Origin of the sequence: Ferrimonas sediminicola, from assembly GCF_005116715.1 — a bacterium.
Classification (GTDB): domain Bacteria; phylum Pseudomonadota; class Gammaproteobacteria; order Enterobacterales; family Shewanellaceae; genus Ferrimonas; species Ferrimonas sediminicola.
This window is the reverse complement of the sequence record NZ_SWCI01000004.1, coordinates 1-227,784: the sequence shown is the minus strand read 5'-3', so window position 1 is coordinate 227,784 and position 227,784 is coordinate 1. Positions and strand designations below refer to the sequence as shown.

Here is a 227,784-nt window from a genome sequence, read left to right as displayed (position 1 = left end):
GCGGCCAGAAGTACTGCCACCACCAGGAAGGAGGGGCCGGGGACGCCGGCCTGGCCGACGGCGCCCAGGGTGGAGGTAAGGATGATGGCTACATAGGCACCCAGGCCCAGGTCTACCTGGAACGCCTGGGCAAAGAATACCGCCACCAGACCATAGTAGATGGCATTGCCACTCATGTTGATGGTGGCGCCCAGCGGCAGTACGAAGCTGGCGGTGGAGTTGCGGATGCCCAGTTCCTTCTCACACACATCCATGGTCACCGGCAGGGTGGCCATGGAGGAGGCGGTGGAGAGAGCCACGGCCTGGGGCTTCTTCATGGAGGAGACGAACTTGCCGACCGGGATGCGAGTCAGGGTCTTGATCATCGCCGGATAGAACAGGAAACCGTAGATCAGGATGGTGGCCACATAGACCATAAACAGGTTCATTACCGTGCTCAGTGCGGCAAAGCCGAAGGTGCCCACGGCGTCCGCCATCAGGCCGAATACGCCGATGGGCGCCACCTTCATCACCACGTTGATCATCCACACAAAGGCGTCCACCACGGTATTGATGCCGTCGATCAGTGGCTTGGCTCGGCTGGACTCCACCTTGGAGAGGGCAATGCCGAAGAACAGGCAGAACACCAGGATCTGCAGAATGTTGCCATCATGCAGGGAGGTGAACACATTGGTGGGGATCATGCCGGTGATGGTGGCCCAGAAGGTGGGCAGTTGCCCCTTTTCCGCCAAGTTGCCTTCGTACATGGCATCGATGGCCGTGAAGTCGATGCCGATGCCTGGCTGGAAAATTTCCCCCATGGCCAGGGCCAGGGCCACTGCCACTGCCGAAGTGAGGCCGAAGAAGCCCAGGGTGGTGAGGCCGACGCGGCCAGCGGCGTGGCTGTTGCCCAGGCCGGCGGCGCCACTGATGATGGCCACAGCCACTAGGGGGATCACCAGCATCTTGATCAGGTGAATGAAGATGCTGCCCAGCGGAGCGAACGCCGCTGCGTCCTCCCCGAGAGCAATACCCGCCAGGGTACCGGCGATCATCGCAATAATCACCTGAACACCAATGTTGCTCAGCAGACTCGTTTTCTTTTGCACAGGTAACGCCTTTGTTAAGAGGTTGTTGATCTTAAAGGTAATTAATTCAAAGGACTATGGCTCTTCAATGGCCACTTTTCCGAGTATGACGCCTGTTTTTACTCCCTTTAAAAGCGCATTTCAAACCCTGGCCGGGCTAATTGAGATCTGATCATAACTAAGGTAATGAAATCACAGCTGATGTTTATTTTCTGCGGCCAGGTGGTCGGTGCAGCTGGTGTTAACGGGGCGTAGGGGAGATATGTCATCCCGGGATCCAGCCTGTTGTGGAAATGGGGGGAACCATATGAGGCGCCGTCTGCCTCAGGGTTTGCTAAATAAGGATTGCCTAATATAATGAGTGGTCAGATCTGTATGGACACCCAAGGAGTTTAGGGATGAAGAGAGTCATGGCCTTAGGGCTGATGTCATTGATAAGCCAGGGAGTCTGGGCGACAGACTCTCTGGATCTGAAGCAGCAGGGGATGGCGTTGATCAGCCAGTTCGGCGCGACCCTCAAGCCCAGCCTGAAGGCGGCTATGCAGTCCGGTGGCCCCAGGGCGGCGGTGGAGGTGTGTGCCAGCCAGGCGCCGCTGATCGCCGCCCGGCTCAGCCAGCAGAGTGGCTGGCGGTTGAGCCGGGTCAGCCTGAAGCCAAGAAACGGCGCGACCGCTGTGGCGGACCCGTGGGAAGCTCAGGTGTTGGCGGGATTTGAAGCCCAACTGGCGGCGGGTGCCGATGCAGCCGCCCTGGTGACCGAAAAACACGGCCCTGGGGAGTTCCGGCTGATGAAGGGGATCGTGATCGACAAGGTGTGTCTGCAGTGTCACGGTGAGCAGATCGATCCCGGGGTACTCGAGGCGATCCGTCGCCACTACCCCGATGATCAGGCCACCGGCTACCAGTTGGGGGAACTGCGCGGGGGATTTAGTGTCAGCCGCCGGCTCTAGTCCGGGGAAACCCCGGTGATCCTTCTGGGGTTAGCGGGTTTCCACCTGGTCGATCTCCACCTGCAGTTGGTACAGATCGCGTTTCTCCACCGCCATGCGCAGCTCCAGTCCCGCTTTGCTGGTGCCGGGACGCAGGTAGGTGTCGGCCATCCGCTTGATGGAGCGCCACAGGGGTAGGGTCTCGCGCCCCAGCACCTGGCCGAATTCGTCCATCACGGTGACGCGGACATCCACCTGAATGATCGCCTCACGCCCCTGGTTGGTGACCGAAGTTGGGATGATCAGCTCGCCCCCTTCATAACGGGCCCGGCCCAGCAGGGCATCCAGACCGAAGTCGGACAGCTGCATCACATCCTTGGCCTCGCCGGGACGGACGATGACGCCGCTGGACAGCGGCTTCTTGGGCATCGTCTTTGTCTTGGGCTGGGCAGCAGCCTTGGGCAGGGCAGGAATGGCGCTGGCGGCCTCCGGCGTCAGAGGCTTGGCAGCTTGGTCGGCCCTGGGGGTCTCCGGAGCCAGATACTGCCAGGTGAAATCATCATGGAGTATCACCTTGCGGCCATCCTCCAGGGTGACCACCTGGTCGGCGGCCTGGACGGAGAAGCCCATCATCAGTGCCAACATGGCGGCAAAGGGTTTGATTGGCATGTTTTTTGTGTCCTTGAAGTGAATCTGGTCCCAGAGTATCAGAAAGGATCTGAGGCTGCACCGGGGGGCGGGAGCACCTCAAGGCAGCTGGCCCGGTCAGCGGATAATCTGTCAGCCGCCGGGTGGCTCGGGAGGAGCAGTAGTGATCATATTTAAGCTGGTAAGCCTGTGGTTGCTGATGGCTCTGGGGGCAGTGCTCAACGGTGGTGTTCGCCAGAGGTGGCTCAGCACCGCACTCGGTGAGGTGCGGGCCCAGCGAGTGAGCGGCGCTGTGCTGATGTCGTGGGTCGCCCTGGTGATCTGCGGGTTGCTGCCCTGGCTGGCGCTGGCTTCAGTGGCGCAGGCCCTGTTGGTGGGCGCCGCCTGGCTATTGATGACCCTGCTGTTCGAGCTGGCCATGAACCGGGGAGAGTTGGGGGCTTTGAGGCGTCAGCTTACACCAGGAGGTTCCGACCTGATGTGGCTGGTGTTACTGGAAACACTGCTCTTGCCCCCCATGTGGGTGTTGAGCCTTTCAGGCTAGCGGGTCAGCGCCGGTAATGGTTCATGACGATGGAGCCGAGCAGCAGTTTGGACTCAACCAGCTTAAACCACCTAGGTTTGGCCAGCTCACCAAACAGCGCTGTACCTCCGCCCAGCAACACTGGCAGCTGGCTGATGATCATCTCATCGATGAGATCCGCCTCAAGGAAGCTCTGAATCGTTTTTCCGCCATCGATGTAGAGCCGTTTAAAGCCTCTGTCATTGAGCTGGCGAACCACCTCACCCGGTGAGCCCTGAATCAGCTCGGCCTTGCCTTTTAGTGTATCGGGAAGGAGTTGCAGGGTGCGGCTCAGGACAAACACCGGCTTGCTGTAGGGCCACTCTCCGCCGAAGCCGCACACGGTTTCGAAGGTGTTGCGTCCCATCACCAGGGCATCCACCGATGCCATAAATTCGGCGAAGCCACAGTCGTCCTGTTCCGGGTTGGGCAGGGCGGTCAGCCACTCCAGCCCGCCGCTCTTGTCGGCGATGTAGTTGTCCAGGCTGGTTCCGATAAAGACGATGTTACTCATGTTCTCTCCCACTATCCGAGTAGCACTTGGCATCCACAGGGTTATATTCTACACTGTAGAAATTCTTTTTTCAGACTAGCTGGAGTGAGTTTTGACTGTCAAGGAGAAACGTCGCGGTCGACCTGTGGGAGGGGCGGCCCTGTCTCGGGAGCGTATTCTGGAGGTGGCCACCGAACTGCTGGGGCAGGGGGGCAAGGTACCGAGTTTAAGGAAGCTGGCGGCGGAACTGGGGGTGGATGTGATGGCCCTGTACCACTACTTCCCCAACAAGACCGCCCTGCTCGAGGCCCTGTGTTGCCAATTGGTGGCGGGGATCTACGCCCCTGTCGAGGGGCAGCCCTGGCGACAGGAGCTGGCACGGCTGAGCCAGAGTTATCTCTCCCTGCTGCGACGCCATGGTGGCTTGCTGGAAACCCTGCTGGGAATGTCCTCGACTGGCCCGGCTCAGGTGTTTATGGCCCGGTTTGATCAGGCGGTGGCGCCCCTGTCCCTGGATAAGGCACAGCGAGGCCATGCCATGGCTCTGCTGGTGGATTATCTCCACGGCTTTGCCCTGGCGATCCACTGCAACAGTTGCGGTGGCCTGGAGGATGAGACTCATCTGGCGGGGCCGCTGAACTTCTATCTGGATGCTCTGCAGGCCAGGGCCTGAGAAAAATAAGGGCGCCTCAGGCGCCCTTGATGATCTGTCTGTTCAGCCGTGCAGTAGGGGCGCCAGCCACTTGCGTGCCTGCTCCTCGCTCCAGCCCTTGCGCCGGGCGTAGTCCTGCAGCTGATCTTCTGCAATGTCAGTCACGCCGAAGTAGCGGGACTCGGGGTGGGCAAAGTACCAGCCGGAGACCGCCGCCGTGGGGTACATGGCGAAGCTCTCGGTGATGTTGAGGCCGATGTGATGGTCCGGTCGCAACAGCTGCCACAGGGTACCCTTCTCGGTGTGATCCGGACAGGCGGCATAGCCCGGGGCGGGACGGATCCCCTTGTAGCGCTCGCGGATCAGCGACTCGTTATCCAGCTGCTCCCCGGCGTCATAGCCCCAAAACTCCTTGCGTACCCTCTCGTGCATCCGCTCCGCCAGGGCCTCCGCCAGCCGATCCGCCAGGGCCTTGATCATGATGGCGCTGTAGTCGTCGCCGGCGGCTTCGAACCGCTCTACATGGGGCTCGATGCCGATGCCGGCGGTCACCGCGAAGGCGCCCATGTAGTCGTGCTTACCGCTCTCTTTGGGTGCCACAAAGTCGGACAGGGCGAAGTTGTGGTTGCCGGCGCGCTCTATCTGCTGGCGCAGCATATGCAGGGTGGCAATAGACTGCTCTCGGCCGTCGTCGGCGAAGAGCTCGATGTCGTCAAAGCTCACCGAGTTGGCAGGGAACAGGCCGATCACCGCCGCCGCCCTGAGCCACTGCTGATCGATGATGGTTTCCAGCATCTTCCGGCCGTTGGCATAGAGCTCGCTGGCCTCCTCACCCACCCTGGGATCCTCCAGAATATCCGGGAAGCGACCGTGCAGCCCCCAGCTGCGGAAGAAGGGGGTCCAGTCGATGCGCTCCAGCAGGTCGGTAAGCGGGTACGCCTTGAAGACCCGTATCCCGGTCTGTTTGGGCTTGCAGGGCTGGTAGTTGTCCCAGTCGATGGCGTTGCGGTTGGCCCTGGCCTGCTCCAGAGAGACCAGGGTCTTGCGCCGCCCCTGGGCTTCCCGGCGCGCCTTGAGCTCGCTATATTCGTTGTACACCTGCTCCACGAACCCCTTGCGCTGCTTCTGGTCGATCAGCTTGGCCACCACCGGCACAGTGCGCGACGCATCCGGCACATAGATGGCCCCCTGGGGGTAGTGCTGGTGGATCTTCACCGCGGTGTGGATCTTGGAGGTGGTGGCGCCACCGATAAAGCAGGGGATCTCCAGCCCCGCCCTCTGGAACGCCTTGACGTTGTGGATCATCTCATCCAGGGAGGGGGTAATCAGCCCGGACATGCCGATGGCGTCGGCACTCTCGGCGACAGCGGTCTCAATGATCTTCTCCACCGGCACCATCACGCCCAGGTCCACCACCTCGTAGCCGTTACACTGCAGTACCACGGCGACGATGTTCTTGCCGATGTCGTGGACATCGCCCTTAACCGTGGCCATGACGATCTTGCCGGCGCTGCTGACCTCCTGCTTGCTCTCCTCGATGTAGGGGGTCAGGTAGGCCACCGCCTGCTTCATTACCCGGGCGGATTTCACCACCTGGGGCAGGAACATCTTGCCGTCGCCGAACAGATCGCCCACCACGTTCATGCCATCCATCAGCGGGCCCTCGATCACCTGAAGTGGGGCCTCCGCCTCCAGCCGGGCCTGTTCGGTGTCCTCTTCGATAAAGTCGGTGATCCCCTTGACCAGGGCGTGCTCCAGCCGCTTGGTCACCGGCCAGCTGCGCCATTCCGCCTCCCTGGGGTCCGCTTCGGCGGCGCCATCACCCCGGTACTCCTCGGCGACGGCCAGCAGCCGCTCGGTGCCGTCAGGCCGGCGGTTGAGCACCACATCCTCCACCCGCTCCCGCAGCTCATCCGGGATGTCGTCGTAGATTGCCAACTGGCCGGCGTTGACGATCCCCATGGTGAGGCCGGCGTGGATGGCGTGGTAGAGGAACACCGCGTGGATCGCTTCCCTTACCGGGTTGTTGCCCCGGAAGGAGAAGGAGACGTTGGAGACGCCGCCGGAGATCATCGCGTGGGGCAGGGTCTGCTTGATGGTGCGGGTGGCCTCGATAAAGTCCACGGCGTAGTTGTCGTGCTCCTCGATGCCGGTGGCGATGGCGAAGATGTTGGGATCGAAGATGATGTCCTGGGGCGGGAAGCCCACTTTGTCGGTGAGCACCCGGTAGGCCCGGGTGCAGATCGCCACCTTACGCTCATAGGTGTCCGCCTGACCCTGTTCGTCGAAGGCCATGACGATGGCGGCGGCGCCGTAGCGGCGGATCAGTTTTGCCTGATGGATGAAGGCCTGCTCCCCCTCCTTGAGGGAGATGGAGTTCACCACCCCTTTGCCCTGGATGCACTTGAGGCCGGCTTCGATCACCTCCCACTTGGAGGAGTCGATCATGATCGGCACCCTGGCGATCTCAGGTTCGGAGGCGATCAGCTTGAGGAAGCGCTCCATGGCGGTGACGCCGTCCAGCATCCCCTCATCCATGTTGATGTCGATGATCTGGGCACCGTTCTCCACCTGCTGGCGGGCCACGGAGAGGGCGGTCTCGTAGTCCCCCTCCTTGATCAGCCTCAGGAAACGAGCGGAGCCGGTGACATTGGTGCGTTCGCCGACGTTGACGAACAGGGCGTCGGCGTCGATGGTGCAGGGCTCCAGGCCAGCCAGGCGGCAGGCCACCGGGATCGCCGGGGTGCGCCTGGGGCTGTGTTGGTCCACCGCCGCCTTGATGGCGCTGATGTGTTCCGGAGTGGTGCCGCAGCAGCCGCCGACGATGTTGAGCCAGCCTTCGGCGGCCCATTGGCCGATGATCGCCGCCATCTGCTCCGGGGTCTCGTCATACTCGCCAAACTCGTTGGGCAGGCCGGCATTGGGGTGGGCGGAGACCGGGAACTCGCTGATGCGCGCCAGCTCCTCCACGTAGGGGGAGAGCTCTTTGGGCCCCAGGGCGCAGTTGAGGCCGATGGCCACCGGCTGGATGTGGGTCAGGGAGTTGTAGAAGGCTTCGGTGGTCTGGCCGGTGAGGGTGCGTCCCGAGGCGTCGGTGATGGTGCCTGAGATCATCACCGGCAATGGGCGGCCCAGCTCCTCGAACAGGGTGTCGATGGCAAACAGGGCCGCTTTGGCGTTGAGGGTATCGAACACCGTCTCCACCAGCAGGAGGTCGGCGCCTCCCTCCACCAATGCCTGGGCCGACTCATGGAAGGCGGCCACCAGATGATCGAAACTGATGTTGCGATAGCCGGGATCGTTCACGTCCGGGCTGATGGAGCAGGTGCGGTTGGTGGGGCCCAGCACCCCGGCCACAAATCGGGGAACGCCGGTCTCCCTGGCCACGTCGTCAGCCACCTGACGAGCCAGCCGGGCGGATTCGAAGTTGATCTCCCTGGAGAGCGCCTCCATCTGGTAGTCGGCCATGGCGATGGTGGTGGAGTTGAAGGTGTTGGTTTCGATGATGTCGGCACCGGCTTCCAGATAGGCGCGGTGGATGCCGGCGATGATTTCGGGCTGGGTCAGGGACAGTAGGTCATTGTTGCCCTTGATCTGGCAGGGCCAGTTTGCAAAGCGCTCGCCACGGTAATCCTCCTCCTCCAGGCGGTGGCCCTGGATCATGGTGCCCATGGCGCCGTCCAGAATCAGTATCCGCTGTGCCAGGAGTTGCTGCAGTGTGGTTGCCATGGCGCCGTCCCTAATCTCATATAGACATTTATACGTTTAGACGTCCATCTTAGCCAAGGTGGTGGCCCGTGGATAGCCCCCCGGGGTAAAAAAAGCGCAATGGCGTCATAGTGGTCGATTATGGACTGGATGCCTTGGCTTTGGGTCTGCCCCTTGGATTTCCCGGCACTTTGGGTCATGATTTCCCCTGTACAACCATTTACCCAAGGAGTGAGGATGATCGACCACGCCGAGGCGGTGCGCCGTTTCGCCGAACTGGGCCACGACACCAGGCTGAGTATCTTCCGCCTGCTGGTCAAAGGGGGCCTGCAGGGGCTGAATGTGGGCGAGATTCAGCAGCATCTGTCCATTCCCGGCTCCACCCTGAGCCACCACATCAGCCGCTTGATGACTGCCAACCTGGTGACCCAGGAGCGACGAGGCCGTGAGCTGATTTGCCGCGCCAACCTGGAAGCCACCGATGAACTGATGGGCTTCCTCAGCGCTGAGTGCTGCTCCCTGGAGACCTCGGACTCGGACTGACCGGAATCACTGTGGGTTTTCCCATGCCTTGAGCCGAAAGAACCGCGTAAAATGAACCCTTTTCCTTGCAGATACAGGATGAATCCATGACCGATACGAACCAGCGCCACAAGGAGCGGCAGCAGAAGGTGAAAGAGAAGGTGGACGCCAAGGTCGCCCAGGCTCAGGAGGAGCGTGGCGTGGTGTTGATCCTCACCGGAAATGGCAAGGGCAAGTCCACGGCGGGCTTTGGTACCGTCGCCCGTGCCGTCGGTCATGGCCAGAATTGTGCGGTGGCCCAGTTTATCAAGGGCAACTGGGCCTGCGGGGAGCGGGACTTGCTGGCCGGGCACGGCGTGCGCTTCCATGTGATGGCCACCGGTTTTACCTGGGAGACCCAGGACAAAGAGGCGGACACTGCCGCGGCACAGGAGGTGTGGCAGCAGGTGAAGCAGGAGCTGGCGGATCCGGCTGTGGACTTGGTGCTGCTGGATGAGATCACCTATATGACCAATTACGGCTACCTGGATCTGGACGAGGTGGTGCAGGCGATCGCCGACAGACCGCGGGAGCAGAGCGTGGTGATCACCGGCCGTGCGGCGCACCGCCGCCTGGAAGAGCTGGCGGACACCGTCTCCGAAGTTCGGCCTCTCAAGCACGCCTTTGAGGCGGGCATCAAGGCACGCAAAGGGGTAGACTGGTAAGCCCAGAAGCGCCCTGCGAGTCCTCCATGCAAGATTCCCTTAAGCGCCAGTTCTGGCGCTTTTTAGTTCCTACGGTGGCCGCCATGATGGTGAGCGGCCTCTACCAGTTTGTGGACGGCCTGTTTGTCGGCCAGCAGATTGGCGCCGTGGGACTGGCGGCCATCAACATCGCCTGGCCGGTGATCGGCCTGGTGTATGGGGTGGCGCTGATGGTGGGCATAGGCGCCGGCGCCCTCTCCTCCATGGCTCGGGGAGATGGCGATGGTGCTCGGGTGGCGCGCTGGCTGGGCAGTGGCATCACCTTGCTGCTGTTGATGGCCGTCGGATGCGGCGTCCTGCTGCAGGTCCTGGGGGAGTGGCTGCTGACCCTGCAGCAGGCCCGTGGTGAGGTGCTGGCCATGGCCAGGACCTATCTGCAGGTACTGGCCTGGGGTTGTCCCCTGGCCCTTGGGGGGATCGCCATCCCTTTCCTGGTCCGCAACGACAATGCCCCCAACCTCTCCACCCTGCTCATCGGCGGTGGCGCCCTGGCCAACATCGCCCTGGATTACCTGTTTATCGTGCAGTTGGACTGGCAGCTTCAGGGGGCCGCGCTGGCCACGGTGCTCTCCCAGGCCCTGGTGCTGCTGCTGGGACTGGGCTATTTCCGCTCCTCGTTATGCCGCACCCGGCTCGCTCTGGCTGACATGGGGCTGACCCTGGCCGATGCCAGAGCCATCCTGGCGCTGGGGATGGCCAGCTGGCTGATGTATCTCTATTACAGCTTTATCACCGCAGTTCACAACGCCATGCTGCTGGAGTACGGAGATGCCATTCAGGTGGGGGCCTTCTCCATCGTCGGCTACCTGTGCGTGGTCTATTACCTGTTTGCCGAGGGGGTGGCCGGCGGTGCCCAGCCCCTGCTCAGCTACCTGTTTGGCGCCAGAGAGTATCCCAGCCTGCAGCGGGTGATGGGCTGGGCCCTTGGGTTGGTGCTGATCTCCGGCCTGTTGACCGTACTGCTCTTCTTCGGGGTGCCCACCCCCCTGATTCACGCCTTCAACAGTGATGATACCGCCCTGTTCGAGGCCACCCGTCAGGGGCTGGCCTGGCACACCTGGGCCCTCTATTTTGACGGCATCATCTTCGTGATTGCCGCCTATTTTCAGTCGGTGGGAGATGGCCGTCGGGCCGGGCTGATCACCCTGGCCAATCTGGCGCTGCAGCTGCCGTTTCTGTTGCTGCTGCCGATCTGGCTGGGGGTTCAGGGGGTGTGGATCTCGGTGCCGCTGTCCAACACCCTGCTGGTGATCTGGGTGCTGCGGCTGTTGTGGCAGGATTGGCAGCGGCGGGGATTGCCGCTGCGCTTTTGGCGTTAGCGGCTGGCCAGTTCCCCCTTGAGGCGCTCGATCTCCGCCTTGAGGATCATCACTTCATGCTCCAGTTCCTGGATGCGGGCCTTGTCGCCGGCCGTCAGGTCGGCGCTGCTGGGCATGGTCACCTCGCCGGAGAACAGGTGGGCGTAACGGGCTTCCCGCTTGCCAGCTTCCCGGGGCAGCTGCACCACCATCTCCCGCTCGGCCAGTCCCTGCAGTGCCGCGTCCACCGCACTGACATCGGCAAACTGGGCCAGACGGCCGGTGCGACTGCGAAGTTCACCCGGGGTTTGGGGGCCGCGCAGCAGCAGGACGCACACCAGGGCCCGCTCCTGCTCGCTCAGCTTGAGGCCGCCGAAGGCGGTATTGCAGAATCTGTGTTTGTACTTGCTGGCTCGGGCGCCGCCCTCTTCACTGACCAGGCGGCGATCCATCAGGGCATTGAGGGTCTGGCGGATCTCGTTGTCGCTGAGGGCGAGTACCGGGTCCCGGTTACTCTTCTGGTTGCAGGCACTCTTCAGGGAGTTCAGGGTCAGGGGATAGAGGTCGGGCGTGGTGCTCTCTTTCTCCAAGAGGCAGCCGATGATTCGGGTTTCGTTGAGGGTCAGGTTCATCTCCACGGCGGGCCTCCTTAGCACGTTGACCGACCCAGTATTTCCCCTGGCGGGAAAAACGGCAAGCCCCGAGCCTTGTGATTGGCCAGCCTTTGAGCAGAGGCGGGAAGAAGAAGCTAGAGATTTGATCTTTAGGAAAAAGGTTAAAACGGTATTCGTGAGCCAACCCTATCTATCGGCCTGGATGTGAAACTGTTTAGACTTTATTCAACTTGATGGGGCAATCTGCGGGTTCGAGTCTGAATTCTGGTCAATGAATTTGAATACTGATCGTTTGTTTCTGTATTCTGGTGACTTATCTCTAACTTGCCATGGACACTCCCTTGAACCGCATCGCCATTTTCGTGGATGTGCAGAACATCTACTACACCTGTCGCCAGGCCTTCGGTAGTCAGTTTAACTACCGGGCCCTGTGGCAGCAGCTGTGTGCTCAGGGGGAGATCGTCTTCGCCACCGCCTACGCCACCCACAGGGGGGATGACGGCCAGCGCAAGTTCCAGGACGCCCTCAAACACATCGGTTTCGATGTGAAGCTCAAACCCTTTATTCAGCGCGCCGATGGTTCCGCCAAGGGGGACTGGGATGTGGGGATCACCATCGACGTGATGGAGCAGGCGCCCCAGGTGGACACCGTGGTGCTGCTGTCAGGGGATGGGGATTTCGACCTGCTGCTGCACAAGGTCAGCCGGGATTACGGGGTGGATGCCCGAGTCTACGGTGTGCCGACCCTCACCGCCCACTCCCTGATGGAGGCGGCCTCGGAGTTCTGTCCCATCGGCCCGGCGATGCTGCTGTAGCTCTCCTGTCCCGGTTCGGCCCGGGCCAACCCTAGTCGCCCGCCTTGTTCTCGAAGTACTGCAGGTCGATAAACAGGGTGGCCATCAGCAGCAGGCTGCGGCTGCGGTTGTCCAGGGCGGGGTCGCTGTACTCCACCACGAAATTGTCCTTGTCGGTAAACAGCTCGGTGAGTCCTCCGGACCAGCGCTTACTGATGCGGGCCACCTCGCGCCCCTGGCGTTGCACCGGAAAGGTCCAAAGCCGCCACAGGGGGGAGGCGACCGTCATCAGCACCCGGCCCCGCTCATCCTCGATATTGAATCGCCGGTGCAGCAGGGCAAAGCGCTGCTGCACCGCGCCGAGCTTGCGGCCCGAGGCCTCGCTGACCTCCAGCCTCTGCAACCACCAGCGGAAGGGATGGTGGGCAGTCAGCAGGGGCTGCCGCTCGGGGGAGAACAGGTGGATGTCGAAGCGGCGCCAGTGGCCAAACAGTTGCCTCGACAGGGTACCGAACAGGCCGGAGCCTTGCTCGGCGGCATAGGCCAGGGGGCGCTGGCGGTCATCCAGGACCCGGTAGCGGTTGCGGCTTTCGAAACCGAATATCTCAGCCATCTCGAACAGCTGCTGGACCCGTACTCTGGCATGGTTGTCGAACATCCTGGGCTCCTCCTTTGAGCCACCCTCTGGCCCGATATTAGTGAATGTATTGATCTATCGCCGGCATCAGGCGTCCCTGGGCAGCCCTTTCTGTACCACCCGGACCAGCCGCTGCTGCTGCTTGCTCAGTTGCCCCAGGCCACTGCGCTGGCGCTCGATGGCCCAGAGGATGTGCTCATCCACCATCGGGTCTACCCGGCCCACACCCTGTTCCAGGGCCTTGAGCAGCTCCGCCGAGGCGGCCGCATTGCCCAGCGCCACCGCCAGGTTTCTCTGCCAGCGGCGGAAGCCGATGCGACGGATGGGCGAGCCTTCGGTGGCCGCCAGGAATTGCGCCTCACTCCATTGCCACAGGGTGAGAAGGGGCACCTGGTGCAACTGGGGCCGGGTGTGGAAATCCCCCTCGGCGGTGAGAGGGGCCGTCCGGTTGTGGGGGCAGGCCAGTTGGCAGTCATCGCAGCCGTAGATGCGGTTGCCCAGCTGTGGCCTCAGGGCCTCGGGAATCGCCCCATCGGACTCGATGGTCAGGTAGGAGATGCAGCGACGGGCGTCCACCACGTAGGGGGCCACAATCGCCTGGGTGGGGCACAGGGTGAGGCAGGCGCTGCAGTTGCCGCACTCTCCCTGGTAGGGGGGATCGACGGGCAGCGGCAGGTTGGTCAGCAGTTCGCCGATGAAAAACCAGCTGCCGGCACTGCGCTCCAGCAGCAGTGAGTGTTTGCCAACCCAGCCCAGCCCCGCTTCTCTGGCCAGGGGACGCTCCAGAATGGGGGCGGAATCCACGAAGGGGCGGCCGTCGTAGTCACGGACCCTCTCCCGCAGCCGGTTACCCAGCTGTTTGAGGCGGTTGCGCATCAGTTTGTGGTAGTCCCGGCCACCGGCATAACGGCTTATGTAGGCCAGATGTGGCTGGCTCAGGGTATCGGCAAACCCCGCCTGGGGCGGCAGATAGTCCATGCGCACCACGATGGCGGTGAGGCTACCGGGGTGCAGCAGGCTGGGCTGGGTGCGCATCTCCCGGTTGCGGGCCATGTAGTCCATGTCGCCGTGGTAGTGGTTGCTCAGCCACCGCTCCAGGGCGGCGTGCTGATCCTTCAGGTCCAGCCGGGCGATGCCGCAGTCGGCAAAGCCCAGTTCCTGCGCCCAGCTCTTGATCTCTGTGGCCAGGGCCGCCCAGTCTGGCTTGCCCTGGCTGTGGGTATGGTCGTTCATGGTGGCAAGGTTAACAGATCTTGCCATCCGCTACCCTACTTCAGGTGACCCCCAACCACCGGGGAGAGGGTAAGGGCGCCGTTGATCGTCTTCATCGCTACCCTGGCCCTGCCGTCTCCCTGGCTGAAGCGCAGACTTTCGGTGGGCACATACTCGCCGCGCTCCGGCTGGTGGGCGCTGAGGCGGTTGTGGATCTCACCACCGGGTCCGGTTTCCAGCTGGAATCGGGCGGAGGCATCGGCGGGCAGGGCCAGTCTGGCGTCGCCGTTGACCGTCTCGAAGGCGAGGCGGGCAGCGTCGGCTACGGCCTCCATCTCCACCCGGATATCGCCACTGACACTGGTCACCTCCAAGGCTTGCACCCGGCTGAGCTGCAAGCGGATATCACCGGAGACGCTCTCCACCTCAAGCTGGCCGCCGGCGCGGCTCAGGGACACCTCACCGCTGACCGATTCGGCGCTGACCTTCCCCTCCAGGCCCTCGGCAAGGATGTCACCGCTCACCGTCTCCAGTTCGATGTCGCCGTTGAGGGTGTCGGCGGTGATGTCACCGCTGACGCTGTCTGCGTCCACCTCTCCGGACACCCGGATGATCTTAAGGTCGCCACTGACGCTCTCCAGCTCCAGCCCTCTCTGCAGCTCGCTGACACTGAAGTCGGTGCTGACCCCGCTGCCCTCCACCTCGACGCTGCGGGGCAGGGTGACGGTCAGGGTGCTGCCATCGCCTTTGTCCCGCCAGTTGCTGGGCATCTTGACCTCGGCCACCAGGGTACTGCCGTCGCGCTCAAACACCCACTCCCTGGCCTGGTCATCCAGCTCCCCCTGTACGCGGATCTCGCGGTGGTCGCCCCCGGTCAGGGTGACCTCACCACGGGGAACGATCAGGGTCAGCTTGTTGATGCCATCGGCGCTGAGGCGGCTGTCGATGGCCTCCCCTGCCCACAGGGGCAGGCTGACGGCCACAAGGCCAACGGAAAGAATTAGATTTTTCATAGGGTCTCCTAGAGGTGTTGCAGGCGTTGATGGCGCTGCTGCTGTTTGTTGATCAGGTCCAGTTCACGCTGCTGTACCCACAGCCACAGCTGCAGCAGTTCGCGATTGTCCGGCTGGGTCTGCAGGGCTTCGAACAGCTCCCGCTCTGCGCCGCGGATGCTGGCCAGTGCCTCGGTGGCCGCCTGATCCCCAGGCAGGGTCGAGGTCAGCTGTAGCGTCCCGGTTCCCCAGGGGGCCAGCTGTTGGCGCTGGGTCTGGTGCTGCTGCTGGAGCAGCTCCAGCATCCCCAGCAGGGGGGCGTGGGGAGCGGGGCGGCTCAGCCTTCCCCCCAGGAAGCCGCCCAGGCTGGTCAGCAGCAGGCAGGCCGCCATGGCCCAGGGCAGCCAGGGGCGCCGAGGCGTGGCCGGCAGAGGCGAGCGGTCCAGTCTCCCTTCGATGGCGGGCCACAGATCCCGGGAGGGAGAAATTTCCCGGTCCAGCTCCTGCAGCAGCGGATCCAATTGGCGACTCATATCAGCATCTCCTGTAGCAGTTGACGGGCCCTGTGGTACTGGGCCTTGCTGGTGCCCGGCTGGATCTGCAGCAACCGGGCCACTTCGTGGTGGTGATAGCCTTCGATGGCGTGAAGAACAAACACCTGACGGGCGCGCTCCGGCAGCCGTGGCAGCAACCTGTCCACCAGTTGCAGTTCCTCCATCACCTCCCCCTGGCGCTGCAGTTCCGGTTCGGAGAGGGGCGCCAGCTGTGGCTGCCCCTTGAGGTAGTTGAGGGCATGGTTCAGGGTCAGCCGGTGCAGCCAGGTGGTGAACTGGGCGTCGAAGCGAAACTGGGGCAACTTCTGCCACAGCCGGATAAACACCTCCTGGGTGGCCTCCTCGGCGCTGGCGACCCGTCCACTCAGGCGCAGGCACAGTGCATAGACTCTGGGACTGTAGCGGCGGTAGAGTCGGGCGAAGGCCTCCCTATCCCCCTCCTGTGCCCGGCGGATCTCCAGTGCCAGATCGGCCTCGTCTGCCCGGTTGGGCGGCAGGTTTCCGGTCAAGTCGCTCTCCTTGTTGAATGACGTCAGCGCCAGTGATCACCGATACTCCTTATGACAGTTCCAAGGTGACAAAAGGTTGGAACGGCAACAAGAAAAAATTGAAACGCGTCCTTCACGCACCGGATGAAGTCAGTTCACACAAGGTGGGGATTTGTGATCCCATTCCATGAATTTGGCCAACATTGCTGTCAGAATGGCCGCTACAGCCCCATGGTTGTCACGACTCCCCTCCCCGTCCCGGAAGTAAGCACTGTCACGGATGAAATCCATACGCAGCAAACTGATCCTATGGCTGGCCCTTCTGTTGCTGGTGACCAATGGCCTGGGCTTCATCAACGCCCTGTGGACCGCCAAGGAGTACTACCAGGCGGTACACGATGCCAGCCTGGCCCAGAGAGCCAGGGTGATGCTGCAACTGCTCAACGAGACCCGGGCCGACCGTCTGGATGAGGTGGTGCGCCAGGCCGCCAGCCGGTTCGAGCAGCTGGATCTGACCTACCGTCAGGGGTGGATGCTGGGGGACGGCGGTGAGCTGCGTGGCAGCGACCGGGTCAGGTACCAGCTTTGGGGAGGGGGCCGCTGTGTCAGCGCCAATGGTCATCCCTGTACCCAGGGGGGGATCTTCAGCAACCTCAGTGCGGGCTTCGCCAAGCAACACTACCTGGGTGAGACCTGGCACACCTATACGGTCTACAGCTTGCGCCACGAGCTCTACCTGACCGTGGGCTATCCCGATGCCCTGGGCCGGGATGTGCTGCAGAGGGCCATGTGGGCCAGCTGGGGGGCTCAGATGCTGTTGCTGACGCCGTTGAGCATCCTGCTCTGCTCGCTGGTGGTGGGGCTCTCCATCGCCCCCTTGCGTCGGCTGGGGCGCCAGGTGGCGAACTGGCCGGCCCAACCCCTTCCCGAGAATGACGTGCTCCCCCTGGAACTGAAAGCTTTCGTGGCCGCCCTGGCGAGAAGCCGGTGCGCCGTGGCAGCGGCGGAGGCCAGGCGCCGAACCATGGTGGCGGCGCTCTCCAACCGGGTGACCAGCCGGTTGCAGGCCACCGCAGAGCATCTGCAGCGTCACCCAGAGGATCTGGATGGCACCTTGAAGCTCCTGAGCCGCAGCGAACGCGCGGTGCGCAATGGCCACCTGCTCAGTGAGTTGGACAGGCCGTGGCGTGCCAAGGAAAGCCGCTGCAACCTCTACCGGGAAACCGCGCTGAGTTGTGCCCGTCACTACGATGATGCCGTCAGTCGGGGGATCCGGCTGACCCTGCGCGGTGCCCAGCGGGAGGGGGAGGTGGCGGTCCCTGCCATGATGATCCAGGGGTTGCTGGACAACCTGATCGACAACGCCATCAATGCCAGCCCCCACGGCGCCGAAGTGATCGTCACCGTACGGCAGGGGGAGGGGGAACGGCTGCTGCTGACCGTGGCCGACGCCGGCCCTGGGCTGGATGAAAAGTGGCTCCACCCGGAGTACGCCGTCGACGGCCCCGGGTCCGCAGGTGGGTTGGGCCTGGTGCTGGTGCGCGAGGTGGCGGCCACCTTCAACCTGAGTCTGAGCCTGGGGCGGAGCCAGCTGCTGGGCGGCACCCTGCTGCGCTGCCGCTTTCCCACGGTGGCGGGCGACTAGCCGGACTCGACGGCGCTGAGGATTGGCGGCCGGTCGGGCTGATGCACCTCCAGCCGGTTTCGCCCCAGGTGTTTGGCTCGGTAGAGGGCGGTGTCCGCCTGCTGAAGCAGATCCGGCAGTTCCGCTTCCCGCCCGCTGACCGAGGCCAGGCCGACGCTGGCGGTTACCTGCAACGCTGAGCCGCTCCACTCCACCCTGTGGGCGGCGATGGCCCGCTGCAGGGTGTTGGCCACATGCAGGGCGCCGGCCATCGGGGTGTTGGGTAGCAGCACCGCAAACTCCTCACCACCATATCGGCACAACACGTCTCCGGGTCGCTGCAGGGCCTGCTCACACACCCGGGCCAGCTCCATTAACACCTTGTCTCCACAGGGGTGACCGTGGCAGTCATTGACCTGTTTGAAGTGGTCCAGATCCACCAGCAGCAGGCTGAAGGCCTGCTGCTCCCTGCGGCTGCGCAACAGTTCCACCCGGTAGTGCTCATCGAAATAACCGCGGTTCTTCAGGCCGGTCAGCGGATCGGTACTGGATTTCTCCTCCAGTTGCCGGTGCACCTTCACCAGGGAGCGTATCTGCTGGGACAGGCCGCCGGGATGCTGGGCTGGCTGGAGCTGATGCCGGTGATGATTGAGCTTGAGCAGATTCTGCAGCTGGCGTCTCTGGGAGACCAGCAGGGTCAGCAACAGCAGGCCGTGGCAGGCCGACCACAGCAGGGCACAGCCAAGGGCCACCAGTGGCGGTACCCGGGTGTCTGGGAGCAGGGTGAGCATCAGCGGCAGCAGCAGCAGCAGTTTAATCAGCTCGGCAGAGGCAAAGCTGCGGGGCATCCCGTGATGGCCGTCGAGCATCCAGCTGGCCTGCCAGGCCACCAGCAACATCAGCAGCGGCGGCAGCGCCAGATCCAGCCACCAGTCGGGGATGACCAGCACGCCCACCAGCAGCGCCACCAGCCCCAGTTGCGCCACGCCATGACGGCGAATCAGGGATTGACTGGCCTGTTGGCTGAGCAGCGCTACCAGCAACATCAGCCAGACCGGCCTGACGGGGACATGCCCGGTCAGTTCCATCAGGGCAACGGCAAACAGCGGCAATTGGGTCAGGCTGTGGCTCAGGGGCAGTTTGTCGGCGAGTATGGTGCTGGTGACCTGCTGGGAGAGCCACATCGCCAGCATCAGTCCGAGCAGCAGCCCGAGGAAGAGGTCCGGCAGCGGGGGCCGGCGGTGCTGGTCGGCGCTGATCTCCACCGCGGTTGGGGCGTAGAGGTAGAGGGTGACCAGCTGCTCGTCGAGCAGAGAAAAGTGCAGGTTCATCGGCCGGTAACCGGGGCCGGCGGATTGCAGCACCAGATCGGCCACTATCTGGCCCCGCTGCATCACCAGCAGGTGGCCATCCCCCTGCCACCCCTGGCTCAGTTGCAGCCGCAGCCGTTTGGCCACAGGCTGGACCTGCAATCTTTTCCACAGCCTGGGGCCCCTCGCCGCCATCAACGAAGCCGGCTGCCAGTGCTTCTCTTCGGAGAGTTGAGCCGCGTCCGCCTGCTTGCCCAGGCTGGCGTAGGCCAGAGGCTGAATCGCGGCGGGTGCGGTCCACAGCCACCAGAGACAAACCAGGCTGGCGGCCATGACGAAAAGCTTCAATCCCTTGATAATTTTAACTTCCTTGTCGAGCCCTGGATAGTTGTAGCAGAAATCTTCGTGGGCTGCACAAAAATTGTCCGGCGCCTTTTTCTCTCTCCGTTAGAATGGCTTGCGGCGGCGCTGGCGTGCCTCTAGCATAGAGTCAGTACTCCCAGCGCGTCGAGGGGAGGGAAGAGGAGAGATGCCATGCAACCGGTCTTTTTCGCCCTGATGTCCCGTATGCAGAATGTGCATCGGTGGGGCAAGTCGAACCCCACCCGGGCAGAGAACGTGGCAGAGCACAGTTTCCAGGTGGCGATGTTCGCCCATGCCCTTGGAGAGATCCGCAATCAGGTGTTTACCGGCCAGCCGAAGGTGGATGCCAATCACCTGGCGGTGGTGGCGATGTTCCACGACTCCGCCGAGGTGTTGACCGAGGACGTCAACAGTGGCATCAAATACAGCGACAAGAGGATGCTGGCCCTGTGCCGGGAGATGGAGGCGATAGCCGCACACATGCTGGTGACCACCCTACCGTCGCCGTTGCAGTCCACCTACAAGGGGTTGATCGAACACGAGGACGACCCGGAGGCGGCCCGCTTCGTCAAGGCGGCGGACCTGCTGTCCGCCTACACCAAGGCGCTGTCTGAACTGCGCGCCGGTAATATGGAGTTCGAGGGGACCGAGCGCAAGGTGTTGGCGGCCCTGAGCCCCTATACCGACACCATGCCCGAGGTGGCCTGGTTTATGGAACACTGCGTACCCGCCTTCCAGATGACCATAGACGATCTGGTGGATGCGGCGCTGGTGGGGGGCGAAGAGGAGTAATACCAAGCCCGTTACGTGTCTGCGGAATGACCAGGCAGTTAACGCACTTGGTGTAAGAAAACGGGGCGCCAAGGCGCCCCGTTTGTCTGTAGGGTGGGCCATTCCATGGCCCGCGACAACCCGTATTACAGGTCGTCGGTGTTCTCGGACAGGTAGGCGGCTACGCCAGCAGGGGAGGCGTCCATCCCCTTCTTGCCCTCTTCCCACTGAGCGGGACACACTTCACCGTGCTCTTCGTGGAAGTTCAGGGCGTCAACCATGCGCAGCATCTCGTCGATGTTGCGGCCCAGGGGCAGGTCGTTGACCACCTGGTGGCGAACATTGCCTTCGGCGTCGATCAGGAAGGAACCACGGAAGGCAACACCGGCTTCTGGGTGCTCTACGTCGTACGCCTTGCAGATCTCGTGCTTGACGTCGGCAACCAGGGGGTACTTGACCTGGCCGATGCCGCCATCTTCAACGGCGGTGTTACGCCAGGCGTTGTGGCTGAACTGGGAGTCGATGGAAACGCCGATCACCTTGACGCCGCGCTTCTGGAACTCTTCGAAACGCTTGTCGAAGGCGATCAACTCGGAGGGGCAGACGAAGGTGAAGTCCAGGGGGTAGAAGAAAACCACCGCCTTGGAGCCTTCGATTTCGGTCTTCAGGTTGAAGTCTTCAACGATCTCGCCGTTACCCAGTACGGCGGCTGCGGTAAAATCTGGAGCGGGGCGGCCTACTAATACAGACATAGTGTTCTCTTCCTTTTTAAAGGTTAAATTCAACGACAATCCAGTGATAAATGACTCGACTGCCGACATTTTCCCAATACGTTTGTCATGTGAAACTGAGCACAGTATAGGGGGGTGTGTTCCTTTGAAGAATCGAATAAAATAGATTAAACCAATCGATTGTTCCGGAGCAGACGATGCGCAGACTCCCTAGTCTCAAAAACCTATATTATCTGGTGCATCTGCACAAGGCGCAGAACTTCAACCGCGCCGCCAAGGCGTGTCACGTCAGCCAGTCCACCCTCTCCAGTGGCATACAGAACCTGGAGGAGCAGATGGGCTGCCAGCTGATCGAACGCGACCACAAATCCTTCCTGTTTACCGCCACCGGCGAAGAGGTGGTCAGTCGTGCCCGAGAGCTGCTGGCTCAGGTGCAGGAGCTGACCGATCTGGCTCAGAGCGCCGGTGACGCCATGAGCGGCACCCTGAGGCTGGGTTGCATTCCCACCATTGCCCCCTTCCTGCTCAACCGGGTGGTGAAGGAGTCCCAGCACCGTTTCCCCGATCTTACTCTTTTACTTAGAGAAGATACCACTGAGAACCTGCTTTCCATGCTCGGTAACGGCGAACTGGATCTGCTGCTGCTGGCCCTGCCGGTGGACACCTCGGGTTTCCACACCATGGCGGTAGGCATCGACCCCTTCCAGGTGGTGATTCATCAGGATTCGGCGGAGCAGGCCAAGCTCAGCTACGAGGAGTGGCCGGACGAGAGCATCTTCCTGCTGCAGAGGGAGCACTGCATCACCGGTCATGCCATCAGTGCCTGTAACCTGCAGCACCGGGAGAAGATCAACCCCTTCGCCGCCACCAGCCTGCATACCCTGGTGCAGATGGTGGATTCCGGCCTGGGCAGCACCTTCCTGCCGCAGATGGCCATTGATTCCGGGATTCTCAAGGGAACGGACCTGCTGACCTATGTGCCCGAGGGGCAGAAGGCCTATCGGGAGATCGGCCTGGTGTGGCGGCAGACCACCAGCCGCCTGCGCACCTTCAGAACTCTTGGGGAGATGATTGGGGATCTGCTGCCGAGTAAGTCCGACTGACGGAAAACACCTCGATCTCCTGCTGCTTTCCCTTGAGCCGAACCGGGCCAAGGGAGAGCAGATCATAGTTGTGCTCCCCATCCAGCGCGTCCTTCACCTGGTGTGAGATCAGCATCTGGCACCCCAGAGGACCGCACTGGTCCTGCAGGCGGGCCAGGGTGTTGAGCACATCGGAGAAGAAACTGATCTCCTGCTTGTAGACGCCCACCAGGGCGGCCACCACCTGGCCGCCGTGGGCCGCCGCCTTGAATTTGGGAACGAAGCCGTACTCCTTCTGGAAGTAGTGGCGGTTCCAGTAGAGGGTCTGGACGAAGTCGAAGTAGACGTTGAGGCAGAGCCGGGCCCGGGAGCGGTGACGCTGGGGCCAGCTGATCAGCACCGCGTCGCCGACGTAGCGGTAGATCTCCCCCTGGTTCTGGGTGACCACATCGGAGAGCAGATCGAAGCAGTCCTGGATAAGCCGGCTGAAGCGGTAGTCGCCCAGTGCCTCGGCATGGGCGGTGGAGCTGACCATATCCAGGAACAGGAAAATGCGCTCTTCATACCTGGGTTTGTGGTACTTGCCCATGCCGATGTTCAGCAACACCCTGGGTCCCACCAGCAGCCCCATCTGTTCGATGAAGGCCAGGCCGGTTCGCACCAGGACCAGGTAGGCGATCAGGGTCTGCGCCGAGGGGGCGTTGAGGACGTGAGCGGTCAGGATCTGACTGGTGGCGGCAAACTGCTCGGCATTATCCCAAGAGTTGAGCCAGTTGGTGATGTAGGCCAGTGTCAGGGCGCCGAGCAGCAGGAACAGCCCTTTGAATGCCACGATAAAGGCGTAGGGCATTCTGCGTATGCCGCTGACATCGGTAATCAGGTTGGACAGCCAGTGCAGGCAACCGAAAATCAGGCCCATATAGATGGAGAGAGTGGTCAGATCCGCAGCCGTAATCGCCCAGTACGGACGATCGTCCCCCTGGGCGTAACGGAAGGTGACATAAGCCATCATCGCCAGTGACCAAGCGATAATGGCGAAGACCAGTTTGAGAAATTGTTGCCGCGACTGCACTCTGGTAAAGGGACTCTGTGATTCCGGAGCCGGCGGAAAGTTCACGCCGATCCTATTTTATTTGTAATAACGCGACATTATACAAGTTTTGTGACCCCAACCCAAACGCATATCACTTTTTGGATAGGCTTTCTTTCATTTGTGATGAAAGTGTCGCTGTAGTAGGGCGTGGGTAAAGGGGATCTTCAGGTAGAAGCCCCTGGGCAGCGTTTGGATGATGGCGCCGCCGGGGCCGATCCCCTCGGTCAGAACCCGGCTGTTGGCCGCCTTGGGCCTGAGCTGCAGCACTTCGCCGTGGCGGGCGGTGATCGACTCCACTTCGCCCAGGGCAACCCGCTCCATGATCTCCTCCCAGTCCTGCTTCAGGGCCCGCCACTCCGATTCCGAGGGGCGCCACAACAGCGGCATGCCCAGAATCCGCTGGGCCAGCGGAATCTGTCGCTCCCCCAGCACCGGGATCCACAGGATCGCCCTGAGTTTGTGGCAGACCGGGCTCTCCTCCCAGCGCAGGCCGCGGATGTCGGTCAGGGGGCAGACACTGACAAAGGTGGTTTCCAGGGGTTTGCCCTCCAGGTTGACCGGGATGGTCTTGAGTTCGATCCCCAGGGCTTCGAAGTCGGGATGGGGTTTTGAGCCGGCGCTGGCGCCCAGATAGCGCTCCAGCAACTGCCCGCTCCACCCCTTGTGACGCAGCAGATTGTCCGGGACCTCTGTGTTCAGGGCATCGGCCAGTTCACCCAGGGTCCAGCCGGCCACCGCCTCGGCTCGGGCCAGCAACTGGGATTCGGATTCCGGTGTGAAGTTAAGATCGAACATGGCGCCAGTGTACCCCGAAGGGGGAGAGGGGGACAGGGCGATGGGGATAACTTCTGTGTCCGTTTTTTGTACTGGTTTTTTGTGCGCATTGTGGCGAGGTCGGCAAAACGCCAGGGAAATCAGGCTAACCTCATGAAATTAAAATAATTAAGTGATAATTAAACAACAGTGCCCTGTCCAGTTATTCAGGTTATCCCGCCGTTACCCGTTTTTTCTTAACAGAGTTATGCACAGAATGTTTGGATAACTGCCCTCATTTGATCCACAGGTGCTGTGCGCAGGGCAGGATCGGTAGCAAGGGTGAGCCAGTTTCCGGCCAGAGAAGTCAAACCATATGACCAAGCCACTTCGGCGGCGAGATTTTGAACGATCCGGGAACCCTGTGTGATAGAAGCCACTTTAAATCATATATATTATTGATTATATTGATTTATATTTTGGGTTGAACAGCGCTGTCCGCATGCAATCTGCGCATCCGTCGCGGATATCTCCATCACATACATTTTTACGAACAGGCTTATCCACAGTTGCGGTTGATAACTTTAGAGTTCGATTCCAGGGAAGTGGTTGACCTGTTTATAAGTGAGGGTCTTTTAGGAAGTTACCCACTGTTTCCCTTCTCCAGTCCGGGATTGCTCCCGAGCGTCATTCTGTGGAACAATCAGAGCAAGATAAAAATCAATCGGATGACATAGTGATCGACAACGAAGGCTACAGAGCCAATGTGGGGATCATTATCTGTAACCGCCAAGGCCAGGTACTCTGGGCGCGGCGGTATGGCCAACACTCCTGGCAGTTTCCCCAAGGGGGACTGGACCAGGGAGAATCCGCCGAGCAGGCGATGTATCGCGAGCTGTTTGAAGAGGTGGGACTGCAGAAAAAGGATGTGAAGATCCTCGCCAGCAGTCGCTCCTGGCTCAGATACCGGCTGCCCAAGCGGCTGGTTCGGCAAGATTCCAAGCCGGTGTGTATTGGTCAGAAACAGAAATGGTTCCTGCTGGAGCTGGTGTCCGGCGAAGATCAGATCGATCTCAAGCGCAGCGGCCACCCCGAATTCGATGACTGGCGTTGGGTCAGCTACTGGTACCCGGTGCGTCAGGTGGTTTCCTTCAAGCGGGAAGTCTATCGCAAGGTGATGAAAGAGTTTGTGCCTGTGGCCATGCCATTTCAGCCGCGCAGGGACCATAATAAACGCACCCGGGACGGAAACAACAAAGCCAGACGGCGAAGAAGAGGCCGATGATTACCACACTGCGCGCCATAGTGCAGCGGGTTGCCGAAGCACAGACTGCCGAACAGTCGATGATAGAGCTGGTGCAACAGACCCGCGCCGCCATGAATACTGATTGCTGCTCCCTCTACCTTGCCGATGGGGAGGGGCTGGTCCTAAAAGCCAGTGACGGACTGGCGCCCTCCGCCGTGGGGCGGGCGAGACTCAACGCCGGCGAGGGCATTGTAGGTATGGTGATGCGCCGGGAGGAGCCCATCAACCTGGCCGACGCCCCCTCCCACCCCGCATTTAAGCTGTTGCCCGAAGTGGACGAGGATGAGTTCCGCGCCTTCCTGGCCACACCCATTACCCACAGGAGTAAGGTGCTTGGGGTGCTGGTGGTGCAGCAGAAGCTGGCCCGGCAGTTTAACGAGGACGAGGAAGCCTTCCTGGTGACCCTGGCGTCTCAGCTGGTACCGGAGCTCCGCTCCAGCAGTGACGTGCCGGAACTGACCGAGTCCGGTCCCCGTCGCTGGAGCGCCATCGTCGCCAGCCCTGGCATCGCCGATGCTGAGATCCTGCTGGCCCGGCCGCGGCTCTCCCTGTCGATGGCGGAAACCCGGGGGCAGGGCAGTGATCGTGAGTGGGATCGCCTGGAGCGGGCCCTGTTGGCCACCCAGGATGAGATGACCGCCTTGAGCGGCCGTCTCAGTGGTGAAATTGAATCTCAGATCAGCGCCATCTTCGATATCTACCAGTATCTGATCGCCGATCCGGTGCTGCAGCAGGACCTGATGGCCGGTTGCGATGAAGGGTGGTCGGCCGAGACCGTGGTCTCCCGGGTGTTTACCCAGTATGTGGCCCGCTTCGAGGCGATGACCGATCACTACTTGAAGGAGCGGGCCAGCGATCTCAAGGATCTGGGGCAGAGGATTCTGGGGCAACTGGCCCGGCCCGGCCAGCGGGGCAAGCCGCCCACCAGGCCGGTGATTCTGGTGGCCAGTGAGATCACCGCCACCATGCTGGCCGAGGTGCCCCGCAACAAGCTGGCGGGAATCGTCAGTGTCGAGGGGGGCGCCAGTTCCCATGCCGCCATCCTGGCTCGGGCGATGTCGATTCCGGCCCTGTTTGGTCTCGATGGGTTGCCGATCCAGGCCCTGGCCGGCCGCCGTGCCATCCTGGATGCGGTGCGCGGCCAGCTTCTGGTGGAGCCTGCCGAGACGGTGGTCCGCGAATTTCACCGTTTTCAATCCTCCCTGGCGAAGAAGGATGCCCGCTACGAGCGTGGCCTGACCGAACCCTGTGAGATGGTGGACGGTGAACCGGTCTGTCTGCAGGTCAACGCCGGCCTGGTGGCCGAGGGTGAGCAGCTGGACCCCGCCTATGTCGGTGGCATCGGCCTCTACCGCTCCGAAACCCTGTACATGTTGCAGAACCACTTCCCCACGGAGCAGACCCAGGAGCGGGCCTACGGCCGGGTATTGAAGGCCCTGGGCAGCAAGCCTGTGACCATCCGCACCCTGGACATCGGTGGTGACAAGCCGCTCTCCTATTTCCCCATCCGCGAGGACAACCCGTTCCTCGGCTGGCGGGGGATCCGCCTGACCCTGGATCACCCGGAACTGTTCCTGGTGCAGGTCAAGGCGATGCAGCGCGCCGCGGTGGAGACCGGCAACCTGAGAATCCTGTTGCCCATGGTGTCCAACCTGGATGAGGTGGAGCAGGCGCGCAAGCTGATCGAACAGGCCCGGCTGGAGCTGGAGGAGGAGCTGGAGTGCAGCTTGCCCCAGGTCCAGGTCGGGGTGATGATCGAGGTGCCGGCGTCCATCTATCTGTTGCCCCAGCTGCGTCGTAAGGTGGATTTCTTCTCCGTGGGCAGCAACGACCTGACCCAGTACCTGTTGGCGGTGGATCGCAACAACGCCCAGGTGGCCGATCGGTTCAGCCACTACCATCCGGCGGTGGTGCAGGCCCTGGCCCAGACCGTAGCCCTGGCCGGAGACAGCGAGCTGAGCGTTTGCGGCGAGATGGCCGGCGAGCCGGAAGGGGCCCTGATCCTGATGGCCCTGGGTCTGCGTCAGCTCAGCATGAACCGCCGCAGCCTGGGGCGGATCCATCACCTGGTGCGCCACCTGAGCGCGTCCAGGCTGGAGCCCCTGCGGGGGGCGCTGCTGCAGGCAGAGGATGATACCCAGGTGATTGGTCTGGCCCGCAGCTGGCTGGATGAGCACGGGCTGTCGGAACTCTATCAGGACGCCTAGTGTGCATGGCTTTTGGCTGGCCGAGCCAGTATCCTAAAGCCGTTTTTAAGGGACGGGGGCCGAGTGCCCCCGCCGTCGTTGACGGCTCCGTCGCCCAAGGCGGCGACGGAACAAACCAGAAGAATGCAAGATGACTGAAAGCTATTTCGTGTTTCCCCAAATCGATCCGGTGATCGTCGAGATCGGTCCCCTGGCCCTGCGCTGGTACGGCCTGATGTACCTGGTGGGCTTTCTTGGCGCCATGTGGATGCTCAACCGGCACGCCGACAAGCCCGGCTCGGCCTGGACCCGGGAGCAGGTGTCCGACCTGCTGTTCTACGCCTTCCTGGGGGTGGTGCTGGGTGGGCGCCTGGGGTATGTGCTCTTCTACGGTTGGCAGTGGCTGCTGGAGGATCCCCTCTATCTGTTCAAGATCACCAACGGCGGCATGTCGTTCCATGGCGGCCTGATCGGGGTGATCGTCGCCATGGTCTGGATCGCCCGCCGGCAGCAGCGCACCTTCTGGCAGGTGGCGGATCTGGTGGCCCCAACCATCCCCATCGGCCTGGGGGCCGGACGCATTGGCAACTTCATCAACGGTGAACTGTGGGGGCGGGTGACCGACGTGCCCTGGGCGATGATCTTCCCTGGTGCGGGCCCGCTGCCCCGTCACCCGTCGCAGCTGTATGAAGCGCTGCTCGAGGGGCTGGTGCTGTTCCTGTTGCTGAATTGGTACAAGCAGCGCACCCACAAGCCCGGTGCCGTGGCCGGCCTGTTCCTGGTGGGCTATGGCTGTGCCCGCTTCCTCATCGAGTTCGTGCGCCAGCCCGATGCCCATATGAGCCTCTACCTGGGGCTCTCCATGGGACAGCTGCTGACCCTCCCCATGCTGGCCTATGGCGGCTATCTGATGATGCGCCCGGCCAGGTAACACCGGTCCCCGAGACTGGATACAAAACACTATCTGAAGGTTTGTGTACCCATGAAACAGTATCTTGAGCTCTGTCAGCGCATCGTCGACCAGGGGGTGTGGGTGGAAAACGAGCGCACCGGCAAGCGTTGTCTGACGGTGATCAACGCCGATTTGGAGTATGACGTCGGCGACAACTGCTTTCCGCTGATCACCACTCGCAAAAGCTACTGGAAAGCGGCCATTGCCGAGTTACTCGGTTATCTGCGCGGCTACGACAGTGCCGAGCAGTTCCGTGCCATCGGCTGCAATACCTGGAATGCAAACGCCAACGACAACCCTGCCTGGCTGGCCAGCCCCCATCGCAAGGGGCAGGATGATATGGGACGGGTGTACGGTGTCCAGGGGCGGGCCTGGCGCAGGCACGACGGCACCCCGCTGGATCAGCTGGCCAAGATCGTCGCCGACCTGGAAAGGGGGATCGATGATCGTGGTGAGATCCTCACCTTCTACAATCCCGGTGAGTTTGAATTGGGTTGCCTGCGTCCCTGCATGCATACCCACACCTTCTCGTTGCTGGGAGACACCCTGCATCTGACCTCCTATCAGCGCTCCTGCGACGTGCCTCTGGGCCTCAACTTCAACCAGGTGCAGGTGTTTACCCTGCTGGCGCTGATGGCCCAGATCACCGGCCACAAGCCTGGGCGGGCCTACCACAAGATCGTCAATGCCCACATCTACGAGGATCAACTGACGCTGATGCGGGATGTGCAGCTCAAGCGCCAGCCCTATGCCTCACCACGGCTGCTGATCAATCCCGAGATCACCAGTCTGGCGGATCTGGAAACCTGGGTCACCCTGGACGACTTTCAGGTGGAGGGCTATCAGCACCACGAGCCCATCGCCTACCCCTTCTCCGTCTGAATCCGGCTCGGCGTGGCCGGGCCAGTTCGGCGATGCCGAGTCGGCCCCCGGCACGCGAGGCGGCACAGCCTGGTGGATTGCCGACGTTTGCCCTTGCCGGGAGGGCCGATGCCGGTCACGGTCAATAGCGATTGTTCCATCAACTCAATCGCTAATTTAAGGGATGGTGGATAGCCCGCTTTATGATAGTCTCAACTGCCTATGGTTGGGCTTTGGTTCAGCTTTCCCGAACTATAATGGGTCGGTCTGCACCCTGCAGCACCCTCGCCGCGAGTCCGCGGCACGGTTTCCGGCCACCACTCTGGTCGGCTCGTCGATATAAGGAGAAGCCCTCCCGCAAGGGGGGCCCAGGTTATGGCGCATCTAAACTACAATCACCTCTACTACTTCTGGATGGTTCGCAAGAAGGGCTCGGTCACCAAGGCGGCGGAAGCCCTGTTTCTGACGCCGCAGACGGTGACCGGCCAGATCCGCCACCTGGAGCACAGGCTCGGCGGTAAGCTGTTCCGTCGCCAGGGTAGGCAGCTGGTGGCGTCCGACCTGGGGGAGTTGGTGTACCGCTATGCCGACAAGATGTTCAGCTTGAGCTATGAGATGCTGGATCTGCTCAACTACACCCAGGACAAGTCGATCCTGTTCGAGGTGGGCTCCTCCGATGCCCTCTCCAAGAACCTGGCCAGCCGGTTGCTGCTGTCGGTGATGCCTGACGACGGTTCCATCCACCTCTGCTGTTATGAATCCGGTGAAGAGAATCTGATGGAGCGTCTGTCCCAGCACAAGCTGGACATCGTGCTCTCCGGAAGCGATGCCGGGTCTCTCCAGTATCCGGAGATCCTCAGTAAGAAGCTGGGGGAGACCGGCATCAGCTTTTTCTCGCAGGAGAAGGTCGAGGGGCGCTTCCCCGCCAACCTGGACGGGGCCCGCATCCTGATGCCCCACCGTAAGACCGCCCTGGGACAGCAGTTGCTGCGCTGGTTCGATGAGGTGGGGGTATCCCCGGTGATCGTCGGCGAATTTGACGATGCGGCGATGATGAAGGCGTTCGGTCTCTATCGCCAGGGGATTTTCATTGCACCCACTCTCTATCGGGAGGAGCTGCTGTCACAGGGGGTACAGCTGGTGGGCGAAACCGTCGACATCACCGAACAGTATCACGTGATGTTTGCCGAGCGGATGATCCAGCACCCGGCGGTGAAACGGATCCTGGAGACCGATTTCACCGATCTTTTCGCCGGCAGGGAGCCTGCCTTCAAGCGGTTCAAATAGAGTACTACCGGGGCGCCTAAGGCGCCCCTTTTATCAGGAGCAGTATGACTGATCAATCCAGGGCCTCGGGGATGGGGCTCATCCTGTTGCTTGGGGCATTGGCGGGGCTGACCCCGCTGGCCATCGATATGTATCTTCCCGCGATTCCCACCATCGCCGACGAGATGGGCGCCAGTGTCGCCACCACTCAGCTGACCGTCAGTTTCTTCCTGGTGGGGTTCGCGGTGGGGCAGCTGCTCTACGGCTCCCTGACCGACGCCTACGGGCGGATGCCGGTTCTCGGCGCCAGCCTCGGCGTATTTATCCTGGCCAGCGTGGCGGCGACCTGGAGCAGGTCGGTGGAGATGCTGATTGCGGCCCGCACCCTGCAGGCTCTGGGGGGGGCGGGTGCCTCGGTGGTGGTGATGGCCGTGCTCAGAGACCTGTTCCAGAAGGAGCGCTTTGCCCGGGCGATGTCCTTTGTGATGCTGGTGATGAACCTGGCGCCGCTGGCGGCGCCCATCCTAGGTGGCTTCCTGCTGATCCAGGGCGGCTGGCGGGCGATCTTTGTGCTGCTGGCGCTGTTCGCCCTGGCCCTGGTGGTGATGATGCGCTGGCGGGTGGGGGAGACCCTGCCGACCGAGCAGCGCCGGCCGGCAGGGGTGAAGGCGGCGCTCGCCCTGTATCGGTCGATCCTGGCTCATGGCACGGTCAGGGCTCATCTGATCGTCGGTACCCTGTTTTCCGCCTCGCTGTTCCTGTTTATTACCGGCTCCTCCTACGTCTATATCCGCTATTTCGGGGTGGCGGCGGAGCACTTCGGCTTCCTGTTCGGCCTGAATATCCTCACCATGATGGCCCTGACCACCCTCAATGCCAGGTTCGTGGCCAGAGTGGGGACCGCCAGGATGATGCTACGGGGGCTGCTGACCACCGCCCTGGGCGCGCTACTGGCCCTGGTGACCTCGCTGCTCGGCGATCCGCCCCTGTGGGCGGTGGTGATCCCCATCATGCTGATGATGGGGCCGCTGGGGATGGTCAGCGCCAACGCCACCACCCTGGCTCTGGACGCCTTCGACGGGGCTGCCGGCTCGGTGTCCGCCCTGGGCGGGGCGATGCGCTTCCTCGCCGGCGCCGTGGCCGGCGGCCTGCTGTCCCTGGTGCACCCGCAGTCGCCGGCCCCGATGCTTACCGGCATGGCGGTATGCTCCCTGGCGTCATTGGGGTATCATCTGTGGCACGAGAAGCACCTGACCGTTAAGGAACAACCATGACTCAAGAGAGGGAGAACCTGGCCCGGCTGAAGTGGGCGTGTCGCCGTGGCATGTTGGAGCTGGATGTATTGCTGGAACCCTTTGTCGATAAGCACTATCTCGCCCTGACTGACACGCAGAAAGCGCAGTTCGAGCGGTTGCTGACCTGTGATGATCCCGACATGTTCGCCTGGTTCATGGGTCACGAAAGCTGCCCGGATCCCCAACTGGCGGCGATGGTCGCCTTGATCCTGGAGCGCAACCGCGAGCAGTTGCGCTAGCAGTGCATCCGGCGCCCCCGAGGCGGGCGTCGAAGCTCGGCTACACTGAGGGTATGGTCGAGCACAAGCGCTACCCCTATCCCGCCCCCAGTTCCTGTCCCAACTGGCTCAGGCTTGGTCTCAGCCTGCTGCTGCTGCTCAGCCTGGGGTTGTGGCCGGCAGAGCGCCTGCCGCTTCAAGGGGCGTGGCAACTGCTGTTGCTGCCCGTGACCCTGCTGCCCTGGCTGCCCAGAGGCGCCGCCACCTCACCCTTCCTCCTCGGTGAAGATGGTCAGGGGGTGGAGCTTGGCGGGGGGGAACCCTTCCAGCTGGATCCGCGCAGCTGGGTGTGGGGGCCATTGGCGCTGTTGTGGGTGCAGCCCGGAGGGCGGCTCTGGTGGTTGAGCCGACGGCAGGTGGACAGAGCCGGCTGGCACCGGCTCTGTCGCATCCTGATCAGCTGCCGGGGGGCGGCGTCAGGATAGTGGGCGAGGGGTTGGCTTGCTGATTCGGGTAATCCAGGGTGTAGTGCAGGCCGCGGCTCTCCTTTCGATCCATGGCGCAGCGGATGATCAGCTCGGCGATCTGCACCAGGTTGCGCAGCTCCAGCAGGTCGTTGCTGATCTTGAAGTCCGAGTAGTAGTCGTGGATCTCCCCCTTGAGCATCTCCACCCGGCGCAGGGCACGCTGCAGCCGCTTGTCGGTGCGCACGATGCCCACGTAGTCCCACATAAACAGCCTCAGCTCATGCCAGTTGTGGGAGATCACCACGTTCTCGTCGGAATCGGTGACCTGGCTTTCATCCCAGTGGGGCAGAGCGGTGACCGGTTCCACCTGGTCCAGATGCTGGAAGATGTCCCGGGCGGCGGCGCGGGCGAACACCAGGCACTCCAGCAGCGAGTTGCTGGCCATGCGATTGGCACCATGCAACCCGGTGTAGGCCACCTCGCCGACGGCGTAGAGGCCGGCGATGTCGGTCTTGCCATCCAGATCGGTCATCACCCCGCCGCAGGTGTAGTGGGCGGCGGGGACCACGGGGATCGGCTGTTTGGTGATGTCGATCCCCAGCCCCAGGCACCGTTTGTAGATGGTGGGGAAGTGGCGGGTGACGAACTGCGGATCCTTGTGGCTGATGTCCAGGTACATGCAGTCGGCCCCCAGGCGCTTCATCTCGAAGTCGATGGCCCGGGCCACCACGTCTCTGGGGGCCAGCTCCTCGCGAGGGTCGAAGTCGGGCATGAAGCGGCTGCCATCGGGGCGCCTGAGCAGGGCGCCCTCGCCACGCAGTGCCTCGGTCAGCAGGAAGTTTCTCGCTTCGGTGTGGTAGAGGCAGGTGGGGTGGAACTGGTTGAACTCCATGTTGGCCACCCGGCAGCCGGCCCGCCAGGCCATGGCGATGCCGTCGCCGGAGGAGACGTCGGGGTTGGAGGTGTACTGGTACACTTTGGAGGCGCCACCGGTGGCCAGCACCACGAAGGGGGCACTGACGGTCTCCACATGCTCGGCGTTGCGGTTCCACACGTAGGCCCCCACCACCCGCTTGTCGCCGGGCAGCCCCAGCTTGACGCTGGTGATCAGATCCACCGCGTTGTAGCGCTCCAGCAGAGTGATGTTGGGGTGCCGGCGCGCCTGCTCCTCCAGGGTGAGTTGCACCTCCTTGCCGGTGGCGTCCGCCGCGTGAAGGATACGCCTGTGGCTGTGGCCCCCCTCGCGGGTCAGGTGGTAGCGAGGCTCACCGCCGCTGGCCTCCCCCTGGGACTCCTCCTCGTCAAAGTCCACGCCCTTGCGGATCAGCCACTCCAGCGCCGCCCTTGCCTCCCGGGCGGTGAACTCCACCGCCTGGCGATCACAGAGGCCGGCTCCGGCGATCAGCGTGTCCTCCACATGGGATTCGACGGTGTCCTCTTCGTCGAACACGGCGGCAATGCCGCCCTGGGCGTAATAGGTGGAGCCCTCGGTGAGGGGGCCTTTGGCAACGACGCTGACCTGGCAACGGTTGGCGAGTTTCAGCGCCAGGGTCAGGCCCGCGGCACCGCTACCGATAACCAATACATCGGTACTGTGTTCAATCCCGGCTTTCATTAGGTATCATGGGGTTTTGGAAATGTGACCCTATGTTACCCGCTTCCCGGTCCAGCACCAAAATTTCGCGGTAAGTACAGAATTCCAGATTGGATCACACTTTTTTACGAACTTTTACCCATAGGCGCAGTCTACCTAAGTGCGCGGAGACGAGTAAAAGCAAAATCAGCAGTTTAGTTTATGGGAGAGTGCTCTCAAGTGAGTGAGCCAAACAGCGATCAGCAGCTGGTCGAACGCGTTCAACAAGGTGATAAGCAAGCTTTTAATCTGCTGGTGATGAAGTACCAGCACAAGGTAGCCAACCTGATAAGCCGCTATGTGAAGAATCAGGGTGACGTTGCCGATGTGGCCCAGGAAGCGTTTATCAAGGCCTACCGGGCACTGCCGAACTTTCGTGGGGAGAGCGCCTTCTACACCTGGTTGTACCGGATTGCGGTGAACACCGCCAAGAACTATCTGGTCTCCCAGGGACGACGGCCACCTGCGACGGACGTGGACGCCGAAGAAGCGGAGTTTTATGACGGTGCAGATGCACTTCGGGAGGATGGCTCCCCAGAGCGTCAGCTGCTGTCGGATGAGATTAAAAGGGCCGTGTTCAGCACCATAGAGACGCTGCCTGAAGAGTTGAGGGTAGCCATCACACTCCGGGAACTGGAGGGGATGAGCTACGAGGAGATTGCCACCGTAATGGAGTGTCCCGTAGGCACGGTACGAAGCCGTATCTTCAGGGCGCGGGAAGCGATCGACAAGAGGATTCAACCGCTGTTAGAGCGGTAGTTTCAATCAGGGTGAACCATGACAGAACGTAAAGAAGCAGTATCGGCTTGGGTTGACGGCGAAGGATCTGATCTGGAGCTCAAGCAGTGGTTGAAGGATGACCAGATGCAGTCGACCTGGGATCGCTACCATCTGATCGGTGATGCGATGCGCAACGAGTTGCCCAAGGCGCTGAATCTGGACATCGCCGCCGGTGTGGCGGCCGCCCTGGAGCAGGAGCCCACGGTGCTGGCGCCCAAGCCCAGCCGCCGTGCCCTGGTGTCCGGCAAGGTGGTGGCGTTGTCCCGTCGCTTCGGCCAGTACGCCATCGCCGCGACCGTGGCGGCCATCGCCGTGGTCGGTGTGCAGCAGTATGGCGCCGAGCAGCAGAACAGCCCAGTGCCGGTGCTGAACACCCTGCCAGTGGTTGGGGCGCCGACGCCGGCCAGCTACCAGGCCAATACCCCCGCCGCCCGCCAGGCCCAGGCGCAGAGCGCCGAAGCCCAGGCGATGGAGCAGCGCCGCCGGGTGAACGCCTATCTGCGCGACCACCTGTTGCAGCAGCGTCTGAAGGGGCATAATGTCTCCAATGACGATCGAGAGCAAAGATAAGAGGCTCGTTTGCGTAGATTTTTGTTTGCATTGGCATGGTTGCTGGCACTGCCGGCCCATGCCGCCGGCGATGACCCCGCCATCGGCTGGCTGCATAAGATGCAGCAGGCCCTCTCCGACGCCCAGTTCCGTTACTCCCTGATCCACCTGCAGTCGGACCACATCCGTCCCCTCCGCTATGTGCACGGCAAGATTGATGGGGAGGAGGTGGCCTACCTGGAGCACCTCAATGGTCCCCAGAAGAATGTGGTGCGGGTCGGCGATCGGGTCACCTACCTGGAGCACGACGTCAAACCCTACTCGGTCCGCAGCGCCCGCATCAGCGGCTTCATTCCCCCGGCCTTCGGTACCGGCGTGGAAGCCTTTACCCCCTTCTACCAGCTGGCCCTGGCAGGGCGGGATCGGGTCGCCGGGCGAACCTCCCAGGTGGTGCGCATCGTCTCCACCGACCGTTTCCGCTACAGCTACAGCCTGTGGCTGGATACCCAGACCGCGCTGCCGCTGCGGATCGATACCCTCAATGCCGAAGGCCAGCTGCTGGAGCAGTACCTGGTGATTGAGCTGGCCACTTTCGATGAGCCCTCGCCGGTTCTGGCGCAACTGGCCGGTGAGAGCTGGCCTCCGGTACTGATGCCGGCCTACCAGGCGCGGGAGTCCTCCTGGCGGTTCGGCTGGCTGCCCCAGGGCTTTGAGCTGACCCACGTGGACCAGCACCGGTTGTTTGGTGTGAACGACCCGGTGCACTATCTCGCCCTCAGCGACGGCCTGACCGAGATGTCGGTCTACATCGGCCTCGCCGGCCAGGTGGTGATGCCCGAGAGCCTCTCCACCGGCAGCGGCCTCTCCCTGGCCTCGGCCCGCCACGGTGAGGTCGAGGTGGTGGTGGTGGGGCGCCTGCCGCTGGAAAGCCTGACCAATGTGGCCAACTCCATCTACCCGGCGGAGCAGGGACAATGATGGAGGCGCTGGCCCGGGTGGAGTCCTGGGAGCAGGGCCAGGTAACCCTGTGCTGGCGGGTGCAGAGTGCCTGTGGTCACTGCCACGAGTCTGACAGCTGCGGCACCGGGGTTATCGCCAAGGGGCTGACGCCCCGCTCCCAGCGGCTGACCCTGCCCTGGAGCACCCCCCTGACCCCAGGCACCCAGGTGTCCCTGGGGATCCCAGAACAGCAGCTGCTCGGTGCCGCCGCACTGGTTTATCTGTTGCCCCTGCTAGGCTTACTGGTGGGGGTGGGAGGCATCTCCCTCTTGGGCGGTGCCGAGGCCGTCGCCCTGGCCACCGGGTTGGGGCTGGCTCTGACCGGGTTTATGACCGCCAGGAAACTCGCCGACAGGTTGACGCCGACACCCAGAATAATCAAGGTGTTAGGTCAGCCCGCCGCGGAGTCGTAGCGGCCTCAGCCGAGAACGGATTGGCCCAGGTGCCCGACGGTTGCGTCTTTCATAGCCGCCGGGGATAAAATCCGTTAAAATCCCCCCCCTATATCTATCCCTGATAGTTTTGTTCCTGTTGTTTTTTGCAAGAAGCGGCCTAGATGAAGCATATTCGTAATTTCAGTATCATTGCCCATATCGACCACGGTAAATCGACCCTGTCCGATCGCCTGATCCAGGTGTGCGGTGGTTTGAGCGATCGTGAAATGGCGGAGCAGGTCCTCGACTCCATGGATCTGGAGCGTGAGCGCGGCATCACCATTAAAGCCCAGAGTGTGACGCTGAACTACACCGCCAAAGATGGCGAAACCTACCAACTGAACTTCATCGATACCCCCGGACACGTGGATTTCAGCTACGAAGTCTCCCGCTCCCTGGCGGCCTGTGAGGGCGCCCTGCTGGTGGTGGATGCCGGTCAGGGGGTGGAAGCCCAGACCCTGGCCAACTGTTACACCGCCATCGAGATGGATCTGGAGGTGCAGCCGATCCTCAATAAGATCGATCTGCCCCAGGCCGACCCTGAGCGGGTGGCGGAGGAGATCGAGGACATCGTCGGTATCGACGCCATGGAGGCGGTGCGTTGCTCCGCCAAGACCGGTGTGGGCGTCGATGAGGTGCTGGAGTGCATCGTCAAGACCATTCCTGCCCCAGAGGGCGACCCGGAGGCGCCGCTGCAGGCGCTGATCATCGACTCCTGGTTCGACAACTACCTCGGGGTTGTCTCTTTGGTGCGGATCAAGAACGGCAAGCTGAAGAAGAACGACAAAATCAAGGTGATGAGCACCGGTCAGGTTTGGGGTGTGGATCGCCTGGGGATCTTCACCCCCAAGCAGAAGGACACCACTGAACTGCTCACCGGCGAGGTGGGCTGGGTGGTGTGTGGCATCAAGGAGATCCACGGTGCGCCGGTGGGGGACACCCTGACCCACGCCAAGCATGGCTCCGAGGAGGCCCTGCCGGGCTTCCAGAAGGTGAAGCCCCAGGTGTACGCCGGCATGTTCCCCATCTCCAGTGAAGACTATGAGTCGTTCCGGGATGCCCTGAACAAGCTCTCCCTCAACGACGCCTCTCTGTTCTTCGAGCCGGAGACCTCTGCCGCCCTGGGCTTCGGTTTCCGCTGTGGCTTCCTGGGGATGCTGCACATGGAGATCATCCAGGAGCGCCTGGAGCGTGAGTACAACCTGGATCTGATCACCACCGCACCGACCGTGGTCTATGAAGTGACCACCACCAAGGGTGAGACGGTGATGGTGGATAACCCCTCGGAACTTCCGCCGCTGAACAACATCGAAACCATTGCGGAGCCGATCGTCGAGGCCAACATCCTTGTGCCTCAGGAGTATCTGGGGAATGTGATCACCCTGTGTATCGAAAAGCGCGGGGTTCAGACTAAGATGGCCTACCACGGCAACCAGGTGGCGGTGACCTATGAACTGCCCATGGCGGAAGTGGTGCTGGACTTCTTCGACCGACTGAAGTCCACCAGCCGTGGGTTTGCCTCCCTGGACTACAACTTTGTCCGGTTCCAGCAGGAGGAGATGGTGCGTCTGGATGTGATGATCAACGGCGACCGGGTGGATGCCCTGGCGATGATCACCCACAAGGAGAACGCCCAGTTCCGCGGCCGCCAGCTGGTGGAGAAGATGCGCGAACTGATTCCCCGCCAGATGTTTGATATTGCCATCCAGGCGGCCATCGGCAACCAGATCGTGGCGCGCAGCACCGTGAAGGCCCTGCGTAAAGATGTGACCGCCAAGTGTTATGGCGGTGACGTCAGCCGTAAGAAGAAGCTGTTGCAGAAGCAGAAAGAGGGTAAGAAGCGGATGAAGCAGCTGGGTAATGTTGAGGTGCCTCAGGAAGCCTTCCTGGCGGTACTCAAGGTAGGAGATTAATCGCGCATGGCGGCACTGTTTTCGCTGGTCCTGGTTCTGGTCACCCTGGGGACTGGCCTGGTCTGGCTACTGGATACGTTTTACCTGGCGCCGCGGCGCCAGCAGAAGCTGGCGTTTGCCAGTGCGCAGACCTCCGGTGACCTGCCGGAGGAGGCCAGAGACAAACTGGTGCAGGAACCCTGGCTGGTGGAGACCTCCAAGTCGATCTTCCCGGTGATCGCTTTCGTTCTGGTGCTGCGCTCCTTCCTGTGGGAACCCTTCCAGATCCCCTCAGGCTCGATGATGCCCACCCTGTTGGTGGGGGATTTCATCCTGGTGAACAAGCATGAATACGGTTTGAGGGATCCGGTATTCCGCGCCAAGTTCTGGGAGAATAACGACCCCCAGCGCGGTGACATCATCGTCTTCAAGTACCCCAAGGACACCCGCGTCGACTACATCAAGCGGGTGATCGGCCTGCCCGGTGACCGGGTGGTGTACCGCAACAAGACCCTCTACCTGCAGCCCAAGTGCGAGGCTGGTGTGGCCAAGTGCCCCGGGCTGGAGCCGGTGCAGTCTGTTGAGGTGAACCGGGATGAGTTCTTCCAGAACGGCTCTCCCCTGATGCGCCTCAGCGAGGATCTGGCCGGGGTGGACCACGACATTCTGATTAACCCCCGTCACCCCGAGCCCCTGCGCTATTACTACAAGCAGCCCGGTCGTCAGGCCGGTGACTGGGTGGTGCCCGAGGGCAGCTATTTTGTCATGGGGGACAACCGTGACAACAGCACCGACGGCCGTTTCTGGGGCTTTGTCCCCGAGGAGAACCTGGTGGGCAAGGCCACCGGTATCTGGATCTCCTTTGAGTTCGACCGCGATCGCAGCAGTGTGTTGCCCACCTGGGTGCCCACCGGCGTTCGCTTCAGCCGTATCGGCGGAATTGATTAAAGGTTAGCAGTGGCTGATTTACAACGTTTGCAGAGGCTGCTGGGCTATGAGTTTCAGCAGCCTCAATTATTACAGCAGGCCCTGACCCACAGAAGTGCGGGCAGTCGCCACAATGAGCGTCTCGAGTACCTGGGAGACGCAGTACTCTCCATGGTGGTTGCCGAGGACTTGTACCACAGGTTTCCCAAGGCCCCGGAGGGGGAGATGACCCGAATGCGGGCGACCCTGGTAAAGGGCGCCACCCTGGCGGAGATCGCCCGGGAGCTGAACCTGGGTGAATACATCAAACTGGGTCCGGGCGAGATGAAGTCCGGCGGCCATCGCCGGGAATCGATCCTGGCGGACGCGGTGGAGGCGGTGCTGGGCGCCATCTTCCTCGACGGTGGCATCGGGTGCTGCAAGCCGGTGTTGCTGGCCCTGTGGCAGCCCCGCCTGGACGCCATCCAGCCCGGGGCCGGCCAGAAGGATCCCAAGACCCGTCTGCAGGAGCTGCTCCAGTCGCGGCGCAAGCCCCTGCCGGCCTACGAGGTGATCACCGTCACCGGTGACGCCCATAATCAACAGTTTACCGTCCATTGCTGCGTATGCAATCTGGACGAACCCGTGGTGGGCAGGGGCAGTTCGCGCCGCAAGGCGGAGCAGGACGCCGCCGCCCGGGTCCTGGAGGTACTGGAATCATGACAGACACCACCTACTGCGGTTTCGTCGCCATCGTCGGCCGTCCCAACGTGGGCAAATCCACCCTGCTGAACAGACTGCTCGGCCAGAAGGTGAGCATCACCTCCCGCAAGCCGCAGACCACCCGTCACCGCATCATGGGGATCCACACCGAGGGACCCCGTCAGGTGATCTTCGTCGACACCCCCGGATTGCACGTCGAGGAGAAGCGGGCGATCAACCGCCTGATGAACCGGGCCGCCGCCAGCTCCCTGGCGGACGTGGAGCTGGTGCTGTTCGTGGTGGAGGGCACCAAGTGGACCGCCGACGATGAGATGGTGCTGAAGAAGCTCCGCCGCGGCGGTGATCATCGCAAGACCGCTCTGGTGGTCAACAAGATCGACCAGGTGAAGGACAAGGAGGCACTGCTGCCCCACCTGCAGCAGTTGCAGGAGCGGTTCAACTTCGACGCGGTGTTCCCGGTGGCCGCCGGCAAGGGGGGGGATATCTCTCCTATCATGGACCTCTCCCTGGCGAGCGTGTCCGAGTCGATCCACTACTTCCCGGAGGACTATGTCACCGATCGCAGCCAGCGCTTCATGGCGTCGGAGATCCTGCGTGAGAAGCTGATGCGCTTCATGGGGGATGAGCTGCCCTATGCCGCCACCGTGGAGATCGAGCAGTTCAAGGTGGATGAGAAGGGCACCTATCACATCAACGCCCTGATCCTGGTGGAGCGAACCGGCCAGAAGCGGATGGTGATCGGCAACAAGGGCGAGAAGATCCGCACCATTGGCCGGGAAGCCCGCATCGAGATGGAGAAGATGTTCGATACCAAGGTCTACCTGGAAACCTGGGTAAAGGTGAAATCCGGCTGGGCAGACGACGAGCGAGCGCTGCGCAGCCTGGGGTATGGGGACGATTAAGGTGGAGCCGGGTTGGCAGTCCGCCTATCTGCTGCACGCCCGCCCCTACCGTGAGCGCAGCCTGCTGGTAACCCTGCTGACGGAGGAGGAGGGCAAGGTGACGGCGGTGGCGCGCACCTCCGGCAAGCAGGGGGGCTTGATCAAAGCCGCCCTGCAGCCCTTCCAGCCCCTGAAGATCGCCCTGGCCGGCCAGGGCAGCCTCAAGACTCTCAAGGGGGTCGAAACCCTCTCCCTGCCTGTGCCTCTGAGCGGAGACAAGCTCTACTGCGGTTTGTACTTCAACGAATTGGCGGTACGATTACTGTCTGAGCTGGCCCAGTGCCCCGAGCTGTTCCAGGCCTACCACCAGTGCTTGCTGACCCTGGCCAGTGAGGAGCGGCATGAGCCGGTTTTGCGCTATTTCGAGTGGGCCCTGCTCAGCCACCTGGGCGAGGCACCGGCCCTGGAGTTGGACGCCATGGGAGAGCCCCTGGAGGCCGCCGGCCACTATGCCCTGGTGGTGGAGCAGGGGTTTGTCCCTGCCGCCCATGGCCGGGGCTATGCGGGTGCGATGTTGTTGGCCCTGGCCCGGCAACAGCTGGCAACGGACCACCTGGCCCAGGCCAAGCACCTGGCCCGGATCCTGCTCAGGCCCCACCTGGGCGATAAGCCCCTGCGCAGCAGGGAGCTGTTTATGAAACGAATCAACAACAAGGACTAGGCATGAGTATTCTTCTTGGGGTCAACATTGACCATATCGCCACCCTGCGTCAGGCCAGGGGCACCAGCTACCCGGATCCCGTGCACGCGGCGGCGGTGGCGGAGCATGCCGGCGCCGACGGCATCACCATCCATCTGCGCGAGGACCGACGCCACATCATCGACCGGGATGTTTACCTGTTGGCCCAGACCCTGAAGACCCGGATGAACCTGGAGATGGCGGTGACCGAGGAGATGCTGGCCATCGCCCTTGAGGTGAAGCCCACCTATGTCTGCCTGGTGCCGGAGAAGCGCGAAGAGCTGACCACCGAGGGCGGGCTGGATGTGGCCGGTCAGCTGGACAAGATGCTGGATGCAGTCTCCCGGCTGAAGCAGGCCGGCATCAAGGTGTCCCTGTTTATCGACGCCGACAAGACCCAGATCGACGCCGCGGTCAAGGTGGGGGCGCTCTACATCGAGATCCACACCGGCGCCTATGCCGATGCCGAGACGGAAGCCCAAGCGGAAGCGGAACTGGCCCGAATCCGTGGCGGGGCCGCCTACGCCGCGTCCCTGGGGCTGGTGGTCAATGCCGGTCACGGTCTTAACTACCACAACGTCAAGCCCATCGCCGCCATCCCCGAGATCTACGAGCTCAATATCGGCCACGCCATCGTCGCCCGGTCGGCCATTGACGGCCTGGATCTGGCGGTGCGGGACATGAAGCGGCTGATGCTGGAAGGGCGTCAGGGGAGCTGATGAGCATCAAAGGCCTGGGGACCGACATCGTCGAGATTGAGCGGATGGAGGCCCAGTACCAGCGGTTGGGTGAGAAGTTCGCCCGACGCATCCTGACCCCCAATGAGCTGGAGGAGCTGGCGTCCTCACGGGCCCCGGCGAGGCTGCTGGCCAAACGTTTTGCTGTCAAGGAGGCGGCGGGCAAGGCCCTGGGAACCGGCATTGGCCGGGGGGTCTCCTTCCAGCACATCGAACTGGGGCACAACGCCGACGGGGCGCCCCAGTTGATCCTCACCGAGGGGGCCCTGGCGCGGATGCAGGCCCTGGGGGCCCAGCAGGCCCACATCAGCCTGGCGGACGAGCGGCGCTACGCGGTCGCCACCGTGGTGCTCAGCTAGCGCGTTGCCCCAGAGTAGTCAAAGGCCACCCAAGGGTGGCTTTTTTTGTCAGGCTCGGCGTCGGATCTAGAACTTCACCTCGGTGTTGAAGCCCAGCACGGTCAGGCTCTGCTGCTGCTGATGCTGAAACTGCAGATCCAGGGAGAGGGAGAACCGGCCCACCCGATAGCCGGTACCGACCCGGGCGCCCAGCCCCTCGTGAACCTGGCGGGTGAGCAGGGTCGACTCCTGGCGTGTCAGGCCCAGGGAGGTCTCGGTATACCAGGGGGAGTTGCCCCACTGAGAGTGCAGGGTCAGGGGGAGCTGGCTGAAGTTGGGATCCTGGGTGACCAGGGTTGGCGCCTGAACCCACTGAATCTCCGCGTTTACGGTCAGTGGTATCAGTGACAGCAGCAGCGTTGCAGCTTCCAGGGCTTTGCCCCTGCGTTGGTGCATCACCTCTTCCTCCCCCGAAAATGAAAGACCGGGTCGGCGAACCGATCCGGTCTTTCAGTATAGAAGAGATAATCAAAGGGGGAGTCTATTTTAGCTGTATCACCCGCACCGTAGTCACCACGCTTTCGTTGGCTTCCAGCACCTCGATCTGGTAATCACCTATGGTCAGGCGGGTGTGCACGGCGGGGATCTCCTCCAGGGTCTCCACCACCAGGCCATTGAGGGTCTTAGGGCCATCGGTGGGGAACTTCCAGTTCATCTCCCGATTCATGTCGCGGATGTTGATGCTGGCGTCCACATCGAAGCTTCCGTCCTCGTTACGGTTGATCTCGTCGCTGACCGCCGGCTGCAGTCCGGTGGTGAAGTCCCCGACGATCTCCTCCAGGATATCCTCCAGGGAGACCAGGCCCTGGATGTCGCCGTACTCATCCACCACCAGCCCCAGCCGCTCCTTGGCCCGCTGGAATTTCAGCAGTTGTACATTCAGCGGCGTGCCCTCCGGCACGTAGTAGATCTCGCGTACCTCCCGCAGCAGGGTGGCCTTGTCGCTCACCTCCTGATCCCGGGTCATCAGCCGCAGCAGGTCCGACAGGTGCAGGAACCCGACCACGTCATCGATGTTGCCCCGGTAGAGCAGCACCTTGGAGTGGGGGCTGTGGGTCAGCTGCTTCATCATGGTCTTGAAGTCGTCGTTGATGTCGATGGCGTACAGCTCATTGCGGGGCACCATCACATCCTCCACCGTCACCTTCTCCAGATCCAGGATGGAGACCAGCATTTCCCGGTGGCGCCGCGGGATCATGGCGCTGGCCTCGTTCAGCACCGAGCGCAGCTCATCGGCGGAGAGATCGTCGCCGTCGCCGTGCAGCGGGCGGACACCGACGATGGAGAGCAGGGCATTGCTGATGCTGTTGACCAGCCACACCAGAGGGTAGAACAGGGTCATCAGCGGCCGCAGCACCAGGCTGTTGGGGTAGGCCAGCTTCTCCGGGTAGAGCGCCGCCAGGGTCTTGGGGGTTACCTCGGCAAAGATCAGCACGATAAAGGTAAGGGCGCCGGTGGCCACCGCCGGGCCCCAGGCGCCGAACCAGCGTTGACAGACGATGGTGGCCAGGGAGGCGGCCGCCAGGTTGACGATGTTGTTGCCAATCAGGATCAGGCCAATGAGCCGATCTGGGCGCTCCAGCAGCTGTTCGGCGCGGCTGGCCCCCTTGTGGCCCTGCTGGCTGAGGTGTCGGAGCCGGTAGCGGTTCAGCGACATCATCGCGGTTTCCGTACCGGAGAAGAAGGCGGAGAGGCAGATAAGGACAGCCAGTACAATAAGCAGGCTGTCGGTGGATATGTCGTCCAAGTCGGGGCAATCCTATAAGGCGGCTGAAAGGGTAGAGTCGGGAAATGGCTGCCTCCTGTCAAGAGGCAGCCCGTTGGCTCAGCCGATAAGCAGTTCCCGCACCAGGCGGTTTCCGAAGTAGGCCAGGGTCAGCAGGGTGACACCGGACATGGAGTAGATGATGGCGCTGCGGATGCGGATCCCCTGGGTGCGGTGGCGCAGCAGCATGGTGCCGTACACCAGCCAGGCGGCAATGGCCAGGATCGCCTTATGGGCCTGACCGCTGCCGAAGAAGCCGTCGAGGAACAGGAAGCCGGTGATCAGGGACAGGCTCAGCAGCACAAAACCGATCATCACGAAGTGGTACAGCTGCTTCTCCACCGTCATCAGCGGGGGCAGGGTCGACTCCAGCATCAGCTTGCGATCCTTGAGGCGACGGTTGATGCTGGCCAGCTGGATGGCGTACAGGGCGGCGATCAGGAACACCGAGTACGCCAGCAGCGAGGTGCCCACATGGGTGAACAGGGCCGGGTCGTTAAACAGGTAGCCCTCGTTCTGCGGCAGCAGCACCATGCCGGCGGCGCCGAAGATGCCGCAGATGTACACCGCGGGCACCACCACGATCACCTTGATGCGGGTCAGCATCACGGTGATGGCGGTGGTGATCATCAGCATCACCATGGAGGCGGTGTTCACCAGACTGTAGTGTTGGCTGCCATTCTCCAGGATCTGGGGGATCAGGGCGGCAGCGTGGCACAGTACGCCCACCGCGCCGGCCAGGGTGGCCAGCCTGCGATTGGGACCTTTGGGGTGCAGCAGTTTGCTGGCGACCAGGTAGAAGGCCAGGCCGTAGCCAATGATTGCGCTGATGGCAAAAAACTCCATAGTGCCTCTTTACCTCACAAAAGAATGATGTCGATCGGGTAACGCTCCCAATTTCCCAAGCTTATCATGCACTCCGGGCTTTGGGCAGCGGCTATATTCCCAATTTGGATGGTGAATTTTATCTGTTTGTGACCGATGATCCCCTGGTTTGGTTCCCCAGGCCGGGGGTGGCCGTTTGTGTTTGTCTCAGACGCGCCGTTATAATGCGGTCGATTGATCATTAACCTATGCAGCAGGCGATGTTCCAGAATTTATCCGAACGCTTGGGCCAGACGCTGAAGAACATCAGCGGCCGTGGCCGTCTTACCGAAGACAATATTAAAGAGACCCTGCGCGAAGTGCGTATGGCGCTGCTGGAAGCCGACGTGGCTCTGCCGGTGGTTCGCGACTTCGTGGCCAAGGTGCGCGAGCGCGCCGTGGGGACCGAGGTGTCCAAGAGCCTGACCCCGGGTCAGGCGTTCATCAAGATCGTTCAGGGTGAGTTGGAAGCGGCCATGGGCCAGTCCAACGAGGCCCTGAACCTGGCCAGTCAGCCGCCGGCCATCGTGATGATGGCCGGCCTGCAGGGCGCCGGTAAGACCACCAGTGTGGGCAAGCTGGCCAAGTTGCTCAAGGAGCGCAACAAGAAGTCGGTGCTGGTGGTCAGTGCCGACGTCTATCGTCCGGCGGCGATCAAGCAGCTGGAGACCCTGGCCGGTGACATCGGCGTGGAGTTCTTCCCCTCCGACACCAGCCAGAAGCCGGTGGAGATCGCCACCGCCGCGGTGGATCATGCCCGCAAGAAGTTCATCGATGTGGTGATCGTCGATACCGCCGGCCGTCTTCACGTCGATGCCGACATGATGGACGAGATCAAGGCGCTTCACGCCGCCATCAATCCGGTGGAAACCCTGTTCACCGTGGATGCCATGACGGGTCAGGACGCCGCCAATACCGCCAAGGCGTTCAATGAAGCGCTGCCGCTGACCGGTGTGATCCTCACCAAGGTGGACGGTGACGCCCGCGGCGGCGCCGCCCTCTCTATCCGTCACATCACCGGCAAGCCGATCAAGTTCCTGGGTGTGGGTGAAAAGACCGATGCCCTCGAGCCCTTCCACCCCGACCGGGTGGCCTCCCGCATCCTGGGGATGGGGGATGTGCTCTCGCTGATCGAGGAGGTGGAGCGCAAGGTGGACAAGGGCCAGGCTGAGAAGCTGGCCAAGAAGCTGAAGAAGGGCGAAGGGTTTGACCTGCTGGACTTCCGCGACCAGTTGCGCCAGATGCACAACATGGGCGGGATGATGGGGATGCTGGAGAAGCTGCCCGGCGTGGGCCAGCTGCCCCCTGAGGCCCTGGCCCAGGTCCAGGACGACAAGATGACTCGCCAGATGGAGGCGATCATCAACTCCATGACCCCGGGTGAACGCGCCCGTCCCGACATCATCAAGGGATCCCGCAAACGGCGTATTGCCGCCGGCTCCGGCACCCAGCTGCAGGATGTGAACCGTCTGCTGAAGCAGTTCACCCAGATGCAGAAGATGATGAAGAAGATGAAGGGCGGTGGCATGAAGAAGATGATGCGCGGTATGGGTGGCATGCTGCCCCCGGGGATGAAGATGCCCCGTCGCTGATTCCAGCGGCCTGACTTCCGGCTGCTACACTCGATGGTGGTGGCCACAGAACCGCCGAAATGGTTGCAATGCGCATGCATTCAGGTAAAATCGGCGGGCTTTCTACCTTGGGGTCCTTACGGGCCCCAATTCTATTGCTGTAAAACCATTAGAGGAATTACCTTATGGTAACCATTCGTTTAGCCCGTGGTGGCGCTAAAAAGCGTCCCTTTTATCAAGTGGTTGTAGCTGATTCTCGCTGCAAGCGCGATGGCCGCTTCATCGAGAAGATCGGCTTCTTCAACCCTATCGCTGCCGGTCAGGAAGAGCGTGTACGTCTGGACCTGGATCGCGTTGATCACTGGGTATCCCAGGGCGCTTCCCTGTCCGATCGCGTAGCCACTCTGGTGAAGGACGCCCGTAAAGCTGCGGCTTAATGGGTGTTGGTTAGGGGTAAGTTGATGAAACAGCAGGAACTGATGATGGTGGGCCGATTGGGTGCGCCACATGGGATTCGGGGCTGGATGAAGGTCAACCCCTTTACCGAAGATCGAGAGGGTATCTTCGAGTACCGTCCTTGGTTGGTGACCCGGGGTGGGGTGCAGCAGGAGATGAAGGTGCTGGATTGGCGTCGTCAAAACAACGGCCTGATCGTGCGCCTGGAAGGGGTTGAGGACCGCGATGCGGCAGCAGCCTACACCAACTGCGACATCTCTATCTCTGCCGACCAGCTGGCTGAGCTGCCGGAAGACGAGTTCTACTGGCGTGAGCTTATCGGCTGCAAGGTGGTGAACACCCAGGGGTACGACATGGGTACCGTTTCCGGAGTCCTGGAAACCGGCGCCAATGACGTGTTGGAGATCAAGGCGAACCCGAAAGACGCCTTTGGCAAAAGAGAACGTCTGGTTCCTTTTGTCCCGGAGCAGTTCATCCTCGAGGTGAACAAATCCGACAAACTTATTACCGTTGACTGGGACCCAAGTTTTTAATGACACAAGCGAACGCAATGTGGTTGGGGGTCGTGACCCTGTTTCCCGAGATGTTTCGTGCAGTGACAGAGTTTGGGGTAACCGGTCGCGCCGTGAAAAACGGCTTGATTGGATTGCAGACGTGGAATCCCCGTGATTTCACCCATGACCGGCATCGTACCGTGGATGACCGCCCCTATGGCGGTGGCCCGGGGATGCTGATGATGGTGCAGCCCCTGCGTGACGCCATCCGTGCGGCCAAGGCCGAAGCGGGTGATGAGGCCAAGGTGATCTACCTGTCGCCTCAGGGCCGTCCCCTGACCCAGAAGGGTGTGGAGGAGCTGGCTCAGAATAAGCGCATGGTGCTGGTGTGTGGTCGCTACGAAGGTATCGATGAACGCATCATCCAGTCGGAAGTTGATGAGGAGTGGTCCGTTGGTGACTATGTTCTCAGTGGCGGTGAGCTGCCGGCCATGAACTTGATCGACGCCGTATCCAGGCTGGTGCCTGGGGTGTTGGGAAAGCAGGCCTCGGCAGAGCAGGACTCCTTTTCGGATGGCCTGCTGGATTGTCCTCACTACACCCGCCCGGAGGTTCTGGACGGTCAACAGGTTCCGCAAGTCCTGTTAAGCGGCAATCATGAATCGATTCGGCGCTGGCGGTTGCAGCAGTCCCTGGGACGCACCTGGCAACGACGGCCCGAGTTACTTGACAACCTAGCTCTGACTGACGAGCAAGCCAAGCTGCTTGCCGAGTTCGTCGCCCATCAGGGTCAGGATGAACGTTAGAGTTTTCAGTTTAATCTAGGAAGAGAGACATTATGAGCAACATCATTAAGCAGCTTGAACAAGAGCAAATGAAGCAGGACGTACCCGCGTTCGGCCCTGGTGACACCGTTACTGTGCAGGTTCGTGTAACCGAAGGTAACAAGACCCGTCTCCAGGCTTTCCAGGGTGTGGTTATCGCCAAGCGTAACCGTGGCCTGCACTCTGCGTTCACTGTACGTAAAATCTCTAATGGTGAAGGCGTAGAGCGTGCGTTCCAGACTCACTCTCCGCTGGTAGAAAGCATCAAAGTAGAGCGTCGTGGTCGCGTTCGTCGTGCCAAACTGTACTACCTGCGTAGTCGTACTGGTAAGGCTGCCCGTATCCGCGAGCGCCTCAACTAAGAATCTCTTAGTTGAAACTGGTAAAAGCCCGCCCCCTCGGCGGGCTTTTATCGTTTTATAAGGCTTTCCCCCCGAACTCGCATCCAGTTCAGCATTTACTTGCATCTCCTACCCATAAAAGGCATGGTGAACTCAGGCCGGAAGCACCGGTTGGGTTAACTTACCCGTCGAATCGCTTTACCGATGGGTCATACTTGGAGATGCAGAAATGCAAAAGGACAGTATTAACAACATCCACATTCAATCTGAACAGGTCCTGATTACCCCGGAGCAGCTGAAGCAGGCGCTGCCCCTCTCCGAGCATGCCTATCGATATATCAACGGCGCCCGCGCCCAGGTCGCCGACATCGTCCACAAGCGTGACAACCGCTTGCTGGTGGTCACCGGTCCCTGTTCCATCCACGATGTGGAGGCGGCCAAGGAGTATGCCCTGAAGCTGAAGGGGCTGCAGGAGGAGCTCAAGGATCAGATGCTGATCCTGATGCGGGTCTACTTCGAGAAGCCCCGTACCACCGTCGGCTGGAAGGGGCTGATCAACGATCCGGACATGGACAACTCCTTCGACGTGGCCAAGGGGCTGCGCACCGCCAGAGAGCTGTTGATCTGGCTGGCGGAGCTGGAACTGCCGGTGGCCACCGAGGCCCTGGATCCCATCAGCCCGCAGTACCTGGCGGAGCTGTTCTCATGGTCCGCCATCGGCGCCCGCACCACCGAATCCCAGACTCACAGGGAGATGGCCTCCGGTCTCTCCATGCCGGTGGGCTTCAAGAACGGCACTGACGGCAAGCTGGATGTGGCGATGAACGCCCTCAAGTCCGCCGCCAGCGGCCACCGTTTCATGGGGATCAACCAGGCGGGGCAGGTGGCCCTGCTGCAGACCCAGGGCAATCCGGATGGTCATGTGATCCTCCGGGGCGGCGCCCAGCCCAACTACGATTCGGTCAATGTTGAGATGTGCACCCGCCAGCTGCACGAGGCGGGGCTGAACTCTCGACTGATCGTCGACTGCAGTCACGGCAACTCCTCCAAGGACCACCGCCGTCAGCCGCTGGTGGCCCGCAACGTGTTCAACCAGATCATCGAGGGCAACACCTCCATCATCGGCATCATGCTGGAGAGTCACCTCAATGAGGGCAGCCAGTCTTCGGATCTGCCCCGGGAGGAGATGGCCTATGGCGTCTCCATCACCGATGCCTGCATCGACTGGGTGACCACCGCCAGCCTGCTGCGCCAGGGTGCAGAGGAGCTGGCTCCCGTCCTGCCAACCCGATTCGGAGGTGTGTGATGGCCGAGAGAAGCAGTATCGAGCTGGAGCGGTTACGGGACCGCATCGATGAGGTGGACAAGGAGCTGCTCAGCCTGCTGCGCCGCCGCCTGGACCTGGTGTCCGAGGTGGGGGTGATCAAGCATGAACAGGGGCTGCCCATCTATGCCCCCAAGCGGGAGGCGGCGATGCTGATGAAGCGTCGTGACGAGGCCACCCTGATGGGGGTGCCGCCGCAGCTGATCGAGGATCTGCTGCGCCGGATCATGCGCGAATCCTACGCCAGTGAGAACGACGTGGGCTTCAAGTGCATCAATCCGGATGTGGGGCCGGTGGTGATCGTCGGCGGCGCCGGTAAGCTCGGTACCCTGTTCAGTCAGCTGTTCCGTCTCTCCGGCTACGAAGTGCGGATCCTCGATAAGCAGGACTGGCCCAATGCCGAGGCGATCTTCAGCGGCGCCGGGGTGGTGGTGGTGTCGGTGCCGATTCACGACACCACCCAGGTGATCGAGCGACTGCCGACCCTGCCCGACGACTGCGTACTGCTGGATCTCACCAGCATCAAGCAGGCGCCGCTGGCGGCGATGCTGGCCAGGCACCCGGGGCCGGTGGTGGGGCTGCACCCGATGTTCGGCCCGGATCTGGCCAGCCTGGCCAAGCAGGTGGTGGTGGTGTGTCACGGCCGTGAAGAGCGGAAGTACGCCTGGCTGCTGGAGCAGATCCGCATCTGGGGCGCCCGTCTGCACGAGGCGTCGGCCGCTGAGCATGACCAGGCGATGCAGCTGGTGCAGGCGATGCGCCACTTTACCGCCTTCGTCTATGGCGCCCATCTGCGCCGGGAGCGGGCGGATCTGGATCAGCTGCTGCAGTTCAGTTCCCCCATCTACCGGCTGGAGCTGGCGATGGTGGGGCGCCTGTTCGCCCAGGATGCCCGGCTTTACGGCGACATCATCTTCTCCCAGCCCGACACCCTGGCGCGGGCGCGCCACTACCTGGAGCGCTATCAGGAGTCCCTGAAGCTGCTGGAGCGGGGCGACAAGGCGGAGTTCGAGGCCCAGTTCGACGAGATCGCCCAGTGGTTCGGTGATTTCGCCCAGCAGTTCCAGAGCGAGAGCGGCAACATGCTGCTCAGTGCCAACGACAATCGCTGCGAGTCCTAGACGGTTTGGGCGGGATAACAGAAAGGGGCCGTCAGGCCCCTTTTTGGGTGTCGTTCGCGGCTTACTCCAGCTCCGTCGGCAGAATCCGTTCGCTCTGGTAACAGCCCAGTACCTTGACGAAACGGGTGATGGGCACCAGCTCCGACAGGGCCTGTTGCATCGCCTCACTGCTCAGGTTGGCCTCCACATCCAGGTAGAACATCTCCTCCCACGGGTTGCCCGGAATGGGGCGGCTGGTGAGCTTGCTCATGATCAGGCCGTTGTTCTTCAGCACCAGCAGCGCGTCCACCAGGGCGCCCGCCCTCTGACCGGTGGCCATGATCAGCGTGGTTTTGGCCGGCACCTGCACCGGCACCTCCTTGGCCTTGCGGGCCACCAGGATGAAGCGGCTCTCGTTCTCCGCCTGGTTGGCCAGCTTGGCTCGGCGTACCTCCAGGCCGTAGAGATCCCCCCCCGCCTTGCTGGCGATGGCCGCCTTGGTGGGGTCCTGGCTGTTGGCCACCTGGGCCATGGCGTGGGCGGAGCTGGCGCAATACTCCAGCTTGACCCCGGAGTAGCCGCGCAGGTGGTTGCTGCACTGAGAGATCACCTGGGGATGGGCATAGATGGTGTCGATGGCCTCCAGATCGGCGCCCGGGAGGGTCAGCAGGCAGTGGCCGATGGTTTCGGTGGTCTCGCCGACGATCTGCAGATGGGTCTGCTGCAGCAGGTCATAGACCTCGTTGATGGAGCCGGATGAGGTGTTTTCGATGGGCAGGATGCCGTAGTCGGCGTTGCCCTGTTCTACCGCCTGGACCACTTCATGGAAGTCGGGGCAGCCCAGTTCGACGATCGACTTGTCCCGGCGGGCAAAATAGCCCTGGGCGGCGATGTGGCTGTAGGAGCCCCGCGCCCCCAGGTAGGCGACCCGCACCAGGTCCTGGCTGGTGTTCTGCCGTCCCTGCAGCCAGGCCTGTTGCCGCAGTACCGAGTCCTCGATGATGGTCTGGAACAGTCTCACCACGTACTGGGCATCCAACCCCTGCTCCTTGCCCAGGGCCACCAGCTTCTCCAGTAACTGTTGTTCCCGCTCCTGATCCCGCACCGGCTTGAGGTCGATCTCCTTGCTGCGGGCAACGTTCAGCGTCAGCTGACGGCGCCTGGCCAGCAGGGCCAGCAGGTCACTGTCCACCTGGTTGATGTCGGTTCTTATCTTGTTTAAATCCATCTTATCCTCGTTGCTGCGATGAGGGCCTGGCCCGCCGATACAAAAAAGCCTCCCGGGAGGGAGGCTTGCAGGGTCTTCGATTTTCGTTTTGGCACCCGCGTGTCGCCTCCCTATCTGGGTGGTGCAAAAAAGAAAATAAAAAAGCCGTGATTCTGAATTTTTAGCATGGGGTTACACTAGCGGTTCGCTGTTGCTTTTGTCAACAACGCAAAGCGCCGGCGATTGCCGGCGCGCTCCTGGTCAGGTGTTCAGTGGGGTATCAGGCCGCACTCTCCTCCGCTTCCATCGCCACCTCGGCGGCGGCGGGCTTGACGTGGCGCTTGGCCTGGTCCTTGTGGGCGTGGCGGTTCAGCTGACGCTCCAGTTTCTGACCCATCTGGTTGATGGCGTTGTACAGGTTCTCATGAGAAGCTTTAGCAAACAGTTTGCCGCTCGGTACGCTCATGGAGGCTTCTATCTGAAAGTCGTTGCCCTCCTGGGTGATGATCACATGGGGGCTGATCAGGTCGACGTCGTGTCGGTCCAGTTTTTCAAAGCGGCTTTCGATGCGCTCACGGATGGGGTCGGTTACGGCGAGGTGTTTGCTGGTGATTTCAATTCTCATAGAGTTCCCCTTCTGTTGACCCAAATTCAGGCTCAACTTCAGACTACTCCCACTTTCGCTTGCGGGTAAAGTGATTTGGGTCACCTTTTTATCGAATGTCGGAAAGATGCACAAACGGTTCAGCAGAGGTTAAAAAAACACAGATTTCCGCTTGTGGGATAATCAAATCCGTCGCATTATGGGTGGGATTTAGGGCGAGGGAGTGTCGCGGTTTGTACGGTAAGTAACCGCCTTGGAGACGCCTGGCCCAGACCAGAATCCAAGGAGTGCAAGGTGAAGGTGAAGATCTGGGACGGGATGGTCCGACTGTTTCACTGGGGGACGGTTTTGCTGCTGCCCTTATGCTGGTACACCGCCGAGACCGGACTGATGGAGTGGCACATGACCTGTGCCTACCTGATGATGACGCTGCTGTTGATGCGGTTGTTGTGGGGCTTCATTGGCACCACCACCGCCCGCTTCGATCACTTCCTGCGCCGCCCTGGCGCCGTGATCCACTATCTGGTCCACTGGCGACACCATAAACGCCCCTACTTTGGTCACAACCCGGCCGGGGGCTACATGGTGGTGGTGATGCTGCTGTTGCTGATGGCCCAGGTGGTCACCGGGCTGTTCGCCACCGATGATATCCTCACCGAAGGCCCCCTCTCCGGTTACGTCAGCGGCCAGGTCGCTTCCATCCTGACCTCGCTGCATCACCAGATCTTCAACCTGATCCTGGCCAGCATCGCACTTCACCTGACGGCGATCCTGTTCTACCGCCTGAACGGGGTCAACCTGGTGGAAGCGATGGTGACCGGCTACGGATTTACCGCCGAGGGGCGCCGCTGCAATGCCAAGGCGCCGGTGAGGTGGATGCTGCCGCTGACCCTCACCTCCAGCCTGGTGCTGTTCGGGCTGATCCTGCCACTGTGGTAACTCGGACAGAAAAAAGGCTGCTTTGGCAGCCCTTTTTTGGTCGCGACCGATCAGTCTCGCTTGAACTGATCATGGCAGCCTTTGCAGCTCTTGCCGGTGGTGCCAAACGCCTGCCCGATGGCGTCGACATCGCCGCCGGCTGACACCCTGGCCAGTTCGCTGGAGGCTTGCTGGAACTCCTTGGCGATGCGGTTGAACTTGGCGTTGTCGCTCCAGACCGAGGCCAGCGCTTCGGTGTCTCCCTGGTTGGAGCCGGCCACCTTGAACGCCTCAAAGGGGATGTTGGCCAGCAGTGCCAGGTGTTTGGCACGGCGCTGGAAGGCGTCGCTGTCCATCGCTTTCTTGCCCTTGAGCATGGCGTGCATGTCGCCGAAGTTTTCCTTAATCAGCTGAAAGGCGTGTTGACGGTACTGGATGGCGTCGTCGGCGCTGTTGAAGGCGCCCTCGGCAGCGACGGACCCTGTCGCGGTCAGCAGAGCCGCCAGCAGCATAGAACTTCTTGTCATTGTTACCTATTCCCTATGGTTGTTTTACTGATGTGAATAGTAACCTGTAATTGTATCCGTGACCAAGCTCACAAATGTTTCTGAAAATGGCTCGATCTCTCAGTCGGGAAAATAGTGCTGGTCTTCGTACTGCTGTAACGGTGTAATGCTACGGCATTACATGTGGAGTCAAGACGATATGGAATCTGAGTATTGGGATGGGGCGGTAGACCTCATCGCTGAACTGAATGGTAAGGCGTCACTGGAGTCGCTGTTTTCCCTGCTGTTGACCCCGGATGAACGGGAGGCTTTCGGCGCCCGCCTGGCGGTGTTCCGGGCGCTGCTCCAGGGCCAGATGACCCAGAGGCAGATCGCGTCGAGCCTGAATGTCAGCATTGCCACCATCACTCGCTGCTCAAACACATTAAAACATCTGCCCGAACCCCAGCGCGCCCTGATGCAGCAGCTGTTGCTGGGACCCAGTTAACGAGTTGAAACGGAGAGATCGATGTCAGAAGTAGTATTGGAGACATCAGCAAAACAGGCCTCACCAGGCATTCTGGGTGGGGCGATGATCATTGCCGGCACCGCCATCGGCGCCGGCATGCTGTCACTGCCGGTGATGAGCGCCGGCATGTGGTTTGGGTGGTCGACCCTCATCCTCGCCCTCTGCTGCTACTGCTGCTACAGCTCCGCCATGTACCTGGCCGAGGCCAACCTGAACTACCATCCGGGCGCCAGTTACGCCACCATGGCCAGGGATACCCTGGGGCGCACCGGGGCGCTGGTGGCCTTGTGTACCGTCGGTTTCGTCAGCTACATTCTCTGCTATGCCTACATCTCCGGGGGCTCCTCGGTCCTGGCGTCCAGCCTGAAATCCGGTTTCGGCCTGAGCCTGGCCAACTGGCAGGCGGGCCTGTTGTTTGGTGTGGTGCTTGGCGGCATAGTGCTGCTCGGCTCCCGTGCGGTGGATCGGGTGAGCACCATCATGATCGGCGCCATGGTGATCACCTTCATCACCTCCACCGGCCTGCTCTCTGCCGAGGTGACCACATCCAACCTGTTCCCCGAGGTGGGGATGGGTGAGACCCTGCCCTATGTGTGGATGGGCATTCCGGTGCTGGCGCTGAGCTTCGGCTACCACAGCACCGTTCCCAGTATCGTTAAGCACTATGGCATGGACATCGGCAAATCCCGTCAGGCGATTCTCGGCGGCAGCCTGTTGGCGCTGGCTATCTACGCCCTGTGGCAGTTTGCCATCCTGGGCACGGTGTCCCGCACCGATTTCGCCCAGGTGGTGGCGTCCGGCGGCAATGTCAGTGCCCTGGTCGGTGCCGTGGGCGGTGCCGTGGATGGGCAGTTTATCGACACCCTGCTGAGCTTCTTTGCCAAGTTTGCCCTGGCCAGCTCCTTCCTGGGGGTGGCCCTGGGGCTGCTGGACTTCATCAAGGATCAGCTGAGGCTGGGTGACGGTCTCAGGGACACCGCCATCGCCGGGGCGGTGACCTTCCTGCCGCCGCTGATCCTCGGTGTGGTCATCCCCGACGGCTTTATCGTGGCCATCGGCTACGCATCGCTGCTGGCCAGCATCTTCGTGCTGGTGCTGCCCTGCGCCATTGCCTTGGTGCTGCGCCGTCGCGGCGCCAGCGAGGGGTTCCGTATTGCCGGCGGCAATCTGCGTCTCTACCTGGTGTTGGGCTTCGGCCTGCTGGTGATGCTGTGCGAGAGCCTGGCGTTGGCCGGGATGCTGCCCAGCTTCCCCTGATCTCTGCCGGGGCCCGAGACCATCGGCATCGCTCCTGGGCGGTGCCAAACCTTGTGATCCTGCCGCGAATGGACTATTTCAGCTTCATTGGTTCTTGCCAGTCATCAACCGAGGGCGAGATAAGGCAACATGAGAGGAGAAGGTCTATGGATTGGGAACCGGGCAACATCAATTATCAGGGGCAGGAGAGTGGTGTCCACCGTTGGCAGGTGGATTCCGAACTCACCCTCTACTGGCATCCGGACTGGCTGCACCTGGCCGAGGACATCACCGGGCTGCATCACCGGGTGCCGCTGGAGGTGCCTCAGGGTGAGACGGCCAGTGAGGCACATGCCTTGAAAGCGGTGGAGAGAGTGGTCAAAACCCGACGGGGTGGCGACTGAAGTGCACCATCAGTCCGGGCTCCCCCCCCCTTGGCCCTGTGCCACTGGGGGGCTGCAGGCCCACTTGAGCATCACCGGTCCGACGATGGTGGTCAGGGTGATCACCAGCACCAGCAGGGTAAACCCTTCGGCTCCCAGAAGGTTGACCTGGCGCCCCATCTCCGCAAACACCAGTCCCACCTCGCCTCGCGGCACCATGGCACTGCCCAGCATCATCTTTTGGCGCCAGCTTGCAGCGATCCACAGTCCGCACTGAAGTTTGGCCAGTACCGCGGCGGTGGTGAGGGCCAGCGCCACCACCAGGAAGGCGGGCGTCAGCGCATGCTGGCTCAGATCGATGCTCAGGCCGACGTAGCTGAAGAACAGTGGGGCCAGGACGTCATTCAGCGGGCCGGAGGCATGCTCAAGTTGCCGGGTAAAGGAGAAGGGGTTGACCAGCCATTTGGACCAGGGAGAGGTGAAGTGGCGAGATACCCCCAGGCCGGCGGCAAAGCCACCCAGCAGCGGCGGGGTGCCGCACAGGTAGGCGAGCCAACCAAACAGGCAGATCAGCAGCAGCACGGTGCTGGCATGGAAGCCCGGTAGCAGGTCCCGCTTGGCCAGGGGTTTGAGCAGGTAGATCAGCACCCGGGTGGCCACCGGTGCCAGCATCAGGAACAGCACAATGGTGACCAGCTGCAGAAACAGGCGCGTCGGTTCCAGATCGCCGTTGGACAGGCTGAACATCAACCCCAGAAGCAGCACGCCGAGGACGTCGTCGATGATGGCCGCGCCCAGTATGGTATGGCCCATCACCCCTCTGTCCTGATGATTGAGGCGAAGCACTCGCATGGCGATGCCTATGCTGGTGGCGGTCAGGGCGACCCCGAAGAACAGCGCCTCCAGAGGCGGGGCGGGCAGCAGCCAGTGCACCATGGGGGGGATCACCATCGCCGGCACCAGCACGCCGCTGAGGGCGACCGTCAATACCCTGGGACCGCTGTGCATCAGGCGCTTGATCGAGGTCTCGCAGCCGATAACGAACATCAGGGTCACCACCCCCAGCTCCGCCAGGTTCTGCAGCTGCAAATGGGGCTGCACCCAGCCCAGCAGCGAGGGTCCCAACACCAGTCCGGCACTCAGCTCCCCGACCACGGCAGGCAACCCGAGATGCCAGCACAGCTGGGCCAGGATCTTGGCCAGCAGCAGCATCAGCAGCAGACTCAGCAGGAAGGTGTCCAGGTGCATGGGGTCTCCACAGCGGCGCAAAGGTGGGGCGCCCGACATCAGTTAGGCTATGTTTAAATCATAGAATTTCTTCGCAACTCCGGTGTTTCAATGCACTACTCGAAGGGGGAACTATGAGCAAGATGTTGATCGTGGCTCCCAGGGATGACAACCAATTTGACGCCTTGGCCAAGGGAGTGGAGCTGGCGCAAACACTGAAGATGGAGCCGGAAGTGGTGGGCTACTGTCATGAGTCCATGCCCGCCGTTGACGGCATGACTCCCGAACTGGTGGAGTCGATAAAGAACCGGCTGATGTCGGATCTGAATGACAGCTTGCGCACCCGGGTCGCCCAACTGGGCGGCGGGGTGCCGGTGACGGTGCGCTGGGCCGAATACCTGGCGGAAGACGTCACCGACCTGGCTGACCAGGGGGCGTCGCTGATCGTCAAGGCCTACCGCAAGAGTGATCATCTGCTGCCCACCGACTGGCACCTGATCCGTCAGACCCGGGTGCCGCTGATGCTGCTGACCGACAATCATCGGGCCAGGGCCGAGGATGTGCTGGTGGCCCTGGACCTCGGTGGCAAGAATGAGGCCAAGCAGATGCTCAATCAGCAGTTGCTGCACCATGCCAAGGCGCTGGTGGCGGCCACCGGTGGTGAGCTGCACCTGGCCTACGTGGTGCACCTGTCCCAGGTGATCCGCGATCTGGAGGTGATCGACACCCGTCAGCTGGTGAAGGATGTCTACCGGCAGCATGCGCTGCTGCTGGAGTCCCTGGGGCTGCCCAAGGACAACATCCATGTGATGGTGGGGGATGAGGGCCGTTGCCTGCCGCAGCTGGCGGCCAAGTTGCAGGTGGGCTACTTCGTCATCGGCGCCCGTCAGCGCAAGGGGTTACTGGGGTATGTGATGGGCAATACCGCCGAGGAGATCCTCAGCAAGATGCACAGCCACCTGCTGGTGGTGCCCCACTTCGATCAGTAGGCCAGGCGCGGCAGGCCCTGTGGTCAGCGACACTCGGTAAACGAAAAACGGCAGCCTGGGCTGCCGTTTCCTGTCGGATCCTAGTGGCAGCCGCAGCCGCCGTGACCCTCTTCGTGGCTGCCGCACTCGCCGGTGCCGCCGCAGCACTCATGGTCGTCACCCTTGTCGCCGCAGCCACCGCCACAGCAACCGCCGGCCGCATGGATGTGGCCGTGGGCGATCTCCTCCTCGGTGGCGGCCCGCACTTCGACCACCTCCACTTCGAACTGCAGGGTCACGCCCGCTAGGGGGTGGTTGCCATCGACCACCACGCTGTCGTCACGCACCTCGGCTACCACCACGGGCGCTGGACCCTGGTCGGTTTCCGCCATGAAGCGCATGCCGGGGGTGATATCTTCGATTTCGCCGAAGGCGGCCAGAGGCACCTCCTGTTTCAGGCCCTCCTGGTAGGGGCCGTACGCCTGCTCGGGGGCCACGCTGGCCTCCAGCTTGTCGCCGGCGGCCTTGTCAGTCAGTTGCGCTTCCAGGCCTGGGATCAGGTTGTTGGCACCGTGCAGATACTGCATGGGCTGACCGCCGAAGGAGTCTTCGATCAGTTCGCCTTCGCCGTCGCGCAGACGGTAGTGCAGGGTAACGACGGTATGGGCAGCAATTTTCATCCGGAACTCCAAAGCAGATGAGTGTAAAAGGCCAAATCATACGGCTTTCACCCCGGTCACACCATGACTGAGGCAACATTTTTATCGCCCCGGGAGGATTCAGAGGCGGCACTCGGGGCGATAGGGACGGATATCCGGATAGATGCCGTCGCGGATCTGGCTCTGCAGCCCCTGCCAGTACTCCGCCCTGAGCAGATCCCGGTGCTGGGCCATAAAGCTCTTGCGGATCTCCGGCCGGCCCAGAAGGAAGCGGCCAAACTCCTCGGGAAAGATGTCCTTGGGACCCACGGAGTACCAGGGTTCGGCGGCCAGCTCATCCTCCGGGTAGCGGGGTGGGGGGATCTCCCGGAAGTTGCAATCGGTCATGTAGTCGATCTCGTCGTAGTCGTAGAACACCACCCGGCCGTGGCGGGTGACGCCGAAGTTTTTGAACAGCATGTCGCCGGGAAAGATGTTGGCGGCGGCCAGCTGCTTGATGGCGTTCCCATACTCACCGATAGCCCGGTGAACATGGAGGTCGTCGGCGCCATCCAGGTAGATGTTCAGCGGGGTCATCCTGCGCTCGATATAGAGGTGGCGGATGATGATGCGGTCGCCGTCCAGTTCCACTTCCGACGGGGCACAGGACTGCAGCTCCTCGAGCAGGGTCGGACTGAATCGGTGGCGGGGGAAGGCGAAGTTGCTGAACTCCTGGGTGTCGGCCATCCGCCCCACCCGGTCGTGCTCCTTCACCAGGTTGTACTTCTCCCTGACCTCGGCCTTATTGCTCTCTTTGGGTGGCGCGAAGCTGTCCTTGATCAGCTTGAACACCACGTCGTAGGAGGGCAGGGTAAACACGCTCATCACCATCCCCTTGATCCCTGGTGCGATCACAAACTGGTCGCTGCTGCCGTTGAGGTGGTGGAGAAAGTCGCGGTAGAACTCGGTTTTACCGTGCTTTTGCAGGCCGATGGCGCTGTAGAGCTCCGCCCAGGACTTGTTGGGCATCAGGTGGCGCAGGTAGCGGATCAGCAGGGCTGGACGGTCGGTCTCCACCATGAAGTAGGCCCGGGTAAAGCTGAAGATCACCGAGCAGTCGTCCTGGCGGGTGATCACCGCGTCCAGTGACAGGCCGCCGTCGCCGTGGCGGATGGGCAGGATCAGCGGCGATTCCCCCCGGTGGCCAATCAGCCTGCCCACCAGGTAGGCCCCCTTGTTGCGGTAGAACACCGGCTTGAGAAACTCCACGTCATGCACCTGCAGCCGGTCAATCAGGGGAGTCAGGCGGTCACACAGCCTGGTCAGATCGCTGTCCACCTCCTCGAAGGCGCCGAGCAGTCGGGCGTAGCCCAGGGCGCGGCGAAACGCTTCCCTGGGACGCTCCCCCAGGCTGAAGCGCCAGCACAGCTGGTGGGGGGCGAAGGGCGCCCGCCGGGCACTGCTGGTGTGGATGTAGAGGTGCTGATTGTCCAGGCCACGGTGACGGAACAGCCGGGAGAAGACCGAATTGAAAAAGGTTTCCGCCAGCTCCGCCTGGGGATGCCCCTGCAGCAACTCGCTGTACTCCCCTTTGGCGGTACGCCACAGCTCGGTGGAGATGGTGAGGCTGTCCAGGCGCGCCATCAGGGCGGCCACGGTGTCCGATACCCGTTGGCTGTAGATATGGATCCGTTGCTTTTGGGCCCGCTGAACTCCGGCCCAGTCCGCCGCCAGGAACCGTTCCGGGGCGCCGGCATTGACGCGGGAAAAGATCCGGTAGTGTTGATCAAAGCCGGTGAGAATTCGGTAGGCGATCCGTTTCGGCGTGCCCTTGTCCATCTTTGGTACTCCTTACCTGACTGCGGGACCTGCACTGACTAACCTACCTTGCCCCCCCTTGCTTCTCAACGGGATTTCATTACCCTTGGCGCAAACGCCAGCCTAGTGCGAGGAGAGAGTATGGAGTTGACCTTTATTCTGGTGTCCCCCGCCCGGGGAGAAAACGTCGGGGCGGTGGCCCGGGCGATGAAGACCATGGGCTTCGAGCGGCTGCGCATCGTGGCGTCCCAGGCCCACCTCTCCGACGAGGCGGGCTGGGTCGCCCACGGCAGCCAGGAGCTGCTGAGGCAGGCTCAGGGGTTCGATACCCTGGCGCAGGCGGTGGCGGACCAGGACCTGGTGATCGCCAGTACTGCCCGCCGCCGGGGTGACAAACGGGTACTGCACACCCCGGCCCAGGCGGCCGCCCAGGTGGCTGTCCTGGGGGCGGCAGCGCCCAGGACGGCCCTGGTGTTTGGCTGCGAGGAGTCCGGACTGTCCAATGCCGATCTGGCCTTGGCGGACCTGCTGACCACCATTCCCCTGGCCAACCCCTATCCCTCCCTGAACCTGGCCCAGGCGGCCATGCTGTACGCCTACGAGTTCTCCAAGGTGGCCGAGGCGCCCAGGCCCGAACCGGCTGGCGAGGGGCAATTGACCGCGCTGAAACAGCGGTCCATAAGTTTGATGAATGATTTGAATCTGGCTGACAATGATCCCGTCCGGCTCTGGCTTAAGGATAGAATTGGACTTTTAAATCAAAGGGATGTGTCAATGGCACACACCCTGGTAGGCGACATCGAAAAGGCCCTGAAAAAATAGTCCTTGACTCTTTTGCTGCTTTCAGTTCAAGTAACAGGCAAGACAAATTTAAAGGTTTATTCACAAAAACGATGCTAAATATGCACGCTGTAATCACCACCATTATCGTGATTACTGGCACCGGTACCACCGGTGGCGGGGCGGGCTGCTAGTATCTGAAGAACCTAAGATTCAGTTACCAGAAAGCCCGCTCCCAAAGCGGGCTTTCTTCGTTTTGGGCAGGGCACAACAGGAGAGACGAGATGAAGGTGATGAAGTTCGGGGGCTCTTCCCTGGCCAGTGCAGAGCGGTTTGCCCAGGTGGCGTCCCTGGCGCGGGAGAGCGTCGAGGGGTTCTCCCTGGCCCTGGTATTGTCCGCTCCCAAGGGGGTGACCAATGCACTGGAGGCGGCAGTGCACAAGGCGGTGGCCGGATACAGCGATGAGCTGCTGGCCCCGGTGCGTCAGACCCTGGACGAGCTCGCCGGTGGTGCCGAACTCGCTCTCGAGGCGCGACAATCCCTGGAGGCCCTGTGGGAGCAGGAGCTGGCCCAGGTTGCCCAGAAGCTTCAGGGGGTGGCCCTGCTGGGACGCTGCCCCGAGGAGGTGGTGGCCGAGGTGATGGTGGTGGGCGAGCGTCTGTCGGTGCACATGATGCTGGCGCTGCTCAGCGCCCGTGGCGAGCGCTGCGCCCTGCTGGAGCCTCGCCGTTACCTGGTGGCCCGGGGCGAGCCCCTGGATGCCCAGGTGGATATCGAAGCCTCCCGCCAGCGCCTGGCCTCCCTGCCGGTGGGCGAGTACCGCTTCTGGGTGATGCCCGGCTTTACCGCCTGCAATGAGCAGGGCCAGACCGTCACCCTGGGCCGCAACGGCTCAGACTACTCCGCCGCCGCCCTGGCGGCCTGCCTCCACGCCGACAGCTGCGAGATCTGGACCGATGTGGACGGGGTCTACAGCGTGGATCCCAGGTTGGTGCCCGATGCGCGCCTGCTGGAGGAGATGAGCTACAAGGAGGCGATGGAGCTCTCCTACTTCGGTGCCAAGGTGCTGCACCCCAGGACCATCTCTCCCATCGCCCAACACCAGATCCCCTGCCGCATCCGCAATACCCTCAATCCCGAGGCCATGGGCACCCTGATCCATCAGGAGGGCGCCGGCAGTGACGCCGTCAAGGCGGTAAGCCACCTGGCGGATCAGACCATGATCAGCGTCTCCGGCCCGGGAATGAAGGGGATGGTCGGCATGGCCGCCCGGGTATTCGATGCCATGAGTCTGGCGGGGGTCTCCGTCAGCCTGATCACCCAGAGCTCCTCCGAGTACTCCATCTCCTTCTGCGTGGAGCAACAGGATCAGGAGCTGGCGGTGCAGGCGCTGGAGGAGACCTTTGCCTTGGAGCTGAAGAGTGACATGCTCGATCCCCTGGAACTGATGCCCGGCATGGCCATCGTCACCCTGGTCGGTGACGGTATGAAGACCCGCAAGGGGGTGGCCGCCCGCTTCTTCCGCTCCCTGGCCCAGGCCTCCATCAACATCGCCGCCATCGCCCAGGGCAGCTCAGAGCGGGCCATCTCGGCGGTGATCCAGAACGACGATGCCGCCGCCGCCCTGCGTATCTGCCACCAGAACTTTTTCGACAGCCGCCGCTACATCGACGTGTTGCTGGTGGGCTGTGGCCAGGTGGGGGCCGAGCTGCTGAATCAGATCAGCCAGCAACAGCAGGCCCTGAATGACCACCATGTGGCCCTGAGGGTGTGCGGGGTGGCCAACTCCCGTCAGATGCTGTTGGACGCCGATGGCCTGGTGCTGGACAACTGGCGGGAGCGGCTGGAGGTGGAGGGCAAACCTATGTGCCTGGAAGCGCTGTTCACCTTTGCTCACGATGCCAAACTGACCAACCCGGTGCTGGTGGACTGCTCCGCCAGTGACGCACTCGGGGCCCGTTACCTGGACGCCATGAACGCCGGTTTGCACGTGGTCACCCCCAACAAGAAAGCCAACACCGCCGACATGGGCTACTACCGCGCCCTGCGCCAGGTGGCCCGTGACCAGCGTCGCCAATTCCTCTATGAGACCAATGTGGGCGCCGGCCTGCCGGTGATCGACAACCTGCAGGGGTTGCTGCGAGCCGGTGACGAACTGCACAGCTTCGGCGGCATCCTCTCCGGCTCCCTCTCCTACATTTTCGGCCTGCTGGAGGAGGGGGTCTCCCTGTCCGAGGCCACCGCCTCCGCCCGGGAGAAGGGGTTCACCGAGCCGGATCCCAGGGAGGACCTGGCGGGGATGGACGTGGCCCGCAAGGTGTTGATCCTGGCCCGGGAGGCGGGGATGGCACTGGAGATGGAGGATCTCCAGGTGGAGAGCGTACTGCCCGAGAGCTTCGACGCCTCCGGCGACACCGAGGCCTTCATGGCCAGGCTGCCCGGGGCGGACGCCGAGGTGGCCGAGATGGTGGCCGCCGCCAGGGCCGAGGGTAAGGTGCTGCGTTATGTGGGCGCCATCGACGCCGACGGACGTTGCCGGGTGTCGGTGCAGGCGGTGGGGCCGGAGCATCCTCTGTTCGCCATCAAGGGCGGGGAGAACGCCCTGGCGTTCTACAGTCGCTACTACCAGCCGCTGCCCTTCGTATTGCGGGGGTATGGCGCCGGCACCGAGGTGACCGCCGCCGGTGTCTTCGCCGACATCCTGCGTACCCAGGCTTGGCAGAAGGAGGGCTGAGATGGCCAGAGTGACCGCTTACGCCCCGGCATCCATGGGCAACGTCAGTGTCGGCTTCGATCTGCTGGGCGCCGCCCTGCAGCCGGTGGACGGCACCCTTCTCGGGGACAGGGTCAGTGTCGAGGAGGCGGCCCTGCCCGCCTTCCGCTGCTGTGGCCCCTACCAGGATGTGCTGCCCAAGGACCCGGCTCAGAACATCGTCCTCAGGGCGGTGGACGCCTTCTTCAAGGCCAGCGGCCTGGCCTCCCAGCCCCTGGCGCTGACCCTGGAGAAGAACCTGCCGGTCGGCAGCGGCCTGGGCTCCAGTGCCAGCTCGGTGGTGGCCGCTTGTGCCGCCCTTAACCGCTTCTTCGGAGAGCCTCTCTCCCAGGTGGCGCTACTGAAGCTGATGGGGGAGCTGGAGGGGGAGATCTCCGGCTCGGTCCACTACGACAACGTGGCCCCTAGCTACCTGGGGGGCCTGCAGCTGATGGTGGCGGACTTCGCCCGCAAGCTGCCCGCCTTCGACGACTGGTACTGGGTGGTGGCCTATTCGGGCATCAGCCTCTCCACCGCCAAGATGAGGGCGCTGCTGCCGGCTCACTATGACCGGGGCACCACCATCGCCTTTGGCCAGAACCTGGCGGCGTTCGTCGACGCCTGCTACCGTCAGGACCAGGCCCAGGCGCTGGCGATGCTCAAAGATGAATTGGCGGAGCCCTATCGGGCCCCCCATATCCCGGGGTTTGTGGCGGCCAAGGCAGCCCTGACGGAGCTGGGGGCCGAGGCGGTGGGGATCTCCGGCTCCGGTCCCACCCTGTTTAGCGTATGCCGCGATATCGAGACCGCCCGGCAGGCCAAGGCCTACCTGGACAACTGCTACCTGGCCAACGCCAGGGGCTTCGCCCATATCTGCCGGCTGGCGGAGGATGGGGTTATCTACCAGAGCGAGAAGTAACCAATATGGAACTCTATAACCTGAAACATCCCGACCAGACCGTCAGCTTCTCCCAGGCCGTGCGCCAGGGGCTGGGCCGGGACCGGGGGCTGTTCTTCCCCTCCAGCCTGCCCAGGCTGGACAACGTCGATGCCCTGCTGGCGATGCCCTTCGTGGATCGCTCCATCGCCATCCTCAACGCCTGGCTGGGGGAGGAGCTCGGGGAGGAGACGGTGGCGGCCCTGGTGCGGGACGCCTTCACCTTCGAGGCGCCCCTGGCCCAGGTGTGTGATCGCCAGTACTGCCTGGAGCTGTTCCACGGTCCCACCCTGGCGTTCAAGGACTTCGGGGCCCGCTTCCTGGCCCGGGTGCTCTCCCACCTGGCCGGCGATGAGCCCTTGACCATCCTGACTGCCACCTCCGGCGACACCGGCGCCGCCGTGGCCGACGCCTTCTTTGGCCTGGACAACATCCAGGTGGTGATCCTCTACCCCGAGGCGCGCATCAGCCCGCTGCAGGAGAAGATGTTCTGCACCTTGGGCGGCAATATTCGCACCATGGCGGTGGCCGGCAGCTTCGATGATTGCCAGGCCCTGGTGAAGCAGGCGTTCGAGGATGAGCCCCTGAAGCAGGCGATCGGCCTCAACTCCGCCAACTCCATCAACATCGCCCGGCTGCTGGCGCAGATCTGCTACTACTTCGAGGCGCTGGCCCAACTGCCGGCGGAGCGCCGGGAGCAGGCGGTGATCGCCGTACCCAGCGGCAACTTCGGCAACCTGACCGCCGGGCTGCTGGCCAAGGCGATGGGGCTGCCGGTGAAACGCTTTATTGCCGCCACCAACAGCAACGATACCGTGCCCCGCTACCTCGCCAGCGGTCAGTGGCAGGTGCAGCCCACCGTGGCGACCCGCTCCAATGCCATGGATGTGTCCGCCCCCAACAACTGGCCCAGGGTGGAGGCGCTGTGCCAGGCCAAGGGGTGGTCGCTGTCCCAACTGGAGGGGATGGCGGTGTCCGAGGCGGAGTGCGAAACCCAGCTGATCGCCCTCTACAAGGGGGACTATCTGTCCGAGCCCCATGCGGCGGTGGCCAGCCGGGCGCTGTCGCGCTCCCTCAATGAGGAGGAGTGCGGCATCTTCCTGGGGACCGCCCACCCGGCCAAGTTCAAGGAGTCGGTGGATGAGCTGCTGCAGCTGGATCTGCCCCTGCCGCCGGCACTGGCCAGCGCGGCGCAAAAGCCGCTGCTCAGCGAGTCTCTGCCGGCCTCCTTCAAGGCGCTGAGGGCCAGGCTGGTGTGAGTAGCAGCCGAGATAAGCAAAGAGGACGCCGGGCGTCCTCTTTTTTCGAGCGGGGGGCTCAGCCGTAGAGCGATTCGAAGTAGCTTTCCAGGATCAACGCCGCGGAGGTGGCGTCGATGGCGTGCTTCTTCAGGCCGCGGAAGCCGCGGCGCTCAAACAGGTGGGCCTTGGCGTCGGTGGTGGTCAGCCGTTCATCCTGGGTGACCACCTTGACCCCGAAGCGGCCGTGCAGGCGGTTGGCAAACTTGCGTGCCCTCAGGGTCAGCTCCTGCTCGGTGCCGTCCATGTTCAGCGGCAGGCCCACCACCACCAGGCTGGGCTGCCACTCACCGAACAGCTTGGCTACCTCGTCCCAGTTGGGGATGCCGTCGTTGGCCTTGAGGCCGCACAGGGGTTGGGCGGTGCCGGTAATGCTCTGGCCGATGGCCACGCCGATCGCCTTGGTGCCGAAATCGAAGCCGAGGATAGTGTCGCTCATGCGTGACCGATCTCCCCGGACAACTGCCAGGTGTCGATCCCCAGCTTGCGGGTGGCCGCGGCCCATCGCTCTTTGTGGGGGATCTCGAACAGCAGCTCCGGCGTGGCGGGAATGGTGAGCCAGGAGCCCTCGAGGATCTCCTGCTCCAATTGGCCCGCTTCCCAGCCGGCGTAGCCCAGGGCCACCAGGTAGTGATCCGGGGCCTTGCCCTGACCCAGGCTGTCGAGCACGTCCTTGGAACAGGTGACGGTCAGTCGGTCGTTGATGCGGCGGCTGTTGGCGTAGTAGCACTCGCCGCTGTGGAGCACGAAGCCGCGGTCGGGGGTGACCGGACCTCCCAGCAGCACCTGGTTGGCCAGGTTGCTGGGCAGGACGAAGTCCTCCGCCTGCAGTTCCATCTTGCGCAGCAGCTCATCCAGCTCCAGACCGATGGGGTGATTGATGATCAGCCCCATGGCGCCCTCCTCGTCGTGTTCACACAGGTAGGTCACAGAGCGCTTAAACACCTTGTCCTGCAGAGAGGGCATGGCGATCAACAGGTGATCTTTCAGGCTTTGCATGGGTAACTCCTTAACCTCCAGCCAACTTGACCTTGAAGCCCTGTTGCTCCAGCAGCTGCTTGAGCTGGTCGCGCTTGTCGCCCTGGATCTCGATATCGAACTCCTTGACGGCACCGCCGACCCCCATCTTCTTCTTCAGGGTGGCAGCCAGCTTCTTCAGCTTCTTGTCCTCTAAGCCTAGCCCCTTTACTACCATCATTCCCTTGCCTTTGCGGCCCTTTCGGTCCAGGTGGATGCGAACCCAGCCATCGCCCTGTGGCGGCTGGGGTTGTGTCTCTTCCTGGGTTATGCGCCCCTGGTCGGTGCTATATACCAGTTGCGAGTCTTGATTAGAGATCATATCTTGCGGCTTATCAGGTATGGGCCTGCCAGTTTACCAAAATCACACAAGAAAAAGGAAAATCCGCGTCGATGTCCCTGTACAACAGACTGATCTCCTCTCTTGGCATGGGCTCCTGTCAGGTGGATACCCTGCTGGACGCCGATCGTTTTGTCCCCGGGCAGCGGGTGGCCGCCCGGGTACTGGTCAAGGGGGGCGCCATTGGCCAGCATATCCACGGGGTCTACTTTGCTCTGCACTGTCGCTATCAGCAACGGGAGGACAGTCATGTGCAGACCCAGGAGGTGGAGCTGGCCCATTTTCAGCTGCCGGTGGGCCTGACCGTAGGCGCCCGTGAGGAGCTGGAGATCCCCATCGCGTTTCAACTGCCGGAGTTTACCCCCCTGACTATGGGGAAGACCCAGGTGTGGCTCTCCACCGGGCTGGATATCCGCCAGGCGCGGGATCCCAGCGATGAGGATGTTTTGGAGGTGGTGCCTCAGCCTCTGGTGGCAGAGCTGCTGGTGGCGATGACCAGGCTGGGGTTTGTCCAGGACCTGGTGCATACCGAGGCGGTATCGTCGATGGCGCGGGTCTCGGCCCCCTATCTGCAGATGTTTCACTACCATGTGGGGGAGGGGCCGTTTGAGGGGCGCATCGAGGAGATGGAGCTGGCCATCGTGCCGGCGGAGGGTGGGCTCTACCTGCATGCCGAGGCGACCCGTACCGGCCGAGGCATGGCGGCGGCGGTGAGCCGCATCCTGGAGGAGAGTGGCGACCGTCAACGCCGCAGGCTCACCCCGGAACTGGTGGAGAACCTGCAGCAGCACATTGAACAGCTGTTGGTGGACTGAGTCGAACCCTCTCTAGCGGTCGATCTTGGTGAACTTGGAGCCCTCGAAGGTCAGGTTGTACATCAGCCCCTTGTTGGAGAAGATGAAGCCGATGATGGGCTGTCTGAGGGTGTTGCTGTCGAAGGTGCCCCCGGCCCCCAGGGTTGCCACGGCCACCGAGCCATCCACACCCGCCTTCCAGCCCTGGCTGTTGCGGAAGTTGTTCAGTGCCTCAGAGGTCATGAACAGCACCACCTGGCTCTTTACCTGGGCGCCCACCTGCAGGCCGATTGAGGCGGCGGCGGTGGCGTAGTAGTCGGCGGTCCCGCCATTGATCAGCAGCGCGCCCTCGCCATATTCACCGCCAATGCCGAAGCCCGCCTTGTACACTTCGGGCAGTACCAGCACTCCCTGGGCCTTGGCCACCAGCTCCTTGGCCGCCGGTGTCTCCTTGTACAGCTGCTGCAGGGCGGCCTTGACCTTGGCGTCGATCTCCTGCTTGGAGGCCGCGCTGGCGCCAAAGCCCATCAGCAGTGCCACCAGCCCCACAAACCAGTATTTCAGCATTTTCATCTTCTGCCCTCCCATGGGAATCATCCCCTAAGTTATCGTATGAACCATTTAAAAAATATAGGTAAGCATAAAAAATGACCAAGGGTTGTCTCGGTCCAGTTTCCCAGGATGACACCGCCTTGCTGAACCCGGGCTGGCCAGGGTGGGCGTCGGGCTTTAGGGAACCTGAACCCCTGTGTTAAGGTCTTAAACAGTGTATTAACGGATAGGGGTTCCACTATGTTGAAGCGCGCGTTACTTTGGATTGGCATTCTGGCGCTGGCGGGCTGCAGCTCGGTCAGTACCGAGTACGATTATGATGAGAAGGTGGCGTTCGGTGGCTTTACCAAGTGGGCCTGGGTGGAAGCCACCCCGGACAGCGGTTCCGCCAACTATCAGATGGATGGCCTCAATGATCGCCGCATTAGGAATGCCCTGACCGGCCAGTTGGCTGCCGCAGGTCTGTCTCAGGTGCCTGCCTCCGACGCCCAGGTGCTGGTGAACTACCTGACCCAGGTAGAGAAGAAGATCGATGTTGATACTTTCTACACCAGCTTTGGTTACTACCCCTACTACCACAGCCGCCATGGCTACTGGGGAACCGGTGTGCAGGCCGACACCCGGGTACGGGAGTACAAGGAGGGGACTCTGATCGTGGACATCATCGATGCCAAGACCAAGCAACTGTTGTGGCGAGGCAGTGGCACCGATACGGTGAGGAAGAACCTGACTCCGGAGAAGCGCACCGAGCAGGTGCAGAAGGTGGTGGCCGCCATCTTCGAGGGATACCCACCGGGTAAACAGAAGTGATGTCGATGGGCCGGCTGAAAAGTCGGCCTGTTTTTTGCCCTGGCCACGGCAACACCCGCAGGCGGTGGTCGCTGAACAAGGAGGCGTGATGAATCCGGAGGTCGAACAGGTGCTGTTTTTCTGGTTCGGGGAGCTGGAACTGGGGTTGCCCAAAGAACCCAAGGGCAAGTTGTGGTTTGGGGCCGGTGAGGTGATCGACCAGGAGATCCGCACCCACTTCGGCGAACTGCACCAGCGGGCCCTGGCCGGTGAACTGGATGGCTGGGCCGAGGATCCCAGGGGGAGGCTGGCGCTGATCATCCTCCTGGATCAGTTCAGCCGCAACCTCTACCGCGCCCGGGCCGAGGCGTTTGCCGGAGATCAACGGGCCGTGGTCCTGTGCAAGCAGGGGATCGCCCGGGGGATGGACAGGGCACTGAGCCTGTCGGAGAAGCAGTTCTTCTACATGCCGCTGCAGCACTCGGAGTCCCTGGAGGATCAGCGCCTGGGCGTGCAGATGCTGACGTCGATGCTGCAGGGGCTGAACGGACGGGCGCTCACCGAGGCTCAGGGCACCCTGAAATTCCAACAGCTGCACCTGGAGATCATCGAGCGCTTCGGCCGCTTCCCCCACAGGAACCTGGTGCTGGGGCGGCAAAACAGTGCCGCTGAGGCGCTGTACCTTGCCGATGGCGCCCCCAGGTTTGGCCAGTAGCCGTGTGTGGTCGTTTCTTCCAGGTCTGCGAGGGGTTTGAATCCTGGGAGCAGCTGGGGATGGATGGGGGCCGCCTTGCCCTGGAGCCCGCCGATGAGATCCGCCCCAGCCAGCTGGTGTCTGCGGTGCTGGAGTTCGACGGCAAGCTGTGCCTGAGGCGGATGCAGTGGGGCTTGCCCCATTCTGGGCTGTCACGGCCGGTGATCAATGCCCGCAGCGAAACCTTGGCCGATAAGCCGATGTTCCGTCAGGCGTTGGCGCATCGGCGCTGCCTGATCCCCGCTTCGGGCTGGTTTGAGTGGCGCCGGGAGGGGGCACATAAGCGACCCTACCGCTTCGAAGCGCCCTCGCCACTGTTCAGTTTTGCCGGTCTGTGGTGGCCCCCGGCGCAATCCCTGCCCAACGGTGCCGTAGTGCTGGTGACCCGTGGTGCCACCCCGTCTCTGAGTAAGTACCACCATAGGATGCCGGTGGCCCTGTTGGGGGCCGGCGCCCGCAACTGGTTGCAGCGTGGGGAGATCTCCGGTGCCCTGGAGGCGTTCCGGGTGGCAGCCCTTCCCAGCACCGGTCCCACCCAGGGTCAGCTGTTTTAATCTGCTTTTTGTTTCTCCCTGGTCTATCTTTGGAATGGGGCGAGGATTTAGATATGACTTTCATTATCAGATATTTGTACTGTACCTTGTTGCTAGCCGCCCCCGCCGGCGCCGCCGACCGGGATGGGGACGGTGTGCCCGACAGTAAGGACGCCTGCCCCGAGACCCGAGCCAGCCTCGCCAGCAGCAATGGCTGCCCAGTTCAGGCAAACCACGCCGACCGGGTGGTGTTGCTGTTTGATAGCGGCTCGGCGCGGCTGGGCCCGAGCCAGTTGCGGGCGCTGCGCGGCTGGATGACCGGGTGGCAGGGCCAGAAGCTGCTGATCAGGGGTCATGCCGATGAGCGAGGGATGGAGGGCGCCAACCTGGTGCTGTCGCGGGCCAGGGCCCAGGCGGTAGTCCGGGTTCTGACCCTGGAGTTTGGTGTCGACGCTGACAGGCTCAGCCTCCAGGCCCTGGGGGAGCGCGAGCCGCTGAAGGACAGTCCAAACGGGTTGGCCGCCAGCCGCCGGGTGGAGGTGGTGGCCAGTCCGATAACCCTAGAGTTGACCAAGGGAGAGTAGAGAATGGAAGCCTGGATGGAGCAACTGCCTGAGTTGGCGATGGCTTACGGATTGAAGATAGTGATGGCCCTGGTGATCTTCATCGTGGGTCGCTGGATCAGCAAGCTGTTGCGCAAGGTGGTCGAAGCGGTCATGACCAAGCGCCACGTGGAGAAGACCGCGGTCAGCTTCATTGGCGCCATGGTATCGGTGCTGATCATGGCGGTGACCCTGGTGGCGGTGCTGGCCCAGTTGGGGGTGCAGACCGCCTCTTTGGTGGCGGTACTCGGTGCCGCAGGCCTGGCGGTGGGTCTGGCGCTGCAGGGGTCGTTGTCCAACTTTGCCGCCGGTGTGCTGCTGGTGGTGTTCCGCCCTTGCAAGGCGGGCGATTACGTCGAGGCGGCCGGTGTGGCCGGAGTGGTTGAAGAGATCTCCATCTTCTCCACCACCCTGGTGACGCCGGACAACAAGAAGATCATCGCCCCCAATGCGGCGGTGATGAGCAGCGTCATCGTCAACTACAGTGCCAAGGAGACCCGCAGGGTGGATCTGGTGATCGGCGTCTCCTATGACGCCGATCTGCGCCAAACCCGAGAGGTGCTGGCCAAAACCGTCGAGGCCTGCGAGTACGTGCTCAAGACGCCTGCGCCAATCATTGAGGTGTCACAGCTGGCCGATTCCAGTGTCAACTTTGTGGTGCGTCCCTGGGTCAACAGTGGCGACTACTGGAAAGCCCACTTTCAGTTGATGACCAACATCAAGCTTGCCCTGGATGAGGCCGGCATCGGCATCCCCTATCCTCAATTGGATCTGCATGTGCAGCAGATGCCCGCCCGGTCGCCGGCGGAACATCAGTAATCAGCGGGCCGCAATCGCGGCCCGCTTCACGCCTGAGTGGTGGTTTGTGATCTCTGCCCATTTTCGCCTGTCTTAGGTACAATGGCGCCACACAACCACCACAGGAACCCAAGATGCTGTTAAAGATCCTACGTGAAGGGCTGGGACGGACCATCGCCCTGGGCGACCGGCTGACCCGCCCCTCTCCCCTGAAGCGCTCTTCCCAGGAGCAGGCCAGGGTGGCCCGCGAAGTGCAAAGCCTCTCCCTCTATCAGTTCTACGCCTGCCCCTTCTGCATCAAGGTGCGCCGGGCCATGCACCGTCTGAACCTGCCCATCGAAACCCGGGATGTGAACCGCCATCCTGTCTACCGGGCCGAGCTGGAGCAGAGTGCCGGCAAGGTGATGGTGCCCTGCCTGAGGATCGAAAGTGACCAGGGAAGCCAGTGGATGCTGGAGTCCTCGGACATCATCGCCTACCTGGAGCAGAGGTTCGGCACCGCCTGATCCTCCTTCCCTGCTTTGGGGGCTTTGGCTACAATGGCGAGTTTTTAGCGAGCCGGGCCCCCATGGACCACCTTCAGAGATTCCACCGACTGACCGACCTGCTGCTGGAGACCCGCTCCTGGTGGCAGTTTGTGCCCTTCGAGCAGTTCAGCCTGCCCTGGCGCGTGCGGGCACCGGAGCTCTGTGCCTGGCTGTCGGCGCAGCCCGATGAAGCCTTGGTGGCGCTTCGCCAGGAGGCCTCCGCCCTCCATCGCCGGTTGAGCCCCTATCTGCCTTTCGTGGCGGAGTTCGCCTCCCTGGTGCGCCTGCCGGCCTGCGAGCCGGGCAGGATCGACGCGTCTTCCCGTCTGAGCAGTGGTGTGCCCGGACGAAAGTGGCAACAGATCACCGCCTTTGCCTCTGCCTTGGAGGAGACCGGCCTTTCCTGGCTGGAGTGGTGTGCCGGCAAGGGGCACCTGGGCCGGGTCCTGGCCGCGGGGTCTGTCAGGAGGGTCACCAGCCTGGAGTGGCAGCAGGCGCTGTGCCAGCAGGGACAGAGCCTGGCACTGAAGGCGGGCCTGCCCCAGCGGTTTGTTCAGGGGGACGCCCTCGGGGAGGTGGGCGCGGCCCTGCTGGAGAGAGAGCAGCATGCGGTGGCGCTGCACGCCTGCGGGGAACTGCATCTTGAGCTGTTGCGCCAGGGCGCGGCGCGGCGTACCCTGGCACTCTCCCTGTCCCCTTGCTGTTACCACCTGATCCCCCAGGAGCGCTATCGTCCCCTCAGCGCCGCCGCCGGAGCGACGGCGCTGCGGCTGACCAAGCTGGACCTGAAGCTGCCGCTGCAGGAGACGGTGACTGCCCCCCCTCAGGTGCGCCGCCGCCGCCGCCGTGAGCTCGGCTTCCGGCTGGGGTTTGACTCACTGCAGCGTCACCAGGGAGGCACTGGCTATCTGCCCCTGCCGACGGTGCCGAAGTCGGTCCTGGATCAGGGATTTGAAGCGTTCTGCCGCTGGGGCTGTGAGCGCAAGGGGCTGTCGCTGGACCTGGGCCGGGCCACGGAATACCTGGCCGAAGGGGAGGCCAGGGTGAGCCTGGTGGAGCAGATGGAAACCGTCCGTCAGCTGTTCCGCCGCCCCCTGGAGATCTGGCTGGCACTGGACCGGGTGCTGTTCTTGCAGGAGCAGGGGTACCGGGTTTCACTCTCCGAGTTTTGCCCGCGCAGCGCCACCCCGCGCAACCTGTTGATTCAGGCCCGGCTCGCTCAGGCTATCTGACCCTTACTTTGCCACCCACCATCTTCAACGCCGGTACCCCGCGAATCAGGGTTTGTCGGGCGAACTGACGGCCACAGCCGGGACAGATCCCCGGCGACTGGGTGTGATCCTCGGTCACCCTCTCCAGGAAGCACTTCACCAGGGCTCCGCTGCCCCCCTTGCGATAGCGCAGCAACTCGGTGCGACAGTAGTTGCAGCTGATGGTTACCGAGCGACTGGGCAGCGTCGGATTGGGTCTGGCCATAGGGTTTCCGGCGAGTTCGGTTGGAAGGGTGTGTCAGTGTAGCCTGTCTGGGTGAAGGCTTAAATGGTTCCGCCGAGGCCGCGAATGGCCGGCGCGGGTTACTCACGGGACACTCCGGTCGTGGTGTAATCCCACAGGTTCGGCTGACTCTCAAGAGTAGGAGGGATGTCGTAGGCATACAGGAGGTGGTATTACCTGTATGCTCTATCGCCCGCCCCCCTCTTCCTATCTAGTTATGATTAATATTCAGATGTTTGCAACATTTTTCCTGGCCGTTCCGGGTTGCGCAATGGTTGCGGGCGAGTTTGCGTGCTGTTGTTTTTCCCTAGTTCCTGCTTACTTTGTTATCGAAAAATGGTGCTTCCGCTCACACAACATGGAAATTGATGTGAATTGAAATGGATGGCGCATGCAGTTGTCTTGACGTTTTGTTACGCGCACGACTAGAATTCAGGGCTGTTATTTTTTCAGAAGTTAAACAAAATAGTTCTGAATCTAATTTATGGGGTTAAACAATGCATTAACTTTTTAATGTCTTGTTAAGTTCGATGCTTGGAGTGGCATTGGATACGACAAGATATGGCAGGGTGTATTTATTCCCCGGAATTGTTTAGAGAATACTTATTTAGAGCTGTCTACATCCGTATATTCATTTGTCGTAAGACCGGCGAAGCTTTAATGCTCCCTAATGAATACATCTTGGTGTCTTCTTTTTGGCGTTGTTATCAGCGCGGCCGTTGGATTTTGTAGTTCGCCTCGGGGATTGGGTAACTGATTTCTGAACAATTTTCACTTTGCTTTTGGTGGCCCAAAAATTGGGCATGCCAAGCATGGTGTGCGCCCATCAAAGATGCCGATTGGCTTTAATGGGTGAATTGAATATGCAACAAGGAGGCTTATTCCTTTGGTTGCAACTGATTACCACGATAAAGGCTGAGTTATGCAATCAACACACTCACTTATCTTCACAAGAGGCAGAGGTCGTAGAAATGGGCGACTGCTGGCCGGAGTCATGCTGTTGTGGACAACCGCGGCCTCGGCGGCTATTGACTACGATCTCCCCCAGGATGAACCCTCCCGCTGGTCCGGATATGTCGGTGGAGGTTACTCGAGAAACAGTTATAGTTCAGACTCCCACCATGCCTATGAGGCATTCTATCTCAATGCGCGACTGGGGTATCGCACCGACTTCGGGCAGTTCCGGCTCACTGTCGGCGGTGAACAGGAGACCCTGCACGGTCAGGAGTCCACCTTTTACGATCCCATCGTGGAATACCGGACTCGCAAATACCGCGTGAATGATCAGTGGTCAACCAAAGGCAGCATCGGTGTGGTGTTGCCGGGTAACCACTACACCAAGTTGGATAACCTTGAATACTCATTCAGAGTGGCGGGTTATTTATATTGGAACCCAGGAGATGAATGGTTTTTTTATGTCTCTCCCAGATACAAATACAACGACTACAAATATAAGACATCTGGAAGGCGTGTGTTGACTGAACATCAGTATGATGTGGTGGTCGATGCCTTATGGCAATTCACCCCTGATTGGTATCTGGATGTAACTGGCCAGTACATCTGGAGTGAAAACTATTATGGTCGTCAACTCGGTGACAGGTTCTATTTCGCTCAGGAGTTGGGTTGGCAGGCGAAGCCGAATCTTATTCTTGCCATAGGGCATAACAACAGTGGCCGTTTCTATAATCCTGAAATTGGCCAATCGAAAGGGTTTGAGTTTTATGACAAGCGCAGCTCAACCTTCTTCCTGTCGGTAACACAATATTTCTAAAGCGGTTAAGCAAGAGGGTATGATGAACAAATCACTGTTATGCCTTGCAGTCACCAGTGCCTTGGCTCTGGCCGGCTGTGGGGCGGGCGAAGAGCCCTACAAGGAGCTTCCTAAAGATGAGAAGCAGATAACCACCGACGCCATCGACAAGGCCGGTGAGCGCCAATATCTCTATATCCGCAGCGTAGGTCAGGCACCTCGCTACGCCGCCGCCATCCGCGGCTTCACCCAGGGCGCCCCCAAACTGGTGACCCTGGCCAAGACCGAGAACGGCATTCAGGTACGCCAGATTGACCGTGATTCCATCGGTCTGGGCCATGACAGCCGCTGGCAGACCGACATCAACCAGGCGCCGGTTCTGACCATTCCTGGTAAGTACATCGACTTCAAGTGTCGCGAGGATCAATGGCGCGAGTGCATCAACGAGGAGGAGGAGAACACCGACGCCGATCTGACCTGGGATAAAAAGCGTTACTTCATTCCCCAGTTCCAGGATGCCAAGGTGGCGGAGATGAACATCGAGGACATCTTCACCTTCGGCCAGTGTGTTACCGAGACTGAAGCGCCCCGTCTGGTTCGCAGCGATGACTGGAAAGGTTACGAGATGGACCTGGAGTCCGGCGTGATCAACTTCGAGATCGAGCACACCTATCAGGCCACCCTGTCCTGCATCAACCAGTTCTACAACGGCAGCCTGGACAACCTCTCCTTCACCACCACCGAGTACATCTCCATCGTGGCGGTGGACAAGCTGGCCAGCCCGGATTATCAGCCCATCCCCTACAGCGAGGATGAACGCGGAACCTACGGTTACTTTACCTCCGATCACCAGTTCCGTGATGCCACCGACAGCGAAGGTGTGGACGGCTATGTCCGTACCTACATGAACCGTTTCAATCCGGCCAAGGAGAGGATCACCTACTACCTGAGCAATAACTTCTTCGAGCCAAAGAACAAGGCGTACCTGGATGCCGCCCGCGAGAGTGTGACGGCCATCAATATCCAGAACAAGTTATTCAAGACCGGTTTCCCCGAGATCGAACTGGCGCAGGCCAGGGAGAAGCGTCACGGTGACCTGCGTTACAGCCACATCACCCTGTTTGACCAGCCTCTGGACAACGGCTTGGCCGGTTACGGTCCCTCCGCCGCCAACCCCCTGACCGGTGAGATCGTCAGTGGCCGGGTGAATCAGTACAGCTCCAACCTGAAACAGGGCGCGGTGCGCTACTACCGTCAGGTTCGCCTGGACTACAACCGCGGTCGCCTGGATGCCGAAACCGCCACCGCCCTGACCGGTGTGGTTTACCACAACAGCGACGGTGTCGACACCGCTGATGCCGGTATCGTCGACAAGGTGGACGCCGCCAACTTCGACCAGCCCAAGCAGACCCTGCTGGCTCAGGCCACCCCCCTGCCCCAGCTGACGAGGGAGGATCAGGAGTTCGATGAACTGGTGGATTACGATCGCCACACCAGCGACTACTGGTCAGAAAACACCATGATGCACGTGGACAACGTCTACGCGGTCGGCGGTTCTGCCCGTCAGCTGCCTGCGGGCATCAAGGATCACAAGATCGACTGGAGGCGCGCGGAGCTGTGGGAAAATGGCGAAGTGGGCAGCAGGTTGGTGGCCTTCGAGACCCTGCCTGTGAACCTGCAGGATGAACTGACCACCAAGCTGGCTGCCCAGGCCTTTGCCGGCACCCTGACGCACGAACTGGGCCACAATTTCGGTCTGCGCCACAACTTCTCCGGCAGTACGGACAAGGCCAACCTGTTTACCGACGAGCAGATGGCGATGATGGACGAGGCCTTCACCGCCGCCGGTTACCCAGACCTGACGGTAAACGCCGAGTTCTCCAGCCAGATGGACTACAACGTCAACCGTTTCGCCACCACCTTCGAGCCCTACGATCTGGCGGCCTTGCGCTTCGCCTATGCCCGCGAGGTGGAGAAGCGGGACGGTGAATTTGTGTCCCTGAAGGAGGAGGATGCCCAGCGTCGCGATGAGCTGGCCAAGGGCATTGTCAATGGTGAAACCCGCTTCGGTGCCCTGTACAACGTGGCTCAGCAGAATGAGCTGCGCAGTTACAACTTCTGTACCGACGGCCACGTCACCCTGAACTCCAACTGTAACCGCAGCGATGCTGGCGCTACTCTGGAGGAGATCGCCGATTTCTATATCGAGCGTTACCACGACAGCTATGAGACCAGCAACCTGCGCCACAACCGGCAGTACCTCTACGAGGATCACTCCCTGAGTTACGCGGTTCGCCGTAAGCGCCTGTTTGATGATATCCGCCAGTTCGTCGAGGATGTCAGCTTGCTGGAGGATATCTTCAGCCTGCCTGAGAACTTCTTCGCTAACGACTGTGCCCAGAAGGCCGCTGCCGGCCAAGATGCCTGGTATTGTGAGCGTCAGCGTGCCGTGGATCATGCCAGTGAGCTGTTCCTGGCCCTGATGGGGGAGAACGATGCCACCGTCAAGGTAACCTACAGCTGGATCGACGGCGACGCCGTGGCCCTGCAAACCAGCTACAACTTTGCCGATGTGCTGGAGAGCTATCGCTTTAACTCCAACGATCTTAAGTTCAAGCTGCAGCCCGGTGAGGTGATCAGTGAGTTTTCCGACTCGCCCGAGGCGCTCAAGGAGCTGATCCTCAAGACCAAGATCAATCCTAACTTCCAGAGCCAGCTGTACATCAGCGACGTGCAGTTCTCCGGTCGCCTGCTCAATGGCATGAAGGCCCCGGAGTCCTCTCCGAACCACCCCTATGTCAACGAGCGTGATGTACTGGGTGTGTGGCCTGACAAGCTGCTGGCGGTTCGCGCCCTGGTGTCTCGCACCACCCCTCGCAGCAGCACCAGCCGTGGCTACAAGGCGCTGGTGGATCTGCCCCAGGTTCAGCCGGTGTTCGAGGATATGTTGTGTAAGATCGCCATGGGCAAGGGTACCGGCCTGACCATGGGCGGTCAGCCTGTATTCACCCAGTACTGCGGCGCCAGTGGTAAGCTGGACCAGTATCTGCCCGAGTTTGTGGATTTCGCCGACCAGAGCATCGAGCCCCTGCCCAACTATGCTCGCAGCGTCGCCCGCTACTTTGGCTTCAACACCGACCGCTATGGCTACCCCAAGGGCAAGAGCAACCTGTTGCAGATGCTGTTGCGTCAGGTGGATCTGGCTTCCCGGGACAGTGACTATCAGGGTTACGAGAAGGCCCGTAGGTGGCGTGAACACGTGGGGATCCACCTGGACGCCGTCGCCCTGGACAAGAAGGCGGAGATCGCTCACAACGGCCGTATCTATGCGGCCACCAGTGAGAACCTGCTGGCTCAGCAGCTGATCGCTCGCATCAAGGAGGTGGAAGCCTTCAAGCTGGCTAATGCCGATGACTTGGGTCAGGAGGTGGGTGGCGAGACTCTGGGGCAGATGCTGGACAAGCAACTGGAGCGTGATTATCGCGTGCTGACCTACCTGCCGGTGCTGTAAGGGATCTCCGTCAGAGAAAACAAGGGCCGCATAAAGCGGCCCTTTTTGTGCGTTCCTGTCAGTCCGCCAGGTCGGCGCCGACGCTGAAGCTGAGCACCCGAGGCGGCTCTCCCAGCGCCATGGTGCCCTGCTCGCCGACCCGGACCACCACCGCCGGCATCAGTAGCTGGTTGAGGCGCTCGCCACTGCCGCTGGTGAGCACCGCGTCCACGGTGACCTGATCGTCGAGGGCGGTGGGTTGCAGGGACAGGCGGTAGTCGCCCAGGGGATGCTCGCTCCACTGGTTGGCGGGCACCCGGGTCTCCAGTTGCATCGGCTTGGCGCCGGGCAGGGTGATCTCGATGAACAGGTCCAGCTCCTGGGCAAACAGGGTGAGGGGGGCCAGGGCGGCCATCAGCGGCACTGCGAGTTTCATCGGATCTCCGGGGAACTGGGGCTTACTGTGTGGCCAAAGGGTATCAGAATTCTCTGGTTGTCAGAAATGCAATCTATTGATCAGATGATAAAAAAGGCACCAATCGGTGCCTTTTTCTTATGGGGTGGGTCAGAGGATCCGCTCCTCGAGGAATCGCTGCCGTCGTGCCTGTTCCGCCTCCCGGGCCATCTTGGCCTTGCGCTTGTCGCAGGGCTCGGGGCAGTCGCACACCTTGTCGATGCCGACGCCGCCGAGGCCGCCGCAGGAGCCGGCGATGCTCTTGCGCCTGAACAGGTAGCCGATGGACATCATCAGGGTCACCAGCAGCATGATGGCGAAGGTGGTGGCAAAGGCGGTCATAGTGTTGTCTCCCAGGGGGCGTCCCTCAATCAGTCACCGAAATCATCCAGCAGGATGTTTTCATCCTCGACGCCAAGGTCTTTGAGCATCTTGATCACCGCGGCGTTCATCACCGGCGGTCCACACATGTAGAACTCACAATCCTCGGGGGCCTTGTGGTTCTTCAGGTAGTTCTCGTAGAGCACGTTGTGGATGAAGCCGGTGTAGCCGTCCCAGTTGTCCTCGGGCAGGGGATCGGACAGGGCCACGTTCCAGTGGAAGTTGTCGTTCTCCGCCGCCAGGGTATCGAAGTCCTCCTGGTAGAAGATCTCCCGCACCGAACGGGCACCGTACCAGAAGCTCATCTTGCGCTTGGTCTTCTTGGCCTTGAGCTGGTCGAAAATGTGGGAGCGCATGGGGGCCATACCGGCACCACCGCCGATGAAGATCATCTCCGCCTCGCTCTCCTCCTTGACGAAGAATTCGCCAAAGGGGCCGGAGATGGTCACCTTGTCGCCCGCCTTGAGGTTGAAGATGTAGGAGGACATCTTGCCCGGGGGCAGATCGTTGCTCGGTGGTGTGGCGATACGCACGTTGAGCATGATCAGTCCCTTCTCATCCGGGTAGTTGGCCATGGAGTAGGCGCGCAGCACGTCCTCCGCCACCACCGACTCCAGCTGGAACAGGTTGTACTTCTCCCAGTCGTCGCGGTACTCGGCGGGGATGTCGAAGTCGGCATAGCTGACCCTGTGGGCCGGGGCCTCGATCTGGATGTAGCCGCCGGCCTTGAAGGGCACCTCTTCGCCGTCGGGCACCTTGAGGCGCAGCTCCTTGATGAAGGTGGCGGTGTTGTCGTTGGAGAGCACCTCGCACTCCCACTTCTTCACCCCGAAGATCTCCTCTTCGATCTCCAGCTCCATGTCATCCTTCACCGCCACCTGGCAGGCGAGACGGCAGCCCTCTTTGGCCTCCTTCTTGGTGATGTGGTCTCGCTCGGTGGGCAGGATCTCGCCGCCGCCGGACTTTACATGCACCCGGCACTGGCCGCAGGTGCCGCCGCCGCCGCAGGCGGAGGGGATAAAGATATCCTGGCTCGCCAAGGCGCCCAGGAGTTTGCCACCGGCCGGGGTGTTGACCGTTTTGTTCGGATCCCCGTTGATGCCGATGGTGACGTCGCCGGAGGCGACCAGTTTGCTCTTGGCGATAAGGATCACCGCGACCAGCAGACACACCACTACGGTGAACATGCTGATGCCGATTGCCATTTCCATCGCGTTACCTTCTTAAATCGTCACAAATGGGGTTACAGAGAGACGCCGGCAAAGGCCATAAAGCCCAGGGCCATCAATCCGGTGGAGATAAAGGTGATGCCGATCCCCTGCAGTCCTTCCGGGATGGCGGAGAACTTCATCCGCTCGCGCAGGCCGGCCAGCAGCACGATGGCCATGGCCCAGCCGGTGCCGGATCCCAAGGCAAACACCACCGACTCGGTCATGGTGTAGTCGCGGTTGGCCATGAAGATCACCCCGGCGAAGATGGCACAGTTCACTGTCAGCAGCGGCAGGAAGATCCCTAGGGTTTGGTAGAGCGCGGGGGCGTACTTGTCCAGCACCATCTCCAGGATCTGCACCAGGGCGGCAATGACGCCGATGAAGGTGATCAGCTTCAGGTAGCTGAGATCCAGGTTGGGCATGCCGGCCCACGCCAGGGCGCCCGGCTTCAGGAAGTTAACGTAGATCAGCTGGTTGACCGGTACGGCCAGGGCCATCACCACGATCACCGCTACCCCGAGGCCGAAGGAGGTGGAGACCTTCTTAGAGACCGCCAGGAAGGTGCACATCCCCATGAAGAAGGAGAGCGCCATGTTGTCGATAAAGACCGCCTGAACGAACAGGCTGATTAGATGTTCCATGTTCGCTCCTTAGCCCTTGCGCTTCTGAATCACGTGCAGGCCCCAGATCATCAGGCCGATGAGGAAGAAGGCGCTGGGGGCCATCTTGAACATCTCGTTGGCCAGGTAGATGCCGCCGTTCTCTGTGGTGGCGATCACCTCGTGGCCGAACAGGGTGCCGGAACCCAGCAGCTCGCGCACGAAGCCGACGCCGATGAGGATGACGCCATAGCCCATGGCGTTGCCCAGGGCGTCGATGACCGACATCAGCGGCCCGCTCTTCATGGCGTAGGCTTCCGCCCGGCCCATGACGATGCAGTTAGTGATGATCAGTCCCACGAATACCGACAGTTTCTGGGACAGCTCGTAGGCTACGTCCTGCAGCACCATGTCCACCACGATCACCAGAGAGGCGATTACCGTCATCTGGGCGATGATGCGCACGCTGTTGGGGATGAAGTTGCGGATCAGCGAGATAAACAGGTTTGAGAACACCAGTACGAAGGTCACCGCCAGGGTCATCACCACCGCGGTTTCCATGGAGTTACTCACCGCCAGGGCGGAACAGACCCCCAGCACCTGCATGGCCACCGGGTTATTGGCGAAGATGGGAGTGGTCAGCACCTGCTTGGCCGCATTACTGCTACTGCTCATCTCAGGCCTCCTTCTTAAAGGTGTTCAGGAAGGTCTGGTAGCCCTCGGGGCCGAACCAGAATGTTACCGCTTTCTGCAGACCACGGCCGGTCTTGGTGGCGCCACTGACGCCGTCCACGCCGTGGATGTCACCCTTCTTGGCACCGCCTTTGACCACCGCCAGCACCGGCTTGCCGCTGTCGTCGAAGATCCGCTTGTCGTGCCAGCCGGACAGCCACTGGGGATCCTTGAGGAAGTCGGTCAGCCCAGGGGTTTCGCCGTGTTCGGAGATCACCAGACCCTCGATGGTGTTGAGGTCGGGCTGAACCGCCACATAGCCGTAGACCACGGACCACAGCCCCTTGCCATGAATGGGCATCACCACGCTGGCCAGCTGGCCGTTGTCGTCGGTGACCTTGAACACCCGGGCCTGGTTGGCGCGGCGCTTGATGCGGGCGGTGTCCTTCCTCGGCTTGATGGAGGTGTCCGGGTTGATGGCCGCCATGCGGTCGTCGAAATCGAGGATCTCCTTGGCGCTGAGGTTCTCCATGGTGCCGCTGTCCAGGTTCACCAGCATCGGGGTGACCCGGGCGTCGAACAGCTCGTCAATGTCGTCACCCTCAACGTTGGCTGCCACCAGCACGTAGCGCTTCAGCTCACTGCGCTTCTTCGCCAGCTTACGCTCCTTCAGCACTTCGGCGGTGCCGGTGATCATAAAGGAGCAGAGCAGGCAGAGAACTACGCTGAAGGTCATGGTTCCCAGCACGGAATCTTTATTAAATGCCATTGCGTGCCAGCCTCCGTTTGATGTTGGCGCGTGCCACCAGGTAATCGAAAATCGGTGCCCATAGGTTGCTGAACAGGATCGCCAGCATCATCCCTTCGGCCATCTTGGGGTTGACCACTCGGACCAGCACCACCATGAAGCCGATGAGGACGCCGTAGGCCCAGCGCCCCTTGCGGGTGTAGGTGCTGGTGACCGGGTCGGTGGCCATAAACAGCATGCCGATGGCGAAGCCGCCGGTGACCAGGTGCCAGGTCCAGGGCATGGCGAACATGGGGTTGGTGTCGGAGCCGATGACGTTGAACAGGGTGGCGGTGGCCACCATGCCGATGAACACGCCGCCGACAATCCGCCAGGAGGAGAGGCTGGAGAGTATCAGCAGGCCGCCGCCGATCAGCAGGGCCAGGGTGCTGGTCTCGCCGGTGGCGCCCGGGGTCAGGCCCAGGAAGGCATCCCACCAGGCCTGATCACTGAACGCCTGGTACCAGGGGTAGTCGGCGAAGGCCAGTTTGCCCTTGGCCGCTTCGACCAGGGCGGTGGCGCCGGTGTAACCGTCCACGGCCACCAGTTGGCCGGTGGCGGCGAACACCGTGGGGTAGGCGAAGTAGAGGAACGCCAGACCCGCCAGGGCGGGGTTGAGGAAGTTACAGCCGAGGCCGCCGAACACCTCCTTGGCCATCACCACACCGAAGCTCACCCCCAGGGCCACCATCCACAGCGGGGTGCTGATGGGCAGGATCAGGGCGAACAGCAGGGAGGTGACCAGGAAGCCTTCGTGCAGTTCCTGGCCACGGGCACGGGCGAAGACGATCTCCCAGAACAGGTTGACCACCAGGGCGGTCAGGTAGATCGGCAGGAACAAGCTGGCGCCGTAGGCGAACAGGGCCAGGGCGCCGCTGTCGGCGTTCAGGCCGCCGGACAGGGCGTTGAACAGTCCCAGTTGCCAGGCGTCGGAGAGCTCGGCGCCGGTGCTCAGGGCCAGCTGGGCCTGCAGCCCCTGGTTGTACATGCCAAACAGCATGGCGGGCACTAGACACAGCATCACCACGTGCATGGTGCGCTTCACATCGATGCCGTCACGGATGTGTACCTTGCCCGAGGTGGGACGGGCGTAGGCGATAAAGAGGGACCGCAGGAAGTCCTTCATGGAGTTGCCGTGGGCGTAATACGCCTCTTGCGGCTTTTTGGAGTTGGAACCGCTCATCAGCCCTCCTTCTCGATAATGTCCAGACAGGTGCGCAGCTCCTTGCCGAAGTCATACTTGCTCGGGCAGACAAAGGTGCACAGCGCCAAATCCTCTTCGTCCAGCTCCAATGCGCCCAGGGCCTGGGCCTCATCGGTGTCCTGGCAGATGAGGTCTCTCAGCAGCAGGGTGGGCAGGATATCCAGCGGCATCACCTTCTCAAATTGGCCAAAGGCCACGATGGCGCGCTTGGAGCCGCCCGTCTGGGTGGTCAGATCGAACTTCTTGTTGCCGGTGAACAGGGAGACCAAGCTGCGAGTGATGGAGAAGGCCTCTCTGGGGGGGCGGGCCCAGGGCAGTAGCTCGTGTTCGCTGTCCTCGGTGAGGACGGTCACCTGGTTGTGGAAGCGTCCGAGGAAGTCGTGGGGACCGGTGGCGGTATGGCCACAGAGCACGGAGCCGGAGACCACCCGGGAGTGGCTGGGCTTGAGCTCGCCCCGCATCAGCCGAGTCAGCTCTGCCCCCAGGGGGATGCGTACCAGGCGTGGGTCAAGGATGTCGGGGCCGGACAGGGCGATCACCCGGTCGGTGTACAGCTCTCCGGTGGTGAACAGCTTGCCGACGGCGATCACATCCTGGTAGCCGATGTGCCATACCTGGCGTTCCAGGCTGACCGGCAGGATATGGTGGATGTGGGTGCCCACTAGGCCGGCGGGATGCACACCAGCGAAGCGGTGTGTTTCCACCTTGGGCAGATCGCTGCCGGGCAGGCTCTCACCGGCGTCGTGACACAGGTGCAGTTTGCCGTCGGTCAGGGTGCTCAGCACCTTGAGGCCATCGGCAAAGGCCTGGGGTTCCTCGGCGATCACCACCCTGGGATCCGCCGCTACCGGGTTGGTGTCCATGGCAGTGATGAACAGCCCCGCGGGGGCACTGCCAGGCTGGGGAGCGCGGGAGAAGGGGCGGGTGCGCAGGGCGGTCCACAGGCCACTGGCCAGCAGATTCTGCTGCGCCTGTTCCCGGGTCAGGTCGTCGAGATCATCGAAGCGGTCGAACAGCTCCTGCTCCTCCCCCTCGACCTGGATCACCACGGATTGCAGCACACGGCGCTCGCCCCGGTGGATGGCGGTGACCACCCCGGCGGCGGGGGCGGTGTACAGCACACCCTTCTGCTTCTTGTCTTCAAACAGCGGCTGGCCCTTCCGCACCCTGTCTCCGGGCTCCACCAGCATGGTGGGCTTGAGGCCGGCGTACTCTTCGCCGAGCAGGGCTACATGGGAGGGACACAGGCGGCCGTCGATCTCTTGCCGGGGTTCACCGGCCAGGGGCACATCCAGCCCCCGCTTTACGGTCGTTACCTTGGTTGTCGTCGCCATTGCAGTCTTCGATCACAAAAAATTTGTGACAAGGATAAAACTTCATCGCTGCAACTTCCTTTAGGAAGGTCACACTTTGTAGTAAAAGGTGAAGCGAATTCTAATAATAAAACGGAATAAAATTACATTTGGGTATGGCGATGGAGTTTGGCTGTACCGGATTATCTATATGATATATAGCGATATAATTTGCAATGGTGGCGTTGATTAACAGGGTTTTGACAGATCGGACCTTTGTTCACTGATCGTCAAATTACTATTTGTGGATGAAAAATAACCAGATCTGGCTGGTGTTCGTGAGCTGGGGCGGGCGCGACGGCCGCAACGGCGGGATCGTGCTTGGTCACCGAGCGGACTTCAGGAGAGCAGATGACGGGCCAGGTAGCGGCGCATGCCCGACAGGGTCATCACCTGGGGGTAATCCTGCTCCGGAACGCTGACGCCACACGCCCGCTTCAGGTTGGTCAGTAGGATAAGAAAGTCCATGGAGTCCAGGTCGCACGCCTCCCTGAGGTCCTCCTCCGGGTCCAGCTGGTCACTCGCCACCTCTGGGGCCACCTGGGCCAGGGCATCGAAGATCAGCCGGTCGATACTGTCCATACTCATAGCTCCTCCGGTTGTAACAGACGCCCGGCGAGGGCGCCGAGGAAACGGGCGCCGATCAGGCCGTCGCTGACCCTGTGATCGGCGCTGAGGGTGGCGGTCATCCGCCGGCCGGTGTGCCACTGTCCCTGCTGCAGCATCGGCTGTTGGCGTATCCGGCCGAACCCCACCAACGCCACCTGAGGCGGGTAGATCACCCCGTACACGCTGTCGCAGCCCCGCTCTCCCAGGCTGGTGATGGTTATCGTGGCGCACTCCAGCTCTGAGCCGCGTAGGTGGCCGCCGCGGGCGCGCTCGGCCTGATCCCTCAGGGCCTCCATCACTTGATCCAGCGACAGCGTGTCTACCCCAGTGATGGCGGGCACCACCACGCCGCCATGGCGCACGCTGATGGCGTGGCCCACATTGACCCGCTTCGACGGCCGGTAGCCCTGGGGCAGCAGGTGGCCGTTGAGCTGGGGGAACGCCGCCAGGGTCAGGGCGGTGGCGCGGATCAGCAGCGCCGCCAGCAGCAGCCGTTGCTCCGGTTCCCGCCGGGCATTGATCCGCGCCATCCAGGTCAGGCAGGGCTCGAGATCCAGCTCATGGCTCAGGTAGTAGTGGGGGATCTCCCGCTTGGAGCGGCTCATGGCGGCGGCGATCGCCTGCCGCATGGGATCCGGTTCGACGATAGCCTCGGCGTCGGCGGGCACCGCCGCCGGCTCACCCTGCCGGGGAAGATCTCGCCCCAGCACCGCGCCCGCTGGACCGCTGCCGCGCACCTGGCTCAGATCGAGGCCGGCAACCCTGGCCTGGCGTCGTGCCAGGGGGGAGGCGAGGATCCTTCGCCCAGTGGCGGCGGAGTCAGTAGGGGGGGCGGCCGCGTGTGGCCCGGCGCTGCTGGGTGGGGGGGAAGGCGATTGGGCAACGGCCGTGGTGGTGGAGGCGGGGGGGACCGCTTCCCGGGGCGACTCTTCGCTGGACTGTGGCGGCGGGTCGGCCTCCATCCGTGCCAGCACCGTCCCCACCGGCAGGCTGACCACCGGTTGATGCAGCAGCTCGAGGATGCGCCCCTCCTGAAACACCTCCAGATCGATGGCGCCCTTGTGGGTTTCCACCACGGCGACCACATCTCCGTGGTGCACCCGGTCCCCCTCCTTGACCAGCCACTTGACCAGCTGGCCTTCGGCCATGTCGGCGCCGAAGGAGGGCAGGGTGATGTCGACGCTGTGGCTGCTCATGGGCGACTCTCCATCACCCCCCGGGCGGCCTCGAGGATAGCCTCCACCTGGGGCAGACACGCCTGCTCGAGCTGAGCCGCATAGGGGAAGGGGACCTCGGCGGAGCACACCCTGCGGATGGGGGCGTCCAGCTCCCAGAACCCCTGCTCCATGATGGTGGCGCTGATCTCGGCGGCCAGGCTGCCACTGTACCAACCCTCATCGACGATCACTGCCCGGTGGGTGCGTGCGATGCTCTCCAGCACCGTGCCCCGATCCAGTGGCCGCAGGCAACGAAGATCGATCACCTCGGCCTCTATCCCCTCGTCGGCCAACTGACGGGCGGCATCCAGGGTCTTGGGCAGGCTGCCGCCATAGCTGATGAGGCTGAGGTCGCGACCGGGGCGGCGCACCAGGGCCCGCTCCATGGGGGCGGCCGGCTCCGGGTCCACCGCGCCGCTGTCGTTGAGCAGCATCAGGTGTTCGAAGATGATCACCGGGTCCGGGTCGGCCAACGCCTGGCCCAGCATGTGGCGGGCGTCGGTGTGGGTGGCGGGACTGATCACCTTGAGCCCGGGGATGTGGGCATAGAGGTTCTCCCAGCTATGGGAGTGCTGGGCTGCCAGCTGGCGGCCGCCGCCGCAGGACATGCGGATCACCAGCGGGACGTGATACTGTCCGCCGGACATGTGCCTCAGGGTGGCGGCGGTATTGACGATCTGGTCCATCGCCAGCAGGCTGAAGTTGACCGTCATCACCTCGACAATGGGTCGCAGTCCCCCCAGGGCGGCACCGATCCCCACCCCGACAAATCCGGACTCACACAGCGGGGTATCGATGATCCGCTCGGGCCCATAACGCTCCAGCAGCCCCTTGCTGACGGCGAAGCAGCCGCCGTAACGGCCCACGTCCTCCCCCATCAGCAACACCCTGGGGTCGGTGGACAGGGCGTCATCCAGGCCGGCCCTGAGGGCCTCGCGGTAGGTCAGCTGTTGGCTCATCGGTTCTCCCCCTGTGGTGGTGGGCTGTAGAGGTCAAGGTAGAGGTTCTCCACCGGTTCCGGCTCGCCCCCTTCGGCGAAGCGGACGGCGGCGTCGATCTCCCGGTCGATCTCCTCCTCCAGCTGACGCAGCTCCTCGTCCTGGAGGTGGTTATGCTCCCTGAGCCAGCCGATGAGCCGCCGTACCGGCCCCTTCTTCTCCCACTGGGCCACCTCCGCCTTGTCCCGGTAGAGCTGGCCGTCGAAGCTGGAGTGACCCCGGAAGCGGTAGGTGAGGCACTCCAGGAAGCGGGGCTCTCCCTGGGTACGAACCTCCTCCAGGGCCTTGCGGGCGGCGGTCTCCATGTCCACCACATTCATGCCGTCCACCCGGGCGGAGATGATGCCATAGCCGGAGGCTTTGCGGGCGATGTCGGTTTCCGACTCGGACAGGGTCAGGGCGGTGCCCATGGCGTACTGGTTGTTTTCGCAGACAAACAGCAGCGGCAGCCGCCACAGGGCCGCCAGGTTGAGGGTTTCGTGGAACTCCCCCTCCGCCACCGCCCCCTCGCCGAAGAAGCACACCGCCACATCGGGCCGTCCCTGGTGCTTCGCCGCCATTGCCAGCCCCGCCGCCAGCGGCAGGCCGCCGCCGACGATGGCGTTGCCGCCACAGAAGTTGTGCTGGCGATCGAACAGGTGCATGGAGCCGCCCCGTCCCCGGCAGCAGCCGTTGCTGCGGCCATACATCTCCGCCAGCACGCTGCCCATGGGGACCCCGCGCGCCAGGGCGTGGCCATGCTCCCGGTAGGTGGAGACCACCGCATCACCCGGCTGCAAGGCCGCCATCACTCCCACGGCGATCGCCTCCTCACCGATGCACAGGTGCAGGAAGCCGCGGATCTTCTCCTGGCCATAGAGCTCGCCGCAACGCTCCTCGAAGCGGCGGATGCGCATCATCCCCTTCAACTGCCGCATCAGGTGATCCCGGTCGATATGCAGTTTGTCGCTCATCGCTCCTCCCTCTCCAGGGTCGAGGTGTCCCCCTCGGGCAGCCCCAGTTCGCGGTTCTTCAACAGCCGCCGCATGATCTTGCCGCTGCGGGTGCGGGGCAGTTGCCGACAGAAGGCGATCTCCTTCGGGGCCACCACCGCCCCCAGGCGCACACGGGCGTGCCCCAGCAGTGTCCGGCGCAACGTCTCATCCCCCTCGATACCGGGATTGAGCAGCACGAACGCCTTGACCATCTCTCCGGCCACCGGATCCGGCTTGCCGATCACCGCCGCTTCCGCCACGGCCGGATGCTCCATCAGGGCGCTCTCCACCTCGAAGGGACCGATCAGGTGGCCGGAGGATTTAATCAGGTCATCAGCCCGGCCGACAAACCAGTAGTAGCCGTCCCGATCCCGGCTGGCCAGATCGCCACTGAGGTACCATTGCTGCTCGAAGCAGCGCCGGTAGCGCGACTCCTGATTGAGGTAGCCGCGGAACATGGAGGGCCAGCCGGCCTTCAGGGCCAGCTCTCCCACCTTTCCGTCCTGGCTGACCTCCTCCAGGGTGCCATCGTCGCGGCGGCGCAGGATGGCGGCGTCGATGCCGGGCAGGGGCCGGCCCATGGAGCCGGGCTTGACCGCCTCGCCGGCGTAGTTGGCGATCATGATGGCGCCGGTCTCGGTCTGCCACCAGTTGTCGTGGAAGGGCCGGCCGAAGTGACGCTGGCCCCACACCACCGCCTCCGGGTTGAGGGGCTCGCCGACGCTGGCCATAAACCGCAGGGCCGACAGGTTGCACCCAGGCGGTGGGGCGCCAGTGCGCATCAACAACCGGATGGCGGTCGGGGCGGTGTACCAGATGTTGACCTTGAGCTCCTCCAGGATGCGGTACCAACGCTGGGCATCGAACTCCGCTTCGTCCACCACCAGGGACACTCCCAGGCACAGGGGGGCGATCAGGCCATAGGAGGTGCCGGTCACCCAGCCGGGGTCGGCGGTGCACCAGTAGATCTCGCCGGGGCGCAGGTCGAGGGCAAAGTGCGCCGACAGCATGTGCATCTGCACCGCTTGGTGGACGTGGACCACCCCCTTGGGCTGGCCGGTGGTGCCACTGGTGAAGTGCAGCAGCGCCATCTCCTCCGGCTGGGTACGGCTGCAGGGGCAGAGGGGATCGCCCCGGGCCAGCAGCGCGCTCAGGGCATGGCAGCCCGGCTCGTCGGTGCTGTCGACATCCACCAGGATCACCCCCTGCATGTGGGGCAGCTGCCGCCACCAGGAGGCCACCCTCTTGCGGTACAGCTTCTCGGTGGTCAGCAACAGGTTGGCCCGGCCGATCTCCATCCTGGCGCGGATCGGTTCGGGGCCGAAGGCGGAGAACAGCGGGGTGAACACCGCGCCGGCCCTCAGGGTGCCCAGGGCGGCATAGTAGAGCTCGGGCCGGCGGCCGAGCAGGCTGAATACCCGGCTGCCGCGGCCGGCGGCAATGGTGGTCAGGGCGCTGGCAAAGCGGGCGCTGAGCTCAGTCAGCTCACGGTAGCTCAGGGTCGTCTGCTCCCCCGACTTGCCCAGCCAGATCAGGGCAGTCCGGTCCCCGTCAGACAGGTGGGCGTCCAGCGCCTCATAGGCGATGTTGAGGCCCCCGCCGGGCAGGCCTCGGGGTCGCACCGGCGGCGCGTCCCAGCTGAAGTGGCGTCGCTGTTGGTCGTAGTCGCCCAGGTTGGTGCGTGACGGGGGTAAACCCACCTTGGTGATGATCTCGGTCTCTGTGCTCATGGCAGGGGTGTCCCTCTCCAAACCTGGCAACGGGTCCCTCAAAGCATAGCTGTCCCCGGTTGGCGCAGAGGGCTGTCTGGGGAATATTTGACGTAGATCAGCGGTTCACGGTGATGATTCCGGTGCCAAGGTTGGCCGTCTCTCTCGTGCTAGGGGAGAGGGGCGGAGACCCTGGGTGAGAGGTCGTTGCTGCCGGTGATGGAGCCATACGAGCGCTGGCGGCAAGGCCAGGGGCCGCCGGTCGGGCACAAAAAAGCCCACCTTGCGGTGGGCTTTTGCGATGTTTGGTGGAGTCGGGGGGAGTTGAACCCCCGTCCGAAAAACCTACATCCTCGGTCCTACATGCTTAGCCGGCTCTTTTAGTTAACCCACAGTGACGCCGAGCGGCAGGCTTCACCTGGGCGATCCAGATTGAGTTTAACGCTTTGTCTACTGGAGAAGACGCCGCGCGATCCTATATGGCTTGACTACCTTGGTCCTCACCCAATAGGCGGGGGTTTGGAGGTAGGCGATCTTACCGCTTATTAGGCGGCGATTGCGTAAGTTTCGTCGTTTGCGACTATTTAAATGCGGCTTTTTTACGAGGCCAACCGCACCTCGGCATGCACCTTGGGTTTCGAGAATCCCGTCGAATCCAAAATCGACCCCAGGTAGAACTACTATACCACTTATCCACAAAGGACGCCAAGCCCAGTGTGGATAAGCATTAGGCGATCAGCGTTTGGACCCCTTCATGACCCGGGCCTTTTCGCGGTCCCAGTCACGCTGTTTGGCGTCATCGCGCTTATCGTGCTGTTTCTTACCCTTGCCCAGACCAAACTCCAGCTTGACCCAGGCCTTCTTCCAGTAGAGGGCGGTGGGGATCAGGCTGTAGCCCTGGCGTTCCACCTGGCCAATCAGGCGGTCCAGCTCCCGGCGCTTGAGCAGCAGTTTGCGCAGGCGCAGCGGGTCGGCCACCACGTGGGTGGAGGCGGTGTTCAGCGGTGTGATGGTGACGCCGTGGAGGTAGGCCTCACCATCTTTGATCTGAATAAAGCCTTCGGTCAGGTTTACCTTGCCTTCGCGAAGGGATTTCACTTCCCATCCCATCAGGGACAGACCGGCCTCAATCTTCTCCTCGATGTGATACTCGTGACGCGCCTTCTTGTTCAGGGCGATGGTCGAGGAGGTGGGCTTGGATTTTTTAGAACTTTTCTTAGCCATAGCGGCGTATTATACCCGTCTGCCTTAGATTTGGTATGACCTTGGGCAACGGATTGCTACAATGCCGGCAATTTGTAGATGGGGAGAGTGAAATCGATGCCGCAGATTAATCGCAGCGCCCTGGTCCGTTTCAGTGCGCAGCAGATGTATGACCTGGTGAATGACGTGGCGTCATATCCGCAGTTTCTGCCCGGTTGCGTCGGTGGTGAGGTGCACAGCCATACCGATGACGAGATGGTGGCGACGGTGTTCGTCAAGAAGGCGGGCATTGCCCACAGCTTTACCACGGTGAACAGCCTGGTGCCGCCGCAGACCATTGCCATGAGCCTCAAGGAGGGTCCCTTCAGTGATCTCAAGGGGACCTGGAGTTTCAAGGCGCTGACCGAAGCCGCCTGCAAGGTGGAGTTGAGCCTGCACTTTGAGTTCACCAACCCGGTAACCCAGAAAGCCTTCGGCAAGGTGTTCAACGACCTGGCCCAGAACATGGTGATGGCCTTTTCCGAGCGAGCCAAGGAGGTGTATCGTGGCTAACGCTTTCCCAGTCGAGGTGGTTTACGCCCTGCCGGACGCAGCCACTGTCCTCAAGGTCACCGCCGAAGCCGGCAACAGTGTCGGGGCGCTGATTCGGGCCAGCGGTATTCTGGAGAGGCACCCGGAGATCGACCTGAGCCAGAACAAGGTCGGGGTGTTCAGTCGCCAGGTGAAGCTGGACTATGAGGTGAAGCCCGGTGAGCGGATCGAGATCTACCGCCCGCTGATTGCCGATCCCAAAGAGGTGCGCAAGCGCCGTGCCGAACAGGCCAAGGTCAAATCTTAACGTGCCTCCTCTCGAGGATAGCCGGGGCTCCAGATGGAGCCCCGTGTCGTTTTTGGCGCCAGGAGGGTGGGAAGGTTCTCAGCCCGAGCGGGAGGATCAAAAAAGCCGGCGATGCCGGCTTTCTGTTTTAGGGCGCTGACGTGCTCAGCGGGGTGTCGAACTGCTCCGACAGGGTGTAGTCGCCGGTCACCGAGGCCACCCTGTTTTGGTCAAACTTGATGATCAGCTCTTTGCGGGTGATCTCACCGGAGCGGCCGCTCTTGAACTGGTAGACGTAGTACCAGGTGTCGTCGGCGAAGGAATCGCGCAGGACGGGGCGGCCGAGGATGAACTCTACCTGCTCGCGGCTCATCTCGATGCGCAGCTTCTCTACCTGGGTCTGTTCGATGAAATTACCTTGGGGGATGTCGATCTTGTACACCAGCTTGTCAAAGACCGAACATCCGCTGAGGGTTGCTGCGGTCAGGGCCGCGGCCAACCAAATCTTACACTGCTTCATGCTGTTAATCGTTATCCCCTGTAAGTGAAACGCGATAATACCCCAGCCCGGGGGACAAAGGGAAATGCAATACCCCTAGGACTGCCCGCTACCCGGGAGGTTCCCGTTAAGGTGGCAGTGGTGGGACAAAAAAGGCCGGCAAAGCCGGCCTCGATCTGCACACTACTGGGGTTACCCGTTACAGGGCACCGCGGAAGATGGCACTGATCTCGTCGTGGCTGGCCTGCTTGGGGTTGGTCAGGCCACAGGCGTCGTTCAGTGCGTTGGTGGCCAGAGTCGGGATATCCTCCTCCTTTACTCCCAACTCGGTCAGGTTGGCGGGAATGCCGATATCCTTGGACAGCTCGCGGATGGCGTTCAGGGCGGCTTCCGCGCCTTCGGCATCGGTCATGCCTGTGGTGTCGATACCCATGCAGCGGGCCACGTCGGCCAGACGCCCGGGTACAACCTGGGCGTTGTAGGCCTGTACGTGAGGCAGCAGGATGGCGTTACACACGCCGTGAGGCAGGTCGTAGAAGCCACCCAACTGGTGGGCCATGGCGTGCACGTAGCCCAGGCTGGCGTTGTTGAAGGCCATGCCGGCCAGGAACTGGGCGTAGGCCATCTGGTCGCGGGCGTCGATGTCGGTGCCGTCGGCGACCGCCTTGCGCAGGTTGTCGGCAATCAGGGTGATCGCCTTCTCGGCGCAGGCATCGGTGATGGGGTTGGCGGCGATGGAGACATAGGCTTCAACGGCGTGGGTCAGGGCGTCCATGCCGGTGGCTGCGGTCAGAGACTTAGGCTTGCCCACCATCAGCTGGGGATCGTTGACGGACAGGATGGGGGTGGTGTTCTTGTCGACGATCGCCATCTTGATGTGGCGATCTTCGTCGGTGATGATGCAGAACCGGGTCATCTCTGAGGCGGTGCCAGCCGTGGTGTTGATGGCTACCAGTGGCAGCTGAGGCTTGGCAGACTTGTCCACGCCTTCGTAATCGCGGATGTCACCGCCATTGGCGGCAACCAGGGCGATCCCCTTGGCACAGTCGTGGGGGGAGCCACCACCCAGAGAGATCACGAAATCACACTGGTTCTCTTTCAGCAGGGCCAGGCCGTCATTGACGTTCCCCACCGTCGGGTTGGGCTGGGTGCCGTCGAATACCACGGTCTCCAGGCCACGGGTGGCCAGCTTGTCTACCACCTGAGCAACCAGGCCCACCTCAACCAGCACCTTGTCGGTGACGATCAGGGCACGCTTGAAGCCCAGCTGGAGAATATCGTCTGCGGCGGCATCCACGGCGCCGGTGCCCAGAGTGTTCACGGAAGGAATAAAAAACTTCGCTACGGACATGGGCTGTCTCCTATAAAGTTGAAATTAAAATTCTGTCTGGAATCAAAATAACCCGCTCAATCCCGGCTTTTTGTGACGCCAGGCGGATTTATTTGTGAAAGATTGTGAGATATGACAGAAATATTACCTGCGTTGGAAAAGCCGAGGATTCGTCGGGTGGATCGGCAAAAGCCGCCCAATAGGGCGAAGATTTTACGAACTCGGTTAAAAAAGTCGCAGGTGAGTTGGCCTGGGATCACAGTGGCGGAAAAAGTGGGATCGAGGCACCGGAGAGGGCCGGTGCCTTGGTTAAGGTGAAGAACTAATCGGCCAGCAGCTCTCTGGCATTGGCCAGGGTGGCATCGGTAATGCTGTCTCCTCCCAGTAGTCTGGCCAGCTCATCCAGCCGCTGCTCCTGCGCCAGGGGCACCATCAGGGTTTCGGTCGCCTTACCCCTGGTGGACTTGCTGACAAACATATGGTTGTGGCCGTTCCCCGCCACCTGGGGCAGGTGGGTGACACAGAACACCTGAGTCGACTCTCCGAGCTGGCGCAGCATGCGGCCAACCACGGCGGCGGTGGGGCCGGAGATGCCCACATCCACCTCGTCGAAGATCAGGGTGGGGGTGGCCACCTTGCGGGCGGTGATCACCTGAATGGCCAGGCTGATGCGGGACAGCTCCCCTCCCGAGGCCACCTTACCCAGGGGCTGCAGTGGCTGACCGGGGTTGGTCGAGACCAGGAACTGCAGACGGTCACTGCCGCTCGGCGACAGCGACTGTTCGTCGAAGTGGACCTCGATCTGAAACTTGGCGTGGGGCAGGGCCAGCTCCTTGAGGTTGGCTGTGATCTGCTTATTCAGCTCCTTGGCATAGCGCTGGCGGCTCTTGCTTAGGCGCTGCGCAGCCTGGGCGCAGCTGTCCCTGGCCTGATCGCGCTCCAGTTCCAACTGCTCCAGGCGCTCCTCGCCGGCGCCGATGGCGGAAAGCTCCTGTGCCAACTCATTGTGGAACTCGGCCAGGTCGACCGCCTTGACCTGATGTTTGCGCGCCAGGGTCATCGTCCTGGAGAGTCGCTCCTCCAGCTCGTGAAAGCGCTCGGGATCCATCTCCAGGCTCTGGTGGTAGCGTTCCAGCTCGGCGGCGCCCTCCTGAAGCTGGATCATCCCTTCATGCAACAGGGCCACGGCGGGTTCCAGGGCGCTGTCGTCAGAGGCCTGGGCCTCCACTTCGCCCAGGGCCTGCTGCAACAGTCCCAGGGCGTTGACCTCTTCACCATCGCTGAGCAGGTAGCAGGCTCGCTGGCTCTGCTCCATCAGGGTGGTGCAGTTGGCCAGGCGTTTGTGCTCCGCCTCGATCCCCTCAAACTCGCCGGGTTCGAGGCCAAACTCGTCCAGCTCCTGAACCTGATACTCCAGCAGCTGGCGTCTGGCCTGGCGTTGCTCCTGTGCCTCCTTCAGGCGCACCAGCTCATTATCCAGGTGTTTCCAGCGCCGGTAGGCGGTGGAGCAGGCCTCCAGCAGGCTATGGTGGGCGGCATACTGGTCCAGCAGACTCTGCTGGGTCTGGCTCTGTAGCAACCCCTGATGGGCGTGCTGGCCGTGGATGGTCAGGAGCATCTGTCCCAGGGTTTTTAGCTGGGCCAGGGGAACCGGTTGGCCGTTGATCCAGGCCTTGGAGCGGCCTTCACTGCTGATGCTGCGACGCAGGATGCACTGCTGATCGTCGTCAAGCTCATTTTCCCTGAGCCAGCGGCAGGCCTCGGGAATGGCGCTGATATCGAAGCAGGCGGAGAGCTCCGCCCGGGCGGCGCCGGGACGCACCATGGCCGCCTCGCCCCGTCCCCCCAGGCACAGGCCAAGGGCATCGATGGCAATGGATTTACCGGCACCGGTTTCGCCGGTGATGGTGGTCATGCCGGAGTGAAACTCCAGCTCGAGAAACTTAACAATGGCGAAATTGGAGACCGTCAGTTGGCTCAGCATCACAGCTTCCTGTATGAATCGACATGCTGTATGGAAAGACAGTATAGGGGAATTTTCTGCTCAGTAAAGCAGCAGGGTCAAAAAGTTGTGCAGCCCGCCGCGGCCTTCTATGTTTCTTGTATTCCTGTTTTGGAGGCATCCCGATGATTGCAGTGGTGACCGGCAGTAACCGGGGACTGGGGTGGCATGTGGCCCACCAGTTGGCGGAGAAGGGATATCATGTGGTGGTGTGCGCCCGCAGCCATGAGGCCGCCACCCATGTGGCGGAGTCGATTCGCGGCCGGGGCGGTGAAGCCAGCCCCTTCATGCTGGATGTCGCTGACGCCGAGCGGATCGGCGCCCTGGGCAACTGGCTGGATCAACTGTTCGGGGGCGTCGAGGTGCTGGTCAACAACGCCGGGGTGTTCCTCGACGAGGGCCAGGCCCTGTCGGGTCTGACCCTGGCGCAATGGCAGCAGACCCTGGATACCAATGTCACCGGGGCGATGCTGATGTGCAAGATGATCCTGCCGTTGATGCGTCCCCGCGGCTATGGTCGCATTGTCAACGTCTCGTCGGGCTACGGCTCACTGACGGAGATGGGGAGCCTGCATCCCGCCTACCGGGTCTCCAAGGCGGCGCTGAATGCCCTGACCCGGGTGGTGGCCAGCGAGGTGGCTGACGAGGGGATCAAGGTCAATTCGGTGTGCCCGGGATGGGCCCGAACCGATATGGGGGGCCCTCAGGCCAGCCGCGATCCGGCAGAGTCCGCAGCGTGGATCACCTGGGCGGCGACACTGGATCCCCAGGGTCCCAATGGTGCCTTCCTGCGGGATGGTAAGCCGATCCCATGGTGATGCGGGCAGCTGACCCGAGCCAGGTCTTAGAAGAGCTTGCTGCCCCAGTCCAGCTTGCTGCGCAGCACTTCGAAGTAGTTATACCCCTTGGGATGGATCAGCCTCAGGCAGGCATCCGCCTTGCGGATGCGGATCTCATCACCCGGCAGGCAGGCCAGGCTCACCTGGCTGTCGCAGCTGATGGCCAGTTCGGTGGCGTTGGTGTCACAGGATGCCTTCAGGGTGATCTCACTGTCCCCGTCGACGACGATGGGGCGGCAGGAGAGGGTGTGGGGAAACATCGGCACCAGGATGTTGGCGTTGAGGTTGGGGGTTAGGATCGCCCCGCCGGCGCTCAGCGAGTAGGCGGTGGAGCCGGTGGGGGTGGCGACGATCATCCCGTCCGCTCGCTGGCTGTACATGAAGTGGCCATCGATGTAGACCTCGAAGTCGATCATGTGCGCCACCTTGCCGGCATGCAGCACCGCTTCGTTGACGGCGACGTTGTGGCTCTTCTGTTCGCCGTGACGGTGTACCTCGGTGCGCAGCAGGAAGCGGCGCTCGGTGTCGAATTCGCCGGAGAGCACCTTGGTCAGGGTCGGCTTGAACTGGTCCGGGTCCACATCGGTCAGGAAGCCCAGGTTGCCTCGGTTGACCCCGAGCACGGCGATGTCGTAGCGTGACAGCACCCGGGCGGCCCCCAGCATGTTGCCGTCCCCGCCGACGACGATGGCCAGATCGCAGCGTTCGCCAATCTCATTGATCTCCACCGCTTCCGCCTTGGTGCACCCCAGTTCCCGGGCGATGTTCTTCTCGATAAGCACTTCATAACCCTGCTTATCCAGCCAGTAGAATAGCTGGGCCAGGGTCTGGTTTGCGCCGGGGTGGCGGGGCTTGCCGATAAGGCCGATGGATTTGAAGGTTGTCTGCATCTTCTGCTCGTCTGTGGGGCGGACGGAATAGTTGTGGTGCGGTTGCCCTTGAAGTCCGCAAATCAGTCCCCATAATAGGCTCAGAGCCTTTGGGAATAAAGTTTTTTAGCCGGAGTTGAAATGAGCGACGAGCAGCAAAAAGTGGAGCAACCAGAAGAGGTTGAAATGGAGCAACAGCAGGCTGACGCCGAGCAGGATCCACAAGCCGCCCGCATAGAGGAATTGGAAAAGGCCCTGGCTGCGGCCGAGGCCAAGGTGGAGGAGCAGAAGGACAGCGTGGTTCGCGCCCTCGCCGAGATGGAAAACGTTCGCCGCCGTAGTGCCCAGGAGGTGGAGAAGGCGCGCAAGTTTGCCCTGGAGAAGTTTGCCGGTGAACTGCTGCCCGTGATCGACAACCTGGAGCGGGCCCTGGCCACCGGCGATGGCAGCGACGAGGCGGTGAAGCCACTGCTGGAGGGGGTGGAGCTGACCCACAAGAGCTTCCTGGCCGGTGTGGAAAAGTTCGGCATCAAGGAGATCGACCCCATGGGGCAGCCCTTTAATCCGGACCAGCACCAGGCGATGGCGATGCAGCCCAGCGACCAGTTCCCCGCCAACACCGTGATGGCGGTGATGCAGAAAGGCTACGAGCTTAACGGCCGCCTGCTGCGCCCGGCCATGGTGATGATCTCCAAGGGTAACGACCAGCCCTCGGTGGACACTACTGCCTGATCGGGGCGGAAACCGATGCAGAAGCAGCCTCCGGGCTGCTTTTTTTGTGTCTCAGGGCGGCGAGGGTGTCACGGATGCGGCGGTATTTGTGCTCGGTCCACGCCGGGCTGGAGGGCCAGGGGCGCAGTTGGGTGGTGCGGGGATCCACCGGGGTGATCACCACCTGGGTGTCTCCCAGCCCCACCTGCTCCACCAGGTGGTAGATCTCCTCGATGGCGGTGTTGCCCATCGCCAGGCAGCCGCTGGAGGCCTTGTCGCCATGGATGAAGATGTCGCCGCCGGGGTTGGTGCGCCCCTCCTCTCTGGCGAAGTGCCGGTCCAGGCCATTGGGGTAGTTCAGTTTGACGGAGAGATGGTATCTGCTGTTGGGGTTGAGGGCCAGGGGCCGATAGACCCCTTCGGGCACCTGGAGATCCCCCTCCCTCAGTTTGGGACCGGGGCCGCCGCTGAACCCCATGATGGGGTAGGTGCGCAGCCGGTACCAGCTGTTGTCGACGTCGGCGCCCCACACCTCCATCCTGTACTCGGACTTGATGGCCACCAGGGTCAGTTGTACCGGCAGATTGCCCCCGGGCATCCTGGCCAGGGCACTCTCCAGCCGCTTGGCCGCCAGGCCCTGTGCCAGGGGCGCGGCCAGCGGCGCCAGAACCATCATCACGACTGTGGCCAGGGTTGCCAACGTATTTCCCATCAAACTCTGTCTCAGACTGCACCGTTGCCGGGCAGAATAGCATTTTTGCTCAACAGGGCCACGATTTGAGGGGGATTCGTGAACTGGAGCGGATTGAGTTCGCGCCGCACGCCATCACAGCGAGCCTGAATCCGCCACCTTGGTGCGGCGCAGCGGCTTGAGCCTGGGGCCCAGCTGTTGGCTGATCAGCCCCAGGACGATCAGCGCCAATCCGGAGAAGGTGCTGGGGGCGATGGTCTCTCCCACCAGGGTGGAGATAAAGAACAGCGACAGGAACGGCGCCAGGAACACCATGTTGGTGATGGGTGCGGTGCGTTCGGCGTACTTGAGCGCCTTGAGCCACAGCACGAAGGTGAAGCCCATCTCAAACAGGCCCACGTAGGCCGCTCCGGCCAGTCCCTGCAGATTGGGCAGTACCAGTCCGTCCCAATGCCAGCTGGCGGCGAACACCAAGGGCAGGCCGATGAGGAAGCTCAGCAGCAGGCTGACTACCGGGTCCCCCTGGTCTCGGGCGTTGACGATCCAGTAGAGGGACCAGAGCAGGGTGCACAGCAGCGCCAGGCCGTAACCCAGGGACGATTCCACCTCGACCTGCAATAGCCGGCCGCCGGTGGCGATCACCACCACCCCGGCATAGGCGATCACCGCCGCCACCAGGTCCCACAGCTTGAGCTTCTGACCCAGCAGCGGCACCGCCAGCAGGCTGAACAGTATGGCCCAGGTGTAGGTCAGCGGCTGGGCCTGCTGCGCCGGCAACAGCTCATAACAGCCGAACAGCACCAGATAGTAGAGGAAGGGGTTGAGCAGACCGCTCTGCAGGTAGCGCCAGGGGGTGGCCCGGAACTGGCGCAGGACCAACCGGCCCTTGCCCTGCAGCAGCACAATGCCCCCCAGGGCCAGGGTGGAGACCAGGGCGGCATAGAGCAGCAACTGGCTGGGGGACAGATGCTGCAGTGACAGCTTGAAGGCGGAGGCGACGGTGGACCAGGCCAGCACCGCTCCGCCGCCGTACATCAGGGCGCGGCGTTGATTCTTGACCATTGGGAAAGCTTAGCAAAAGACCATGCAACAGATTAACGTCAATTATATTGTATACAATGTTGGTGCGATACAATTTTTGATCAAATTTTTTGCGTTGCCCCTTGGTTTTTCTCTGGCGGTCCCCATATCCCTGCCATCCACAGGGAAAATTTTTTTTACCCTCCCCTTGAAAGGGGCAAGCGTTAACCCCAGATAGGGAATAACGAAAGAATTAGCTTAGTTAGCTTTAGATATAAACGTATTTTTGGAGGCTTTCGATGGGCAAGATCATCGGCATCGACCTGGGTACCACCAACAGCTGTCTGGCTATCCTGGATGGCGACAAGCCTAAGGTTATTGAGAACGCGGAAGGGGATCGTACCACTCCTTCAGTCATCGCCTACACCGATGACGAGATTCTCGTGGGTCAGCCTGCCAAGCGTCAGGCGGTGACCAACCCTCATAACACCCTGTTCGCCATCAAGCGTCTGATCGGTCGTCGCTTCAAAGATGAAGTGGTTCAGCGCGACATCGACATCATGCCCTTCAAGATCGTTGAAGCGGACAACGGTGACGCCTGGGTCGAGGCCAAGGGCAAGAAGATGGCTGCCCCTCAGGTGTCCGCGGAAGTTCTCAAGAAGATGAAGAAGACCGCGGAAGACTACCTGGGTGAAGAGGTGACCGAAGCGGTGATCACCGTTCCGGCCTACTTCAACGACTCCCAGCGCCAGGCCACCAAGGATGCCGGTCGCATCGCCGGCCTGGACGTCAAGCGCATCATCAACGAACCCACCGCCGCGGCCCTGGCCTACGGCCTGGACAAGAAGAGCGGTGACAACATCATCGCCGTCTACGACCTGGGTGGTGGTACCTTCGACATCTCCATCATCGAGATCGACGACGTTGAAGGTGAAAAGACCTTCGAAGTACTGGCCACCAACGGTGACACTCACCTGGGTGGTGAAGACTTCGACAACCGTCTGATCAACTACCTGGTGGAAGAGTTCAAGAAAGAGCAGGGCATCGATCTGAAGAACGATCCCCTGGCGATGCAGCGTCTGAAGGAAGCCGCCGAGAAAGCCAAGATCGAACTCTCCTCTGCTCAGCAGACCGAAGTGAACCTGCCTTACGTTACCGCAGACGCCACCGGTCCCAAGCACATGAACATCAAGGTCACCCGCGCCAAGCTGGAAGCCCTGGTGGAAGACCTGATTACCCGCTCCCTGGAGCCCCTGAAAGTGGCCCTGCGTGACGCCGACCTGTCCGTGTCCGACGTTCAGGATGTGATTCTGGTAGGTGGTCAGACTCGGATGCCTAAGGTCCAGGCTGCGGTTGCCGACTTCTTCGGCAAAGAGCCCCGTAAGGACGTGAATCCCGATGAAGCTGTGGCCATGGGTGCCGCGGTTCAGGGCGGCGTACTGGCCGGTGACGTGAAAGACGTGCTGCTGCTGGACGTCACTCCCCTGTCTCTGGGTATCGAGACCATGGGCGGCGTGATGACCTCTCTGATTGAGAAGAACACCACCATCCCCACCAAGAAGTCTCAGGTGTTCTCCACCGCCGAGGACAACCAGTCTGCCGTGACCATTCACGTGCTGCAGGGTGAGCGTAAGCAGGCCGGTGCCAACAAGTCTCTGGGTAACTTCAACCTGGAGGGGATCCAGGCTGCGCCTCGTGGTCTGCCTCAGATCGAGGTGACCTTCGACATCGATGCCGATGGCATTCTGCACGTGTCCGCCAAGGACAAGGGCACCGGCAAAGAGCAGAAGATCACCATCCAGGCCTCCTCCGGTCTGTCCGAGGACGAGATCAACAAGATGGTGAACGAGGCGGAAGCCCACGCCGAAGAGGACAAGAAGTTCGAAGAGCTGGTGCAGGCGCGTAACCAGGCCGACGGCCTGGCCCACGCCACCCGCAAGCAGATCGAGGAAGCGGGCGAAGAGCTGCCCGCCGACGAGAAAGAGAAGATTGAGGCGGCCATCAAAGAGGTTGAGGAAGCGACTAAGGGTTCCGATAAGGAAGCCATCGAAGCCAAGACCCAGGAGCTGATTCAGGCTTCCCAGAAGCTGATGGAGATTGCCCAGGCCAAGGCCCAGGCTGCCCAGGGTGGTGCCGAAGGCGCCCAGCAGGCGCAGCAGCCTCAGGACGACGTGGTAGACGCCGAGTTCGAAGAAGTAAAAGACGACAAGAAGTAATTCTTAACGTCCTTTGACCTGACTACACAACGGGCGTTCGGTACCACCGACCGCCCGTTTTTGCGAGACAACTGACGGCTAGAGACATGTCCAAACGCGATTACTACGAAGTGCTCGGGGTGGCCAGAGATGCCAGCGAGCGAGACATTAAAAAGGCCTACAAGCGCCTGGCGATGAAGTATCACCCGGACCGTAACCCGGATGACGTTCAGGCGGTGGAGAACTTCAAGGAGGTGAAGGAGGCGTACGAGATCCTCACCGATTCCGAGAAGCGTGCCGCTTATGATCAGTTCGGCCATGCCGGGGTGGATCCCAACCGAGGCGGCGGCTTCGGTGGTGGTGCCGGAGCGGACTTCGGCGACATCTTCGGCGATGTGTTTGGCGATATCTTTGGTGGCGGCCGCCGTGGTGGCCGCGCCGGTCCTGCCCGGGGCAACGATCTGCGCTACAACATGGAGCTGAACCTGGAGGAGGCGGTCAAGGGGGTCACCAAGGAGATCCGCATCCCGGTGCTGGCCACCTGCGACGGCTGTAACGGCAGCGGCGCCAAGGCCGGCTCCAGCGCCCAGACCTGCGGCACCTGTCATGGACAGGGCCAGGTGCAGATGCGCCAGGGCTTCTTCGCGGTGAACCAGACCTGTCCCACCTGCCGAGGCAAGGGCAAGGTGATCAAGGATCCCTGCAGCAAGTGTCATGGCCAGGGCCGGGTCGAGAAGACCAAGACCCTGTCGGTGAAGATCCCGGCCGGCGTCGATACCGGCGATCGCATCCGCCTCTCCGGCGAAGGGGAAGCGGGCGAGATGGGGGCTCCGGCGGGGGACCTGTATGTGCAGGTGCACGTCAAGGAACACGCCATCTTCCAGCGTGACGGCAACAACCTCTACTGCGAGGTGCCCATCAGCTTCGCTACCGCCGCCATTGGCGGTGACATTGAGGTGCCCACCCTGGATGGCCGGGTCAACCTCAAGGTGGCCCCGGAGACCCAGACCGGGCGGATGTTCCGCCTGCGTGGCAAGGGGGTTAAGTCGGTGCGCAGCCATGCGGTGGGGGATCTCATCTGCAAGGTGATCATCGAAACCCCGGTGAACCTCACCGAGCGCCAGCGTGAGCTGTTGCGTGAGCTGGAGCAGACCATGTCCGGCTCGGCCAAGAAGCACAGCCCCAAGGCCGAGGGATTCTTCGACGGAGTGAAGAAGTTTTTCGACGATCTGACCAGCTAACTGTCTGAATCTCATTTATTTAAGAGCCGCTTTTAACAGCGGCTCTTTTTTTTTAACATGTGGGGTTCCGTAGGACTCACAATTGCAACAAGGAGCGTTTGCGTGACACGATTCTTAGCTGGGCTGGCGATGATGCTGGCTCTTCCCGCCTGGGCTGACCTGCCTCCGGTGGAACATTTCTCCCGGTCTAGCCAGGCCTACTCCATTAAGATCTCCCCCAAAGGGGACCACCTGGCGATGATGACCAAGAACGATGGCAAGCAGTTTGTCGCCATTTTGGACACCGATACCTTGAAGCCACTCCATGCCATACGTTTCGGAGGCCAGGCCCAGGTTGGCAGCTATTGGTGGGCCAGCAATGATCGCGTGGTGGTGACCAAGGAGTACCTGAAGGGCTGGACGGCGGCGCCCCAGTCCTATGGCGAGATGCTGGCGGTGGATTTCGACGGCGATGATGCGCTCTATCTGTTCGGTTACGACTCCGGCAAAAAGACCACCGGCACCCGCCTGGCCAGGGGCTCAGACGCCATCCGGGCCTGGGGTTACATGATCGATCCCCTGCCGGAGGATGAAGACTGGGTGCTGATCCAGTCCACCCCCATGGGCCATCGCGGCGAGAGAAACCCCACGGTCTTCCGGGCCAATATCCACAACGGCAAGCGAAAGAAGGTGGCCTACAGTCCCGTCTCATTTGCCCGGTTCATCAGTGACCATCGTGGCGAGATCCGCTTTGTGAGCGGCGTGGATAAGGACGGGGTGTTCAAGATGTACGCCCGCGAGGAGCAAGGGGATGAGTGGCGACTGTTCTTCAACGAGGAGGCGGGGGAGGGGACGATCACCCCGGTCACCTTCGCCTCCAAGGATGAGGTCTATGTGCTGGATAACACCGACCACAGCCTGCAGGCCCTGAAGAGGGTCAACCTGAAGACCGGTGAATCCACCCTGATCTACCGGGATAAGGTGGTGGATCCCAGGGCGCCCAAGTTGTCTGCGGACGGCCGCACCCTCTATGCCATGGAGGTGGAGCCGGGCTATCCCAGTTACATCTTTGTCGACAGCGACAGCCGCGACTCGAAGAGCCTGAAAGGGCTGCTGCAGGCCTTCCCCGGAGAGCAGGTCGCCATCACCAGCCAGACCCTGGATGGCAACCTGGCGGTGGTGTTCGTCTACAGCGACATCAATCCGGGCTCCTACTACCTGTATGACAGGGGCAAGGGGAGCGTGCGTCACCTGGTCTCTGCCCGCAGCTGGGTGGATCCCGACAGCTCCGCCACCGTGGAACCGTTCAGCTTCAAGGCCCGGGACGGGATGACCCTCTATGGGTATCTGACCATACCCGCCGGCAAGGAGGCCAAGAATCTGCCTCTGGTGGTCAATCCCCATGGGGGCCCCCATGGTCCAAGAGATTACTGGCGCTATGACCCCCAGGCTCAGCTGCTGGCCAGCCGCGGAATGGCGGTGCTGCAGGTGAATTTCCGCGGCTCCGGGGGGTATGGTCGCGATTACCAGGAGGCGGGTTACCGTAACTGGGGCAGCAAGATTCAATACGACATCATCGATGCCACCCAACACATGATCGCCCAGGGCAAGGTGGACAGGGACAACATCTGCATCTACGGTGGCTCCTTCGGCGGCTACTCCGCCCTGCAGGCCCCCATCCTGGCCCCGGACCTGTTCCAGTGCGCCATCGGTTTTGCCGGGGTCTACGATCTGGAGCTGATGTACGAGGTGGGGGACATCCCCGAGCATAAGTCCGGCATGCGTTACCTGAAGGAGGTGATCGGCGAGGACGACACCAACATGAAGGCGTTCTCCCCGGTGCACAACGTCGATAAGCTGACCCTGCCTCTGCTGATCATTCACGGTGGTGAGGATGAGCGGGTGCCCATCGAGCACGCCCAGATGCTGCGAGAGGCCCTGGATAAGAAGAAGCACCCCTACAAGTGGCTGGAGCTGGAGAAAGAGGCCCACGGGCTGTACGACGAGCAGACCCGGACCGAGGTGTATGGCGAGATGCTCAGCTTCCTGGAACAGCACCTGACACTGTAGTTTTATCGTCGAATTCGGGTAACCTAAGGGGGCGCTCAGGCGCCCCCGTGTTTTAGATGGAGACCAATATGCGATTGATTGCTGCCCTCGCCATTCTCGGCCTGCTGACCTCCTGTGCGACCCATAGGTCGCCCACGGGCCGGGACCAGATGCTGCTGTTCTCGCCCCAGGAGATGGCGCAGATGGGGGATCAGTCCTTTGCCCAGATCAAACAGAAGGAGACCATCGCCACCGACAGGACCACCAATGCCTATGTCCGCTGTGTGGCCGACGGCATCATCACCGCCCTCGGCGACGACCCCGCCGCCTGGGAGGTGGTGGTGTTCGACTCCGAGCAGGTGAACGCCTTCGCCCTGCCGGGGAAGCACATCGGGGTCTACACAGGTTTGCTCGAGGTGGCCACCAGCCAGGACCAACTGGCGGCGGTTGTGGGCCATGAGGTGGCCCACGTCCTGGCCCGCCACAGCAATGAGCGGGTATCCCGTTCCCAACTGAGCAACGCCGGACTGCAGATTGCCGATATCTTCCTCAAGGGCAACGCCAACCGGGATATCTACATGGCCGGCCTCGGTCTCGGCGTCCAGGTGGGGATCACACTGCCCTATGGCCGCACCCAGGAGAGCGAGGCGGATGTGATGGGCACCGAGCTGATGGCCCGCGCCGGCTTCAATCCGGCGGAGGCGGTGACCCTGTGGCACAACATGGGCGAGGCCTCCACCGGCAATGCGCCTCCGCAGCTGCTCTCCACTCACCCCTCCCACAGTACCCGCATTGGCGATCTCAAGGAGTTGCAGCCCCAGGTGCAGCCTCTCTATCAGCGGGCGAGGGGGCAGGGGATCACACCCAGATGTAAGCGCTGACTCACTGTCATTGGCTGATCCTTAGGGGGCGGCGAATCGGGTACGGGGGCCTTTTGGCCCCCCAACTGTGTTCAGCTCCCCCCCAAGATGTTACACTCCGCAACAGTTTTTCCCGACCGGAACCAATACCATGAAGTTCGAATCAGTAGAACAGAAGGCCAGCTACGGCGTGGGCCGCCAGCTGGGTGAGCAACTGGCCGCCAACAGCTTCGAGGGCGTAGAGATCTCCGCCGTGCAGCAGGGCCTGGCCGATGCCTTCGAAGGCAAGGACAGCCAGGTTGAGATGGCTGAGCTGCAGCAGGCCTTTGCCGTGATCTCCCAGCGCCTGGCCGAGGCTCGCGAAGCCAAAGCCAAGGAGGCCGCCGGCGAGGGTGAGGCTTTCCTGCAGGAGAACGCCAAGCGTGACGGGGTGATCACCACCGAGTCCGGCCTGCAGTACGAGATCATCAGTGAAGGCGAAGGCGACAAGCCTGGCCTGAACAGCACCGTTTCCTGCCACTACCACGGCACCTTCATCGATGGCAACGTGTTCGACAGCTCCGTCCAGCGCGGCGAGCCGGTGGAGTTTCCTGTCAGCGGCGTGATCTCCGGCTGGACCGAGGCCCTACAGATGATGAACAAGGGCGCCAAGTGGAAGCTGTACATTCCTCACCAGCTGGCCTACGGCGAGCGCGGTGCCGGCGGTGCCATCCCTCCCTTCTCCGCTCTGGTCTTCGAAGTGGAGCTGCTGGAGATTAAGTAAGGGACACAAGGGGAAGCCAAGGCTTCCCCTTTTTTATGGGCGTTCGGGGTGTTGCTTATGGCACTGCGGGTTCCCCTTTAAGTCCCTGGGCTTTAGGCATATGATTATCCGGATAGAGAAAGAAGAGTAGGGAGCTGTAAACCATGGAAAAAGTCCGGGTTGCCATAGTGGGTGCCAGTGGCCGTATGGGCCGCACCCTGATTGAGGCCGCACTGGCCCATCCTCAGATTCGTCTGGGGGCCGCCATCGAGCGTGCCGGCTCTACCCTGATGGGCGTGGACGCCGGTGATCTTGTCGGCCACGGTTCCATCGGCGTCACCCTGGTCGATAACCCGGATCTGGTCCGGGACGACTTCGACGTGCTGATCGACTTCACCAGCCCTGACGCCACCGTCGAACTGGCGGTGTGGTGTGCCACCCATGGCAAGCCTATGGCTATCGGCACCACCGGCTTCAACAGCCACCAGAAGGGGCGCATCGCCGAACTGGCCCAGGATCTGCCGATCGTGCTGGCGCCGAACATGGCGGTCGGGGTCAACCTGCTGTTCAAGTTGTTGGAGACCGCCGCCCAGGTGATGGGGGAGTACACCGACATCGAGATCATCGAGGGTCATCACAGGTACAAGAAGGATGCCCCCTCGGGCACCGCCCTGCGCATGGGCGAGGTGATCGCCGATACCCTGGGGCGGGATCTGGAGGAGTGTGCCATCTACGGCAGGGAGGGGATCACCGAGGAGCGCGATCGCCAGACCATCGCCTTCTCCACCATCCGTGCCGGGGACATTGTCGGTGAGCACACCGCCCTGTTTGCCGACATCGGCGAGCGGCTGGAGATCACCCACAAGGCATCGAGTCGGATGACTTTTGCCAACGGCGCCATGCGGGCGGCGTTATGGCTGGCATCGAGGGAAAACGGACTCTACGATATGCAGCAAGTGCTGGGATTCAAATAAGAAAGGGGCTTTTTAGCCCCTTTTTTCTACTTGCCTATATACAAATGAGACTTTGGTCGCTATAATTTCCGGAATTTGCCAAAAATCTAGTTTTTGCCCTTGGCGAGTTGGAGATTTACGTTCTGTACCAACGTAAAAACAATAACTTATAAATATACTGGTGGGAGGTCAAGTTGAATAAAACTGCCCTGTTAGTGCTCCAGGACGGCACTGTTTTCCATGGGACTTCTATAGGTGCCGATGGAAATGCTGTCGGAGAAGTCGTTTTTAACACTTCTATGACTGGTTATCAAGAAATCCTGACCGATCCTTCCTATTCACGTCAAATTGTTACTCTGACCTACCCTCACATCGGTAACACCGGAACCAATTCCGAAGACGTCGAATCCTCAGCCATCCACGCTACCGCCCTCATCATCCGTGACCTGCCAGCCCTGGCATCCAACTTCAGAAACCAGCAGACCCTGTCCGATTACCTCAAGCAGCACAACGTGGTGGGCATCGCCGATATCGATACCCGCAAGCTGACCCGGGTTCTGCGGGAGAAGGGCGCCCAGGCCGGCTGCATCATCACCGGTGATGCCAGCGTGACCCAGGCCCAGGAGCTGGCCCAGGCGTTTCCCGGCCTCAAGGGGATGGACCTGGCCAAGGAGGTCACCGTCTGTGAGCCCTACGCCTGGCGCAAAGGCAGCTGGAAGCTGAAAGGCGGCCTGCCCAGCGATACCCCCTCCGAGGCGCTGAAGTTCAAGGTGGTGGCTTACGATTACGGCGTGAAGCAGAACATCCTGCGGATGCTGGTGGATCGCGGCTGCGACGTCACCGTGGTGCCTGCCCAGACACCGGCGGCCGAGGTGCTGGCGATGAACCCGGACGGCATCTTCCTCTCCAACGGCCCGGGCGACCCGGAGCCCTGTGACTACGCCATCGAGGCGATCCGTCACATTCTGGAGACTGAAATTCCCCTGTTTGGCATCTGTCTGGGCCACCAGTTGCTGGCCCTGGCCTCTGGCGCCAACACGGTGAAGATGAAGTTTGGCCACCACGGCGGCAACCACCCGGTGAAGGATCTGGAGAGCGGACGGGTGATGATCACCGCCCAGAACCACGGTTTCGCCGTGGACGAGGCCAGCCTGCCCGCCAGCCTCAAGGCCACCCACAAGAGCCTGTTCGACGGCACCCTGCAGGGGATTCACCGCACCGACAAGCCCGCCTTCTCCTTCCAGGGCCACCCGGAAGCGAGCCCCGGGCCCCACGATGCCGCCCCACTGTTCGACCACTTTATCGAACTGATGCAAGCCAGAGCCGCCCAGTAGTCCGGAGTGAAGAGATAGAACAATGCCAAAACGTACCGACATTCAAAGCATTCTGATTCTGGGCGCTGGCCCTATCGTTATCGGCCAGGCCTGTGAGTTCGACTACTCCGGCGCCCAGGCCTGTAAGGCCCTCAGGGAGGAGGGGTACCGGGTGATCCTGGTGAACTCCAACCCCGCCACCATCATGACCGACCCGGAGATGGCCGACGCCACCTACATCGAGCCGATCCACTGGGAGGTGGTACGCAAGATCATCGAGAAGGAGCGTCCCTGCGCCGTGCTGCCCACCATGGGTGGCCAGACCGCTCTGAACTGTGCCCTGGAGCTGGAGAAACACGGGGTGCTGGAGGAGTTCGGTGTGCAGATGATCGGCGCCACCGCCGACGCCATCGACAAGGCGGAGGATCGGGCCCGCTTCGACAAGGCGATGAAGTCCATCGGCCTGGAGACCCCCCGTTCCGGCATCGCCCACTCCATGGAGGAGGCCAACGCGGTGCTGGAGCAGGTGGGCTTTCCCTGCATCATCCGCCCCTCCTTCACCATGGGCGGCTCAGGCGGCGGCATCGCCTACAACCGGGAGGAGTTCGAAGAGATCTGCACCAACGGCCTGGATCTCTCACCCACCAATGAACTGCTGATCGATGAGAGCCTCATCGGTTGGAAGGAGTACGAGATGGAGGTGGTGCGGGACCGCGCCGACAACTGCATCATCGTCTGCTCCATCGAGAACTTCGACCCCATGGGGGTTCACACCGGCGACTCCATCACCGTCGCGCCGGCGCAGACGCTGACCGACAAGGAGTATCAGCTGATGCGCACCGCCTCCATGAACGTGCTGCGGGAGATCGGTGTCGAGACCGGCGGCTCCAACGTGCAGTGGGCGGTGAACCCCAAGGATGGCCGCCTGGTGATCATCGAGATGAATCCCCGGGTGTCCCGCTCCTCCGCCCTGGCCTCCAAGGCGACCGGCTTCCCCATCGCCAAGGTGGCGGCCAAGCTGGCGGTGGGTTACACCCTGGATGAATTGCAGAACGACATCACCGGCGGCGCCACCCCGGCCTCGTTCGAGCCCTCCATCGACTACGTGGTCACCAAGGTGCCGCGCTTCAACTTCGAGAAGTTTGCCGGTGCCAACGACCGCCTGACCACCCAGATGAAGTCAGTGGGAGAGGTGATGGCCATCGGCCGCACCTTCCAGGAATCCCTGCAGAAGGCCCTGCGTGGCCTGGAGACCGGCATGAGCGGTCTGGATTCCGTGGTCAACCTGGAGGAGAACGACTCCCTCTCCAAGATCCGCTACGAACTGCAGGAGCCGGGTTGTGAGCGCATCTGGTATGTGGCTGACGCCTTCCGCGCCGGCCTCTCCATGGAGGCGATCCACAAGCTGACCCACATCGATCGCTGGTTCCTGGTGCAGCTGGAGGAGCTGGTGAACCTGGAGGAGCAGGTGAAGGAGCGCGGTTTTGCCGGCCTGGATGCCGAGTTCATGCGCAAGCTGAAGCGCAAGGGCTTCTCCGATGCCCGCCTGGGCCAGCTGCTGGCTCACTCCGAGTCCGAGATCCGCAAGCTGCGCCAGCGTCAGCAGGTGCTGCCGGTGTACAAGCGGGTGGACACCTGTGCCGCCGAATTTGCCACCAACACCGCCTACATGTACTCCACCTACGAGGAGGAGTGTGAGGCTCAGCCCTCCGACAAGGCCAAGATCATGGTGATTGGCGGCGGCCCCAACCGCATCGGCCAGGGGATTGAGTTCGACTACTGCTGCGTGCACGCCGCCCTGGCGATGCGCGAAGACGGCTATGAGACCATCATGGTCAACTGCAACCCGGAGACCGTCTCCACCGACTACGACACCTCCGACCGCCTCTACTTCGAGCCGGTCACCCTGGAGGATGTGCTGGAGATCGCCCGGGTCGAGCAGCCCAAAGGCGTCATCGTCCAGTACGGCGGTCAGACCCCGCTGAAACTGGCCCGCGCCCTGGAGGCCGCCGGGGTGCCGATCATCGGCACCAGCCCCGATGCCATCGACCGCGCCGAGGACCGGGAGCGCTTCCAGCAGGCGGTGGAGCGCCTGGGGCTGAAGCAGCCGGAGAACAGCACGGTGACCACCCTGGAGCAGGCGGTGCTGGATGCCGAGCGCATCGGTTACCCCCTGGTGGTGCGCCCCTCCTATGTGCTCGGTGGTCGTGCCATGGAGATCGTCTACGACGAGCAGGACCTGCGCCGCTATTTCAACGAGGCGGTCAGCGTCTCCAACGAGTCGCCGGTGCTGCTGGACCGCTTCCTGGATGATGCCACCGAGGTGGACGTGGACGCGGTATGCGACGGCACAGACGTGGTCATCGGCGGCATCATGGAGCACATCGAACAGGCCGGTGTTCACTCCGGCGACTCCGGTTGTTCCCTGCCTCCCTACACCCTGAGTCGGGATATCCAGGATCAGATGCGCGACCAGGTGCGCAAGCTGGCCATGGAGCTGGGGGTGATCGGCCTGATGAACGTGCAGTTCGCGGTGAAGGAGGAGACCATCTACCTGATCGAGGTGAACCCCCGCGCCGCTCGGACCGTGCCCTTCGTCTCCAAGGCCACCGGTGTGCCCCTGGCCAAGATCGCCGCCCGGGTGATGGCCGGCACCAGCCTGCAGGCGCAGAACTTCACCCAGGAGGTGATTCCGCCCTACTACTCCGTCAAGGAGGTGGTGCTGCCCTTCAACAAGTTCCCCGGCGTCGATCCCCTGCTGGGTCCGGAGATGCGCTCCACCGGCGAGGTGATGGGGGTGGGCGACACCTTTGCCGAAGCCTACGCCAAGGCGCAGCTGGGTGCCATCAAGGATGTGCCCAAGTCTGGCCGTGCCCTGCTGTCTGTGCGTCAGGGTGACAAGGCGCGGGTGGCGGACCTGGCCAGCCAGCTGATCGAGCTGGGCTACCAGCTGGACGCCACCCACGGCACCGCCGTGGCCCTGGGTGAAGCGGGCATCAACCCGCGCCTGGTGAACAAGATCCACGAGGGACGGCCCCACATCCTGGACCGGATCAAGAACGATGAGTACACCTACATCATCAACACCACCGAGGGACGCCAGGCGATCGAGGACTCCAAGCATCTGCGCCGCGGTGCCCTGCAGCACAAGGTGAACTACACCACCACCATGAACGCGGCCTTCGCCACCTGTCTGGCCCACGCGGCCGACGATCGTAGCAAGGTCAGTTCGGTGCAGGAGCTGCATCAGCGCAGTTTGAAGTAAGCTGGGTTTTTTAGTCCAACTGAGACGCCGGCAGGGGTGACCCGCCGGCGTTTTCTTATTACAATCGGTCCACCTAGCGAGAATAAACTCCCCGGATTTCGCCCATTGGGGTCAGGAACTGTCCTGGCCGGGAGAGCTTTTGTCCAAACTGAATTGGAAGCAGATTATGACCCAGGTTCCTATGACCGTTGTGGGTGCCCAGCAGCTGCGTGAAGAGCTGGAGCATCTGAAACATACCAAGCGCCCCGCGATCTCCCAGGCCATCGCCGAGGCCCGAGAGCTGGGTGATCTGAAAGAGAACGCCGAGTATCATGCCGCCCGCGAGGAGCAGGGGCTGTGCGAAGCCCGCATCCGCGACATCGAGAGCAAACTCTCTACCGCCCAGGTGATCGACGTCACCAAGATCCCCAACAATGGCCGGGTGATCTTCGGTGCCACCGTCACCATCCTCAATGTGGATACCGACGAGGAGATGAGCTACCGTATCGTCGGTGACGACGAGGCGGATCTGAAACAGCGGATGATCTCCGTCAACTCCCCCATCGCCCGCTCCCTGGTGGGCAAGGAGCTGGATGACGTGGTGGTGGTGAAAGCCCCTGGCGGCGATGTCGAGTACGAAATTATCGAGGTGGAGTACAAGTAAAACCTTGTATTCTGCGCCGTCCGCGCACCAAAAAGCCGCATCGAGTGCGGCTTTTTTTTATCGGGCCCGGGGCAGTTCGATCTTCTGTTTGTCAGAGGGTCGGTACAGCACCAGGATATGACCGATCACCTGCACCTCGGTGGCGCCGGACTCACGGACAATGGCATCGATGATGGCACGCTTGGCGTCGCGGTCTTCACTGGCGACCTTCACCTTGATCAGCTCGTGATGGCCGAGGGCCAGCTCGATCTCTGCCATGACCCCTTCGGTCAGGCCGTTGCCACCCAGCAGAACCACGGGCTTCAGGCTGTGGGCCAGACCCTTGAGGTACTGCCTCTGCTTGGTTGTTAATTGACTCATTGGGCCACTCATTTTGGTTTGGGGACTTGAAAAGGGCGTATTCTAACGCCATCTATAGCGTAATACTAATCCTTACCGTGGTGTTCGGCACCGGGTAAGATCATTGGCACATCGACGGTCTGGAGAGTTATGGCCGGTAACCCAAAGAAGAAACGCAGCGCCAGTTCCACGCGCTGGATGAAAGAACATTTCGACGATCGCTTCGTAAAGGAGGCCCAGAAGAAGGGCCTGCGTTCACGGGCGGTGTTCAAGCTGGAGGAGATCCAGGGTAAGGACAAGCTGCTCCGGCCCGGCATGACCGTGGTGGATCTGGGAGCGGCGCCCGGTGGCTGGTCCCAGTATGCGGTGCAGGAGATCGGCCTGGAGGGCCAGGTGATCGCCTGTGACATTTTATCGATGGACCCAATCGCCGGTGTCGATTTCCTCCAGGGGGATTTCCGTGAGGAAGCGGTGCTCAATGCCCTGCTGAAGAGGGTGGGCGAGGACAAGGTGGACGTGGTGCTGTCCGATATGGCGCCCAACTTCTCCGGCAACGCCTCGGTGGACCAACCCTCGGCCATGTACCTGGTGGAACTGGCTTTGGACATGTGTTACCAGGTGTTGGCCCCCAACGGCAGCTTCATCGTCAAGGTGTTTCAGGGCGAGGGCTTTGATCAATACCTGGCTGACATACGTAATGCCTTCAAAGTTGTAAAAATTCGTAAACCGGACTCCTCCCGCGCCCGCTCCCGGGAGGTCTACATTGTGGCAAGCGGCTACAAGTTGTAAGCTTGCTAAGAATAAACCAAGGAATTTGCGAGGTTCTCTACCTTGAGTGACATGGCGAAAAATCTGATTTTATGGCTGGTTATCGCTGTCGTGCTGATGTCGGTGTTTAAGGGATACAACCCTGCCAGCAGCACCGGCAACGCCATCAGTTATACCGCCTTCGTTGAGGCCTACAGCAACGGCCAGGTGCCTGCGGTGGAGTTCCAGGAGGATGGCGTCACCATTACCGGCAAGACCCGTAATGGTGATCAGTTCATCACCTACATGCCGGCCTACGACGACAAGCTGATCGACGATCTGATTCAGAACAAGGTGGAGATCAGCCGACTTCCCCCTGAGCAGCCCAGCGTGCTGGCGCAGATCTTCATCTCCTGGTTCCCCATGCTGCTGCTGGTGGGCGTGTGGATCTTCTTTATGCGCCAGATGCAGGGGGGCGGTGGCAAAGGCGCCATGTCCTTCGGCAAGAGCAAGGCGCGCCTGATGGGTGAAGACCAGATCAAGACCACTTTTGCCGATGTCGCCGGCTGCGACGAGGCCAAGGAGGAGGTCGCCGAACTGGTGGATTACCTGCGTGACCCCACCAAGTTCCAGAAGCTGGGCGGCAAAATCCCCACCGGGGTGCTGATGGTCGGTCCTCCGGGTACGGGTAAGACCCTGCTGGCCAAGGCCATTGCCGGTGAGGCCAAGGTGCCGTTCTTCACCATTTCCGGTTCCGATTTCGTTGAGATGTTCGTGGGTGTGGGTGCCTCCCGGGTTCGCGACATGTTCGACCAGGCCAAGAAGTCCGCCCCCTGCATCATCTTCATCGATGAGATCGATGCCGTGGGCCGCCAGCGTGGTGCCGGTCTGGGTGGTGGTCACGATGAGCGTGAGCAGACCCTGAACCAGATGCTGGTTGAGATGGATGGTTTCGAGGGTAACGAGGGGATCATCGTGATCGCCGCCACCAACCGTCCCGACGTGCTGGACCCGGCTCTGCTGCGCCCCGGTCGTTTCGACCGTCAGGTGACCGTTGGCCTGCCCGATGTCCGGGGTCGTGAACAGATCCTCAAGGTGCACATGCGCAAGGTGCCCCTGGCCGAGGATGTGAAGGCCGACCTGATCGCCCGTGGTACTCCCGGCTTCTCCGGGGCCGATCTGGCCAACCTGGTGAACGAGGCGGCCCTGTTTGCCGCCCGTGGCAACCGCCGGCTGGTCTCCATGGAGGAGTTTGAGAAGGCCAAGGACAAGATCATGATGGGGGCCGAGCGCCGCTCCATGGTGATGACCGAGGAGGAGAAGAAGATGACCGCCTACCACGAGGCGGGGCATGCCATCGTCGGCCGCATGGTGCCCGAGCACGATCCGGTCTATAAGGTCTCCATCATCCCCCGTGGCCGCGCCCTGGGGGTGACCATGTACCTGCCAGAACAGGATCGCTGGAGCCACTCTAAGCAGCATCTGGAGTCGATGATCTCCAGCCTCTATGGCGGCCGCATCGCCGAAGAGATCATCTACGGTGCCGACAGGGTGACCACAGGTGCCAGCAACGACATCGAGCGTGCCACCGAGATCGCCCGTAAGATGGTGACCCAGTGGGGGCTCTCCACCCGCATGGGGCCGATGAACTACGCGGAGGAGGATGGCGAGGTGTTCCTGGGCCGCTCCATGGCCAAGGCCAGTCACATGTCCGATGAGACCGCCAAGATGATCGACGAGGAGATCAAGGACATCATCGATCGCAACTACCGGCGTTCACTGAGCATCCTGGAGGACAACATGGATATTCTCCACTCCATGACCGATGCGCTGATGAAGTACGAGACCATCGACGCCAAGCAGATCGACGATCTGATGGCACGACGCGACGTGCGCGAGCCGGCGGACTGGACCAGTGGTGATTCCGGCGACAAGCCCACCGGTGGCAGCAAGGTGGAGCCCGAACCCAAAGCGGGTGATGACAAGGATACCGACATCGACGGTGCCGGTGCCCCCGCCAAGTAAAAGAATCTGATACACTTTCAAGTCCCGCCCCCGGCGGGACTTTTTTTTTATGGAAGGAGCAAGCCTGATGAAACTCGAATGTGCCGGCAGAACGCTGGACCTGTCCCGGCCCCAGGTGATGGGGATCATCAATGTGACGCCGGACTCCTTCTCCGATGGGGGCCGTTTCCGCCGCCTCGATGCCGCCCTGGCGCAGGCGCGGCAGATGGTCAATGACGGTGCCGCTATCCTGGATATCGGGGGGGAGTCCACCCGGCCCGGTGCGCCTGAGGTGACCCTGGAGGAGGAGCTCAATCGGGTGGTGCCGGTGGTGGAGGCGATCAGCTCCGAACTGGATGTGGTGATCTCCGTGGACACCAGCAAGGCCCAGGTGATGCGTGAGGCGGTGGCGTCCGGTGCCGGGCTGATCAACGATGTCCGTGCCCTGGAGGAGCCCGGAGCACTGGCGGCGGCGGTGGACTTGCAGGTTCCGGTTTGCCTGATGCATATGCAGGGGCAGCCCAGGACCATGCAGCAGCAGCCGGTCTATGAGGATCTGCTGGCCGAAGTCAGCCGCGTCTTCGAGGCGCGCATTCAGGCCTGCGTCGATGCGGGGATGGTCAGGGAGCGTCTACTGCTGGATCCCGGCTTTGGATTCGGTAAGACTTTGGAGCACAACTACCAACTGCTGGCCCGCCTGGACCGGTTTCGCCATTTCGGCCTTCCCCTGCTTACCGGCCTCAGCCGAAAAAGCATGTTTGGCCAACTGCTGGGGAGGGCGGTGGATCAGCGCCTGCCTGCCAGCCTTGCCGGAGCGCTGTTGTGTGCCCAGGGCGGTGCGTCGGTGTTGCGTGTGCACGACGTCCGTGAGACGGTCGACGTTCTTAAGGTACTGGCAGAGACACAAAAGTGGCAAGACGGGTAAAATAGAAGCAGTTAAGCCGCTTAAGGTGGTTTTTAACGGGCGGGGACTTGTAACTTAAATAGGGGTTCGTTATTATCTCGCCCGCTTTCACAGGAGAGAAGTATGGCACTAAGACGCCCTATGGTCGCCGGCAACTGGAAGATGAACGGCTCCCGTCAGCTTGCTGAAGAGCTCGTTAAAAAGTTTGCCAAGTTGAAGGATGATTCCGCTGAAGTGCTGATTTGTCCGCCGACCGTGTTCCTGGAGAGCGCCAGTCGTCTGCTGGAGGAGTCCAAGCAGAGTCTGGACGGCCGACTGGTTCGCCTCGGAGCGCAGAACGTCAGTCACCACGAATTTGGCGCATACACTGGTGAGGTTTCCGCCTCCATGTTGCGCGAGTTCGGATGCAAATACGTGATCATTGGTCACTCCGAACGCCGACGGATGTACGGCGAGACCAGTGATGTCGTGGCAGAGAAATTCGCCACAGCACAGAAGATGGGATTGACCCCCATTCTGTGTGTCGGGGAGTCCCTGGCGGCCCGCGAAGCGAGCCGAACCTTTGAGGTTATCGCCGGAGAATTGGACGCGGTGATCGAAAAAGTCGGGACCTTGGCCTTCGATAATGCCATTATTGCCTACGAACCCCTTTGGGCGGTAGGCACTGGCAAGAGCGCCACCCCTGAGCAGGCCCAAGAGGTGCATGCTTTTATCAGGCACAGGTTGTCTGACGTGTCGCCCTTTATCGGCGAGAAGATTCGAATCCTGTACGGCGGCAGTGTCAAGCCGAGCAATGCAGCAGACCTCTTCTCTCAGCCCGATGTGGACGGTGGATTAATTGGCGGTGTCAGCCTCAATGCCAGCGAGTTCCTGGCAGTGTGCAGCATCGCAATGAACGCGGAATAAGCAAGATGCTTTTTACGGTTTTGATGGTAGCTTACCTGCTGGTCGCCGCGGCCATTATCGGCCTGGTGCTGATTCAGCAAGGTAAGGGTGCAGACATGGGTGCCTCGTTCGGTGCCGGTGCCAGCGGTACCCTGTTCGGGTCCACAGGTTCAGGCAATTTCCTGACCCGTGCCACCGCAATCTGTGCCGTGCTGTTCTTTGTATTGAGCCTGACTCTTGGTAACATGTCCTCCCATAAGGGCAAGGTAACCAGCGACTTCGAGACCATCGAGGTGGAGCAGCCGGTACAGGACAACCTGCCGCAGTAACAGAATACGCCGAGGTGGTGGAATTGGTAGACACGCTATCTTGAGGGGGTAGTGTCCTATGGACGTGCGGGTTCAAGTCCCGCTCTCGGCACCATACTGAAAAGGTCGATTGAAAAATCGGCCTTTTTCTTTTCTTAGGCTTGGTGATGCCCTTGCGTGGTCAAGGTGGCATCAGTATAATCTAGGCCGCTGGTTTGACCCCTCCACCGGAGGTGGCTTTGGACTAAACTGTTGAGGGTTATCCCGCAGTCTTGTCCGGCGCTGAGGACAAGCCGCAGATCTCCGTGGTCACCCAAGGGTGACGTAGAACTACCGAGAAGGCCGCGACGGAGGCGGTGAGCTGTTCCCCTGGAACGGTTCGATGACCAGGTCATCCTAAACAGGGTACAGCGCACTTTAAGCCCCGTTTTGCTCGGGGCTTTTTGTTATCTGAACCACGGTGACGGTGGCGATAGCGCAATCACATGGGGCTGTATTTTCAGGCCATCTGATTGTGTTTATCGTAATTGTCATTTTGATAACAGGGCTTTAAGCCCTTTTTTCGTTTGTAGGGGGAGGCGCAATGGCTACGTTAGAGCAACGCTTAACCGAAATGTTGCAAGAACCGGTGGTGGCCCTGGGCTACGAACTGGTTGGAATTCAGTATGTTCGTGCCGGTTCGCACTCCACTCTTCGGGTGTTTATCGATCACGAGAACGGCATCACAGTGGAAGACTGTGCCGAGGTGAGCCGCCAGGTGGGCGCGGTGCTGGATGTGGAAGATCCCATCAGCACCGAGTACAACCTGGAGGTCTCCTCCCCCGGCATCGAGCGTCCTCTGTTTACGCCGGCCCATTATCAACGCTTCATCGGCGAGGAGGTGAATCTCCTGCTCAACATGCCGATGGAGGGAAAACGCAAGCTGAAGGGCGAGATCAAGGCCGTCGACGGCGAGATGATCACCCTGTCAGTGCAAGGTAAGGATCAGGAAGTGGCTTTAGCTAATGTGCGCCAAGCCCACCTGGTAGCTAAATTCTGATAGTTTCAGGGTGAAACGAGGCTGACCCATGAGCAAAGAGATTTTATTAGTCGCCGAAGCGGTATCTAACGAAAAAGCACTGCCGCGTGAGAAGATTTTTGAGGCCCTGGAAACGGCCCTGGCGACTGCCACCAAGAAGAAGTATGAGATCGAGATCGAGGTTCGCGTCGAGATCGATCAGAAGACCGGTGAGTTCGACACCTTCCGCCGCTGGCTGGTGCTGGAGGACGACGCCGAGATGGAGGAGCCGACCAAGCAGATCTCCCTGTCCGCGGCCCGTGCCATGTACGAAGATGACAGCATCGAAGCCGGTGATTACGTGGAGGAGCAGATCGAGTCCGTGAAGTTCGACCGCATCACCACCCAGACCGCCAAGCAGGTGATCGTGCAGAAGGTTCGGGAAGCCGAGCGTGGCCTGATCATCGAGCAGTTCCGCGACAAAGAGGGACAGCTGGTGACTGGCGTGGTGAAGAAGGTCAACCGCGATTCCGTCATCCTGGACCTGGGCAACAACGCCGACGCCATCCTCTATCGCGAGGAGATGCTGCCGCGGGAGAACTTCCGTCCCGGCGACCGCGTCCGTGCCCTGCTGTTCGCCGTGCGTCCCGAGTCCCGCGGTGCCCAGCTGTTCCTCAGCCGCACCAAGCCCGAGATGCTGATCGAACTGTTCCGCATCGAAGTGCCGGAGATCGGCGAGGAGATGATTGAGATCATGGGCGCCGCCCGTGACCCAGGCTCCCGCGCCAAGATCGCCGTGAAGAGCAACGATAAGCGTATTGACCCCGTGGGTGCCTGTGTGGGCATGCGCGGAGCCCGAGTTCAGGCGGTTTCCGGCGAACTGGGTGGCGAACGCATCGACATCGTGCTGTGGGACGACAACGTGGCCCAGTACGTGATCAAGGCGATGGCCCCTGCGGATGTGGGTTCCATCGTGGTTGATGAAGACGCCCACTCCATGGACATTGCCGTGGAGCCGGACAGCCTGGCTCAGGCCATCGGTCGCAACGGCCAGAACGTTCGCCTGGCGTCCCAGTTGACCGGCTGGGAGCTGAACGTGATGACCACCGACGACATGGCCACCAAGCACCAGGAGGAGTCTGATCGTCTGATCACCCTGTTTGTAGACGGCCTGGACATCGACGACGAGTTCGCCGAAGTGCTGGTTGACGAAGGCTTCACCAGCCTGGAAGAGATCGCTTACGTGCCAATTCAGGAGCTGCTGGAGATCGAGGGCCTGGAGGAGGAGATGGTCGAGGAGCTGCGTGAGCGCGCCAAGGCTGCCCTGACCACCAAGGCCCTGGTCAGCGAAGAAGCCCTGGACGGTGCCGAGCCTGCTGAAGACCTGTTGGGTCTGGAGGGTCTGGATCGTCACCTGGCCTTCGTGCTGGCCTCCAAGGGTGTGATCACCCTGGAAGACCTGGCAGAGCAGGGTGTCGATGACCTGAGTGAAATTGAAGAGCTGACCGAAGAGAAGGCCGGCGAACTGATTATGGCCGCCCGCAACATTTGCTGGTTCAGTGACGAGGCCTGAGTCGATCAACGGAGGATTCAAGAAATATGGCAGATTTGACAGTAGAACAACTCGCCAAAGAAGTAGGTAAGCCGGTTGATCGTCTGGTTGCCCAGTTTGCCGAAGCCGGCATCAAGAAAGGTGCCAGTGACAGCGTGACCCAGCAGGAGAAAGAGACCCTGCTGACCCACCTGTCCGGCCAACACGGGGGCGGCACGGAGCCGACCCGCATGACCCTGCAGCGCAAGAAACGCTCTACCCTGAGTGTCAATGCCGGCGGTGGTAAATCCAAGGATGTACAGGTTGAGGTGCGCAAGAAGCGCACTTATGTGAAGCGCAGCGCGATTGAAGAGCAGCAACGTCAGGAAGAGGAAGCCCGTAAGGCCGCAGAAGAAGCGGTACGCCTTGAGGCGGAGGAGCGGGCCAAACGTGAAGCCGAAGAGATAGCCAAGCGCGAAGCACAAGAGAAGGCCCAACGTGACGCCGAGGAGAAGGCGAAGCGTCAGGCAGCAGAGAAAGCCAAGCGCGAGGAGCAAGAGAAGTTGATGGCGAAAGACAAGGCCCAAGATGATACCGCCCGTCAGGAAGCGGAGAAACTGAAGGCAGCCCAGGAAGCCGAAGCTGCCCGCAAGGCAGAAGAGGAAGCCCGCGTCAAGGCCGAGGAAGCTAAGCGTCTGGCGGAAGAGAACGCCAAGCGCTGGGAGCAGGAGGAGAAGGAGCGTAAGGCCCGCGAACAGGCGGACTACCACGTGACAACTTCCACCGCGGCCCGTGCTGCCGAAGACGCGTCCGACGCCCAGGCCGAGCGCGGCCGTCGTCGCAAGAAGAAGAAAGCCGATGATCGTGCCGTCCGCACGCCTCAGCGCGGCCGAGGCCGTGGCCGTGGCAAGCCCTCCTCCATTCAGCAAGGCTTCCAGAAGCCTGTGGAGAAGGTGACCCGTGACGTCGAGGTGGGGGAAACCATCACCGTCGGTGAACTGGCCAACAAGATGGCGGTGAAGGCCACCGAGGTGATCAAGGTGATGATGAAGATGGGGGCCATGGCCACCATCAACCAGGTGATCGATCAGGAGACCGCCGTGCTGGTGTGTGAAGAGATGGGCCACAAGGTCATTCTTCGCAACGAGAACGAGCTGGAGGATTCCGTACTGTCCGATCGCGACACCGAAGCGGAAGCCGTACCGCGCGCCCCCGTCGTGACCATCATGGGTCACGTTGACCACGGTAAGACCTCCCTGCTGGACTACATCCGTCGCGCCAAGGTGGCCGATGGCGAGGCCGGTGGTATTACCCAGCACATCGGTGCCTACCATGTAGAGACCGGTAACGGCATGATCACCTTCCTGGATACCCCAGGCCACGCCGCCTTTACCTCCATGCGTGCCCGTGGTGCCCAAGCCACCGACCTGGTGGTGCTGGTGGTGGCGGCCGATGACGGCGTGATGCCTCAGACCATCGAGGCGATTCAGCACGCCAAGGCGGCCGGTGTGCCCCTGGTGATTGCCGTGAACAAGATGGATAAGGAAGCCGCCGATCCTGATCGGGTCAAGAACGAGCTGTCCCAGCACGAAGTGATTCCCGAGGACTGGGGTGGTGAGCACATGTTTGTGCACGTCTCCGCCAAGTCCGGCATGGGCATCGACGAGCTGCTGGAGGGGATCCTGCTGCAGTCCGAAGTACTGGAGCTGACCGCACGCGAAGAGGGCATGGCCCGCGGCGTGGTGATCGAGTCCCGCCTGGATAAGGGCCGCGGTCCTATCGCGTCCGTCCTGGTACAGGAGGGGACGCTGAACCAGGGCGACATCGTTCTGTGTGGCCTGGAGTATGGCCGAGTTCGTGCCATGCGCGATGAGAACGGCAAAGAGATCAAGTCCGCCGGTCCCTCCATCCCCGTCGAGATCCTCGGTCTGTCCGGGGTACCCGCTGCCGGTGACGAAGCCACCGTGGTGCGCGACGAGAAGAAGGCCCGGGAAGTGGCGCTGCACCGTCAGGGCAAGTTCCGCGAGGTCAAACTGGCCCGTCAGCAGAAGGCGAAACTGGAGAACATGTTCGCCAACATGCAGGAAGGGGACGTGTCCGAGCTGAACGTGGTACTGAAGGCCGACGTACAGGGCTCCCTGGAGGCCATTGCCGACTCCCTGATGAAGCTGTCCACCGACGAGGTGAAGGTGAACATCATCGGTCGTGGCGTGGGTGGTATCACCGAGACCGACGCCTCGCTGGCGGCGGCGTCCAACGCCATCATGGTGGGCTTCAACGTCCGAGCCGATGCCGTTGCCCGTCGGACCGTGGAGAACGAGAACCTGGATCTGCGCTACTACAGCGTGATCTACGACCTCATCGACGAGGTGAAGGCGGCCATGAGCGGCATGCTGGCCCCCGAGTTCAAGCAGCAGATCATCGGTCTGGCCGAAGTGCGTGACGTGTTCAAGTCGCCCAAGATCGGCGCGGTGGCCGGTTGTATGGTGACCGAAGGGATCGTCAAGCGCTCCGCCCCCATCCGTGTACTGCGTGACAACGTGGTTATCTACGAAGGTGAGCTGGAGTCCCTGCGCCGCTTCAAGGATGACGTTGCCGAAGTGCGTAACGGCATGGAGTGTGGTATCGGCGTGAAGAACTACAATGACGTGAGAGTCGGCGACCAGATCGAAGTCTTCGAAACCGTCGAAGTGAAGCGTACCCTGTAATCGAGATGAACGGGGAGGGGCAACCCTCCCCGGACTTAGGTGTTATGGCGAGAGAATTCAGTCGAACCCGGCGTGTCAACGAGCAGATCCAGCGAGAGCTGGCGATGATCCTGATGCGCGAGATCCGGGATCCCCGTCTGGGGATGACCACCATCAACGATGTGGAGGTATCCCGGGATCTCAACTATGCCAAGGTGTTTGTCACCTTCCTGGATGACGAGCCGGAGCAGGTTAAGAGTCAGATGGAGGCGCTGCTTGAGCTGGCGCCCTACATCCGCTCGCTGCTGGCCTCGAACCTGCGCAACATGCGCGCCATCCCCGAGCTGCGCTTCACCTACGACAAGTCGCTGGTGGAGGGGATCCGCATGACCAGTGCGGTGAACAAGGCGGTTGCCGAGGATGTGGCCAAGGCCGAGAAGCACGGCACTCAAGAGTCAGATGAGGATCAGAAGTAATGGCCAGACGTCGTTTCCGCGGCCGATTGGTTGACGGCATTGTCCTGCTGGATAAGCCGGCGGGCATCACCTCCAACGATGCCCTGCAGCGGGTCAAGCGTATCTACAACGCCGCCAAGGCGGGGCACACCGGTGCCCTCGACCCCCTGGCGACCGGTATGCTGCCCCTGTGCTTTGGTGAAGCCACCAAGTTTTCTCAGTACCTGCTGGAGGCGGACAAGCGTTACCGCGTGGTCGCCAAGCTGGGCATCCGCACCACCACCTCGGACGCCGACGGTGAAGTGGTGCAGGAGCGCCCGGTCAACATCAGCCTGGGTGAGATCAACAAGGCGATTGATCACTTCCGTGGTGAGTCGATGCAGGTGCCCAGCATGTACTCCGCCCTGAAGTACCAGGGGGAACCGCTGTACAAGTACGCCCGCCAGGGCATCGAGGTGCCCCGTGAGGCCCGGCCCATCCATGTCTATGAGGCGGAGTTGATCCGCTTCGACGGCGATGAGGTGGAGATGGAGCTGCACGTGTCCAAAGGCACCTACATCCGCACCATCGTCGATGACATGGGTGAGCTGCTGGGCTGCGGTGCCCATGTGACCGTGCTGCGTCGCACTCAGGTGGCCGGTTACCCTCACGAGCGGATGGTTAGCCTGGAGCAGCTGGAAAACCTGCTGCAGCAGGCGCTGGATCAGGGCCGCAAACCCAAGGAGCTGCTGGATCCGCTGCTGTTGCCTATGGACACTGCGGTGATGACCCTGCCCGAGGTGAACATGAACGAGGTGGTGGCCAGCTACATCATGCAGGGCCAGCCGGTTCAGGTGCCCAAGGCACCCAAAGAGGGGGCGGTGCGCCTGACCGTGGGCAGTCAGCGGGTGTTTGTCGGCGTCGGCGAGATCGATGCCGACGGCCTGGTGGCCCCAAAACGGCTGATCAACGTCAGCCAGGGTTGAGTCCTGGGGACACAGCCGCTAGAATAGCCCGTCCCGCTGGAGCTGAATTAGTGATCGGCCCAGCTTATTTGTAAATTCGGAGATTATTATGTCACTAAGCACTGAAGCGAAAGCAAAGATTCTGGCTGAGTTTGGCCGTGGCGAGAACGATTCCGGTTCTCCCGAGGTACAGGTCGCTCTGCTGACTGCCCAGATCAACCATCTGCAAGGTCACTTCAAGAAGCACATCCACGATCACCACAGCCGTCGTGGTCTGCTGCGCATGGTATCCCAGCGTCGTAAGCTGCTGGACTACCTGAAGCGTAAGAACCACACCTCCTACGCTGAGCTGATCGCCAAGCTGGGCCTGCGTCGCTAATAGATGCATTCCGAAAGAGAGGGGACCCTTTGGGGTCCCCTTTTTTGTCTCTGACTCTAAGCAACGGCGGGGCATGGGTCTAAGTCAGGGAAATTTCCACCTTTTCCCCCTTGACGCCTGTCATTCCCCCTCCATTGCAGTATACTAATCCGCGAAATTTAAGGTTAAAAATACTGCTAAGGAACACATAACGTGAATCCCGTCATTAAGAGTTTTGAGTATGGCCGTCACACGGTCACTCTGGAGACCGGTGTCATCGCTCGTCAGGCCGACGCCGCCGTACTGGCAAGCATGGGTGATACCACCGTGCTGGTTACCGTTGTTGGTAAAAAGCAGGCCGATCCCGGTCGCGATTTCTTCCCTCTGACGGTGAACTACCAGGAGAAAACTTACGCAGCGGGCAAGATTCCAGGCGGTTTCTTCAAGCGTGAAGGTCGTCCTTCCGAAGGTGAGACTCTGACTGCTCGTCTCATCGACCGTCCTATCCGTCCTCTGTTCCCCAAAGGGTTTAAGAACGAGGTTCAGGTTGTTGCCACCGTGGTCTCCGTGGATCCCGAGATCCAGCCTGACGTGGTTGCCATGATTGGCGCCTCCGCCGCCCTGACCCTGTCCGGCATCCCCTTCGACGGCCCCATCGGTTGTGCCCGCGTGGGTTACAAGGATGGTGACTACCTGCTGAACCCCTCCATCACCGAACTGACCGAGAGCGACCTGGACCTGGTGGTGGCCGGTACTGCCGACGCGGTACTGATGGTGGAGTCCGAAGCGGCCATGCTGTCCGAGTCGGTGATGCTGGGTGCCGTGGTGTTCGGTCACCAGGAGCAGCAGAAGGTGATCTCCGCCATCAACGAGCTGAAGGCCGAAGCCGGTAAGCCCGCCTGGGAGTGGACCGCCCCCGAGAAGAACGAAGCGCTGATCGCCAAGGTGGCCGAGCTGGCCGAAGCCGAGATGGGTGACGCCTACCGCATCACCGACAAGATGGCGCGTAAGGCCGCCGTTGACGCGGTGAAGGCCAAGGCCACCGAGGCCCTGCTGGCCGACAACGAAGAGCTGGACAGCCAGGAGATCGGCGACGTGCTGGGCAGCCTGGAGAAGAAGGTGGTTCGTGGCCGCGTCCTCGCCGGTGAGCCCCGCATCGATGGCCGTAACACCAAGATGATCCGTGCCCTGTCCGTGGCCCCCGGTGTTCTGCCCCGTACCCACGGCTCCGCCCTGTTCACCCGTGGTGAGACTCAGGCCCTGGTTGCCGCCACCCTGGGTACCGAGCGAGATGCCCAGATGATTGACGAACTGACCGGTGTTCGCACCGATCGCTTCATGCTGCACTACAACTTCCCCCCTTACTGTGTGGGTGAGACCGGCATGATCGGTTCGCCCAAGCGCCGCGAAATCGGCCATGGTAAGCTGGCCAAGCGTGGTGTGATGGCGGTCATGCCCTCCGCCGAGGAGTTCCCCTACTCCATCCGTGTGGTGAGTGAGATCACCGAGTCCAACGGTTCCTCCTCCATGGCCTCCGTTTGTGGTACCTCCCTGGCCCTGATGGACGCCGGCGTGCCTATCAAGGCCTCCGTAGCCGGTATCGCCATGGGTCTGGTGAAGGAAGGCGACAACTACGTGGTCCTGTCCGACATCCTGGGTGACGAAGATCACCTGGGCGACATGGACTTCAAGGTGGCCGGTAGCCGTGACGGCATCACCGCCCTGCAGATGGACATCAAGATCGCCGGTATTACCCAGGAGATCATGCAGGTGGCCCTGAAGCAGGCCTACGAGGCCCGTATCCACATCCTCAACGTGATGGACGAGAGCCTGCCTGCCGCCCGTGAAGAGCTGTCCGAGCACGCACCTCGCATCACCACCATCAAGATCCACCCCGACAAGATCCGCGACGTGATCGGCAAGGGCGGCGTGAACATCCGTGCCCTGACCGAGGAGACCGGTACTACCATCGAGATCGAAGATGACGGCACCGTGAAGATCGCCTCCAGCGATGGCGCGGCCTCTGCCGAAGCGGTACGCCGCATCGAAGCGATCACCGCCGACGTGGAAGAGGGTCGTATCTACGAGGGTAAGGTGGTTCGCATCGTCGACTTCGGCGCCTTCGTTAACATCCTCCCCGGTAAAGATGGTCTGGTGCACATCTCCCAGATCACCGCCGAGCGTGTCAACAACGTCGCCGACCACCTGTCCATCGGTCAGGAGGTGAAGGTGAAGGTGGTGGAAGTGGACCGTCAGGGCCGCATCCGTCTCTCCATCAAAGACGCCATCGAAGGTGAGGCCAAGGGCGAGTAAGTCCGGCTGTTACCCATAGCGACAGGGAGCCTCAGGGCTCCCTTTTCTTTTGTCTGCGTCCAACCTTCATCCGCTACCCATGGGGAACCCCGGAGGCTAAGAACTCTCTAACTTCTTAGCTTTTTTACGTTGTACAAATAGTTAATGCGTTTGCTATGGTGCCCCACTACAATGGGAGCATACAGAGCGCGCCGCGGAAGCCGTGGCGGCAAAAGGATGGTATCTATGACTTTAAGACAATACTGGCTGGCCCTGGGGGTCCTCTGCCTCGGTTTGACCGGCTGCGCCGCAACCCCAGAGGCACCCAAGGAGGAGGGGGGGCAGATGATGCTGGTGACCCCGCTGCAGCCGGATGCCAACCTGGAGCTGGCTCTGGCCAAGATCAGCGAGGTGCTGGTGACCGCCGAGCTCACCGAGGAGCAGCGGGCCCGTTTCCTCTACGACCGCGGGGTGCTGTACGACAGTGTCGGCCTGCGCACCCTGGCCCGCATCGATTTTTCCCGAGCCCTGAAACTGCGTCCCGACCTGCCTGATGCCTACAACTTCATGGGGATCTACCTGACCCAGGCGATGGAGTTCGACCAGGCCTATGAGGCGTTCGATGCGGTGCTGGAGCTGGACCCTGAGTATGACTTCGCCTTCCTCAACCGGGGGATCGCCCTCTATTACGGCAGCCGCCCGCAACTGGCGGTGTCTGATCTGGAGGAGTTCTACAATCGGGATACCGGCGATGCCTACCGGGCCCTGTGGCTCTACCTGGCCGAGTATCAGCAGAGTCCGGAGCAGGCGCTCATCGGCCTGAGGGCCCGCAGCCAGGGAATCCAGGATGGCTGGGGTGCTGCCCTGGTGGCCTACTACCTGGGGGAACTGGACGAGGGCCAGCTGCTGGCCGCGGCCCGCCAGGAGCTCAGCCATCAGAAGCAGCTGGCCGAGCGCCTGTGCGAGGCCTACTTCTACATGGGCAAACAGGCGCGGATGAAGGACCAGCCTCGCCGGGCGCTGAACCTGTTCAAGCTCTCCCTGGCCACCAACGTCTACGAGTTTGTCGAGCACCGCTACTCGGTGATGGAGATGCGCCAGATCGCTGAACGGCTGATGGAGCAGGCAGAGGAGGCCAAGCAGGCCAACTGAGTACTCTGCCAACGACAAAGGGCCCCAATAGGGGCCCTTTTTTGATCCGGTCTGCGTTAGTTTTGGGGTTTTGCCTGAGCCGATCTTTCTGTTTCGATAGAGACGGCCCGCGTCTTAAGCTGCTGGGCTTGCTGCTGTAACTCGATCAGGGCCCGGGCACCGGAGATCAGGCTGACTTCACCACTGGCATTATGGAACAGGATGTTACCCGGGGTGCCGGTAATGCCTATCTTGGACACCTCCAGCAGATCCTCGTTGACCCGTCCGGCGTAGCGGCCGTTCTCCAGGCAACTCTGGAATGCCTGGCCGTCGAGCCCCTGCTCTTCGGCAAGAGGCCTCAACTGGTCCAGGGGAAAGCCCTTGCCTCCGGACTGGGTGCGCTCATACAGGGCATCGGCGAAGCGCCAGAACGCAGGATCTCCGCCCTGCTCAAAGGCACACTCGGACGCTTCCGCCTGTTTCTGGGCTCCTGGGTTGTGAAAGCGCAGCGGGCAGTGGCGGTAGACCCAGTTGATCTGCCCCTGGGACTGGTCGACCAGCTCGCGGGCGGTGGGGTGGAACCGTTTGCAGTAGGGGCATTCGAAGTCGGAGTACTCGATCAGGGTAATGGGTGCGTCCGGATTGCCGTAGAAATGATCCCGGCCCGGCGTCGGCGGACGAACGCTCTTGGCTTGTTCCTGCGCGAGTTTTTCCCTCTGCTCCTGAGCGCGAACCCTGGCTTGGCGCTGCTCCTCGACATAGTCCTTGATGCCGCGGTCCACCTCGTCGCGCAGTTGACCGCTCTCCCTGAGCTGCTGCAGAACCTCCTGGGTAACCTGCTCCACCAAGGCGGACCGCTCAGGTTTCGGCGTCTCCGAGGCGTGGGCCCAGGGGAGCATCAGGGAGCCGGCCCAGGCCATGGCGGCCAGCAGTGCTCGGGCAAAACGGTATGTTGCTGTCATCTTCATTTCCCCATCATCTTGATGCCGATCCTCTGAGTTGACTCCCCTGAAATCAGGGAGGGACGGGGTAAACTTAGGTCAGCCCTTAGTGTTCGTAAAGGCAGCACACCGAGCCTGAGGGGGGAGTCGGGAGACGGCGAGGGGTAATATACTGTTATTAAGGGAATAAATCTTTATTGTCTGTCGTGGTCTTTTCGCGGGTACTGGCGGGAAATATATAAATCTCCATAAGTTTCAGACTCATTTAAATTAACCCTGGGGATGGTTTGCCTTAATTGGATAATTATCTGATCTCTATTTATTTTATTATTTACTCTGGCTGGGAGAGGCGATGCCTCGCCAGGTGAACACCCTGTTAGGTTAAGGTTGCCGATCCGATGTGGCCAGAACTTTGGTCCAGGTTCCCCCTAAGTAAATTCGGAAATATCGATCAAAAAATCGACAGCCCGTCGTTGTCACTCATCGGGCCTCTTGTTAGCATGCTGCTGGTTGATAACTCTAATGGCGGGCGCTGTGGGCGAAGTGAATGCTTACATTGAAAGTTTCTCGCTGAATTATCAATATATTAGCCGTCTCCTACGGGCGGTTAGAAAAAAATAATCGAAAGCACTCCCGAAAAGGCAAGCCGCCGATGTATCGGTGGCACGCAAAATCACAGGCCCTGACGCGTCGTCGGGGTGGCTGGATTACCGAAGGAGTCGCGCTGCTTTTGCCCGATTTTGGGAGCTTTCGAGGTTAGTTAAACTTTGAGGGTTCCCAATTGAGATCGATATTTGTCTCCGTGGCATCGCGTCGTTTCGCCGTGCCCAACCTATCCGTCCGCTGCTCGCTGCTCGCTGCCTGTTTGACCGTCGGCCTCTCTCTTCCCTTCGCCGTGGAGGTGGCCGAGGCCGCGCCGGCGTCCAAGACGGAACAACCTCATCGAGACGTCATCGGCAGCCAGACCCTGTCACTTTCCGGCTTGATGGCGCGCTATCGCCATGCCGGAGAGGCCGAGCAAGCCCAACTGCTCGATGAAATGGTCGACAAAGCCAGGACTCGCCAGGCGCTGATGAGCGATCTGATCGTGCGTGATCCGGGCGCGGCCCTGGCCGTCGCCCTGCCTGCTGGCAGTCATCAGGGGATGCCGCCAAGAGTCCAGGAGATGCTGGAGCAGAAGCGGGTTATTGAAGGCGAGCTGGAGGTCACCTACCAGGACTTCGATGATGGCAGCCATCAACTGCGACAGGTGCTGAGGACCTCCAGCGGTGAGCGAATCAGCCTGCATTTGGCCGGTCACTCCCAGGGGATGACCAGCGGCCTTAAGATCCGTGCGAACGGCCTGCAGGTGGGCGATGCCATGGCCGTCGCCTCCGGCGACGATATCTTGGTGTTGGCTGCCGATGGCGGCCTTGATGGCGGCGCCAGCGGCACAGCACCGGTCCTGAGCAACGCCCTGGGCGAGCAGCGCACCGCCGTGTTGCTGGTGAATTTCACCAGCAACACCGCCGAGCCCTGGACGGCGGCTGAGGCGCACGATCTGGTCTTTGGCGAGGTCAGCGAGTTTTTCCAGGAGAACTCCTATGGCAAGACCTGGCTGGCCGGTGACGTGTTCGGCTGGTATACCCTGGCGGTGGATCCCAGCGGCTGTCCCACCATGGATATCGCCCAGGCCGCCAGGCAGGCGGCCTCCAACGCCGGCGTCGACCTGTCCGGATACGACCGCCTGGTCTATGCCTATCCCAACATCGGCTGCTCCTGGTCCGGTGAGGCCACTGTGGGCGGGTCGCCGTCTCAGGCTTGGTTTGACGGCACCCTGAACTCCGCCGGCGTCGTCAGCCACGAACTGGGTCATAACCTGGGACTGATGCACTCCCACGCCCTGGCCTGTGCCGGCCAGCCGCCCCTGAGCGACAGCTGCCTCTCCGTCGAGTATGGCGACGTGCTCGATCGCATGGGCCAGCACTCCGCCGGTCATTTTGCCACCTTCCAGAAGCAGCGGCTGGGCTGGGTGGGGACCAGCGATACCCCCGAGGTGCTGACCGCCACCGCCTCCGGCAGCTACCGGATTGAGCCCGTCTCTGCCCAGAGCGGCGGAGCCAAGGCGATACGGGTGCCGCGGGATCTGGATCCGGTTACCGGCCAGCAGCGCTGGTACTACCTGGAAACCCACCAGGAGATCGGTTTTGATCAGTTCCTGGGAAGCTCCTCCTATGGTGACAGCGTGATCAACGGCCTGGTGGTGCGCCTGGGAACCGACAATCACGGTGGCAGCAGCTACCTGCTGGACATGACTCCAGGCAGTCAGTACTACGACTGGAACGATCTTGCGCTGCCGCTGGGTGACACCTATACCGATGCCACCGCCGGCGTCAGCATCACCCTGACCGACATTGGCATCGACGGGGCGACGGTCAGCGTCAGCTATGACCAGGCGAGCTGTGTCAGGGGCGCGCCTTCGGTCAGCGTCTCTCCCGGGGAGAGCCAGTGGGTGGCGCCGGGTACACCGGTCAGCTACGCGGTCACGGTGACCAATAATGACAGCGCTGCCTGCAGCGGGAGCGGCTTCGATCTGACCGCCCAGGTGCCGTCGGGCTGGAGCAGTGGCTTTGCCGAGCCTGTGCTCAGCCTGGCGCCGGGGGCCTCGGCCACCGCTTCCCTGACGGTCGAGTCGCCGCTGGATGCCGCCGACGGTTATTACGAGCTGACCATCGATGTGGTCAATGGTCTGGACGCCGCCTACCAGGCCCGCGCCACCGCCACCTACATCGTCAGTGGCAGTACCGGAAGCACCAACCAGCCGCCGGTGGCGGAGGATGACGCCGTCTCCATCAGCGCCGTTGAGGCGGTGGTGATCGCGGTCATGGACAACGACTGGGACCCGGACGGCGACGCCTTGAGCATCAGCGGCATCGGCCAGGGGGCCAAGGGCAGCGTGACCCTGAACGGTGACGGCACCCTCACCTACCTGCCGGGCAAGCGCTTCAAGAATGGCGACAGCTTCAGCTACCGGCTCACCGACGGGACCGACACGGTCACCGGCCAGGTCACCATCTCGTTGCAGAAGGGCACCGGCGGCGGTGGTAACGCCGGGGGCGGCAAGGGCAACAAGAAGTAGCCAAGCTGTTGGGTACGCCCCAGGCCCTGGGCCCAACCCGCGCCCAAAAGAGCGGGGCGATGGCCTCGGCCATCGCCCCGGGGAGTGTCCTCCTTAGCGTGCGTCAGGGTTTAGGGCAGGGGGCTCAGCGGGCCGGTTGAACAATCGGCATCGCCGTTAACCGCCCTCAGGTTACAGGTGGCGGTGTTGGAATCAGCCTTACACTCGCTGGTGCCATCACCCAGCAGGGTACAGCCGGCGCCAGCGGAGTTGATCGGCGCCTTGGCCTTGGCCTCTACCTGGTCGGCGAACGGACAGATGTCGCCGGCGGGGATGGTATCCGGGTAGTAGGAGCCGGTGTAGGTGGTACAGTCACCCGGCTGTCCGGACGGCGCCAGAGTGGTGCTGACCGGAGTCAGGGTGACGGACACACCGGTCAACATATCGGGATCATCCGCCAGGGTCAGGTTAGTCAGTGTCACCTCACCGGTGTTACAGACGCTGCCGTTCACGTTGATCTTCACCGCCAGGTTGCTGCCGATATCCTCCAGATCCGCCGCACACTGCTTGATGACGGAGAAGGAGGCGGCAAAGGTCCGAAGCGGACAGGTTGCCGAGGCGGTATCCTCGTCGATGTCGGAGCCGTCGGCGCCCAGGGCATCGATGGTGACGGTGTCGCTCGGGCCATTGGACGCGGTGGTTTCGCTGAACTCATACACCAGCGCCGCACCGCCGGCCAGGTCGAAGCTGATGGGATCGCCAACGCCGGTGCCACTGGCGATCGCCTCGGCCAGCTTGACCGGGTCGTTACAGTCGGTGGTGGGGTTGAACGGGCGAGTGCCCCCCATGCCGTCGTCCACCATCCCGGGGTTGTACCAAGTCAGGTCGGTCGGCGTATAGTTGGCGCCGCCGTTGATGGAGTTCAGCAGGGAGGAGATGTTGATCGCTCCGCCGCCGTCGTTGTAGCCGCAACCGCGCACGTTGTAGGTGATGGCGGTCGGGGTGTCGTCGGCTTCGCTGTCGTTGACACAGGTCTTGCTGACATCGACCGAACAGACATTGAAGTCGCCGAGGGCGAAATCCTTCGCCGTGGCGGTGAAGGAGGTCGACGCCCCTGTGCTCGCCATAAAGCTGGAGAAGCACTTGTTCTCACCGAAAACATCAAAGATGTTGATGCCACCCTCGAAGAAGGTGGTCGGCGGGAACTTGCCACTGGTGCCGGATTTCGGGATGTAGGGCCAGGGGGCGGTTTCCTCGCTGCCGTTGGTGATGGCGCAGGCTTGGTCGCCGCCGGCGAAGCCACAGGTGGCGGGGCCTAAGGGGATGACCACGCGGATGTTGTCCGCGGCACAGTCGCCGGCAATCAGCGGAGCGTTACCGCCGGGGACATCCTGCTTGTCACACATTTCCCACCACTCATACACGGCAATATCGGACTGGGTGCCGCCGTTGCTGAACTTCACCGCCACATAGACGTCGCCGTCCATATGTTCACCGATAAAGCCGGAGCCGGATTTTTGCACATCATCCTGGAAGAACCAGAACGCCAGCTCGGCGTCACCGTTGTCGGCAAACAGATCGGCGCCGAAGTAGATCACCTGTTCGCCGGCAACCACGTAGTTGGCCGCATAGGCGTTGGTGATGTTGTTCTTGTCCGGTGGCGGCGGAGAGGTCTTCCACTGCCAGTCCGCAATCAGGTTGGGTGTCTTGGAACCGCCGCCGGTGAAGATGTCATCCGCTCCGTTCTTGTCCTTGACGATGCCGGTAAACACCGTGGCGGCGCCGCCGCCACCGTAGAGGGTTGCCCAGTCATCGGGTGGCGGTGTGGAATCTTGAACTGCGTTGCCCTCCAGTTCGAAGGTGCTCGTATCGTGGACGGCTAACGCGGAACCGGCGGCCAGCCCGAGGGCGATGGCCAATGCCGTTGTTCGCTTAAGACCCTTATAGCTTCTCATGTCATATCTCCAGTTTTTGTATGACACACAGCGGTGGTTTCAGAGGCTCGCCTGGCAGGCGCCCTCCACCGCTGCAGGGATGGCATCAGAGTTGTCGTTCGTTCGATAGTGGCGCCCGGACGCGCCGTGGGGCGGGCCGGGACCTGTCAGTTGGTTCATACGAACCACTGCCCGCTGTCGAGCAAGCGGCGGGCCAATATCGGAATGAGCTTGGAAATGAGAGGGTTGCCGCAGAGTCGATGGGGCGCGAAAATGCAAGCTGTAACCCATTTGAAACGGCCATGGCGAGGCTGGGCCATACTGTGCTGTTTATCAGGCATTTTTTCTCAGGGTGCGTTTTCACCTCCTTAACACTCCCCCGGTGACTGCCTCGGTGCAGCTCACCCTGGTCGTGCCTCTCTGTAGCCAACCACAATCCACCGGCGTTTTGGCCGCCACCCATACCGGCAGGGGAGGGTTGGCGTAACCCCCTTATTCTTATCGAATTACTGTCGGCCAGGCCAAGGCTTGCCTGGACCAATCGGCGATGTGTTGTCGCCTGGTCGGCGATTTCCATCCCATCCGGGACCGGCCGTTTCTGAGCCTTGTTTCATGTCAATTAACTGATCGTTTGAGTGGCTCGAACTGAGTTCGTGAACTAAAACTAAGGCTGTGTTAAGGGACTGCCTGGCTCATTAGGGACGCTTTTTGGATACGGATTCATGGCTTTTCGTCATCTCATTTGTTTGCACAGTTCGGAAGAGTGGAAGGTCCCCAACTCGGTGCTCAAGGCGGGGTGGTCTCCCCACCATCTGGAGAGTGTCGCCGATGCGCGCGCACTGATCGATTCGGAGCAGCCCTGTGTCGGGGTGATCCTGTTCGATCACCGTTGGGTCAACGGTCGCTGCGATGCACTGGAGCGGCTGCTGCAGGAGTGTGCGGCCCACGTCGAATGGATCGGCCTGGTCTCCGCCGAGCGACTGGACGATCCAGCGACTCAGCAGTTGATCGCCAAATACTGTTGCGACTATCACACCCTCCCTGCCGATGAACACCGGTTGTGCGTTTCCCTGGGGCACGCCGAGGGGATGGCCAGGTTGCGTCGAGTCAGTGCCCGTCAGATGACCATACAGCCTGAAGGGGTTTCCCTGGTGGGAGAGAGCGCCGCCATGCGCAAGGTCTATCGTCAGATCCGTAAGGTGGCCAAGGTAGAGGCCACCGTGCTGTTGGAGGGGGAGAGCGGGACTGGCAAGGAGCTGGTGGCCCAGGCGATACACCGCGGCTCCCTGCGCAGTGACGGCCCCTTTGTGGCGGTCAACTGTGGCGCCATTCCGGTCAACCTGATCCAGTCGGAGCTGTTCGGTCATGAAAAGGGCTCCTTCACCGGTGCCCACGCCCGTCACCGGGGTCACATCGAAACGGCCTGCGGCGGTACCGTCTTCCTGGATGAAATTGGCGATCTGCAGCTGGAGATCCAGGTGAACCTGCTCCGTTTCCTGCAGGAGAAGACCATCACCCGGGTTGGCGGGGTCAAGTCGATCCCGGTCGATGTCAGGGTGATTGCCGCCACTAACAAGAACCTGGCCGAGGAGGTCAAGGCGGGCCGGTTTCGGGAAGATCTCTATTACCGTCTCTGCATCCTCAACCTGCAGCTGCCGCCACTGCGTGAACGGCGCGGCGATATCGAGCTGCTGGCGCACTACTATTTCCGCAAATATCGCACCCTCACCAACGCCCGGGTCCATGGCTTTGCGCCTCAGGCGATGAATCAGATGATCGCCTATCATTGGCCGGGCAACATTCGCGAGCTGAAGAATCGCATCCAGCGGGCGTTGGTGATGTGCGAGCAGCGTACCTTGGGACCCCAGGATCTCAACCTGCAGGTGGCAGAGGATAGCAAGCCGCTCAAGACCCTGGCCGATGCCCGCGCCGAGACCGATCTCAAGGTGTTGCTGGCGGCGCTCAACAGCAACGGCAACAACATAGTGAAAGCCTCCAGGGAGCTGGGGGTCTCACGGGTGACTCTCTACCGTATGCTGGACAAGTACAACCTGTCGGCGCGCTATGGCCAGGGGAAGAAGCTCGAATCCTGAGCCTGGCTGGCCATTAAGCCTATATAGGGGGGCGCGGTGACTCCCTGCCGCCATGCTCCGTGAGCGCCCGCCGGCTTCGGGCGGCGGAGAAAGCGGCCGTCGCCAAGCCTGGGAGGGATTGATATAATGCCCGCCTTTGTTTGTTCATCCATGGGTTGTTATGTCTACGCACCAGCAGGAAGTGGCCAAAAGGCGCACCTTCGCCATCATCTCTCACCCCGACGCGGGTAAGACCACCATCACCGAGAAGGTGATGCTGTACGGTAACCTGATCCAGAAGGCGGGGACCGTAAAAGGGCGCGGTTCGGGTCAGCATGCCAAGTCTGACTGGATGGAGATGGAGAAGGAGCGTGGCATCTCGGTGACCACCTCGGTGATGCAGTTTCCCTACGGTGATGCCCTGGTCAACCTGCTGGACACCCCCGGCCACGAAGACTTCTCCGAGGATACCTATCGCACCCTGACCGCGGTCGACTCCTGCCTGATGGTGATCGATGCGGCCAAAGGGGTCGAGGACCGGACCCGTAAGCTGATGGAGGTGACCCGCCTGCGCGACACCCCCATTGTCACCTTTATGAACAAGCTGGACCGTGACATCCGCGATCCCATGGAGTTGATGGACGAGGTGGAGACCGAGCTCAACATCATGTGTGCGCCCATCACCTGGCCCATCGGCTGCGGCAAGGAGTTCAAGGGGGTCTACCATATCCAGCGTAACGAGGCGATCCTCTACCAGAGCGGCCAGGGTCACACCATCCAGCAGGTGGATATCGTCCAGGGGCTGGACAACCCGGAGCTGGATGAGAAGATCGGCAGCGAACTGGCCCAGGTACTGCGTGAAGAGCTGGAGCTGGTGCTGGGGGCCTCCAACGAGTTTGATCGGGAGCTGTTCCTCAGCGGTGAACTGACGCCGGTCTACTTCGGTACCGCTTTGGGTAACTTCGGTGTCGATCATATGCTGGACGGTTTGACCGAATGGGCGCCGGCACCTCAGCCCCGGGCGACCGATGCCCGCGAGGTGACCGCCGACGAGGAGAAGTTCTCCGGCTTCGTGTTTAAGATCCAGGCCAACATGGATCCCAAGCACCGCGACCGCATCGCCTTTATGCGTATCTGCTCCGGCAAATACAGCAAAGGGATGAAGATGCGTCATGTGCGCATCGGCAAGGATGTGGCCATCTCCGACGCGGTGACCTTCCTGGCCGGCGACCGCAGCCATGCCGATGAAGCCTACCCGGGCGACATCATCGGCCTGCACAACCATGGCACCATCCAGATCGGTGACACCTTCACCCAGGGGGAGGAGATGAAGTTCACCGGCATCCCCAACTTCGCCCCCGAGATGTTCCGTCGCATCCGCCTGAAGGATCCCCTCAAGCAGAAACAGCTGCTCAAGGGGCTGGTGCAGCTGTCGGAGGAGGGTGCGGTGCAGGTGTTCCGTCCCCTGGACAACAACGACTTGATCGTCGGTGCCGTGGGGGTGCTGCAGTTCGACGTGGTGGTGGCCCGGCTCAAGTCCGAGTATAAGGTGGACGCCCTCTATGAAGCGGTCAGTGTCGCCACCGCCCGCTGGGTCAATTGCGACGATCCCCGCAAGCTGGATGAGTTCCGCCGCAAGGCGTCGATCAACCTGGCGCTGGATGGGGGGGATAACCTCACCTACATTGCGCCCACCATGGTCAACCTCAATCTGACCATGGAGCGTTACCCGGACATCGTTTTCCATAAGACCCGGGAGCACTAGGCTGGGTCAGGGTGCGACAGCCGGGTATACTTGGGGGTAGCAATCGCTGCCCCTGTGTCGTTTTAAGGAGAGTCTCATGGAGTGGATTAAGCGCTGGTGGCGAGCCTACTGTGGCTGGTGTGACGCCAACGGACTGGGGCCGCAACACAAACGCTCCTGCGTGCCTCGACCCGACGAACCCGAGCGTCACAAGAGGCCTCCTGCCGATGCTGATTGACAGCCACTGTCACCTCGACTTCCCCCAGTTTGACGGCGACCGGGCCGAGGTGCTCGGTCGTGCTTACCAGGCGGGGATCCACGGCGCCATCATTCCCTCGGTAGGGCCGGAAAACTGGGCTCGGGTCATCGACACCTGCCGGCAGCATCCCAGGCTGTGGTTTGCCCTGGGGTTCCACCCCTGCTTTGCCTCCTCTGACAGCGTTGGCCAGCTGAATCGGCTCCAGTCACTGCTGGACGCCAACCCCCGCAACCTGGTGGCGGTCGGGGAGTGTGGGCTGGACGGGGTGGCCTCTGCTCTCCCTATGGATCAACAGCAGCGGCTCTGCCTAGAGCAGATGGCGCTGGCCAACCGGTTCCGGCTGCCGGTCATCTTCCATATAAGGAAGGCCCATCACCACCTTTTCTCTCTGCTGGATCGTGAGCCGTTGAAAGCCGGCGGCGTGGTTCATGGTTTCAGCGGCAGCCTTGAAGTGGCCCGGGAATACCTCCGCCGTGGCCTCTACCTCGGAGTGGGAGGGGTGATCACCTATCAACGGGCCTCCAAGACCCGGGCGGCAATCCAGGGGGTCCCACTGGAGCGGTTGCTGCTGGAAACCGACTCGCCGGATATGCCCCCCTGTGGCTACCAGGGGTTACGCAATGAACCGGCGCGCTGCCTCCTGGTGTTGCAGGAGTTGTGTCACCTTCTAGACTTATCCTCAGTGGCCGTGGTCAAAAAACTGTCCGAAAACCACGTCCGGCTATTCACGCGGATCTCTTAAAATCTACTACATTTCCGGCCTTTTAAAGGCTGCTACACTTACATCTTCAGTGCCTGACTGGGGTTTGACTGTAATTTGAGCAACACAGTTTGTATGCGAATTACTGATTTGTAAGATAAATATGACGAACGAATGGTTTGTGGTCGAAAAATGCGATCTGATCGGCGATTTTTGCCGTGGGTCACAGTATAATCCCGTGCGGATGATAAGTTGTTTTACGACACTATTTATAAAATTTAACAAGAGGATGATGGGTTCATGGGTATTCTGATGAGCTTGGTAGGGGTGGCAACCCTAATCGCGATCGCCGTCGCGTTTTCCACAAACCGCAAGGCGATCAATCTGCGCACCGTTGGTGGTGCGTTGGCTATCCAGGCCGCTCTGGGTGCGTTCGTTCTGTATGTTCCTTTCGGTAAGGACGTACTGGGCGCTATCTCCAGCGGTGTTTCCAGCGTAATTAGCTACGCCAACGACGGGATCGGCTTCCTGTTCGGTGACCTGGCCAAGTTCAAGGTTGGCTTTATCTTTGCCATCAACGTACTGCCAATCATCGTGTTCTTCTCCTCCCTAATTGCGGTGCTGTACTACCTGGGCATCATGCAGTGGATCATTCGCATCCTGGGTGGTGCGCTGCAGAAGGCCCTGGGCACCTCCCGTCCCGAGTCCATGTCTGCCACCGCCAACATCTTCGTGGGCCAGACTGAAGCGCCTCTGGTGGTACGTCCCTTTATCGCCACCATGACCCAGTCTGAGCTGTTTGCCATCATGACCGGTGGTCTGGCTTCCGTGGCCGGTTCCGTACTGGCTGGTTACGCCGGCCTGGGTGTGAAGCTGGAGTACTTGATTGCGGCCTCCTTCATGGCGGCCCCTGGTGGTCTGCTGATGGCCAAGCTGATTGTGCCTGAGACCGAAGACGCCAAGCAGGATATGGATGAGATCGGTGAAGCCGAAGACAAGCCTGCCAACGTACTGGATGCCGCCGCGGCTGGGGCCTCTTCCGGTATGCAGCTGGCTCTGAACGTAGGCGCCATGCTGCTGGCCTTCATCGGCCTGATCGCCATGATCAACGGCATCATCGGTGGTGTGGCTGGCTGGTTCGGCTTCGAAGGCGTGACCCTGGAGCTGCTGCTGGGCTACCTGTTCTCGCCGCTGGCCTTCATGATTGGTGTGCCATGGGAAGAAGCCCTGGTTGCCGGTTCCTTCATCGGTCAGAAGATCGTAGTTAACGAGTTCGTTGCCTACATTAACCTGGCTCCCTACCTGAGCGGTGAAGCCCTGGTGAACGGCGTCGCCATGAGTGATCGTACTCAGGCTATCCTCTCCTTCGCTCTGTGTGGATTTGCGAACCTGTCCTCCATTGCTATCCTTCTGGGTGGTCTGGGTGCCATGGCTCCTAACCGTCGTCACGACCTGGCTCGCTTTGGTCTGCGTGCGGTACTGGCTGGCTCTCTGTCCAACCTGATGAGTGCGACTCTGGCCGGTCTGTTCCTGGCCCTGTAATCGCACCGCACAACCTTGTGCAAAGGGAGGCCGGACCTAGTGTCCGGCCTTTTTTGTTTGTGCGCAGTAATGGTTCTGACGATATCTGATTACCATCTGAGCTGTAGGTAAGTGCAAATCCAGGGTGCGTTATGCGCCCCGCCAGCAGGCATCATCGGATCCATTGCGTCGCCATACCCAAATGGAAAGGATGAGATGATGAAATCTGCCACCCCAATTGCAATGACCGCCGCACTCCTGGTTGCCTCCCCGGCCATGGCCGAGCAGTACTACGGCTTCATGGATCTCTCCATCAACTACCTGGACTGGACCGATAAGGCCGAAGATCGCACCAACCCTGACAAAGGCGGCAGGGGAGGAGCGAAGGAGGACTTCTTTTACATCGAGCTGGAGGGGGGCGCCGGCTTCGACTGGGGTGACGTCTACGGTTTTGTGGACCTCGAGAACCCCACCAACTCCAACGATGGCCAGTTCTCCGACGAGGCCTTTGCCACCGACGGTTTCCGTATCGCCGCCAAGGGAACCTTTGCCTATAACCTGGGCAGCAGCAACTGGAACCTTTACGGGCACATCTACAGTTTCACCGAGTCCTCCAGCGGCTTCTTCGACCAGAACGTGGTGATAGGGATCAGCTATGACCTGTTTACCGACTTTGGCCTCTGGTTCAAACCTTTCCTCGGAGGGCACTATGAGCAGCAGAGCTTTGCCGGATCCGGTTGGAACGGCGGCATGGCAGGCTGGGTTCTGGGGTATGATTTCAATATTGGCCAGCAGAAGTTCTCCATCACCAATTGGCACGAAACCGAGTTTGCCCGGGATGACCAGTTCCGCGGCAACGGCACCCAGTACCGTCTCAACTCCGTCGGCTGGAACGGTGCCCTGGCCATCTGGTGGCAGCTGCCTAATAACCTGACTGCGGGATTCCAGTACCGCTATGCCGATCATAAGCTGGGAACCGCCGCCTATCATGATGCCCTGATCTACAGTCTCAGATACAACTTCTGATCCCGTCTGGCCGCCCGTTCCGGCGGCCGCTGTTCTCAAAAGGTGGCCGTTTTTTAATTGTTACACCGGGTTCAATTCTTCGCCTTTTGCTCTTGTCAATGGCTGCGGTTTGTGGTGGGTAGTTCGCTGCTGTAATTCTTTAATCAGAATTGTTGGCCTGTAACTCTGGTCTGGCCAGGTGGTGGCGGGAGGCAGATCACTTTCGATCAGTTCTCGGTAGCGCTTGAGTCTGAAGCTGGCGGTCCGGCTGGTGGTGCCGGTGTGATCCAGGTCACTTGGTGGGAAAGGGCGTGAGCCTGATTTGGGGTGCTGAATCCTGGCCGTGCGCCGTGTGGCGATTCTTCACTGATGTGGAATATGCGCAAAAAACGGTCGCCCTTTGGTATTAAATTTTCAGCGACAGGAGGGCGGGTGAATCTCGCTCAGGTTTTGGCTGAATACTCTTCGTTTGTCGCGATTTTTCACAAAGATCGGTAGCTCTTTGCTTTTCGATCAAAAATGGGTTAACAAACCATCAACCAACGTGCCGTTGTGAAACATAATTACAAATGCAGAAATTATGTGACGTGACTGGTTCTGTTGCGCCAGTATGACAAAAAGTCTATCAAAACCGACCCAAAATGTAGGTCGGGTCACGCTTTTGCATATTTCTACTTTCTTTTTATTGGAAACGGGGAACGACCGATTGTTCCTGAGAGTGCGTTAGATAAAATGCGCCCTGTTCCAAGGATGTTGGAAAACCAATTTTAATAATCTGTATATATACAGGGGTTGATGATGAAAAAAATGTTGGCTGGTGCGGCTCTGACTGCCCTTTCACTGAACGCTTTCGCTGCTGACTACACTGACGGCGATATCCACAAGAACGACTACAAGTGGTCTCAGTTTAACCTGATGTACGCTTACAAGCAGCTGCCTCGTGCTGAGTCTCAGACTCATACTGGTCATGACTACATGGAGATGGAGTTCGGCGGTCGTTCCGGTATCTTCGATCTGTACGGCTACGTAGACGTATTCAACCTGACCAATGCTGGTCAGGACAGCAGCGCTTCTGACAAGATGTTCATGAAGTTTGCTCCCCGCATCTCCCTGGACGCCCTGACCGGTAAAGACCTGTCCTTCGGTCCGGTACAGGAAGTGTACTTCTCCACCCTGTTCAACTGGTCTGGTAACGGCGTTGTAAACGACGGTAACTTCGGTATCGGTGCCGATGTGATGGTTCCCTGGCTGGGCAAAACCGGCATGAATCTGATGGCGTCTTACGAGATCGGTGCTGAAGAGTGGGATGGTTTCCACTTCGCCATGAACTGGTTCAAGCCCTTCAAGTTCTTCGAAAACGGCTCCTTCCTGTCTTTCCAAGGCTACATCGATTATGAGTTTGGTATCGATGAGTCTTACCTCGACTTCAACGACGACGGCGTTATGGACGCTCAGCTGAAGACCTCCTCTGGTGGCGATATCTTCCTGGGTCTGTACTGGCACTCCGACCGCTACGCCGTTGGTTACGGCCTGAAAGGCTTCAAAGACGTATACGGCCTGAAAGACGGTGGTGCAGCTGGCGACACCACCGGCTGGTCTCACTACTTCGCAGTTACTTACAAGTTCTAAGTTAACCTGCTGAAAGATAAGCCCCGGCGCTCAGGCCCCGGGGCTTTGTTTTTCCCGCCTCTGGCCCGCTGTTAACGCCAACTAGGGTGTAACGAATCATGGCCAGTAATTTGTTAGTAATAATTCAACAAAATCGGCTCTGAGCGGTTGTAATCTGGCGTTTCTACTGCCATGATGACATTGTTTTCTGAGCGAAACGGAGTGTTCGCCTCGAAGCAGCATTGCCCTGTTTCGATAACTCTTCAAGGAACCAGTTCCGCGTCACGCATGTGAGCGTAGGTGACCTCCAGCCTCGAGCCCGTCCGGGTTCAGTGCCTGCCGTTAATAGGTTTTATTAATATTCGTGCCACGTGCGAGTGACCACTCTTTTTCTATACTAATTTTGGTTTAAATTAAGACTGGAGACTCACCATGAGTGATATCAAAGCGATTGCACAGCGCGCCATTCAATTGATGGACCTGACCACCCTGAATGACGACGATACCGATCAGAAGGTGATCGACCTGTGCCACAATGCCAAGACCGCTGCCGGCAACACCGCAGCCATCTGCATCTACCCTCGCTTTATTCCTATTGCCCGCAAGACCCTGCGTGAGATCGGTGCCGAGCAGGTACAGATCGCCACCGTCACCAACTTCCCCCACGGTAACGACGACATCGATATCGCCGTCGCCGAAACCAAGGCGGCAGTTGCCTATGGTGCTGACGAAGTTGACGTGGTCTTCCCCTACCGCGCCCTGATGGCCGGCAACGATCAGGTGGGTTTCGACCTGGTGAAAGCCTGTAAGCAAGCCTGTGGCGACGTGTTGCTGAAGGTGATCATCGAATCCGGCGAACTGAAGGACGAGGCGCTGATCCGCAAGGCCTCCGAGATCTCCATCGACGCCGGCGCCGATTTCATCAAGACCTCCACCGGTAAGGTGCCGGTGAATGCCACCCTGGAAGCGGCGCGCATCATGATGACCGTTATCTCCGAGAAAAATCCTGCCATCGGCTTCAAGCCCGCCGGCGGCGTACGCAACGCCGAACAGGCCGGTGAATACCTGGACCTGGCCGCGGAGCTGCTGGGCAAGGATTGGGTCTCCCCCCGTACCTTCCGTTTCGGTGCCTCCAGCCTGCTGAACAGCCTGCTGCACACTCTGGAACTGGCCGATGCTCCTGCTGAGAGCAAAGGTTACTAATCTACATCCAGATTGAAATTTGTGATCCGGATCGCCGGAACTGGCGCTGAGCTTGACTAGTATTGGCTTGATGCTAGTAAATTTACGACACAGCGGTTCCGAGTCCGGTTCAAAATCATAAGGCGCTGTGCCTGGCGAGGCGCAGCCCACATCGGAGGCATAGGATGTTTCTACCACAAGAGATTATCCGCAAGAAGCGTAACGGAGAGCCCCTGTCCGAGCAGGAGATCCGGTTCTTCGTCGAAGGCATCACCAACGGTAACGTCAGCGAGGGCCAGATTGCCGCGTTCGCCATGGCGATCTACTTCAACGACATGCCCATGGATGAGCGTATCGCCCTGACCAAGGCGATGCGAGATTCCGGCATGGTGTTGAACTGGGACGCCCATAACTTTGATGGTCCCGTAATCGACAAGCACTCCACCGGCGGTGTGGGTGACGTGGTTTCCCTGATGATGGGTCCGATGATCGCCGCCTGTGGCGGTTTTGTGCCGATGATCTCCGGCCGTGGCCTGGGCCACACCGGCGGCACCCTGGACAAGCTGGAAGCGATCCCCGGCTACAACATCACCCCCACCAACGAGGTGTTCGGCAAGGTGGTCAAGGAAGCGGGCGTGGCCATCATCGGCCAGACCGGTGACCTGGCGCCGGCGGATAAGCGTTTCTACGCCATCCGCGACGTGACCGCCACCGTCGAATCGATCGCCGCCATCACCGCATCCATTCTGTCCAAGAAGCTGGCTTGTGGTCTGGAAGCCCTGGTGATGGACGTCAAGGTAGGCAGCGGCGCCTTTATGCCCACCTACGAGGCGTCCAAGGATCTGGCTCAGAGCATCGTGGATGTGGCCAATGGCGCCGGCGTGCGCACCTCGGCGCTGCTGACCGACATGAACCAGACCCTGGCCTCCAGCGCCGGTAACGCCGTCGAGGTTCGCGAAGCGGTTCGCTACCTCACCGGTGAATACCGCAATCCCCGTCTGCATGAAGTGACCATGGCCCTCGCCGCCGAACTGCTGGTGCTGGGCAAGCTGGCGGCAGACACCGCCGAGGCGCGCACCAAGCTGCAGCATGCCCTGGACAGCGGAAAAGCCGCCGAGGTCTTCGCCAAGATGGTGGCCGGCCTGGGTGGCCCCGCCGACTTCATCGGTAAGATGGATATCTACATGCCCCAGGCGGAGATTATCCGTCCCGTATATGCTGAAGATAGCGGCATCGTCACCGCCATGGACACTCGTGCCATGGGCATGGCCGTGGTTGGTCTGGGCGGTGGTCGTCGTCTGCCCACCGATGGCATCGATTACGCCGTGGGTATGACCAACATCATCTCCCTGGGGGAAACGGTCGACAGCGCCACGCCCATCGCCATGGTCCACGCCCGCAATGAGGCGCAGTTCCTGGAAGCGGAGGCGGCGCTGCGTCAGGCCATCTCCCTGGGTGACGCCTATCAAGCCACTCCGGATGTGTACGAAACCATCCGCGGTCGCTAAGGAGTAATTGAATGAAACGCGTATTTATCCTGATGATGGATTCCTTCGGCATCGGCGCCGCGGGAGACGCAGACAAGTTCGGCGATGCCGGCTCCGACACCTTTGGCCACATCGCCAAGGAGTGCGCCGAGGGCCGCGCCGAAGTGGGCCGCAGTGGCGCCCTCAAGCTGCCCAACCTGACCCGGTTTGGCCTGGTGAAGGCGGCCCAGGAGAGCACTGGCAAGGTGCCAGCAGGGATGGATGCCGACACCGAGGTGACCGGCGCCTACGGTTACGCCTCCGAGATCTCCTCGGGCAAGGACACCCCCAGTGGTCACTGGGAGATGGCCGGCGTACCGGTTCTGTTTGAGTGGGGCTACTTCTCCGACAAGCAGAACAGTTTCCCCAAGGAACTGACCGACCGCATCCTCGAGCGTGCCGGCCTGGACGGCTTTTTGGGCAACTGTCACGCTTCGGGCACCGCCATCCTGGAGCAGTTGGGTGAAGAGCATATGCGCACCGGCCAGCCGATCTTCTACACCTCTGCCGACAGCGTGTTCCAGATCGCCTGTCATGAGGAGACCTTCGGCCTGGAGCGTCTGTATGAGCTGTGCAAGATCGCCCGTGATGAGCTGGAGCCTTACACCATCGGTCGGGTGATCGCCCGTCCCTTCGTCGGCAGCGGCGCCGCCGACTTTGCCCGTACCGGCAACCGGGCCGACTACGCCATCGAGCCACCGGCGCCCACCGTGCTGGACAAGCTGAAGGCAGCCGGCGGTGAGGTAGTGTCTGTGGGCAAGATCGCCGACATCTACGCCAACTGCGGCATCACCAAGAAGGTGAAAGGCACCGGCCTGGAAGCGTTGTGGGATCGTACCCTGGAGCAGGTGGATGAAGCGGGTGATAACACCATCGTGTTCACAAACTTCGTCGATTTTGATTCCTCCTATGGTCACCGCCGCGACGTAAACGGCTATGCTAATGCTCTGGAATACTTTGATAAGCGGCTGCCAGAGCTTCTCGAGAAGCTGGGCGACGGCGACGTCGTGCTGGTTACCGCCGATCACGGCTGTGATCCGACCTGGACAGGGACCGACCACACCCGTGAGTATGTTCCCGTACTGGCCTACGGCAAGCCGGTGGCCCCAGGTTCCCTGGGACACCGTGAGTCCTTTGCCGATATCGGCCAGTCCATTGCCAGCTACCTTGGGCTGGAAGCTATGGACTACGGCAAGTCCTTCCTGAATTAACTGATGAAATAGGGGTCAATAATAATGGCTACTCCACATATTAACGCACCTGCCGGCGCTTTCGCCGAAACCGTTCTGTTCCCTGGCGACCCTCTGCGTGCCAAGTACATCGCGGAGACCTTCCTGGAAGACGTAGAGCAGGTTACCGACGTACGTAACATGCTGGGCTTCACCGGTACCTACAAGGGCAAGAAAGTGTCCGTAATGGGTTCCGGCATGGGGATCCCCTCCTGCTCCATCTACGCCAAGGAGCTGATCACCGAGTACGGTGTGAAGAACATCATCCGCGTAGGCAGCTGTGGTGCGGTAAGCACCGACGTTAAGGTTCGTGATGTGATCATCGGCATGGGTGCCTGCACCGATTCCGGCGTAAACCGTACCCGTTTCAAGGGCTACGATTTCGCCGCCATCGCCGACTACGGCCTGCTGTCCAACGTGGTGAAGTCCGCCGAGGCGTCCAACATCGCGGTGAAGATCGGTAACATCTACTCCGCCGACCTGTTCTACACCCCCGATCCAGAGATGTTCGACATCATGGAGAAGATGAACGTTCTGGGTGTCGAGATGGAAGCGGCCGGCCTGTACGGTGTGGCTGCCGAGTATGGCGCCAACGCCCTGTGCGTGGTGACCGTGTCCGACCACATCCGTACCGGTGAAGCGACCACCTCTGAAGAGCGTCAGACCACCTTCAACGACATGATTGTGATGACCCTGAACTCCCTGCTGTAAGCCAGAGTTCCAGATGAAAAAGGCGGGCCCGAGGGCCCGCCTTTTGTGTGTCTGCGTCTAGGCGGTTTCGTCGCCGGGTTCGGCTTGCGCCGCCGTTGCCTCGGTGGTCGCCTGAGCCTTTTCCGCCTTGGCTGCCTTGAGTCGTGCCCGGCGCCGGGCGATATCCAGTTGGCGGGTGGAGAGGGCCAGGGTCAGCAGGGCACCGACCATGCCGGCCATCAGCATCAACAGCGGCTGCTGGCGGATCAGCTGGCGCTCCAGGCGGCGCTGCTCGATGAAGAACAGGTGGGTATTGGCGCGGATCCTGATGTAACCCAGGGAGTGATCGCCCAGGGTCACTTCGGCCACGAAGGGGTCGAACCGCTCCAGTGCGGCCTCGAGCACCGGCTCCTCCGGCAGCTGGGAGAGGGGAAACAGGCTCTGGGCCTGCAACAGCTTCTGGCCGTCGGCGCCGAACAGGGTGGCGGAGAGGATGCGGCTGTCCTGCACCAGGGCCTCCACCAGCCACTGCAACTGCTCCTCTCTCTGCTGTGCCAGGGCTGGCGCGGCGGCGATAGCGGCAAATCGGACGATCTGCTCCGCCTGGCCATCGGCCTTCTCATAGAGCAGGTCGCTGCGCTGCTGCGCCTGCTGCTGCCACATCAGCAGCAGGGTCGCCAGCAGCCCCACGGCGGCGATCACCTGAGCCAGCCTCAGGGCCACCCTGCCTAGGTTATGGTTGGTTGTCTCGCCGTTATGGGTCAAACCGTTGTCCTTGCAGCTTCCCTATCCTTCTGTGATCCTAGCGTCTCATCCGCATAAAGAACAGGCAACCTGTCGTTTTTCAAGGAGTAAACCATGAGCCTTCTGCCTCTCTCTGACCAGGAGACCCGGGTCATCCTCACCGACGCCGCCGCCGCCGGGCAACTGGCCGATGAGGCGCGTCGGCAGGGACTGGTGGTCTCCAGTGGCCTGCGGGGTGTTCACCACTGGGTGAGCTGGCAGGGGCAGGCGCCGCTGCCATTGCCATCGGGGGCCGAGTGTTTCCGCCTCAGGGCCGAGCGACCGCGGCTCGATCGGCCTGGGTTGCTGCTGATGGATATGGACTCTACCGCCATCGCCATCGAGTGCATCGACGAGATCGCCCGGGCCGGCGGGGTGTTTGACGAGGTCAGCCGGGTGACCGAGGCGGCCATGCGCGGTGAGCTGGGGTTCGAGGAGAGTCTGCGCCAGCGGGTGGCCAAGCTCGACGGCATTCCGGCGTCGGTGCTGGATGAGATCGCCGCCAGTCTGCCGCTGAACCCCGGGTTGGAGCCCTTGGTGCAGGGGTTGAAACAGGCCGGCTGGAAAGTGGCCCTGGCCTCCGGCGGCTTTAACCGCATCGCCTCGAAATTGGCGGCACAGCTGGAGCTGGATCACTTCCAGGCCAACGATCTCGAGGAGGCCGGAGGCCTGCTCACCGGCCGGGTCAGTGGCGAGATCGTCGGGGCCGAGGTCAAGGCCGCGATCCTGGCGCAGCTGGGCGAGCGGTACGGCATTCCACCGGACCAGTGGGTGGCCGCCGGGGATGGCGCCAACGACCTGCCGATGATGAGCCGGGCTGCCCTTGGGGTCGGGTTCCGGGCCAAGCCGGCGGTCGCCGCCGAGGCAGACGCCCACCTGGCCACCCTGGGGTTGGATGCCATCCTCGCCCTGTTGATCTAGATCACAAAAAGAGGTCTAATCAGTGCCTCCACGGAGTAGGAGGTAGGGAACCGATGACACACTCTCAGGGATCGGAGTTTATCGATTACCGCAGCGGTCAGCTGCATCTGCGGGTATTGACCCCGGCTCAGCCCCCCAAGGGCCGGGTGCTGATGGTGCACGGTGCCATGAGCAACGGTCGGGTGTTCTACAGCCGATCGGGCCGTGGCCTGGGCTGCTATCTGGCCGAGCAAGGCTATCAGGTCCATGTGCTGGACTGCTACGGCCATGGTCGCTCCTATCCCCCCCTGTCCCACCGAGAGGATCATGGCCAGTATGAGGTGATCCATGAACAGCTGCCCTTGGTGCAGCGACGGCTTCAGGATCGCCATGGCCAGCCGGTGCACTGGGTGGGCCACTCCTGGGGCGGGGTGCTGATGATCGCCACCCTGGCCCGCTATCCCGAGATGCTCAGCCAGATCCCGACTCTGACCCTGTTCGCCTCCAAGCGTACTGTGCGAAGCTGGAGTTCAGAGCGGCTGCTGAAGATCGAGCTGGCCTGGAAGCGACTGTTCCCCTGGCTGGGTCGCAAGCTGGGCTACCTGCCGCTGCAGCGCCTGCGGGTGGGGATGGACGACCAGTCGACCCGTTTTCTGATGGACTCCCTGCCGTGGATCTCCGATCGCTACTGGCTGGATGAGATGGATGGCTTCGATTACGGCGAGGCGGCGCGGGCGTTGGTGAAACAGGGGCGTTGGCCCGCCACCTGGTTCCTGGCGGGGGCCGGAGATCGGGCCCTGGGAAACCCCAGGGATGTGCGGGACCTGATGAGTGAGTGTGGCCTGGACGGCCAGGCCAGATACCAGGTGCTGGGGCGGCGCCATGGCTGGCGCCGGGATTACGACCACGCCGGCCTGCTCACCCACAGGGATGCGGAGCAGGAGCTGTTTCCCGATGTGCTCAGCTGGTTGCAGTCTCCCCGGTGGCTAGCCGATACTCCAGGAGGATCTCGGCGGTAACCTCTTTCAGCTCACCCACGACCACAATCTGCCACAGCATCTCCTCCAGCTCCTTGGCCCGGTGCAGGGCGTGGGTGCTGATCGCCGCCAGCTCCCCCTGGAGATAGTCCAGGTCCGGCTTCTGGGCCCGGTCCAGTTTGATGGTCACCGCCTTCAGGTGGCCTTTGGCCCCCAGCTCCATCAGTTTGCTGTGGACATCGTGGTCGTCGCCAATCTCAGACAGGGTCCAGGCCTTGCGCAGCTCCCGCTGTGGCGGCCAGTGCAGCAGCAGGGTGGCCTGCCAGCCCCGTAGACCCTCATCATGGCTTCGCGCCACCCCCTCCAGGTGCTGCTTCACCACAGGGTTGTCCAGTATCGCCTCCAGGCTGAGCCCATGGGGATCGGTCAGCGCCTGGAAGGTAGTGCTGGGCAGCAGGCTGCTGCCGGCCAGGTTGGCCTCGAAGTGGGCCTTGTGCTTGTGTACGAAGAAGGGCAGGGAGTAGAGCCGCTTCAGGATCAGGTTCTTCATCCCCTCCAACAACTGGCGGTGCTGCAGCTTGGAGCCGACCTGGGCGATCTTGCTGCGATTCTGGCTCAGCAGGTGGGAGAGGAACACCACGCCGGCGTGGGGATCGCCCTCGGCCGCCTTCAGGTGCAGGGTGCGCTTATCCTGCTGGCAGCGCACCAGCTCATAGGGCAGGCCCTTGAGCTTGAGTTTGCCCGCCATCGGCTGCAGCTCGGGAAACTCCACCTTGATCATCTCACCCGACGGCAGTTCCGCCGTCTCGCCGAGCATCAGCCTCAGGCCCCGGGGCGAGACGTCGACCGAGTGGGCCACCAGCTGACGCCGTCCCTGGTTGAGGACTACCCTGGTCTGCAGGGAGAAGCGGGGCTCACGGCGCAGCTCCTGGTGATCGCAGGCCAGAGGGCTGGGATCCAGCCCAGACACCCGCTTCTGGCCGAAGCGGCGCAGCTGGTTGATGTGGCACGGCGAGTCATAGCCGCTGAAACCGCTGGCGTTGCCGAGATCGGTGCTCTCCAGGTTGATCAGCAGGGAGAGGGCCCGCAGCTGCTGCTGCACCAGGGAGTCCGCCGCCCGGCCGTTGACCGGGGAGTGGCAGGCCCACTCCTTATCCTTGTCGCTGATGGCGTGCAGCTGGATACGGTGAAGTTTGAACCCCTGCTTGTGGCCGCCGTGTTTGAAGAAGCAGGCGGCCATCTCCAGCCGGTTCAGTTCCCACAGGGTGGCGGAGAAGAACAGCCGGTGCCCTTCGTGGAGATGGATGAAGCTGAACAGCAGCTGGTGGGCCACCTCCCTCGGGTGTTTCAGCACCCGTGCCAGCCTCTCTTCGGTGAGGGCGGCACCGATCTGGCTGTGGCCGCGCTCATCCATCCAGTAGTCCAGGTGCGCCTGGTTGGCCCTGGTCTGCAGCACCAGTGAGGGACGAAGCTTGCCCCCCTTGATGGACATGGCCAGGGGCAGCGAGTTCAGCTGGGGCAGGTATTGGCGCTCGTAGCCGCGGCTCTTGGCGGTGCGCAGCAGGTGGTTCAGTTCCGGCCGGGTCCGCAGCCGGCTGACGCTCAGGATCCGTTCGAAGGTCTGGTCGAGGCCGGAGTCGCTGTCGCTGCGTCTCAGCCTCAGGCTCTGGCTGTCACTGCCCGTCAGGGCTTCCACTAGCTTGTAGCTGACTCCATGCTTGAGCTCCGGGGCGACAAACTCCGAGGCCAGCTCGGTGTAGCTGACGAAGATCGGTAGGTCGGGGTTCAGCTGCCACTTGCGGTCGGTCTTGATCCGGGCACCCCGGATGGAGAGATCCTGGGTGCGGCCGGAGACCGGGGCACCGTCGGGCTGCCACAGGGTGATGGCCGAGGAGAAGGTGTGGCGGGTCTCGCGGCGGCGGATGTAGTGCCCCATGGGCAGCAGCTCCATGCGGAACGGCGCGGGGGCGCCCTCCGGCTCCTCCTCTGCCTGCTCCGGCTCCCCCTTGAGATAGCTCATCAACGATTCGTAGGCGCCCACAGTGTAGCGCCCCTCATACAGCTCCAACTGCTGCTCGAGAAACTGTCGGGCCTCTTCGGTCAGCCTGTGGGTCAGTCCGGTGATGGTGTATTCGCGGATCTCGCCGGTGCCGCTGAGGTCGATGCGCCGCTGGCACTCCTGGTTCAGTCGCCGCAGCTCCATGCGAATCAGGAACCGGTCCGAGTTGCTCAGATGGGTGGTGGCCTGATCCAGCAGGTTGTCAAAACTGCTGTCCTGCAACAAGGGGATCAGCTGGTTGATAAGGTCGTGGTGCTCTTCCATGGAAATGCTGTTCAATTTTTTATCCCCAAGAGTGTAACCCGTAGGGAGGTTGACGTATATAATCCCTGGCTCAAGTGAATGATTGGGGTCTCATTTTTGGGGCTCCTCCTAGGAGCGTGAGCGGAAGTCTATGGCCAAGTCGAAATCAGCCTATGTGTGTAACGATTGCGGAGCGGATCACCCCAGGTGGCAGGGGCAGTGCAACGCCTGCGGCGCCTGGAACACCCTGACCGAGATGCGCCTTGGGGCCTCGCCCAAGGGACGCAGCGATCGCTTCAGTGGCTACGCCGGCGACGCCAACAGCAGTGGTGTGCAGCTGCTTAACGAGATCGATCTTCAGGAGCTGCCCAGGTTCTCCAGCGGCTTCAGCGAGCTGGATCGGGTGCTCGGCGGTGGTATCGTCCCCGGTTCCGCCATCCTTATCGGAGGCAATCCCGGGGCCGGCAAGTCCACCCTGCTGCTGCAGACCATGTGTCGCCTGGCCCAGTCGATGAACACCCTCTATGTGACCGGTGAGGAGTCGCTGCAGCAGGTGGCGATGCGTGCCAACCGCCTGGGGCTGCCTGCGGACAAGCTGAAGATGCTGTCCGAGACTTCGGTGGAGCAGATCTGCCATATCGCCGAGCGGGAGAAACCCGCCATCATGGTGATCGACTCCATCCAGGTGATGCACATGGCCGATGTCCAGTCCGCCCCGGGCAGTGTCGCCCAGGTGCGCGAGAGCGCCGCCTACCTGACCCGTTTTGCCAAACAGAACAACGTGGCCATGTTGCTGGTGGGGCATGTCACCAAGGATGGCTCCCTGGCGGGGCCCAAGGTGCTGGAACACTGCATCGACTGCTCGGTGCTGCTCGATGGCGACGGTGACTCCCGCTTCCGCACCCTGCGCAGCCACAAGAACCGCTTCGGTGCGGTCAACGAGCTGGGGGTGTTTGCCATGACCGGCCAGGGGCTGAAGGAGGTGGCCAACCCCTCCGCCATCTTCCTCTCCCGGGGGGAGGAGCAGTCGCCGGGTTCGGTGGTGCTGGTGATCTGGGAGGGCACCCGGCCGCTGCTGGTGGAGCTGCAGGCTCTGGTGGATTACAGCCAGCTGGCTAACCCCAGGCGCATCGCCGTGGGGCTGGAGCAGAACCGGCTGGCGATGCTGCTGGCGGTGCTGCACCGTCACGGCGGACTGCAGATGTCGGATCAGGATGTGTTTGCCAACGTGGTTGGTGGGGTCAAGGTGACCGAGACCGGCGCCGATCTCAGCCTGCTGCTGGCCATGGTCTCCAGCTTCAAGGACCAGTCCCTGCCCAGGGATCTGGTGGTGTTCGGTGAGGTGGGGCTCTCCGGTGAGATCCGGCCGGTACCCAATGGGGGTGAGCGCCTCAATGAGGCGGCCAAGCACGGCTTTACCCGGGCCATTGTGCCCAAGGGCAATGTGCCCCGTCAGCCGGTCGAGGGAATGGAGGTGATTGGCGTCACCAAGCTGGTTCAGGCGCTGGAGGCGATCTAGGTCGTCGGCCGGCTCCGACCAGTCAGATCTCCTGCCACAGCTCCTCCAGCTCCTTGTCGATGCTGGTGGGGCTGTGCAGTTCGATCAGGCGTCGCAGGTGGATCAGGCTCTCCACCTCGATGTTGTGCCACACCAGCCCCAGGGAGAGCGGATTGACCCGCATCACCTCGGCGCGCATCTCGATGTTGGCCTGCTCCCCCAGCGGAATGTGCACCGTCAGGGTCTCCCCCGGAGACACCGTCAGGGCCTCGGGGCGGGCCAGCAGGATGCCGTGGAGGCTGAGGTCCAGAACCTTGGTGGCACAGCGGCGATCCCCCTGCCACAGCAGGGCTGGCCCCATGAACTGCACCCGGGTGAAATGTCTGCGCTCTTCCATCTGTTATCACTCCAAACCTGTTTAAATTCAGTATAGTGCCTAACATCAATCGCCGACAGTGACCCGGGTGGTGTTGTCAGGTCGGCTCGCCGTCATACTCCGCCAGCACCGCCCGGCCCAGGGTCAGCCGCTGCATCTCCTCGGAGCCGCCGGAGACCCGGTCCACCCTCAGGTCCCGCCAGAACCGGGCGATACGGTGCTCGCCGGTGATGGCGGAGCCGCCAAACACCTGCATTGCCTCATCCACCACCTCGAAGGCGGCCTTGGCACAGTAGAGTTTGCACATGGCGGCGTCGCCGGAGGTCATCAGGCCGTTGTCCGCCTTCCAGGCGGTTTGGTAGAGCATGTTCTTCATGTTGTTCAGGTTGATTGCCATCTGGGCAAACTTATCCTGGATCAACTGGGTACGGGAGATGGGCTGGCCAAACTGCACCCGGGAGTTGGCGTAGCGGGCGGCGTCCTCGAAGGCGCAGTAGGCGCTGCCGTAGTTGGTGCAGGCGATAAGGAATCGCTCCAGGTTGAACTCCTCCTTGACCCGCTCGAAGCCGTTGCCCTCGGTGCCGAACAGGTCGCTCTCCTCCAGCTCCACGTTGGTGAAGGTCACTTCGCAGCAGCTGTCCATCTTCAGCCCCAGCTTGGGCAGTTCGCTCACCTCGATCCCCGGCTTGGACATGTCGACGAAGAACTCGGAGAAGATCGGCACCACCGCATCGGCATCCCGGGCCATCACCACCAGGTAGGGGCAGCCGGACGCCGAGGTGATGTAGCACTTGCTGCCGTTGAGATAGATCTTGCCCTTCTTGCGCTTGTAGGTGGATTGCAGGCTGCGTACGTCGGAGCCGGCACCGGGCTCGGTGATGGCGGAGTTCCACATCTGTCGGCCCGTGCCCCGCAGGGCCAGGATCTTGTTGATCTGCTCCTTGCTGCCCTCCTTGAGCAGGGTGCCGTACCCCGCCAGCTGATAGAGCACGTAGGTGGGGGCCCCCAGGCGCCCCAGCTCCTCCCAGATCACCGTCAGGGTCAGCATGCCGGCGTCGAAACCGTCGTACTCCTCCGGCAACAGCAGGCTGTCGATGCCCATCTTGGCCAGCTCCTGGACGAAGCGCTCCGGATAGGTGCAGTCGGTGTCACACTGGGCGAAATAGCTCTCCCAGTCCTCGCGCTCCATCAGGGCGCGGACGCTGCGGACAAATTGTTCCTGCTCGTGGGTTAGTCGGTAGTTCATAGATCCTTCACTAAAAAATCGTCTCGTGCATCCGTTTCCGGGGGGGGTGGTTTTGCCCATCTTACCCAAGGGGCCGGGGAAAGGGTATGGCCCCGAGGGATAAGGGGGCGGACGGTTGAGCGTCCCCTCGTCCCGGCAAGCTTACCAGAGCCCAGGGGAGGAAACGTTGAGAGAGTTCATGGTTGAAGGGGGGAGGAGGGCGCCCGCAAACCGGGCGCCGCGGCGGCATCAGTCGATGCGCTTGTACTTGATGCGGTGAGGCTCCAGGGCGTCGGCACCGTGGGTCTTCTTCATCCAGTCACGGTATTCGCTGTAGTTGCCTTCGAAGAAGTTGACCTGGCCCTCGTCTCGGTAGTCCAGGATGTGGGTGGCGATGCGGTCCAGAAACCAGCGGTCGTGGGAGATCACCATGGCACAGCCGGGGAACTCCAGCAGGGCGTTCTCCAGGGCGCGCAGGGTTTCCACGTCCAGATCGTTGGTGGGCTCATCCAGCAGCAGCATGTTGCCGCCGGCCTGCAGCAGCTTGGCCAGGTGCAGGCGGCCACGCTCACCACCTGAGAGTTCACCTACCCGCTTCTGCTGGTCGGTGCCCTTGAAGTTGAAGCGGGACACATAGGCGCGGGAGGGGATCTCGAAGTTGCCGATCTTCAGGATATCCTGACCGTTGGAGACCTCCTGGAACACGGTCTTATTGTCGTCCATGTCGTCACGGAACTGATCGACGGACGCCAGCTTGACGGTGTCGCCCAGGTCGATGGTGCCGCTGTCTGGCTGCTCCTTGCCGCTGAGCATGCGGAACAGGGTGGACTTACCGGCACCGTTGGCGCCGATGATGCCGACGATGGCCCCCTTGGGGATGGAGAAGGAGAGGTCATTGATCAGTACCCGGCCGTCGTAGGACTTAGACAGGTTGCTCACCTCCAGCACCTTGTCGCCCAGGCGCTCGCCGGGCGGAATGAACAGCTCGTTGGTCTCGTTGCGGCGCTGGTAGTCGGTGCTGCTCAGCTCCTCGAAGCGGGCCATACGGGCCTTGCTCTTGGCTTGGCGGCCTTTGGGGTTCTGGCGAACCCACTCCAGCTCCTTCTGGATCGATTTCATCCGCGCCTTCTCCTGGGCAGCTTCCTGCTCCAGGCGGGCCTCCTTCTGCTCCAGCCAGGAGGAGTAGTTGCCCTCCCAGGGGATCCCCTCGCCGCGGTCCAGTTCCAGGATCCAGCCGGCGGCATTGTCCAGGAAGTAACGGTCGTGGGTAATGGCCACAACGGTACCAGGGTACTCTTCCAGGAAGCGCTCCAGCCAGGCCACGGACTCGGCATCAAGGTGGTTGGTGGGCTCATCCAGCAGCAGCATGTCCGGCTTCTCCAGCAGCAGGCGGGCCAGGGCAACACGGCGGCGCTCACCACCGGAGAGTACCTTCACCTTGGCGTCCCAGTCGGGCAGGCGCATGGCGTCGGCGGCACGCTCCAGGGCGTTGTCCAGGGCGTGTCCATCTTTGGCGGCGATGATCGCTTCCAGCTCACCCTGCTCCTTGGCCAGGGCGTCGAAGTCGGCGTTTTCATCGGCGTAGGCGGCGTACACCTCATCCAGTCGGGTCAGGGCGCCCTTGACGTCGGCGACCGCTTCCTCAACCACTTCACGGACCGTTTTGTCCATGTCCATCTGCGGCTCCTGGGGCAGATAGCCCACTTTGATGCCGGGCATGGGGCGGGCTTCACCTTCGAACTCGGTGTCGACGCCGGCCATGATGCGCAGCAGGGTGGACTTACCGGCACCGTTCAGACCCAGAACACCGATCTTGGCGCCGGGGAAGAAGGAGAGGGAGATGTCTTTCAGGATATGGCGCTTAGGTGGTACCACCTTGCCAACCCTGAGCATGGAGTAGATAAACTGTGCCATGAGGTTTCCTGTATCAATTCAAGCTTTGCCGGCCCGGGCCCGGGCCGTCTCATCATCGGCCCCAGGGCCGGAAAGGGGGGCCGGCAGTATTGGGATGGCGCCTATGATACTGGCTGGGCCGCGGGAATCCAGTCATACACGCCACAGAGAGGGGAAACCGGGGCTAAGGCCGCGAATGCGGCGTTGGCTCTCCTTGCCAACCACAGGCCCGCAACTCGCGGATAAAGGAGAGGATCCCCAGAGCGATTACCCCCAAAACCGGCAGGCCCGAGACGATGGTGGCGGTCTGCAGCACCTCCAGGGGACCGTCGAGCACCATGATCCCCAGAGGCAGCAGGCTGAGGACACAGGCCCAGAACAGCCGGTTCCAGCGGGCCGGCTCCTGCTCTGGGGTCAGCCGGGCGGTGGTGGTGGCCGACAGGGCATAGCTGACCGCGTCATAGGTGGTGGCCAGGAAGATGCAGCAGACAAAGGCAAACACCGCTTCGAACAGCTGATGAGCGGGCAGGTGCTTGGCCACCATCATGATCACCTCTCCCCCCTTGTACTGCTGCACCAGGCTGGCCACATCCAACTGGCCGGTCACCTGAAGGTGCAGGGTGAAGTTGCCGAAGATGATGTAGAAGGTGGCACAGCCGCAGGAGGCGGCCAGCAGGGTCACCAGTATGGTGGCCTTCACCGTGCGTCCCCGGGAGATCTTGGCGATGAACATCGACATAAAGGGGGCAAAGGAGGCCCACCAGGCCCAGTAAAACACTGTCCAGCCGGTGGTCACGCCGCTGTCGCCGATGGGGTCCATATTGGTGGACATGGCGATGAAGTTGGTCATTACCCGCCCCAGGGTGCTGATCCCCATCTCCAAGGTAAACACCGTCGGGCCGGCCAGCAGCACGAAGGCCAGCAGCAGGATGGAGAGCACCACGTTGATGTCCGACATGGTTCTTAATCCCCTCTTGATGCCGAAGAAGGCGCTGCAGCCAAACACCGAGGTGACAAAAAACAGCACGGCGATCTCCAGGCGGGTGTCGCTGGCGATCCCCAGCAGGTCGCTGACGGCGGCGGCGATCACCGGGGCACCCAGGCCCAGGGAGGTGGCGGCCCCACCGATCAGGCCAATCATAAACAGGATGTCGATGGTCTTGCCCGCCAGGCCATTGACCCTGTCGCCCAGGATGGGGCGGCAGCACTGGGAGATGTTCAGCACCGGGGTGCGCTTGACGTGAAAGTGGTAGGCGATGGGGACCGCTAGGGTGGCGTACATGGCCCAGGCGACGGGGCCCCAGTGGAACATGGCGTAGGCGGCGGCCCATTCGTTGGCGGCGGCGGTGACCGGTTGGGTGCCATTGATCCCCAGGTTGCAGAGGTGGGCCCAGTCCAGCATGCTGCCGTACATGATGCCGGAGCCGACACCGGCACACATCAGCATGGCCACCCAGCTGTAGTCCGAGTATTCAGGGGTGTCCCCCAGGGTGCGATCGCCGTAGCGGCCAAAGGCCAGCCACAGGCACCAGAGAAAGGCCGCGACACCGGCGAGGATGTAGAGCCAGCCCAGCTCCTCGGTGATAAATCGGAACAGCACGAAGATCTGCGCCTTGGCCGCGTCGGGGTGGAGCAGCATGGGCAGGGTGCCCAGCAGTACCAGCAAAAAGGTGCCGAAGAACTTCAGGCCATCGATATTGGCAAACAGCGTAAGCGGAGCCGTGGTGTTCAGCTCCAGCTCATGACTTGAGGTTGCGCTCACAGGAGTTTCATCCATTCATATTGGTCGACAGGGCCCCGCCGCTGGCGGGGCCACGGACAAAGGTCAGCCAAACTTGGCCGAGCTGGCTTCGGCCAGGGCCATGCCCCGGGTTTCCGGAGCCATGGCGACGGAGATCATCAGCCCCAGCAGGGAGATCAGGGCGCCCATCATCATGGTGGCGGAGATCCCGTAGTTGGCCATAAACAGGGGCAGGGCGTAGGTAGAGACGATGGTGCCGATGCGGCTGAAGGCCATCACCGCGCCGACGGCCGAGGCACGGATCTCGGTGGGAAACAGCTCATTGGGGTAGAGCCACTGCAGGATCCCGGGGCCACCGGAGAAGAAGGCGTACAGGCCGAAGGCGCTGACCACCAAGGCGATGCTCGGGTTGGGAATGACCCCAAGAACAGCCAGGGCCAGGGTCATGGCGGCAAAGCTGCCGATCAGCAGCGGGCGGCGGCCGATGGAGTTGAGCCAGTAGATGGCGGGGATGCAACCGGCGATAAAGAAGCCGCTGATGATGATGTTGCCCAGGGCCGCATCCTTGCCTTCGTGCAGGCCGAGCATGCCGATGATCTGCGGGCCAAAGGTGTAGATGGCGAACATGGGGATGATCTGGCAACTCCAGATGGTGCCGGTAAAGATCACCATCTTCAGGTTGCGCTTACGGAACAGGTCGCCATAGCTGGTTTTTTTGGGGGCTTCCTGCTCCAGGGTGACCCCCTTGCCGAAATAGGTCTCCATCACCTGACGGCACTCTTCGACCCGGCCTTTCTTCAGCAGCCAGCGGGGCGACTCGGGCAGGTGGAAGCGCCCCAGCAGGATCACCAGGCAGGGGATCACCCCGCTGCCCAGCATCCAGCGCCAGCCATCCTCCATATCGTACAGCAGGTATCCCACGGCGTTGGCGGCGGTGGCACCCACGTACCACATCAGGGCAATGAACCCCATGGTCAGCGCCCGCTGCTTGGTGGGGGAGAACTCCGCCACCATGGAGGTGGCGATGGGGTAATCGGCGCCGATCACCACCCCGATCAGGAAGCGCATGATCACCAGTTCCATGGGAGAGGAGACAAACATGGTGCCCACGGAAAGCAGGGCGATGGCGATGATGTCGATGAGGAACATCAGCCGGCGGCCGAACAGGTCGGCGATATAGCCAAACAGGGCGGTGCCGACAAACAGGCCCACCAGAGTGGAGGCGCCCACCAGGCCTACCCAGTTGGAGTCCAGTTGCATGCTGGGGATCAGTTGCTCCAGGGCGATACCGATGATCACCAGGACGTAGCCGTCCAGGAAGGGGCCACCGCTGCCCCAGAGCATGATCTTCTTATGCAGCGGAGAGAACTCCATATCATCGAAACTTGTTTCAGCTTTCATTATTAGCCTCTGTTTTTTCTGCATAGAAAGATCGCGCTGTTAAATATCCCTTAAGTTTTCTGTTTATTAATTCTTTCCGATGAGTGACCACTCTCTTCGGCTGGGCCGCTCCTTGCCCAAAATTGGCTGGCGAGTGTATCAGTTCTTGCCCCTGGCGTGTGTGCCATGGGTAACAGCGGCCGGCCCGATTGACTCTCTCTATGGCGTCGTTATTTTTACAGTCGTGAGTGTTTGAGTTTTGTGTTTTTAAATTCTCGTTGTATCAGCTGCTTGCGTCATTAGTTCTGGCTTGGCGGCTGGCGGACGCAAAATTGCAACGACAAAGAGGCAATACACTTATTGCCTCTTTTTATTTTCGCTAACCGTAGCGGTATTCGATGCCGAAGGTGCCTCTGGGGTATTCCCACTTCTCCAAAATGGTGTCGCCACAGAGGAACTTGCAGGTGCCGCACTCCAGGCATCCGGCGGAGTCAAACTTGACGCTGCCATCCTCCATCAGCTTGTAGAGCCCGGCAGGGCAGGCGTTCACCAGCTTTTTCACCTCGGCGGGGTCGGGGTTCTCCTTGAGGACGATGTGGGGATGGCCCTCATCCACATGGAACTTGTTGACCCCCAGCTTCACATCTACGTTGACGACGTTGCTCATAATGCGGTCACTCCTTTAATGCCATCCTTCAGCAGGTTGAGGTAACCCACCTCCTTGCAGTGCTTTATCAGCGTCTTGCGGATGGGCTGCGCCGGAGTGCCGTCGATGGTGAACATCTCCTGCATCAGGTCGGCAACCATCTTGGGGTACTGATTGAAGATGCGTGGGTTTTCCATGAAGGCCGGCAACTTCTGGTACAGCTTGAGATCCTTCATCACGAAGCTCTCCTCCAGCATCCGCTGGTAGCTGGCGAGGCCGGCGGCGGAGAAGTCGTTGCTGTCTCGTGCCGTCAATACGGCCCGGGCGGCCGCTTCCCCGGAGGCGATGGCCAGATCCATGCCGCGGACGGTGTAGCCGACGTTGAGGCACAGGCCGGCGGCATCACCGGTGATCAGCACGCCGTCGTCGGCCAGCTTGGGCACCATGTGCAGACCGGCTTCGGGGACCACGTGTCCCGAGTACTCGATCATCTTGCCGCCTTCGATCAGTGGCTTGATCGCCGGGTGGTTCTTGAAGTCTTCCAGCATCTGCGGCACGGTCTTGTCCGACTCGCCGATATGGTGCAGGCCGGCGACGATCCCCAGGGAGACGGTGCTTTTATTGGTGTAGAGGAATCCACCGCCCATCAGGCCGTTGGAGGGGGAACCGGCAAACAGCCAGGCCGCGCCCTCGTCACCGCTGAGGTTAAAGCGATCGCGGATCTGCTCCTCGGACAGTTCAATCAGCTCCTTGGCACCCACCGCCATGGCGCTGGCCTGAACCCTGGGCTGTACCATGCCCAGCTGTTCGCCGAGCACCGGGTTGACCCCTTCGGCCAGGATGACGCACTTGGCCAGCAACTCGTCGCCATCGGCGTCGACACCCACCACCTTGCCGTCGCGGGTGAGGATCTTATCCACGCGGATGCCGGTAATGAACTGGGCTCCGGCCTCCTCGGCCTTACCCGCCAGCCACTGGTCAAACTCGCCACGTAGCACGGTGTAGGACTCCTCCACCGGCTGCTGGGCCGTGCCGTTGTGGTAATCCAGGGTGACCGCACTCTCCTCGGTCATGAAGGAGACCTTCTCTTTGGTGACCCGCCGCTCGATGGGCGCCTCCTCGGCAAAGCCGGGAATCACCCGCTCCAGGCTGTGGCCATAGAGGCGACCGCCGGTCATGTTCTTGCTGCCCGGGTAGTTGCCCCGTTCAATCACCAGTACATCGGCGCCGCCCTGGGCCAGGACGTAGGCGGCAACGCTGCCCGCCAGGCCGGCTCCGACGATAATGGTGTCAAATGCTTCTTCTGACATAATCTCGATTCTCTGTCGCTGGATGCCGGGTCCCACCCCCTCCCTGGGGTGGGACCTACGGCGGGGATCTATCAGCCCTTGAGTGCTTCAACCAGGGCGGGAATCACCTTGGTGGTGTCGCCGATCAGGCCGTAATCGGCGTACTGGAAGATCGGCGCGTTCTTGTCCTTGTTGATGGCGATGATGGTCTGGGCGCCGTTGACGCCAACCATGTGCTGAATCTGACCGGAGATGCCCACCGCCAGGTAGAGGTCGGGCTTGAGCATCACTCCGGAGACGCCGATGTAGCGCTCGCGCTCCATCCACTTCTCGGTCTCGGCGATGGGGCGGCTGCAGCCCATCTCCGCACCCAGCAGGCCGGCCAGTGCTTCCGCCTGTTTCAGGTTCTCCAGGGAAGCGATGCCGCTGCCCACACCTACGACGCGCTTGGCCCTGGACAGGTCCACGCCCTCGCCCTCTTTGGCACGACGCTCGATGCACTTGATGGCGGCCTTGGGTTCCACGTAGGAAAGGGTCAGGGTTTCACCCTGGGCATCGCCTTCGCTGGCGGGCTCGAAGGTGCCGGAGGCCAGGGTGACCAGGGCGATATTGGAGCTCAGTTTCTCCTCGCCCAGGGCCAGGCCGCCATAGACCATGTGCTTGGCGATGATGGCATCGGCCTCACTGCGGATCTCACAGGCATCGTTGAACACCGCGGCGTCCAGACGGTTGCCCAGCTTGGCGGCCAGCGCCTTACCACGGCGGGTGGCGGCCATCAGCACCAGGCTGCGTTCGCCGGCCTCCTTGAGGATCTGCACCAGGGTGTCGGCGTAATCCTCGACGATGCGCTCTGCGGGTTTCTCGCCCAGGTGGTACACCTTGTGGGCGCCCAGAGCCAGGGCATGGTCGACCTGCTGCTGGTTACCCAGAACCAGGGCAGAAACCTGTTCGCCCAGCTCCTTGGCGCCGGTAATCAGCTCCGGCAGACGGGAAGCGTTGTCGCTGAAAACCCATACATTTTGCAGTTTGCTCATTCTTCTCTTCTCCGGAATCAGTTGGCGGCTTTACGCAGGTGGTCGGCAAATTCGGCGATCTCGTCGTCGCCATCGCCTTCGATGAGGATGCGCTTGCGCTCCTGTTGCTCGGGGGCCTTGATCGCCAGCATCTCTGCCAGGGCGGGCACCGGCTCCAGCTCCAGGTCAGCCAGACCCAGGACGGTGCTGGGCTTCTTGGCGGCACCGAGGATAGCCTTCATGGAGGGGATCTGGGGCTCGTTGATGTCGGCGGAAACGGCGATCACCGCCGGCAGGGGAATGGCCAGCACCTCCACTTCGTCATCCAGTTCGCGCTCCACGGTCAGTACACCGGCTTCGGCACCGACGATCTTGCTGACACCGTTGATGTTGGGCAGCTGCAGCTGCTCACCCAGAAGCAGTCCTACCTGCTGGGCGTAGAGGTCTCCGGAACCGTCGCCGCAGATGATCAGGTCGAAATCAGACTTGCGGGCCGCCGCGGCCAGCACCCGGGCGGTGTGATGGGGCAGGGCGCCGTCGAAGCTGTCATCGACGGCCAGGGTCAGGGCGTCGGGGCCGCGGGAGAGGATGTCCTTCTTCGCCTTGGGCGCTTCCAGGGACTTACCCCCCATGCTCAGTGCGGTGATGTGGCCGTCGCCCTGCTGAGCCTTAAGCTGTACCGCCGCTTCTACCGCGCTCAGGTCGAACTGGCTGATCTTCATAGAGGCTTTGCCGGTGTCGATGGCGCCGCCAGCTTGAACACTGATGTCCTGTTCTTCGGGAACCAGCTTGTAACACGCAAGAATTTTCATCGTCTCTCCAGTGTTGGTGTTGCGTTGCCGGAAAAGTGAAGCAGAGAAGGGGAACACTTCTTCACTTGCCTCCGGGCAAACTGTGGGGTTGATAACGGACAAACCATTTCCATGCTCAAAGTCACTCTGATAACAAATTTGATCTGCACAGCTGTTTAACTGCCGAGTTTAGGAATTGTTATCTCAGTTCATCTTCAAGAAAGTAATCTCTTCTCGGTAAAAAGATTCGCTTTGGGCAATTTTAAATTCGCGGTTTGCTCTGTGGCTTTTATTAATACAACTCGAAATATTCTCAGGGCAATCGAAACCGTCGCTGGCACAACCCAAATGTTACCTGCATCACAAAAAAATCCGATTCAGCTTTTTTGGGGAGGTCAAAAAAAGCACAAAATGGAATTTCGCCAGGAAAAAGTGTGACAAGACTCTAATAAATGCCCGTTTGGCGCCGATCTCGGGAAGTGATTTGTGACGAGGGGCAGTTTTTTCCCCGAAATCAATATGCATAATGCGAACAACCTAAAATGGAGGTCGATGTAAATGAATAAGAAAATATTAGCTTTACCCCTGGCTCTGTTTCTTGTGAGCAATACCGCCAGCGCAGTTGAAGTGGGTGGAAACGCTCGAGTTAACTACTCCTGGAAGGATTTCAGTGAAACCTCGAAAGCCACCTCAGGTGACTTCGATTTCAATATGTTCGCCATCAAGCTGTCCGAGGACTGGGGTGACTATGGTGTGACTGCCGAGTACCGGTTCACCGACTCCTACGACTACCTCAAGTATGCCTATGCCTACTGGAACGCCAGTGAGGATCTCACCCTGCAACTGGGTGTGGTCAGCAAGGCGTTCGGCAACAAGAACTTCGCGTCCCACAACTGGTGGTACAGCCTGAACTACTACCTGGGCTTCGAGGATGACTGGGGTGCAGGTGCCAACCTGGCATACAAAAAAGGTTCTTGGGAAACCGAGTTTTCCTTCCACCAGGGGGCCACCTATGGCGCCAGCGACTACCGCCACTATGCCGGTACCGTGAGTGCCGGCACCATCGGTGACAACACCTACAACAACGAGGAGCGCAACACCTTCGATCTGCGTCAGTCCTACCGCCTGGACGGCGACGGCTACCAGCTGCTGCTGGGGGCGTCTCTGGAGTACGGCCAGCTGTACAACCGGGTGGAAAATGAGTCCGGAGACACCTTCACCTGGGCGGCTCACGGTGATCTGTCCATGGGCGACTGGGGCCTGCAGCTGCAATACCTGGATTACAGCTTCGATCAGTATGACGACGGTGAAGTTGATACCAATAAGATTGGTATCGGTGCGGTAACCGGTTTCTATGAAGTGGCCAGTGAAGGTAAAATCCTCACCGCAAATATTTCAAAGAAATTCCCGATGAGCTGGGGCACCATCACCCTGTATAACGATTACAGTGTTCTTCAGCCTGATGAGTCCAGCTTTGATGACTCCATCCTGAACTCTACTGGCTTCTCTGTTTCTTATAAGCAGTTCTTTGTTTATGTCGACTACTACAATGCCAAGAACGTTCTGTGGCTGGGCGGTAACAGCCTGGGTCTGGAGCAGGCCTCTGGCGATTGGAATGGTCGGTTCAACATTAATGTGCAGTACTATTTCTGATAAGCGTGTCGCTAAATTAGAAACAGCTTAATATTGCCTCGTTAGGGGCGGATAAAAAACAAATCACTCTTTAGGGCGATATATATAAATGTCGGCCCGGGCATACTGATGCCAAAAAATGGAGTGGAGACAAATACAAATCACAACTTGTCGGTGTGGAAAATAAGAAACATCGACAGATATGGAGATTTTAGGATGAACGGTGTACAAGCATTAAAAGGCGTACTACCAAAGAAAGTGGGGATCGAGAAGACCGTTTTCTTCCCCTCACTGCTGATCGTGATCCTGCTTTCCTACCTCACCGTCAGGGATCTGGATGCCGCCAACCAGGCGATCAATGCGGTATTCCATTACCTGACCCACACCTGGGGCTGGGCTTTTGAATGGTACATGATCGCCCTGGCCATCGGCTGGGCCTGGTTGGTGTGGGGACCCTACGCCAATAACCGCCTGGGCCAGGAGGAGCCGGAGTTCAGTACCGGCAGCTGGATCTTCCTGATGTTCGCCTCCTGTACTTCGGCGGCGGTACTCTACTGGGGCTCCCTGGAGGCCTACTACTATCTGACCTACCCGCCGTTCGAGCTTGAGTCCATGTCGGTCCAGGCCAAAGAGCTGGGTGTGGCCTACAGCCTGTTCCACTGGGGGCCCCTGCCCTGGATGGGCTATGGCTTCTTTACCGTGGCCCTGGGTTACTTCCTGTTCGTGAAGAAGATGGACGTGGTTCGCCCCAGTGGCACCCTGGAGCCGGTTCTGGGCAAGCATCACAAAGGTATCTTGGGTTCCATCATCGACAACATCTATGTGGTTGCCCTGATTCTGGCCATGGGCACCAGCCTGGGTCTGGCGACGCCTCTGGTGACCGAGTGCATCCAGTGGCTGTTCGGCATTCCGCGGACCATCGAGGTGGATACCTTCGTTATCTCCGTGTGGATCATCTTCAATGCCGTCTGTGTGGCCTTCGGCCTGACCAAGGGCATCAAGATTGCCAGTGACCTGCGCAGCTACCTGAGCATCATCATGCTGGTGTGGGTATTCCTCATCGGCGCCACCAGCTTCACCGTGAACTACTTCACCGAGTCCGTGGGCGTGATGATCGCCTACCTGCCTCGCATGCTGTTCTACACCAGCTCCATCGCCGAGGGCAGCTGGCCTCAGGACTGGACCGTGTTCTACTGGGCCTGGTGGGTAGTCTACGGCATCCAGATGTGCATCTTCCTGGCCAAGATCTCCCGTGGTCGCACCGTACGTCAGCTGTGCCTGACCATGGTGGGTGGCCTGACCGCATCCACCTGGTTCCTGTGGACCATCCTCGGCTCCAACACCGTGAACCTGATGCACGAAAGCATCATCAACATGGGACAGCTGATTCAGGAGCATGGTGCCCCCCGTGCCATCATCGAGACCTGGGCGGCCCTGCCCATGAGCACCATCACCATGTGGGGCTTCTTCATCCTGTGCTTCCTGGCCACAGTGACCCTGATCAACGCCTGTTCCTACACCTTGGCGATGTCCACCTGTAAGGGTGTGGACGCCGACAACGAGCCACCGGTGTGGATCCGTGTGGGCTGGTCTGTACTGGTGGGTGTCATCGGCATCGTGCTGCTGTCCCTGGGTGGCCTCAAGCCCCTGCAGACCGCCATCATCGCCGGCGGTGCGCCCCTGGTGATCGTCAACATCCTGGTGATCATGTCCTTCCTCAAGGACGCCAAGCGCAACAAGTGGGCGGACTAGATTCCATTGGGTGACGGCCAACGTCCCCTGAAAGTAAGTAAATAGAAGGTAAAGAGATATGGACTACAGATTGACCGATGAACAGGAGCTGTTTGTCAAAGGCGTACGTGACCTGATGGAGCGCGAGAACTGGGAAGCCTACTTCGCCGAGTGCGATGAGACCAGCACCTACCCCGAGCGTTTCGTTAAGGAACTGGCTGAGATGGGCATCGACAGCCTGCTGCTGCCCGAGGAGCACGATGGCTTCGACGCTGGCCTGACTACCCTGGCGGTGATCTGGGAAGAGCTGGGGCGCCTGGGTGCCCCCACCTATGTGCTGTACCAGCTGGCTGGCTTCACCACCGTGCTGCGTGAGGGTACCGAGGAGCAGATCGACAAGATCATGTCCCTGCGCGGCACCGGCAAGCAGATGTGGAACTCGGCCATCACCGAACCCGGCGCCGGCTCCGATGTAGGCAGCCTGACCACCAACTACCTGCGTAAGGATGGCAAGATATACCTCAACGGCAGCAAGTGCTTCATCACCTCTGCCGCCGGTTGCCCCTTCCTGGTGGTGATGGCCCGCGACGCCTCCTCCGACACCCCGGTGTTCTCCGAGTTCTTCGTGGACATGACCAAGCCCGGCATCAAGCTGAGCAAGCTGCCTAAGCTGGGTCTGAAGATGGACAGCTGCTGCGAGGTGACCTTCACCGACGTGGAGCTGGAGGAGAAGGACTTTTTCGGTACCGAAGGCAACGGCTTCAACCGGGTGAAGGAGGAGTTCGACATGGAGCGCTTCCTGGTGGCCTGCACCAACTACGGCACCGCCTACTGCGCCTTCGAGGACGCGGCCAAGTACGCCAACCAGCGGGTGCAGTTCGGCCAGGCCATCGGTCGTACCCAGCTGATCCAGGAGAAGTTCGCTCATATGGCCATTCGCCTGAGCAACATGAAGAACATGATCTACCACGTGGCCTGGAAGGCGGACAACGGCATGATGACCTCCGGGGATGCCGCCATGTGCAAATTCTACTGCGCCAACGCCGCCTTCGAGGTGGTGGACTCCGCCATGCAGGTGCTGGGTGGCTACGCCATCGCCGGCGAACACCGCATCAGCCGCTTCTGGCGTGACCTGCGGGTGGACCGTGTCTCCGGTGGCTCCGACGAGATGCAGATCCTGACCCTGGGTCGCGCAGTTCTGAAAGAGTACCGCTAAGGAGGGAGCCCGGGGGAGGCGCTCCCCCGGGCAGCCGCCGCCGGCGGCATTCCAATACAGACAGATTTGATAAGGACGACCATCATGTCCCACAAGCTCTTCACTCCCGAATTCGGCCCCCTGGCGGGTGTCCGGGTTGTCTTCTCCGGTATCGAGATCGCCGGCCCCTTCTCCGCCCAGATGATGGCGGAATGGGGCGCCGAGGTGATCTGGATTGAGAACGTGGCCTACACCGACACCATCCGGGTACAGCCCAACTATCCTGAACTGTCCCGGCGTAACCTGCACGCCCTCTCCCTCAACATCTTCAAGGATGAGGGGCGTGAGGCCTTCCTCAAGCTGATGGAGACCACCGACATCTTCATCGAGGCCAGCAAGGGGCCCGCCTTTGCCCGCCGCGGCATCACCGACGAACTGCTGTGGGAGCGCAACCCCAAGCTGGTGATCGCCCATCTGTCCGGCTTCGGCCAGTATGGCACCGACGAGTACACCAACCTGGCGGCCTACAACACCATCGCTCAGGCGTTCAGCGGCTATTTGCTGCAGAATGGCGACATCGATCAGCCCGCCTCGGCCTTCCCCTATGCCGCCGACTACTTCTCCGGCCTGACCGTGACCAGCTCCGCCCTGGCGGCCTTCCACAAGGCCAAGGAGACCGGTGTGGGTGAGAGCATCGACGTGGCCATGTATGAGGTGATGCTGCGCATGGGCCAGTACTTCATGATGGACTACTTCAACGGCGGCCAGATGGCGCCCCGTCAGTATAAGGGCCGTGACCCCTACTATGCCGGCTGTGGCCTCTACAAGTGCGAAGACGGCTACATCGTGATGGAGATGGTGGGCGTGACCCAGATCGAGGAGCTGTTCAAGGATATCGGCCTGGGCCACCTGCTGGGCACCGAAGCGGTTCCCGAAGGCACCCAGCTGATCCACCGCATCGAGTGCCCCCATGGTCAGGAGATCGAGGATGCGCTGGATCGCTACCTGAACAGCCGCAGTGTCGCCCAGGTGCGCGAGCGCTTCGCCGAGCTGAAGATCGCCTGTGCCAAGGTGCTCGGTGCCGAGGATCTGGAGGAGAACCCCCAGTACCAGGCACGGGAGTCCATCACCCAGTGGCAGACCCTGAAAGGCGAGAGCTGCAAGGGCCCCAACGTGATGCCCAAGTTCAAGAACAACCCCTGCAAGATCTGGCGTGGTATGCCCGGTCACGGCATGGACACCGCCGCCATCCTGAGCGAGATCGGCTACTCCGATGAGGCGATTGAGCAACTGGCTGAAAAGGGGCTGGCCAAGGTCTCTGAAAAATAATCTTCATGGAAGATCACGAGTCCGAAGTGACGGGCGTGACAACCCCCACTTCGGCACTTAGGGTTCTCCCATCCTGAAGTTGGTTGATGTTGAAAGGTAGCAGATGGACATTATTAACGGACAGAGCTTGCGAGAGGCCTGGGATGATCTGGCGCAGTTGCATGGTGACAAGGCCGCACTGATCTTTGAGGATGTCGCCGGACATACTCGTCAGTACGGTTATGCCCAGCTCAATGACGAGATCAACCGGGCCGCCAACCTGTTCAGTTCCCGCGGTATCAGCAAGGGGGACCGTGTCGCCCTGCACCTGAACAACAGCGTGGAGTTCATTCTCTGCTGGTTTGGCCTGGCCAAGATTGGGGCGATCATGGTGCCGATCAACACCCACCTGCTACAGGAGGAGTGCGCCTACATCGTGGCTCAGTGCCGGGTGAAGACCGTGGTGACCCGGCCCGAGTTTCTGCCCATCTATCTGGAGATTCAGCAGAGTCAGCCGGAGTTGGCCGAGCTGCTGGTGACCGGCGGCTGCGGTGCCCTGAAGGGGACCGCCAACTTCGACCGGCTGCTGGAGCAGCAGTCTGCCCAGTTGCAGAGTCAGGAGAGCGTCAGCGCCGACGACGTGGCGGAGATCATGTTTACCTCCGGCACCACCTCAAGGCCCAAAGGGGTGGTGATCACCCACTACAACCTGAGGTTTGCCGGTTACTACACCGCCTGGCAGACCGCCCTGCGCAGCGATGACATCTACCTGACGGCGACCCCGGCCTATCACATCGATTGTCAGTGCACCGCCGCCATGGCCGCGTTCTCCGCCGGCGCCACCTTCGTGCTGCTGGAGAAGTTCAGCGCCCGGGCCTTCTGGGGCCAGGTGGTGAAATACCGGGCCACGGTGACCGAGTGCATCCCGCTGATGATGCGCACCATGATGATGCAGCCGCGTCAGCCCTGGGAGCGCAACCACTGTCTGCGTGAAGTGCTGTTCTATCTGAGCATGTCCGATCAGGAGAAGGATGCCTTCATCGACCGTTTCGGGGTGCGCATCTTTACCTCCTGGGGGATGACCGAGACCATCGTCGGCATCATCGGTGATCGCCCCGGTGACAAGCGGCGCTGGCCCTCCATCGGCCGCACCGGCCTCTGTTATCAGGCCCGGATCACCGGGCCGGACGGCAAGGCGCTGCCCCCCGGGGAGATCGGCGAGATCCAGGTCCGCGGTGAGCCGGGGAAAACCCTGTTCAAGGAGTACTACCAGGCACCGGAGATCACCGCCAGAGCGTTCACTGAGGATGGCTGGCTCAAGACCGGTGACTCAGCTTATCAAGATGAGGAGGGGTTCTTCTTCTTTGTCGACCGGGCCAGCAACATGATCAAGCGCTGTGGCGAAAATGTCTCCTGTCTGGAGATTGAAAATATCATCTCTGAAATTCCCGAGGTGGTGGAAGCGGCAGTGATTGGGGTGAAAGATTCCATTCGAGACGAGGCGATAAAGGCGTTCGTTGTATTGCAAGATGACGCTGAAATTAGTGAGCAGGAAATCCTGGAGTACTGCGTAAAGAATATGGCCAAGTTTAAAGTTCCGTCCTTTATTGAATTGCGCGGAGCATTGCCAAAAACCTGCACCGGCAAGGTACAGAAACATCTTCTTTGTGAAGTGAGCTAAACCAAATTTTAAATGGAAGGAGTCATTGAGTGACTCTTATTGGAGAAAGAGTATGAGCGAATCATTGCACGTTACCCGAAATGGCCACGTTCTGGAGATTGTCCTGGATCGTCCCAAGGCCAACGCCATCGACGCCAAGACCAGCTATGCCATGGGCGAAGTCTTCATGATGTTCCGTGACGATCCGGAGCTGAGGGTGGCGATCATCACCGGTGCCGGAGAGCGCTTCTTCTCCGCCGGCTGGGACCTGAAGGCGGCTGCGGAAGGGGAAGCCCCTGACGCCGACTTTGGTCCGGGCGGTTTTGCCGGCCTGACCGAACTGTTCGACCTGGACAAGCCGGTGATCGCCGCGGTGAACGGTTACGCCTTCGGTGGCGGCTTCGAGCTGGCCCTGGCCGCAGACATGATCGTCTGTGCCGATAACGCCAGCTTCGCCCTGCCCGAAGCCAAGCTGGGCATCGTGCCGGACAGCGGCGGCATGCTGCGTCTGCCTAAGGTGATGCCACAGGCGATCGTCAACGAGATGATGATGACCGGTCGTCGCATGGACGCCGAAGAGGCCCTGCGCTGGGGCGTGGTCAACCGGGTGGTGCCCGTGGAGCAGCTGATGGAGAGCGCCCGTGAACTGGCCGCTCAGATCGCCCTGAGCGCCCCGCTGGCGGTAGCCGCCCTGAAAGAGGTATGCCGTACCACCGCCGAGATGACCGTTGAGGAGGGGTATCGCTTCACCCGCAGCGGCGCGCTGAAGCACTACCCGGCGGTTTTGCACTCCGAGGATGCCCTGGAGGGACCCGCGGCCTTCGCAGAGAAGCGCGATCCTGTCTGGAAAGGGAAATAAGTTTTCCAGGCATTCGGAGGGCTCATTATTTAATTTTTGAATGAGAAGTTAAATAGAGTCTTCGTACCCACTCAACCCTCGCGGAAATGGTGGTTTTTCTCTAGTTGTCTGGTGTGTGTAATACCTCCGGAGGGGAAAGTGTTTTTTCAATCTGAACCTATCGAGCGTTAGCGTTATCGCTTGGCGAGCTCTGCATGAGGAATTCTGGCGGGTGTGCCGTTAGTAGAGTCTCGCCTTTTTTTCTTTTTTCTCATCGCCAAGGAGGCGATGGAATATTTTTTTTAGTTTCGGAGCCGGTGAGATGCCTTGCTACCAATTTGAAGGACTGATCCCCGTGGTGGACCCCAGCGCCTATGTGCACCCCACCGCGGTGTTGATCGGCGACGTGATCATCGGCCCCGGCGTCTATGTCGGCCCCAACGCCGTGCTTCGCGGCGATTTTGGCCGGTTGATCCTGGAGGCGGGCGCCAACCTGCAGGATGGTTGCATCATGCACGGCTACTGCGATCAGGACACCCGGGTGGAGGCCAATGGTCACATCGGCCACGGGGCGGTGCTGCACGGTTGCGTCATCGGCCGCGACGCCCTGGTGGGGATGAACTCCGTGGTGATGGACGGGGCGGTGATCGGCCCCGAGAGCATGGTGGCCGCCATGAGCTTCGTCAAGGTGGGGTTCCGCGGCGAGCCGCGGCAGCTGCTGGCGGGGGTCCCCGCCCGGGTGAAGCGCAGCCTGAGCGAGCAGGACCTTCAATGGAAACGTTTGAATACCCTTGAGTATCAGGCCCTGGCGGGGCGCAGCGCCGCCTCGATGGAGCCTGTGGCGCCCCTGAGCCGAATGGAGGCCGACCGGCCCAGGCTCAAGGGGGTGACCGAGGTGCAGCCCTCGGCCAAATAACGATCATGTCGCCTGCCCGGAGGAGCAGATACTGCCCATCGGCCGGAGTGCATCCACCTCTCTCATCCTTGGATCCCCTGCGGGCTTTCCTGGTGGGCGACACCCCATAACCGGGCGGGCCGCAGGCCCGCCGTGCAAAAGGAGACGACTATGTCACTGGATCCACAAGTGGCGGCCTTCCTGGAGGAGGTGCGCCAATCCGGAGCCAAACCCTATGAAGCGATGACCCCCCAGGAGGCCAGAGCCCTGGAACTCTCCGGCGGTGAGCCGGCGCGGGCGCCGGAGAGCGTCGCGGCGGTGGAGCACCGGTTTCTGCCCGGTCCGACCGCGGACCTGCCGGTTCGGCTCTACCGCCCGGCAGGGGTCGAGACGCCTCGGGCGGGGATGCCGGCGCTGATCTTCTTCCACGGCAGCGGCTGGATGGTGTCCAACATCGGCACCAACGACCCCTTCGCCCGGGCCCTGGCCAACCGCACCGGTGCGGTGGTGGTGGCGGTCAACTACCAGAAGGCGCCGGAACACAAGTTCCCCATCCCCATGGAGGACTGCTTCGCCGCCACTCGCTGGGTGTTTGACCACGCCGAAGAGCTGGGTCTGGATCCCGGCCGCATCGGCCTGTTCGGCGACAGCGCCGGGGGCAACCTGGCGGCGGCGGTGGCCCTGAGGGCTCGGGATGAGCAGGGGCCCAAGCTGGCCTGCCAGGTGCTGGTCTACCCCGCCGTTCAGTATGGCCTGCAGACCCGCTCCGTCATCGAGCATGGCGAGGGTTACCTGCTGCAGCGCGCCAGCATGGCGTATTACTGGGGCCACTACATGCGCTCCGCCACCGATGCCCTGCACCCCTATTGTGCCCCCCTGGTGGCCTCGGATCACAGCGGCCTGCCTCCGACGCTGATCTACTGTGCCCAGTATGACCCCCTGTGCGACGACGGTGCCCTCTATGCCGACAAACTGGCCCGAGCCGGTGTGCCGGTGCAGTACCGGGTGTTTGACGGGGTGATCCACGGTTTCATCAAGATGCTGGGTACCTTTGACCAGGCCGATCACTTCCTCGAGGTGGTGGCCCGGGAGGTTCGGCCCCTGCTGGGCTGAGGAGGTCGTGGCCTACCTGTGGCTGATGCTGGCGATCCTGGCCGAAGTGGGGGCCACCAGCCTGCTGGGTCAGACCCGGGGCTTCACCCGGTTGCTGCCGACCCTGCTCTGCCTGGGGGGCTACCTGGTGGCCTTTGCCTTGCTGGCCCGCGTGGTGACCCAGGTGCCGGTGGGCATCGCCTACGCCCTGTGGTGTGGCAGCGGCATGGTGCTGGTGGCCTTAGCCGCCTGGCTGCTGCGGGGCGAGCGCCTGGACGGACCGGCGTTGGTGGGCATTGGCCTGATCCTGGCCGGCACCCTGGTGATCCGGCTGTTCTCATCGGTATCGGCTCATTAGGTCTGCCGCAATTTTTCGATTAAGGAGTGTCAGGTGGGACTGAATAACCTGAGTGTCAGAAACAAGATTGCCCTGGGGTACCTGGGGATCGCCCTGGCGTTTGCCCTGCTCATCGCCCTGGTGACCCGGCAGACCATGGATATGGAACGGACCATGGCCGGTTTCAGCCAGGTGACCCTGCCCAGGCTGATGCTGGTGGAGGACATGCGCGCCTTCATCATCGACTACCGCAAGTACGATTTCTCCCTGGTCTCCAATGCCGGTGATCCGGACATGGGTCAGTGGGTCATCGACGGTCGCAAGATGCCGCTGACCATGGCGCAGCACCTCAAGGAGTACCGCCGGGGGATCGGCTCCGAGCAGGAGCGCCAGGTGCTGGCGGCGCTGCAGCAGAGCTGGGATCACTACCTAGAGGTCAATGCCCCCTTCCTGGATCGCATCAGTGAGGAGAGGTACCAGGATGCCAACGACGCCATCATGGCCAGCTACCCCGCCTATCTGGAGCTGATGGAGGCGATCGACGCTGTGCTTGCGTTCAATCAACAGGCGGTGGAGGCGAACACGGTCGCCAGCCGTCACGCCACCGAGCGCAGCTACTGGGTGCTGGGAATAGGCGCTTTGCTGCTTGCTGGTTTCATGCTGCTGAGCGCGTTGATTCTGGTGCGACAGATCTGCCGTCCCCTGGCCAGCATCCGCGGCTTCATCGCCGCGGTGGCCCAGGGGGATCTCACCTGTCGGTTGCCGGAGCAGGGGTTCTCCCGGGACGAACTTGGGGCCCTGGCGTCGGACAGTCGCCAGATGGGGGAGCGCCTGGCGGCGCTGGTGGAGCAGATCGCCGCCGCCGCCCAGCAACTGGGCGGGGCCATCGACGAGATGGGCACGGTGTCGGAGCAGGTGTCCCAGGGGATGGCCCAGCAGCAGGGGCAGGTCGCCTCCATCGCCAGCGCCATGAACCAGATGCAGTCCACGGTGGCCGAGGTGGCCCGCAATACCGAGCAAGCCTCTGAGTCCGCCGACAGCGCCAACGGCGATGCCGGCGAGGGGATGGACGAGGTGCGCCACAGCATCACCGGCATCCGCGAGGCGGAGGCGGTGATTGAGCAGGCTGGTGAATTGGTGGCCGAGCTGGAGCGCGAGTCCGCCAATATCGGCATGGTGGTGGACGTGATCCGCGAGATCGCCGACCAGACCAACCTGCTGGCCCTCAATGCCGCTATCGAGGCGGCCCGCGCCGGAGAGCAGGGTCGGGGGTTTGCGGTGGTGGCCGACGAAGTGCGCACCCTGGCGGGCCGCACCCAGGAGTCCACCAGCCGCATCGTCGCCATCATCGAGCAACTGCAGACCAGTTCCAAGCAGGCGGGGGCGGCCACCCAGAGCAGCTGTGAGCTGATCAAGGGCTGCGTCGACCAGGCGGAGCAGGCCAGCCGCTCCATGGAGAAGGTGGTCGCTGCCATCGATACCATAGCCGCGATGAACACCCAGATCGCCAGTGCCTGCAGCGAGCAGCAGGCGGTGGCTGCCGACCTGGGGCAAAACCTGGAGGGGGTCAGTCAGGCCTCCCGTGAGGTGGCCGACGGTTCCGCCCAGACTGCCAGAGCCAGCGTCGAGCTGGGGCAGCTGGCCTCCCGGCTGCAGCAGGCGGTCAGCCAGTTCAGAATTCACTAACGAGAGAGACCATATGATTACAACCATGCTAAAGGGCAAGCTGCATCAGGCCCGGGTAACCCACGCCGAACTGGAGTATGAGGGATCGTGCGCCATCGATCAGGAGTTCCTGGAGGCGGCGGGTATTCTCGAGTACGAGAAGATCGAGCTGTACAACGTGGATAACGGCGAACGTTTCGCCACCTACGCCATCGTCGCCGAGGCGGGCTCCAGGATCATCTCCGTCAACGGCGCCGCGGCCCACAAGGCGGCGGTGGGAGACCGGTTGATCATCTGCGCCTATGTGCAGATGGCGCAGGCCGAGGCCCAGGGGCACAAGCCCCGTCTGGTCTATCTGGCTGAGGGTAACCGGGTCAAGGGGATCGGTCACGGCGTGCCCACCCAGGCGGCCGATTAGGCGGGGTGCCTCGCCGATTCCCCTGGGATTGGCAAGGCGCTTATCGATGCGCAGGGATGCGCCAACCATCTCGTTCATTTATGAGAAAACAGCATCCGGGCTCATTGGACTTGGGATCGGGGTCACACCGGAGTAAACTAGGGCCCGCCTAAAAAATAACCCCCTACGCAGGAGACATGGATGCTGGAAAAAACAATGAACATCGCCGATTTTGATCCCGAGCTGTGGGAAGCGATGGAAGCGGAGCGTGTCCGTCAGGAAGAGCATATCGAACTGATCGCCTCCGAAAACTACACCAGCCCCCGAGTGCTGGAGGCCCAGGGCTCTCAGCTGACCAACAAGTACGCCGAAGGCTACCCCCACAAGCGTTACTATGGCGGTTGTGAGTACGTGGACAAGTCCGAAGAGCTGGCCATCAATCGGGCCAATGAACTGTTCGGCTCCGATTACGCCAACGTTCAGCCTCACTCCGGCTCCCAGGCGAACGCGGCAGTCTACATGGCCCTGCTGGAGCCCGGCGACACCGTCCTGGGTATGAGTCTGGCCCACGGTGGCCACCTGACCCACGGTGCCAGCGTCTCCTTCTCCGGCAAAATGTACAACGCCGTTCAGTACGGCATCTCCCCGGAATCCGGTGAGATCGATTACGACGAGGTCCTGGCCTTGGCCAGGGAGCATCAGCCCAAGATGATCATCGCCGGCTTTTCCGCCTATTCCGGCGTGATCGACTGGGCCAAGTTCCGTGAGATCGCCGACCAGGTGGGCGCCTACCTGTTTGTCGACATGGCCCACGTTGCCGGCCTGGTGGCCGCCGGTGTCTACCCCAACCCGGTGCCGCACGCCCACGTGGTGACCACCACCACCCACAAGACCCTGGCCGGTCCCCGCGGTGGCCTGATCCTCTCCGCCTGTGGCGATGAGGCCATCTACAAGAAGCTGAACTCCGCGGTATTCCCCGGCGGCCAGGGCGGCCCTCTGTGCCATGTGATCGCCGCCAAGGCGGTGGCCTTCAAGGAAGCGCTGCAGCCCGAGTTCAAGGCCTACCAGCAGCAGGTAGTGACTAATGCCCAGGCGATGGCCGAGGTGTTCATGGCCCGCGGTTACAAGGTGGTCTCCGGTGGTACCCAGAACCACCTGTTCCTGCTGGATCTGATCGACAAGGACATTACCGGCAAGGATGCGGACGCCGCCCTGGGCCGCGCCAACATCACGGTGAACAAGAACTCGGTGCCCAACGATCCCCGCAGCCCCTTTGTGACCTCCGGGCTGCGTATCGGCACTCCGGCACTGACCCGTCGTGGCATCACCGAGGCGGAAGCCCGTGAGCTGACCGGCTGGATCTGCGACATCCTCGACGACTTCGGCAACGAAGCCGTGGTAGAGCGGGTCAAGGCTCAGGTGAAGGATCTGTGCGCCCGCCGTCCCGTCTACCGCTAATCGCCCCGAAAGGCCCATCATTCGATGGGCCTTTTCCCCTGCCTGGAACAGCCCAAATTCCCAGTTTGAGACGCCCCTTTGTTAGCAAAGGGTTATGGAGTCACGTCCAGACGGAGAGCCAGATCAAAGGGCGAGGTTCAAACCCCCGCAAACCGTTAACCTGGCGGCCTAAATCCGCTATTCTATGCAGTCAGTTAAGCTGTCCTGGTAAAAGGGACCCTGCCGGAGGCAACATGCACTGTCCATTTTGTTCAACCAATGACACCAAGGTGATCGACTCCCGTCTGGTGGCCGAAGGGCACCAGGTGCGCCGTCGGCGCGAGTGCCTCACCTGTCACGAACGTTTTACCACCTTCGAGACCGCCGAGTTGGTGATGCCCAGGGTGATCAAGCAGAACGGTACCCGTGAACCCTTCGACGAGGATAAGCTGCGTCGGGGCATTCAGCGGGCGGTGGAGAAGCGTCCGGTCTCCCAGGAGGCGATAGAGCAGTCCCTGAGCAAGATCAAATCCGCCCTGCGCGCCACCGGCGAGCGGGAAGTGGGCTCAGACATGGTGGGCAACCTGGTGATGGAGCAGCTGATGGCCCTGGACAAGGTGGCCTACATCCGCTTCGCCTCCGTCTACCGCGCCTTCGAGGATCTGTCCCAATTCGGCGAAGCGATCGCCAAGCTGGAAAAGTGATGAGCTGGTCACAAGACGACTTTCAACATATGCGCCGGGCCATCGAACTGGCCCGGCGCGGCCGTTTCTCCACTCGCCCCAACCCCGCCGTGGGTTGCGTCATCGTCCGGGATGGCCGGGTGGTGGGGGAGGGGTTCCACCCCAAGGCCGGAGAGCCCCATGCCGAAGTGTTTGCCCTGCGGGCTGCCGGTGAGCTGGCCCGCGGCGCCACCGCCTATGTGACCCTGGAGCCCTGCTCCCACTACGGTCGCACTCCCCCCTGTGCCGAGGCGCTGATCCGGGCCGGTGTCGGCCGGGTGGTGGCCGCCATGGTGGACCCCAATCCCCAGGTGGCGGGCCGTGGCCTGTCGATGCTGAGAGAGGCGGGCATCGAGGTGGCCTCCGGGCTGCTGGAGGGGGATGCCCTGGCAATCAACCCCGGATTTATCAAGCGGATGTCCGAAGGACGTCCCTTTATCCGCATCAAGCTGGCGGCCTCCGTTGATGGCCGCACCGCCCTGGCCAATGGCCACTCCAAGTGGATCACCGGCCCCCAGGCACGTCAGGATGTCCAGAGGATGCGCCTGGCTCACGGTGCCATCATTACCGGTGCCGATTCGGTGCTGGCGGATGACCCGGCGATGAACGTCCGCCCGGAACAGCTGCCGGCGTCGCTGACCCTGCCCGACACCTGGTCTCAGCCGTTGCGGGTGGTGGTCGACGGTCGCGCCCGGCTGGCGCCGCCTTTGAGGCTGACCGCCATCGAGTCGCCGGTGCTGCTGGCCTCGACCCGCGCCTACGGCTGTGACTGGCCCGACTGGGTGGAGAGCTGGCAGGGACCGTCCAGGTGCGACAAGCTGGATCTGCATGCCCTGGTGGCGGAGCTGGCCGAGCGTCAGATCAACACCGTGATGGTGGAGGCGGGTGCCTCCCTGGCCGGGGCCTTTCTCAGTGCCGGTCTCTGGGATGAACTTATTCTGTACCAGGCGCCTAAGATGATGGGGAGTGACGGCCGCGGGGTGGTGAACCTGCCCGAACTGGCCGAGATGACCCAGGTGCCGGAGTTTCAATTCAAAGACGTTCGCCGGGTGGGGGCCGATCTGCGCCTGACCCTGGTGCGCGCGGAGTCATAGATGTTTACAGGCATTATCGAAGCGGTGGGCACCCTGCGCCAGTTGGAGCGCCGGGGTGACGATCTCAAGGTGACCGTAGCCAGCGGCAAACTGCCCCTGGCGGATGTGCAGTTGGGAGACAGCATCGCCACCAACGGCGTCTGTCTCACCGTGGTGGAGAAGCTGGCGGACGGTTACGTGGCCGACGTTTCCGGCGAAACCCTGGCCCGCACCAACTTCGCTCATTACCAGGTGGGTCAGAGGGTCAACCTGGAGCGGGCGGTGACCCCGGACACCCGCCTCGGCGGCCACCTGGTCAGCGGCCACGTGGATGGCCTGGCCACAGTTGAGAGCGTCAGTCCCCGAGGACGCGCCATAGAGTACTGGCTGCGGGCCCCGTCGGGCCTGGGCCGCTACATTCCCGAGAAAGGGTCGGTGACCATCGACGGCATCAGCCTGACCGCCAACGAGGTGGATGGTCACCGTTTTCGACTTACCCTGGTACCCCATACCGTCCAGGAGACCACCATCGGTGAGCTCAAGCCGGGGTCGACGGTGAATCTGGAGGTGGATCTGATCGCCCGCTACCTGGAGCGACTGATGCAGCCCCTGGATGATCAACCGGACGCCGGCGGCATCACCCTGGAGATGTTGGCAAAAACTGGATTTTTAAAATAACAAGGTCATCAAGATGGCACTGAACAGCATTGAAGAGATCATCGAGGATATCCGTCTGGGCAAGATGGTGATCCTGATGGACGACGAGGATCGCGAGAACGAGGGCGATCTGATCATGGCCGCCGAGGCGGTCACCCCCGAAGCGATCAACTTTATGGCCAAGTATGGCCGCGGGCTGATCTGCATGCCCATGAGCGGTGAGCGTTGCGACCGCCTGGGGCTGCACCAGATGGTGTCCCGCCACACTGAGCAGTATGGCACCGCCTTCACCGTCTCCATCGAGGCGGCCCAGGGGGTGACCACCGGCATCTCCGCCGCCGATCGGGCGGTGACCGTGCAGACCGCCGTGGCCAAGGACGCCAAGCCCACCGACCTGGTCCAGCCCGGTCACATCTTCCCCCTGCGCGCCCGCGATGGTGGGGTGTTGACCCGCGCCGGCCACACTGAGGCGTCGGTGGACCTGGCCCGCCTGGGCGGCTACGAGTCCGCCGCGGTGATCGTGGAGATCCTCAACGAGGACGGCACCATGGCCCGTCGCCCCCAACTGGAGGTGTTTGCCGAGGAGCATGGGCTGAAGATCGGCACCATCGCCGATCTTATCGAGTACCGCAACCTCAACGAAACCACCATCGTCCGTGAGACCAGCTGCCGCTGGCCGACCCGGTTCGGTGAGTTCGAACTGGTGAGCTTCCGCGACACCATCGACGGCGAGGCCCACTTTGCCCTGGTGAAGGGCGATCTCGGCGACAATCCCCTGGTGCGGGTGCACCTGCACGACGAATTTAATGATCTGCTGTTCTCCCAGCGTGGCGGCGCCAGCCCATGGAGCCTGGAAGCCGCCCTGGAGCGGATCGCCCGGGAGGAGAACGGTGCGCTGGTGCTGCTGGGCCGTCATCAGAGCAGCGAGGAGCTGCTGACCCAGATCCGCAGCTATGCCGAGGAGGATCAGGGGGCGGCCGGGCCCAAACACAAGCCGTTCGGTACCTCCCGTACCGTCGGCGTCGGCTCGCAGATCCTGGCGGAGATGGGCGTGACCCGCATGCGCCTGCTCTCCGGTCAGAAACGATACCACGCCCTGTCCGGTTTCGGACTGGAAGTGACCGAGTACATCGGTGAATAAAACCGGCTGGCCAGCGTTAAGTTTTTAGCGTTGGCTGTGCTATCATTACGCCACTTTTCGCCCCTGTCTCATACCGGGGCGTCTACCAATCTGTTTTTTGGATATAAATCATGATTGTCATCGAAGGAAACATTGAAGCCAAAGGCGCGAAGATCGCCCTGGTGGTCGGCCGTTTTAACAGCTTCGTCGTCGAGAGCCTGGTGGAAGGCGCCATCGATACCCTGAAGCGTCTTGGTAACGTCAATGACGATGATATCTCCATCGTTCGTGTACCCGGCGCTTTCGAACTGCCTCTGGCCGCCCGCAAACTGGCTGCCAAAGGGGAGTTCGACGCCATCATCGCCCTGGGTGCGGTGATCCGCGGTGGTACCCCCCACTTTGATTTCGTTGCCGGAGAGTGCAACAAGGGACTGGCACAGGTGATGCTGGAGTTTGATACTCCCGTCTCCTTCGGCGTCCTTACTACCGATACCATCGAACAGGCCATTGAGCGTGCCGGCACCAAGGCTGGCAACAAGGGCCACGAGGCCGCAATGAGCGCCCTGGAGATGGTAAACGTCCTTAAGCAGATCTAAGAGACGTCTATAAATTCAGGAGAACCTAGTGAAGCCTTCAGAGCGTCGCAAAGCCCGCCGACTGGCGGTGCAGGCCATCTATTCATGGCAAATGAGTGGGAATGATGTGGCCAATGTGGAACACCATTTCCTCACAGAGCAGGAAACCGACGGCGTAGATGTGGCTTACTTCCGTGAACTGCTGGTGGGGGTCGCCACCCACGCCAAGCAGTTGGACGATAAGTGCAAACCCTACCTGGCTCGCCTTATCGAGGAGGTGGACCCCATCGAACTGGCGGTTTTGCGCCTGGGTGCGTACGAGTTGCTCTACCGTGACGACGTGCCCTATAAGGTGGCTATCAACGAAGCCATTGAACTGGCTAAGGCCTTCGCCTCCGACGACAGCCACAAGTTTGTCAATGGAGTGCTCGACAAACTGGCCAACGCCCAGAAGCGTTGAGCCTGAGCGTTGATCGATTGATGGAGCGGCCACATACCTATGTGGCCCTTTTTATGTATGCCAATTAGCGAATTTGAATTAATCGAGCGGTTTTTCCGTCAGGGATGTCAGCGCGGCAATCAGCGCAAGGACGTATTGATGGGGATCGGCGACGACGCCGCCATCCTGCGGGTACCGGCCAACAACCAGCTGGTGGTCACCACCGACACCCTGGTGGAGGGGATCCATTTTCTCCCCTCCATCGACCCGGAGATGCTGGCCTACAAGTCGGTGGCGGTGAACCTGTCGGATCTGGCAGCCATGGGGGCCGACCCCGCCTGGTTGACCCTGGCCCTGACCCTGCCCCGCAGCGATGAAACCTGGCTGTCCCGTTTCGCCGCCGGTCTCAACCAGATCTGCGAGTACTACGGCATCGCCCTGGTGGGCGGTGACACCACCCGTGGGCCGCTGACCATCACCCTGACCGCCCTGGGGCATGTCCCCTCGGATCAGTCCCTGAGTCGCAGCGGCGCCAAGCCCGGCGACTGGATCTTCGTCACCGGCCATCTGGGTGACAGCGCCGCCGGCCTCAAGTTGCTCAAGGGCGAGCTTCAGGCCAGCGACGATCACAGGGAGTTTCTGGTGACCCGTCACCTGCGCCCCACCCCCAGGATTCTGGCGGGACGCTCGCTGCGCGGCATCGCCAGTGCCTGCCTGGATCTGTCCGATGGCCTGGCCGGCGATCTGGAGCACATTGTCACCGCCTCCGGGGTCGGCGCCCACGTGGAGATCGACAAGTTGCCCCTGTCCAAGGCGCTGTTGGAGACCCTGGGTGACGAGGAGGCCAGACAGTTGGCGATCCGTGGCGGCGAGGATTACGAGCTGTTGTTTACCGTGCCCGAGGCTCAGAAGGGGGCGCTGATGACCGCCCTGGGCGAGGCCGGTGTCAGCCACAGCTGCATCGGTCAGATCCGCGCCGGCAGCGGCATCCACTACTACCGCGAGGGTGAGCCCCTGCAACAGGCTCCCCAGAGCTTTCGGCACTTCTGATGGTGAGCCTGATGACACGATTTCCCGCGGTGCGCCTGACTAACCCGGTGCACTTCCTGGCCCTGGGGGGCGGCCTCGGCCTGGCCCCCAAGGCACCGGGCACCTTCGGTACCCTGGCGGCTTTTCCCCTCTACTGGGTGATGCAGGATTGGTCGCTGTTCCCCTACCTGATGACCCTGATCCTTTTCTCCGCCTTGGGGATCTACCTGTGTGGCAAGACCGCCGAGGATATGGGGGTGCACGACCACCCGGCCATCGTCTGGGACGAGGTGGTGGGGATGCTGATCACCCTGATCGCCGCCCCCGCCGGTTGGCACTGGCTGGTGATCGGCTTCGCCCTGTTCCGCCTGTTCGACATCTGGAAGCCCTGGCCCATCCGCTTCTTCGATAAGCAGATGGAGGGGGGGCTGGGGATCATGGTGGACGATATCCTCGCCGGCCTGTTCGCCCTGGTGTGGCTGCAGGCCCTGGCTCGCATCTTCCCCGACCTGTAATCTCAAAGGCCCGCGGTTCACGGGCCTTTTGTCACCCCATTGTCACCTTTCAGGCTTTACACATATGGGCCTGCGCATATAATGAGTTCATATTTGCTTTTCCATATGTGAGTCACCATGAGAGATCCCGTATCCCTGCTCAAGGGGCTGGCCGACGCCACCCGGCTGAAGATCATGCTGCTCATCAGCCGTGAAGGGGAGTTGTGCGTCTGTGAACTCTCCGCTGCCCTGGATGAGAGCCAACCCAAGATTTCCCGCCACCTGGCCCGTCTGCGCAGCGAGGGGCTGCTGAAGGATGTACGCAGGGGGCAGTGGGTGTTCTACCGCCTGGCTGAGTTGCCGGACTGGACCCTGGATACCCTGGATGGGCTTAACCGGCAAAGACCCGACGTCATCGACGCCGACATCACGCGGCTGGCGGCCATGGGCGATCGCCCAGACCGCAAGGCCCTGTGCTGCGACTGAGGAGGAACCATGGGACTGTTTGAACGTTACCTCAGCCTGTGGGTGGCCCTGGCCATCGGCGCGGGGGTTCTGCTGGGTCAAATCTGGCCCGACGCCTTCGCCGCCCTGGCCAACTGGCAGGTGGCCCAGATCAACCTGGTGATCGCCGTACTCATCTGGGTGATGATCTTCCCGATGATGGTGCAGGTGGAGTTCCGCTCCGTGCGTCAGGTGAGCCGTCAGCCCAAAGGGTTGTGGTTGACCCTGGTGATCAACTGGCTGATCAAGCCCTTCACCATGGCGGCCATCGCCTGGCTGTTCTTCCGGGGGCTGTTTGCCGACCTGGTGCCCGCCGCCGATGCGGAGCAGTTTATCGCCGGCATGATCCTGCTGGGCGTGGCACCCTGTACCGCCATGGTGTTTGTCTGGTCGCAGTTGACCCGGGGCAACCCAGCCTACACCCTGGTGCAGGTGTCGGTGAACGACCTCATCATGGTGGTGGCCTTTGCCCCCATCGCCGCCCTGCTGCTGGGCGTGTCTGAGATTACTGTGCCCTGGGAGACCCTGGCGCTGTCTACCCTGCTCTATGTGGTACTGCCCCTGGCCGTGGGTGTTGTGGTCCGCCAGCTGCTGCTGCGACGCGGTAAAGCCGCCCTGGGCCGCTTCTGTGACCGCCTTAAGCCTGCGTCCATGACCGGCCTGCTGACCACCGTGGTGATCCTGTTCGGCATCCAGGCGCCCACTCTGCTGGCCAGTCCCATGGTGATTGGCCTCATTGCCATTCCCCTGCTGATTCAGACCTATGGCATCTTTGCCATCGCCTATGGCGGTGCCAAGCTGCTCAAGTTGCCCCATAATGTGGCGGCACCGGCGGCGATGATTGGTACCTCCAACTTCTTTGAGCTGGCGGTGGCGGTGGCCATCGCCCTGTTCGGCCTGCACTCCGGTGCGGCGCTGGCGACCGTGGTGGGTGTCCTGGTGGAGGTGCCGGTGATGCTCTCCCTGGTGGCCCTGGCCAACCGCACCCGTCACTGGTTCCCCCAGGCAGACGAACAACCCCATACCGACGCGGCGCCGCACTCCGCGTAATCAACCGACTGAGAGAGAAAAAGATGACGGTAAAAGTAGGTATCAACGGATTCGGGCGCATGGGGCGCCTGGCCCTGCGCGCCGCCTGGCAGTGGCCCGACTTCGAGTTTGTCCAGGTGAATGACCCCGCCGGTGACGCCGACAGCCTGAGTCACCTGTTGGCGTTCGACAGTGTCCATGGCCGCTGGGATGCGGACATTCGCAGCGAAGGCGTCGCCATGGTCATCGACGACAAGCGCATCGAGGTGACCAGTCACACCAGTCCGGCAGAGGGCGACTGGTCCGGTTGTGACATCGTCATCGAGGCCTCCGGCAGGTTCAAGAGCAAAGAGACGCTGCAACCCTTCCTGGACCAGGGGGTCAAGCGGGTGGTGGTGACCGCCCCGGTCAAGCAGGAGGGGGTGCTGGACGCGGTGTTTGGGGTCAACCACCACTGGTACGACAGGGAGGTGCATCGTATCGTTACCGCCGCCTCCTGCACCACCAACTGCCTGGCGCCGGCGGTGAAGGTGATCCAGGAGAAGCTGGGGATCAAGCACGGCTCCATGACCACCATCCACTCCATCACCAACACCCAGACCATCCTGGATGCGCCCCATAAGGATCTGCGCCGTGCCCGCGCCTGTGGTGAGAGCCTGATCCCCACCACCACAGGATCGGCCACCGCCATCACCCACATTTTCCCCGAGCTCAAGGGACGCCTCAACGGACACGCGGTGCGGGTGCCCCTGTGCAACGCGTCCCTCACCGACTGCGTGTTCGAGCTGGAGCGGGCCACCACGGTGGAGGAGGTTAACGCCCTGCTGAAACAGGCCGCCGAGGGCGAACTCGAGGGGATCCTCGGTTTCGAGGAACGTCCTCTGGTCTCCATCGACTATCGCACCAACCCCCACTCCTGCGTGGTGGATGCGCCCTCCACCATGGTGGTGGACGGCACCCAGCTTAAGCTCTACCTGTGGTATGACAACGAGTGGGGCTATGTGAACCGCACCATGGAGCTGGCCCGCTACCTGGTGGCGCAGGGGCTCTGATTTCAGGCCGGTCCTAGGACCGGCCTTTTCTGTGCCGGTTTATCTGTATTGATTTTATGATTGCCAAGATACGCAGCCTGAGTCCAGGCCTTCGCCAGTACCTGCTGGTGACCTTCAACTACTGGAACTTTACCCTGACCGACGGCGCCCTGAGGATGCTGGTGGTGCTGCACTTCCACCAGCTGGGTTACAGCCCCCTGGCCATCGCCTCGCTGTTCCTGTTCTATGAGATCTTCGGGGTGGTCACCAACCTGGTGGGCGGCTATCTGGGGGCCCGCATCGGTCTCAACCGCACCATGAACCTGGGGCTGGGGATGCAGGTGGTGGCGCTGCTGATGTTGGCGGTGCCTTCGGCATGGCTGTCCGTACCCTATGTGATGGCGGCCCAGGCCCTGTCAGGCATCGCCAAAGACCTGAATAAGATGAGTGCCAAGAGTGCCATCAAGACTCTGGTACCCAAGGGGCAGCCCGGTGCCCTCTACCACTGGGTGGCGGTGCTTACCGGCTCCAAGAACGCCCTCAAGGGGGCGGGCTTCTTCCTCGGGAGCCTGCTGCTGGTGCTGCTGGGGTTCCAGGGGGCGATGGTGGTGATGGCGTCGGTGCTGCTGCTGGTGCTGCTGGCCAGCCTCAACTGGCTCGGCCGGGATCTGGGGCGGGCCAAGGGCAAGCCCAAGTTCTCCCAACTGCTCTCCAAGAGCCCCAGTGTCAACATCCTGTCTGCGGCCCGGCTGTTCCTGTTCGGAGCCCGGGATCTGTGGTTCGTCGTCGCCTTGCCGGTCTACCTGGGCAGTCGCTTCGGCTGGAGCCACACCGCCGTGGGCGGCTTCCTGGCGTTGTGGGTGATCGGTTACGGGGTCATCCAGGGGATCGCGCCGAGGCTCACCGGCAGCGACCGTCGCCACGGTGAGGTCCCTGACGGCGGCGATGCCCTGAGGTGGGCGGGGCTGCTCACCGGGGTCACCCTGGCGGTAGCCCTGGGGGTGCAGTTGCAGCTTCTGCCCCAGTTCACCATAGTGGCGGGGCTGATGCTGTTCGGGGCGGTGTTCGCGGTCAACTCCAGTCTGCACTCCTTCCTCATCGTCCATTACGCCGGTGAAGATGGGGTCTCACTGGATGTGGGCTTCTACTACATGGCCAACGCCCTGGGTCGGCTGGTCGGCACCCTTCTCTCTGGACTGGTGTTTCAGATGGCGGGACTGGCGGCCTGCCTGTGGGTGTCTGCCGCCTTCCTTGCCCTGACCACCCTGATCTCCCTGTGGCTGCCGAGAAACCTCCGGCAGTCACAGGGCCTTCACTAACAACAATGGCGGGTTAACCCCGCCATCTTCACTGTTAGGCCTGGCGTACCCCGAAGCTGCGGATGTAGTACACCCTGGGCTTGGTGCCAGCTTCCGGCTTCAGTTGCATAGAGTGATGCATCTTAAGCAGGCGGGACACCTCACTGTAGGGATCGCTGAGATCGCCCACCACCCTGGCGCCGGCGGGACAGGCATCCACACAGGCGGGGTTAAGCCCCCGTGCCAGGCGGTGATCACACAGGGTACACTTCTCCACCGTTTTGACGGGGCGGGTGACCGGGTAGGTATCTCCGCGCTCCGGGTTTTCATGGGGAGAGTGTTTGGCACCGGTGGTCATCAGCACCTCTTTCGGGGAGACAGTGCCACCGGCCACCAGTTCGTGATCATCCTGCCAGTTGCGGTGCGGTGATCCCGTGTTGAAGCTGATCACGCCATAGGGACAGGCGCGTTCACAGCGGCGACAGCCGATGCACTTGTCGACATTATGCAGGGTCAGGCCATTGTCCGCCTTGTACATCGCCTGTTCCGGGCACACCTCGACACAGGCCGCGTTCTCACAGTGGTTACACAGGGTGGGGGTGTAACTGTAACTGACGTTGGGAAAGGTGCCTTCGGTCTTGGTGATGTGATGGGACCAGTGGATGCCGTCGGGGGTATTGTTTTCCGTCTTACAGGCGAGGTCACAGCCGCCGCAACCCACGCATTTTTGAAGGTCGATAACCATTCCAAGTTTCATCTGTTGTTACCTCACGCTTTCTCGATACGGATACGGGTATGGCCATAGAAGGCCGAGGCGCCACTGAAACGGTCGTAGCGGGCGGGGATAATGGCGTTGTTGCTGCCACCCCTGGCTGTCTTACCGAACTCTCTGGCGGCATGACGGCCGTAGGCCCAGTGCCCCTGGCCGAAGGCCTTGGCGACACTGCCAGGTCGCACCCCTTCCCACAGCTTGGCGGTGCAGGTCAGCTCGCCCACGGTGCTGATGAGGCGGATCGCATCACCATCTTTGATGCCCAGGGTATTGGCGTCCACGGGGTTGATCTTGGCGACATCCTGGTGAGGTTCGTCGCCCGGGGTGACGTCGGCAAACTCGTAAAACCACGAGCCATTCTGGGAGCGACCCTCGTGGCTGAGGCGGGACTTGTGGTCCACCAGCAGCAGCGGGAACGCCTTGGCGTCGCCATCGCGCACCGGATCCTGGTAGTGAGGCACGAAGGCCTTCTCGCCGAAACCGGTGTACTCACAGGCCTTGATCACCTCGTCGATGGATACATGGTGGCGCTTGGCGTGTTTGGCCAGGGCGTGCTCCAGGGTGACACTGAAGAACTCGAACTTGTGGGTTTCGGTCTTAAACTTGCCCCAGCGCTTGCGGTAGTCGTAGGGGTGGGAGTTCCACACCCCGAGCTTCACGAACTCATCCCAACCGGAGAGTTTGTCACCGTACTTGGAGGCGTCCTGATGCCACAGGGGGGCGGTGACGTATTTCACGGCGATTTCGGCGAACTCCTCGGAGTCCTTGGCGGGCTTGCCGGTTTCCGGATCGACGATCTGTTCATTGATGTAGCGCCAGGGATTGTCGAAGCCCTTGTCGGCCAACTTCTTCGCCAGCAGGTAGGGCAGCTCGGTCTCATCCTGACGGGTGTCGTACATCCGCTTGATGCTGGGGACCTGCAGGGAGACGTGACTGACGCCGTTACCGGCGGCGGCCAGCACCCCCCACTTCTCGAACATGTGATGGCTGGCGGGCAACAGCAGGTCGGCAAACCAGCTGAACTCGGAGATGTTGGTGGTCACGTGAGCCATGTAGGGCAGGCGGCTCAGGGCCTTCTCCCAGCGCTCGGTTTCCGGTGCGGCGAAGGTGAAGTTGTTGAAGTAGGCCAGCATCACCTCGATCTCATAGGGGTCGGCGTTGAGGATGCCGGTGGCGGCGTTGTTGGTCACCACCCCCTTGCCGGATTTTCCCTTCTTCATCGCGGGGAACTCCAGGCGGCCGCGCTGGTCGATCTTCTCGTGCTTCTTACCCTTGCTGGCGATGGCATCCAGGTAGTCCGCTGCATCGGGGAAGCTCTTGTTCAGGGGGGCCTTGTTGTAGGGGAACAGGCCGCCCTCGTTGTCAATGGCTCCGAACAGGCCGTTGAGGGCATGGCAGGCCATGGAGGTATAACTGCCGCGGGCCTGCATCACAGCGCCACGGGCGGTCCATACCTGTACCGCCGGCGCGGCGGCGCCCATCTCCCTGGCCATGGCGCGGATCTCCTCGGCCTTGATGCCGGTGACGGCCTCGCCCCACTCGGCGCTGTACTCTTTCAGTGCCAGGTTCCACCACTTCACCAGGCCGTGAGTGTACTTCTCTTCGAACAGGGACTCGTCGACCTCCCTGCCGGCGACGAAGCGGTTGTGATCATCTTTGAAATTCCCGACGAAGGGCTTATGCCACAGGCCGGCCACCAGGGCTTCGTGGGCAATGGCCAGTGCCAGGGCGGAATCCTGGCCGGTCTCGATGGGGATCCATCTGTGAGCCTTGGCGGCGGAGGCGGACAGGCGGGGATCCACCACCACCACCTTGGCGCGATCCAGGGTGTTGCCCCATTCACTGGAGTAGAAGCTCACCTGGCGATTGGAGGCGATGGGATCGGCGCCGAAGGAGAGGATGTACTTGGTGTTCTTTACATCGTACTGGTTGTAACCCCAGTTGCCGTCCAGGAAGAAGGGGCCCGCCTTATGGGCCTCGGCACAGATGGCGCTGTGGGAGATGTTGTTGGGGGAGCCGATGAGCTTAGTCATCTTGTCGTAAAGCAGGTCGTTGGCCAGGGAGTAGCGGCCCCGGAGCAGGGCGTACTTGTGGCTCTCGCCACGCTCCCGCAATGCCAGGATGCGGTCAGCCAGCATATCCAGGGCCTTGTCCCAGCTGATGGGGACAAACTTGGGATCCTCATGACGCCCCTTGTTGGGGTTGGTGCGCATCATCGGGGTTTTCAGGCGATCCTGGTCGTAGACCATCTGCAGGGCCAGGTGTTGACGGGGGCAACCGGCGGTATCGTGGATCTTGGAGTGGGGGTTGCCACGCACCTTGATGGCGCGTCCATCCATGATGTACACCTGCTTGGCACACCAGGAGGTGCAGCCCTGGCAGGTGGTGGGCACCCAGGAACCGGTATTGGTCCGCAGGTCTATCTTGGGCAACTCATTTGCCATGAGATCGAGCAGGGGAGAGAGGGCAAAGCCTCCGGAGAGCCCGGTGGCGGCGGTGCCGAGCAGAGAGCCTTTCAGCAGCGTCCTTCTGGAGGAGCTGAACGCGTCATTGTTGATCATGGTGTCATCCTTGTATTGCAATATACGTAATAGCGCATGAGCCTGGCCGTATATCACCTATGCTCCCGGCTATGTTGGTATTTTTAAGGCAGACATTGATATGATTCTGGTCAAATAATAACCATATAAAATGTGCGTGATTTTCTGAGCGTCTCGGGCCAGATGGAAAAAAGCCCCGCATGGCGGGGCTTGGTGTGTCGTCAGGAGTTGGGGGTTAGAACAGCTGCTTGGGGTCCACGATCAGGGCCCGGTAGCTGGGCTCGGTCTTGGCCATGGAGTTCACCGTCAGTTCCACCTTCACCTTGCCATCCTCGGTCACCTCGTTGATGAAGTGCTTGCCGGGCTTGCCGGTAAACAGGCCGGCGGAGGCGGAGTACATGAAGAAGGTGTTGGTGTTCTCGCGCCATTCGATGTTGGAGGTGATGGGGGAGTACCACTCGTAGCCACGCTCCTTGCCGTATTCGAAGGTCTGCTGAACGGTCATCTTGGCTTCGTCGATCTTGTACTCCACACCACGGCTGTACTTCATGGTGGGCATCGCCGGCTGCTCGAAGTGGCGGCCGTCGCCGTTGTCGAAGGAGACCAGGGTACCGCGGCTGGTGAGCCAGGAGGTGTGCTGGGTCCAGGGCCAGTCGAAGTCCGTGCCTTCACAGGTGCCGGTGTTCATGTTGCAGTCCAGGGGCTTGCCCTTGGCGTCAACCGGGGTCAGCACCTTGTCGGACAGCTTGCCCCAGCCCTTATTGGCGGCCAGGATCCACTTCACCTCGCCATCGCGGCTGACCTTGGCGGTCCCCTGGTGACGCATGGAGATGATGATGGAGTCATCACTGGCGTCGTAGTCGACGGAGTTGATGTGAGCCCAGTTGCGACCAGCGGCCACCCCGGGCAGATCGCCGAAGGGCGCGTCCGGTTCAATGTCCATGGTTTCGCCGGCGTGGCTCTCATCCACGTTCAGGCACACGGCGCCGGAGTCCAGCCCCTTGAGCAGATCATCGCGCATGTTGTCGAAGATCTTGTTGAAGTCCCACACGTGTACCACGTTGCCGGTCTGGTCCACCTCGATGATGTGGTCGCGGACCGACTTGACCCGCTTGCCGTCTTCGCGCAGGTAGTTGTCCTTGGCGACGCGCAGCAGGTAGTGGCCATTGGGCATCTCCTTCATGGCGTGGGAGAAGCCGGTGAAGCCGCGGGGCATGTCACGCTTGAACACCTTGCGTCCCAGCATGTCGTAGCGGGCGTAGTAGTGGTCCTGGCCCCAGTAGAGTTCGCCGTTATCCGCCAGGTGGAAGCCCATGGCGATCCCCTTGGTGGTGTCCTGGTCATACACCTTGTCCCAGTCCATAAACCAGCGTACTTCGCCGGCGGTGTCGGTGACAAACACGATGGGGTAGTTGTCCCAGCCCTGGGTGTTCTCATCGGCACCCAGATGGTTCACCAGGTAGAGGCGGTCCTTGAACTTCTTGTCCACCTTGACCACGTCCACCTCGGGGAAGGAGCGGGTCTGGCCGTCGAACAGCAGCTGTTTGACCGGGGCGGTCTTGATCTTGTACTGCTCTTTGATCTTCTTGCCGTCTTTCTTGTACTCCACGGACACGGTGTTGTTGTAGTCGGCATAGAGGCCGAATACCGGGATGCCGTTGTGGGTGGTGACGGCGGTGTCGGACACTGGGTACTCAATCACGCTGCCGCCCTTCTTGGGTTCGATGCGCACCTTGACGTCGCTAATGTGGTAGCCGTTGAGGTCAATCACCGCGGTCAGGGGGGCGAAGTCATAGGGGTTGACCTTGACGATGCCGATCTCGCCCTGGGTGGCCACAGTGGTCAGGTACTTGTCGGCCCAGTCATCACCGCCGGCCAGGGCGGTGTGGCTCAGTCCCAGCAGGCCCAGGGCCAGGGAGGTCGCTAGCAGAGTCTTTTTCATCATCGTTGCTCCAGTTTGATTCTCTCGTTAGAAGTTGTATTGCAGGGCGTAGAACAGACCGTCGTGGAAGCCCTCCTTGCCCAGATTGTTTTCGGCGTAGCGGTACTGCAGTGAGGCGGACAGGCCGGCACCGATGTGGTATCTCAGGGTCAGTTGACCGTTGAAACCGTGGTCCTTGGTGTCGCCTGAGACCATCAGGTAGTCGTCGCCGCGACCGAAGAAGTGTTCCTGCCACCAGCCCAGGGTGAGGTCGTGACCGGCCAGCTCTAGGTCCCTGGTGGCGCACAGCCACAGATAGCCGCCGTTGAAGCCGTTGGCGTCGAAACGCTCGCCGCTGGCCTTGGTGAAGTGGGCGTAGTCTGAAGTGACGATGTGTCCAGCCAGGGCCACCTGGGTATAGAGGCCGTTGCCCCAGGTCTTGTCATGGCTGATCCCCAGGGTGGTGTTGGTCTCGGACCAGACCGGCTTCTGCTTGTTGAACACCTGGCCGTACCAGTTCCAGTCGCTGTCACCGATGTTGATCTGACCCACCAGGTTGATCTCCGAACCGAGCATCTCCGAATCGGTGAAGTCCTCCAGCTTGAAATGGCCGTAGAGGTCGCCGAAGGCGCTGCCGGTGGCGCCCTTAATGGTGACAAATTCGTTCTCGCTCTTGCCTTTGCCGAAGTGGCTTTCCGCCTGGCTGCCCCAGTCCATCACACCGGTTTCCACCGCCAGCATGGCGGCCTGGGCCGGAATTGAGGTGAGCAGGGCCATAGCCACTGCGCATACGCGTGTCTTCATGGTCATCTCCGATGAGGCCCCGGAGTCGGGGCCGGTTGTGGTTATCTTTTAATGAGGGTTTTGAGCCAGGCCGCAGTCAGTGGCGCCAGGGCGGCAATGAACAGTGAGTAGGCGATGATGCAGTACTGGGCCATGTTCAGCCCCAGCAGGCTCCAGTCATCTTCACCGCAGATGCCGGAGGGCTGAAACTCGTAGGGGAACCAGATGTGCATCGGCAGTCCCAGTGGAAATTTGGGCTCGGTGGAGCAGGCGCCGCCGCCACCGCCGGCGGCAAACAGGTCACCGCCGTCGGCCATCACCGCATCCAGGGCGTGAGAGGAGTCATGCAGTCCAGCCAGGTCGATGGACCAGAGCATCCCCTGAATCACCGCGTACCAGGCCAGGGCCATGCCCACCAGCTTGAGCGCGGTGCTGTCTGGTTTGATCGCCAGGATCAGGCCTGCAAATAGGATGCACATCTGGCTGAAGCGGATGTAGACACAGATCTCGCAGGGATCCATCTCCAGGAACCACTGGAAGTAACCCATGGCGGAGAGGATCAGAAACAGGGCGGCGCTGCTCATCAGCAGCCAAACCCAACGCTGTCGCTGCCACTGCTCCAGGGTGGAGGCCGGTGAGGATTTCAGGCTTTGCCAGCCTTGGGCTATCGCGGATACAGACATGGCGCCCCCCTTACTTGGTCAGCAGTTCGGCGGTCAGCTCATCCAGCATCTTCATGCTGGTGATTGACTGGGTATTGATCAGGAAACGTCCGTTGACCACGATGGCGGGAATCCCTTTGATCTTGGCCACCTTGATCCCCTGGTCCCATTTGGCCATCAGAGAGGTGACTTCGGGGGAGTCCTTGAGGCGGTCGAATGTGGCCTGGTCGATGTTGGCGGATTCTAATCCGAACTGGGTTGCCTCTTCGGAGCTTTTAAACTTAACCTTGTCGTCATGAATGTGTTTGTAATAGGCCATCTTGGCTTTTTTATATTGCTTTTCCCCAAGTGTTTTTGCCACGGCCACCACCGTGGCCTTTTCTTTTCCAAACGGTGGCTTGGTGGAGATGTGATAGGCTTCGTAAGTTACGCCTTCAGGTAAGTTTTTCACAAACTTTGGCATCACCGCCTTTTCATATTTGTAGCAGAATGGGCAGTTGGTGGAATAGACTTTGACCACCTTGTTTGTGGCTGAAAACCCATTCTCTTTGAGGTCGATATAGTGCTTGCCCTCGCTGTAGTCGGCGGCGTGGGCAGTGAGGGCCAGCAGGGAGGCTGCGGCCAGGGACAGGATACGTTTCATGATCTCTCCTCAGTCGTTACAGGCAGTGTTGCCGTTGATGGGAGTAGAATAGGGAGAGAAGGGAATGGCTTCTGTGATGGCAGTTCTTCTCGCCTTGGGGAATTATTTCACTTTTAGTTAACTGGCTGTGACTCGATTCTCGTTTTGAATATAGAGCCCCTAGGTTGTGCATTGGTTAACAGAAACAGACTCGTTATTCATGAATACTTTCCCCAAAATCAATGTGAGCCAGAGCACAAATGAGCCGTACTGAGTTAAAGCGGAAAAGAAATAAAGCGATTCTAAATTCGGCCGAAGAGGCGATAGTAAACAATGGATTATTTTCACTCAGTTTATTGGAACTTGCTCGTCAGTCTGGCTGTCCGGTCAACACTCTTTATAACTACTTCTCCAGCCGGGAGGATATAGCCGTTGCCCTGTTTAACCGCATCATCGGCAAGTGGGGCGTGAAGGCCTCCCAGGAGATTGCCCTGTTGCCGGGCAGCTTTGCCGAGCGGTTCGTCGCCATGCAGCTGATCTGGGTCTACCGTGCCCGTCTTGCCATGGATCCAGGCGGGGTGCAGTTCCTGGCGGCGATGCCCTGCGTCTGGAAACACGCCTCCCACCAGCGCATTGCCACCACCCGCAAGCTGCTGGACCGCTGGTACCAGCTCAACTGTGACTTCCTGGTATGTGCCCGTGAGCGGGGGGAACTGGGGGCCGATGACCAGACCATCCATCACTGTCTCAATCTGGTGACCTGCCTGGAGCGGGGCTTTTCCCTGTTCTCTAACAACTACAGTTTCCGTGATGAGATGATGCAGATGCCCATAGAGAGGGTGTACCAGTCGATGCTGCCGATCCTGGAGCCGTTGAAATGGACAACCCCCCTGGAGGAGATGGATGAGGAGCGGGTTTTGGCGCTCTGCGAACAGGTTCACGAAGAGTTGGAGAGGTTTGATGTGGATGAGATGGTGGAGCGGGTTGAGGCTTCGCTGGAGGAGGGGTAGGGGCCCGGCGCTTTATCCCAAGTAGATGGAATATGGGATCACCCAGCTTAAATTTAACGGGCCTTAGGCAAGGCGGGCAAGGTGTCAGCGGCTCTAAAGCGAGGTTGCCGGACGCCGCACAAGGCCCGTTGCCATCACCCCGGAGGGAACGTCTCACTGCCACTGGCTGATGTTGTGACGGCCAGCGCCACGACTGCTTCTCGGTCACGCCTGGATTCAGCGGCAGTGAGACGTTTGCAATGGTCAAAGATCCATTGCACCTGGTATTACAGGCTGATGCCGATATTGGAGACACCGCTGCCGCGGATCTCCCTGCGCATCTCCTTGATCTCGTCCGGGGAGGGCTGGGACTCCACCCAGGTCAGCAGCTGGGCCTGGATCGACTTCTCCTCCTGCATCATCTCGTGGGCGAAGATGAAGTCGTCCAGCTCGCGCCCGGTCAGCTCAGGCATCTCGGTCACTTCGATGTAGTTGGTGACCGTGGAGCTGGAGAGTTTGGAGACGTTGACCAGGTCCTCCTCCACCTTCTGCTGCATGGCGATGAAGATGGTGGAGACCGCCACTACTGCATCCATGGCGGGGTAGACCCCATACATGTCGTGGTCGTCAGGGTCCGGGGTGATCGCCTCCAGTTTCTCGATCTGCTGCTCCAGGGCCAGTTTCAGCCGCTGGCTGAAGCAGCTCTCCCACAGCAGGTCCAGGGAGAGTGGCAGCTGGTCGGCGCCCTCGCTGTCGGTGGCGTGGCAGAACAGCTGAAAATTCGGCAGCATGCGTTCCGCCAGCGCGGTGGCGAACAGGCGTTTTTGGTCTGGGCTCAGCGCTTTGATGCGGCTGAAGAAGCCGGGTGTCTTGCTCATCTATCGGTTCCGTTTAGGCTGCCAGTATGGTCTCGGCAGCGGATTCTACCTTGTTTAGTTCGTCGAGTAACTCGAGAATTTCCGGTTCCAGGTCCAGGGTTCCCTGGCCCCGTTTCAGTTGCGATTCCAGGTTGGCACACAGCGACTGCAGTGCCGGGACACCGCAGTAGCAGGTGGCCCCGTGCAGCTTGTGGACCGTCTGCTGCAGGGTGTTGCGGTCCCCCTGCTGCAGCGAATGCTTGAGTTGGTGGCGGGTCTCCGGGATGCTGTCCGCCAGCATCTTCAGCATCTCACGGGCCAGGCCGTCGTTGCCGCCGGACTGGGTCAGGGCCAGTTCCCAGTCTACCACCTGGTCGGCGTCGGCGGTGGCGGAAGAGGTCCAGCGGAGGATCATCTCCTCCAGGCCACGTTCATCGATGGGTTTGGTGAGGATATCATCCATGCCGCTGGCCAGCACCAGCTCACGCTCCTCCCCCAGCAGGTGGGCAGTGACGGCGATAATGGGGGTGCGGGTGTTCATGGAGGCGCGACGGATCTCCCGGGTGGCCTGGATGCCGTCGATGCCCGGCATCTGGATATCCATGAAGATGATGTCGTACTCCTCCTGGGCCGCCCGCCGGATCGCCTCGGTGCCCGAGGAGAGGGTATCCACCCGGGTGACCAGTTCATTGAGCAGGGTGTCGATCAGCTTCAGGTTGGCGGGGTTGTCGTCCACCGCCAGGGTCTTGAAGTTCAGCTTGCCCCGTGGAGGCAGCTGCACGGGTTCGCTGGCGGGCAGCGGCTGCGGGCCGCCATTGGTCAGGCTGGCAAACAGCCGCCGTTCGCTCATCGGCAGGGTCAGGCAGTGATCGATGCCCATCTCCGCCACCTGGTGGACCACTTCACTGCTGTCGCTGTCCAGCAGCAGCACCAGGTTGTCGCAGTGCTGACGGATGGTAGCCAGGGTCTCCATCATCGACTCGCTGGGGTGCAGCTTACGCCAGGCGATAAGGGCATGATTGAAATGACGTCCCTCGAGATAGTTCTGCAGGGGGGCGCTGGAGCCGCAGGCGGTGGTGTCCAGCTGCCAGCTGTCCAACTGCTGTACCAGGTTGTTGCGGGTCAGCAGTCTGGGCTCAAACACCAGGGCACTCTGCCCCCGTACCTGATCCAGGTTGAGGGGGTCGGAGATGGCGAACGGGCTCTTCTCGATACTCAGGGTAAACCAGAAGGTGGATCCCTGGCCCTCGCTGCTGGTGAAGCCAATCTGTCCGTCCATATGGTTGACCAGGCGTTTGGTGATCACCAGTCCCAGGCCGGTGCCGCCGAAGCGGCGACTGATGGAGCTGTCTCCCTGGCCAAAGGCCTGGAACAGCAGCGACTGCTGCTCCTTGGAGATGCCGATGCCGGTGTCGGCCACCTCGCCGCGGATCAGTACCCGTTCGGCGGTCTCCTTGGCCGCGTCCAGTTGCAGCCTGACGCTGCCCTTGTCGGTAAACTTGATGGCGTTGTTCACCAGGTTGGTCAGGATCTGCTGCAGACGCATCGCATCGCCGTTGAGGCTGTCGGGCAGGCGCGGGTCGATCTCGATCACCAGTTCCAGCCCCTTCTCCGCGGCGGCAGTGGCCAGCAGCTGCATGGTTTCATCCACGGCGTCGCGCAGGGCGAAGGGCATCTTCTCCAGCACCATCCTGCCCGCCTCCAGTTTGGAGAAGTCGAGGATGTCGTTGATGATGGAGAGCAGGTTGGCGGCGCTACGCTCTATGGTCTTGAGGTAGTCCCTCTGGTTGTCGTGCAGCGGGGTCTTCATCAGCTGTCGGGTAAAGCCGATGACGCCGTTTAGGGGCGTCCTCAGCTCGTGGCTCATGTTGGCCATAAACTCGGACTTGACCCGGCTCGCCTCCAGGGCGCGTTTCTTGGCGATATCCAGCTCCACGTTCTGGATCTCGATCTGCTCCAGGGTCTCACGCAGGTCCGAGGTGGCCTGGTCGATGTTCTGCTGCATCTCGTTGTGGTATTCCGCCAGGGAGGACGCCATGGCGTTGATCCCCCGCTTCAGCAGATCCAGCTCGCCGATCAGCTCCCCCTGCAGCCGGGTATCCAGCTTGCCTTCGCGGATCTTGGCCACCGCCGCCACCATGTCGGTGATGGGGCGGGTGACGTTCTTCATCAGCCGGAAGGTGAACAGCAGGTTCAGCTGCACCCCGATCAGGACGATGATAAAGGCCCAGCCTGCCCCGCGATACTGGTTGACCAGGGCCTCATGCTTGTTGATCTGCAGCACCACGTACCCCAATTGGGTGCGCGGGGTGTAGCCGGTGTTCATCGCCGCAGTGGGCAGGGTGAAGATCGGGGCGCGCATGATCACGTGATCGCCGATGTGTTCCACATCCATCCCCTGCTTCAGGTCCCGGTTCAGGGGCAGCTTGATCAGGTCGAAATTCTGCCGGTACTGGCTGGTGACGAACACCTGGTTTTCATTGTCGAAGATGGCGATTAACTGAATAAACAGCGAATTCTGTTTGTGGATCATGTCGATCAGCCGCTGGCTGTAATCCCGGTTGCTGGTGCTCAGGCCATAGCTGGCGGCCATCGCCAGGGGGCTGACGATGTTCTCTCCCCGGTTGATCAGCGACTGATCCAGCTCGGAGAAGCGGGTCAGGGTGAAGAAGCTGCCCAGCAGGATGCCGATCAGTATGGTGGGCGCCAACGCCAGCACCAGCACCCAGGCCCGAAGACTGTATTTGGTGACCCCATTCATCTGTGGGACAATACTCCCCTTATCTGATTTGGCTAAGGTTGTCCGTCGTGTGCACCCAGAGCCCGGTGCCGTCGGCACTCTCAGCCGTAACCACGCCAGTGTGGATCCCCCTATTGTAATCAACGGACCTTTTCATGGCACAGTTTTTTACCGCTAAGTCCAATAAATTAAATAAGTTGTCTAAAAAAATCACCCTGGATGTCCAGCGCCTCGACCACAAGGGCCAGGGGGTGGCCAACCATCAGGGCAAAGTGGTGTTCATTCCCGGCCTGCTCCCCGGTGAGCGGGGTGAGGTGCAACTGACCGAGCAGAAGAAGCGGTTCGCCCAGGCGAAACTGCTGCGGCGACTGGGCCAGAGCCCGCTGCGGATCCAGCCGCAGTGCCAACATTTTGGCTGCTGTGGCGGCTGCCAGGTGCAGCACCTGGAGGCGGGTCAGCAGCGCGCCTACAAGCAGCAGACCCTGCTGGAGATGTTGTCTCGCCTGGGGGGCTGTGAGCCTGACGAGGTGGCCGAGCCCCTGTTCGGTTCCACCTGGCACTACCGCCGCCGGGCGCGCTTGGCGCTGCGGGTGGAGAGGGGCGAACTGCGGATGGGGTTCCGCCGAGAGGGCAGCAGTGAGATCGAGCCGGTGCAGTGTTGCCCCATCCTGGTGCCGCCGTTCGACGGGTTGCTGCCGGAGATTCACACCCTGCTGAGCGGCCTCAAGGGCAAACGCCAGCTGGGGCACCTGGAACTGACCCGCACCGCCGGCGAGTCGCTGTTCTGCCTGAGGGTGTTGAAGCCGCTGCAAGACGCCGACTGCGGCGCCCTGGCGGCGTTTGCCCGGAAGCATGGCCTGACGGTGCTGCTGGACGACGGTGACGCTGTGACCCGCCTCGATGGCAAGCCTCTTGCACCCTTTGCCATCGAGCTGGGGGAGATGAGTCCCCCCCTGGCCTATCTGCCCGGGGACTTCATCCAGGTCAACGGCGAGGTCAACCAGGCGATGGTGGCCCAGGCGCTGGAGTGGCTGGCGCCGCGGCCGCAGGATCAGGTGCTGGAGCTGTTTGCCGGTATCGGCAACTTCAGTTTTCCCCTGGCTCGCCGCTGTCGGTCGGTGCTGGCGGTCGAGGGGGTCAGCAGCATGGTGGCCAGGGGCAATGGCCGGGCCCGGGAGCTGGGGCTGGACAACCTCAGTTTTTGCCAGGCGGATCTGAACGACGGCGCCGGCGACCCGCGCTGGCTCAAGCCGGTGGACCTGCTGCTGCTGGATCCGGCCCGGGCCGGTGCTGGCGGTGCCCTGGCGCACCTGGGCAATTGGTGCCCCCGGCGGGTGCTCTATGTCTCCTGCAACCCCGCCAGCCTGGCCCGTGACGCAAAAATGCTCACTGAGCAGGGCTATCGGCTAAAGAGGGTTGGACTGGTGGATATGTTCCCCCATACTCAACACTTGGAGTCCATGGCACTTTTTGAAAAAAGTGGACTCTGAACAATAGGATGCCGCCAGGAGGCGGTGAAGGTAACATGCCCCCGGGGCAGGAACAGAGGATGACACTACACCATGGTATCGGTTCGTCAGATCCATTTCGGAGAGCAACAGGTCGATCTTACCCAGTGGCTGATGCAGCTGGAGCTCGGTGCGGATTCGCGCCAGAGGCTGGAGGCCTGCTTCCGATATTGCCAGGATCTGACGGTGGAGGAGCGTCCGGTGCTGGAAGCTTGCCTGATCCGCGCCCGGGAGATGGTGGAGATCCTGCTGCCGCTAAATATGGACATCGCCACCCTGGAGGCCAGCGTCCTGTTCACCTGCCTGGATGAGGGGCTGCTGACCCTGGAGCAGGTCGAGGAGAAGTACGACGCCCAGCTGGTGCCGCTGATCAAGAGCGTTCAGGTGATGGACGCCATCCGTACCCTGCAGACCGGCAGTGGCGTCAGTGCCTCTGAAAGTCAGATCGACAACCTGCGGCGGATGCTGCTGGCCATGGTGGAGGATGTCCGCGCCGTGGTGATCAAGCTGGCGGAGGGGGTGGTGATGCTCCGCGAGGTGAAAAATGCCGACGAGGAGACCCGGGTGGTGCTGGCCCGGGAGGTGCGTGACATCTATGCGCCCCTGGCCAACCGCCTCGGCATCGGCCAGCTCAAGTGGGAGCTGGAGGATCTCTCCTTCCGCTACTTGCACCCGGATACCTACAAGGAGATCGCCCAGCTGCTGGATGAGAAGCGCATCGACCGCGAAAGTTACATCCACGATTTCGTCGCCGATCTGCAGCAGAGCCTGGACAGGGACGGTATCCGCGCCGAAGTTTACGGTCGCCCCAAGCACATCTTCAGCATCTGGAAGAAGATGCAGAAGAAGAACCTGGCCTTCTCCGAGCTGTTCGACGTGCGTGCGGTGCGCATCATCGCCGAGCGGCTGCAGGACTGCTACGCCGCCCTGGGGGTGGTGCACACCAAGTGGCGCCACCTCCCCAACGAGTTCGATGACTATGTGGCCACCCCCAAGCCCAACGGCTACCAGTCGATCCACACCGTGGTGCTGGGGCCGGCTGGCAAGAGCGTGGAGATCCAGATCCGCACCGAACAGATGCACCAGGATGCGGAGCTGGGTGTGGCGGCCCACTGGAAGTACAAGGAGGGACCCCAGTCCGGCAAGTCCACCGGCTTCGAGGAGAAGATCAACTGGCTGAGGAAGATCCTCCAGTGGCAGGAGGATGTGGTGGAGAGCGGCAACCTCATCGACGAGGTGCGCAGCCAGGTGTTTGAGGACCGGGTCTACGTCTTCACCCCGCGCGGCGACGTGGTGGATATGCCCGCCGGCAGCACGGTGCTCGATTTTGCCTACTACATCCACTCGGTGGTGGGACACCGCTGCATCGGCGCCAAGATAGACGGCCGCATCGTTCCCTTCACCACCGAGGTGGAGACCGGCCAGCGGGTGGAGATCATCACCGCCAAACAGCCCAACCCCAAGCGCGACTGGCTCAACCCCAACCTGGGTTACATCAAGACCAGTCGCGCCCGGGCCAAGATCGCCCACTTCTTCAAGCAGGAGGACAAGGAGAAGAACACCGCCGCCGGCCGGGAGATCCTGGAGAGCGAGCTGGGGCGCCATGGCCTCAAGCTGGAGGAGGCCCACTCGGCGGTGGAGCGGTTCAACATGCACAGCCTGGACGACCTGCTGGCGGCCATCGGCGGCGGCGACATCCGCCTCAACCAGGTGATCAACCACATCCAGAGCCGCCACAAGCGCGAGATGGAAAACGAAGAGGACGCGGTGGCCGAACTGGTCAACCGCGCCCCGACCAAACCGAGGGGCCGCAGCGGCCAGATCGAGGTCAACGGGGTGGGGAACCTGATGACCCACCTGGCCAAATGCTGTCAGCCCCTGCCCGGGGATCCCATCTACGGCTACATCACCCAGGGCCGGGGCGTCTCGGTGCACCGGGAGGAGTGTGAACAGCTCAAAGAGATGCTCGAGCGCAGCCCGGAGCGCGGCGTCGAGGTGGTCTGGGGCGAAAGCGCCTCCGGCGGCTACAGCGTCAGCATCCGGGTGGTGGCCAACGATCGCAACGGCCTGCTCAGGGACGTGACTACTCTGCTGACCAACGAAAAGTCCAACGTCACCGAGATGCGCAGCCGCAGCGATAACATGAAACACACCGCCATCATCGAGCTCAAGCTGGAACTGTACAACATGGAGTCCCTGAGCCGACTGGTGGCGCGCCTGGGCCAGATTCCCGGCGTGGTTGAGGTGGGTCGACGGTGAGCCAGATGACGCGGTTGCTGGCGATCATGGCCAGGCTGAGGGATCCCCAGGGTGGTTGTCCCTGGGATCTCAAACAGGATTTTGCCAGCATAGTGCCCCACACCCTGGAGGAGGCCTACGAGGTGGCGGACGCCATCGAGCGTGGCGACTGGGAGGGGCTGCCCGGTGAGCTGGGTGACCTGCTGTTCCAGGTGGTGTTCTACGCTCAGCTGGGCAAGGAGAAGCAGTGGTTCGATTTCGAGGAGGTGGCCAGGCGCATCAGCGACAAGCTGGAGCGGCGCCATCCCCATGTGTTCGCCGAGGCGCAGATCCCGGAAGCCGAGCTCAAGGCCAACTGGGAGGCCACCAAGTCCGCCGAGCGGGCGGACAAGGGGGAGCACTCGCTGCTGGACGACATTCCCAGGGCGATGCCGGCGCTGACCCGGGCGGTGAAGATTCAGAAGCGGGTGGCCAGCGTTGGCTTCGACTGGGACAGCCTGGGTCCGGTGGTGGGCAAGGTCCACGAAGAGGTGGACGAGGTGCTGGAGGAGGCCCACCAACTGGTGGTGGACCAGGAGAAGCTCACCGAAGAGGTGGGGGACCTGCTGTTTGCCGTGACCAACCTGGCACGTCATCTCCAGGTCAACCCGGAGCAGGCACTGCGCCGGGCCAACGACAAATTTGATCGTCGCTTCCGCGGCGTGGAGCGGCTGGCGGCAGAGTCCGGCCGTGAGCTGGACGCCCACAGCCTGGCGCAGCTGGAGGCCTATTGGCAGCGGGTCAAGGAACAGGAGTGAACCCGGGAAGTGGCGCAAAAATATCCACTGCAGGTCAGCAGGTTCTGCAATTAATGTGATACGGATTCACCGCTTCACAGATTGTCCTACCTGGGGGCCTCTGGTATACTGTCATCCCGTCCTATAGTGAACTCCCACTAAGTCGTATCATTCTTATCTCAGGTTCAGCATGACTACAAATTATATCTTCGTGACGGGCGGGGTGGTTTCCTCGTTGGGTAAAGGCATTGCAGCAGCGTCTCTTGCCGCCATTCTGGAAGCTCGCGGTCTTAATGTGACCATCATGAAACTGGATCCCTACATCAATGTGGATCCCGGCACCATGAGCCCCACCCAGCACGGTGAGGTGTTCGTGACCGAAGACGGTGCCGAAACCGACCTGGACCTGGGTCACTACGAGCGCTTCATCCGTACCAAGATGAGCAAGCGCAATAACTTCACCTCAGGCCGAATCTACGCCGACGTGCTACGCAAAGAGCGCCGCGGCGACTACCTGGGTGCCACCATCCAGGTGATCCCCCATATCACCAATGCCATCAAGGAGCGGGTGATCTCCGGAGCCGAGGGCCATGACGTGGCCATCGTCGAGGTGGGCGGCACCGTGGGTGACATCGAGTCCCTGCCGTTCCTGGAAGCCCTGCGTCAGCTGGCGGTTGAGCTGGGCCGTGACCGGGCGATGTTTATGCATCTGACCCTGGTGCCTTACCTGTCTGCGGCCGGTGAAGTGAAGACCAAGCCGACTCAGCACTCCGTCAAGGAGCTGCTCTCCATCGGTATCCAGCCCGATATCCTCATCTGCCGTTCCGACCGGGTGGTACCCGCCAACGAGCGCCGCAAGATCGCCCTGTTCTGTAACGTGGAAGAGAAGGCGGTGATCAGCCTCAAGGATGTGGATAGCATCTACAAGATCCCGGCGCTGCTGAAGTCCCAGGGCCTGGATGAACTGTGTGCCAAGCGCTTCGGCCTGACCTGTCCCGAGGCGGACCTGTCCGAGTGGGAGCGGGTGATCTACGAAGAGGCCAACCCCACCGGTGAAGTGACCATCGGCATGGTGGGTAAGTACGTCGAATTGCCGGACGCCTACAAGTCCGTCAACGAAGCCCTGAAGCACGGCGGCCTGAAGAACCGCGTCTCGGTGACCATCAAATACATTGACTCCCAGGACGTGGAGGCCAAGGGTACCGCCATCCTCGAGGGTCTGGACGGCATCCTGGTACCCGGTGGCTTCGGTGAGCGTGGTGTGGAAGGCAAGATCATGGCCGCCCGCTATGCCCGCGAGAACAAGGTCCCCTACCTGGGGATCTGCCTGGGGATGCAGGTGGCGCTGATCGAGTTCGCCCGCAACGTCGCCGGCCTGGAGGGGGCCCACTCCAGTGAGTTTGATTCCGCCACTCCCTACCCGGTCGTGGGCCTGATCACCGAATGGGTCGACGAAGAGGGCAATGTCGAGGAGCGCACCGAAGGCTCCGATCTGGGCGGCACCATGCGCCTGGGCGCCCAGCTGTGTCACCTCAAAGAGGGATCCAAGGTCGCCGCACTCTATGGCGGCAGCACCTGCGTAGAGCGCCACCGTCACCGTTACGAAGTGAACAACAACTACCTCAAGACCCTGGAAGATGCCGGCCTCTCCTTCGCCGGCCTGTCCACCGACAAGAAGCTGGTGGAGATCATCGAGATCCCGAGCCACCCCTGGTTTGTGGCCGGTCAGTTCCACCCTGAGTTCACCTCCACCCCCCGTGACGGCCACCCCCTGTTTGCCGGATTCATCAAGGCGGCGGGAGAGTTCCAGAAAGGCGAACTAAACTAGAGCGAGATTCCCGGGCGGGTGCCCCTATGGCCTCCGTCCTTTAACTTTGAAACTCTGTAATAGGAAACTTTGAAATGGCAAAGATCGTTAAGATTGTCGGCCGCGAAGTCATGGACTCCCGCGGTAACCCCACCGTAGAAGCCGAAGTGCATCTGGAAGGCGGGTTTGTCGGTATGGCCTGCGCCCCCTCCGGTGCCTCCACAGGTACCCGCGAAGCCCTGGAACTGCGTGACGGTGACAAGTCCCGCTACCTGGGCAAAGGCGTGCTGAAAGCCGTTGCCAACGTCAACGACACTATCGCTCCTGCCCTGGTTGGCTTCGACGCCGCAGATCAGCGTGGCCTGGACCAGGTGATGATCGACCTGGACGGCACCGAGAACAAGGACAACCTGGGCGCCAACGCCATCCTGGCCGTGTCCCTGGCTGCCGCCAAGGCCGCCGCTGCCGCCAAGGGCCTGCCCCTGTACGCCCACATTGCCGAACTGAACGGCACTCCCGGCCAGTACTCCATGCCGGTTCCGATGATGAACATCCTCAACGGTGGTGAGCACGCCGACAACAACGTGGACATCCAGGAGTTCATGGTTCAGCCAGTGGGCGCGCCCAACTTCCGTGAAGCCCTGCGCATGGGTGCCGAGATCTTCCACAACCTGAAGAAGGTGCTGAAGGCCAAGGGCCTGAACACCGCCGTGGGTGACGAAGGGGGCTTCGCGCCCAACCTGGCCTCCAACGCCGATGCCCTGGCGGTGATCAAGGAAGCGGTTGAAGCCGCAGGCTACAAGCTGGGCACCGACGTGACCCTGGCCCTGGACTGCGCCGCCTCCGAGTTCTACAAGGATGGCCAGTATGTCCTGAGCGGCGAAGACAAGAGCTTCGACTCCAACGGTTTTTCCGACTACCTGGGTGAACTGAGCGCTCAGTACCCCATTGTTTCCATTGAAGATGGCCTGGATGAGTCCGACTGGGAAGGCTGGGCCTACCTGACCAAGATCCTGGGCGACAAGATCCAACTGGTGGGCGACGACCTGTTCGTAACCAACACCAAGATCCTCAAGCGTGGTATCGACAACGGCATCGGTAACTCCATCCTGATCAAGTTCAACCAGATCGGCTCCCTGTCCGAAACCCTGGACGCCATCAAGATGGCCAAGGACGCCGGCTTCACCGCAGTGATCTCTCACCGCTCCGGTGAAACCGAAGACGCCACCATCGCCGATCTGGCGGTGGGCACCGCAGCGGGCCAGATCAAGACTGGCTCCCTGTGCCGTTCCGACCGTGTAGCCAAGTACAACCAGCTGCTGCGCATCGAAGAGGCCCTGGGCGGCAACGTTCCCTACCGTGGTCTGAAAGAGATCAACGGCCAGGGCTAAGTCGCCTGATGCGTTGAAAACCATACTGAAAAGCCGCCTTCGGGCGGCTTTTTTGTGCCTGGCGGCTTTCCTTTTCGGTCGCCTTGGGTCAAGATCTTCCCATCACAACGCGGGTGGATACGATGCGACTGCTGCTTATTGTCTTGACGCTGTCCCTGGTGGGGCTTCAGTACCGTCTCTGGAACGGAGAGAACGGCTACGCCGAAGTGCGTCGGCTGGAGACTCAGATCGCCGAGCAGAAGGCCAACAACCTCAACCTGGAGCAACGCAACCAGATGCTGCGCCAGGAGATCACCGACCTGCGCGATGGCCTGGAGTCCATCGAGGAGCGGGCCAGGAATGAGCTGGGGATGGTGGGCCCCAATGAGCAGTTTTTCCGGGTGATCAAGCGTCCTTCGGCCGACACCCACCGCCAATAACCTACCCACTTCGGAGTCAAGATGTTACCTGAGCACATGCCCCTCTATGCCGTGGTGCCCGCCGCCGGCGTCGGCAAGCGCATGGGGGCAGAGATCCCCAAGCAGTACCTGCCGCTGAATGGTCGCCCCATACTCTCCCATACCCTGGGCCGGTTGCTGGACCACCCCAGAGTTGGCCAGGTGGTGGTAGCCCTGGGTGAGGAGGATGGCTATTTCGACGCTCTGCCCGAATCGGGTCACCCCAGGTTAAAGCGGGTGCCCGGAGGCAGGGAGCGGGCAGATTCGGTTCTCAGTGCCCTCAACCAGATCGAGGATGACTGCGCCTGGGTGATGGTTCACGACGCCGCCCGCCCCTGCCTGAGCCACGCCGACATAGACAGGCTGCTGGCGCAGAGCGGCGACCAGGGGGGCATTCTGGCGGCGCCGGTGCGCGACACCATGAAGCGGGCCGGAGCGGACGGGACCATCGACCACACCGTGGCCCGCCAGGGGTTGTGGCATGCGCTGACCCCCCAGCTGTTTCCGGTGGCGGCCCTGCGAGACGCCCTGACCCGCGGACTGGCCGACGGGGCCGAAATTACCGATGAGGCGTCCGCCATGGAACGCCTGGGCTGGCGGCCCGCCCTGGTGGAGGGCAGTCCCGCTAACATCAAAGTGACCCATCCAGACGACCTGCGGATCGCCGGGTTGCTGATTAAGGAGTAAAGATGATTCGCATTGGCCATGGCTTCGATGTTCACAAGTTCGGCGGCGAGGGTCCGGTGACCCTGGCCGGCGTCAAGGTTCCCTACCGCCAGGGGTTGCTGGCCCACTCCGATGGCGATGTGATCCTCCATGCCATCAGCGATGCCCTGCTGGGGGCGTTGGCCCTGGGAGACATCGGCCACCACTTCCCCGACACCGACCCCAGGTTCAAGGGGGCGGACAGCCGGGTGCTGCTGCGCCATTGCTATGCTTTGGTGAAGGAGCGGGGGTACAGCTTGGGTAACCTGGATGTCACCGTCATCGCCCAGGCCCCCAAGATGGCGCCCCATATCGAAGCGATGCGCACCAACATCAGCGCCGACCTGGAGTCGGCGCTGGATCAAGTTAATGTCAAGGCGACCACCACGGAGAAGCTGGGCTTTACTGGCCGTGCCGAGGGGATCGCCACCGAAGCCGTAGTGGTACTTACCCGTGACTGAATACACCCTGCCCCAGTGGCACTATCTCCATGGCCAGCCCGACGGCTATGCCATCCTGCGCACCCTGCCTGAGGATTTTATCGTCGAGGAGGCGTTGCCCTTTACCGCCGATGGCGAGGGCGAGCATCACCTACTGCAGATCCGCAAGCGGCTGCTGACCACTCACCAGGTAGCCCAGAAGCTGGCCAGCTTCGCCGGCGTCAAGCGGATGGATGTCTCCTGGGCGGGACTCAAGGACAAGTATGGGGTGACCAGCCAGTGGTTCAGTGTACGCATCCCCGGCAAGGAGACCCCGGACTGGACCTCCCTGAACGACGACAATCTTGAGGTGTTGCAGGCGCTGCGCCACGGCAAGAAGCTGAGAACCGGCACCCTGTCCGGCAACCGCTTTGTCCTCACCCTGCGCCAACTGCAGCCGGGGACCGACCTGGAGCGGCGCCTGGAACAGATTCGTGCCCATGGGGTGCCCAACTATTTTGGCGAGCAGCGCTTCGGCCACGGCGGCCGCAACGTGGAGCGGGCCGCCGAGATGTTCGCCGGCAAGCGTATCAAGGACAGGAACAAGCGCAGCATCTACCTGTCCGCTGCCCGCAGCTTCCTGTTCAACCAAGTGGTGTCCGAGCGCCTGAGCCGGTATGGCCTGGTGCCGCTGGCCGGCGATACCCTGATGATGCCCACCGGCGGCAGCTTCTTCAAATCGGAGCCCGGCGATGCCGAGATCCCAGGCCGACTGCAGCGGGGAGAGCTGCGCCTCTCCGCCCCGATGGCGGGAGAGTACCTGGGCGGTGACGATGACGCCGATCGTTTCGAGCAGGAGGTGATGGGGCGTTGGCCCGAGCTGCTGCAGGGACTCAAGGATGCCCGCATGGATCAGGAGCGGCGTCCCCTGCTGCTGTGCCCCCAGCAGATGAGCTGGCAACTGGAGGGGGACACCCTGGTGCTGAGCTTCCTGCTTCCCGCCGGAGCCTACGCCACTTCGGTGCTGCGTGAACTGGTCAGCTATGAGGAGGCACACAATATTGAAAATCAAACGGTTAATGGATAAAAATAGCCCACTATGAAGATTCTGGTAAGCAATGATGATGGGGTACACGCCCCGGGGATCCGCGCCCTGTCGGAGGCACTGGCCACCCTGGCAGAGGTGGTCACCGTGGCGCCCGATCGCAACTGTTCCGGGGCCAGCAACTCCCTGACCCTGACCAATCCTCTGCGGGTGCAAACCATCGATAATGGCTACCTGTCGGTCAACGGCACCCCCACCGACTGTGTCCATCTGGCGATCCGCGAGCTGATGGACGGGGAGCCTGACCTGGTGGTCTCCGGAATCAATGCCGGGGCCAACCTGGGGGATGACACCCTCTATTCCGGCACCGTCGCCGCCGCCATGGAGGGGCGTCACCTGGGACTGCCCACCATCGCCGTCTCCCTGGTGGGACGGGAGCTGCGCCACTATGCCACCGCCGCCCGCTTTACCTTGAAGCTGGTGCGGCACCTGAAAATGACCCCCTTGCCCTCCAACCAGATCCTCAATATCAATGTTCCAGACCTGCCCGAAGAGGCGATCCAGGGCGTCAGGGTGACCCGCCTAGGTGCCCGTCATAAAGCGGAGGGGATGATCCGCACCCAGGATCCCGCCGGCCGCGACATCTACTGGCTGGGTCCTCCGGGACAACAGCAGGACGCCGGTCCGGGCACCGACTTCGACGCCGTGGCCAATGGCTTTATCTCCATCACCCCGTTGACCGTGGATCTCACCGCGCACGATCAGTTGGAGGGGCTCAGCCGGTGGATGGACGGTGTGTCATGATTGGTCAGGCCCAGGTCTATGGCCATCGACTCGCAGAACTGCTGCGCCAGTCCGGCATCCGCGATGAGCGGGTGTTGGCGGCCATTGCCAACACCCCCAGGACCACTTTCGTTGAGGGGGCGCTGACCCAGAGAGCCTGGGAGAATACCGCCCTTCCCATCGGCCAGGGGCAGACCATCTCCCAGCCCTACATCGTGGCGCGGATGACTCAGGCGCTGCTGCAGGGGTTGCCTGAGGGGCCGGTGTTGGAGATCGGCACCGGGTCGGGCTATCAGTCCGCCATCCTGGCCCAGTTGGTGCCGGAACTCTGCTCGGTGGAACGGATCAAGGGGTTGCAGATCAAGGCCCGTCAGCGGCTGAAGAAGATGGATCTGCACAACGTCGCCTTCAAGTACGGCGATGGTTGGCAGGGCTGGCCGGCCCGGGCTCCTTTTGCCGGAATCATCGTGACCGCCGCTGCCCGAGAGGTGCCCCAGGCGCTGCTGCAGCAGATGGCCGATGGCGGACGGATGGTGATCCCGATCGGTGAGCAGGTGCAGGTGCTGAACCTGATCACCCGCCAAGGGGACCGCTACCAGAGCGAGGTGCTGGAGGAGGTGCGCTTTGTGCCGCTGGTGGCCGGTGACACCGAGTAACCGACCCGGCTTGCGCCGCCGCTCTCTGGCGGCGTTTGCCTTTCTGGAAGGGGTGATCCTGCCGGTGCCGGCGGAGCTGGTGCTGGCGCCATTGTGCCGGCTGGAACCCAGGCATTGGCTCTCCCTGGCCTGGTTGACCGTGTTCTGGTCGGTGGTCGGCGGCTTGCTGGCCTATCTGGTTGCCCGCTGGGGAATGGACAGCCTGGTGCTGCCCCTGGTGAAACAGTGGGGGTACGAGGCGGAGCTGACCGAGGTGCTGGAGCTGTACCGTCAATGGGGGGTCTGGGTGTTGGCGGTGTCCGGCCTGACTCCCCTGCCATATAAGCTGGCGACCCTGGCGGCGGGGGCCAGTGGTGTCTCCTGGCCTCTGTTTCTGGTGGCGGCCAGCGTCAGTCGAGCCAGTCGCTACCTGCTGGTGGCCTGGGTGGCGAAAGAGACCGGCCGTATGCCCAGGGGCTACGCCTGGTTGGGGTGGGTAATTTTGGGAGTGTTGCTGTGCGCATTGCTGCTCGTTATTTAGGCAGATCCTGGTGGTGTCTTCTGGTGCTCCTCCTCGGGGGCTGCAGTTTTCAGTCACATACACCGGCGCCTGTGGAAACTTTATACACAGGGAAAACCTTCAAGGATAAGCCCCGAGGCAGCGTAACCCAGTCTCGCTATCGGGTTCAGCCCGGTGATACCCTCTACTCCATCGCCTGGGCATCCGGGACCGACTATCGCGACCTGGCGCGGATCAACAGGCTGCCATCTCCCTATACCATCCAGGTGGGACAGTGGCTTGATTTGCGATCGGTCAAAAAATCAGCAGCAACAGCCTCCCCAGCCACAAAACCAGCGAAAACCTCCACGAACACCAGTCGATCCACATCTGCTGCTGTCAGATCCAGCAAACAAAAAGAAAACACTAAACCTGTTGATCCCAAAATTTCTCAGGAGTATGCTTCAACAAGAAGCTCACAAAATATTAACAGGCCATTAAAACCCGCGTTACCGAGAAAAGTGTCCAAGTGGCGCTGGCCAGCCTCAGGAAAGGTGGTGGCCCGTTACTCCGACTCCGCTCAAGGGCAAAAGGGGTTAGATATCGTTTCTAGGGAAGGAACGCCTGTGGTGGCTTCGGCTGAGGGCCGGGTGGTGTACGCCGGCAGTGCTCTCAGGGGGTATGGCAAGCTGATCATCATCAAGCACAGCGACGATTATCTGAGCGCCTATGCCCACAACAGAAAGATACTTGTAAAAGAAAAACAAGTAGTTAAGTCCGGTCAGCAGATCGCTGAAATGGGAAGTACCGACAGCGATCGAGTGATGCTTCACTTCGAGATTCGCTATCGAGGCAAGTCTGTGGACCCGGAACGTTATCTACCGAAGAAGTAACCTTTTTTGCAGGGATGTCAAGGTATATGGAGGCTTTACCGTGAAGTAATCATCAGTGGTTTGGGACAAATTGGGAGACTGGCCAATGAGTCGAAATAACAAGCAATTCAGCAGCGCCGCTGCGGTTGATCTGAACAGGGACGAAGCAGTTTTGGGGACTGATTCCACCCGACGAGTTTCAGAGAAGCGCAAGTCGGCAAAAGAGTCCGCCGTAGATCAACTGGTTCAGGATGATCTGCAGAAAAATCTCGATGCCACTCAGCTTTATTTGAGTGAGATCGGGTTCTCACCCCTGCTCACCGCCGAGGAGGAGGTCTATTACGCTCGCCGTGCCCAGCGTGATTGTGCCAAATCCCGCAACCGGATGATCGAAAGCAACCTGCGTCTGGTGGTGAAGATCGCCCGTCGGTACAACAACCGGGGATTGGCCCTGCTCGACCTCATCGAAGAGGGCAACCTGGGGCTGATCCGCGCCGTGGAGAAGTTTGATCCCGAACGGGGGTTCCGCTTCTCCACCTACGCCACCTGGTGGATCCGCCAGACCATAGAGCGCGCCATCATGAACCAAACCCGCACCATCCGGCTGCCCATTCATGTGGTCAAGGAGCTCAATGTCTATCTGCGTACCGCCCGTGAGCTGGCACACAGCCTGGATCATGAGCCGACCGCCGACGAGATCGCCGCCAAGCTGGACAAGCCGGTTGAGGACGTGAGCAAGATGCTCAAGCTGAACGAGAAGATCAGCTCGGTGGATACGCCTATTGGCGGTGACTCCGACAAGGCGCTGCTGGACATCATCGCCGACGATGACAGCACCAGTCCGGAATCTCGGGTGCAGGAGGATGATATCCAGGATTCCGTCGTCCGCTGGCTGGATGAGCTGAACTCCAAGCAGCGTGAGGTGCTGGCCCGTCGCTTCGGGCTGCTGGGTTACGAGCCCTCCACCCTGGAGGATGTCGGCCGAGAGATCGGCCTGACCCGGGAGCGGGTTCGTCAGATCCAGGTCGAGGCGCTGCGGCGGCTCAAGGATCTGCTGGGATCCCAGGGGCTCTCCAGTGAGGCGCTGTTTCGACCCTGATTCTGCCCTTTGCTAGCGCAAAAAGAAACGCGGCCCATGGCCGCGTTTCTTTTTGAGGCCGACTACATCAGGGCCTTGAGCCGGTAGAGCAGATCCTGGGCCTGGCGGGGAGAGAGGTTGTCCGGATCACTCTGCTCCAGCATCTCCAGAGCCGGGTGGGACTCCGGCTCCGGCGGGTCGACGGCCAGGGTCATCTGGGGAGCCGCCTGGGCCTGGCCCAACTGCTCCAGCTGTGCCAGCTTCTGCTTGGCCTGGCGAATCACCCCCTGAGGCACACCCGCCAGGGCCGCCACCTGCAGGCCGTAGCTGCGGCTGGCCGGTCCCTCCTGCACCGCGTGCATAAAGGCGATGGTGTCGCCGTGCTCCACCGCGTCCAGGTGGACGTTCACCGCCTCGGCGTGCTGTTCCGGCAACTGAGTCAGCTCAAAGTAGTGGGTGGCGAACAGGGTCAGTGACCGGCTCTTCTGGGTGAGAAACTCCGCCGACGCCCAGGCCAGTGACAGGCCGTCGTAGGTGGAGGTGCCCCGGCCGATCTCATCCATCAGCACCAGGCTGCGCTCACTGGCGTTATTGAGGATGTTGGCGGTTTCGGTCATCTCCACCATGAAGGTGGACCGGCCCGAGGCCAGGTCGTCCGAGGCGCCGATGCGGGTGAAGATGCGGTCAAGTCGGCCGATCTCGGCACTGTCCGCCGGCACAAAGCAGCCGATGTGGGCCATCAGGGCGATCAGCGCCGTCTGCCTCATGTAGGTGGACTTACCGCCCATGTTGGGGCCGGTCAGCACCAGCATCCGTCGTGACGGACTGAGGCTGACCGGGTTGGCAATGAAGGGCTCCCTCATCACCTGTTCCACCACCGGGTGACGGCCGCCGCGGATCTCGATGCCCACCCGGTCGGTCAGGGTGGGGCGGCAGTAGTTCAGCGCTTCGGCGCGTTCGGAAAAGGTCTGCAGTACATCGAGTTCTGCACAGGCGTAGCCGAACAGCTGCAACCGGGCCAGCTCCGGCATCAGCAGGTCGAACAGCTCTTCGTACAGCTGCTTTTCCAGCGCCAGGGCCTTGCCCTGGCTGGTCAGCACCTTGTCCTCGTGCTCCTTGAGCTCAGGGATGATGAAGCGCTCGGCGTTCTTCAGGGTCTGGCGGCGGACGTAGCTGGCGGGCACCAGGGCCGACTGGGCTCGGGATACCTCAATGTAGTAGCCGTGGACCTTGTTGTAACCCACCTTGAGGGTGGCAATGCCGGTGGCTTCACGCTCGCGGCTCTCCAACTCGGCCAGGTAATCGGTCGCGCCCTGGGACAGATCCCGCCAATAATCCAGTTCGCTGCTGTAGCCAGGGGCGATCACCCCGCCGTCGCGGATCAGCACCGGCGGGTTGTCGATGATCGCGCGCTCCAGCAGGGCCAGCGCCTCGGGAAACTCTCCCAGTTCCAGAGTCAGGCTCTGCAGCCGGGCGGCCTGGCACTGAGACAGGCTCTCCTTCAGCTCCGGCAGTACCCGCAGCGCCTGGCGCAGCCGGGTAAAGTCCCGGGGCCTGGCGCTGCGCAGGGCCAACCGGGCCAGCACCCGTTCGATGTCGCCGATCTGCTTGAGCAGATCGGCCAGGTCCGGGCTCAGGCCCATCTCCAGCAATTCCGAGACGCCATCGAGCCGTTGATTGAGCCGCTCCCTGCAGGTCAGAGGCTGATGGATCCAACGCTGCAGCTGGCGGGAGCCCATGGCGGTGGCGCTGGTGTCCAGCACGGCGGCCAGGGTGTTGTCATGGCCACCGCTGAGGTTGCGGGTCAGCTCCAGGTTGCGGCGGGTGGCGGCGTCCAGCACGATCCCCTCGTCGCTGAGGTGGCGGCCGATGCTGCGGATGTGGGGCAGGGCGGTGCGCTGGGTATCCTTGACATATTGCAGCAGGCAGCCGGCGGCGCACAGCCCCAGATCCGCCTCCTCGACGCCGAACCCGGCCAGATCCCGGGTACCGAACTGCTCCGTTAACTGCTTGCGGGCGGTGGCCAGATCGAACTCCCACTCCGGACGCCGTCGCAACCCCTTCAGCTCCTCGATAAGGTGGGTCACCGTCAGTGACTCGCAATAGAGCAGCTCCGCCGGGGCGACCCGTTGCAGTTCGGCGGCCAGGCTCTCCTCGCCATTGATCTCGTCGAGAAAGAACCGGCCTGAGGTGAGATCCAGGGTGGAGAGGCCGAACCGTCCCTTGTGTTCATACAGGGCCGCCACCAGGTTGTCCCGTCGTTCCGTTAGCAGCGCCTCGTCGGTGACTGTGCCCGGGGTGACGATGCGCACCACCTTGCGTTCCACCGGACCCTTGCTGGCGGCCGGATCGCCCACCTGTTCGCAGATCGCCACCGACTCGCCCATCTGCACCAGGCGGGCCAGGTAGCCCTCCACCGCGTGATAGGGCACACCGGCCATGGGGATCGGGTCCCCGCCGCTCTTGCCGCGGGCGGTCAGGGTGATGTCCAGCAGGGCGGCGGTCCGCTTGGCGTCATCGTAGAAGAGTTCATAGAAGTCGCCCATGCGATAGAAGAGGATCACATCCTGGTGCTGGGCTTTCAGGGTGAGGTACTGCTGCATCATCGGGGTATGATGCGCTAGGGCGTCGGACTGGAGGCTCACGAGTTTCCTGCTGGGCAAAATCCACAAAGCCGTTATCATACCCCGGATCGAAAAACGCCTCCACAAGGCAAACAGGACTTGATACTGTATGACCATACAGTATACTGGGCCCATTGATTGATAACTGGTCGCATCCAAATTTAGAGTGGAGCTAGCAATGGACAACAACAAACAGCGCGCCTTGGCCGCTGCCCTGGGACAGATTGAAAAGCAGTTTGGCAAAGGCTCTATCATGCGCCTGGGTGATGCCACTGCCATGGACATCGAGGCCATCTCCACCGGTTCACTGGGTCTGGATGTGGCGCTGGGCATCGGGGGCCTGCCCGCCGGCCGGGTGGTCGAGATCTACGGCCCCGAGTCCTCCGGTAAGACCACCCTGACCCTGCAGGTGATCGCCGAAGCCCAGAAGATGGGCAAGACCTGTGCCTTCGTCGACGCCGAGCACGCCCTGGATCCCATCTATGCGGAGAAGCTGGGTGTCAACGTGCAGGAGTTGCTGGTGTCCCAGCCGGACACCGGTGAACAGGCCCTGGAGATATGCGACATGCTGGTGCGCTCCGGTGCTGTCGACGTGGTGATCGTCGACTCCGTTGCCGCCTTGACGCCCAAGGCGGAGATCGAGGGTGAGATGGGCGACTCCCACGTCGGTCTGCAGGCTCGGCTGATGTCCCAGGCACTGCGTAAGCTGACCGCCAACATCAAGCGCTCCAATACCCTGTGCATCTTCATCAACCAGATCCGGATGAAGATCGGCGTCATGTTCGGTAACCCCGAAACCACCACCGGGGGCAACGCCCTGAAGTTCTACGCCTCCGTGCGTCTGGATATCCGCCGCACCGGCGCCATCAAGGATGGTGACGAGGTGGTGGGTAACGAAACCCGGGTGAAGGTGGTGAAGAACAAGGTGGCACCTCCCTTCAAGCAGGCCGAGTTCCAGATCCTCTACGGCGAGGGTTCCTCCAAAGAGGGCGAACTGATCGACCTGGGTGTGAAGCACAAGCTGGTGGAGAAGTCCGGCGCCTGGTACAGCTACAAGGGCGAGAAGATTGGCCAGGGTAAGGCCAACTGCATCCGCTTCCTCAAGGAGAACCTGGCCATCGCCGAAGAGATCGAATCCCAGCTGCGCTCCATGCTGCTGGTGAAAGCCGAACCTGCCGCGGACGAGTTTGATCCCGCCACCGAGGGAGAGGAGGCCTGAGTCAGGCCGACCTCAAACAGGCGGCTCTGAATCTGCTGAGCCGCCGGGATCACGCCAAAGCCGAGTTGATGCAGAAGCTGCGTCAACGCGGCTTTGATCTTTCCGGGAGCGAGGAGCTGTTTCTGCAGCTGGAGCAGTGGGGCTACCTGGACGAGTCACGCTTTGCCCACGCCTACGCCCGGAGCCGAGCCGTGCGAGGGCAGGGACCCGCCAAGGTCCGCCAGGAGCTTCGTCAACGGGGGGTGCCGCCGGCGCTGATCTCCGCTGCCCTCGGGCAGGAGGAGGTCGATTGGTGGGAGGGTTGCCTGGAGTTGACCCGGCGCCGCTTCGATGGGACCCAACTGGCCGACTACGGCGCCCGCCAGAAGGCGAGGCGCTTCCTCATGGGCCGTGGCTTTGACCGTGACCAGATAGAGTACGCCTTCGAGGAGCTCTCCCGAGGCGAGTAAATTTCCTGAAAATCCCCCATTCCGCTGGTTTGCCGCGCCCGGTTACGGATATAATCACCCGTTTGAACAGGCAGCGCTGCCAAGCAGACGGACAGTGCGCTGCCTCAACCCAGATACAACTCTTTTCAGGATGACCGCATGCGTATGACCACTGCTGAAATTCGGGAAGCTTTCCTGGAATATTTCCGCACTCAGAACCACGAAGTGGTGGAGTCCAGCTCCCTGGTTCCTCACAACGATCCTACTCTGCTGTTTACCAATGCGGGTATGAACCAGTTCAAGGATGTGTTCCTTGGCGCGGAACAGCGCAACTACTCCCGAGCCACCACCTCCCAGCGTTGTGTGCGTGCCGGCGGTAAGCATAACGACCTGGAAAACGTGGGCTATACCGCCCGCCACCATACCTTCTTCGAGATGCTGGGCAACTTCAGCTTCGGCGACTACTTCAAGCGTGATGCGATCAAGTTTGCCTGGACCTTCCTTACCGAAGAGCTGAAGCTGCCCAAGGAGAAGCTGTGCGTCACCATCTATGACTCCGATGATGAGGCCTATGAGATCTGGCTGAATGAGGTGGGGGTGCCCGCCGATGCCATCATCCGCATCGGTGACAACAAGGGCGCCCCCTATGCGTCCGACAACTTCTGGCAGATGGGCGACACCGGCCCCTGCGGTCCCTGTACCGAGATCTTCTATGATCACGGCGAGCACATCTGGGGCGGCCGCCCCGGCACGCCCGAAGAGGACGGCGACCGTTTCATCGAGATCTGGAACATCGTCTTCATGCAGTACAACCGTCAGGCCGACGGTACCATGGAGCCTCTGCCCAAGCCTTCGGTGGATACCGGCATGGGCCTGGAGCGCATCGCCGCCATCATGCAGGGGGTGCACTCCAACTATGAAATCGACCTGTTCCAGGCGTTGATCAAGCAGGCCGGCCTGTTGCTGGCCGTCGACGATCTGGAGAACAACTCCCTGAAGGTGATCGCCGACCACATCCGCTCCTGCGCCTTCCTGATCGCCGACGGTGTGATGCCCTCCAACGAGGGGAGGGGTTACGTGCTGCGCCGCATCATCCGCCGTGCCGTGCGTCACGGCCACAAGCTCGGCGCCCGCCAGCCCTTCTTCCACCGCTTGGCTCCCAAACTGGCCGAGCTGATGGGCGCCGCCTACGATGAGCTCAATACCCAGATGCCGGTGATCTCCAAGGTGCTCAAGACCGAGGAGGAGCAGTTTCTGCGCACCGTGGACCGAGGTCTGGCGCTGCTGGAGGAGGTCCTGGAGAACCTGGAGGGCGACACCATCCCCGGTGCCAAGGTGTTCGAACTGTACGACACCTACGGCTTTCCAGCCGACCTGACCGGTGACATCGCTCGTGAGCGCGACGTGAAGATCGACCAGGAGGGCTTCGACGCCGCCATGGCCGAGCAGCGTAAGCGTGCCCAGCAGGCCAGCAAGTTCGGCATGGATTACAACGAGGTGCTTCGCATCGACAGCGACACCGAGTTCAGCGGTTATACCCTGAGTGAACAGGCCGCCAAGGTGGTGGCCATCTACCGGGAGGGCGACTCTGTCCAGCAGTTGCAGGAGGGGGAAGAGGGCCAGGTGATTCTGGACACCACCCCCTTCTACGCAGAGAGCGGCGGCCAGGTGGGCGATACCGGTGAGCTGTTGATGAGCGACGGCGCCTTTACCGTGACCGATACCCGCAAGGCCGGCAACGCCGTCGTCCACATCGGCTATGTCTCCGGTGGCGAAATCCACGTGGGTGAAGAGCTGACTGCCGCCATCGACAGCCATCGCCGCCAGGCGATCAAGCTTAACCACACCGCTACCCACCTGCTGCACGCGGCCCTGCGCAAGGTGCTGGGCGAGCACGTGACCCAGAAGGGCTCCCTGGTCAACGCCCAGGGACTGCGTTTCGATTTCAGCCACTTCGAGGGGGTCGACATCAAGACCCTGCGTACCGTGGAGAAGATGGTCAACGATCAGATCCGCGCCAACAGCGAAGTGGCCACCCGTCTGATGAACATCGATGAGGCTAAGACTGCCGGTGCCATGGCGCTGTTCGGTGAGAAGTACGACGACGAGGTTCGCGTGGTCAACATGGGCGAGTTCTCCACTGAACTCTGTGGTGGCACCCACGTCGAGCGTACCGGTGACATCGGTTTCTTCAAGATCGTTTCCGAGGGCGGCATCGCCGCCGGCGTCCGTCGTATCGAAGCGATCACCGGTCAGGTGGCCATCGATGCCATGCACCAGCTGGGTGAACAGCTCGAGGGGCTGGCCACCATGGTCAAGAGCGATACCACCAACCTGGCAGAGCGTGTGCGCACCCTGGTGGAGCGCAGCCGCTGGCTGGAGAAGGAGGTGGATCGCCTCAACGCCAAGCTGACTGCCCAAGCCGGTGCCTCGCTGGCCGATAACGCCACTGACATCAACGGCACCAAGGTGATTGTGGCCAACCTGGAGGGGGCCGAACCCAAGTCCCTGCGCGACACCCTGGATCAGCTGAAGAACAAGCTAGGCAGCGGCATCGTGGTGCTGGCTACCGCCAAGGATGACAAGGTCAGCCTGATCGCCGGGGTCACCAAGGATCTGACTGCCAAGGTTAAGTCCGGTGAGCTGGTCAACATGGTTGCTCAGCAGGTGGGAGGCAAGGGTGGCGGCCGCCCTGATATGGCTCAGGCCGGAGGCACCGATGTGGCCGCCCTCCCGGCGGCCCTGGCAAGTGTCAACGACTGGCTGGCGCAGCGGCTGTAAACAGTGTCGCTGTTTGTACAGAAGTATGGCGGTACCTCGGTGGGGTCATTTGACCGCATCGAGGCGGTCGCCGACGGTATTGCCCGTACCGTTCGCGAGGGCCACCGTACCGTGGTGGTCCTGTCGGCCATGGCCGGTGAGACCAACCGGCTGTTGGAGTTGGCCTCGCTGGTGTCGGCCAAACCCGATCAGCGCGAGCTGGATATGCTGGTCAGTACCGGTGAGCAGATCTCCATCGCCCTGATGGCCATGGCGCTGCATAAGCGTGGGGTCGCGGCTGTCTCTCTGCTCGGATTTCAGGTGGGGATTGAGACCGACGGCCATCATGGCCGTGCCGAAATCCAGAATGTCGACCGACGGCGTTTGCAGGAGTGCCTCGACGCGGGCCAGGTGCCCATCGTTGCCGGCTTCCAGGGGCTGAGCGCCCGGGGCGAAGTGACCACACTGGGACGCGGCGGTTCGGATACCACCGCGGTTGCCCTGGCCGCGGCCCTGCAAGCGGACGAATGTCAGATTTTCACCGATGTGGAGGGGGTTTATACTACGGATCCCAGGATAGAACCCAAAGCTCGCAAGATGGACCACATCACCTTCGAGGAGATGTTGGAGCTTGCCAGCCTGGGTGCTAAGGTATTGCAAATGCGCTCGGTTGAATTTGCAGGCCGGCACCGGGTGCCACTTCGGGTGCTGTCCAGTTTCAAGGAAGGAGAAGGGACTCTGATCGATTATGACGGCCGTTGCCATTCCGGCCACCGTGTTACCGGCATCGCCTACAGTCGCGAAGAGGCCAGCCTGACGCTGGCCGGGTTGGTGGATCAACCCGGAGTCGCGGCCGCCCTGTTTTCCCCCCTGGCGGACGCCAAGATCGCCGTGGACATGATCGTTCAGGCCGCCGCCGGTGAGGGGCGTGTGGACCTGACCTTCACCGTACCCCGAGGGGATCTGGCCCTGGCTCGATCGGTCATCGAGCCTTTGATGGCCAACTTCGGGGCCAGAGAGTTGATAGAAACAAGCGACATCTGCAAGGTTTCCGTGGTGGGGGCGTCAATGACCCATCACACCGAGGTGGCCAAGCAGATGTTCGAAGTCTTGGGTCGAGAAGGAATTAAGATTCATTTGATTGCGACCTCGGAGATCAAGATCTCCGTTGCCATTGATGAGAAGTATCTTGAGCTTGCCGTCCGAAGCCTCCACAGTTCGTTTGGACTGGGTGAAGACTGAGAATATCTGCCGATGTGGGTAGAATTAATCTAGGCTAACTTTATAATAGCGCTGCAAGATTCCACAGCCGCTGGCTGTGGACTTGAAGAGAGAGGAGCGAAAGAATGCTGATTTTGACTCGCCGCGTAGGCGAAACCTTGATGATTGGTGACGAGGTGACCGTTACTGTTTTGGGTGTGAAGGGCAACCAGGTACGTATTGGTGTAAACGCTCCCAAAGAGGTTTCTGTGCATCGCGAGGAGATCTACATGCGGATTCAGGCCGAGAAAGACGGCACGCCGCAGGGTGGAAACTTCTAAAAAGAACCGGCGCATCAGCGTCGGTTTTTTTATGCTTGAATCCGGTTTGAAGGGCAGTTTCTGTCGCTGCTTCCCGAAGTGAAACTGCGGCTTTCGGGCTGTGATGGCGCGATATTGACTCTGCTGGATAAAAACAGTGCAGTTGTCGCCAGGGCCGCCAAAAAGCGTTTGACATATTTCTGCGACAACGTAATATACGCCCCGCACCAAGGCAGAGCGGGCTCTGCGGGTGACCGGTGACCTGCCGGACAACAGGTTGGAATGGTGAGGTGGCCGAGTGGCTGAAGGCGCGCCCCTGCTAAGGGCGTATACCTTGATCGGTATCGAGGGTTCGAATCCCTCCCTCACCGCCATTGCGCGCTCGTAGCTCAGCTGGATAGAGTACCTGGCTACGAACCAGGCGGTCGAAGGTTCGAATCCTTCCGAGCGCGCCATTTTGTTAAAGGATGCCTGAGCTTCGCTCAGGGGTTCTATGCGCTTGGTCGGATTGCCGGCCTGCGGGCAAAGCCCTTCGGCGTTGCCGCGGCGAAAGCTTCGCTTTCTAACTTCCGCGCCAACCCTTCCGAGCGCGCCATATTGATGAAAGCCGCGCAGTGCTTGCGCGGCTTTTATTTTCCCCAAGAGGGAAGACAACAGAATTGGTGTGCGTCCGTAGCTCAGCTGGATAGAGTACCTGGCTACGAACCAGGCGGTCGGAGGTTCGAATCCTCCCGGACGCGCCATTAATTTTCAAACATTGCGCGCTCGTAGCTCAGCTGGATAGAGTACCTGGCTACGAACCAGGCGGTCGAAGGTTCGAATCCTTCCGAGCGCGCCATTTTGTTAAAGGATGCCTGAGCTTCGCTCAGGGGTTCTATGCGC

The 227,784-nt window shown here is 61.6% G+C and carries 210 protein-coding genes, 5 tRNA genes, 1 other RNA gene, 2 pseudogenes and 1 riboswitch (1 of these 219 only partly in view); of the genes and pseudogenes, 145 read left to right on the top strand and 73 right to left on the bottom strand.

Annotated features, from left to right (window positions below):
- On the bottom strand, positions 1-1,088 hold the 5' portion of the coding sequence (locus FCL40_RS08685) for a dicarboxylate/amino acid:cation symporter (protein WP_205729117.1). 169 nt of this gene lie to the left of the window's left edge; only the first 1,088 of its 1,257 coding nucleotides appear in the window; its start codon is at positions 1,086-1,088; its stop codon lies off the left edge, out of view.
- A 377-nt stretch (positions 1,089-1,465) separates the two neighbouring features.
- Between FCL40_RS08685 and FCL40_RS08680 the strand changes: the two genes are divergently transcribed.
- A complete protein-coding gene (locus FCL40_RS08680; RefSeq protein WP_136852819.1) occupies positions 1,466-2,017 on the top strand; it encodes a Tll0287-like domain-containing protein in 552 nt (183 codons plus the stop codon).
- Between the two features lie 30 nt (positions 2,018-2,047).
- Here FCL40_RS08680 and FCL40_RS08675 read toward each other — a convergent pair whose 3' ends face one another.
- Complete coding sequence (locus tag FCL40_RS08675; RefSeq protein WP_136852817.1) at positions 2,048-2,665, bottom strand: DUF3157 family protein; 618 nt, start codon at positions 2,663-2,665, stop codon at positions 2,048-2,050.
- A 142-nt stretch (positions 2,666-2,807) separates the two neighbouring features.
- On the opposite strand from FCL40_RS08675, the gene FCL40_RS08670 reads away from it, so the two are divergent.
- Complete coding sequence (locus FCL40_RS08670) at positions 2,808-3,188, top strand: hypothetical protein (protein WP_136852816.1); 381 nt, start codon at positions 2,808-2,810, stop codon at positions 3,186-3,188.
- Between the two features lie 4 nt (positions 3,189-3,192).
- Here the strand turns inward: FCL40_RS08670 and FCL40_RS08665 are convergent, their stop codons facing one another.
- Positions 3,193-3,720 (bottom strand): dihydrofolate reductase family protein, encoded by a 528-nt coding sequence (locus tag FCL40_RS08665; RefSeq protein ID WP_136852815.1) that lies wholly within the window; start codon positions 3,718-3,720, stop codon positions 3,193-3,195.
- Positions 3,721-3,811: 91 nt separating this feature from the next.
- Here FCL40_RS08665 and FCL40_RS08660 point away from each other — a divergent pair, with 91 nt between their 5' ends.
- A complete protein-coding gene (locus FCL40_RS08660; protein ID WP_136852814.1) occupies positions 3,812-4,372 on the top strand; it encodes a TetR/AcrR family transcriptional regulator in 561 nt (186 codons plus the stop codon).
- A 42-nt stretch (positions 4,373-4,414) separates the two neighbouring features.
- Here the strand turns inward: FCL40_RS08660 and metH are convergent, their stop codons facing one another.
- Positions 4,415-8,080 carry a methionine synthase gene (metH, locus tag FCL40_RS08655; RefSeq protein ID WP_136852813.1) on the bottom strand — a complete coding sequence of 1,222 codons (3,666 nt, stop codon included), beginning with the start codon at positions 8,078-8,080 and terminating at the stop codon, positions 4,415-4,417.
- Positions 8,081-8,296: 216 nt separating this feature from the next.
- On the opposite strand from metH, the gene FCL40_RS08650 reads away from it, so the two are divergent.
- From FCL40_RS08650 to FCL40_RS08640, 3 genes are all read left to right on the top strand, one after another.
- Positions 8,297-8,602, top strand: coding sequence for an ArsR/SmtB family transcription factor (locus FCL40_RS08650; RefSeq protein ID WP_136852812.1), 306 nt, complete (start codon positions 8,297-8,299; stop codon positions 8,600-8,602).
- 86 nt (positions 8,603-8,688) lie between these two features.
- Positions 8,689-9,285, top strand: a complete 597-nt coding sequence (cobO, locus tag FCL40_RS08645) for a cob(I)yrinic acid a,c-diamide adenosyltransferase (protein ID WP_136852810.1) — start codon at positions 8,689-8,691, stop codon at positions 9,283-9,285.
- Between the two features lie 26 nt (positions 9,286-9,311).
- A complete protein-coding gene (locus FCL40_RS08640) occupies positions 9,312-10,643 on the top strand; it encodes an MATE family efflux transporter (RefSeq protein ID WP_136852808.1) in 1,332 nt (443 codons plus the stop codon).
- On the opposite strand, the gene FCL40_RS08635 is transcribed toward FCL40_RS08640, so the two are convergent.
- Entirely contained in the window at positions 10,640-11,254 is a 615-nt protein-coding gene (locus FCL40_RS08635; RefSeq protein ID WP_136853010.1) for a YceH family protein, read from the bottom strand. The genes FCL40_RS08640 and FCL40_RS08635 overlap by 4 nt on opposite strands.
- A 323-nt stretch (positions 11,255-11,577) precedes the next feature.
- Between FCL40_RS08635 and FCL40_RS08630 the strand changes: the two genes are divergently transcribed.
- Positions 11,578-12,051, top strand: coding sequence for a LabA-like NYN domain-containing protein (locus FCL40_RS08630; RefSeq protein ID WP_136852806.1), 474 nt, complete (start codon positions 11,578-11,580; stop codon positions 12,049-12,051).
- Between the two features lie 31 nt (positions 12,052-12,082).
- Here the strand turns inward: FCL40_RS08630 and FCL40_RS08625 are convergent, their stop codons facing one another.
- From FCL40_RS08625 to FCL40_RS08605, 5 genes are all read right to left on the bottom strand, one after another.
- Positions 12,083-12,688, bottom strand: a complete 606-nt coding sequence (locus tag FCL40_RS08625) for a phospholipid scramblase-related protein (protein WP_136852804.1) — start codon at positions 12,686-12,688, stop codon at positions 12,083-12,085.
- A gap of 66 nt (positions 12,689-12,754) precedes the next feature.
- A complete protein-coding gene (gene queG, locus FCL40_RS08620; protein ID WP_136853009.1) occupies positions 12,755-13,900 on the bottom strand; it encodes a tRNA epoxyqueuosine(34) reductase QueG in 1,146 nt (381 codons plus the stop codon).
- 35 nt (positions 13,901-13,935) lie between these two features.
- Positions 13,936-14,892, bottom strand: a complete 957-nt coding sequence (locus FCL40_RS08615; RefSeq protein ID WP_136852802.1) for a DUF4097 family beta strand repeat-containing protein — start codon at positions 14,890-14,892, stop codon at positions 13,936-13,938.
- Between the two features lie 8 nt (positions 14,893-14,900).
- Complete coding sequence (locus FCL40_RS08610) at positions 14,901-15,404, bottom strand: hypothetical protein (RefSeq protein WP_136852800.1); 504 nt, start codon at positions 15,402-15,404, stop codon at positions 14,901-14,903.
- Entirely contained in the window at positions 15,401-15,934 is a 534-nt protein-coding gene (locus tag FCL40_RS08605; RefSeq protein WP_136852798.1) for an RNA polymerase sigma factor, read from the bottom strand. The genes FCL40_RS08610 and FCL40_RS08605 overlap by 4 nt, the downstream gene beginning before the upstream one ends.
- Before the next feature lie 259 nt (positions 15,935-16,193).
- Between FCL40_RS08605 and FCL40_RS08600 the strand changes: the two genes are divergently transcribed.
- Positions 16,194-17,558 carry a sensor histidine kinase gene (locus FCL40_RS08600; protein WP_136852797.1) on the top strand — a complete coding sequence of 455 codons (1,365 nt, stop codon included), beginning with the start codon at positions 16,194-16,196 and terminating at the stop codon, positions 17,556-17,558.
- Here the strand turns inward: FCL40_RS08600 and FCL40_RS08595 are convergent.
- Complete coding sequence (locus FCL40_RS08595) at positions 17,555-19,180, bottom strand: sensor domain-containing diguanylate cyclase (protein WP_136852795.1); 1,626 nt, start codon at positions 19,178-19,180, stop codon at positions 17,555-17,557. The two genes, FCL40_RS08600 and FCL40_RS08595, sit on opposite strands and share 4 nt — an antisense overlap.
- A gap of 201 nt (positions 19,181-19,381) precedes the next feature.
- Between FCL40_RS08595 and yfbR the strand changes: the two genes are divergently transcribed.
- Positions 19,382-20,002 carry a 5'-deoxynucleotidase gene (yfbR, locus tag FCL40_RS08590; protein WP_136852793.1) on the top strand — a complete coding sequence of 207 codons (621 nt, stop codon included), beginning with the start codon at positions 19,382-19,384 and terminating at the stop codon, positions 20,000-20,002.
- Positions 20,003-20,127: 125 nt separating this feature from the next.
- On the opposite strand, the gene FCL40_RS08585 is transcribed toward yfbR, so the two are convergent.
- The gene (locus FCL40_RS08585) at positions 20,128-20,733 is read right to left on the bottom strand and encodes a peroxiredoxin C (RefSeq protein ID WP_136852791.1); all 606 of its coding nucleotides are present in this window, start codon (positions 20,731-20,733) and stop codon (positions 20,128-20,130) included.
- Positions 20,734-20,909: 176 nt separating this feature from the next.
- Here FCL40_RS08585 and FCL40_RS08580 point away from each other — a divergent pair, with 176 nt between their 5' ends.
- Entirely contained in the window at positions 20,910-21,815 is a 906-nt protein-coding gene (locus FCL40_RS08580) for a hydrogen peroxide-inducible genes activator (RefSeq protein WP_136852790.1), read from the top strand.
- Here FCL40_RS08580 and FCL40_RS08575 read toward each other — a convergent pair.
- Both FCL40_RS08575 and mutH read right to left on the bottom strand, forming a co-directional pair.
- Positions 21,763-22,806, bottom strand: coding sequence for an adenylate/guanylate cyclase domain-containing protein (locus tag FCL40_RS08575; RefSeq protein ID WP_205729116.1), 1,044 nt, complete (start codon positions 22,804-22,806; stop codon positions 21,763-21,765). The two genes, FCL40_RS08580 and FCL40_RS08575, sit on opposite strands and share 53 nt — an antisense overlap.
- Before the next feature lie 195 nt (positions 22,807-23,001).
- Positions 23,002-23,682: a DNA mismatch repair endonuclease MutH gene (mutH, locus tag FCL40_RS08570; protein ID WP_136852786.1), complete on the bottom strand. Its 681-nt coding sequence runs from the start codon at positions 23,680-23,682 to the stop codon at positions 23,002-23,004.
- 694 nt (positions 23,683-24,376) lie between these two features.
- Here mutH and rppH point away from each other — a divergent pair.
- The 8 genes from rppH to FCL40_RS08530 all read left to right on the top strand — a co-directional run bounded on the left by rppH (position 24,377) and on the right by FCL40_RS08530 (position 32,209).
- Positions 24,377-24,925 (top strand): RNA pyrophosphohydrolase, encoded by a 549-nt coding sequence (gene rppH / locus FCL40_RS08565; RefSeq protein WP_136852784.1) that lies wholly within the window; start codon positions 24,377-24,379, stop codon positions 24,923-24,925.
- A complete protein-coding gene (gene ptsP, locus FCL40_RS08560) occupies positions 24,922-27,153 on the top strand; it encodes a phosphoenolpyruvate--protein phosphotransferase (protein ID WP_136852782.1) in 2,232 nt (743 codons plus the stop codon). The genes rppH and ptsP overlap by 4 nt, the downstream gene beginning before the upstream one ends.
- A gap of 130 nt (positions 27,154-27,283) precedes the next feature.
- Complete coding sequence (gene lgt / locus FCL40_RS08555; RefSeq protein WP_136852780.1) at positions 27,284-28,063, top strand: prolipoprotein diacylglyceryl transferase; 780 nt, start codon at positions 27,284-27,286, stop codon at positions 28,061-28,063.
- A 51-nt stretch (positions 28,064-28,114) separates the two neighbouring features.
- Positions 28,115-28,966: a thymidylate synthase gene (locus FCL40_RS08550; protein ID WP_136852779.1), complete on the top strand. Its 852-nt coding sequence runs from the start codon at positions 28,115-28,117 to the stop codon at positions 28,964-28,966.
- 354 nt (positions 28,967-29,320) lie between these two features.
- A complete protein-coding gene (nhaR, locus tag FCL40_RS08545) occupies positions 29,321-30,232 on the top strand; it encodes a transcriptional activator NhaR (protein WP_136852778.1) in 912 nt (303 codons plus the stop codon).
- A 44-nt stretch (positions 30,233-30,276) separates the two neighbouring features.
- Positions 30,277-31,485 carry a Bcr/CflA family multidrug efflux MFS transporter gene (locus FCL40_RS08540; protein ID WP_136852776.1) on the top strand — a complete coding sequence of 403 codons (1,209 nt, stop codon included), beginning with the start codon at positions 30,277-30,279 and terminating at the stop codon, positions 31,483-31,485.
- A complete protein-coding gene (locus tag FCL40_RS08535) occupies positions 31,482-31,745 on the top strand; it encodes an FAD assembly factor SdhE (protein WP_136852774.1) in 264 nt (87 codons plus the stop codon). Before FCL40_RS08540 ends, FCL40_RS08535 begins: the two co-directional genes overlap by 4 nt.
- Before the next feature lie 53 nt (positions 31,746-31,798).
- A complete protein-coding gene (locus FCL40_RS08530) occupies positions 31,799-32,209 on the top strand; it encodes a hypothetical protein (protein ID WP_136852772.1) in 411 nt (136 codons plus the stop codon).
- Here the strand turns inward: FCL40_RS08530 and nadB are convergent.
- A complete protein-coding gene (nadB, locus tag FCL40_RS08525; RefSeq protein ID WP_136852770.1) occupies positions 32,181-33,806 on the bottom strand; it encodes an L-aspartate oxidase in 1,626 nt (541 codons plus the stop codon). The two genes, FCL40_RS08530 and nadB, sit on opposite strands and share 29 nt — an antisense overlap.
- Before the next feature lie 198 nt (positions 33,807-34,004).
- Between nadB and rpoE the strand changes: the two genes are divergently transcribed.
- The 11 genes from rpoE to acpS all read left to right on the top strand — a co-directional run bounded on the left by rpoE (position 34,005) and on the right by acpS (position 42,823).
- The gene (gene rpoE, locus FCL40_RS08520) at positions 34,005-34,583 is read left to right on the top strand and encodes an RNA polymerase sigma factor RpoE (protein ID WP_136852768.1); all 579 of its coding nucleotides are present in this window, start codon (positions 34,005-34,007) and stop codon (positions 34,581-34,583) included.
- 18 nt (positions 34,584-34,601) lie between these two features.
- A complete protein-coding gene (locus FCL40_RS08515) occupies positions 34,602-35,174 on the top strand; it encodes a sigma-E factor negative regulatory protein (RefSeq protein ID WP_136852766.1) in 573 nt (190 codons plus the stop codon).
- A 9-nt stretch (positions 35,175-35,183) separates the two neighbouring features.
- Positions 35,184-36,131 carry a MucB/RseB C-terminal domain-containing protein gene (locus tag FCL40_RS08510; protein WP_229360298.1) on the top strand — a complete coding sequence of 316 codons (948 nt, stop codon included), beginning with the start codon at positions 35,184-35,186 and terminating at the stop codon, positions 36,129-36,131.
- Positions 36,128-36,565, top strand: coding sequence for a SoxR reducing system RseC family protein (locus FCL40_RS08505; protein ID WP_136852765.1), 438 nt, complete (start codon positions 36,128-36,130; stop codon positions 36,563-36,565). Before FCL40_RS08510 ends, FCL40_RS08505 begins: the two co-directional genes overlap by 4 nt.
- A gap of 143 nt (positions 36,566-36,708) precedes the next feature.
- Complete coding sequence (lepA, locus tag FCL40_RS08500; RefSeq protein WP_136852764.1) at positions 36,709-38,499, top strand: translation elongation factor 4; 1,791 nt, start codon at positions 36,709-36,711, stop codon at positions 38,497-38,499.
- A gap of 6 nt (positions 38,500-38,505) precedes the next feature.
- Positions 38,506-39,426: a signal peptidase I gene (gene lepB / locus FCL40_RS08495; RefSeq protein ID WP_136852762.1), complete on the top strand. Its 921-nt coding sequence runs from the start codon at positions 38,506-38,508 to the stop codon at positions 39,424-39,426.
- Positions 39,427-39,435: 9 nt separating this feature from the next.
- Positions 39,436-40,107 carry a ribonuclease III gene (rnc, locus tag FCL40_RS08490; RefSeq protein ID WP_136852760.1) on the top strand — a complete coding sequence of 224 codons (672 nt, stop codon included), beginning with the start codon at positions 39,436-39,438 and terminating at the stop codon, positions 40,105-40,107.
- Entirely contained in the window at positions 40,104-41,009 is a 906-nt protein-coding gene (gene era / locus FCL40_RS08485; RefSeq protein WP_229360297.1) for a GTPase Era, read from the top strand. The genes rnc and era overlap by 4 nt, the downstream gene beginning before the upstream one ends.
- Positions 40,996-41,709: a DNA repair protein RecO gene (recO, locus tag FCL40_RS08480; RefSeq protein ID WP_136852757.1), complete on the top strand. Its 714-nt coding sequence runs from the start codon at positions 40,996-40,998 to the stop codon at positions 41,707-41,709. Before era ends, recO begins: the two co-directional genes overlap by 14 nt.
- A 2-nt stretch (positions 41,710-41,711) precedes the next feature.
- Positions 41,712-42,446, top strand: coding sequence for a pyridoxine 5'-phosphate synthase (gene pdxJ, locus FCL40_RS08475; protein WP_136852755.1), 735 nt, complete (start codon positions 41,712-41,714; stop codon positions 42,444-42,446).
- Positions 42,446-42,823 carry a holo-ACP synthase gene (gene acpS, locus FCL40_RS08470; protein ID WP_136852753.1) on the top strand — a complete coding sequence of 126 codons (378 nt, stop codon included), beginning with the start codon at positions 42,446-42,448 and terminating at the stop codon, positions 42,821-42,823. The genes pdxJ and acpS overlap by 1 nt, the downstream gene beginning before the upstream one ends.
- Positions 42,824-42,889: 66 nt before the next feature.
- On the opposite strand, the gene FCL40_RS08465 is transcribed toward acpS, so the two are convergent.
- From FCL40_RS08465 to FCL40_RS08455, 3 genes are all read right to left on the bottom strand, one after another.
- Entirely contained in the window at positions 42,890-43,258 is a 369-nt protein-coding gene (locus FCL40_RS08465) for a hypothetical protein (protein WP_136852751.1), read from the bottom strand.
- Positions 43,259-43,343: 85 nt separating this feature from the next.
- Complete coding sequence (locus FCL40_RS08460) at positions 43,344-44,609, bottom strand: HlyC/CorC family transporter (RefSeq protein WP_136852749.1); 1,266 nt, start codon at positions 44,607-44,609, stop codon at positions 43,344-43,346.
- Between the two features lie 78 nt (positions 44,610-44,687).
- Positions 44,688-45,473, bottom strand: coding sequence for a cytochrome C assembly family protein (locus FCL40_RS08455; RefSeq protein ID WP_136852747.1), 786 nt, complete (start codon positions 45,471-45,473; stop codon positions 44,688-44,690).
- A gap of 239 nt (positions 45,474-45,712) precedes the next feature.
- Here FCL40_RS08455 and ffh point away from each other — a divergent pair, with 239 nt between their 5' ends.
- The 7 genes from ffh to tyrA all read left to right on the top strand — a co-directional run bounded on the left by ffh (position 45,713) and on the right by tyrA (position 51,622).
- Positions 45,713-47,083 (top strand): signal recognition particle protein, encoded by a 1,371-nt coding sequence (ffh, locus tag FCL40_RS08450; protein ID WP_136852745.1) that lies wholly within the window; start codon positions 45,713-45,715, stop codon positions 47,081-47,083.
- A gap of 164 nt (positions 47,084-47,247) precedes the next feature.
- Positions 47,248-47,499, top strand: coding sequence for a 30S ribosomal protein S16 (rpsP, locus tag FCL40_RS08445; RefSeq protein WP_136852743.1), 252 nt, complete (start codon positions 47,248-47,250; stop codon positions 47,497-47,499).
- A gap of 21 nt (positions 47,500-47,520) precedes the next feature.
- Complete coding sequence (gene rimM / locus FCL40_RS08440) at positions 47,521-48,051, top strand: ribosome maturation factor RimM (RefSeq protein ID WP_169307048.1); 531 nt, start codon at positions 47,521-47,523, stop codon at positions 48,049-48,051.
- 17 nt (positions 48,052-48,068) lie between these two features.
- Complete coding sequence (gene trmD, locus FCL40_RS08435) at positions 48,069-48,818, top strand: tRNA (guanosine(37)-N1)-methyltransferase TrmD (protein ID WP_136853007.1); 750 nt, start codon at positions 48,069-48,071, stop codon at positions 48,816-48,818.
- A gap of 32 nt (positions 48,819-48,850) precedes the next feature.
- Complete coding sequence (gene rplS / locus FCL40_RS08430) at positions 48,851-49,198, top strand: 50S ribosomal protein L19 (protein WP_084643864.1); 348 nt, start codon at positions 48,851-48,853, stop codon at positions 49,196-49,198.
- 208 nt (positions 49,199-49,406) lie between these two features.
- On the top strand, positions 49,407-50,483 hold the full coding sequence (locus FCL40_RS08425; RefSeq protein ID WP_136852740.1) for a 3-deoxy-7-phosphoheptulonate synthase: 1,077 nt from the start codon (positions 49,407-49,409) through the stop codon (positions 50,481-50,483).
- On the top strand, positions 50,483-51,622 hold the full coding sequence (tyrA, locus tag FCL40_RS08420; protein ID WP_136852738.1) for a bifunctional chorismate mutase/prephenate dehydrogenase: 1,140 nt from the start codon (positions 50,483-50,485) through the stop codon (positions 51,620-51,622). The genes FCL40_RS08425 and tyrA overlap by 1 nt, the downstream gene beginning before the upstream one ends.
- Before the next feature lie 67 nt (positions 51,623-51,689).
- On the opposite strand, the pseudogene FCL40_RS08415 reads toward tyrA, so the two are convergent.
- Both FCL40_RS08415 and hpf read right to left on the bottom strand, forming a co-directional pair.
- Positions 51,690-52,829: pseudogene (locus tag FCL40_RS08415) on the bottom strand (chorismate mutase); the annotation flags it as partial.
- A 259-nt stretch (positions 52,830-53,088) separates the two neighbouring features.
- Positions 53,089-53,433 (bottom strand): ribosome hibernation-promoting factor, HPF/YfiA family, encoded by a 345-nt coding sequence (gene hpf, locus FCL40_RS08410; RefSeq protein ID WP_136852734.1) that lies wholly within the window; start codon positions 53,431-53,433, stop codon positions 53,089-53,091.
- Between the two features lie 273 nt (positions 53,434-53,706).
- Here hpf and FCL40_RS08405 point away from each other — a divergent pair, with 273 nt between their 5' ends.
- Complete coding sequence (locus FCL40_RS08405; RefSeq protein ID WP_136852732.1) at positions 53,707-54,351, top strand: cytochrome b/b6 domain-containing protein; 645 nt, start codon at positions 53,707-53,709, stop codon at positions 54,349-54,351.
- A gap of 50 nt (positions 54,352-54,401) precedes the next feature.
- Here the strand turns inward: FCL40_RS08405 and FCL40_RS08400 are convergent, their stop codons facing one another.
- Positions 54,402-54,857 carry a c-type cytochrome gene (locus FCL40_RS08400; protein ID WP_136852730.1) on the bottom strand — a complete coding sequence of 152 codons (456 nt, stop codon included), beginning with the start codon at positions 54,855-54,857 and terminating at the stop codon, positions 54,402-54,404.
- A 178-nt stretch (positions 54,858-55,035) separates the two neighbouring features.
- On the opposite strand from FCL40_RS08400, the gene trpR reads away from it, so the two are divergent.
- The 3 genes from trpR (at position 55,036) to FCL40_RS08385 (ending at position 56,984) form a co-directional block, all read left to right on the top strand.
- Positions 55,036-55,323 carry a trp operon repressor gene (trpR, locus tag FCL40_RS08395; protein ID WP_136852728.1) on the top strand — a complete coding sequence of 96 codons (288 nt, stop codon included), beginning with the start codon at positions 55,036-55,038 and terminating at the stop codon, positions 55,321-55,323.
- Positions 55,324-55,344: 21 nt separating this feature from the next.
- Positions 55,345-56,601: an amino acid permease gene (locus FCL40_RS08390; RefSeq protein WP_136852726.1), complete on the top strand. Its 1,257-nt coding sequence runs from the start codon at positions 55,345-55,347 to the stop codon at positions 56,599-56,601.
- A gap of 146 nt (positions 56,602-56,747) precedes the next feature.
- Positions 56,748-56,984 carry a hypothetical protein gene (locus tag FCL40_RS08385; RefSeq protein ID WP_136852725.1) on the top strand — a complete coding sequence of 79 codons (237 nt, stop codon included), beginning with the start codon at positions 56,748-56,750 and terminating at the stop codon, positions 56,982-56,984.
- 9 nt (positions 56,985-56,993) lie between these two features.
- Here FCL40_RS08385 and FCL40_RS08380 read toward each other — a convergent pair whose 3' ends face one another.
- On the bottom strand, positions 56,994-58,211 hold the full coding sequence (locus tag FCL40_RS08380) for a cation:proton antiporter (RefSeq protein WP_169307047.1): 1,218 nt from the start codon (positions 58,209-58,211) through the stop codon (positions 56,994-56,996).
- Between the two features lie 113 nt (positions 58,212-58,324).
- On the opposite strand from FCL40_RS08380, the gene FCL40_RS08375 reads away from it, so the two are divergent.
- Positions 58,325-59,179 (top strand): universal stress protein, encoded by an 855-nt coding sequence (locus tag FCL40_RS08375; RefSeq protein WP_136852721.1) that lies wholly within the window; start codon positions 58,325-58,327, stop codon positions 59,177-59,179.
- A gap of 80 nt (positions 59,180-59,259) precedes the next feature.
- Here the strand turns inward: FCL40_RS08375 and slyD are convergent, their stop codons facing one another.
- On the bottom strand, positions 59,260-59,838 hold the full coding sequence (gene slyD, locus FCL40_RS08370) for a peptidylprolyl isomerase (protein ID WP_136852719.1): 579 nt from the start codon (positions 59,836-59,838) through the stop codon (positions 59,260-59,262).
- 99 nt (positions 59,839-59,937) lie between these two features.
- Positions 59,938-61,635, bottom strand: coding sequence for a bifunctional isocitrate dehydrogenase kinase/phosphatase (gene aceK, locus FCL40_RS08365; protein ID WP_136852717.1), 1,698 nt, complete (start codon positions 61,633-61,635; stop codon positions 59,938-59,940).
- 120 nt (positions 61,636-61,755) lie between these two features.
- Between aceK and FCL40_RS08360 the strand changes: the two genes are divergently transcribed.
- From FCL40_RS08360 to thrC, 4 genes are all read left to right on the top strand, one after another.
- Positions 61,756-62,436: a tRNA/rRNA methyltransferase gene (locus tag FCL40_RS08360; RefSeq protein WP_136852716.1), complete on the top strand. Its 681-nt coding sequence runs from the start codon at positions 61,756-61,758 to the stop codon at positions 62,434-62,436.
- A 242-nt stretch (positions 62,437-62,678) separates the two neighbouring features.
- Positions 62,679-65,129 carry a bifunctional aspartate kinase/homoserine dehydrogenase I gene (gene thrA, locus FCL40_RS08355; RefSeq protein WP_136852714.1) on the top strand — a complete coding sequence of 817 codons (2,451 nt, stop codon included), beginning with the start codon at positions 62,679-62,681 and terminating at the stop codon, positions 65,127-65,129.
- 1 nt (position 65,130) lies between these two features.
- Positions 65,131-66,066 carry a homoserine kinase gene (gene thrB / locus FCL40_RS08350; RefSeq protein WP_136852712.1) on the top strand — a complete coding sequence of 312 codons (936 nt, stop codon included), beginning with the start codon at positions 65,131-65,133 and terminating at the stop codon, positions 66,064-66,066.
- A 5-nt stretch (positions 66,067-66,071) separates the two neighbouring features.
- A complete protein-coding gene (gene thrC, locus FCL40_RS08345) occupies positions 66,072-67,343 on the top strand; it encodes a threonine synthase (RefSeq protein WP_136852711.1) in 1,272 nt (423 codons plus the stop codon).
- A 58-nt stretch (positions 67,344-67,401) separates the two neighbouring features.
- On the opposite strand, the gene ruvX is transcribed toward thrC, so the two are convergent.
- The 3 genes from ruvX to yciH are packed head-to-tail and all read right to left on the bottom strand — an operon-like array spanning position 67,402 to position 68,721.
- Positions 67,402-67,821 carry a Holliday junction resolvase RuvX gene (ruvX, locus tag FCL40_RS08340; protein WP_136852709.1) on the bottom strand — a complete coding sequence of 140 codons (420 nt, stop codon included), beginning with the start codon at positions 67,819-67,821 and terminating at the stop codon, positions 67,402-67,404.
- Positions 67,818-68,381 (bottom strand): YqgE/AlgH family protein, encoded by a 564-nt coding sequence (locus tag FCL40_RS08335; protein ID WP_136852708.1) that lies wholly within the window; start codon positions 68,379-68,381, stop codon positions 67,818-67,820. Before FCL40_RS08335 ends, ruvX begins: the two co-directional genes overlap by 4 nt.
- Positions 68,382-68,391: 10 nt before the next feature.
- Positions 68,392-68,721 carry a stress response translation initiation inhibitor YciH gene (gene yciH, locus FCL40_RS08330; RefSeq protein WP_136852706.1) on the bottom strand — a complete coding sequence of 110 codons (330 nt, stop codon included), beginning with the start codon at positions 68,719-68,721 and terminating at the stop codon, positions 68,392-68,394.
- Positions 68,722-68,792: 71 nt separating this feature from the next.
- Here yciH and FCL40_RS08325 point away from each other — a divergent pair, with 71 nt between their 5' ends.
- Positions 68,793-69,554, top strand: coding sequence for a sporulation protein (locus tag FCL40_RS08325; RefSeq protein WP_136852704.1), 762 nt, complete (start codon positions 68,793-68,795; stop codon positions 69,552-69,554).
- A 12-nt stretch (positions 69,555-69,566) separates the two neighbouring features.
- Here FCL40_RS08325 and FCL40_RS08320 read toward each other — a convergent pair whose 3' ends face one another.
- Complete coding sequence (locus tag FCL40_RS08320; RefSeq protein ID WP_136852702.1) at positions 69,567-70,106, bottom strand: BPSL1445 family SYLF domain-containing lipoprotein; 540 nt, start codon at positions 70,104-70,106, stop codon at positions 69,567-69,569.
- Positions 70,107-70,325: 219 nt separating this feature from the next.
- On the opposite strand from FCL40_RS08320, the gene FCL40_RS08315 reads away from it, so the two are divergent.
- The 7 genes from FCL40_RS08315 (at position 70,326) to FCL40_RS08285 (ending at position 75,320) form a co-directional block, all read left to right on the top strand.
- Entirely contained in the window at positions 70,326-70,895 is a 570-nt protein-coding gene (locus FCL40_RS08315; protein ID WP_136852700.1) for a DUF4136 domain-containing protein, read from the top strand.
- Positions 70,896-70,983: 88 nt separating this feature from the next.
- The gene (locus tag FCL40_RS08310) at positions 70,984-71,589 is read left to right on the top strand and encodes a DUF924 family protein (protein ID WP_136852698.1); all 606 of its coding nucleotides are present in this window, start codon (positions 70,984-70,986) and stop codon (positions 71,587-71,589) included.
- A 2-nt stretch (positions 71,590-71,591) separates the two neighbouring features.
- Positions 71,592-72,182, top strand: a complete 591-nt coding sequence (locus FCL40_RS08305; RefSeq protein ID WP_136852696.1) for an SOS response-associated peptidase — start codon at positions 71,592-71,594, stop codon at positions 72,180-72,182.
- A gap of 53 nt (positions 72,183-72,235) precedes the next feature.
- Positions 72,236-72,745: an OmpA family protein gene (locus FCL40_RS08300; protein ID WP_136852694.1), complete on the top strand. Its 510-nt coding sequence runs from the start codon at positions 72,236-72,238 to the stop codon at positions 72,743-72,745.
- 3 nt (positions 72,746-72,748) lie between these two features.
- Positions 72,749-73,582, top strand: coding sequence for a mechanosensitive ion channel family protein (locus tag FCL40_RS08295; protein WP_136852693.1), 834 nt, complete (start codon positions 72,749-72,751; stop codon positions 73,580-73,582).
- Between the two features lie 113 nt (positions 73,583-73,695).
- Complete coding sequence (locus tag FCL40_RS08290; RefSeq protein ID WP_136852692.1) at positions 73,696-74,067, top strand: glutaredoxin family protein; 372 nt, start codon at positions 73,696-73,698, stop codon at positions 74,065-74,067.
- Positions 74,068-74,129: 62 nt separating this feature from the next.
- Positions 74,130-75,320 carry a methyltransferase gene (locus FCL40_RS08285; protein WP_136852691.1) on the top strand — a complete coding sequence of 397 codons (1,191 nt, stop codon included), beginning with the start codon at positions 74,130-74,132 and terminating at the stop codon, positions 75,318-75,320.
- On the opposite strand, the gene FCL40_RS08280 is transcribed toward FCL40_RS08285, so the two are convergent.
- Positions 75,313-75,564 carry a hypothetical protein gene (locus FCL40_RS08280; protein ID WP_136852690.1) on the bottom strand — a complete coding sequence of 84 codons (252 nt, stop codon included), beginning with the start codon at positions 75,562-75,564 and terminating at the stop codon, positions 75,313-75,315. The two genes, FCL40_RS08285 and FCL40_RS08280, sit on opposite strands and share 8 nt — an antisense overlap.
- 940 nt (positions 75,565-76,504) lie before the next feature.
- Between FCL40_RS08280 and FCL40_RS08275 the strand changes: the two genes are divergently transcribed.
- Both FCL40_RS08275 and FCL40_RS08270 read left to right on the top strand, forming a co-directional pair.
- Positions 76,505-77,353, top strand: a complete 849-nt coding sequence (locus tag FCL40_RS08275; RefSeq protein WP_136852689.1) for a hypothetical protein — start codon at positions 76,505-76,507, stop codon at positions 77,351-77,353.
- A gap of 22 nt (positions 77,354-77,375) precedes the next feature.
- Complete coding sequence (locus tag FCL40_RS08270; RefSeq protein WP_136852688.1) at positions 77,376-80,843, top strand: zinc-dependent metalloprotease; 3,468 nt, start codon at positions 77,376-77,378, stop codon at positions 80,841-80,843.
- Positions 80,844-80,901: 58 nt separating this feature from the next.
- On the opposite strand, the gene FCL40_RS08265 is transcribed toward FCL40_RS08270, so the two are convergent.
- The 15 genes from FCL40_RS08265 to smpB form a co-directional block, all read right to left on the bottom strand.
- On the bottom strand, positions 80,902-81,258 hold the full coding sequence (locus FCL40_RS08265) for a hypothetical protein (protein ID WP_136852687.1): 357 nt from the start codon (positions 81,256-81,258) through the stop codon (positions 80,902-80,904).
- Positions 81,259-81,387: 129 nt separating this feature from the next.
- Positions 81,388-81,618 (bottom strand): (Na+)-NQR maturation NqrM, encoded by a 231-nt coding sequence (gene nqrM / locus FCL40_RS08260; RefSeq protein WP_136852686.1) that lies wholly within the window; start codon positions 81,616-81,618, stop codon positions 81,388-81,390.
- 29 nt (positions 81,619-81,647) lie between these two features.
- Positions 81,648-82,868 (bottom strand): NADH:ubiquinone reductase (Na(+)-transporting) subunit F, encoded by a 1,221-nt coding sequence (gene nqrF / locus FCL40_RS08255; RefSeq protein WP_136852685.1) that lies wholly within the window; start codon positions 82,866-82,868, stop codon positions 81,648-81,650.
- A gap of 32 nt (positions 82,869-82,900) precedes the next feature.
- Positions 82,901-83,509: an NADH:ubiquinone reductase (Na(+)-transporting) subunit E gene (gene nqrE, locus FCL40_RS08250; protein ID WP_136852684.1), complete on the bottom strand. Its 609-nt coding sequence runs from the start codon at positions 83,507-83,509 to the stop codon at positions 82,901-82,903.
- A gap of 9 nt (positions 83,510-83,518) precedes the next feature.
- On the bottom strand, positions 83,519-84,142 hold the full coding sequence (locus FCL40_RS08245; RefSeq protein ID WP_136852683.1) for an NADH:ubiquinone reductase (Na(+)-transporting) subunit D: 624 nt from the start codon (positions 84,140-84,142) through the stop codon (positions 83,519-83,521).
- Position 84,143: 1 nt separating this feature from the next.
- The gene (locus FCL40_RS08240) at positions 84,144-84,908 is read right to left on the bottom strand and encodes a Na(+)-translocating NADH-quinone reductase subunit C (RefSeq protein WP_136852682.1); all 765 of its coding nucleotides are present in this window, start codon (positions 84,906-84,908) and stop codon (positions 84,144-84,146) included.
- Positions 84,898-86,109 (bottom strand): NADH:ubiquinone reductase (Na(+)-transporting) subunit B, encoded by a 1,212-nt coding sequence (locus FCL40_RS08235; protein ID WP_136852681.1) that lies wholly within the window; start codon positions 86,107-86,109, stop codon positions 84,898-84,900. The genes FCL40_RS08240 and FCL40_RS08235 overlap by 11 nt, the downstream gene beginning before the upstream one ends.
- Entirely contained in the window at positions 86,109-87,464 is a 1,356-nt protein-coding gene (locus FCL40_RS08230; RefSeq protein ID WP_136852680.1) for a Na(+)-translocating NADH-quinone reductase subunit A, read from the bottom strand. The genes FCL40_RS08235 and FCL40_RS08230 overlap by 1 nt, the downstream gene beginning before the upstream one ends.
- A gap of 357 nt (positions 87,465-87,821) precedes the next feature.
- Positions 87,822-88,070 carry an acyl carrier protein gene (locus tag FCL40_RS08225; protein ID WP_136852679.1) on the bottom strand — a complete coding sequence of 83 codons (249 nt, stop codon included), beginning with the start codon at positions 88,068-88,070 and terminating at the stop codon, positions 87,822-87,824.
- On the bottom strand, positions 88,067-89,287 hold the full coding sequence (locus FCL40_RS08220; protein ID WP_136852678.1) for a dihydrolipoamide acetyltransferase family protein: 1,221 nt from the start codon (positions 89,285-89,287) through the stop codon (positions 88,067-88,069). Before FCL40_RS08220 ends, FCL40_RS08225 begins: the two co-directional genes overlap by 4 nt.
- On the bottom strand, positions 89,284-90,267 hold the full coding sequence (locus FCL40_RS08215) for an alpha-ketoacid dehydrogenase subunit beta (RefSeq protein WP_136852677.1): 984 nt from the start codon (positions 90,265-90,267) through the stop codon (positions 89,284-89,286). Before FCL40_RS08215 ends, FCL40_RS08220 begins: the two co-directional genes overlap by 4 nt.
- Complete coding sequence (gene pdhA, locus FCL40_RS08210; protein WP_136852676.1) at positions 90,264-91,259, bottom strand: pyruvate dehydrogenase (acetyl-transferring) E1 component subunit alpha; 996 nt, start codon at positions 91,257-91,259, stop codon at positions 90,264-90,266. Before pdhA ends, FCL40_RS08215 begins: the two co-directional genes overlap by 4 nt.
- Entirely contained in the window at positions 91,256-93,010 is a 1,755-nt protein-coding gene (gene acsA / locus FCL40_RS08205; protein WP_136852675.1) for an acetate--CoA ligase, read from the bottom strand. Before acsA ends, pdhA begins: the two co-directional genes overlap by 4 nt.
- A gap of 285 nt (positions 93,011-93,295) precedes the next feature.
- Positions 93,296-93,658, bottom strand: a transfer-messenger RNA (tmRNA) gene (gene ssrA / locus FCL40_RS08200).
- Positions 93,659-93,724: 66 nt separating this feature from the next.
- A complete protein-coding gene (smpB, locus tag FCL40_RS08195; RefSeq protein ID WP_136852674.1) occupies positions 93,725-94,213 on the bottom strand; it encodes an SsrA-binding protein SmpB in 489 nt (162 codons plus the stop codon).
- Between the two features lie 96 nt (positions 94,214-94,309).
- Here smpB and FCL40_RS08190 point away from each other — a divergent pair, with 96 nt between their 5' ends.
- Complete coding sequence (locus tag FCL40_RS08190) at positions 94,310-94,744, top strand: type II toxin-antitoxin system RatA family toxin (RefSeq protein ID WP_136852673.1); 435 nt, start codon at positions 94,310-94,312, stop codon at positions 94,742-94,744.
- Positions 94,737-95,030, top strand: coding sequence for an RnfH family protein (locus tag FCL40_RS08185; protein ID WP_205729115.1), 294 nt, complete (start codon positions 94,737-94,739; stop codon positions 95,028-95,030). Before FCL40_RS08190 ends, FCL40_RS08185 begins: the two co-directional genes overlap by 8 nt.
- A gap of 136 nt (positions 95,031-95,166) precedes the next feature.
- On the opposite strand, the pseudogene FCL40_RS08180 reads toward FCL40_RS08185, so the two are convergent.
- The 3 genes and pseudogenes from FCL40_RS08180 to recN form a co-directional block, all read right to left on the bottom strand.
- Positions 95,167-95,529 (bottom strand): annotated as a pseudogene (locus tag FCL40_RS08180) (outer membrane protein assembly factor BamE); the annotation flags it as partial.
- Between the two features lie 178 nt (positions 95,530-95,707).
- On the bottom strand, positions 95,708-96,859 hold the full coding sequence (yiaY, locus tag FCL40_RS08175; RefSeq protein WP_136852670.1) for an L-threonine dehydrogenase: 1,152 nt from the start codon (positions 96,857-96,859) through the stop codon (positions 95,708-95,710).
- A 301-nt stretch (positions 96,860-97,160) separates the two neighbouring features.
- Positions 97,161-98,822, bottom strand: coding sequence for a DNA repair protein RecN (gene recN / locus FCL40_RS08170; RefSeq protein WP_136852669.1), 1,662 nt, complete (start codon positions 98,820-98,822; stop codon positions 97,161-97,163).
- 143 nt (positions 98,823-98,965) lie between these two features.
- Between recN and FCL40_RS08165 the strand changes: the two genes are divergently transcribed.
- The gene (locus FCL40_RS08165) at positions 98,966-99,658 is read left to right on the top strand and encodes an SDR family oxidoreductase (RefSeq protein ID WP_136852668.1); all 693 of its coding nucleotides are present in this window, start codon (positions 98,966-98,968) and stop codon (positions 99,656-99,658) included.
- 26 nt (positions 99,659-99,684) lie between these two features.
- On the opposite strand, the gene nadK is transcribed toward FCL40_RS08165, so the two are convergent.
- Positions 99,685-100,569 carry an NAD(+) kinase gene (nadK, locus tag FCL40_RS08160; RefSeq protein ID WP_136852667.1) on the bottom strand — a complete coding sequence of 295 codons (885 nt, stop codon included), beginning with the start codon at positions 100,567-100,569 and terminating at the stop codon, positions 99,685-99,687.
- A gap of 120 nt (positions 100,570-100,689) precedes the next feature.
- Here nadK and grpE point away from each other — a divergent pair, with 120 nt between their 5' ends.
- Positions 100,690-101,280: a nucleotide exchange factor GrpE gene (gene grpE, locus FCL40_RS08155; RefSeq protein WP_136852666.1), complete on the top strand. Its 591-nt coding sequence runs from the start codon at positions 100,690-100,692 to the stop codon at positions 101,278-101,280.
- On the opposite strand, the gene FCL40_RS08150 is transcribed toward grpE, so the two are convergent.
- Together FCL40_RS08150 and FCL40_RS08145 are read right to left on the bottom strand one after the other, a co-directional pair.
- Positions 101,270-101,971 carry a L,D-transpeptidase family protein gene (locus FCL40_RS08150; protein ID WP_136852665.1) on the bottom strand — a complete coding sequence of 234 codons (702 nt, stop codon included), beginning with the start codon at positions 101,969-101,971 and terminating at the stop codon, positions 101,270-101,272. The two genes, grpE and FCL40_RS08150, sit on opposite strands and share 11 nt — an antisense overlap.
- Positions 101,972-102,085: 114 nt before the next feature.
- Positions 102,086-103,012, bottom strand: coding sequence for a DMT family transporter (locus FCL40_RS08145; RefSeq protein ID WP_136852664.1), 927 nt, complete (start codon positions 103,010-103,012; stop codon positions 102,086-102,088).
- A gap of 257 nt (positions 103,013-103,269) precedes the next feature.
- Between FCL40_RS08145 and dnaK the strand changes: the two genes are divergently transcribed.
- The 9 genes from dnaK to greA all read left to right on the top strand — a co-directional run bounded on the left by dnaK (position 103,270) and on the right by greA (position 116,210).
- The gene (gene dnaK / locus FCL40_RS08140) at positions 103,270-105,186 is read left to right on the top strand and encodes a molecular chaperone DnaK (protein ID WP_136852663.1); all 1,917 of its coding nucleotides are present in this window, start codon (positions 103,270-103,272) and stop codon (positions 105,184-105,186) included.
- Between the two features lie 86 nt (positions 105,187-105,272).
- Entirely contained in the window at positions 105,273-106,406 is a 1,134-nt protein-coding gene (gene dnaJ / locus FCL40_RS08135) for a molecular chaperone DnaJ (protein ID WP_136852662.1), read from the top strand.
- A gap of 102 nt (positions 106,407-106,508) precedes the next feature.
- Positions 106,509-108,455 carry an alpha/beta hydrolase family protein gene (locus FCL40_RS08130; RefSeq protein WP_169307046.1) on the top strand — a complete coding sequence of 649 codons (1,947 nt, stop codon included), beginning with the start codon at positions 106,509-106,511 and terminating at the stop codon, positions 108,453-108,455.
- Between the two features lie 68 nt (positions 108,456-108,523).
- Entirely contained in the window at positions 108,524-109,315 is a 792-nt protein-coding gene (locus tag FCL40_RS08125; protein ID WP_205729114.1) for a M48 family metallopeptidase, read from the top strand.
- A 130-nt stretch (positions 109,316-109,445) separates the two neighbouring features.
- Entirely contained in the window at positions 109,446-110,057 is a 612-nt protein-coding gene (locus FCL40_RS08120) for an FKBP-type peptidyl-prolyl cis-trans isomerase (protein WP_136852660.1), read from the top strand.
- A gap of 143 nt (positions 110,058-110,200) precedes the next feature.
- Positions 110,201-111,010, top strand: a complete 810-nt coding sequence (gene dapB / locus FCL40_RS08115) for a 4-hydroxy-tetrahydrodipicolinate reductase (RefSeq protein WP_136852659.1) — start codon at positions 110,201-110,203, stop codon at positions 111,008-111,010.
- A 173-nt stretch (positions 111,011-111,183) separates the two neighbouring features.
- Complete coding sequence (gene carA / locus FCL40_RS08110; RefSeq protein WP_136852658.1) at positions 111,184-112,323, top strand: glutamine-hydrolyzing carbamoyl-phosphate synthase small subunit; 1,140 nt, start codon at positions 111,184-111,186, stop codon at positions 112,321-112,323.
- Positions 112,324-112,345: 22 nt separating this feature from the next.
- Positions 112,346-115,567: a carbamoyl-phosphate synthase large subunit gene (carB, locus tag FCL40_RS08105; RefSeq protein ID WP_136852657.1), complete on the top strand. Its 3,222-nt coding sequence runs from the start codon at positions 112,346-112,348 to the stop codon at positions 115,565-115,567.
- A 166-nt stretch (positions 115,568-115,733) separates the two neighbouring features.
- Positions 115,734-116,210, top strand: a complete 477-nt coding sequence (gene greA / locus FCL40_RS08100; RefSeq protein ID WP_136852656.1) for a transcription elongation factor GreA — start codon at positions 115,734-115,736, stop codon at positions 116,208-116,210.
- 57 nt (positions 116,211-116,267) lie between these two features.
- Here the strand turns inward: greA and yhbY are convergent, their stop codons facing one another.
- Entirely contained in the window at positions 116,268-116,570 is a 303-nt protein-coding gene (yhbY, locus tag FCL40_RS08095) for a ribosome assembly RNA-binding protein YhbY (protein ID WP_136852655.1), read from the bottom strand.
- Between the two features lie 129 nt (positions 116,571-116,699).
- On the opposite strand from yhbY, the gene rlmE reads away from it, so the two are divergent.
- From rlmE to nlpI, 14 genes are all read left to right on the top strand, one after another.
- The gene (gene rlmE, locus FCL40_RS08090) at positions 116,700-117,338 is read left to right on the top strand and encodes a 23S rRNA (uridine(2552)-2'-O)-methyltransferase RlmE (RefSeq protein ID WP_136852654.1); all 639 of its coding nucleotides are present in this window, start codon (positions 116,700-116,702) and stop codon (positions 117,336-117,338) included.
- A gap of 42 nt (positions 117,339-117,380) precedes the next feature.
- A complete protein-coding gene (gene ftsH / locus FCL40_RS08085; RefSeq protein WP_136852653.1) occupies positions 117,381-119,321 on the top strand; it encodes an ATP-dependent zinc metalloprotease FtsH in 1,941 nt (646 codons plus the stop codon).
- A gap of 67 nt (positions 119,322-119,388) precedes the next feature.
- Positions 119,389-120,225 carry a dihydropteroate synthase gene (gene folP, locus FCL40_RS08080; protein ID WP_136852652.1) on the top strand — a complete coding sequence of 279 codons (837 nt, stop codon included), beginning with the start codon at positions 119,389-119,391 and terminating at the stop codon, positions 120,223-120,225.
- 102 nt (positions 120,226-120,327) lie between these two features.
- Positions 120,328-121,110: a triose-phosphate isomerase gene (gene tpiA, locus FCL40_RS08075; RefSeq protein ID WP_136852651.1), complete on the top strand. Its 783-nt coding sequence runs from the start codon at positions 120,328-120,330 to the stop codon at positions 121,108-121,110.
- Between the two features lie 5 nt (positions 121,111-121,115).
- Positions 121,116-121,418: a preprotein translocase subunit SecG gene (gene secG / locus FCL40_RS08070; protein ID WP_136852650.1), complete on the top strand. Its 303-nt coding sequence runs from the start codon at positions 121,116-121,118 to the stop codon at positions 121,416-121,418.
- 8 nt (positions 121,419-121,426) lie between these two features.
- Positions 121,427-121,512 (top strand) — tRNA-Leu (locus FCL40_RS08065).
- Between the two features lie 468 nt (positions 121,513-121,980).
- Positions 121,981-122,436, top strand: coding sequence for a ribosome maturation factor RimP (gene rimP, locus FCL40_RS08060; protein ID WP_136852649.1), 456 nt, complete (start codon positions 121,981-121,983; stop codon positions 122,434-122,436).
- 28 nt (positions 122,437-122,464) lie between these two features.
- Entirely contained in the window at positions 122,465-123,967 is a 1,503-nt protein-coding gene (nusA, locus tag FCL40_RS08055) for a transcription termination factor NusA (RefSeq protein ID WP_136852648.1), read from the top strand.
- Positions 123,968-123,993: 26 nt separating this feature from the next.
- Positions 123,994-126,633, top strand: coding sequence for a translation initiation factor IF-2 (gene infB / locus FCL40_RS08050; RefSeq protein WP_136852647.1), 2,640 nt, complete (start codon positions 123,994-123,996; stop codon positions 126,631-126,633).
- A gap of 44 nt (positions 126,634-126,677) precedes the next feature.
- Positions 126,678-127,088, top strand: coding sequence for a 30S ribosome-binding factor RbfA (rbfA, locus tag FCL40_RS08045; RefSeq protein WP_136852646.1), 411 nt, complete (start codon positions 126,678-126,680; stop codon positions 127,086-127,088).
- Positions 127,088-128,032, top strand: coding sequence for a tRNA pseudouridine(55) synthase TruB (gene truB, locus FCL40_RS08040; protein ID WP_136852645.1), 945 nt, complete (start codon positions 127,088-127,090; stop codon positions 128,030-128,032). The genes rbfA and truB overlap by 1 nt, the downstream gene beginning before the upstream one ends.
- An 88-nt stretch (positions 128,033-128,120) precedes the next feature.
- On the top strand, positions 128,121-128,390 hold the full coding sequence (rpsO, locus tag FCL40_RS08035) for a 30S ribosomal protein S15 (RefSeq protein ID WP_136852644.1): 270 nt from the start codon (positions 128,121-128,123) through the stop codon (positions 128,388-128,390).
- 192 nt (positions 128,391-128,582) lie between these two features.
- Entirely contained in the window at positions 128,583-130,682 is a 2,100-nt protein-coding gene (gene pnp / locus FCL40_RS08030; protein WP_136852643.1) for a polyribonucleotide nucleotidyltransferase, read from the top strand.
- A 225-nt stretch (positions 130,683-130,907) separates the two neighbouring features.
- Entirely contained in the window at positions 130,908-131,813 is a 906-nt protein-coding gene (gene nlpI, locus FCL40_RS08025) for a lipoprotein NlpI (protein ID WP_136852642.1), read from the top strand.
- A gap of 56 nt (positions 131,814-131,869) precedes the next feature.
- On the opposite strand, the gene FCL40_RS08020 is transcribed toward nlpI, so the two are convergent.
- Positions 131,870-132,754 carry a DsbA family protein gene (locus FCL40_RS08020; RefSeq protein ID WP_205729112.1) on the bottom strand — a complete coding sequence of 295 codons (885 nt, stop codon included), beginning with the start codon at positions 132,752-132,754 and terminating at the stop codon, positions 131,870-131,872.
- Between the two features lie 609 nt (positions 132,755-133,363).
- A riboswitch (cyclic di-GMP riboswitch) is annotated at positions 133,364-133,448 on the top strand.
- A gap of 66 nt (positions 133,449-133,514) precedes the next feature.
- Here FCL40_RS08020 and FCL40_RS08015 point away from each other — a divergent pair.
- Positions 133,515-135,851, top strand: coding sequence for an Ig-like domain-containing protein (locus FCL40_RS08015; protein ID WP_136852641.1), 2,337 nt, complete (start codon positions 133,515-133,517; stop codon positions 135,849-135,851).
- A gap of 110 nt (positions 135,852-135,961) precedes the next feature.
- On the opposite strand, the gene FCL40_RS08010 is transcribed toward FCL40_RS08015, so the two are convergent.
- Positions 135,962-137,785 (bottom strand): hypothetical protein, encoded by a 1,824-nt coding sequence (locus tag FCL40_RS08010; protein ID WP_136852640.1) that lies wholly within the window; start codon positions 137,783-137,785, stop codon positions 135,962-135,964.
- A gap of 701 nt (positions 137,786-138,486) precedes the next feature.
- On the opposite strand from FCL40_RS08010, the gene FCL40_RS08005 reads away from it, so the two are divergent.
- The 11 genes from FCL40_RS08005 (at position 138,487) to deoD (ending at position 151,321) form a co-directional block, all read left to right on the top strand.
- Positions 138,487-139,857 carry a sigma-54 dependent transcriptional regulator gene (locus tag FCL40_RS08005; RefSeq protein ID WP_136852639.1) on the top strand — a complete coding sequence of 457 codons (1,371 nt, stop codon included), beginning with the start codon at positions 138,487-138,489 and terminating at the stop codon, positions 139,855-139,857.
- A 160-nt stretch (positions 139,858-140,017) separates the two neighbouring features.
- Complete coding sequence (gene prfC, locus FCL40_RS08000; protein ID WP_136852638.1) at positions 140,018-141,601, top strand: peptide chain release factor 3; 1,584 nt, start codon at positions 140,018-140,020, stop codon at positions 141,599-141,601.
- 76 nt (positions 141,602-141,677) lie between these two features.
- Positions 141,678-141,818, top strand: a complete 141-nt coding sequence (locus tag FCL40_RS18580) for a hypothetical protein (RefSeq protein WP_169307045.1) — start codon at positions 141,678-141,680, stop codon at positions 141,816-141,818.
- Positions 141,808-142,581 (top strand): TatD family hydrolase, encoded by a 774-nt coding sequence (locus FCL40_RS07995; RefSeq protein WP_136852637.1) that lies wholly within the window; start codon positions 141,808-141,810, stop codon positions 142,579-142,581. The genes FCL40_RS18580 and FCL40_RS07995 overlap by 11 nt, the downstream gene beginning before the upstream one ends.
- Before the next feature lie 258 nt (positions 142,582-142,839).
- Positions 142,840-144,081 carry a NupC/NupG family nucleoside CNT transporter gene (locus FCL40_RS07990; protein ID WP_136852636.1) on the top strand — a complete coding sequence of 414 codons (1,242 nt, stop codon included), beginning with the start codon at positions 142,840-142,842 and terminating at the stop codon, positions 144,079-144,081.
- Positions 144,082-144,279: 198 nt separating this feature from the next.
- Positions 144,280-145,086 (top strand): outer membrane protein OmpK, encoded by an 807-nt coding sequence (locus FCL40_RS07985; protein WP_136853004.1) that lies wholly within the window; start codon positions 144,280-144,282, stop codon positions 145,084-145,086.
- Between the two features lie 774 nt (positions 145,087-145,860).
- Positions 145,861-146,694 (top strand): nucleoside-specific channel-forming Tsx family protein, encoded by an 834-nt coding sequence (locus tag FCL40_RS07980; protein ID WP_136852635.1) that lies wholly within the window; start codon positions 145,861-145,863, stop codon positions 146,692-146,694.
- 411 nt (positions 146,695-147,105) lie between these two features.
- Positions 147,106-147,876: a deoxyribose-phosphate aldolase gene (gene deoC, locus FCL40_RS07975; RefSeq protein WP_136852634.1), complete on the top strand. Its 771-nt coding sequence runs from the start codon at positions 147,106-147,108 to the stop codon at positions 147,874-147,876.
- A 164-nt stretch (positions 147,877-148,040) separates the two neighbouring features.
- Entirely contained in the window at positions 148,041-149,363 is a 1,323-nt protein-coding gene (deoA, locus tag FCL40_RS07970; RefSeq protein WP_136852633.1) for a thymidine phosphorylase, read from the top strand.
- Positions 149,364-149,374: 11 nt separating this feature from the next.
- Complete coding sequence (locus FCL40_RS07965; RefSeq protein ID WP_136852632.1) at positions 149,375-150,592, top strand: phosphopentomutase; 1,218 nt, start codon at positions 149,375-149,377, stop codon at positions 150,590-150,592.
- Between the two features lie 24 nt (positions 150,593-150,616).
- Entirely contained in the window at positions 150,617-151,321 is a 705-nt protein-coding gene (deoD, locus tag FCL40_RS07960; protein ID WP_136852631.1) for a purine-nucleoside phosphorylase, read from the top strand.
- A gap of 57 nt (positions 151,322-151,378) precedes the next feature.
- On the opposite strand, the gene FCL40_RS07955 is transcribed toward deoD, so the two are convergent.
- Positions 151,379-152,065 (bottom strand): AhpA/YtjB family protein, encoded by a 687-nt coding sequence (locus tag FCL40_RS07955; RefSeq protein ID WP_136852630.1) that lies wholly within the window; start codon positions 152,063-152,065, stop codon positions 151,379-151,381.
- 93 nt (positions 152,066-152,158) lie between these two features.
- Between FCL40_RS07955 and serB the strand changes: the two genes are divergently transcribed.
- The gene (gene serB / locus FCL40_RS07950; protein ID WP_136852629.1) at positions 152,159-153,004 is read left to right on the top strand and encodes a phosphoserine phosphatase SerB; all 846 of its coding nucleotides are present in this window, start codon (positions 152,159-152,161) and stop codon (positions 153,002-153,004) included.
- Positions 153,005-153,057: 53 nt separating this feature from the next.
- Positions 153,058-154,002 carry an alpha/beta fold hydrolase gene (locus tag FCL40_RS07945; protein ID WP_136852628.1) on the top strand — a complete coding sequence of 315 codons (945 nt, stop codon included), beginning with the start codon at positions 153,058-153,060 and terminating at the stop codon, positions 154,000-154,002.
- On the opposite strand, the gene FCL40_RS07940 is transcribed toward FCL40_RS07945, so the two are convergent.
- The gene (locus tag FCL40_RS07940; RefSeq protein ID WP_136852627.1) at positions 153,944-156,298 is read right to left on the bottom strand and encodes a PilZ domain-containing protein; all 2,355 of its coding nucleotides are present in this window, start codon (positions 156,296-156,298) and stop codon (positions 153,944-153,946) included. The genes FCL40_RS07945 and FCL40_RS07940 overlap by 59 nt on opposite strands.
- Positions 156,299-156,413: 115 nt before the next feature.
- Between FCL40_RS07940 and radA the strand changes: the two genes are divergently transcribed.
- On the top strand, positions 156,414-157,781 hold the full coding sequence (gene radA, locus FCL40_RS07935) for a DNA repair protein RadA (protein WP_136852626.1): 1,368 nt from the start codon (positions 156,414-156,416) through the stop codon (positions 157,779-157,781).
- A 22-nt stretch (positions 157,782-157,803) separates the two neighbouring features.
- Here radA and FCL40_RS07930 read toward each other — a convergent pair whose 3' ends face one another.
- The 9 genes from FCL40_RS07930 to fixA all read right to left on the bottom strand — a co-directional run bounded on the left by FCL40_RS07930 (position 157,804) and on the right by fixA (position 168,135).
- The gene (locus FCL40_RS07930) at positions 157,804-158,157 is read right to left on the bottom strand and encodes a PilZ domain-containing protein (protein ID WP_136852625.1); all 354 of its coding nucleotides are present in this window, start codon (positions 158,155-158,157) and stop codon (positions 157,804-157,806) included.
- 76 nt (positions 158,158-158,233) lie between these two features.
- A complete protein-coding gene (gene caiA / locus FCL40_RS07925) occupies positions 158,234-159,382 on the bottom strand; it encodes a crotonobetainyl-CoA dehydrogenase (RefSeq protein WP_136852624.1) in 1,149 nt (382 codons plus the stop codon).
- A 228-nt stretch (positions 159,383-159,610) separates the two neighbouring features.
- On the bottom strand, positions 159,611-161,275 hold the full coding sequence (gene ettA / locus FCL40_RS07920; protein WP_136852623.1) for an energy-dependent translational throttle protein EttA: 1,665 nt from the start codon (positions 161,273-161,275) through the stop codon (positions 159,611-159,613).
- A 163-nt stretch (positions 161,276-161,438) separates the two neighbouring features.
- Positions 161,439-163,016, bottom strand: coding sequence for a BCCT family transporter (locus tag FCL40_RS07915; protein WP_169307044.1), 1,578 nt, complete (start codon positions 163,014-163,016; stop codon positions 161,439-161,441).
- Positions 163,017-163,079: 63 nt separating this feature from the next.
- Positions 163,080-164,396, bottom strand: coding sequence for an MFS transporter (locus tag FCL40_RS07910; RefSeq protein WP_136852621.1), 1,317 nt, complete (start codon positions 164,394-164,396; stop codon positions 163,080-163,082).
- 358 nt (positions 164,397-164,754) lie between these two features.
- Positions 164,755-165,042 carry a 4Fe-4S dicluster domain-containing protein gene (locus FCL40_RS07905; protein WP_136852620.1) on the bottom strand — a complete coding sequence of 96 codons (288 nt, stop codon included), beginning with the start codon at positions 165,040-165,042 and terminating at the stop codon, positions 164,755-164,757.
- Positions 165,039-166,331 (bottom strand): FAD-dependent oxidoreductase, encoded by a 1,293-nt coding sequence (locus FCL40_RS07900; protein WP_136852619.1) that lies wholly within the window; start codon positions 166,329-166,331, stop codon positions 165,039-165,041. Before FCL40_RS07900 ends, FCL40_RS07905 begins: the two co-directional genes overlap by 4 nt.
- A gap of 71 nt (positions 166,332-166,402) precedes the next feature.
- Entirely contained in the window at positions 166,403-167,344 is a 942-nt protein-coding gene (locus FCL40_RS07895) for an FAD-binding protein (protein ID WP_136852618.1), read from the bottom strand.
- A gap of 17 nt (positions 167,345-167,361) precedes the next feature.
- Entirely contained in the window at positions 167,362-168,135 is a 774-nt protein-coding gene (gene fixA / locus FCL40_RS07890) for a putative electron transfer flavoprotein FixA (RefSeq protein WP_136852617.1), read from the bottom strand.
- Between the two features lie 537 nt (positions 168,136-168,672).
- Between fixA and FCL40_RS07885 the strand changes: the two genes are divergently transcribed.
- The 24 genes from FCL40_RS07885 (at position 168,673) to arsJ (ending at position 192,293) form a co-directional block, all read left to right on the top strand.
- Entirely contained in the window at positions 168,673-169,767 is a 1,095-nt protein-coding gene (locus FCL40_RS07885; RefSeq protein ID WP_136852616.1) for a hypothetical protein, read from the top strand.
- Positions 169,768-169,962: 195 nt separating this feature from the next.
- The gene (caiT, locus tag FCL40_RS07880; protein ID WP_136852615.1) at positions 169,963-171,498 is read left to right on the top strand and encodes an L-carnitine/gamma-butyrobetaine antiporter; all 1,536 of its coding nucleotides are present in this window, start codon (positions 169,963-169,965) and stop codon (positions 171,496-171,498) included.
- A 58-nt stretch (positions 171,499-171,556) separates the two neighbouring features.
- Entirely contained in the window at positions 171,557-172,693 is a 1,137-nt protein-coding gene (gene caiA, locus FCL40_RS07875) for a crotonobetainyl-CoA dehydrogenase (protein WP_136852614.1), read from the top strand.
- A gap of 84 nt (positions 172,694-172,777) precedes the next feature.
- Entirely contained in the window at positions 172,778-174,001 is a 1,224-nt protein-coding gene (gene caiB / locus FCL40_RS07870) for an L-carnitine CoA-transferase (protein WP_136852613.1), read from the top strand.
- A 103-nt stretch (positions 174,002-174,104) separates the two neighbouring features.
- Positions 174,105-175,661: a crotonobetaine/carnitine-CoA ligase gene (gene caiC / locus FCL40_RS07865; protein ID WP_136852612.1), complete on the top strand. Its 1,557-nt coding sequence runs from the start codon at positions 174,105-174,107 to the stop codon at positions 175,659-175,661.
- A 52-nt stretch (positions 175,662-175,713) separates the two neighbouring features.
- A complete protein-coding gene (gene caiD, locus FCL40_RS07860; protein ID WP_136852611.1) occupies positions 175,714-176,499 on the top strand; it encodes a crotonobetainyl-CoA hydratase in 786 nt (261 codons plus the stop codon).
- Positions 176,500-176,800: 301 nt separating this feature from the next.
- Complete coding sequence (gene caiE / locus FCL40_RS07855; protein WP_136852610.1) at positions 176,801-177,394, top strand: carnitine operon protein CaiE; 594 nt, start codon at positions 176,801-176,803, stop codon at positions 177,392-177,394.
- A 150-nt stretch (positions 177,395-177,544) separates the two neighbouring features.
- Entirely contained in the window at positions 177,545-178,486 is a 942-nt protein-coding gene (locus tag FCL40_RS07850) for an alpha/beta hydrolase (protein ID WP_136852609.1), read from the top strand.
- 7 nt (positions 178,487-178,493) lie between these two features.
- Positions 178,494-178,823 (top strand): DMT family transporter, encoded by a 330-nt coding sequence (locus tag FCL40_RS07845; RefSeq protein ID WP_229360296.1) that lies wholly within the window; start codon positions 178,494-178,496, stop codon positions 178,821-178,823.
- A gap of 33 nt (positions 178,824-178,856) precedes the next feature.
- A complete protein-coding gene (locus tag FCL40_RS07840) occupies positions 178,857-180,488 on the top strand; it encodes a methyl-accepting chemotaxis protein (RefSeq protein WP_136852608.1) in 1,632 nt (543 codons plus the stop codon).
- A 13-nt stretch (positions 180,489-180,501) separates the two neighbouring features.
- Positions 180,502-180,885 carry an aspartate 1-decarboxylase gene (gene panD / locus FCL40_RS07835; protein ID WP_136852607.1) on the top strand — a complete coding sequence of 128 codons (384 nt, stop codon included), beginning with the start codon at positions 180,502-180,504 and terminating at the stop codon, positions 180,883-180,885.
- Positions 180,886-181,065: 180 nt separating this feature from the next.
- On the top strand, positions 181,066-182,322 hold the full coding sequence (glyA, locus tag FCL40_RS07830; protein ID WP_136852606.1) for a serine hydroxymethyltransferase: 1,257 nt from the start codon (positions 181,066-181,068) through the stop codon (positions 182,320-182,322).
- Positions 182,323-182,555: 233 nt separating this feature from the next.
- The gene (nrdR, locus tag FCL40_RS07825; RefSeq protein ID WP_136852605.1) at positions 182,556-183,005 is read left to right on the top strand and encodes a transcriptional regulator NrdR; all 450 of its coding nucleotides are present in this window, start codon (positions 182,556-182,558) and stop codon (positions 183,003-183,005) included.
- Complete coding sequence (ribD, locus tag FCL40_RS07820) at positions 183,005-184,117, top strand: bifunctional diaminohydroxyphosphoribosylaminopyrimidine deaminase/5-amino-6-(5-phosphoribosylamino)uracil reductase RibD (RefSeq protein ID WP_136852604.1); 1,113 nt, start codon at positions 183,005-183,007, stop codon at positions 184,115-184,117. Before nrdR ends, ribD begins: the two co-directional genes overlap by 1 nt.
- A complete protein-coding gene (locus FCL40_RS07815) occupies positions 184,118-184,774 on the top strand; it encodes a riboflavin synthase (protein WP_136852603.1) in 657 nt (218 codons plus the stop codon).
- A gap of 13 nt (positions 184,775-184,787) precedes the next feature.
- Complete coding sequence (ribBA, locus tag FCL40_RS07810) at positions 184,788-185,894, top strand: bifunctional 3,4-dihydroxy-2-butanone-4-phosphate synthase/GTP cyclohydrolase II (protein ID WP_136852602.1); 1,107 nt, start codon at positions 184,788-184,790, stop codon at positions 185,892-185,894.
- 110 nt (positions 185,895-186,004) lie between these two features.
- A complete protein-coding gene (ribH, locus tag FCL40_RS07805) occupies positions 186,005-186,469 on the top strand; it encodes a 6,7-dimethyl-8-ribityllumazine synthase (RefSeq protein ID WP_028109889.1) in 465 nt (154 codons plus the stop codon).
- A gap of 28 nt (positions 186,470-186,497) precedes the next feature.
- Positions 186,498-186,908, top strand: a complete 411-nt coding sequence (gene nusB / locus FCL40_RS07800; RefSeq protein WP_136852601.1) for a transcription antitermination factor NusB — start codon at positions 186,498-186,500, stop codon at positions 186,906-186,908.
- A 63-nt stretch (positions 186,909-186,971) separates the two neighbouring features.
- Positions 186,972-187,937, top strand: a complete 966-nt coding sequence (gene thiL / locus FCL40_RS07795; protein ID WP_205729120.1) for a thiamine-phosphate kinase — start codon at positions 186,972-186,974, stop codon at positions 187,935-187,937.
- 11 nt (positions 187,938-187,948) lie between these two features.
- On the top strand, positions 187,949-188,431 hold the full coding sequence (locus tag FCL40_RS07790; RefSeq protein WP_229360295.1) for a phosphatidylglycerophosphatase A family protein: 483 nt from the start codon (positions 187,949-187,951) through the stop codon (positions 188,429-188,431).
- 117 nt (positions 188,432-188,548) lie between these two features.
- Entirely contained in the window at positions 188,549-188,896 is a 348-nt protein-coding gene (locus FCL40_RS07785; protein ID WP_136852598.1) for a metalloregulator ArsR/SmtB family transcription factor, read from the top strand.
- A gap of 9 nt (positions 188,897-188,905) precedes the next feature.
- Positions 188,906-189,964, top strand: a complete 1,059-nt coding sequence (arsB, locus tag FCL40_RS07780) for an ACR3 family arsenite efflux transporter (RefSeq protein ID WP_136852597.1) — start codon at positions 188,906-188,908, stop codon at positions 189,962-189,964.
- 23 nt (positions 189,965-189,987) lie between these two features.
- Positions 189,988-190,995 (top strand): ArsJ-associated glyceraldehyde-3-phosphate dehydrogenase, encoded by a 1,008-nt coding sequence (locus FCL40_RS07775; protein WP_136852596.1) that lies wholly within the window; start codon positions 189,988-189,990, stop codon positions 190,993-190,995.
- Between the two features lie 56 nt (positions 190,996-191,051).
- Positions 191,052-192,293 carry an organoarsenical effux MFS transporter ArsJ gene (arsJ, locus tag FCL40_RS07770; protein ID WP_136852595.1) on the top strand — a complete coding sequence of 414 codons (1,242 nt, stop codon included), beginning with the start codon at positions 191,052-191,054 and terminating at the stop codon, positions 192,291-192,293.
- 34 nt (positions 192,294-192,327) lie between these two features.
- Here arsJ and arrB read toward each other — a convergent pair whose 3' ends face one another.
- The 6 genes from arrB to FCL40_RS07740 all read right to left on the bottom strand — a co-directional run bounded on the left by arrB (position 192,328) and on the right by FCL40_RS07740 (position 199,593).
- Positions 192,328-193,029 carry an arsenate respiratory reductase iron-sulfur subunit ArrB gene (gene arrB / locus FCL40_RS07765; RefSeq protein ID WP_136852594.1) on the bottom strand — a complete coding sequence of 234 codons (702 nt, stop codon included), beginning with the start codon at positions 193,027-193,029 and terminating at the stop codon, positions 192,328-192,330.
- A gap of 11 nt (positions 193,030-193,040) precedes the next feature.
- Positions 193,041-195,605: an arsenate respiratory reductase molybdopterin-containing subunit ArrA gene (gene arrA, locus FCL40_RS07760; protein WP_136852593.1), complete on the bottom strand. Its 2,565-nt coding sequence runs from the start codon at positions 195,603-195,605 to the stop codon at positions 193,041-193,043.
- 214 nt (positions 195,606-195,819) lie between these two features.
- Positions 195,820-197,529 (bottom strand): aryl-sulfate sulfotransferase, encoded by a 1,710-nt coding sequence (locus FCL40_RS07755; RefSeq protein WP_169307043.1) that lies wholly within the window; start codon positions 197,527-197,529, stop codon positions 195,820-195,822.
- A 24-nt stretch (positions 197,530-197,553) separates the two neighbouring features.
- Positions 197,554-198,309 (bottom strand): outer membrane protein OmpK, encoded by a 756-nt coding sequence (locus FCL40_RS07750; RefSeq protein ID WP_205729109.1) that lies wholly within the window; start codon positions 198,307-198,309, stop codon positions 197,554-197,556.
- Positions 198,310-198,350: 41 nt separating this feature from the next.
- A complete protein-coding gene (locus FCL40_RS07745; RefSeq protein ID WP_136852591.1) occupies positions 198,351-198,971 on the bottom strand; it encodes a disulfide bond formation protein B in 621 nt (206 codons plus the stop codon).
- A gap of 10 nt (positions 198,972-198,981) precedes the next feature.
- On the bottom strand, positions 198,982-199,593 hold the full coding sequence (locus tag FCL40_RS07740) for a thiol:disulfide interchange protein DsbA/DsbL (protein ID WP_136852590.1): 612 nt from the start codon (positions 199,591-199,593) through the stop codon (positions 198,982-198,984).
- A gap of 239 nt (positions 199,594-199,832) precedes the next feature.
- Between FCL40_RS07740 and FCL40_RS07735 the strand changes: the two genes are divergently transcribed.
- On the top strand, positions 199,833-200,582 hold the full coding sequence (locus tag FCL40_RS07735; RefSeq protein ID WP_136852589.1) for a TetR/AcrR family transcriptional regulator: 750 nt from the start codon (positions 199,833-199,835) through the stop codon (positions 200,580-200,582).
- Positions 200,583-200,848: 266 nt separating this feature from the next.
- Here FCL40_RS07735 and FCL40_RS07730 read toward each other — a convergent pair whose 3' ends face one another.
- Both FCL40_RS07730 and barA read right to left on the bottom strand, forming a co-directional pair.
- Entirely contained in the window at positions 200,849-201,439 is a 591-nt protein-coding gene (locus FCL40_RS07730) for a YjaG family protein (protein ID WP_136852588.1), read from the bottom strand.
- Between the two features lie 13 nt (positions 201,440-201,452).
- Positions 201,453-204,179 carry a two-component sensor histidine kinase BarA gene (barA, locus tag FCL40_RS07725; protein WP_136852587.1) on the bottom strand — a complete coding sequence of 909 codons (2,727 nt, stop codon included), beginning with the start codon at positions 204,177-204,179 and terminating at the stop codon, positions 201,453-201,455.
- 134 nt (positions 204,180-204,313) lie between these two features.
- On the opposite strand from barA, the gene rlmD reads away from it, so the two are divergent.
- From rlmD to rpoS, 14 genes are all read left to right on the top strand, one after another.
- Positions 204,314-205,648, top strand: coding sequence for a 23S rRNA (uracil(1939)-C(5))-methyltransferase RlmD (gene rlmD, locus FCL40_RS07720; RefSeq protein WP_136852586.1), 1,335 nt, complete (start codon positions 204,314-204,316; stop codon positions 205,646-205,648).
- A 72-nt stretch (positions 205,649-205,720) separates the two neighbouring features.
- Positions 205,721-207,925, top strand: a complete 2,205-nt coding sequence (gene relA, locus FCL40_RS07715) for a GTP diphosphokinase (RefSeq protein WP_136852585.1) — start codon at positions 205,721-205,723, stop codon at positions 207,923-207,925.
- Between the two features lie 5 nt (positions 207,926-207,930).
- Complete coding sequence (gene mazG, locus FCL40_RS07710) at positions 207,931-208,701, top strand: nucleoside triphosphate pyrophosphohydrolase (protein WP_136853001.1); 771 nt, start codon at positions 207,931-207,933, stop codon at positions 208,699-208,701.
- A 169-nt stretch (positions 208,702-208,870) separates the two neighbouring features.
- Positions 208,871-210,508, top strand: a complete 1,638-nt coding sequence (locus FCL40_RS07705; protein WP_136852584.1) for a CTP synthase — start codon at positions 208,871-208,873, stop codon at positions 210,506-210,508.
- 74 nt (positions 210,509-210,582) lie between these two features.
- The gene (gene eno / locus FCL40_RS07700; protein ID WP_136852583.1) at positions 210,583-211,878 is read left to right on the top strand and encodes a phosphopyruvate hydratase; all 1,296 of its coding nucleotides are present in this window, start codon (positions 210,583-210,585) and stop codon (positions 211,876-211,878) included.
- A 122-nt stretch (positions 211,879-212,000) separates the two neighbouring features.
- Complete coding sequence (ftsB, locus tag FCL40_RS07695; RefSeq protein ID WP_136852582.1) at positions 212,001-212,297, top strand: cell division protein FtsB; 297 nt, start codon at positions 212,001-212,003, stop codon at positions 212,295-212,297.
- A gap of 21 nt (positions 212,298-212,318) precedes the next feature.
- A complete protein-coding gene (gene ispD, locus FCL40_RS07690) occupies positions 212,319-213,002 on the top strand; it encodes a 2-C-methyl-D-erythritol 4-phosphate cytidylyltransferase (protein ID WP_136852581.1) in 684 nt (227 codons plus the stop codon).
- A 2-nt stretch (positions 213,003-213,004) separates the two neighbouring features.
- On the top strand, positions 213,005-213,481 hold the full coding sequence (gene ispF, locus FCL40_RS07685; RefSeq protein WP_136852580.1) for a 2-C-methyl-D-erythritol 2,4-cyclodiphosphate synthase: 477 nt from the start codon (positions 213,005-213,007) through the stop codon (positions 213,479-213,481).
- On the top strand, positions 213,474-214,526 hold the full coding sequence (truD, locus tag FCL40_RS07680) for a tRNA pseudouridine(13) synthase TruD (RefSeq protein WP_136852579.1): 1,053 nt from the start codon (positions 213,474-213,476) through the stop codon (positions 214,524-214,526). Before ispF ends, truD begins: the two co-directional genes overlap by 8 nt.
- 12 nt (positions 214,527-214,538) lie before the next feature.
- Positions 214,539-215,288 carry a 5'/3'-nucleotidase SurE gene (surE, locus tag FCL40_RS07675; RefSeq protein ID WP_136852578.1) on the top strand — a complete coding sequence of 250 codons (750 nt, stop codon included), beginning with the start codon at positions 214,539-214,541 and terminating at the stop codon, positions 215,286-215,288.
- Entirely contained in the window at positions 215,285-215,923 is a 639-nt protein-coding gene (locus FCL40_RS07670) for a protein-L-isoaspartate(D-aspartate) O-methyltransferase (RefSeq protein WP_136852577.1), read from the top strand. The genes surE and FCL40_RS07670 overlap by 4 nt, the downstream gene beginning before the upstream one ends.
- Complete coding sequence (locus FCL40_RS07665; protein WP_169307041.1) at positions 215,910-216,443, top strand: YqaA family protein; 534 nt, start codon at positions 215,910-215,912, stop codon at positions 216,441-216,443. The genes FCL40_RS07670 and FCL40_RS07665 overlap by 14 nt, the downstream gene beginning before the upstream one ends.
- Positions 216,419-217,294 carry a peptidoglycan DD-metalloendopeptidase family protein gene (locus FCL40_RS07660; protein WP_229360292.1) on the top strand — a complete coding sequence of 292 codons (876 nt, stop codon included), beginning with the start codon at positions 216,419-216,421 and terminating at the stop codon, positions 217,292-217,294. Before FCL40_RS07665 ends, FCL40_RS07660 begins: the two co-directional genes overlap by 25 nt.
- Before the next feature lie 85 nt (positions 217,295-217,379).
- Positions 217,380-218,372 (top strand): RNA polymerase sigma factor RpoS, encoded by a 993-nt coding sequence (rpoS, locus tag FCL40_RS07655; protein ID WP_136852575.1) that lies wholly within the window; start codon positions 217,380-217,382, stop codon positions 218,370-218,372.
- 62 nt (positions 218,373-218,434) lie between these two features.
- Here rpoS and mutS read toward each other — a convergent pair whose 3' ends face one another.
- Positions 218,435-221,035: a DNA mismatch repair protein MutS gene (gene mutS / locus FCL40_RS07650; RefSeq protein ID WP_136852574.1), complete on the bottom strand. Its 2,601-nt coding sequence runs from the start codon at positions 221,033-221,035 to the stop codon at positions 218,435-218,437.
- A 118-nt stretch (positions 221,036-221,153) separates the two neighbouring features.
- Here mutS and recA point away from each other — a divergent pair, with 118 nt between their 5' ends.
- From recA to FCL40_RS07605, 9 genes are all read left to right on the top strand, one after another.
- Positions 221,154-222,194 carry a recombinase RecA gene (gene recA / locus FCL40_RS07645; protein WP_136852573.1) on the top strand — a complete coding sequence of 347 codons (1,041 nt, stop codon included), beginning with the start codon at positions 221,154-221,156 and terminating at the stop codon, positions 222,192-222,194.
- Positions 222,191-222,643 carry a regulatory protein RecX gene (locus FCL40_RS07640; protein ID WP_407644145.1) on the top strand — a complete coding sequence of 151 codons (453 nt, stop codon included), beginning with the start codon at positions 222,191-222,193 and terminating at the stop codon, positions 222,641-222,643. Before recA ends, FCL40_RS07640 begins: the two co-directional genes overlap by 4 nt.
- A gap of 138 nt (positions 222,644-222,781) precedes the next feature.
- Entirely contained in the window at positions 222,782-225,403 is a 2,622-nt protein-coding gene (alaS, locus tag FCL40_RS07635; RefSeq protein ID WP_136852571.1) for an alanine--tRNA ligase, read from the top strand.
- Positions 225,404-225,406: 3 nt separating this feature from the next.
- Positions 225,407-226,624, top strand: a complete 1,218-nt coding sequence (locus tag FCL40_RS07630; protein WP_136852570.1) for an aspartate kinase — start codon at positions 225,407-225,409, stop codon at positions 226,622-226,624.
- Between the two features lie 104 nt (positions 226,625-226,728).
- The gene (gene csrA, locus FCL40_RS07625; RefSeq protein ID WP_028109924.1) at positions 226,729-226,923 is read left to right on the top strand and encodes a carbon storage regulator CsrA; all 195 of its coding nucleotides are present in this window, start codon (positions 226,729-226,731) and stop codon (positions 226,921-226,923) included.
- Between the two features lie 263 nt (positions 226,924-227,186).
- Positions 227,187-227,276, top strand: a tRNA-Ser gene (locus tag FCL40_RS07620).
- A 4-nt stretch (positions 227,277-227,280) separates the two neighbouring features.
- Positions 227,281-227,357, top strand: a tRNA-Arg gene (locus FCL40_RS07615).
- A gap of 211 nt (positions 227,358-227,568) precedes the next feature.
- Positions 227,569-227,645: transfer RNA gene (locus FCL40_RS07610), tRNA-Arg, on the top strand.
- An 18-nt stretch (positions 227,646-227,663) separates the two neighbouring features.
- A tRNA-Arg gene (locus tag FCL40_RS07605) sits at positions 227,664-227,740 on the top strand.
- Positions 227,741-227,784: the final 44 nt, after the last annotated feature.

Excerpts from the sequence above, each read along its gene's own strand:
- lgt (WP_136852780.1), top strand. The coding sequence starts at position 27,284 with ATGACTGAAAGCTATTTCGTGTTTCCCCAAATCGATCCGGTGATCGTC.
- FCL40_RS08125 (WP_205729114.1), top strand. The coding sequence starts at position 108,524 with ATGCGATTGATTGCTGCCCTCGCCATTCTCGGCCTGCTGACCTCCTGT.
- FCL40_RS08310 (WP_136852698.1), top strand. The coding sequence starts at position 70,984 with ATGAATCCGGAGGTCGAACAGGTGCTGTTTTTCTGGTTCGGGGAGCTG.
- rpsP (WP_136852743.1), top strand. The coding sequence starts at position 47,248 with ATGGTAACCATTCGTTTAGCCCGTGGTGGCGCTAAAAAGCGTCCCTTT.
- infB (WP_136852647.1), top strand. The coding sequence starts at position 123,994 with ATGGCAGATTTGACAGTAGAACAACTCGCCAAAGAAGTAGGTAAGCCG.
- rpsO (WP_136852644.1), top strand. The coding sequence starts at position 128,121 with ATGTCACTAAGCACTGAAGCGAAAGCAAAGATTCTGGCTGAGTTTGGC.
- FCL40_RS18580 (WP_169307045.1), top strand. The coding sequence starts at position 141,678 with ATGGAGTGGATTAAGCGCTGGTGGCGAGCCTACTGTGGCTGGTGTGAC.
- FCL40_RS07775 (WP_136852596.1), top strand. The coding sequence starts at position 189,988 with ATGACGGTAAAAGTAGGTATCAACGGATTCGGGCGCATGGGGCGCCTG.
- lepA (WP_136852764.1), top strand. The coding sequence starts at position 36,709 with ATGAAGCATATTCGTAATTTCAGTATCATTGCCCATATCGACCACGGT.
- panD (WP_136852607.1), top strand. The coding sequence starts at position 180,502 with ATGATTACAACCATGCTAAAGGGCAAGCTGCATCAGGCCCGGGTAACC.
- recO (WP_136852757.1), top strand. The coding sequence starts at position 40,996 with ATGGGGACGATTAAGGTGGAGCCGGGTTGGCAGTCCGCCTATCTGCTG.
- FCL40_RS08390 (WP_136852726.1), top strand. The coding sequence starts at position 55,345 with ATGTCAGAAGTAGTATTGGAGACATCAGCAAAACAGGCCTCACCAGGC.
- caiT (WP_136852615.1), top strand. The coding sequence starts at position 169,963 with ATGAACGGTGTACAAGCATTAAAAGGCGTACTACCAAAGAAAGTGGGG.
- FCL40_RS08020 (WP_205729112.1), bottom strand. The coding sequence starts at position 132,754 with ATGACAGCAACATACCGTTTTGCCCGAGCACTGCTGGCCGCCATGGCC.
- FCL40_RS08220 (WP_136852678.1), bottom strand. The coding sequence starts at position 89,287 with ATGAGCAGCCACAGCGTCGACATCACCCTGCCCTCCTTCGGCGCCGAC.
- nqrE (WP_136852684.1), bottom strand. The coding sequence starts at position 83,509 with ATGGAACATCTAATCAGCCTGTTCGTTCAGGCGGTCTTTATCGACAAC.
- FCL40_RS08465 (WP_136852751.1), bottom strand. The coding sequence starts at position 43,258 with ATGCACCAACGCAGGGGCAAAGCCCTGGAAGCTGCAACGCTGCTGCTG.
- FCL40_RS08235 (WP_136852681.1), bottom strand. The coding sequence starts at position 86,109 with ATGAGCGGTTCCAACTCCAAAAAGCCGCAAGAGGCGTATTACGCCCAC.
- FCL40_RS08320 (WP_136852702.1), bottom strand. The coding sequence starts at position 70,106 with ATGAAAATGCTGAAATACTGGTTTGTGGGGCTGGTGGCACTGCTGATG.
- aceK (WP_136852717.1), bottom strand. The coding sequence starts at position 61,635 with ATGGACAAGGGCACGCCGAAACGGATCGCCTACCGAATTCTCACCGGC.
- FCL40_RS08400 (WP_136852730.1), bottom strand. The coding sequence starts at position 54,857 with ATGACAAGAAGTTCTATGCTGCTGGCGGCTCTGCTGACCGCGACAGGG.
- FCL40_RS08665 (WP_136852815.1), bottom strand. The coding sequence starts at position 3,720 with ATGAGTAACATCGTCTTTATCGGAACCAGCCTGGACAACTACATCGCC.
- queG (WP_136853009.1), bottom strand. The coding sequence starts at position 13,900 with ATGAACGACCATACCCACAGCCAGGGCAAGCCAGACTGGGCGGCCCTG.
- recA (WP_136852573.1), top strand. The coding sequence starts at position 221,154 with ATGGACAACAACAAACAGCGCGCCTTGGCCGCTGCCCTGGGACAGATT.
- FCL40_RS08505 (WP_136852765.1), top strand. The coding sequence starts at position 36,128 with ATGATGGAGGCGCTGGCCCGGGTGGAGTCCTGGGAGCAGGGCCAGGTA.
- thrC (WP_136852711.1), top strand. The coding sequence starts at position 66,072 with ATGGAACTCTATAACCTGAAACATCCCGACCAGACCGTCAGCTTCTCC.
- rplS (WP_084643864.1), top strand. The coding sequence starts at position 48,851 with ATGAGCAACATCATTAAGCAGCTTGAACAAGAGCAAATGAAGCAGGAC.
- FCL40_RS08680 (WP_136852819.1), top strand. The coding sequence starts at position 1,466 with ATGAAGAGAGTCATGGCCTTAGGGCTGATGTCATTGATAAGCCAGGGA.
- barA (WP_136852587.1), bottom strand. The coding sequence starts at position 204,179 with ATGAATGGGGTCACCAAATACAGTCTTCGGGCCTGGGTGCTGGTGCTG.
- acsA (WP_136852675.1), bottom strand. The coding sequence starts at position 93,010 with ATGAGCACAGAGACCGAGATCATCACCAAGGTGGGTTTACCCCCGTCA.
- rlmD (WP_136852586.1), top strand. The coding sequence starts at position 204,314 with ATGGCACAGTTTTTTACCGCTAAGTCCAATAAATTAAATAAGTTGTCT.
- arrB (WP_136852594.1), bottom strand. The coding sequence starts at position 193,029 with ATGAAACTTGGAATGGTTATCGACCTTCAAAAATGCGTGGGTTGCGGC.
- FCL40_RS08225 (WP_136852679.1), bottom strand. The coding sequence starts at position 88,070 with ATGAGTATGGACAGTATCGACCGGCTGATCTTCGATGCCCTGGCCCAG.
- FCL40_RS08595 (WP_136852795.1), bottom strand. The coding sequence starts at position 19,180 with ATGGCCGCCAGCCTGGTTTGTCTCTGGTGGCTGTGGACCGCACCCGCC.
- FCL40_RS07740 (WP_136852590.1), bottom strand. The coding sequence starts at position 199,593 with ATGAAACGTATCCTGTCCCTGGCCGCAGCCTCCCTGCTGGCCCTCACT.
- serB (WP_136852629.1), top strand. The coding sequence starts at position 152,159 with ATGAGCCTTCTGCCTCTCTCTGACCAGGAGACCCGGGTCATCCTCACC.
- FCL40_RS07985 (WP_136853004.1), top strand. The coding sequence starts at position 144,280 with ATGAAATCTGCCACCCCAATTGCAATGACCGCCGCACTCCTGGTTGCC.
- FCL40_RS07750 (WP_205729109.1), bottom strand. The coding sequence starts at position 198,309 with ATGAAGACACGCGTATGCGCAGTGGCTATGGCCCTGCTCACCTCAATT.
- metH (WP_136852813.1), bottom strand. The coding sequence starts at position 8,080 with ATGGCAACCACACTGCAGCAACTCCTGGCACAGCGGATACTGATTCTG.
- FCL40_RS08530 (WP_136852772.1), top strand. The coding sequence starts at position 31,799 with ATGGTCGAGCACAAGCGCTACCCCTATCCCGCCCCCAGTTCCTGTCCC.
- FCL40_RS07905 (WP_136852620.1), bottom strand. The coding sequence starts at position 165,042 with ATGAGCAACGTCGTCAACGTAGATGTGAAGCTGGGGGTCAACAAGTTC.
- dapB (WP_136852659.1), top strand. The coding sequence starts at position 110,201 with ATGGAAAAAGTCCGGGTTGCCATAGTGGGTGCCAGTGGCCGTATGGGC.
- yhbY (WP_136852655.1), bottom strand. The coding sequence starts at position 116,570 with ATGAGTCAATTAACAACCAAGCAGAGGCAGTACCTCAAGGGTCTGGCC.
- FCL40_RS08425 (WP_136852740.1), top strand. The coding sequence starts at position 49,407 with ATGCAAAAGGACAGTATTAACAACATCCACATTCAATCTGAACAGGTC.
- pdhA (WP_136852676.1), bottom strand. The coding sequence starts at position 91,259 with ATGAGCGACAAACTGCATATCGACCGGGATCACCTGATGCGGCAGTTG.
- FCL40_RS08540 (WP_136852776.1), top strand. The coding sequence starts at position 30,277 with ATGACTGATCAATCCAGGGCCTCGGGGATGGGGCTCATCCTGTTGCTT.
- FCL40_RS08635 (WP_136853010.1), bottom strand. The coding sequence starts at position 11,254 with ATGAACCTGACCCTCAACGAAACCCGAATCATCGGCTGCCTCTTGGAG.
- FCL40_RS08275 (WP_136852689.1), top strand. The coding sequence starts at position 76,505 with ATGCAATCAACACACTCACTTATCTTCACAAGAGGCAGAGGTCGTAGA.
- dnaJ (WP_136852662.1), top strand. The coding sequence starts at position 105,273 with ATGTCCAAACGCGATTACTACGAAGTGCTCGGGGTGGCCAGAGATGCC.
- trmD (WP_136853007.1), top strand. The coding sequence starts at position 48,069 with ATGTGGTTGGGGGTCGTGACCCTGTTTCCCGAGATGTTTCGTGCAGTG.
- slyD (WP_136852719.1), bottom strand. The coding sequence starts at position 59,838 with ATGAAAATTGCTGCCCATACCGTCGTTACCCTGCACTACCGTCTGCGC.
- FCL40_RS07705 (WP_136852584.1), top strand. The coding sequence starts at position 208,871 with ATGACTACAAATTATATCTTCGTGACGGGCGGGGTGGTTTCCTCGTTG.
- nadB (WP_136852770.1), bottom strand. The coding sequence starts at position 33,806 with ATGAAAGCCGGGATTGAACACAGTACCGATGTATTGGTTATCGGTAGC.
- FCL40_RS07910 (WP_136852621.1), bottom strand. The coding sequence starts at position 164,396 with ATGAAAGCTGAAACAAGTTTCGATGATATGGAGTTCTCTCCGCTGCAT.
- rpoS (WP_136852575.1), top strand. The coding sequence starts at position 217,380 with ATGAGTCGAAATAACAAGCAATTCAGCAGCGCCGCTGCGGTTGATCTG.
- surE (WP_136852578.1), top strand. The coding sequence starts at position 214,539 with ATGAAGATTCTGGTAAGCAATGATGATGGGGTACACGCCCCGGGGATC.
- FCL40_RS08315 (WP_136852700.1), top strand. The coding sequence starts at position 70,326 with ATGTTGAAGCGCGCGTTACTTTGGATTGGCATTCTGGCGCTGGCGGGC.
- ribH (WP_028109889.1), top strand. The coding sequence starts at position 186,005 with ATGATTGTCATCGAAGGAAACATTGAAGCCAAAGGCGCGAAGATCGCC.
- FCL40_RS07735 (WP_136852589.1), top strand. The coding sequence starts at position 199,833 with ATGAGCCGTACTGAGTTAAAGCGGAAAAGAAATAAAGCGATTCTAAAT.
- rlmE (WP_136852654.1), top strand. The coding sequence starts at position 116,700 with ATGGCCGGTAACCCAAAGAAGAAACGCAGCGCCAGTTCCACGCGCTGG.
- nhaR (WP_136852778.1), top strand. The coding sequence starts at position 29,321 with ATGGCGCATCTAAACTACAATCACCTCTACTACTTCTGGATGGTTCGC.
- folP (WP_136852652.1), top strand. The coding sequence starts at position 119,389 with ATGAAACTCGAATGTGCCGGCAGAACGCTGGACCTGTCCCGGCCCCAG.
- FCL40_RS08535 (WP_136852774.1), top strand. The coding sequence starts at position 31,482 with ATGACTCAAGAGAGGGAGAACCTGGCCCGGCTGAAGTGGGCGTGTCGC.
- FCL40_RS08380 (WP_169307047.1), bottom strand. The coding sequence starts at position 58,211 with ATGCACCTGGACACCTTCCTGCTGAGTCTGCTGCTGATGCTGCTGCTG.
- deoC (WP_136852634.1), top strand. The coding sequence starts at position 147,106 with ATGAGTGATATCAAAGCGATTGCACAGCGCGCCATTCAATTGATGGAC.
- tpiA (WP_136852651.1), top strand. The coding sequence starts at position 120,328 with ATGGCACTAAGACGCCCTATGGTCGCCGGCAACTGGAAGATGAACGGC.
- lepB (WP_136852762.1), top strand. The coding sequence starts at position 38,506 with ATGGCGGCACTGTTTTCGCTGGTCCTGGTTCTGGTCACCCTGGGGACT.
- FCL40_RS07895 (WP_136852618.1), bottom strand. The coding sequence starts at position 167,344 with ATGAGCAAACTGCAAAATGTATGGGTTTTCAGCGACAACGCTTCCCGT.
- radA (WP_136852626.1), top strand. The coding sequence starts at position 156,414 with ATGGCCAAGTCGAAATCAGCCTATGTGTGTAACGATTGCGGAGCGGAT.
- FCL40_RS08650 (WP_136852812.1), top strand. The coding sequence starts at position 8,297 with ATGATCGACCACGCCGAGGCGGTGCGCCGTTTCGCCGAACTGGGCCAC.
- caiC (WP_136852612.1), top strand. The coding sequence starts at position 174,105 with ATGGACATTATTAACGGACAGAGCTTGCGAGAGGCCTGGGATGATCTG.
- ffh (WP_136852745.1), top strand. The coding sequence starts at position 45,713 with ATGTTCCAGAATTTATCCGAACGCTTGGGCCAGACGCTGAAGAACATC.
- deoD (WP_136852631.1), top strand. The coding sequence starts at position 150,617 with ATGGCTACTCCACATATTAACGCACCTGCCGGCGCTTTCGCCGAAACC.
- nqrF (WP_136852685.1), bottom strand. The coding sequence starts at position 82,868 with ATGGAAATGGCAATCGGCATCAGCATGTTCACCGTAGTGGTGTGTCTG.
- FCL40_RS08005 (WP_136852639.1), top strand. The coding sequence starts at position 138,487 with ATGGCTTTTCGTCATCTCATTTGTTTGCACAGTTCGGAAGAGTGGAAG.
- FCL40_RS08375 (WP_136852721.1), top strand. The coding sequence starts at position 58,325 with ATGAGCAAGATGTTGATCGTGGCTCCCAGGGATGACAACCAATTTGAC.
- nrdR (WP_136852605.1), top strand. The coding sequence starts at position 182,556 with ATGCACTGTCCATTTTGTTCAACCAATGACACCAAGGTGATCGACTCC.
- FCL40_RS08010 (WP_136852640.1), bottom strand. The coding sequence starts at position 137,785 with ATGAGAAGCTATAAGGGTCTTAAGCGAACAACGGCATTGGCCATCGCC.
- csrA (WP_028109924.1), top strand. The coding sequence starts at position 226,729 with ATGCTGATTTTGACTCGCCGCGTAGGCGAAACCTTGATGATTGGTGAC.
- FCL40_RS08675 (WP_136852817.1), bottom strand. The coding sequence starts at position 2,665 with ATGCCAATCAAACCCTTTGCCGCCATGTTGGCACTGATGATGGGCTTC.
- mazG (WP_136853001.1), top strand. The coding sequence starts at position 207,931 with ATGACGCGGTTGCTGGCGATCATGGCCAGGCTGAGGGATCCCCAGGGT.
- mutS (WP_136852574.1), bottom strand. The coding sequence starts at position 221,035 with ATGATAACGGCTTTGTGGATTTTGCCCAGCAGGAAACTCGTGAGCCTC.
- FCL40_RS08285 (WP_136852691.1), top strand. The coding sequence starts at position 74,130 with ATGGACCACCTTCAGAGATTCCACCGACTGACCGACCTGCTGCTGGAG.
- FCL40_RS08550 (WP_136852779.1), top strand. The coding sequence starts at position 28,115 with ATGAAACAGTATCTTGAGCTCTGTCAGCGCATCGTCGACCAGGGGGTG.
- FCL40_RS08580 (WP_136852790.1), top strand. The coding sequence starts at position 20,910 with ATGCGCAGACTCCCTAGTCTCAAAAACCTATATTATCTGGTGCATCTG.
- pdxJ (WP_136852755.1), top strand. The coding sequence starts at position 41,712 with ATGAGTATTCTTCTTGGGGTCAACATTGACCATATCGCCACCCTGCGT.
- FCL40_RS08280 (WP_136852690.1), bottom strand. The coding sequence starts at position 75,564 with ATGGCCAGACCCAATCCGACGCTGCCCAGTCGCTCGGTAACCATCAGC.
- prfC (WP_136852638.1), top strand. The coding sequence starts at position 140,018 with ATGTCTACGCACCAGCAGGAAGTGGCCAAAAGGCGCACCTTCGCCATC.
- nadK (WP_136852667.1), bottom strand. The coding sequence starts at position 100,569 with ATGCAGACAACCTTCAAATCCATCGGCCTTATCGGCAAGCCCCGCCAC.
- tyrA (WP_136852738.1), top strand. The coding sequence starts at position 50,483 with ATGGCCGAGAGAAGCAGTATCGAGCTGGAGCGGTTACGGGACCGCATC.
- FCL40_RS07745 (WP_136852591.1), bottom strand. The coding sequence starts at position 198,971 with ATGTCTGTATCCGCGATAGCCCAAGGCTGGCAAAGCCTGAAATCCTCA.
- FCL40_RS07850 (WP_136852609.1), top strand. The coding sequence starts at position 177,545 with ATGTCACTGGATCCACAAGTGGCGGCCTTCCTGGAGGAGGTGCGCCAA.
- deoA (WP_136852633.1), top strand. The coding sequence starts at position 148,041 with ATGTTTCTACCACAAGAGATTATCCGCAAGAAGCGTAACGGAGAGCCC.
- fixA (WP_136852617.1), bottom strand. The coding sequence starts at position 168,135 with ATGAAAATTCTTGCGTGTTACAAGCTGGTTCCCGAAGAACAGGACATC.
- FCL40_RS08600 (WP_136852797.1), top strand. The coding sequence starts at position 16,194 with ATGAAATCCATACGCAGCAAACTGATCCTATGGCTGGCCCTTCTGTTG.
- FCL40_RS07900 (WP_136852619.1), bottom strand. The coding sequence starts at position 166,331 with ATGTCAGAAGAAGCATTTGACACCATTATCGTCGGAGCCGGCCTGGCG.
- FCL40_RS07980 (WP_136852635.1), top strand. The coding sequence starts at position 145,861 with ATGATGAAAAAAATGTTGGCTGGTGCGGCTCTGACTGCCCTTTCACTG.
- FCL40_RS08145 (WP_136852664.1), bottom strand. The coding sequence starts at position 103,012 with ATGGTCAAGAATCAACGCCGCGCCCTGATGTACGGCGGCGGAGCGGTG.
- rbfA (WP_136852646.1), top strand. The coding sequence starts at position 126,678 with ATGGCGAGAGAATTCAGTCGAACCCGGCGTGTCAACGAGCAGATCCAG.
- relA (WP_136852585.1), top strand. The coding sequence starts at position 205,721 with ATGGTATCGGTTCGTCAGATCCATTTCGGAGAGCAACAGGTCGATCTT.
- FCL40_RS08120 (WP_136852660.1), top strand. The coding sequence starts at position 109,446 with ATGAAGTTCGAATCAGTAGAACAGAAGGCCAGCTACGGCGTGGGCCGC.
- FCL40_RS07790 (WP_229360295.1), top strand. The coding sequence starts at position 187,949 with ATGACACGATTTCCCGCGGTGCGCCTGACTAACCCGGTGCACTTCCTG.
- FCL40_RS07755 (WP_169307043.1), bottom strand. The coding sequence starts at position 197,529 with ATGATGAAAAAGACTCTGCTAGCGACCTCCCTGGCCCTGGGCCTGCTG.
- FCL40_RS07930 (WP_136852625.1), bottom strand. The coding sequence starts at position 158,157 with ATGGAAGAGCGCAGACATTTCACCCGGGTGCAGTTCATGGGGCCAGCC.
- caiE (WP_136852610.1), top strand. The coding sequence starts at position 176,801 with ATGCCTTGCTACCAATTTGAAGGACTGATCCCCGTGGTGGACCCCAGC.
- ftsB (WP_136852582.1), top strand. The coding sequence starts at position 212,001 with ATGCGACTGCTGCTTATTGTCTTGACGCTGTCCCTGGTGGGGCTTCAG.
- nqrM (WP_136852686.1), bottom strand. The coding sequence starts at position 81,618 with ATGACCGCCTTTGCCACCACCTTCGCCATCATGCTGCTGGTGACCCTG.
- ptsP (WP_136852782.1), top strand. The coding sequence starts at position 24,922 with ATGATTACCACACTGCGCGCCATAGTGCAGCGGGTTGCCGAAGCACAG.
- FCL40_RS07670 (WP_136852577.1), top strand. The coding sequence starts at position 215,285 with ATGATTGGTCAGGCCCAGGTCTATGGCCATCGACTCGCAGAACTGCTG.
- FCL40_RS08230 (WP_136852680.1), bottom strand. The coding sequence starts at position 87,464 with ATGGCGACGACAACCAAGGTAACGACCGTAAAGCGGGGGCTGGATGTG.
- yciH (WP_136852706.1), bottom strand. The coding sequence starts at position 68,721 with ATGATCTCTAATCAAGACTCGCAACTGGTATATAGCACCGACCAGGGG.
- caiD (WP_136852611.1), top strand. The coding sequence starts at position 175,714 with ATGAGCGAATCATTGCACGTTACCCGAAATGGCCACGTTCTGGAGATT.
- FCL40_RS08290 (WP_136852692.1), top strand. The coding sequence starts at position 73,696 with ATGCTGTTAAAGATCCTACGTGAAGGGCTGGGACGGACCATCGCCCTG.
- arsJ (WP_136852595.1), top strand. The coding sequence starts at position 191,052 with ATGATTGCCAAGATACGCAGCCTGAGTCCAGGCCTTCGCCAGTACCTG.
- FCL40_RS08615 (WP_136852802.1), bottom strand. The coding sequence starts at position 14,892 with ATGAAAAATCTAATTCTTTCCGTTGGCCTTGTGGCCGTCAGCCTGCCC.
- FCL40_RS08165 (WP_136852668.1), top strand. The coding sequence starts at position 98,966 with ATGATTGCAGTGGTGACCGGCAGTAACCGGGGACTGGGGTGGCATGTG.
- FCL40_RS07885 (WP_136852616.1), top strand. The coding sequence starts at position 168,673 with ATGAATAAGAAAATATTAGCTTTACCCCTGGCTCTGTTTCTTGTGAGC.
- grpE (WP_136852666.1), top strand. The coding sequence starts at position 100,690 with ATGAGCGACGAGCAGCAAAAAGTGGAGCAACCAGAAGAGGTTGAAATG.
- FCL40_RS08325 (WP_136852704.1), top strand. The coding sequence starts at position 68,793 with ATGTCCCTGTACAACAGACTGATCTCCTCTCTTGGCATGGGCTCCTGT.
- ispF (WP_136852580.1), top strand. The coding sequence starts at position 213,005 with ATGATTCGCATTGGCCATGGCTTCGATGTTCACAAGTTCGGCGGCGAG.
- arsB (WP_136852597.1), top strand. The coding sequence starts at position 188,906 with ATGGGACTGTTTGAACGTTACCTCAGCCTGTGGGTGGCCCTGGCCATC.
- FCL40_RS08335 (WP_136852708.1), bottom strand. The coding sequence starts at position 68,381 with ATGCAAAGCCTGAAAGATCACCTGTTGATCGCCATGCCCTCTCTGCAG.
- FCL40_RS08270 (WP_136852688.1), top strand. The coding sequence starts at position 77,376 with ATGAACAAATCACTGTTATGCCTTGCAGTCACCAGTGCCTTGGCTCTG.
- alaS (WP_136852571.1), top strand. The coding sequence starts at position 222,782 with ATGCGTATGACCACTGCTGAAATTCGGGAAGCTTTCCTGGAATATTTC.
- secG (WP_136852650.1), top strand. The coding sequence starts at position 121,116 with ATGCTTTTTACGGTTTTGATGGTAGCTTACCTGCTGGTCGCCGCGGCC.
- FCL40_RS08515 (WP_136852766.1), top strand. The coding sequence starts at position 34,602 with ATGACAGAACGTAAAGAAGCAGTATCGGCTTGGGTTGACGGCGAAGGA.
- FCL40_RS08300 (WP_136852694.1), top strand. The coding sequence starts at position 72,236 with ATGACTTTCATTATCAGATATTTGTACTGTACCTTGTTGCTAGCCGCC.
- FCL40_RS07995 (WP_136852637.1), top strand. The coding sequence starts at position 141,808 with ATGCTGATTGACAGCCACTGTCACCTCGACTTCCCCCAGTTTGACGGC.
- ribBA (WP_136852602.1), top strand. The coding sequence starts at position 184,788 with ATGGCACTGAACAGCATTGAAGAGATCATCGAGGATATCCGTCTGGGC.
- mutH (WP_136852786.1), bottom strand. The coding sequence starts at position 23,682 with ATGTTCGATCTTAACTTCACACCGGAATCCGAATCCCAGTTGCTGGCC.
- FCL40_RS08265 (WP_136852687.1), bottom strand. The coding sequence starts at position 81,258 with ATGAAACTCGCAGTGCCGCTGATGGCCGCCCTGGCCCCCCTCACCCTG.
- FCL40_RS07945 (WP_136852628.1), top strand. The coding sequence starts at position 153,058 with ATGACACACTCTCAGGGATCGGAGTTTATCGATTACCGCAGCGGTCAG.
- FCL40_RS07785 (WP_136852598.1), top strand. The coding sequence starts at position 188,549 with ATGAGAGATCCCGTATCCCTGCTCAAGGGGCTGGCCGACGCCACCCGG.
- truB (WP_136852645.1), top strand. The coding sequence starts at position 127,088 with ATGGCCAGACGTCGTTTCCGCGGCCGATTGGTTGACGGCATTGTCCTG.
- carB (WP_136852657.1), top strand. The coding sequence starts at position 112,346 with ATGCCAAAACGTACCGACATTCAAAGCATTCTGATTCTGGGCGCTGGC.
- FCL40_RS07990 (WP_136852636.1), top strand. The coding sequence starts at position 142,840 with ATGGGTATTCTGATGAGCTTGGTAGGGGTGGCAACCCTAATCGCGATC.
- thrB (WP_136852712.1), top strand. The coding sequence starts at position 65,131 with ATGGCCAGAGTGACCGCTTACGCCCCGGCATCCATGGGCAACGTCAGT.
- ribD (WP_136852604.1), top strand. The coding sequence starts at position 183,005 with ATGAGCTGGTCACAAGACGACTTTCAACATATGCGCCGGGCCATCGAA.
- FCL40_RS08190 (WP_136852673.1), top strand. The coding sequence starts at position 94,310 with ATGCCGCAGATTAATCGCAGCGCCCTGGTCCGTTTCAGTGCGCAGCAG.
- caiA (WP_136852624.1), bottom strand. The coding sequence starts at position 159,382 with ATGAACTACCGACTAACCCACGAGCAGGAACAATTTGTCCGCAGCGTC.
- arrA (WP_136852593.1), bottom strand. The coding sequence starts at position 195,605 with ATGATCAACAATGACGCGTTCAGCTCCTCCAGAAGGACGCTGCTGAAA.
- FCL40_RS08215 (WP_136852677.1), bottom strand. The coding sequence starts at position 90,267 with ATGAGCCAACAGCTGACCTACCGCGAGGCCCTCAGGGCCGGCCTGGAT.
- dnaK (WP_136852663.1), top strand. The coding sequence starts at position 103,270 with ATGGGCAAGATCATCGGCATCGACCTGGGTACCACCAACAGCTGTCTG.
- FCL40_RS08455 (WP_136852747.1), bottom strand. The coding sequence starts at position 45,473 with ATGGAGTTTTTTGCCATCAGCGCAATCATTGGCTACGGCCTGGCCTTC.
- FCL40_RS08575 (WP_205729116.1), bottom strand. The coding sequence starts at position 22,806 with ATGATGGCTTATGTCACCTTCCGTTACGCCCAGGGGGACGATCGTCCG.
- cobO (WP_136852810.1), top strand. The coding sequence starts at position 8,689 with ATGACCGATACGAACCAGCGCCACAAGGAGCGGCAGCAGAAGGTGAAA.
- ispD (WP_136852581.1), top strand. The coding sequence starts at position 212,319 with ATGTTACCTGAGCACATGCCCCTCTATGCCGTGGTGCCCGCCGCCGGC.
- FCL40_RS08295 (WP_136852693.1), top strand. The coding sequence starts at position 72,749 with ATGGAAGCCTGGATGGAGCAACTGCCTGAGTTGGCGATGGCTTACGGA.
- FCL40_RS08385 (WP_136852725.1), top strand. The coding sequence starts at position 56,748 with ATGGATTGGGAACCGGGCAACATCAATTATCAGGGGCAGGAGAGTGGT.
- trpR (WP_136852728.1), top strand. The coding sequence starts at position 55,036 with ATGGAATCTGAGTATTGGGATGGGGCGGTAGACCTCATCGCTGAACTG.
- hpf (WP_136852734.1), bottom strand. The coding sequence starts at position 53,433 with ATGAGAATTGAAATCACCAGCAAACACCTCGCCGTAACCGACCCCATC.
- thrA (WP_136852714.1), top strand. The coding sequence starts at position 62,679 with ATGAAGGTGATGAAGTTCGGGGGCTCTTCCCTGGCCAGTGCAGAGCGG.
- FCL40_RS08150 (WP_136852665.1), bottom strand. The coding sequence starts at position 101,971 with ATGGGAAATACGTTGGCAACCCTGGCCACAGTCGTGATGATGGTTCTG.
- yfbR (WP_136852793.1), top strand. The coding sequence starts at position 19,382 with ATGCAACCGGTCTTTTTCGCCCTGATGTCCCGTATGCAGAATGTGCAT.
- FCL40_RS08610 (WP_136852800.1), bottom strand. The coding sequence starts at position 15,404 with ATGAGTCGCCAATTGGATCCGCTGCTGCAGGAGCTGGACCGGGAAATT.
- FCL40_RS08625 (WP_136852804.1), bottom strand. The coding sequence starts at position 12,688 with ATGTTCGACAACCATGCCAGAGTACGGGTCCAGCAGCTGTTCGAGATG.
- caiA (WP_136852614.1), top strand. The coding sequence starts at position 171,557 with ATGGACTACAGATTGACCGATGAACAGGAGCTGTTTGTCAAAGGCGTA.
- nlpI (WP_136852642.1), top strand. The coding sequence starts at position 130,908 with ATGACTTTAAGACAATACTGGCTGGCCCTGGGGGTCCTCTGCCTCGGT.
- smpB (WP_136852674.1), bottom strand. The coding sequence starts at position 94,213 with ATGGCTAAGAAAAGTTCTAAAAAATCCAAGCCCACCTCCTCGACCATC.
- ettA (WP_136852623.1), bottom strand. The coding sequence starts at position 161,275 with ATGGCACAGTTTATCTACTCCATGCTCAGGGTTGGCAAGGTGGTACCA.
- FCL40_RS07815 (WP_136852603.1), top strand. The coding sequence starts at position 184,118 with ATGTTTACAGGCATTATCGAAGCGGTGGGCACCCTGCGCCAGTTGGAG.
- nusA (WP_136852648.1), top strand. The coding sequence starts at position 122,465 with ATGAGCAAAGAGATTTTATTAGTCGCCGAAGCGGTATCTAACGAAAAA.
- FCL40_RS08240 (WP_136852682.1), bottom strand. The coding sequence starts at position 84,908 with ATGGCATTTAATAAAGATTCCGTGCTGGGAACCATGACCTTCAGCGTA.
- FCL40_RS07965 (WP_136852632.1), top strand. The coding sequence starts at position 149,375 with ATGAAACGCGTATTTATCCTGATGATGGATTCCTTCGGCATCGGCGCC.
- yiaY (WP_136852670.1), bottom strand. The coding sequence starts at position 96,859 with ATGTCCGTAGCGAAGTTTTTTATTCCTTCCGTGAACACTCTGGGCACC.
- acpS (WP_136852753.1), top strand. The coding sequence starts at position 42,446 with ATGAGCATCAAAGGCCTGGGGACCGACATCGTCGAGATTGAGCGGATG.
- caiB (WP_136852613.1), top strand. The coding sequence starts at position 172,778 with ATGTCCCACAAGCTCTTCACTCCCGAATTCGGCCCCCTGGCGGGTGTC.
- FCL40_RS08640 (WP_136852808.1), top strand. The coding sequence starts at position 9,312 with ATGCAAGATTCCCTTAAGCGCCAGTTCTGGCGCTTTTTAGTTCCTACG.
- recN (WP_136852669.1), bottom strand. The coding sequence starts at position 98,822 with ATGCTGAGCCAACTGACGGTCTCCAATTTCGCCATTGTTAAGTTTCTC.
- rimP (WP_136852649.1), top strand. The coding sequence starts at position 121,981 with ATGGCTACGTTAGAGCAACGCTTAACCGAAATGTTGCAAGAACCGGTG.
- ruvX (WP_136852709.1), bottom strand. The coding sequence starts at position 67,821 with ATGAGCGACACTATCCTCGGCTTCGATTTCGGCACCAAGGCGATCGGC.
- FCL40_RS08585 (WP_136852791.1), bottom strand. The coding sequence starts at position 20,733 with ATGTCTGTATTAGTAGGCCGCCCCGCTCCAGATTTTACCGCAGCCGCC.
- FCL40_RS07730 (WP_136852588.1), bottom strand. The coding sequence starts at position 201,439 with ATGAGCAAGACACCCGGCTTCTTCAGCCGCATCAAAGCGCTGAGCCCA.
- FCL40_RS08245 (WP_136852683.1), bottom strand. The coding sequence starts at position 84,142 with ATGAGCAGTAGCAGTAATGCGGCCAAGCAGGTGCTGACCACTCCCATC.
- FCL40_RS08360 (WP_136852716.1), top strand. The coding sequence starts at position 61,756 with ATGGAGTTGACCTTTATTCTGGTGTCCCCCGCCCGGGGAGAAAACGTC.
- glyA (WP_136852606.1), top strand. The coding sequence starts at position 181,066 with ATGCTGGAAAAAACAATGAACATCGCCGATTTTGATCCCGAGCTGTGG.
- greA (WP_136852656.1), top strand. The coding sequence starts at position 115,734 with ATGACCCAGGTTCCTATGACCGTTGTGGGTGCCCAGCAGCTGCGTGAA.
- eno (WP_136852583.1), top strand. The coding sequence starts at position 210,583 with ATGGCAAAGATCGTTAAGATTGTCGGCCGCGAAGTCATGGACTCCCGC.
- era (WP_229360297.1), top strand. The coding sequence starts at position 40,104 with ATGACAGACACCACCTACTGCGGTTTCGTCGCCATCGTCGGCCGTCCC.